This window comes from Streptomyces sp. R-74717 (assembly GCF_047305335.1).
GTDB classification, from domain to species: domain Bacteria; phylum Actinomycetota; class Actinomycetes; order Streptomycetales; family Streptomycetaceae; genus Streptomyces; species Streptomyces atratus.
The window spans coordinates 1365170-1595855 of the sequence record NZ_CP102361.1 but is presented as its reverse complement, the minus strand read 5'-3'; the positions used below and the strand labels follow the sequence as shown (position 1 = coordinate 1595855).

At 70.2% G+C, this 230686-nt stretch carries 148 protein-coding genes, 2 tRNA genes and 19 pseudogenes; 99 read left to right on the top strand and 70 right to left on the bottom strand.

Annotated features, from left to right (window positions below; genetic code table 11):
* The first annotated feature begins 268 nt into the window (after positions 1–268).
* The gene (locus NRF20_RS07185) at positions 269–709 is read left to right on the top strand and encodes a PPOX class F420-dependent oxidoreductase (RefSeq protein WP_398634163.1); all 441 of its coding nucleotides are present in this window, start codon (positions 269–271) and stop codon (positions 707–709) included.
* Between the two features lie 99 nt (positions 710–808).
* Positions 809–2050 carry an MBL fold metallo-hydrolase gene (locus NRF20_RS07180; protein WP_398634162.1) on the top strand — a complete coding sequence of 414 codons (1242 nt, stop codon included), beginning with the start codon at positions 809–811 and terminating at the stop codon, positions 2048–2050.
* Positions 2051–2371: 321 nt separating this feature from the next.
* Here the strand turns inward: NRF20_RS07180 and NRF20_RS07175 are convergent, their stop codons facing one another.
* From NRF20_RS07175 to NRF20_RS07165, 3 genes are all read right to left on the bottom strand, one after another.
* Entirely contained in the window at positions 2372–4018 is a 1647-nt protein-coding gene (locus NRF20_RS07175) for a pyruvate, phosphate dikinase (RefSeq protein ID WP_398634161.1), read from the bottom strand.
* Between the two features lie 77 nt (positions 4019–4095).
* Positions 4096–4728, bottom strand: coding sequence for a transcriptional regulator (locus tag NRF20_RS07170; RefSeq protein ID WP_398634160.1), 633 nt, complete (start codon positions 4726–4728; stop codon positions 4096–4098).
* On the bottom strand, positions 4725–5930 hold the full coding sequence (locus tag NRF20_RS07165) for a helix-turn-helix domain-containing protein (protein WP_413752243.1): 1206 nt from the start codon (positions 5928–5930) through the stop codon (positions 4725–4727). Before NRF20_RS07165 ends, NRF20_RS07170 begins: the two co-directional genes overlap by 4 nt.
* 432 nt (positions 5931–6362) lie before the next feature.
* Here NRF20_RS07165 and NRF20_RS07160 point away from each other — a divergent pair, with 432 nt between their 5' ends.
* Both NRF20_RS07160 and NRF20_RS07155 read left to right on the top strand, forming a co-directional pair.
* The gene (locus NRF20_RS07160; RefSeq protein WP_398634158.1) at positions 6363–6527 is read left to right on the top strand and encodes a hypothetical protein; all 165 of its coding nucleotides are present in this window, start codon (positions 6363–6365) and stop codon (positions 6525–6527) included.
* A gap of 559 nt (positions 6528–7086) precedes the next feature.
* On the top strand, positions 7087–8148 hold the full coding sequence (locus NRF20_RS07155) for a ParB/RepB/Spo0J family partition protein (RefSeq protein WP_413752242.1): 1062 nt from the start codon (positions 7087–7089) through the stop codon (positions 8146–8148).
* A gap of 73 nt (positions 8149–8221) precedes the next feature.
* On the opposite strand, the gene NRF20_RS07150 is transcribed toward NRF20_RS07155, so the two are convergent.
* Positions 8222–9025, bottom strand: coding sequence for an alpha/beta fold hydrolase (locus NRF20_RS07150; protein ID WP_398634156.1), 804 nt, complete (start codon positions 9023–9025; stop codon positions 8222–8224).
* 240 nt (positions 9026–9265) lie between these two features.
* Between NRF20_RS07150 and NRF20_RS07145 the strand changes: the two genes are divergently transcribed.
* From NRF20_RS07145 to NRF20_RS07080, 14 genes and pseudogenes are all read left to right on the top strand, one after another.
* Positions 9266–10369, top strand: a complete 1104-nt coding sequence (locus NRF20_RS07145; protein ID WP_413752240.1) for a cytochrome P450 — start codon at positions 9266–9268, stop codon at positions 10367–10369.
* A 211-nt stretch (positions 10370–10580) separates the two neighbouring features.
* Positions 10581–22559, top strand: a pseudogene (locus tag NRF20_RS07140) (type I polyketide synthase); the annotation flags it as partial.
* 110 nt (positions 22560–22669) lie between these two features.
* The gene (locus NRF20_RS07135; RefSeq protein WP_413752239.1) at positions 22670–24979 is read left to right on the top strand and encodes a type I polyketide synthase; all 2310 of its coding nucleotides are present in this window, start codon (positions 22670–22672) and stop codon (positions 24977–24979) included.
* On the top strand, positions 24969–25727 hold the full coding sequence (locus NRF20_RS07130) for a thioesterase II family protein (RefSeq protein WP_413752238.1): 759 nt from the start codon (positions 24969–24971) through the stop codon (positions 25725–25727). Before NRF20_RS07135 ends, NRF20_RS07130 begins: the two co-directional genes overlap by 11 nt.
* 87 nt (positions 25728–25814) lie before the next feature.
* Complete coding sequence (locus NRF20_RS07125) at positions 25815–26054, top strand: MbtH family protein (RefSeq protein ID WP_398634362.1); 240 nt, start codon at positions 25815–25817, stop codon at positions 26052–26054.
* On the top strand, positions 26054–27196 hold the full coding sequence (locus tag NRF20_RS07120; protein ID WP_413752237.1) for a histidinol-phosphate transaminase: 1143 nt from the start codon (positions 26054–26056) through the stop codon (positions 27194–27196). The genes NRF20_RS07125 and NRF20_RS07120 overlap by 1 nt, the downstream gene beginning before the upstream one ends.
* A gap of 77 nt (positions 27197–27273) precedes the next feature.
* Positions 27274–27759 carry a DNA-binding protein gene (locus NRF20_RS07115; RefSeq protein ID WP_398634364.1) on the top strand — a complete coding sequence of 162 codons (486 nt, stop codon included), beginning with the start codon at positions 27274–27276 and terminating at the stop codon, positions 27757–27759.
* Positions 27749–28822 carry an ATP-binding cassette domain-containing protein gene (locus NRF20_RS07110; protein ID WP_398634365.1) on the top strand — a complete coding sequence of 358 codons (1074 nt, stop codon included), beginning with the start codon at positions 27749–27751 and terminating at the stop codon, positions 28820–28822. Before NRF20_RS07115 ends, NRF20_RS07110 begins: the two co-directional genes overlap by 11 nt.
* Entirely contained in the window at positions 28819–29652 is an 834-nt protein-coding gene (locus tag NRF20_RS07105; protein WP_398634366.1) for an ABC transporter permease, read from the top strand. Before NRF20_RS07110 ends, NRF20_RS07105 begins: the two co-directional genes overlap by 4 nt.
* A gap of 134 nt (positions 29653–29786) precedes the next feature.
* Entirely contained in the window at positions 29787–30995 is a 1209-nt protein-coding gene (locus NRF20_RS07100; RefSeq protein ID WP_398634367.1) for a cytochrome P450 family protein, read from the top strand.
* 349 nt (positions 30996–31344) lie between these two features.
* The gene (locus NRF20_RS07095) at positions 31345–32538 is read left to right on the top strand and encodes a nitric oxide synthase oxygenase (RefSeq protein ID WP_413752236.1); all 1194 of its coding nucleotides are present in this window, start codon (positions 31345–31347) and stop codon (positions 32536–32538) included.
* Positions 32516–33700 (top strand): cytochrome P450, encoded by a 1185-nt coding sequence (locus NRF20_RS07090; protein ID WP_398634369.1) that lies wholly within the window; start codon positions 32516–32518, stop codon positions 33698–33700. Before NRF20_RS07095 ends, NRF20_RS07090 begins: the two co-directional genes overlap by 23 nt.
* Before the next feature lie 21 nt (positions 33701–33721).
* Positions 33722–34843 (top strand): tryptophan dimethylallyltransferase family protein, encoded by a 1122-nt coding sequence (locus tag NRF20_RS07085; protein WP_398634370.1) that lies wholly within the window; start codon positions 33722–33724, stop codon positions 34841–34843.
* A gap of 51 nt (positions 34844–34894) precedes the next feature.
* The gene (locus NRF20_RS07080) at positions 34895–35398 is read left to right on the top strand and encodes a hypothetical protein (protein WP_398634371.1); all 504 of its coding nucleotides are present in this window, start codon (positions 34895–34897) and stop codon (positions 35396–35398) included.
* Positions 35399–35428: 30 nt separating this feature from the next.
* Here NRF20_RS07080 and NRF20_RS07075 read toward each other — a convergent pair whose 3' ends face one another.
* A complete protein-coding gene (locus NRF20_RS07075; RefSeq protein WP_398634372.1) occupies positions 35429–36319 on the bottom strand; it encodes a TIGR03621 family F420-dependent LLM class oxidoreductase in 891 nt (296 codons plus the stop codon).
* Between the two features lie 212 nt (positions 36320–36531).
* On the opposite strand from NRF20_RS07075, the gene NRF20_RS07070 reads away from it, so the two are divergent.
* Positions 36532–37731 carry a cytochrome P450 gene (locus tag NRF20_RS07070; RefSeq protein ID WP_398634373.1) on the top strand — a complete coding sequence of 400 codons (1200 nt, stop codon included), beginning with the start codon at positions 36532–36534 and terminating at the stop codon, positions 37729–37731.
* Between the two features lie 115 nt (positions 37732–37846).
* A complete protein-coding gene (locus tag NRF20_RS07065) occupies positions 37847–61885 on the top strand; it encodes a non-ribosomal peptide synthase/polyketide synthase (RefSeq protein ID WP_413752235.1) in 24039 nt (8012 codons plus the stop codon).
* Between the two features lie 135 nt (positions 61886–62020).
* Here NRF20_RS07065 and NRF20_RS07060 read toward each other — a convergent pair whose 3' ends face one another.
* Positions 62021–63271 (bottom strand): alpha-hydroxy acid oxidase, encoded by a 1251-nt coding sequence (locus NRF20_RS07060; protein WP_398632745.1) that lies wholly within the window; start codon positions 63269–63271, stop codon positions 62021–62023.
* Positions 63272–63619: 348 nt separating this feature from the next.
* Here NRF20_RS07060 and hemC point away from each other — a divergent pair, with 348 nt between their 5' ends.
* Positions 63620–64588 carry a hydroxymethylbilane synthase gene (gene hemC / locus NRF20_RS07055; protein WP_413752233.1) on the top strand — a complete coding sequence of 323 codons (969 nt, stop codon included), beginning with the start codon at positions 63620–63622 and terminating at the stop codon, positions 64586–64588.
* Between the two features lie 48 nt (positions 64589–64636).
* Here hemC and NRF20_RS07050 read toward each other — a convergent pair whose 3' ends face one another.
* On the bottom strand, positions 64637–65224 hold the full coding sequence (locus NRF20_RS07050; RefSeq protein WP_189281098.1) for a histidine phosphatase family protein: 588 nt from the start codon (positions 65222–65224) through the stop codon (positions 64637–64639).
* Between the two features lie 503 nt (positions 65225–65727).
* Positions 65728–67680, bottom strand: coding sequence for an SMI1/KNR4 family protein (locus tag NRF20_RS07045; RefSeq protein WP_413752232.1), 1953 nt, complete (start codon positions 67678–67680; stop codon positions 65728–65730).
* 218 nt (positions 67681–67898) lie between these two features.
* Here NRF20_RS07045 and NRF20_RS07040 point away from each other — a divergent pair, with 218 nt between their 5' ends.
* The 7 genes and pseudogenes from NRF20_RS07040 to NRF20_RS07010 all read left to right on the top strand — a co-directional run bounded on the left by NRF20_RS07040 (position 67899) and on the right by NRF20_RS07010 (position 73709).
* Positions 67899–68360 (top strand): hypothetical protein, encoded by a 462-nt coding sequence (locus NRF20_RS07040; protein ID WP_413752231.1) that lies wholly within the window; start codon positions 67899–67901, stop codon positions 68358–68360.
* Between the two features lie 165 nt (positions 68361–68525).
* Positions 68526–68882 (top strand): annotated as a pseudogene (locus NRF20_RS07035) (MBL fold metallo-hydrolase); the annotation flags it as partial.
* 687 nt (positions 68883–69569) lie between these two features.
* On the top strand, positions 69570–71540 hold the full coding sequence (locus tag NRF20_RS07030; protein ID WP_413752230.1) for an ATP-binding protein: 1971 nt from the start codon (positions 69570–69572) through the stop codon (positions 71538–71540).
* Between the two features lie 7 nt (positions 71541–71547).
* Positions 71548–71982: a roadblock/LC7 domain-containing protein gene (locus NRF20_RS07025; protein ID WP_266355709.1), complete on the top strand. Its 435-nt coding sequence runs from the start codon at positions 71548–71550 to the stop codon at positions 71980–71982.
* Positions 71983–71984: 2 nt separating this feature from the next.
* Positions 71985–72356 (top strand): DUF742 domain-containing protein, encoded by a 372-nt coding sequence (locus NRF20_RS07020; RefSeq protein WP_114247874.1) that lies wholly within the window; start codon positions 71985–71987, stop codon positions 72354–72356.
* A gap of 157 nt (positions 72357–72513) precedes the next feature.
* A complete protein-coding gene (locus NRF20_RS07015; protein ID WP_266365038.1) occupies positions 72514–73128 on the top strand; it encodes a GTP-binding protein in 615 nt (204 codons plus the stop codon).
* The gene (locus NRF20_RS07010; RefSeq protein ID WP_398632750.1) at positions 73125–73709 is read left to right on the top strand and encodes a GAF domain-containing protein; all 585 of its coding nucleotides are present in this window, start codon (positions 73125–73127) and stop codon (positions 73707–73709) included. The genes NRF20_RS07015 and NRF20_RS07010 overlap by 4 nt, the downstream gene beginning before the upstream one ends.
* 81 nt (positions 73710–73790) lie before the next feature.
* Here the strand turns inward: NRF20_RS07010 and NRF20_RS07005 are convergent, their stop codons facing one another.
* The 5 genes from NRF20_RS07005 to NRF20_RS06985 all read right to left on the bottom strand — a co-directional run bounded on the left by NRF20_RS07005 (position 73791) and on the right by NRF20_RS06985 (position 82048).
* Positions 73791–75701 carry a DUF2264 domain-containing protein gene (locus NRF20_RS07005; RefSeq protein WP_398632751.1) on the bottom strand — a complete coding sequence of 637 codons (1911 nt, stop codon included), beginning with the start codon at positions 75699–75701 and terminating at the stop codon, positions 73791–73793.
* 38 nt (positions 75702–75739) lie between these two features.
* A complete protein-coding gene (locus NRF20_RS07000; protein ID WP_413752229.1) occupies positions 75740–78172 on the bottom strand; it encodes a polysaccharide lyase 8 family protein in 2433 nt (810 codons plus the stop codon).
* A gap of 22 nt (positions 78173–78194) precedes the next feature.
* The gene (locus NRF20_RS06995) at positions 78195–79580 is read right to left on the bottom strand and encodes a M60 family metallopeptidase (protein ID WP_413754542.1); all 1386 of its coding nucleotides are present in this window, start codon (positions 79578–79580) and stop codon (positions 78195–78197) included.
* Positions 79581–79743: 163 nt separating this feature from the next.
* Positions 79744–80838: a LacI family DNA-binding transcriptional regulator gene (locus NRF20_RS06990; RefSeq protein ID WP_398632753.1), complete on the bottom strand. Its 1095-nt coding sequence runs from the start codon at positions 80836–80838 to the stop codon at positions 79744–79746.
* Between the two features lie 223 nt (positions 80839–81061).
* Positions 81062–82048 (bottom strand): hydroxyacid dehydrogenase, encoded by a 987-nt coding sequence (locus NRF20_RS06985; RefSeq protein WP_398632754.1) that lies wholly within the window; start codon positions 82046–82048, stop codon positions 81062–81064.
* A gap of 339 nt (positions 82049–82387) precedes the next feature.
* Between NRF20_RS06985 and NRF20_RS06980 the strand changes: the two genes are divergently transcribed.
* The 5 genes from NRF20_RS06980 to NRF20_RS06960 all read left to right on the top strand — a co-directional run bounded on the left by NRF20_RS06980 (position 82388) and on the right by NRF20_RS06960 (position 89747).
* Positions 82388–83401, top strand: a complete 1014-nt coding sequence (locus tag NRF20_RS06980; RefSeq protein ID WP_413752228.1) for an ABC transporter permease — start codon at positions 82388–82390, stop codon at positions 83399–83401.
* Between the two features lie 82 nt (positions 83402–83483).
* Positions 83484–84344 (top strand): carbohydrate ABC transporter permease, encoded by an 861-nt coding sequence (locus NRF20_RS06975; protein ID WP_266365036.1) that lies wholly within the window; start codon positions 83484–83486, stop codon positions 84342–84344.
* A gap of 53 nt (positions 84345–84397) precedes the next feature.
* Positions 84398–86071, top strand: a complete 1674-nt coding sequence (locus NRF20_RS06970) for an extracellular solute-binding protein (RefSeq protein ID WP_398632756.1) — start codon at positions 84398–84400, stop codon at positions 86069–86071.
* Positions 86068–87534 (top strand): M1 family metallopeptidase, encoded by a 1467-nt coding sequence (locus NRF20_RS06965; RefSeq protein WP_398632757.1) that lies wholly within the window; start codon positions 86068–86070, stop codon positions 87532–87534. Before NRF20_RS06970 ends, NRF20_RS06965 begins: the two co-directional genes overlap by 4 nt.
* The gene (locus tag NRF20_RS06960; protein ID WP_398632758.1) at positions 87531–89747 is read left to right on the top strand and encodes a right-handed parallel beta-helix repeat-containing protein; all 2217 of its coding nucleotides are present in this window, start codon (positions 87531–87533) and stop codon (positions 89745–89747) included. Before NRF20_RS06965 ends, NRF20_RS06960 begins: the two co-directional genes overlap by 4 nt.
* Before the next feature lie 294 nt (positions 89748–90041).
* On the opposite strand, the gene NRF20_RS06955 is transcribed toward NRF20_RS06960, so the two are convergent.
* Entirely contained in the window at positions 90042–91064 is a 1023-nt protein-coding gene (locus NRF20_RS06955; RefSeq protein WP_413754541.1) for a LacI family DNA-binding transcriptional regulator, read from the bottom strand.
* A 246-nt stretch (positions 91065–91310) separates the two neighbouring features.
* On the opposite strand from NRF20_RS06955, the gene NRF20_RS06950 reads away from it, so the two are divergent.
* Genes NRF20_RS06950 through NRF20_RS06940 form a run of 3 tightly spaced genes read left to right on the top strand, consistent with a single transcriptional unit; the run spans position 91311 to position 94050 of the window.
* A complete protein-coding gene (locus tag NRF20_RS06950; RefSeq protein WP_413752227.1) occupies positions 91311–92174 on the top strand; it encodes an ABC transporter permease in 864 nt (287 codons plus the stop codon).
* Positions 92175–92212: 38 nt separating this feature from the next.
* The gene (locus tag NRF20_RS06945; RefSeq protein ID WP_398632760.1) at positions 92213–93232 is read left to right on the top strand and encodes an ABC transporter substrate-binding protein; all 1020 of its coding nucleotides are present in this window, start codon (positions 92213–92215) and stop codon (positions 93230–93232) included.
* Positions 93229–94050 carry an ABC transporter ATP-binding protein gene (locus tag NRF20_RS06940; protein WP_398632761.1) on the top strand — a complete coding sequence of 274 codons (822 nt, stop codon included), beginning with the start codon at positions 93229–93231 and terminating at the stop codon, positions 94048–94050. Before NRF20_RS06945 ends, NRF20_RS06940 begins: the two co-directional genes overlap by 4 nt.
* Positions 94051–94125: 75 nt before the next feature.
* Here NRF20_RS06940 and NRF20_RS06935 read toward each other — a convergent pair whose 3' ends face one another.
* The gene (locus NRF20_RS06935) at positions 94126–94620 is read right to left on the bottom strand and encodes a TetR-like C-terminal domain-containing protein (RefSeq protein WP_413752226.1); all 495 of its coding nucleotides are present in this window, start codon (positions 94618–94620) and stop codon (positions 94126–94128) included.
* Between the two features lie 14 nt (positions 94621–94634).
* On the opposite strand from NRF20_RS06935, the pseudogene NRF20_RS06930 reads away from it, so the two are divergent.
* Positions 94635–94911, top strand: a pseudogene (locus tag NRF20_RS06930) (epimerase); the annotation flags it as partial.
* A gap of 61 nt (positions 94912–94972) precedes the next feature.
* On the opposite strand, the gene NRF20_RS06925 reads toward NRF20_RS06930, so the two are convergent.
* The 4 genes from NRF20_RS06925 to NRF20_RS06910 form a co-directional block, all read right to left on the bottom strand.
* A complete protein-coding gene (locus tag NRF20_RS06925) occupies positions 94973–95830 on the bottom strand; it encodes a sugar phosphate isomerase/epimerase family protein (RefSeq protein ID WP_413752225.1) in 858 nt (285 codons plus the stop codon).
* A 14-nt stretch (positions 95831–95844) separates the two neighbouring features.
* A complete protein-coding gene (locus tag NRF20_RS06920) occupies positions 95845–99333 on the bottom strand; it encodes a ThuA domain-containing protein (RefSeq protein ID WP_413752224.1) in 3489 nt (1162 codons plus the stop codon).
* A 191-nt stretch (positions 99334–99524) separates the two neighbouring features.
* A complete protein-coding gene (locus tag NRF20_RS06915; RefSeq protein WP_398632765.1) occupies positions 99525–100427 on the bottom strand; it encodes a transketolase family protein in 903 nt (300 codons plus the stop codon).
* Between the two features lie 58 nt (positions 100428–100485).
* A complete protein-coding gene (locus NRF20_RS06910; protein ID WP_398632766.1) occupies positions 100486–101187 on the bottom strand; it encodes a transketolase in 702 nt (233 codons plus the stop codon).
* Between the two features lie 127 nt (positions 101188–101314).
* On the opposite strand from NRF20_RS06910, the gene NRF20_RS06905 reads away from it, so the two are divergent.
* Together NRF20_RS06905 and NRF20_RS06900 are read left to right on the top strand one after the other, a co-directional pair.
* Positions 101315–101388 (top strand) — tRNA-Pro (locus tag NRF20_RS06905).
* A gap of 255 nt (positions 101389–101643) precedes the next feature.
* Positions 101644–101808 (top strand): annotated as a pseudogene (locus tag NRF20_RS06900) (IS5/IS1182 family transposase); the annotation flags it as partial.
* A gap of 73 nt (positions 101809–101881) precedes the next feature.
* On the opposite strand, the gene NRF20_RS06895 reads toward NRF20_RS06900, so the two are convergent.
* Positions 101882–102244: a GtrA family protein gene (locus NRF20_RS06895; RefSeq protein WP_398632767.1), complete on the bottom strand. Its 363-nt coding sequence runs from the start codon at positions 102242–102244 to the stop codon at positions 101882–101884.
* Positions 102245–102694: 450 nt separating this feature from the next.
* Between NRF20_RS06895 and NRF20_RS06890 the strand changes: the two genes are divergently transcribed.
* The 4 genes from NRF20_RS06890 to NRF20_RS06875 all read left to right on the top strand — a co-directional run bounded on the left by NRF20_RS06890 (position 102695) and on the right by NRF20_RS06875 (position 107243).
* Entirely contained in the window at positions 102695–103960 is a 1266-nt protein-coding gene (locus NRF20_RS06890) for a molybdopterin-dependent oxidoreductase (protein ID WP_413754540.1), read from the top strand.
* Positions 103961–103962: 2 nt separating this feature from the next.
* Positions 103963–104466, top strand: a complete 504-nt coding sequence (locus NRF20_RS06885) for a hypothetical protein (protein ID WP_413754539.1) — start codon at positions 103963–103965, stop codon at positions 104464–104466.
* A complete protein-coding gene (locus tag NRF20_RS06880) occupies positions 104463–105137 on the top strand; it encodes a methyltransferase domain-containing protein (RefSeq protein WP_413752223.1) in 675 nt (224 codons plus the stop codon). Before NRF20_RS06885 ends, NRF20_RS06880 begins: the two co-directional genes overlap by 4 nt.
* A 207-nt stretch (positions 105138–105344) precedes the next feature.
* Positions 105345–107243, top strand: coding sequence for a glycoside hydrolase family 15 protein (locus tag NRF20_RS06875; RefSeq protein WP_398632769.1), 1899 nt, complete (start codon positions 105345–105347; stop codon positions 107241–107243).
* A gap of 242 nt (positions 107244–107485) precedes the next feature.
* On the opposite strand, the gene NRF20_RS06870 is transcribed toward NRF20_RS06875, so the two are convergent.
* A complete protein-coding gene (locus tag NRF20_RS06870; protein WP_413752222.1) occupies positions 107486–107863 on the bottom strand; it encodes a hypothetical protein in 378 nt (125 codons plus the stop codon).
* Between the two features lie 277 nt (positions 107864–108140).
* Here NRF20_RS06870 and NRF20_RS06865 point away from each other — a divergent pair, with 277 nt between their 5' ends.
* The 5 genes from NRF20_RS06865 (at position 108141) to NRF20_RS06845 (ending at position 113555) form a co-directional block, all read left to right on the top strand.
* Positions 108141–108506 (top strand): WXG100 family type VII secretion target, encoded by a 366-nt coding sequence (locus NRF20_RS06865; RefSeq protein ID WP_164494471.1) that lies wholly within the window; start codon positions 108141–108143, stop codon positions 108504–108506.
* Positions 108507–108589: 83 nt separating this feature from the next.
* Complete coding sequence (locus NRF20_RS06860; protein WP_093545736.1) at positions 108590–108904, top strand: WXG100 family type VII secretion target; 315 nt, start codon at positions 108590–108592, stop codon at positions 108902–108904.
* Between the two features lie 81 nt (positions 108905–108985).
* Positions 108986–110332 carry an EsaB/YukD family protein gene (locus NRF20_RS06855; RefSeq protein WP_398632771.1) on the top strand — a complete coding sequence of 449 codons (1347 nt, stop codon included), beginning with the start codon at positions 108986–108988 and terminating at the stop codon, positions 110330–110332.
* A 91-nt stretch (positions 110333–110423) separates the two neighbouring features.
* Positions 110424–113141, top strand: coding sequence for a right-handed parallel beta-helix repeat-containing protein (locus NRF20_RS06850; RefSeq protein WP_413752221.1), 2718 nt, complete (start codon positions 110424–110426; stop codon positions 113139–113141).
* A 90-nt stretch (positions 113142–113231) separates the two neighbouring features.
* Positions 113232–113555 (top strand): WXG100 family type VII secretion target, encoded by a 324-nt coding sequence (locus NRF20_RS06845; RefSeq protein WP_266430036.1) that lies wholly within the window; start codon positions 113232–113234, stop codon positions 113553–113555.
* Between the two features lie 151 nt (positions 113556–113706).
* On the opposite strand, the gene NRF20_RS06840 is transcribed toward NRF20_RS06845, so the two are convergent.
* A complete protein-coding gene (locus NRF20_RS06840) occupies positions 113707–114336 on the bottom strand; it encodes a hypothetical protein (protein ID WP_398632773.1) in 630 nt (209 codons plus the stop codon).
* Between the two features lie 171 nt (positions 114337–114507).
* Between NRF20_RS06840 and NRF20_RS06835 the strand changes: the two genes are divergently transcribed.
* The 3 genes from NRF20_RS06835 (at position 114508) to NRF20_RS06825 (ending at position 138288) form a co-directional block, all read left to right on the top strand.
* The gene (locus NRF20_RS06835; protein ID WP_398632774.1) at positions 114508–114960 is read left to right on the top strand and encodes a WXG100 family type VII secretion target; all 453 of its coding nucleotides are present in this window, start codon (positions 114508–114510) and stop codon (positions 114958–114960) included.
* 123 nt (positions 114961–115083) lie between these two features.
* Complete coding sequence (gene eccCa / locus NRF20_RS06830; RefSeq protein ID WP_413752220.1) at positions 115084–119235, top strand: type VII secretion protein EccCa; 4152 nt, start codon at positions 115084–115086, stop codon at positions 119233–119235.
* A gap of 87 nt (positions 119236–119322) precedes the next feature.
* Entirely contained in the window at positions 119323–138288 is an 18966-nt protein-coding gene (locus NRF20_RS06825) for a hypothetical protein (RefSeq protein ID WP_413752219.1), read from the top strand.
* A 148-nt stretch (positions 138289–138436) separates the two neighbouring features.
* On the opposite strand, the gene NRF20_RS06820 is transcribed toward NRF20_RS06825, so the two are convergent.
* The 4 genes from NRF20_RS06820 to NRF20_RS06805 form a co-directional block, all read right to left on the bottom strand.
* Positions 138437–139327 carry an RICIN domain-containing protein gene (locus tag NRF20_RS06820; protein WP_413752218.1) on the bottom strand — a complete coding sequence of 297 codons (891 nt, stop codon included), beginning with the start codon at positions 139325–139327 and terminating at the stop codon, positions 138437–138439.
* A 288-nt stretch (positions 139328–139615) separates the two neighbouring features.
* Positions 139616–141664: a hypothetical protein gene (locus NRF20_RS06815; RefSeq protein WP_413752217.1), complete on the bottom strand. Its 2049-nt coding sequence runs from the start codon at positions 141662–141664 to the stop codon at positions 139616–139618.
* Positions 141665–142145: 481 nt separating this feature from the next.
* A complete protein-coding gene (gene gyrB / locus NRF20_RS06810; RefSeq protein ID WP_398632779.1) occupies positions 142146–144179 on the bottom strand; it encodes a DNA topoisomerase (ATP-hydrolyzing) subunit B in 2034 nt (677 codons plus the stop codon).
* Between the two features lie 475 nt (positions 144180–144654).
* Entirely contained in the window at positions 144655–144849 is a 195-nt protein-coding gene (locus tag NRF20_RS06805) for a hypothetical protein (RefSeq protein ID WP_398632780.1), read from the bottom strand.
* Positions 144850–145014: 165 nt separating this feature from the next.
* Between NRF20_RS06805 and NRF20_RS06800 the strand changes: the two genes are divergently transcribed.
* On the top strand, positions 145015–145452 hold the full coding sequence (locus tag NRF20_RS06800; RefSeq protein ID WP_398632828.1) for a helix-turn-helix domain-containing protein: 438 nt from the start codon (positions 145015–145017) through the stop codon (positions 145450–145452).
* A gap of 99 nt (positions 145453–145551) precedes the next feature.
* On the opposite strand, the gene NRF20_RS06795 is transcribed toward NRF20_RS06800, so the two are convergent.
* The 5 genes from NRF20_RS06795 to NRF20_RS06775 form a co-directional block, all read right to left on the bottom strand.
* Positions 145552–146832 carry a trypsin-like peptidase domain-containing protein gene (locus NRF20_RS06795; protein ID WP_398632781.1) on the bottom strand — a complete coding sequence of 427 codons (1281 nt, stop codon included), beginning with the start codon at positions 146830–146832 and terminating at the stop codon, positions 145552–145554.
* Between the two features lie 5 nt (positions 146833–146837).
* Positions 146838–146972, bottom strand: a complete 135-nt coding sequence (locus NRF20_RS06790; protein ID WP_413754538.1) for a hypothetical protein — start codon at positions 146970–146972, stop codon at positions 146838–146840.
* Positions 146969–147124 carry a hypothetical protein gene (locus NRF20_RS06785; RefSeq protein ID WP_398632782.1) on the bottom strand — a complete coding sequence of 52 codons (156 nt, stop codon included), beginning with the start codon at positions 147122–147124 and terminating at the stop codon, positions 146969–146971. Before NRF20_RS06785 ends, NRF20_RS06790 begins: the two co-directional genes overlap by 4 nt.
* Before the next feature lie 36 nt (positions 147125–147160).
* Entirely contained in the window at positions 147161–148111 is a 951-nt protein-coding gene (locus NRF20_RS06780; protein ID WP_413752216.1) for a hypothetical protein, read from the bottom strand.
* Between the two features lie 259 nt (positions 148112–148370).
* Positions 148371–148595 (bottom strand): hypothetical protein, encoded by a 225-nt coding sequence (locus tag NRF20_RS06775; RefSeq protein ID WP_398632785.1) that lies wholly within the window; start codon positions 148593–148595, stop codon positions 148371–148373.
* Between the two features lie 800 nt (positions 148596–149395).
* Here NRF20_RS06775 and NRF20_RS06770 point away from each other — a divergent pair.
* Complete coding sequence (locus NRF20_RS06770; RefSeq protein WP_398632786.1) at positions 149396–149983, top strand: NUDIX hydrolase; 588 nt, start codon at positions 149396–149398, stop codon at positions 149981–149983.
* Between the two features lie 19 nt (positions 149984–150002).
* Here the strand turns inward: NRF20_RS06770 and fusA are convergent, their stop codons facing one another.
* On the bottom strand, positions 150003–152102 hold the full coding sequence (fusA, locus tag NRF20_RS06765; RefSeq protein WP_413752215.1) for an elongation factor G: 2100 nt from the start codon (positions 152100–152102) through the stop codon (positions 150003–150005).
* 463 nt (positions 152103–152565) lie between these two features.
* Between fusA and NRF20_RS06760 the strand changes: the two genes are divergently transcribed.
* On the top strand, positions 152566–153198 hold the full coding sequence (locus tag NRF20_RS06760) for a class I SAM-dependent methyltransferase (RefSeq protein ID WP_413752214.1): 633 nt from the start codon (positions 152566–152568) through the stop codon (positions 153196–153198).
* A 39-nt stretch (positions 153199–153237) separates the two neighbouring features.
* Here the strand turns inward: NRF20_RS06760 and NRF20_RS06755 are convergent, their stop codons facing one another.
* From NRF20_RS06755 to NRF20_RS06745, 3 genes are all read right to left on the bottom strand, one after another.
* Entirely contained in the window at positions 153238–153564 is a 327-nt protein-coding gene (locus NRF20_RS06755) for a hypothetical protein (RefSeq protein WP_413752213.1), read from the bottom strand.
* A 120-nt stretch (positions 153565–153684) separates the two neighbouring features.
* A complete protein-coding gene (locus NRF20_RS06750; protein WP_413754537.1) occupies positions 153685–154557 on the bottom strand; it encodes a DUF2510 domain-containing protein in 873 nt (290 codons plus the stop codon).
* A gap of 102 nt (positions 154558–154659) precedes the next feature.
* A complete protein-coding gene (locus NRF20_RS06745) occupies positions 154660–154923 on the bottom strand; it encodes a hypothetical protein (protein WP_413752212.1) in 264 nt (87 codons plus the stop codon).
* Between NRF20_RS06745 and NRF20_RS06740 the strand changes: the two genes are divergently transcribed.
* From NRF20_RS06740 to NRF20_RS06710, 7 genes and pseudogenes are all read left to right on the top strand, one after another.
* Entirely contained in the window at positions 154895–155815 is a 921-nt protein-coding gene (locus tag NRF20_RS06740) for an AMP-binding protein (RefSeq protein ID WP_413752211.1), read from the top strand. The genes NRF20_RS06745 and NRF20_RS06740 overlap by 29 nt on opposite strands.
* The gene (locus NRF20_RS06735) at positions 155812–156591 is read left to right on the top strand and encodes a crotonase/enoyl-CoA hydratase family protein (protein WP_398632792.1); all 780 of its coding nucleotides are present in this window, start codon (positions 155812–155814) and stop codon (positions 156589–156591) included. The genes NRF20_RS06740 and NRF20_RS06735 overlap by 4 nt, the downstream gene beginning before the upstream one ends.
* A gap of 59 nt (positions 156592–156650) precedes the next feature.
* Positions 156651–156770 (top strand): annotated as a pseudogene (locus NRF20_RS06730) (LD-carboxypeptidase); the annotation flags it as partial.
* Between the two features lie 120 nt (positions 156771–156890).
* Positions 156891–157625, top strand: coding sequence for a FadR/GntR family transcriptional regulator (locus NRF20_RS06725; protein WP_398632793.1), 735 nt, complete (start codon positions 156891–156893; stop codon positions 157623–157625).
* A gap of 157 nt (positions 157626–157782) precedes the next feature.
* Positions 157783–158550, top strand: coding sequence for a (Fe-S)-binding protein (locus NRF20_RS06720; RefSeq protein ID WP_413752210.1), 768 nt, complete (start codon positions 157783–157785; stop codon positions 158548–158550).
* Positions 158547–160088 carry a lactate utilization protein B gene (locus NRF20_RS06715; protein WP_398632795.1) on the top strand — a complete coding sequence of 514 codons (1542 nt, stop codon included), beginning with the start codon at positions 158547–158549 and terminating at the stop codon, positions 160086–160088. The genes NRF20_RS06720 and NRF20_RS06715 overlap by 4 nt, the downstream gene beginning before the upstream one ends.
* A complete protein-coding gene (locus NRF20_RS06710) occupies positions 160085–160717 on the top strand; it encodes a LutC/YkgG family protein (protein WP_413752209.1) in 633 nt (210 codons plus the stop codon). The genes NRF20_RS06715 and NRF20_RS06710 overlap by 4 nt, the downstream gene beginning before the upstream one ends.
* A gap of 45 nt (positions 160718–160762) precedes the next feature.
* Here the strand turns inward: NRF20_RS06710 and NRF20_RS06705 are convergent, their stop codons facing one another.
* From NRF20_RS06705 to NRF20_RS06690, 4 genes are all read right to left on the bottom strand, one after another.
* The gene (locus NRF20_RS06705; RefSeq protein ID WP_413752208.1) at positions 160763–162664 is read right to left on the bottom strand and encodes a DUF2264 domain-containing protein; all 1902 of its coding nucleotides are present in this window, start codon (positions 162662–162664) and stop codon (positions 160763–160765) included.
* Positions 162661–163701 carry a hydroxyacid dehydrogenase gene (locus NRF20_RS06700; protein WP_413754536.1) on the bottom strand — a complete coding sequence of 347 codons (1041 nt, stop codon included), beginning with the start codon at positions 163699–163701 and terminating at the stop codon, positions 162661–162663. Before NRF20_RS06700 ends, NRF20_RS06705 begins: the two co-directional genes overlap by 4 nt.
* A 329-nt stretch (positions 163702–164030) precedes the next feature.
* Entirely contained in the window at positions 164031–165203 is a 1173-nt protein-coding gene (locus NRF20_RS06695) for a substrate-binding domain-containing protein (protein ID WP_413752207.1), read from the bottom strand.
* A 79-nt stretch (positions 165204–165282) separates the two neighbouring features.
* On the bottom strand, positions 165283–165579 hold the full coding sequence (locus tag NRF20_RS06690) for a hypothetical protein (protein ID WP_413752206.1): 297 nt from the start codon (positions 165577–165579) through the stop codon (positions 165283–165285).
* A 152-nt stretch (positions 165580–165731) separates the two neighbouring features.
* Here NRF20_RS06690 and NRF20_RS06685 point away from each other — a divergent pair, with 152 nt between their 5' ends.
* Entirely contained in the window at positions 165732–166505 is a 774-nt protein-coding gene (locus NRF20_RS06685) for a sulfite exporter TauE/SafE family protein (protein WP_398632800.1), read from the top strand.
* A gap of 106 nt (positions 166506–166611) precedes the next feature.
* On the opposite strand, the gene NRF20_RS06680 is transcribed toward NRF20_RS06685, so the two are convergent.
* Together NRF20_RS06680 and NRF20_RS06675 are read right to left on the bottom strand one after the other, a co-directional pair.
* Positions 166612–168141, bottom strand: coding sequence for an amino acid permease (locus NRF20_RS06680; protein WP_266355643.1), 1530 nt, complete (start codon positions 168139–168141; stop codon positions 166612–166614).
* Positions 168142–168234: 93 nt separating this feature from the next.
* Positions 168235–169242: a hypothetical protein gene (locus NRF20_RS06675; protein WP_398632801.1), complete on the bottom strand. Its 1008-nt coding sequence runs from the start codon at positions 169240–169242 to the stop codon at positions 168235–168237.
* Between the two features lie 443 nt (positions 169243–169685).
* Between NRF20_RS06675 and NRF20_RS06670 the strand changes: the two genes are divergently transcribed.
* Genes NRF20_RS06670 through NRF20_RS06660 form a run of 3 tightly spaced genes read left to right on the top strand, consistent with a single transcriptional unit; the run spans position 169686 to position 173813 of the window.
* A complete protein-coding gene (locus NRF20_RS06670) occupies positions 169686–171119 on the top strand; it encodes an FGGY family carbohydrate kinase (RefSeq protein WP_413752205.1) in 1434 nt (477 codons plus the stop codon).
* A 19-nt stretch (positions 171120–171138) separates the two neighbouring features.
* The gene (locus NRF20_RS06665; RefSeq protein ID WP_413754535.1) at positions 171139–172584 is read left to right on the top strand and encodes an NAD(P)/FAD-dependent oxidoreductase; all 1446 of its coding nucleotides are present in this window, start codon (positions 171139–171141) and stop codon (positions 172582–172584) included.
* Positions 172581–173813 (top strand): FAD-dependent oxidoreductase, encoded by a 1233-nt coding sequence (locus tag NRF20_RS06660; RefSeq protein WP_413752204.1) that lies wholly within the window; start codon positions 172581–172583, stop codon positions 173811–173813. Before NRF20_RS06665 ends, NRF20_RS06660 begins: the two co-directional genes overlap by 4 nt.
* Before the next feature lie 7 nt (positions 173814–173820).
* On the opposite strand, the gene NRF20_RS06655 is transcribed toward NRF20_RS06660, so the two are convergent.
* Positions 173821–174237: a hypothetical protein gene (locus NRF20_RS06655; RefSeq protein ID WP_398632804.1), complete on the bottom strand. Its 417-nt coding sequence runs from the start codon at positions 174235–174237 to the stop codon at positions 173821–173823.
* A gap of 80 nt (positions 174238–174317) precedes the next feature.
* On the opposite strand from NRF20_RS06655, the gene NRF20_RS06650 reads away from it, so the two are divergent.
* On the top strand, positions 174318–175079 hold the full coding sequence (locus NRF20_RS06650) for a cobalt-precorrin-6A reductase (protein WP_413752203.1): 762 nt from the start codon (positions 174318–174320) through the stop codon (positions 175077–175079).
* Position 175080: 1 nt separating this feature from the next.
* Here NRF20_RS06650 and cobF read toward each other — a convergent pair whose 3' ends face one another.
* Positions 175081–175836 carry a precorrin-6A synthase (deacetylating) gene (cobF, locus tag NRF20_RS06645; protein WP_398632806.1) on the bottom strand — a complete coding sequence of 252 codons (756 nt, stop codon included), beginning with the start codon at positions 175834–175836 and terminating at the stop codon, positions 175081–175083.
* Between the two features lie 43 nt (positions 175837–175879).
* Positions 175880–176398: a DUF309 domain-containing protein gene (locus NRF20_RS06640; RefSeq protein WP_398632807.1), complete on the bottom strand. Its 519-nt coding sequence runs from the start codon at positions 176396–176398 to the stop codon at positions 175880–175882.
* Between the two features lie 108 nt (positions 176399–176506).
* On the opposite strand from NRF20_RS06640, the gene NRF20_RS06635 reads away from it, so the two are divergent.
* Both NRF20_RS06635 and NRF20_RS06630 read left to right on the top strand, forming a co-directional pair.
* Positions 176507–179140, top strand: coding sequence for an ATP-binding protein (locus NRF20_RS06635; protein ID WP_398632808.1), 2634 nt, complete (start codon positions 176507–176509; stop codon positions 179138–179140).
* A 50-nt stretch (positions 179141–179190) separates the two neighbouring features.
* A tRNA-Pro gene (locus tag NRF20_RS06630) sits at positions 179191–179264 on the top strand.
* An 88-nt stretch (positions 179265–179352) separates the two neighbouring features.
* On the opposite strand, the gene NRF20_RS06625 is transcribed toward NRF20_RS06630, so the two are convergent.
* The 3 genes from NRF20_RS06625 to NRF20_RS06615 form a co-directional block, all read right to left on the bottom strand.
* Positions 179353–180576 (bottom strand): tyrosine-type recombinase/integrase, encoded by a 1224-nt coding sequence (locus NRF20_RS06625; protein WP_413752202.1) that lies wholly within the window; start codon positions 180574–180576, stop codon positions 179353–179355.
* A complete protein-coding gene (locus NRF20_RS06620) occupies positions 180576–180830 on the bottom strand; it encodes a helix-turn-helix domain-containing protein (protein ID WP_413752201.1) in 255 nt (84 codons plus the stop codon). Before NRF20_RS06620 ends, NRF20_RS06625 begins: the two co-directional genes overlap by 1 nt.
* Before the next feature lie 1020 nt (positions 180831–181850).
* A complete protein-coding gene (locus tag NRF20_RS06615; RefSeq protein WP_413752200.1) occupies positions 181851–182165 on the bottom strand; it encodes a hypothetical protein in 315 nt (104 codons plus the stop codon).
* A 394-nt stretch (positions 182166–182559) separates the two neighbouring features.
* Between NRF20_RS06615 and NRF20_RS06610 the strand changes: the two genes are divergently transcribed.
* The 6 genes and pseudogenes from NRF20_RS06610 to NRF20_RS06585 form a co-directional block, all read left to right on the top strand.
* Complete coding sequence (locus tag NRF20_RS06610) at positions 182560–183258, top strand: RHS repeat-associated core domain-containing protein (protein WP_413752199.1); 699 nt, start codon at positions 182560–182562, stop codon at positions 183256–183258.
* Between the two features lie 179 nt (positions 183259–183437).
* Positions 183438–183617, top strand: a complete 180-nt coding sequence (locus NRF20_RS06605; protein ID WP_413752198.1) for a hypothetical protein — start codon at positions 183438–183440, stop codon at positions 183615–183617.
* 79 nt (positions 183618–183696) lie between these two features.
* Positions 183697–185010 (top strand): annotated as a pseudogene (locus NRF20_RS06600) (IS701 family transposase); the annotation flags it as partial.
* Between the two features lie 50 nt (positions 185011–185060).
* A protein-coding gene (locus NRF20_RS06595; RefSeq protein WP_413752197.1) for an IS3 family transposase occupies positions 185061–186313 on the top strand; the annotation gives its coding sequence in 2 pieces (ribosomal slippage) (positions 185061–185343 and positions 185343–186313; 1254 coding nt in all).
* Between the two features lie 159 nt (positions 186314–186472).
* On the top strand, positions 186473–187555 hold the full coding sequence (locus NRF20_RS06590) for a vanadium-dependent haloperoxidase (protein ID WP_413752196.1): 1083 nt from the start codon (positions 186473–186475) through the stop codon (positions 187553–187555).
* A gap of 60 nt (positions 187556–187615) precedes the next feature.
* A pseudogene (locus tag NRF20_RS06585) lies at positions 187616–188122 on the top strand (transposase); the annotation flags it as partial.
* Between the two features lie 71 nt (positions 188123–188193).
* On the opposite strand, the gene NRF20_RS06580 reads toward NRF20_RS06585, so the two are convergent.
* The 7 genes from NRF20_RS06580 to NRF20_RS06550 form a co-directional block, all read right to left on the bottom strand.
* Positions 188194–189255 carry a DUF2776 family protein gene (locus NRF20_RS06580; RefSeq protein WP_413752195.1) on the bottom strand — a complete coding sequence of 354 codons (1062 nt, stop codon included), beginning with the start codon at positions 189253–189255 and terminating at the stop codon, positions 188194–188196.
* Positions 189252–189395: a hypothetical protein gene (locus NRF20_RS06575; RefSeq protein ID WP_398632813.1), complete on the bottom strand. Its 144-nt coding sequence runs from the start codon at positions 189393–189395 to the stop codon at positions 189252–189254. The genes NRF20_RS06580 and NRF20_RS06575 overlap by 4 nt, the downstream gene beginning before the upstream one ends.
* A 186-nt stretch (positions 189396–189581) precedes the next feature.
* Entirely contained in the window at positions 189582–190151 is a 570-nt protein-coding gene (locus tag NRF20_RS06570; RefSeq protein ID WP_398632814.1) for a potassium channel family protein, read from the bottom strand.
* A 182-nt stretch (positions 190152–190333) separates the two neighbouring features.
* Entirely contained in the window at positions 190334–190582 is a 249-nt protein-coding gene (locus NRF20_RS06565; protein ID WP_398632815.1) for a hypothetical protein, read from the bottom strand.
* Positions 190583–190771: 189 nt separating this feature from the next.
* The gene (locus tag NRF20_RS06560; RefSeq protein WP_398632816.1) at positions 190772–191014 is read right to left on the bottom strand and encodes a non-oxidative hydroxyarylic acid decarboxylases subunit D; all 243 of its coding nucleotides are present in this window, start codon (positions 191012–191014) and stop codon (positions 190772–190774) included.
* Positions 191015–191072: 58 nt separating this feature from the next.
* Positions 191073–192497: a non-oxidative hydroxyarylic acid decarboxylases subunit C gene (locus NRF20_RS06555; protein WP_398632817.1), complete on the bottom strand. Its 1425-nt coding sequence runs from the start codon at positions 192495–192497 to the stop codon at positions 191073–191075.
* A 33-nt stretch (positions 192498–192530) separates the two neighbouring features.
* Positions 192531–193151, bottom strand: coding sequence for a non-oxidative hydroxyarylic acid decarboxylases subunit B (locus NRF20_RS06550; RefSeq protein WP_398632818.1), 621 nt, complete (start codon positions 193149–193151; stop codon positions 192531–192533).
* Positions 193152–193298: 147 nt separating this feature from the next.
* On the opposite strand from NRF20_RS06550, the gene NRF20_RS06545 reads away from it, so the two are divergent.
* Positions 193299–194249: a helix-turn-helix domain-containing protein gene (locus NRF20_RS06545; RefSeq protein WP_413752194.1), complete on the top strand. Its 951-nt coding sequence runs from the start codon at positions 193299–193301 to the stop codon at positions 194247–194249.
* Positions 194250–194810: 561 nt separating this feature from the next.
* Here the strand turns inward: NRF20_RS06545 and NRF20_RS06540 are convergent.
* Positions 194811–195014: pseudogene (locus NRF20_RS06540) on the bottom strand (helix-turn-helix domain-containing protein); the annotation flags it as partial.
* Positions 195015–195552: 538 nt separating this feature from the next.
* Here NRF20_RS06540 and NRF20_RS06535 point away from each other — a divergent pair.
* Entirely contained in the window at positions 195553–195690 is a 138-nt protein-coding gene (locus tag NRF20_RS06535; protein WP_398632820.1) for a hypothetical protein, read from the top strand.
* A 132-nt stretch (positions 195691–195822) separates the two neighbouring features.
* Positions 195823–198183: a family 20 glycosylhydrolase gene (locus NRF20_RS06530; RefSeq protein ID WP_398632821.1), complete on the top strand. Its 2361-nt coding sequence runs from the start codon at positions 195823–195825 to the stop codon at positions 198181–198183.
* Positions 198184–198505: 322 nt separating this feature from the next.
* Here the strand turns inward: NRF20_RS06530 and NRF20_RS06525 are convergent.
* Positions 198506–198688, bottom strand: a pseudogene (locus tag NRF20_RS06525) (transposase); the annotation flags it as partial.
* A 174-nt stretch (positions 198689–198862) separates the two neighbouring features.
* Between NRF20_RS06525 and NRF20_RS06520 the strand changes: the two are divergent.
* The 3 genes and pseudogenes from NRF20_RS06520 to ltrA (NRF20_RS06510) all read left to right on the top strand — a co-directional run bounded on the left by NRF20_RS06520 (position 198863) and on the right by ltrA (NRF20_RS06510) (position 203145).
* On the top strand, positions 198863–199636 hold the full coding sequence (locus tag NRF20_RS06520) for a phytanoyl-CoA dioxygenase family protein (RefSeq protein WP_413752193.1): 774 nt from the start codon (positions 198863–198865) through the stop codon (positions 199634–199636).
* A 587-nt stretch (positions 199637–200223) separates the two neighbouring features.
* Positions 200224–201036 (top strand): annotated as a pseudogene (locus NRF20_RS06515) (IS110 family transposase); the annotation flags it as partial.
* Positions 201037–201678: 642 nt separating this feature from the next.
* Entirely contained in the window at positions 201679–203145 is a 1467-nt protein-coding gene (gene ltrA, locus NRF20_RS06510; protein WP_413752108.1) for a group II intron reverse transcriptase/maturase, read from the top strand.
* 155 nt (positions 203146–203300) lie between these two features.
* Here the strand turns inward: ltrA (NRF20_RS06510) and NRF20_RS06505 are convergent, their stop codons facing one another.
* Both NRF20_RS06505 and NRF20_RS06500 read right to left on the bottom strand, forming a co-directional pair.
* Positions 203301–203423, bottom strand: a complete 123-nt coding sequence (locus NRF20_RS06505) for a hypothetical protein (RefSeq protein ID WP_413752192.1) — start codon at positions 203421–203423, stop codon at positions 203301–203303.
* Between the two features lie 305 nt (positions 203424–203728).
* Positions 203729–205306 carry an MFS transporter gene (locus NRF20_RS06500; RefSeq protein ID WP_398635310.1) on the bottom strand — a complete coding sequence of 526 codons (1578 nt, stop codon included), beginning with the start codon at positions 205304–205306 and terminating at the stop codon, positions 203729–203731.
* A gap of 92 nt (positions 205307–205398) precedes the next feature.
* On the opposite strand from NRF20_RS06500, the gene NRF20_RS06495 reads away from it, so the two are divergent.
* Positions 205399–205809, top strand: coding sequence for a winged helix-turn-helix transcriptional regulator (locus tag NRF20_RS06495; RefSeq protein ID WP_398635309.1), 411 nt, complete (start codon positions 205399–205401; stop codon positions 205807–205809).
* 62 nt (positions 205810–205871) lie between these two features.
* Here NRF20_RS06495 and NRF20_RS06490 read toward each other — a convergent pair whose 3' ends face one another.
* The 3 genes from NRF20_RS06490 to NRF20_RS06480 all read right to left on the bottom strand — a co-directional run bounded on the left by NRF20_RS06490 (position 205872) and on the right by NRF20_RS06480 (position 209329).
* On the bottom strand, positions 205872–206255 hold the full coding sequence (locus NRF20_RS06490) for a DUF3592 domain-containing protein (RefSeq protein ID WP_398635308.1): 384 nt from the start codon (positions 206253–206255) through the stop codon (positions 205872–205874).
* A 411-nt stretch (positions 206256–206666) separates the two neighbouring features.
* Entirely contained in the window at positions 206667–208064 is a 1398-nt protein-coding gene (locus tag NRF20_RS06485; protein WP_413752191.1) for an IS1380 family transposase, read from the bottom strand.
* A 329-nt stretch (positions 208065–208393) separates the two neighbouring features.
* Positions 208394–209329 (bottom strand): IS4 family transposase, encoded by a 936-nt coding sequence (locus tag NRF20_RS06480; RefSeq protein ID WP_398635391.1) that lies wholly within the window; start codon positions 209327–209329, stop codon positions 208394–208396.
* Here NRF20_RS06480 and NRF20_RS06475 point away from each other — a divergent pair.
* The gene (locus NRF20_RS06475) at positions 209296–209511 is read left to right on the top strand and encodes an IS3 family transposase (protein ID WP_398635392.1); all 216 of its coding nucleotides are present in this window, start codon (positions 209296–209298) and stop codon (positions 209509–209511) included. The genes NRF20_RS06480 and NRF20_RS06475 overlap by 34 nt on opposite strands.
* 169 nt (positions 209512–209680) lie before the next feature.
* Here NRF20_RS06475 and NRF20_RS06470 read toward each other — a convergent pair whose 3' ends face one another.
* The 3 genes and pseudogenes from NRF20_RS06470 to NRF20_RS06460 all read right to left on the bottom strand — a co-directional run.
* A complete protein-coding gene (locus tag NRF20_RS06470; RefSeq protein WP_413754534.1) occupies positions 209681–210913 on the bottom strand; it encodes a PP2C family protein-serine/threonine phosphatase in 1233 nt (410 codons plus the stop codon).
* A 70-nt stretch (positions 210914–210983) separates the two neighbouring features.
* On the bottom strand, positions 210984–211160 hold the full coding sequence (locus NRF20_RS06465; RefSeq protein WP_413754707.1) for a hypothetical protein: 177 nt from the start codon (positions 211158–211160) through the stop codon (positions 210984–210986).
* A 205-nt stretch (positions 211161–211365) separates the two neighbouring features.
* A pseudogene (locus NRF20_RS06460) lies at positions 211366–211515 on the bottom strand (pyridine nucleotide-disulfide oxidoreductase); the annotation flags it as partial.
* Between the two features lie 925 nt (positions 211516–212440).
* Between NRF20_RS06460 and NRF20_RS06455 the strand changes: the two are divergent.
* The 4 genes from NRF20_RS06455 (at position 212441) to NRF20_RS06440 (ending at position 215677) form a co-directional block, all read left to right on the top strand.
* Positions 212441–213112, top strand: a complete 672-nt coding sequence (locus NRF20_RS06455; protein ID WP_266354620.1) for a hypothetical protein — start codon at positions 212441–212443, stop codon at positions 213110–213112.
* A 755-nt stretch (positions 213113–213867) separates the two neighbouring features.
* Positions 213868–215133 carry a group II intron reverse transcriptase/maturase gene (ltrA, locus tag NRF20_RS06450; protein WP_413752190.1) on the top strand — a complete coding sequence of 422 codons (1266 nt, stop codon included), beginning with the start codon at positions 213868–213870 and terminating at the stop codon, positions 215131–215133.
* Positions 215134–215288: 155 nt separating this feature from the next.
* A complete protein-coding gene (locus NRF20_RS06445; protein ID WP_398635302.1) occupies positions 215289–215417 on the top strand; it encodes a hypothetical protein in 129 nt (42 codons plus the stop codon).
* A gap of 23 nt (positions 215418–215440) precedes the next feature.
* Complete coding sequence (locus NRF20_RS06440) at positions 215441–215677, top strand: hypothetical protein (RefSeq protein WP_398635301.1); 237 nt, start codon at positions 215441–215443, stop codon at positions 215675–215677.
* Positions 215678–215901: 224 nt separating this feature from the next.
* Here the strand turns inward: NRF20_RS06440 and NRF20_RS06435 are convergent, their stop codons facing one another.
* Positions 215902–216543, bottom strand: a complete 642-nt coding sequence (locus tag NRF20_RS06435) for a hemerythrin domain-containing protein (protein ID WP_398635300.1) — start codon at positions 216541–216543, stop codon at positions 215902–215904.
* A gap of 143 nt (positions 216544–216686) precedes the next feature.
* Here NRF20_RS06435 and NRF20_RS06430 point away from each other — a divergent pair, with 143 nt between their 5' ends.
* A complete protein-coding gene (locus NRF20_RS06430) occupies positions 216687–217580 on the top strand; it encodes a LysR substrate-binding domain-containing protein (protein ID WP_393704787.1) in 894 nt (297 codons plus the stop codon).
* A gap of 162 nt (positions 217581–217742) precedes the next feature.
* Here NRF20_RS06430 and NRF20_RS06425 read toward each other — a convergent pair.
* Positions 217743–218222: pseudogene (locus NRF20_RS06425) on the bottom strand (transposase family protein); the annotation flags it as partial.
* Positions 218223–218257: 35 nt separating this feature from the next.
* Here NRF20_RS06425 and NRF20_RS06420 point away from each other — a divergent pair.
* From NRF20_RS06420 to NRF20_RS06400, 5 genes and pseudogenes are all read left to right on the top strand, one after another.
* A pseudogene (locus tag NRF20_RS06420) lies at positions 218258–218482 on the top strand (hypothetical protein); the annotation flags it as partial.
* 171 nt (positions 218483–218653) lie between these two features.
* Positions 218654–218896, top strand: coding sequence for a hypothetical protein (locus NRF20_RS06415; RefSeq protein ID WP_398635299.1), 243 nt, complete (start codon positions 218654–218656; stop codon positions 218894–218896).
* 189 nt (positions 218897–219085) lie between these two features.
* Positions 219086–219565 carry a hypothetical protein gene (locus NRF20_RS06410; RefSeq protein ID WP_413752189.1) on the top strand — a complete coding sequence of 160 codons (480 nt, stop codon included), beginning with the start codon at positions 219086–219088 and terminating at the stop codon, positions 219563–219565.
* Positions 219566–219847: 282 nt separating this feature from the next.
* Positions 219848–220444 (top strand): annotated as a pseudogene (locus NRF20_RS06405) (transposase family protein); the annotation flags it as partial.
* A 68-nt stretch (positions 220445–220512) separates the two neighbouring features.
* Positions 220513–221373, top strand: a pseudogene (locus NRF20_RS06400) (ISAzo13 family transposase); the annotation flags it as partial.
* 16 nt (positions 221374–221389) lie between these two features.
* Here the strand turns inward: NRF20_RS06400 and NRF20_RS06395 are convergent.
* Positions 221390–222697 carry an IS4 family transposase gene (locus NRF20_RS06395; RefSeq protein ID WP_413751934.1) on the bottom strand — a complete coding sequence of 436 codons (1308 nt, stop codon included), beginning with the start codon at positions 222695–222697 and terminating at the stop codon, positions 221390–221392.
* 111 nt (positions 222698–222808) lie between these two features.
* On the opposite strand from NRF20_RS06395, the pseudogene NRF20_RS06390 reads away from it, so the two are divergent.
* Positions 222809–223549, top strand: a pseudogene (locus NRF20_RS06390) (ISAzo13-like element transposase-related protein); the annotation flags it as partial.
* 31 nt (positions 223550–223580) lie between these two features.
* Here NRF20_RS06390 and NRF20_RS06385 read toward each other — a convergent pair.
* Positions 223581–224309: pseudogene (locus tag NRF20_RS06385) on the bottom strand (ISAzo13-like element transposase-related protein); the annotation flags it as partial.
* A 584-nt stretch (positions 224310–224893) separates the two neighbouring features.
* On the opposite strand from NRF20_RS06385, the gene NRF20_RS06380 reads away from it, so the two are divergent.
* The 3 genes from NRF20_RS06380 (at position 224894) to NRF20_RS06370 (ending at position 227489) form a co-directional block, all read left to right on the top strand.
* Entirely contained in the window at positions 224894–225310 is a 417-nt protein-coding gene (locus tag NRF20_RS06380) for a hypothetical protein (RefSeq protein WP_413752188.1), read from the top strand.
* Positions 225282–226534 (top strand): IS3 family transposase gene (locus NRF20_RS06375; RefSeq protein WP_413752187.1). Its coding sequence is split into 2 segments (ribosomal slippage): positions 225282–225564 and positions 225564–226534, totalling 1254 coding nucleotides; the frame shifts between segments, so codons are not numbered across the junction. Before NRF20_RS06380 ends, NRF20_RS06375 begins: the two co-directional genes overlap by 29 nt.
* A 1-nt stretch (position 226535) precedes the next feature.
* Complete coding sequence (locus NRF20_RS06370) at positions 226536–227489, top strand: reverse transcriptase domain-containing protein (RefSeq protein ID WP_413754533.1); 954 nt, start codon at positions 226536–226538, stop codon at positions 227487–227489.
* Positions 227490–227575: 86 nt separating this feature from the next.
* Here the strand turns inward: NRF20_RS06370 and NRF20_RS06365 are convergent.
* Positions 227576–228537: pseudogene (locus NRF20_RS06365) on the bottom strand (ISAzo13 family transposase); the annotation flags it as partial.
* A gap of 168 nt (positions 228538–228705) precedes the next feature.
* Positions 228706–229035: a DUF317 domain-containing protein gene (locus NRF20_RS06360; RefSeq protein ID WP_413754532.1), complete on the bottom strand. Its 330-nt coding sequence runs from the start codon at positions 229033–229035 to the stop codon at positions 228706–228708.
* A gap of 189 nt (positions 229036–229224) precedes the next feature.
* Between NRF20_RS06360 and NRF20_RS06355 the strand changes: the two genes are divergently transcribed.
* From NRF20_RS06355 to NRF20_RS06345, 3 genes and pseudogenes are all read left to right on the top strand, one after another.
* Complete coding sequence (locus NRF20_RS06355; RefSeq protein WP_398634638.1) at positions 229225–229536, top strand: trypco2 family protein; 312 nt, start codon at positions 229225–229227, stop codon at positions 229534–229536.
* Between the two features lie 34 nt (positions 229537–229570).
* Positions 229571–229951: pseudogene (locus NRF20_RS06350) on the top strand (trypsin-like peptidase domain-containing protein); the annotation flags it as partial.
* 19 nt (positions 229952–229970) lie between these two features.
* Entirely contained in the window at positions 229971–230363 is a 393-nt protein-coding gene (locus NRF20_RS06345; protein WP_413754706.1) for a hypothetical protein, read from the top strand.
* Positions 230364–230686: the final 323 nt, after the last annotated feature.

Sequence of the window (230686 nt, the reverse complement as noted above, 5' to 3'; positions counted from 1 at the left end):
TCGCCGGTCAGTATCGGGAGGCGGAGGCAGCCCTGTCAATGCGGCCGCTGCTGAATCGTCGTTCAGTGGTCGGACCGCATCGGTCGGCGGCCTGCGGGTCGCTCCACCGCGCACCGGTCCTTTCGGCCCGGATGCCGTCCAGCGGCGCCGCGGGATGCCGTCGGCGGGCTGCGTTCACGCGGGTGTGACGGACGGGGGTCCCCCGGATGTGACACGGGAGTGCGGCCGAATGCGGAATCCTGTGGCGGGCACGGACGTTGGATTCGGCATGACGGGATTCGATGCACAGCAGGAAGCGCTGCTCGGGCTGCTCGGCGAGGAGAGCGGCGGCGTACTTGTGACGCTCAAGCGGGACGGCAGGCCCCAGCTGTCCAATGTCAATCACTTCTACTACCCCGACGAGCGCATCGTCCGCGTCTCGATCACCGAGGACCGGGCGAAGACGAAGAACCTCCGCCGTGACCCGCGGGTGAGCTACCACGTCACCAGCGCGGACCGTTGGTCGTGGACGGTCGTGGACGGCACGGCCGAGCTGACCCCCGTCGCCGCCGATCCGCACGATGCGACGGTGGAGGAGCTGATCACGCTCTACCGCGACGTCCAGGGCGAACACCCCGACTGGGACGACTACCGCAATGCGATGGTCCGGGACCGCCGCGTCGTGCTGCGGCTGCGCATCGAGCACGCGTACGGGCAGCCGCGTGACTGATGGAGCCCGGTCCGGCGATCAGCCCGTCGGCCGTTCCGCTCTCGCACTGTCGTACCCCCCGCCCATAATGAGACGACACCGACTCCCTCAGGAGATGCTGTGACCGGCGCTGACCCCTTGCCTCCGCTCCGCACCCGGCTGCGTTCGCTGCGCCCCGCCGCATTCGGCGCCGATCCGGGCGGTGCCCGCATGGAGCGCATCCGCCGCTCGCCCAACTTCGCCGACGGCGTCTTCCAGAACCCGGTGGGGGCACGGACCAGGCCGTCCGGATCCACCCTGGAGTTCGCGAAGGTCTATTTCCGCAAGGAGGAGCGGGCGCGCAGGGCGCCGACCGGCACCATGCCCGTCCACGCCACCACCTACGCCGACCTCGCCGAGCCGCCCGCCACCGGGCTGCGGCTCACCTGGATGGGCCATTCCAGTGTGCTCGCCGAGATCGACGGCCGGCGGGTGCTCTTCGACCCGGTGTGGGGCGAGCGCTGTTCACCCTTCGCCTTTGCCGGGCCCAAGCGGCTGCACCCCGTGCCACTGCCGCTCGCCGCGCTCGGACCCGTCGACGCGGTGGTGATCTCCCACGACCATTACGACCACCTCGATCTGCCGACGATCCGCGCCCTCGCGGGCACGGACACGGTCTTCGCCGTCCCGCTCGGCGTCGGCGCCCATCTGGAGCGGTGGGGTGTGTCCGCCGACCGGACGCGCGAACTGGACTGGAACGAAACCACGAAGATCGCCGGAATCAGCCTGACCGCCACCCCGGCCCGGCACTTCTGCGGCCGCGGTCTGCGCAACCAGCAGCACACGCTCTGGGCGTCCTGGGCTGTCGCAGGGCCCGAGCACCGGATCTACCACAGCGGTGACACCGGCTATTTCCCCGGCTTCAAGGACATCGGCGCCGGGCACGGCCCGTTCGACGCGACGATGATCCAGATCGGCGCGTACTCCGAGTACTGGCCCAAGAACCACACGGACTGTACCCCACTCCCCGGTGGGTGGCCCGACATACATATGACGCCCGCTCAGGGGATCCAGGCGCACCTTGACCTGCAAGGGGGCAAGCCGCACGGCGTCATGATGCCCATTCACTGGGGCACCTTCAGCCTCGCCATGCACCCGTGGGCAGAGCCCGGCGAGTGGACCAAGGACGCCGCCGAGGAAGCCGAGCAGTCAGCCGCATTTCCCCGGCCGGGCGAGCCCTTCGAACCCGCGGGAACGCTTCCCCTCGATCCCTGGTGGCGGTCCGTGGCTGCCCCGATCGCACACCCCTGGCGCCGCAGCGAGGCAACGGACGTTGCTCAGGGTCAGGACAATCGCGATCTTGATCTCGCAGGTGAGCGGTGACTCGGGGCAGGGACGGAAGCCTGAACGCAATGACGCAGTCGCTGCCGCACCGAGGCCCGGTTGAGGATCGCGACCTGGATCACCGGGTTCTACAACACGCATCGACTACACAGCGTGTGCGGATACCGCAGCCCGATCGACTACGAACAAGACCATCCGGCCGACTCCGCTCTGAAGCTGGCCGCATAGAAGATCTCCACAGTTCGAGGGGATTGACAGAACCAAGATTCCCTAGGTTGCAGGAACCAAGAACGCTCTTCGTCTACCGGTGGTGAAGGGCGTTCACGCCGACCGAGTCTCGCTCGCCCCGCATGAACGCCGTCAGCTCTCCGGTCCGTCGCCGGTCCGCCGGAGGGCGGCCTGTGCCGAGGTGAGGCGTTCGGATTCGTTGCGGCCCGTGGTCCTGTCGCCCGCGACGTCGTCGGCCCAGCCCAGCAGCCGGTGCAGTTGTGGGTCGGTCGAGGACACGGCGATGCGGGGCTCGCCGACGACGACCTCTCCGCCCGTTCCGTCAACGGCGATGAGGGTGCCTTCGGGCAGGGTGCGTCCGCCTGCCCGGACGCAGCCGTCGGCGGCGTCGACGGTGAGGTTCGCGGCACCCACGACGGCGGGTTTCCCCATCGACCGCGCCACCACGGCCGCATGACTCGTCGGGCCGCCGCGAGCGGTGACCACCCCGGCGGCGGCGGCCAGGCCGTGCATGTCGAGCGGGGAGGTTTCGGGGCGCAGCAGGACGACCGGCCCTCCCGCGGCGAGCCGGGCCGCGCTGTCGGCGGTGGTCGCCACTTGGCCGACAGCGACTCCCGGGGAGGCGCCCAGCCCTCGGGTGAACAGGTCGCGGGGTTCGATCGCCGTGATCCGAGGCGTACGTACGTGGGTGAGGTGCTGCGGTGAAACGCGGAGCAGCGCCTCGTCGCGCCCGATCGTTCCCGCGTCGGCCAGGTCGACCGCGACCCGGACTGCGGCGCGCCCGACGAACCGCCCGCGGCGCACCTGCAGGATCCACAGTTCGCCCGCCTCGAAGGTGAACTCGACGTAGCACGCGTCGCGGTAGTTCTCCTCGAGCCGGGTCAGGGCGGACAGCAGGCGGGTCCACACCTCGGGTTCCCGGTCGGCCAGTTCGCTCAGAGGCTCGGTCAGTGACGAGCCCGAGACGACGTCTTCGCCTTGGCGGCCGAACAGGGCCTCACCGAAGGGGACATGCTCGCCGGTGTTGGGATCACGGCTGAACGCGACGCCCGTCCCGCTGCGTTGGTCACGATTGCCGAACACCATCGCCTGTACGGTCACGGCGGTGCCGAGGTCGTGCGGGATGCCGTGCAGTTCGCGGTAGGTCTTCGCGCGCGGTGTGTTCCACGACGAGAACACGGCCTCGACGGCGAGCTCCAACTGGCGGGTGGCGTCCTCGGGCACGCTGTCGCCGCTGCGTTCTGCGATGAGCTGCTCGACGTCCTGGATCGCCTCGGCGAGGCGGCTCGTGTCGGTGTCCTGTCCTGCGAGCGCACGGTCGATGCCCGCCAGGCTCTCCGGGCCCACGCCGGCGACCTCGGAGGCGAAGCTGGTCAGAAACCTCAGCCGCGAGTCGAGTGCGAACCGCAGGTCGCCCGTCTCGTCGGCCAGGGTGGTGGTCGCCTCGGTGGTGAGCCCGAGGTTGAGGACGGTGCTCATCATGCCGGGCATCGACACGCTGCCGCCGGAGCGGACGGACACCGCAAGCGGCCGCCGTGGACCGCCGAGCCTGCGGTGCGTGGCGGCTTCGAGGCCGGCGACGGCGGCCGCCAGTTCGGCGTCGAGGCCGCTGGGCAGCCGTCCGGTACGGAGGAAGGCGCGGCACGCCTCCGTGCTGATGACGAAACCCGGCGGCACGGGCAGTCCCAGACGGCGGAGCACGACGAGACCGAGTGCCTTGCCGCCGAGGACTTCCGCCGTCTCCTCGACCTCAGCCGAAATCGGGTGAATCCAGGTCATTGCGTGGTCATCTCTGCGTCGCCTTTGCTGGTTCGGCTGCGGGTCCTGCGCCATGCGCGGGGTGGCGGACGGCGGATTCAATGGCGCGGGATGCCGAGGGTCGCCAGCAGGTCCTCGTGCAGCTGGAACCACACGGTGTGATACGAGGACGTGCTGTCCGTCACGTACTCCAGAGCGCCGGCCCTCGCCCGGGCGAGCGCGTCGGCGAGCCGGACGGGGTAGCGCTGGAAGCGGAGCAGCGCCGCGGACAACTCGGCGCAGAGGGGCTCGGCACGCTGGTGGAACTCCGTGAACCGGTCGAGCACCCGGGCGTCGTAGGAGGGGTCGCTGTGGTCGTTCATCGTCATGGAGCCGTCTACGGTGCGGGTCTGCCACGCCGTGCAGAGATCGAGCAGCTCGGGGTTGAGCACCAGGAACCGGTCGAACGCCGCGGTCAGTCGGGCCCGCGCTCCGGCTTCCTCCAACTCGTCGGCGATCCGCTCGGCGTCCGCGGCTCGGCCCTCCTCCGTAAGGCCCCATCCGCCGAAGTCGCCCGCGGCATGGGTGACGAGTCCGGCCACGGCGAGGTCGATCAGTTCCGATTCGACGTCGGACTCGGGGAGTCCCGACGCCCTGGCCACCCCGGAGAGGCCGGAGAAGCCGATGCAGCGGAGGGTGTGAAGCACCAGCAGGTCGGTGCTGGTCGCGTAGGACGAAACAGGCTGGGTCATGGCGCGGCCCCATCGGGTGTGGTGTGGGAGACATCTGCGGTCGTGAGATCGAAGGTGGCCGCTCCATGGGCGGCACCGGGTCCTTGGGCTCGGGTGACGATCGTGCCGTGCTGCACGCGTACCGCGTACTCGGTGGCGTCGTCGGCATCCGGTACGCCGACGGCCGACGCCAGCAGACCGCGCTCGTCCAGGACGAGGCGGAGACGTGGCCAGGCGCCGGGTTCGAACACGCGTCGCAGGCACCGGGCGAAGTCACCGGCCCTCAGCTGTACGAGGCGGCCGGTCTCGGCCGGGTCCGCCGTCGTGACGACCACGGTGATCCGGTCGCCGGTCCGTGCGGCGCGGACAGCCTCCTCGGCGGCTTTCAGGCGGTTGGTGCCGAGGAGCGTGATCACCCCGTCCTCGGCGAAGCCGACGGGGCGGTGCGTGATGAGATCCTGCAGCTCCTGCGGCGGGGACCAGCGGTCCCGGCAGGCTCGGGCCGGCGGGACGTAGGGCAGGTGCGGAGGGTTCCAGGCGTCGGCGAGGGCGAGCCCGCCCAGATGCGCGCAGGCCTGAACGATGTCGAAGGGGTCGCCGAAGCCGAGCGCCGAATCCGCCGAGGAACCCGGGCCCTCCAGCAGCCTCAGGACCAGCTGGGCCCGCCGGACTTGACGCACGGACGGGGCGTCGGCGGGCGCGTGCGACTCGAGCGCGAGTGCCAGCAGCAGAGCCTCGAGGTGGGTCATCTGTCCGAACGCGTCGCGGATCGGTTCGTCGTCGAGAACCCCGGCCGGCGAGCGGAGATGCACCCGGCCGAAGGAGGGGGTGCCGTCGGCCAGGGGCATTCGTTCGAGCCAGGTCCGGGCGAATGCGCCCAACGCGTCGGCGATGGATCCCGCAGACGGTGTCGGAGGCTGCGGGACCGCGCTGGTGGTGTCGGACTCCGCGATGGCATTCTGCTCCGTCGTGCCGCTCCGCTCCGCGGTGCCGCTGTGCTCAGCCGTGGCGGCACGCTCGACCATGTCGACCAGCACCGCCAGATAGAGAGCGCGTTTGCTCGGGAAGTTCGAGTACACCGCGCCACGCGTCAACTCGGCCCGCTCGGCGATCTCGTCCACCTTTGCCGCCGCGTAGCCGCGCTCGGTGAACTCCGCCTGCGCCGCGGCGAGTACGGCCGCGCGCGTGCGCTCCTGCTGCTGAGCCCGGGTCAGACGCACCATCCGCGACACCTCCCTGTCCGTTCGCCGCCGTTCGCAGCAAAAGATACACGGAACATCCTGATGATGAGACCATCCGAGTCCGGTGCGACGCGAAACGGGACGGCTGTCGGCCGACCGGTTCAGGCTGCCGGTCGCTCAGGCCCGTAGGGGCCGGCCGGGCGCGCCGTCAGAAAGCGCCGACCAGACCGGTTCATCGTGCGGTCGCCGTATTTCTCTATGGGTTCGTGAAGCTCCCTCCCCGCTGGGATGCACCGACTTCGGGATGCGCCAAGTTAAATCCTTGTCAGAATCTTCAGGCGCTGAGATCCTCGATCGATGGCCGCACCTTATGAATTACTCAGCCGTAACGAGATCGAAGTCATTTCTCGCTGTGCCGTTCTCGGTGCATATGAGCCGCGACCGCGTTATTGTTTCGGGCTTTCTTTCATGGCGGTGGCTCCCGGAATTTCGCTGGTGGTGTGCCGTATAGCCTTCCGGCTCGCGCGTCGGCGTCTGCTGCGCCGGCTCCATCGGTCCCACGGCGGCGTCCGGTTCGAGTGGCCGGACCTGCTCGCCGAGGTGCGCCGCCGTGATCGGAACACCTCCTTCCGCACGTGATGACCGTGCGTTTTGTCCTCCGGGTCCACCGGGATGATGGTCCGGTTCGAAGGGTCATCATCGCTGTGTCGCCCTTGCGGCGCCAGGCTTCGACGGTGTCGGTGGCCGGAGAAATGGTCAGCCCGCAGCGGTGCTGCCGAATGCCCTGTACAAGTTCTTCATCTTGACAGACATGGACCGAAAGCGATCAAATTTTCGCAGTGTCACGGTGCTCCGTGACCGAAGGGCGAGCAAGGAATCCGCTAAACGCGGATATTGTGCCACGGGGGGCGACTTTCGTATGCGAAGGCTGTGCGATCTGCGCTTTTTCCACCGCCACGACTATTGCTGTCGTCCCCTTCCCGCACCAGATCCGCGCGCGGCGACACGACGCCGAAAAGGCATGGGAGAAATCCCATCGGTGCGCCCGCGCGGCGCCTGATTCCGCTTTCGCCGGTTTGGCTCGGTGAGCCACTGAGCCAAACCGGAAGCACCCACCACAGCAGCCCTCCCGGCTGCTCATTTCCTCCGACGCACGATCGCCCTCCGGCCCCCAACACGCACCCGAGGTGATTGATCAATGATCGGTAGATTGAAAGCCCATGCCGCGCGCACGCCGGAGGTGTCCGGCTTCGACGTGCCGGGACGGGGCAGCGGAACGGGTACGTCCTCGGCCGCCGGGGCCGCTCAGTCACCGGCCGTCGAGTGCGTGTCCGTCGCAGCCCTGACGACCTCGGACACCCCGAGATCCGGTGGGGAGGACGAGGAGCACGTCCAACTGCTCGCAACGCTGCAGACACGGCTCCCGCCCATCGTCGTGCATCGTCCCACGATGCGCGTCATCGACGGTGCACACCGGTTACGCGCAGCGGTCGTGCGCGGCGACGACCGGATCATGGTCCGCTACTTCGACGGCGCGGAGGCGGACGCCTTCGTGCTGGCGGTCCGGCTGAACAGCGAGCACGGACTGCCTCTGTCGCTCACCGACCGGAAGGCCGCGGCGGCCCGGATCGTCGCATCGCACCCCCAGTGGTCCGACCGCAGGATCGCGGAGGTCGTGGGGCTGGCGGCGAACACGGTGGGGGCGATACGGCAGCGTTCGACTGCGCAAAATGAGCAGCCGAACGTCAGTATCGGCCGGGACGGACGCATGCGCCCCCGCAACGGAGCCGAGGGACGGCTGCGCGCCGGGGAGTTGATGAGGGCCAACCCGGACGCCTCGCTGCGGGAGATCGCCAGGCTCGCCGGGATCTCGGCGGCCACGGCCAGCGACGTCCGGGCCCGGCTCAACCGTGGTGAGCCGCTGGTCACGCCGCAACAGCAGCAGGCCGGTGCGCGCGAAAGCCCTGCGGGTTCGGTGGCCCGGCGCTCCTTTCGGCCGGGCTGCCCAGCCAGCGACATCCTGCTGGTGAGCCTCAGCAAGGACCCCTCGCTGCGGCTCACCATGGCGGGCAAGATCCTGCTGCGCGCGCTGCGGGCCTCCTCGGTCGACGCCGACGGATGGTCCCGGATCGTGGACGCGGTCCCGCCCCACCGTCAGGAGGTCGTGGCCCGTCTCGCCCGGGAGTGCGCCAACTCGTGGCAGCTCCTGGCGGATCGGCTGGCGGAACGTACGGCCGAGGGATCGACGGAGGCGGGTTGAAGCAGGGCACCGGCGCCACGCCGGGACGCGGACCGGGCTGTGCGTCCGGTCCCGGCGTGCGTGCCCGTCGCGCTCAGGGGGCGTCGAGGAAGGCGCGGACGTCGTGGACGAACTCCGGGGCCGCCAGGATGTTGTGGCCCCGTCGCGGGTACCGCACCAGCCGGGCCCCGGGTATCCCGGCGGCGGTCTCGTCGAACATCTCCGGCGGCCACATGTGGTCGCGGCCGCCGCACAGCACAAGGGTGGGCGCCGTCACCTCGGCCAGCCGGTCCCGGACATCGAAGGAGTCCTCGGCCAGCAGCATCGCCTTCATGTCCGAGGGGTCCGGCGGCGGTGGAGCCAGGCGGCCCGCGAGCCACAGGGGGGCCACCAGCAGGCGTTGCAGCACCGGGTTGCGGGTGATGGCGGGAGCGGCCCGGTGCATGCCGGAGCGGCCTCGTTCGGCCGCCGCGAGCAGGTCCCGGTGGAAACGCCTGCCGGCCGACCCCAGGGCGTACGCGGTACTGGCCAGGACCAGCCGGTCCACCGCTTCGGGGTGATCGACCGCCACTTGGAGGGCGATCGAGCCACCGGTCGCGTGGCCGAGTACGGGAACGGGGCCGGAGAACCGTGTGCGCAGCGCCTCGGCGTGCTCGTCGGCCAGCTCACCCATCGTCGTGCCGACCGGCATGCCGGGGCGGCGGTTGGTCCAGAAGACCTCGTACCCCGCGGCGACGAACGGAGCCACCAGCCGGGCCGCTCTCCTGCGCTGCGGCCCGGGCGGCGGCACCGTGTGCGTCATCGTGAATCCGGACAGGTAGACCAGCGGCTTCCCGGAGCCGAAGGCCAGATGGGGCAGGCCGGTGCTGAATGTGCCCTGCCTGGTCGGAAAATCCATGGGAAACCTCTCGTTCTTGTTCTGACGTTCCGAGCGTTCATGGTCACATCTCTTATGCGCGGCTACGCTGACGTTCGGAACGGGGCCACCAAATATCGCATGAATGAAACGAGTTGGTCATCGGGCCGATTGTCCGGCTGGTTTCAGAGAAGAGGCGAGGTGTCGGGGTTGTCCGCCGTACTGCATCTGCATCAGCTGGGTCCGTTACCGCAATTCATGACCGGCGCTTTCACCGCTCCGGTGAAACGCATACGGACCCCGCCCGGCGACGCCATGTGGTTGGTGAGTGACTACAACCTGGGCCGCCGGGTGCTGTCCGACCGACGGTTCAGCCGGGCCGCCGCGGTAGTCCCCGGTGCCCCACGGCTGAACTCGGCGGCCCCGTCCCCCACGTCCATCATGAGCCTGGACGGCACCGACCACGCCCGGTTGCGCAGGATCGTCGCGGCGGCCTTCACCACGGGGAAGGTGGCCGCCCTGGCCCCGCTGGTGCAGCGGACCGCGGCGGACCTTCTGGAGGGTATGAGCCGCTGCGGCAGCCCCGCCGACCTGGTGACTTCTTTCGCCGAACCCCTGCCCGTGGCCGTACTGGGCACCCTGCTCGGGGTGCCCGTCGAGGACCGGGAGATCTTCGACTCCTCCGTGGAGGTGCTGTTCGACATCACCGCCAGCAGCGATCTGGAGAAGAGCCGGCAACGGCTCCAGCTGGTCGACTACATGTCCACCCTCATCGACCGCAAGCGGCAGCGTGACGACAACGACCTGCTGACCGACCTCATCCGGGCCCATGACGGCGACGCCCTGTCCAAGGCCGAACTCGTGAGTCTCGGCCTGGCACTGCTCACCGCCGGCTATGAGACGACGGTGGGGCAGATCAGCCTTGCCGCACTGGCGATACTCCAAGGAGGGGTTCCCAGGGAATTCGTCAAGGATGAGTCACGGGTGAACGCATTGGTCGAAGAATTGTTGCGCGCCAACCCGTCCACGGCCCTCAGTTTTCCGCGGGTGGCTCTTGAGGACGTCGAACTCGGTGATATCAGCATCCGGGCGGGTGAAGCGGTGGTGGTTTCCTTGCTGCACGGAAACCGCGACGACAGGGCATTTACCGAACCTGAACTTCTGCGGGAAGACCGGTCGGCGGCCCACCTCACCTTCGGGCACGGAATACACCGTTGTCTCGGAGCACCGCTGGCGAGGCTGCAGGTACGAACGGCGCTGCTGCAGCTGTTCGCGTTCTTCCCCGCGCTGCGGTTGGCCGAGGACGAGCCCGCGGCGCGTTCCGCCGTGGTGTGGAAGGACGGGCTGATCACGCGGGGGCTGGACTCGTTGCGCGTGACCTGGTGAGTCGTCAGCCGGACAGCCCACGGCCGACCGGAGAGCCATGAGGGCCGGGGCGCGGCTCCTGAGAGACCGGTAGCTCCAGAAGGCCGGCGAAACCAAGGCAGGCAGAACCAGAAGGACCAGAAGGGGCGGAGAACCGACAGTGGCTGTACACGTGGCGGACGGCATCGCAGAACCGGGAACGACGCGGGACGAGGCGATCGCGATCATCGGCATGGCGTGCCGCTTCCCGGAGGCACCCTCGCCGGGCGACTACTGGCGTCTGCTGCATGACGGCCGCTCTGCCATCAGCCGCTCGCCCGGGACCGGCAGGCACGAGGGGACGCTGCCCGACCGGGACCGGTTCGACGCCGGCTTCTTCGGCATATCGCCGCGCGAGGCGAACGCCATGGACCCGCAGCAGCGGCTGACGCTGGAACTGAGCTGGGAGGCCCTGGAGTCGGCGGGGCTGCTCCCCTTCGACCTGCGCGGTAGCGACACCGGGGTCTTCCTCGGCGTCTCGGCCGGCGACTACGACGGTGTCGTCCGGCGAGAGGGTGCGGCGCCGCTCACCCACCACGCCATGACGGGGACCCACCGCAGCATCATCGCCAACCGGGTGTCGTACGCCCTCGATCTGCACGGTCCGAGCATCACCGTGGACATGGGGCAGGCCTCCTCCCTGGCGGCCGTGCACCTGGCCTGCACCAGCCTGCGCGGCGGGGAGTCGTCCCTGGCCCTCGTCGGCGGTGTGCAGTTGAACATCACCGAGGAGGGCGCCGAGCTGGCCGCGGCCTTCGGCGGCCTGTCCCCGGACGGTCGCAGCCGTGCCTTCGACGCGCAGGCCAACGGCTTCGTCCGGGGCGAGGGGGCCGGCCTGGTCGTGCTCAAGCCGCTGGCCCGGGCGCTCGCCGACGGCAACCGCGTCCACGCGGTGATCACGGGCAGCGCCGTCAACCACGGCGGCAGGGGCGCGGGACTGACCGTACCCAGCGCGGCGGCGCAGTCCGACGTCATGCTGGCGGCTCACCGCCAGGCCCGGGTCGCTCCCGAGGATGTGCAGTACGTCGAGCTCCACGGCACCGGAACGAAGGTGGGCGACCCGATCGAGGCAGCGGCCCTCGGCGCGGTGTTCGGCGCGGACCGGCGAGGCCGTGGCCCGCTCCGGGTGGGCTCGGTCAAGACCAACATCGGCCACCTGGAGGCGGCGGCCGGCATCGCCGGACTGCTCAAGGTCACCCTGGCACTGGCCCATGGTGTCATCCCGGCGAGCCTCAACTTCGAGACGCCCAACCCCGAGATCGACCTCGACGGGCTCGGCCTGCGGGTGCAGACGCGGGCAGAGCAGTGGCCCGCGGCCGAGGGTGCGAGCCTGACGGCGGGGGTGTCCTCCTTCAGCATGGGCGGCACCAACTGCCATCTCGTGGTGTCGGCCGCGACCCCGGTCGCAGCCGACGCCCCGGCCGCTGCGGGTCCATCGGCCGACGACGCCGTCGTGCATCGCCCGCACCCCGCCCCGGTGCCGTGGGTGCTGTCGGGACGCAGCGCCCAGGCCCTGCGGGACCAGGCCCGACGGTTGCGCGACCACGTGGTGGCGAACCCCTCCCACACGACCGCGGACATCGGCTACTCGCTGGCCACCACCCGAACCGCTTTCGCACACCGGGCGGTGGTGCTCGCGGCGAACCGGGCGGACTTCGTGGCGACCCTCGACGCGTTGGCCCTCGGCAGTGACACGGGCACGAGTACGGCCACCGGCACGGAAGCGGACAGGGGCAGGGGCGCGGTCGCGTTCGCCACGGGCAACGTCGTACCGGACCAGGAGTGGCTGATGCTCGTCTTCCCCGCCACGGCTGACGCGTGCCTCGACGCCGGGCGCGAACTGCTCGCCTCATCCGAGGAGTTCGCGGACCGGCTGGCCGAGTGCGACCAGGCGTTCGCACCGTACGGCCTGCGGTCCGTCGCCGACGTGCTGCGCTCCACCGCAACCCGCGTGCCGGGGCCGGGGGAAGCGGAGGCGTGCGTCTTCTCCGTCATGGTGGCGCTTGCGGCGGTCTGGCGGGCGTACGGAGTCCGGCCGGACGCGGTGAGTGCCGGGCCGGGGCCAGGCGTGGTGGCCGCCGCGGTCGTCCGGGGCCTGCTGACGCCGGAGGAGGGAGCTCGCCTCGTCGCGGCGGATGGTGTGCCGCCGGGTGACGAGGAGATCACCGGTCCTCCTGCCGCCGACACGCTGTGGCTGGACGCGACGGGACGGCTCGGTGTCCGCACGCCGGACACCGGGGCATGGAGTACCCCGGACGGGGCGGCGGCCGGGCAGGGCTTCGCAGTGGCCGCCGGGCAGCTGTATGTGCGGGGCGTGCCGGTCGACTGGAGCCCCGCTTTCGCCGGCACACGGCCCCGGGACGTCGAACTGCCCTCGTACGCCTTCCAGCGGGAGTCCTACTGGTGGCCGGCGGCCGAAGCCGGAGCCGCCGACGATGCGGCACCCGAGTCGTCGAGCCGCTCCGAAGTGGTTGCCGAGGAATCCGTCTTCGCTGTGGTCCGCGAAGTGCTGGGCGGTGATTTCGACGGACGGGTGGCTCTTCGGGACCTGGGTTTCGATTCACTGATGCTGGCCGCACTGCGGGACAGGCTGTCCGAGGTGACGGGCCTGGACTTTCCGTCGACGGCGGTTTTCGATCACCCGACGCCACAGGCTCTGAGCGAACTCCTGACCACCCTGCGAGAGGATTCCAAGGACGTTCGGGAAGGTTTCGCCGACCATTCGGCTATGTCTTCCGGCACCTCGAACCCCGGCCCCGGGCAGGTTCCCGCTGCGGCTTCCCGGAAATCTTCCGCGGATGATCCTGTGGTGATTGTGGGGATGGCTTGTCGTTTTCCGGGTGGGGTGGTGTCGCCGGAGGGTTTGTGGGATGTGGTGGTGTCGGGGAGGGATGTGGTGTCTGGTTTTCCGGTGGATCGGGGGTGGGGTGTTGGGGTGTTGTCGGGTGAGGTGTGTGGGGTGCGGGAGGGGGGTTTTGTTGAGGGTGTGGGTTTGTTTGATGCGGGGTTTTTTGGTGTGTCGCCGCGTGAGGCGGCGGGGATGGATCCGGCGCAGCGGTTGTTGTTGGAGGTGTCGTGGGAGGTTTTGGAGCGGGCGGGGGTGGCGCCGGGGTCTTTGCGGGGGCGTGGTGGGGTGGGGGTTTTTGTTGGGGGGATGGGTTATGAGTATGGGCCGCGTTTGTGGGAGGGGGGTGGTGGGTCGGATGGTTATTTGTTGACGGGGTCTGCTGGGGGGATGTTGTCGGGTCGGTTGGCGTATGTGTTGGGGGTTGAGGGTCCTGCGTTGACGGTGGATACGGCGTGTTCGTCGTCGTTGGTGGCGTTGCATTTGGCTGTGGGGTCGTTGCGGTCGGGTGAGTGTGATGTGGCGTTGGTGGGTGGGGCGACGGTGATGGGGACGCCGGGGGCTTTTGTGGAGTTTTCTCGGCAGGGTGGGTTGGCGGGGGATGGGCGGTGTCGTTCGTTTTCTTCGGATGCTTCGGGGACGGGGTGGTCTGAGGGTGTGGGGATGTTGTTGGTGGAGCGGTTGTCTGTTGCGCGGCGGTTGGGGCATCGGGTGTTGGCGGTGGTGGCGGGGAGTGGGGTGAATTCGGATGGGGCGTCGAATGGGTTGACGGCGCCGAGTGGTGTGGCGCAGCAGCGGGTGGTTCGTCGGGCGCTTGTTGATGCGGGGGTGTCGGCGTTGGAGGTGGATGTGGTGGAGGGGCATGGGACGGGGACGGTGTTGGGGGATCCGATTGAGGTGGGGGCGTTGGTTGAGGTGTTTGGTCGGGGGCGGCCGGTGGGGCGGCCGTTGTGGTTGGGGTCGTTGAAGTCGAATATCGGGCATGCGCAGGCGGCTGCGGGTGTGGGTGGTGTGATCAAGATGGTGGAGGCGTTGCGGCGTGGGGTGTTGCCGCGGACGTTGCATGTGGTGGAGCCGGTGGGTGGGGTGGAGTGGGGTGGGGTGCGGTTGTTGACGGAGGAGGTGCCATGGGTGCCGGCTCCGGGTGAGCCGCGGCGGGCGGGGGTGTCCTCGTTCGGTATTTCGGGGACCAACGCGCACGTGATTTTGGAGGAGGCGCCTGCGCTCGACGGTGGGGAGAAGGGCACGGATGGGGCGGGTGAGGGGGAGCATCCGTTGCTGGTCCTGCGGGAGCCGTTGGCTGGTGAAGGTGCTGGGGTGTTGCCGTTGGTGCTGTCAGCGAAGACCCCGACGGCTCTGCGTGCCCAGGCCCGCCGCCTCCACGACTTCCTTTCGGGCGATTCCGGGAACCCGGACCAGGCAACGGGCGGGAACACCGGTGCGGATGCCGGGCATGCCTCCGTCACCGACCCCGGACGCGAAGCCCCCCTCGATCTGTCCGCCGTCGCCTACACCGCAGCCTGCGTCCAGTCCGGGTTCGACCACCGCGCCGCCGTACTGCCGTCCGAGGGCGGGGACTACCGGGCCGGGCTCGCGGCCCTGGCGACGGGACGGGCGGACGACCTGCTGTCGGCCGGGACCGCGAGCGGGCGGAGCCGGGCCGTGTTCGTCTTCGGCGCTGGTGCCGGCATGGGCGCGGACGCAGCCCATGCGAGCCCCGACCTCGCTGCCCAGGCACGGGAGTTGATGGCCGCCTCACCCGTGTTCGCCGGCCGGGTGCGCGAGTGCGCCGACGCACTCTCCCCCCACCTCGGCCGGTATGTGGGCGATATGACACCTGCCGACCCGCCGGAGGCCGTGGCGTTCGTGGTGGGGGTCGGTCTGGCCCGGCTCTGGGAGCGGTGCGGCATCCGACTGGACGCGGCAGTGGGCCAAGGGGTGGGCGAGATCGTCGCGGCCCATGTCACCGGGGCGCTGAGTCTGGACGAGGCGGCACGACTCTGCGCGGCCTGCGTGCGCGGTGGCTCCGTGGAGGAACTGCGTGCAGCCCTCGCCGGAGTGGTCCCGCGCCGGATGAAGACCGACTTCTGCTCGTCGCGGACCGGGCGGCCGCTCGACGCCGACCGGGAGTTGATATCCGACAACTGGCTCCGCGGCCTGCGGGAGACCACCGGCCTCGACACCGCGCTGCGGCACCTCATGGAGAACGGCCACCGAACGCTCGTGGCGATGCCCTCCGTCGGCCGGCTCGTCGGAACGCCGCACGACCAGGACGCCGGCCCTGCGGTCGTCCTGGACGCCCTGCGCCCCGGCGGGACCGGTGCGGCCGGGCTCCTGGAGGCGCTGGCCGCCGCCTACGCCTGTGGGCTGCCGGTGGACTGGAAGGCCGTCCTCCCCAGGCGGCCCCCGGTGGTCCTGCCGACCTACCCGTTCGAGAGGCGGCGGTACTGGCTGAACGCCGAGGCGCCCCGCCCGCCGCAGAGCGGCGCGCATCCGCTGCTCGACACCGCCGTCACCCTCGCGGACCGCGACGCGCGGGCGCTCACCGGTGCCCTGTCCACCTTCACCCATCCGTGGCTGGCCGATCACACGATCGGCGGGGAGACGGTGGTGCCGGGAGCCGCACTGGTCGAACTGGCCGCACACATCGCCGCGCTCGACGGCGCCGCGACGGTCACGGAACTGACCCAGGAGGCGCCGGTCCGGCTCCCCGCGGACGGGAAGACGGTCGAGGTCCAGTTCGTGGTCGGCGCGGTCGGTGCCGCAGGGGAACAGCCGTTTACCGTGTACGCGCGTCCCGGTCGTGCCCAGGAGACGGCGCGGGGCGCCGGAGAGGACCGGGCGGCCCCCGACTGGACCCGGCATGCGACCGGAGTGCTCGCACCGCGCGCTCCCCGGACACCCGCGGACTTCGACCTGGCCGAATGGCCGCCCCCCTCCGCCGAGCCCGTCGAACTGGACGGCGTCTACGAACGGTTGGCCGAGGCCGGGTACGAGTACGGTCCTGCCTTCCGCGGACTGCGGGCCGCCTGGCGGCTGGGCGTGGACATGTATCTCGACGTACGGCTGCCCGCCGGAACCGACACCTCGGGGTACGGCCTGCACCCGGCGCTGCTGGACGCGGCGCTGCACGCGACCGTATGGCAGGCCGCGGCCGACGGTCGCGTACGGCTGCCCTTCTCGTGGAGCGGCGTCCGGCTGTACGACGGTGGCGCGACGGAGCTGCGCGTGCGGGTGTCACCCGCCGGCCCGGACGCGGTGGCGTTGCGGATCGCGGACCAGCACGGCACGCCGATGGCGGCCGTGGACGCGCTGGTGCTGCGGGCAGCCGCGGCCGGACCCGTGTACGACGGACTCTTCCGGGTGGCGTGGCGCCCCCTGTCCGGCAACTTCGCGGCGGATACGGCCCCGGACGCCGATGCGTGCTGGGTGCTCGGCTCCGCCGTTGGGACGGGCTTCATCGCCGTCCCCGATGTGGCGGAGGCGGGTGCGCGTATCGAGGCCGGTGTCCGGCCGCCGGCCGCCGTACTCGTGCCCTGTCTACCGGCGGCCGCGGTGGACGGGGGCGCGCAGATACCCGACGACGTCCGCCGCGCGGCCCGCGGAACACTGGAGCTGCTGCAGAGCTGGCTGGACGACGACCGATTCGCCGACACCCGGCTGGTGTTCGTGACTCGGGGGGCGGTGCGCACCGGCACCGGATCGGACGAGGCACCGGTAGATCTGGTGCATGCACCCCTGTGGGGGCTGGTCCGCACCGCGCAGTCGGAGGAGCCGGGCCGCTTCGTGCTCCTCGACCTGGACGAGGGCCTGGACACGACCGACCTCGGGCACGACGTCCTGGCCGCGGTGGCGACCGGCGACGAGCCGGAACTCGCCCTGCGCGGCGGCGCGTTGCTCGTACCCCGACTGAGCGGGGTGGCGGAGCCCGACACCGCTGCCCCCGCTTCGGCCACGGCTCCTGCCCCGGACCTGGCCCCGCAGGGGACCGTCCTGGTGACCGGCGGCACGGGCGCCCTCGGTGCGCGCATCGCCCGGCATCTGGTGACCCGGCACGGCGTACGGCATCTGCTGCTGACCAGCCGCAGGGGCGCACACGCCCCGGGGGCGGAAGAACTGGTCCGGGAACTGGGGGAGATGGGCGCCGAAGTGCGCATCGCCGCCTGCGACGGTGGTGACCGTGAGGCACTCGCCACGGTGCTCGGGTCCGTCCCCGCCGCTCACCCGCTGACCGGTATCGTCCACGCCGCCGGCATCGTCCAGGACGCGACTGTCCGCTCGCTGACCGCCACTCAACTCGACGCCGTGCTACGCCCGAAAGCCGACGCCGCCTGGAACCTGCACGAACTGACCCGTTCGGCCCCGCTCGCCTTCTTCGACCTCTTCTCCTCCGCTTCCGGCACGCTGGGCGCCGCCGGACAGGGAAACTACAGCCTGGCCAACACCTTCCTCGACGCCCTCGCGCAGCACCGCTTTGCCCTCGGTCTCCCGGCCCGTTCGCTGGCATGGGGCCTGTGGGACCTGCCGGACGGGATGGCGGGACGGCTGACGGCGTACGACGTCGAACGCCTCGCGCGCCGCACCGGTCTGCGGCCGATCGACCCCGCCCGCGGCCTGCGCATGTTCGACGCCGCTCGCACCCTGGACCTGCCGACCGTGGTGGCCGCCGCACTCGACCCGGCCTTCGCGCCGGTCAACGGCCCCACCACCACTGCTGCCGCAGCGGCCACGGACGCCGATCCGACAGGGACCGCGTGGTCACAACGGATCGCCGGACTGCCGGAGGGAGAGCGGGCGGCGGAGAGCCGCCGGCTGGTCATGTCGATCGCGGGCGAAGTGCTGGGCGGGGGCGCATTCGACGGCGGGCTGGCATTCCGGGACATGGGATTCGATTCGCTGCTGGCGGTGGAATTGCGCAACCGGCTGTGCGAGGTGACGGGAGTGCGGTTGCCACCGACGGTGGTTTTCGATCACCCGACGCCGCTGGCGCTGGGTGCGTTCCTGGGGTCATTGCTCGTGGACACCCCTTCCGACGTGTCGTCGGCCGATGCGGCTCCGGCGATTTCCCCGGTGCCCACCGGCTCGGGGAATTCCGATGCCGCGGATGATCCTGTGGTGATTGTGGGGATGGCTTGTCGTTTTCCGGGTGGGGTGGTGTCGCCGGAGGGTTTGTGGGATGTGGTGGTGTCGGGGAGGGATGTGGTGTCTGGTTTTCCGGTGGATCGGGGGTGGGGTGTTGGGGTGTTGTCGGGTGAGGTGTGTGGGGTGCGGGAGGGGGGTTTTGTTGAGGGTGTGGGTTTGTTTGATGCGGGGTTTTTTGGTGTGTCGCCGCGTGAGGCGGCGGGGATGGATCCGGCGCAGCGGTTGTTGTTGGAGGTGTCGTGGGAGGTTTTGGAGCGGGCGGGGGTGGCGCCGGGTTCTTTGCGGGGGCGTGGTGGGGTGGGGGTTTTTGTTGGGGGGATGGGTTATGAGTATGGGCCGCGTTTGTGGGAGGGGGGTGGTGGGTCGGATGGTTATTTGTTGACGGGGTCTGCTGGGGGGATGTTGTCGGGTCGGTTGGCGTATGTGTTGGGGGTTGAGGGTCCTGCGTTGACGGTGGATACGGCGTGTTCGTCGTCGTTGGTGGCGTTGCATTTGGCTGTGGGGTCGTTGCGGTCGGGTGAGTGTGATGTGGCGTTGGTGGGTGGGGCGACGGTGATGGGGACGCCGGGGGCTTTTGTGGAGTTTTCTCGGCAGGGTGGGTTGGCGGGGGATGGGCGGTGTCGTTCGTTTTCTTCGGATGCTTCGGGGACGGGGTGGTCTGAGGGTGTGGGGATGTTGTTGGTGGAGCGGTTGTCTGTTGCGCGGCGGTTGGGGCATCGGGTGTTGGCGGTGGTGGCGGGGAGTGGGGTGAATTCGGATGGGGCGTCGAATGGGTTGACGGCGCCGAGTGGTGTGGCGCAGCAGCGGGTGGTTCGTCGGGCGCTTGTTGATGCGGGGGTGTCGGCGTTGGAGGTGGATGTGGTGGAGGGGCATGGGACGGGGACGGTGTTGGGGGATCCGATTGAGGTGGGGGCGTTGGTTGAGGTGTTTGGTCGGGGGCGGCCGGTGGGGCGGCCGTTGTGGTTGGGGTCGTTGAAGTCGAATATCGGGCATGCGCAGGCGGCTGCGGGTGTGGGTGGTGTGATCAAGATGGTGGAGGCGTTGCGGCGTGGGGTGTTGCCGCGGACGTTGCATGTGGTGGAGCCGGTGGGTGGGGTGGAGTGGGGTGGGGTGCGGTTGTTGACGGAGGAGGTGCCATGGGTGCCGGCTCCGGGTGCGCCGCGGCGGGCGGGGGTGTCCTCGTTCGGTATTTCGGGGACCAACGCGCACGTGATTTTGGAGGAGGCGCCTGCGCTCGACGGTGGGGAGAAAGGCACGGATGGGGCGGGTGAGGGGGAGCATCCGTTGCCGGTCCTGCGGGAGCCGTTGGCTGGTGAAGGTGCTGGGGCGTTGCCATTGGTGCTGTCAGCGAAGACCCCGACGGCCCTGCGTGCCCAGGCCCGCCGTCTCCACGAACTGCTGAGCGCACCCGCCGGATCGCCGGACCTGCCGGCCGAGGCGACCAACTCCCCCGATCCGGCCGCGGTCGCCTACACCGCCGCCCGCGTCCAGTCCGGGTTCGGCCACCGCGCCGCCGTCGTCGCCGAGGGCGGGGCAGGCCTCCGCGCCGGCCTCGCCGCACTGGCCGAGGACCGCTCCGCGACCGGTATGTCCCGAGGCGTGGTGAGTGCTGTGGACGAACGCCGGGTCTTCATGTTCGCCGGACAAGGGACGCAGCGGCCGGGCATGGGCAAGCAGCTGTACGAACGGTTCCCGGTGTACGCGGAGGCCTTCGACGAGGCGTGCGCCGCGTTCGCCCCGCACCTGGAACGCCCGTTGGCCTCCGTCGTCCTCGCGCATCCGGCAGCCGCGCAGGCAGCGGCACTGCACCGAACCGGCTTCACCCAGCCCGCACTCTTCGCCACCGAGTTCGCGCTGTTCAAGCTCGTGCGGTCCTGGGGAGTCCGGCCGGACATCGTGCTGGGACACTCCATCGGCGAACTGGTCGCCGCCCATGTCGCGGGCGTCTTCTCCCTGCCGGACGCGGCCGAACTGGTCGCAGCACGCGGCCGGTTGATGCAGTCGTTGCCGCCGGCCGGCGCCATGGTCGCCGTACGGGCGGGGCTCGCGGACGTGGAACCGCTGCTCGCGGACCTGGCGGACGAGGTGGGCATCGCCGCGGTCAACGGCCCCGAGGCGGTGGTGGTCTCGGGCGCGAGCGAGGCGGTGTCCGCGGTGGTCACGTACTTGCGTGCCGCCGGGCACCGGACCACGGCGCTCACGGTCAGCCACGCGTTCCACTCGCCGCTGATGACGCCGATCCTCGACGAGTTCAGGGAGATCGCGGCGGGGCTGACGTACCGGCGGCCGGTGCTGCCGATCGTCTCGAACGTGACGGGCCGGATGGCGGAGGCGGCGGAGCTCATGTCGCCGGACTACTGGGCCGATCACATACGGCGCCCGGTTCGCTTCGCGGACGGCATCGCCGCGGCCCGCGCGGAAGGAGGGCGGCACTTCGTGGAGATCGGCCCCGACAGCACGCTGTCGTCCATGGCCTCGGCTGTGCTCACCGGTCTCGCCGAGGACCGGGACGCGGACGAGGCACCGGGCCGTCCCGTGGTCGTGCCGCTGCTGCGCGGCGGCCGCGACGAGGCGCGGGCGGCGGCGGACGGACTCGCCACCGCCTTCACCTCCGGGCTCGACGTGGACTGGCCCGCCGTGGCGGCCGCCTGGGGCGGCGAACTGACCACGCTGCCGACCTACCCCTTCGAACGCCGGCGGTACTGGCTCAACCCGACCGAGCCCGGGACCGAGCACCCCGCCGGGGCGCCGGCGGGACCGGGCGCTCCGCGCTCCGGAAGCCACCCCGTGCTGGGCCGGCCGCTGGACCTGCCCGACTCCGGCGACCTGGTGTGGTCCGGGTACCTCGACCCGGCCCGGCTTCCGTGGCTGGCGGACCACGTGGTGGCCGGACGGGCCCTGGTGCCGGGTGCCCTGCTCGCCGAACTGGCCTGCCATGTGGCGCGGGACGCGGGCTGCGACCGAGTGGAGGAGCTGGTCCTGGAGAGCCCGCTCGTCCTGCTCGACGGGGCAGCGGTCGAACTCCGGCTGGTGGTACGCGCAGCGGACGGCTCGGGCCGTCGTCCCTTCGCCGTCCACGCACGGACGCCCGGCGGCCCCGGCGCCGACTGGCAGACCACGGCCACCGGCATACTGGCCGCCGCTGCGTCCGGCTCTGCCGCCCCGGTCCCTCCGGCCGCCTGGCCGCCGACCGGCGCGGAGCCCCTCCCGCTGCACCACGAGGGCGACTACGCCGGCCTCGCCGCCCGCGGCCTCTCCTACGGCCCCGCCTTCCGCGGGCTCCGCGCCCTCTGGCGTACGGCCGACGGCATCTGTGCCGAGCTCGAACCGCCCGCCGCCATCGCCTCGCAGACCTCGCTCTTCGGCCTGCACCCCGCCCTGCTCGATGCGGCTCTGCACCCGGTCGAACTCCACGGTCTCGCCGGCGAGGTGGGCGCTCCCGGCATCCGCGTCCCCTTCACCTGGCGCGGCATGACCCACCACGTACCCCCGAACACCACGCGGCTGAGGGTCCGGCTGACGGCGGTGGGACGGGACGAGGTCGCGGTGGAGCTGTTCGACACGGACGGCAACCCGGTCCTGTCGGTGGAGGCGCTGAGCCTGCGCTCGCCGTCACCGGCGGACGACAGCCGGCTGCGTCGCCTGAGCTGGACGGCGGCCGACCGGTGCTCCGAAAGCGACCGGCTCTCCGAAGACGAACGGCCCGAACACCCGGAAATGCCCGAGCGGTTCGCGCTGATCATCCCGGGCGGTGCAACGACACCTCCGCCGAACGACGCCCTGCACACCCTGGACGCCGAGCACCGCACCGACGTCGCTCAGCTGGTCCGGCAGGCGTCCACCGGAGTTCCCGACGCGGTGGTGGTCCCCTGCCCCGCGGGCGCGATGGGCGATGTCGGCGAGGTGGTCGGCGGTGTACTGGCCGTCGTCCAGGAGGTGCTGGCCGAACCGGCGCTCGCGCGGTGCAGGGTCGTCGTGGTGACCCGCCACGCGGTCGGCACCGGCGAGGACGATCCGGCCGGGGACGCGGCGGCCGCGGCCGTATGGGGGCTGGCCCGGTGCGCGCAGCGGGAGGAGCCGGGACGGGTGCAGCTGGTGGACATCGACCCGAGCCGGGAGTCGGCCGAGTCGCTGGGGCGCGCCATCCGGTCCCGGCTCTCCCAGGTCGCTCTCAGGAAGGGCGAGTGGCTCACCCCGGAGCCGACTCCCCTCACCGATCGGCTGCTCGACGCGCCGGCGGCAGGGCCTGGCGGCTGGACTTCGTCGGACGAGGAACACCCGACGACCTGGCTCTGGTGGACTGGCCGGACGCCGACGCGCCCCTCGGCGAGGGCCAGGTGCGGGTGGCGCTGCACGCCGCCGGCGTCAACTTCCGTGATGTGCTGCTCACGTTGGGCGTCGTCGAGCCCCATGCGGGCGTGCCGGAGGGCGAAGGGCAGCAGAGCGTGGAGGGTGCGGGAGTCGTCGTCGAGACCGGCCCCGGCGTCGACAGCGTGCGTCCCGGCGACCGTGTGATGGGTCTGTTCGACGGGATCGGACCCGTCTCGGTCACCGACGAGCGGCTGCTCGGCCCGGTTCCGGCGCACTGGTCGTTCGCCCAGGCGGCCGCCGTACCGGTGGCCTTCCTCACCGCGTACTACGGTCTGGTCGAGCTGGGGCGGCTGGGAGCCGGGGAACGGGTCCTCGTGCATACGGCGACCGGCGCGGTCGGCTTCGCCGCCCGGCAACTCGCCCTGCACCTGGGAGCGGAGGTCTTCGCCACCGCGAGCCCGGCGAAATGGCCCGTGCTGCGGTCAGCGGGTCTCGACGCCGACCACCTCGCCTCGTCCCGCGACGACACGTTCGAGACGGCCTTCCGCGCCGCGTCCGGGGGCGTGGGCATGGACGTGGTGCTGAACTCGCTGGCCGGCCCGCTCACGGACGCCTCCTTGCGGACCCTCGCCCCGGGCGGACGGTTCCTGGAGATGGGCAAGACGGACCCGCGCGACCCCGACGAGGTGGCCGCCGCGCACGGCGGCGCCGCGTACACCGTCTTCGACATCCGGCAGGCCGGGCCCGACGGTATCCGGCGGATGCTCGCCGAGCTGCTGCGGCTCTTCGAGGACGGGACGCTGACGCCGCCGCCGGTCACCCTCCGCCACGTGCGCGACGCCCCGGCCGCCTATCGGTACGTGGCGGAAGCACGGCACGTGGGCAAAGTGGTCCTTGCCGTGAGGGACTTCGACACCGACCGCGCGGTGCTGATCAGCGGTGGACTCGGCACGCTGGGCGCGCTCGTCGCCCGGCACCTCGTGACGCGGCACGCGGTGCGCGACCTGGTGCTGATCGGCCGACGCGGACCGGAGACCCCGGGCAGCGCCGAGCTGGCCGCCGAACTGCGCGGGCTGGGGGCACGCGTCACCGTGGCGGCGTGCGACGCGGGGGACCGGGAAGCGCTCGCGGCACTTCTGGACGAGTTGGCCGAGCGCGGTATCCGGATCGGCTCGGTGGTGCACGCCGCGGGCACCACGAGGGACGCGGCGATCGGCTCGCTGACCCGGGACGCCGTGACGGAGGTGCTCCGGGCCAAGGCGGTGGCCGCGCTGAACCTGCACGAACTGACCGCGGACCTCGGCCTGTCGTCCTTCGTCCTGTTCTCCTCGGTGGCCGGGGTGACCGGCTCGGCGGGCCAGGGCAACTACGCCGCGGCCAACGCCTTCCTGGACGCGCTGGCCGAGCACCGCCGCGCCCGGTCGCTTCCCGCCCTGTCGATCGCCTGGGGACTGTGGGAGCCGGCGAGCGGCATCACCGGGCGGCTGCGAGCCCAGGACCATGAACGGCTCGCCCGCCAGGGCATCCGCGCCCTGTCGGCGGAACGCGGTCTGGCACTCCTCGACGAGGCCCTCGCCACCGGCGCACCCACCGTCGTCGCGGCCCGCCTCACCCTGCCCTCGCCGCCTGACCACGCGAACGGCGCCGCTGTACGCACGGGCGGCACCGTCGCCGAGCCGCAGGGGAGCGGCACCGCCGTACCGGCGAGCACGGCCGCGGCCGTGAACGGCGCGGGTTCCGCCCTGTCATCCTCCCCCGTCCGGCGCCGGTCGCTGCTCGAACTGGTGCGAGCCGAAGCCGCCTCCGTACTCGGCCACGACTCGCCGGAGGCCGTCGCGCCCGATGCGCTCTTCCCGCAGCTCGGCTTCGACTCGCTCGGGGCGATCGAGCTGCGCAACCGCATCGTCGCGGTGACCGGCATCCCGCTGCTGTCCACCCTCATCTACGACTTCCCGACCCCCAACGCGCTGGCAGGCCATTTGCGGGAGGAGTGCCCGGACTGGGCGGAGGGGCCGGAAGACGGCGAAAGCGCGGCCGACGCCATCCTTGAGAACCTCAGAAAAGTTCTCGCCGAGAATCGACTCGATGCGAAGGAGTCGGCCGTTCTCGCCGAGCGGCTGCAAGCGATGGTGACCGGAAACGGAAACGGAAACGGATACGGGAATGGATACAGAAATGGGCGCCGGAGCGGGAACGGCACCGGCATCGGCACCGACGATGAAACCGTGAATGGCCCGGGAAGTGGTGGCGGAAAGGAAATCGACGACGTGCGAGGGGCGGACCATGACCACTGATGCGGGCCGCTGGACGATGTCCTTCAACCCGGGCCCGGAATCCCGGCTCCGCCTGGTCTGCTTCCCGCACGCCGGCGGTTCGGCCGGCTCCGTCTTCCCGCTGGTGCGCGCCGCGCCGCCCGGTCTCGAGGTGGTCGGCGTCCAGTACCCGGGGCGGCAGTGGCGTCGTACGGAGCCGGCCGTCGCCGACATCCACGGGCTGGCGCGCGGCGCGGCCGACGCACTGCTGGCCGAGCGGGATCTGCCGACCGCCGTCCTCGGCCACAGCATGGGCGCGCTGGTCGCCTTCGAGACCGTACGGTTGCTGGAGGAGAAGCGGCCGGGGGCCGTCACCCACCTCTTCGCGTCCGGCAGCCGGGCGCCGTCCTGCCACACGGACGAGGCCCGCCCGGCGCGGTGGAGCGACGAGCGGATCATCGCCGAGTTGCGCGGACTGGGCGGGACCGGCGACCGGCTCATCTCCGACGAGGAGGGACTGCGGTCGGCCTTGCCGGCGCTGCGCGACGACTACCGGGCGCTGGCCGCCTACCGCCCGGCGCCCGGCGCCCGCGTCGGGGTGCCGCTCACCGTGCTCGTAGGGCGTGGGGACCCGAAGGCGGGGCCGGAGCACGCCGCCGACTGGCAGCCGCACACCGATGCGGCATTCGATTTCCGGGTATTCCCCGGTGGTCACTTCTTCCTTAACGAGAACGCCGCCGAACTGCTGAATCTCGTACAGAGCAGCCTTGTTATGCCGCAACGCCCGTGAGACGCTTTTCGGCGTCACCATAAGCGTCACTGCCAATGTCGCAAAAATAATGTCGCAAAATATGCAGGGAAAAGAATCGGAGAAGTGATGTCGAATCCGTTCGAGGATGAAAGCGCGTCGTACGTCGTATTGATCAACGATGAACTGCAGTATTCGTTGTGGCCGGTGGTCATCGACATTCCCGAAGGCTGGCGCCCGGTGTTCGGCGAGGCCGAGAGGAGCGCGTGCCTGGAGTACATAGACCAGCACTGGACGGACATGCGCCCCAAGAGCCTGGTGGACGCGATGAGCACGGCGGCCGGTGACACGGGCCGCCGCACCGGGTGATGACTCCGGCCGGCGCGGACCGTCCGGCCGCGCCCCGGCCCCGGGTCCGGACGGACCTGGACGGCCTGCCGCTGTTCCGGGGGCGGGCTGCCGAGGGCGGGATGATCGGCCTGGACTGCAACGAATCGCCGTTCGCACCGCCCGTCGCCGTCTCGGACGCGATATCCGCGGCTGCGGGAGAGCTGAACCGCTATCCCGACAACGCGGCCGTCGACCTCACGGTCCGGCTCGCCGAGCGGTACGGGGTGCCGCCCGCCAACCTCATGCTGGGCGCCGGTTCGGTGGGCCTGTGCGTGCAGCTGATCCAGATCGCCTGCGCGGCGGGTGACGAAGTGATCATCCCCTGGCGCTCGTTCGAGGTCTATCCCGCCATCGCGCGCACAGCGGGCGCGGTGGTGCGCCGGGTCCCGCTGACCCCGGAACACACACTGGACCTCCCGGCCATGGCCGCGGCGATCTCCGACCGTACCCGGCTGGTCTTCGTGTGCTCGCCCAACAACCCGACCGGGTCGGCCGTGTCCCGCGCCGAGGTGGAGCGGTTCCTCGCCGTGGTGCCGTCGGACGTCCTGGTCGTCCTGGACGAGGCGTACGCGGAGTTCACCACGGGCGACGCCGACCCGCTCGACGGCTTCGGTCTCGTGCGCGACCGGCTGAGGCAGGGCCGGAACAATGTGGTCGCGCTGCGTACCTTCTCCAAGGCGTACGGACTGGCCGGGCTGCGGGTCGGCTACTGCCTGTCCGCCGTGCCGGTGGCCGAACTGCTGGGCCGGGTGGCTGTCCCGTACGCGGTCGCCACCCTCGCGCAGCGGGCCGCGGTCGCGGCACTGGACTGCGAGGAGGAGGTGCGGGGGCGCTGCCGACATCTCGTGGGGCAGCGGGAGCGGGTGCGTGCCGCGCTGCTCGATGCGGGCTGGGACGTGCCGGTCAGCGGCGCGAACTTCCTGTGGCTGCCCATCGGTTCGGCCGCGGAGTCCTTCGCCGCGCACTGCCGTGGACGGCGGATCCTGGTCAAGGCCTTCCCCGGCGAGGGGGTACGGGTGACGGTCGGTGCGGACGCCGAAAACGACGCCTTCCTGGCCGCTGCGGGGCAGTTCGCCCAGGTCGGCGCGGTGGACGTCGTCCGGCCGGCCCCGCTCGGCTGAGGAGACTCGCCCGACACCAACCGCAGGACTTCAACTTCTGGTTGACAAACTTCGGTTGAAGTAGCCAGTATCCTCCCATGACCGATCATGCGGAGGGGCCTGACGCCCTGAGCCGTCCCGAAGACCCTGACCACGCCCGTGCCCGCCGGGAGCATGTGGCGCTGCGTCATGTGGCCGAGCGGCTGGCCGGCACCGGCGAGCCGGAGCCGGTCGATCCGGCGGGTCGTCTCACGGCTCAGGAGGCCGTCCACCTCATCGCCTCCTGGGCCGGAGGGAGCGGGCGGCCCGGCGCCGCGCCCGAGATAGGCAGGACCGACGTCATGGCCGCCCTGACGCTGCTCCCGCGGGCCCGCGCCGACCTGGACGTACTGGAGGCGAGCCTGCTGTTCGTCGCCCGGGAGCTCGGGCTGACGTGGCAGGACATCGCCTACGGTCTCGGGCTCCGGTCCCCCCAGGCGGCGCAGAAGCGGGCCGGACGCGGCGTCCAGAGCCCGGGCGCGACCACACCGGCCCGCCCCACGACCCCAGCCGCAAGCGACCCCAAGGGTGAATGTGAACACTGAACTCGCAGTGGAGACCGTCGGCGTGGTGAAGTCCTTCGGGGCCACCAAGGCCGTCGACGGCCTTGATCTGGCAGTCCCGGCCGGTGCCGTCTACGGAGTCCTCGGGCCCAACGGCGCAGGCAAGACCACGACCCTGCGCATCCTGGCGACGCTACTCGCCCCCGACGCCGGCAGCGCTCGGGTCTTCGGCCACGACGTCGTCCGCGATGCGAACCGGGTACGGGAACGGATCAGCCTGACCGGCCAGTTCGCCAGCGTCGACAACGACCTCACGGGCGTGGAGAACCTGGTGCTGCTCGCCCGGCTGCACGGCTACCGCCCGGCGGCCGCCCGGGAGCGGGCCCGTGACCTGCTGGAGGCGTTCGACCTGGTCGAGGCGGCCGAGCGCCCGGCCCGGGGATACAGCGGCGGCATGCGCCGCCGGCTCGACGTGGCCGCCGGGCTCATCGTGCGGCCCCAGCTGATGTTCCTGGACGAGCCGACCACAGGACTCGACCCGCGCAGCCGCAACGAGGTCTGGGACATCATCCGGGCCACCGTCGAGCGGGGCACGACCGTTCTGCTGACCACCCAGTACCTCGAAGAGGCCGACCAGTTGGCGCAGCGCGTCGCGGTCATCGACCACGGAAAGCTGGTCGCCGAGGGCACCCCCGGTGAACTGAAGGCGTCGGTGGGACGCGGCTCCCTGCGCATCGAGTTGCGAGACCCCGCCGACGTGCCGGAGGCGAGCCGCATCCTGGTCGGCGCCCTGGGAGCGCCCGCCGAGAACACCGGCCGGGCCGAACTCACCGTGCGGGGCACCGATCCGCGAAGCGTGGCGCGTGCGCTGGGCGAACTCACCCAGACCGTCGAGGTGGACGACTTCTCCATGGACCGCCCGAGCCTGGACGAGGTGTTCCTCGCTCTGACCGGGCGCCCCGCCACTTCCGAGGTCCCCCCGGCCCGGAAACCCGGCCGCAAGCAGGGCGGCAGGGACGCCGGACCGGCCCGCAGGGACACCAGGGCCGGCCGCTCCAAGGGCCGTGCCGACACCGCCGCGACGACGACCGAGGAGACCCGATGACGACCGCCACGCGCACCGTCGAGGCGGACGAGAGGCTGCGCCGGGTCCTGGGTGAGGACACCCGTCCCGAGCAGCGTCCCGGCGCCCTGTCCACGTCGCTGGCCCTCGGCTGGCGGGCGCTGGTGAAGATCAAGCGCTCGCCCGGACAGATGTTCAACGCGACCATCACCCCGGTGATGTTCATGCTGATCTTCACCTACCTCTTCGGCGGTGCGATCTCCGGAAGCAGCCGCGAGTACCTGCAGTTCCTGCTGCCGGGCGTCCTCGTCCAAGGGGTGCTGTTCATCTCCACGCAGACCGGCGTGGCGCTCACCACCGATCTCCAGCAGGGCATCTTCGACCGCTTCAAGTCGCTGCCGATCTGGCGGCCCTCACCGCTGACCGGCGCACTGATCGGCGACGTGGTGCGGTACCTGATCTCGTCGGTGGTCGTGGTCGCCGTCGGGCTCGCGCTGGGCTTCCGGCCCGACGGCGGACCGCTCGGAGTCATCGGCGGGGTGCTCCTCGCCGTCCTCTTCGGCTTCTGCGTCTCGTGGATCTGGACGTTCCTCGGTCTGGTGCTGCGCACCCCGCAGGCCGTCTCAGGCCTCGGCATGATGCTGCTGTCGTTGCTGACCTTCGCCAGTAACATCTTCGCCGAGCCGACCACCATGCCCGGGTGGCTTAAGGCATTCGTCGACATCAACCCCATCGGATACGTGGTCACCGCCTCCCGCTCCCTGATGAACGGGGACGGCACGTCCGACGTCGGCCCCGCGCTCATCTCCTGTGCGGTGCTGCTGATCGTGTTCGTACCGCTCAGCCTGCTGCGTTACAACAAGAATGAATAAGAAGCAGGATTAATTTCGCAACTCTCGTACGGCTGCTCCCCCAATAAAATTCGAACGTTTGCCGCCGGTGTGGACCGTGGATAACATCTTCCCCACCGCATCGGAAATCGTCCGAAATTTATTGGGGGAGCGCCGTGCTCAACAGTGAGAATGCCCGGATCGACATCCCTGAGATTGCCATGATCGACCCCGAGGTGCTGCACGATCCGATTTCCGCCTATGGGCAGGCCAGGGAACGGTCCCCCATAGTGCGGCTCATGGCACCCGGTTACGGCTCGATATGGGCGGTCACCCGCCACGGCGACGCGAAGGCCATGCTCAGCGATCCGCGCCTCGCCATGACCGCCGACAGCTGGAACCAGCGCATACCGGATGACATCAAGCCGTACATGCTGACGATGTCGCACATGGACGGGGCCGACCACGGCCGGCTGCGCAAGCTCGCCGTGCGGGCCTTCACCGCCCGCCGCGTCGCCGCCCGCCGCGACATGATCCTGAAGAGCACCGAACGGCTGCTCGACGCCCTGCCCGGCCATGCCGAGCAGGGCACCGTCGACCTGCTGGAACACTTCGCCCGGCCGCTGCCCACCTTCGTGGTCGGCGACGTGATGGGCATCCCCGAGGCGGACCGGCCCCTGTGGCGCGCCTACGTCGCCCGGATGAGCTCCGGCCAGACCTACGACGACGCCCTGCGCGACGCCGTCGCCGGAGCCAAGCAGGTCGTCGCGCTGCGCCGCGAGGAGCCCGGCGACGACCTCGTCTCCGACCTCCTCCAAGCGCAGGCCGAGGCCGCCGACCGGATCACCGACACCGAGCTGGTCACCATGGTCTGGCACACCGTCTTCGCAGGCCAGGACAACCTTGCGAACTTCATCGCCAACTCCGTGGTGGCCCTGCTCTCACATCCCGAGCAGCTCGCCGCCCTGCGCGCCGACCCGGGCCTGATGCCCCGGGCCGTCGAGGAGCTGATGCGCTGGCGGCCCCCGCTGCTGCTGACCGCCATCCGCTACGCCCTGGAGGACTTCGAGCTGTGCGGCGCGCCGGTGCGCCGCGGGGACTCCGTGGTGGCGGTGATCGCCTCGGCCAACCGTGACCCGCGGGTCTTCGCCGACCCGGACACACTCGACATCACCCGGCCCGCCGGCACCGCGGTCCAGTTCGGCTTCGGCCACGGCCCGCACTACTGCATCGGCGCATCACTGGCCGCCGTCGAGGCGGAGGTGGCGCTCGGCGTACTGCTGAACCGCTTCCCGGACCTCGCGCTGGCCGTCCCGCCGGAGGAGGTGCCGCGGCTGCCCAACCCCGGCAGCTGGCACCTGACCGCGCTCCCGGTCACCCTCTGAGCCGTACGCCGAAAACAGCCCGCAGAATTGCGGAATCGGCAGGCGTTGCATTCAGCAGGTGTTCGGATGATTCGTTGACGTCAGTCGGAGCGAACCATAGATTGACGACTGCCTGAATTTCCCGCCTCCCGAAAGGCGATTCATCGCGCCACTCCCGAGAACTTCGGCGAGTGAGGGAGGTGCCGCGGGAAACGGGCTATGCAGGGGAGGTGAATCGATATGCGTTACCTGCACTGAAAGTAGAAACGAGACCATAGGTCGTAGCCCGGCATGGCCAGCCTTGCCGGGCTACGGCGCCGTTGACGGGGGTTGCAGAATGGCAGGGCCCGCAGACACCGATATACCAGGCTTGATCGCACGCGCCGAGGAATTCATTCGGCTGTACTGTTCGGAGAACGCCGTCGACCGCCCGTCGGCCGACCGCATAGCGGAGATCCGCCACGAGATCCGCCAGTCCGGCAGCTATGTGCACACCGCCCGGGAACTAGCCTTCGGCGCCCGGGTCGCCTGGCGCAACAGCAGCCGCTGTATCGGCCGTCTCTACTGGCCCAGCCTCGTCGTACGGGACCTGCGCCACATACGGACCGCCGAGGACATCCACCGCGAGTGCGTCGAACACCTGCGGCTGGCCTACAACGGCGGCCGGATCCGCCCCATGATCAGCGTCTTCGCCGCTGACGGCCCGGACGGCACCGGCCCGCGAATCCACAACCCGCAGCTCATCCGGTACGCCGGCTACCGGGGACCCGGCGGCCGCATCACCGGTGACCCCGCCACCACGGACCTCACCGACCGGGTCCGGGCCCTGGGCTGGCCCGGCGGCCCCGGCACCCGCTTCGACGTCCTGCCGCTGCTCGTCCACACGCTGACGGAACCGCCCCGGCTCTTCGACCTCCCGCCCGATGCCGTGCGGGAGGTACCGCTGCGCCACCCCGACCACGACTGGTTCGCCGAACTCGGCCTGCGCTGGTACGCGCTGCCGGTCATCTCCGACATGGTGCTGGAGATCGGCGGCATACGGTACGGCGCCGCCCCCTTCAACGGTTGGTACATGGGTACCGAGATCGGTGCCCGCAACCTCGTCGACCAGCAGCGCTACGACCTGCTGCCCGAGATCGCCGACCGGATGGCCCTGGACCGCAGCACCGACCGGACCCTATGGAAGGACCGTGCGCTGGTCGAGCTGAACGTGGCGGTGCTCTGGTCCTTCCAGCAGAGCGGCGTCACCATCACCGACCACCACACCGAATCGGAACGGTTCCTGCGCCACCTGCGCCGCGAGGAGAAGGCCGGACGCACGGTGCCCGCCGACTGGTCCTGGATAGTGCCCCCGGTCTCGGGCGGCGTGACCCCCGTCTTCCATCGCTACTACGACGACCACGAGTCGTCGCCCGCCTTCCTGCCACCGCCGGCCACCGGCCGCTGCCCGGTCACCGGACACGCTCCGGCGACCGGCGGCGTGCGGAACGGACCGGACCCACAGCCGCCCGTCAGCGTCGGCGCCAACACCGGAGACAGCCGTGACCGTATCGCCCGCCCCTGAGTACACCGACCCCCTGTTCAGCCCCCTCGACCCCGCGGTGCTCGCCGACCCCTACCCGGTCTACCGGCGCCTGCGTGAGACCCAGCCGGTCTACTGGCACGCCGGCCTCGACTCCTGGCTGATGACCCGGCACGCCGACTGCACGGCGATCCTGCGCGACCCCGGCCGGTTCAGCACCGACTTCCGGAAGATCGACATCCCCACCCCGCCGACCCTGCTCAGCCTGCAGACCCTCGACCCGCCCGACCAGACCCCCTTGCGGCACCTCGCCCTCGACGCGGTGCGCGCCCAGGACCTCGACGCCCTGCGGAAAGAACTCACCTTGTTCGCCGACCAGTTGCTCGACGAACTGGCCGGCCGGGAGTCCTTCGACTTCATCCACGACTACGCCGACGTGTTCACCCTGCGGGCCATCACCCGGTTCATCGGCGTCGAACCACCCGAGACCGACGAGGCGTTCGCCCGCTTCAACGACGACCTCGACCACAGCATGGACGCCCAGCTCGACCCCGACGCCGAGGAACCCGGGCTGCGCGCCCGCGCCCACTTCAACGACCTGGTCCGCAGCTGGCTCGCCGACCCCGGCCCGCACGGCGTCCTCCCCGATGTGGTGCGGCTGCTCCCCGGGTCCGGCGTCGAGGCCGACGATGTCCTGGTCAACTCCGTACGCGCCTTCTTCCACGCCGGCTTCGAGGTGCCCAGCCGCTTCCTCGGCAACGCCCTGGCCGCCCTGCTCGCCACGCCCGGCGCATGGGAGCAGCTGGTCCGCGGCGACGTGGGTCTCGACACCGCCGTCGAGGAACTGATCCGTTACGTCGGCCCGGTGCAGGCCCTGGCCCGCGCCTGCCTCCAGGACACCGAACTGGGCGGGGCGACCGTCAAGGAAGGCCAGGTGGTGACCGCGCTGATCGGCGCGGCCAACCGGGACCCCGACCAGTTCCCCGACCCCGAGACGCTCCGGCTGGACCGCAAGCCCAACAACCACCTGGGCTTCGGCCGCGGCGCGCACTCCTGCCTCGGGCTCAACGTCGCCCGCATCGAGGCACATGTGACGCTCGGTGCCCTGCTGCGGTACCCCAGTGTCCGCTCGGCGGGAGAGCCGGTGGTCCGGCCGAATGGCACGCTGCGCGGGCTCTCCCGGCTGCCCCTCACACTCGGTTGACCCGAAGGAGTATCGGCAGCGATGAAGACGGCGAGCGGGACCAGCGAGGCAAACATGGAGTCGCCCCTGTCGGCCGGTGCCGCGGGCGCCGCACGCCTGGCCGGGCTGGCGACCGGCCTCGGCCTCGGCGACCGGAGCGGCGTGTGCGTCGACACGTTCCATGCCATGACCCGTTCATGGGGCGCGGCCACGGCCGGGGAACTGCCCGAGTCCGATGTGTCGTCCGACGGATCGCCCGTGGAGTTCGCGGTCGGCTTCGACGACGACCCCTCCCTCCAGTTCGCGGTGGAGGCCCTGAGCCCCGGAGACTGCCCGGTGGACCGGGTCGTCTCCGCCCGCGCCACGATGGCCCGCCTGGTCCGCCGGTACGGAGCGGACGAGCGGCGGTGGGCGCAGGTCGCCGACCTGTACCTGCCGGAGAAACCCGCCACCGAACACGTCGCCATGTTCGGTGCCGAGGTGCGGCAGCACGGGGACGCCCAGTTCAAGGTCTGGTTCTACCCGGCCGTCGGAGGTCCCGAACGGGCGGCGGAGCTGTGCGAACGAGGGCTCGCCGCCGTCGGCCTCGGCGCGGCATGGGACGCGGTGGCCGCCCACATGCCGCGCGGCGAGAGGCTCGATCGGCCGGTGATGTTCTCGCTCGACCTCTCGGCGGCCCCCGAGGCGCGGGTCAAGCTGTACTTCCGGCACTACGCCACCGATGCCGGCCGCTTGGCCGAACTCATGGCGCCGTACCCGGGCTTCGGGGCCGGCCCGGTCCGGGAGTTCTGCCAGGTGATGGTTCCCGGGGCGGCCGCCGACCTCTCCGCCCAACCACCGGTCACCTGCCTGTCGTTCACCGGCGCGCGCCCCGCCGCGGTCGGCGGGGCGACCGTCTACCTGCCGATGTGGACCTACGCCCCGGACGACGAGGTGGTGCGCCACCGGATGAACGACGCCCTCGCCGCCTGCGGCCGGGCATCCGCACCCTACGAGCGGGCGCTGCGCGAGGTGGCGTCCCGCCCGCTCGGCACGGGCCGGGGCATTCACAACTACGTGGCCTGGCGGCCCGGCCCCGGCCGCCCCCGGCTCAAGGCGTACTTCTCACCCGAACTCCGGCACGCGGACCCGGCCGCACGGTACGCCCTCGACGGGCAGGGCTGACCGGTCGGCGCGCTGTGACACGCTGCTGACGGCGTGCCATAATCGGGAATCGTGTATGAGCCTGTGGTCGACGCGTGGAAGCGATATTCGGGATTGCTGAACAGGCCCGGTACCCCCTGGCGTGCATCGCCGGGTGTGATGGCGGAAATTCATACCCGCTTCGGGCAGCTCGACATGTTGATGGAATCCATCGTCACGGTGCTGGACTCCGCCTCGTGGTCGCCCGCAGATGAAGGGGAGACCGCCGGCGACGAGCGCCGACGTTTTCTTCAGGCATGGGACTGGGCGTCGGTGTACACCGACGCCTTCTACTTTTTCGGCTGGCGCACCGTCGATCTGCTCAATGGTGCGGTGGACGGCCCATTGCCGTGTCTCGAACCAATTCGGCCGACCGGTCTTCTCGCCGTCCGCGATTTCCTGCACGACCACCCCGAAGGCCAGGGCGACTACTACCGGCACGGATTGGAATTCCGGGAGGAGGCGCTGGAGAAGATCAGCCGTGCCGCGGACGCGCTCGAAGCGGGCGGGGGCGGCACGGAGCCGGGTTCGCGGTGATCCCGCTCACCCGGCATCCGGTCCGCAGGGTCACTTCAGCAGTTCGACGACCGGGGCGAACTTCTCCAGCCACGGCTCCAGGACCACGATGTAGCTGAAGCCGAACCGCTCCCGGTACTCCGTCAGCCGATCGGCGATCTCCCGCTCCGTCCCGATCAGCCAGGCCGGCGCCGCGAGCAGCTGTTCAGGAGTGAAGTGCGCCAGCGGATGCCGGGCCCACTCCTCGGCGGTGCCGCGCGGGTCGTCCGTGACGATCACCTGCTGCACCAGCAGATTCAGCTCCACCTCGGCCGCCCTGGCCCCCAACTGCCCGCGGACCAGAGCCACCCGATCGTCCAGCTCCTCCGGGCTCGCCAGCTGCGGGAACTCCCCGCGCCCCGCGAAGATGCCGGTGAAGCCGATGATGTCGGCATGCTCGGCGGCCAGCCGCAGCACCCGGTCGCCGTTCCCGGCCACCAACAGCGGCGGCCCCCCGGGCTGCACAGGCTGCGGGGAGTGGTCGGGGTTCACCATCAGCCCGCGCAACTCCTTCACCGTGCGCTCCAGCCGGCTGACGCGTTCTCCGGCGGAGGGGAACGGCACACCGTCGGAGCCAGTGCCCGCCCGGATGGACCCGGCCGCCAGACCCACCTCGAGCCGGCCGTCGGTCAGCAGGTCGGTACCGGCCACCTCCCGGGCCAGGAGAACCGGGTTGTGGAAGGCCGCGTTGAGGACGAAGGTGCTCACCCGTATCCGCTCGGTGGCCTCGGCGGCGGCCACCAGGGCGGGGAACGGAGCGGGCGCGCCCAAATGGTCGGGCACGCCCAGCACATCGAACCCCAGGTCCTCGACCTTGCGGGCTTTTTCCGCCCATTCACGCCGGGGAGCGGGGGTGACGAGATTGACGCCGAAACGGAACGGTCGATTCTCGGGAAGACTCATAGGGCGACGTTAGCAGCGGAGTCGAAATCCGAAAATGTTTCTGTTCTGCCGCCGTGGCCGAAACTCCGGCGGCCGCTGTTCAACTCCGACGACCTTGACACAGGCAAGTCAGGTGATCGATTCTCGGTGTGAATGTCGCCTGTCTCACTTTATTTCTCGTGCAGGGGGAAGGGATTTCCGTGGGTTCAGAACAAGCGCACACAGAAACAACTGTGGAAAAATCGACGCCGCCCCCGCCCTATTCCAAGGACGACGGAAAAGCGCTCCAGGACTGGTTCCGCGTCATGCGGGACGAGCGGCCCGTCCACCAGGATCCCGCGACCGGCGCCTGGATGGTTCTCCGGTACGCCGACGTCGTCGCGGCCAGCCTGGACCACGCCACGTACTCCTCGGAGCTGTGGCGCGCGTACCCCGCCGAGTGGGGAAAGGGCGACGCCTGGGGCGAGGGCAGGCTCACCGAGATGGACCCGCCGAAACACCGGCTGCTGCGGGCCGTGATCGGCAAGGCGTTCACCAACCGGACGGTCGCCGGCCTCGCACCCGAGATCGAGGCCACCGTGGAACGCCTGCTGGACGCCACAGACGGTCGCACGGAGATCGACGTGGCCCGCGACCTGGCCGACCCGCTGCCGGTCATGGTGATCGCCGAGCTGATCGGACTGCCCTTCGAGGACCGCGAGTTGCTGCGCGGATGGGCGGACCGGCTTCTCTCCTTCGAGGCCGGCGACCTGGCCGGCGAGGACCTCGTCAAGGCGATCGACGCGGCCGGCGCGGAACTGCTCGCCTACCTCCGCGAGCACTACCGGCTGCGACGCGCCGCCCCGAAGGACGACCTCTTCAGCAGGCTGGCGACGGCGGAGGTGGAAGGCGAACGGCTCACCGAGGACACGGTGGTCAACCTCGGCAAGCTGCTGCTCATCGGCGGACATGCCACCACCGCCTGCTCACTGGCCAGTCTCGTCTTCGAACTGCTGCGCCACCCCGATGCGCTGACCGCCGTACGGCAGGACGCCGACCTGATACCGGCCGCCATCGAGGAATCGGTCCGCTACCGGCCCGCCGTGGTGAACAGCCTGCGGCTGACCACACGTGAGACCGAGCTCGGCGACGTCACCATCCCCGCCGGACAGTTCGTCTCGCTCTCCGCGCTCTCGGCCAACCACGACGAGCGGCAGTTCGACGCCCCCGAACGCTTCGACATCCACCGGCAGCACAACCAGCACGTCGGCTTCGGCCAGGGCGTCCACTACTGCCTGGGCGCACCACTGGCCCGTACGGAGATCCGGATCGCGCTCTCCGCGCTGCTGCGGCGGTTCCCGGTGCTGGAACGGACCGACGGCCCCCTCCAGTACTACCGCAACCCGAGCATTGCCGGACTCAGGTCCTTCCCGGTGGCCGTCGGCCGAGGCTGAGGACGGCCGCCGACGACAGCTCTCACCCCGGCCACCTCCACTTCCTCCTCACCGCATCCACCACAACTCCGCGGCATCGCACACCACTCGGACCTCAGGGGCAGAAGGATTCATCATGCGATACGTTGACGAGCCGAACACGAGCGGACGGTCCGAGGACGGAAGCGCGAACCCGGGGCCGGCACTCGCCCCCACCACGCTGCCGGACATCTTCGAAGCCCGGGTGGCGGCCACCCCGCAGGCCCTCGCCGTCACCGAGGGCGCCCTCACCTGGACGTACACCGAACTCGACGCGCACGCCAACCGCATCGCCTGGTGGCTCATTGGCCAGGGCGCAGGCCCCGACGACCGGGTCGCCGCCGCCGTGCCCCGCGGCGCCGAACACATCGCCGCCCTGCTCGGCATCATGAAGGCCGGGGCCGCGTACGTACCGCTGGACCCCGAGCAGCCCACCGAACGCCTCACCCACCTGCTACGGGACATCGGCCCCAAGGCCGTCCTGCTCCACGCCGACCTCGCCCGCCGCCTCCCCGCCGGCGACGCCCGCCCCCTCCCGCTCGACAGCCCCGACACCGGCGCCGCGCTCGCCGACTGCCCCGGCTCCGCCCCCCGCGACACCGACCGGGCCCGGCCGCTGCTCCCGCAGCACCTCGCGTACGTCATCCACACCTCGGGCTCCACCGGCACCCCGAAGCCCGTCGGTGTCCCGCACACGGGCTTCGCCGCCCTCATGGCGACGGCGGCCCACCATCAGGCCACCGCCGGCGGCTCCCGCGTGCTCCAACTGGCCCCCGCCACCTTCGACGTGGCGATCTGGGAGCTGCTCACCACCTTCGCCGCCGGCGGCACCCTCGTCATCCCCGAACAGGACCGCCTGCTCGGCGAGGAACTCGCCGACGTGCTGGCCACCGAACGGATCAGCCACGTCACCCTGCCGGTGTCGGTGCTCGCCACCCTCCCCGCAGGCACCGAGTCCACGCTGCCCGAGCTGCGCCGGGTGCACGTCGGCGGCGAGAGCTGCCCGCCCGACCTCGTACGCCGGTGGTCCGCCGACCGTGAACTGGTCAACGGATACGGCACCACCGAGTGCTCGGTCGCCACAACCCTGACCGAACCCCTCACGGCTCCCCGGACCGCCCCCGACGGCAGCACCGCACAGGTCCCGATCGGAACCCCGGTGGCGGAGGTCCGGGTGTTCGTCCTGGACGACACGCTGACCCCGGCTCCCACCGGCACCGCAGGGGAGCTGTACGTGACCGGTCCGGGCCTGGCACGCGGGTACGTGGGGCGGTCCGGCTTGACGGCGGAGCGGTTTGTGGCGTGCCCGTTCGGGGTGGCCGGTGGGCGGATGTACCGGACGGGTGACGTCGTGCGGTGGAATACCGAGGGGCAGTTGGAGTTCGTGGGCCGGGCGGATGACCAGGTGAAGGTCCGTGGGTTCCGGGTGGAGCCGGGTGAGGTGGAGGAGGCACTGCGCCGGCTGCCCGCGGCGGCGCAGGCCGTGGTGGTGTCCTTCGTGCACGCGACGGGCGACACCAGGCTCGTCGCCTACGTCGTTCCGACGGCCGGCGCCGAGGCGACGCCCGCGTCGCTGCGCGCCGAACTCGGCGCGGTGCTGCCGGGGTATCTCGTGCCCTCCGCCGTGGTCGTCCTCGACGCGCTGCCGCTGACGCCGAACGGGAAGGTCGACCGAGCGGCCCTGCCGACCCCGGAGTACGGCGGCACCGGAACGTCCCGCGCACCGCGCACCCGGACCGAAGAGGTGCTGTGCGGCCTGTTCGGGGACATTCTGGGGGTGCTGTCGGTCGGGGTGGACGACAACTTCTTCGACCTGGGCGGTCATTCGCTGCTGGCGACGCGGCTGGTGAGCCGGGTCCGGCGGGTGCTGGGGGTGGAGCTGCCGTTGCGGGTGCTGTTCGAGGCGCCGACGGTAGGGCAGCTCGTGCGCCGTCTGGACGCGGGTGAGGTGCGTCCGGCGCTGGTGGCGGCTCCGCGCCCGGAGCTGCTGCCGCTGTCGTTCGCCCAGCAGCGGCTGTGGTTCCTGCACAAGTTCGAAGGCCCCTCCGCCACGTACAACATGCCGCTGGCGCTCCGGCTCACCGGCGACCTCGACCGGGCTGCCCTGGAGGCGGCGATCAACGACCTGGTCGCGCGGCACGAGCCCCTGCGCACCGTCTTCTCGGAAATCGCGGGCCGCCCCTGCCAACGTGTCCTCCCCGTGGACCGGGCACGCCTGAGCCTGCACACATGCACCGTCGACGGCGACCGCCTCGACGACGAGCTCCGCACCGCCGCCCGGTACCCCTTCGACCTCGGGACCGAGATCCCCGCCAAGGCCTGGCTCTTCCAGGTCGAGGGCGATCCGGCCGCCGCCGTCCTGCTCCTCGTTCTGCATCACATTGCGGGGGACGGGTGGTCGGCGGGCCCGTTGGCGCGGGATCTGGTGGCGGCGTACGGGGCGCGGTTGGGTGGTGGGGTGCCTGGGTGGTCGGTGCTGCCGGTGCAGTACGCGGACTACACCGTGTGGCAGCACGAGGTGCTGGGTGACGAGGCGGATGCGGCCAGTGTGGTGGGGGAGCAGCTCGGTTACTGGGCCGAGAGGTTGGCGGGGTTGCCGGAGGAGGTGACGGTGCCGGGGGACCGGCCGCGTCCGGTTTCCGCGTCGTACGAAGGTGGTGTGGTGCCGTTCGAGATCGGCCCCGAGATGCATGCGGGACTGCGGGAGCTGGCGCGATCGGCGGACGTCACCGTGTTCATGGTGCTGCAGGCGGGTCTGGCCGCGTTGTTGTCGCGGTTGGGCACGGGGCCGGATGTCGTGGTGGGTTCGCCGGTGGCCGGCCGTACGGACGAGGGGCTGGACGACCTGGTCGGCTTGTTCGTCAATACGTTGGTGATGCGGACGGATGTGTCGGGGGATCCGTCGTTCGGTGAGTTGTTGGAGCGGGTGCGTGAGGTGTGTCTGGAGGCGTACGCGCACCAGGATGTGCCGTTCGAGTTGGTCGTCGAGCGGTTGAACCCGGTGCGGTCGGGTGGGCGGCATCCGTTGTTCCAGGTGGCGTTGGTGCTGCAGAACAACGAGGAGGCGCGGTTCGAGCTGCCGGAGCTTGAGGTGCGTTCGGAGTCGTTGGCGACGGGGACGGCGAAGTTCGATGTGACGCTGAATCTGTGGGAGACCTTCGATGAGGAGGGCAGTCCTGCGGGGCTGTCGGGGTTGATCGAGTATGCGACTGATCTTTATGACCGGGGCACTGTGGAGGCTCTGGGTGGGCGGTTTGTGCGGTTGTTGGGTGGGGTGGTTGCGGATGCGTCTGTGCGGGTGGGTGCGGTGGATGTGTTGGGTGGGGTGGAGCGTGGGCGGTTGTTGGGTTGGTCGGGGGGAGGTGGTGGGCCGGTGCCGGTGTTGTTGCCGGGGTTGTTTGCGGGGCGGGTGCGGGAGTGTCCGGGTGCGGTGGCGGTGGTGTCGGGTGATGTGTCGTGGACGTACGGGGAGTTGGCGGGTCGGGCGAATCGGCTTGCGCGGTGGTTGATCGGGCGTGGGGTGGGGCCTGGGGATGTGGTGGCCGTTGCGGTGCCGGCCGGGGTGGAGCAGTTGGTCTCGGTTCTGGGTGTGGTGGCGTCGGGTGCTGCGTTTGTGCCGGTGGATGTGGAGTATCCGGGGGTGCGGATCGGGTGGTTGTTGGAGGATGTGCGGCCGGGTCTGGTGTTGAGTACGCGGGTGGTGGAGGGTCTGCCGGAGGGTTTGTCGGTGGATGTGGTGGCGGTGGATGATCCGGCGGTTGTGGAGGCGTGTGGGTTGCTGTCGGGTGAGGAGGTCGCTGATGGGGAGCGGTGCAGGGCGTTGGGGTTGTCGGATGTTGCGTATGTGATCTATACGTCGGGGTCGACGGGGCGTCCGAAGGGTGTGGAGGTTACGCATGCGGGTGTGGCGGGGTTCGCGGCCGCTCTGGTGGACTGTGTGGGTGTGGGTGTGGACAGCAGGGTGCTGCGGACGGCGTCGCTGAGCTTTGACGCCTCGGTGCTGGAGCTGGTCCTGGCCTGGGGCTCTGGTGGTGCGCTGGTGGTGCCGGGTGGGTCGGGGCTGGCGGGTGAGGAACTGGAGCAGGCGTTGTCGGCGGGTGGGGTGACGCATGCGTTCCTGCCGCCGTCGGTGGTGGCGACGTTGCCGGAGGGCGCTTGGGACCGGCTTGGTGGGCTTGTGGGTCTGGTGGTGGGGGCGGAGGCGTGCCCGGCGGAGTTGGTGGCGCGGTGGGTGTCGGGTGGGCGTCGGGTGGTCAATGCTTATGGTCCGACGGAGATCACGGTCGCGGCTGCGATGAGTGATCCGCTGGTGGCGGGGCAGGGGGCGCCGATCGGCCGTCCGATCCCCGGCGCACGGCTGTTCGTCCTGGACGAGCGCCTCGACCTCGTCCCGCAAGGCGTGCCCGGTGAGCTGTATGTGTCGGGGGCGGGGGTGGCGCGCGGCTACACCGGCCGCCGCGCCCTGACGGCAGGCCGCTTCGTGGCCAGTCCCTTCGGCGGCCCAGGCGCGCGGATGTACCGCACCGGCGATGTGGTGCGCTGGAGCGCCGACGGGCAGTTGGAGTACCTCGGCCGTGCCGATGACCAGGTCAAGATCCGTGGCTTCCGCATCGAACCCGGCGAGATCCAGGCGGCTTTAGAGTCTGAGCCGGGAGTCTCCCAGGCCCTGGTCGTCGCCCGCCACCATGACGAAGACACCCGCTTGGTCGCCTACATTGTGCCGGCGTCCGAGGGTGTGGGCGGTTCAGTGGGTGAGCAGGTGGAGGAGTGGCGCGAGATCTATGACTCGTTGTACGGGGAGGCCGGGCCGGGTGTGCTGGGGGAGGGGTTCGAGGGGTGGAACAGCTCGTACTCGGGTGAGCCGATCCCGTTGCGGGAGATGCGGGAGTGGCGGGACTCGGTGGTCGAGCGGATCCGCGACTTTGGCCCCCGCCGCGTGCTGGAGATCGGCGTGGGTTCCGGGTTGTTGATGGGGCGCCTGGCGGCGGAGGTGGAGTCGTACTGGGCGACGGATTTCTCGTCGTCGGTGGTGGAGCGGTTGCGTGGTCAGGTGGCGGGGCTCGGTTGGGACCATGTGGAGGTGCGTTGCCAGGCGGCCGACGATGTGTCGGATCTGCCGGCCGGAGCATTCGACACCGTGGTGATCAACTCGGTGATCCAGTACTTCCCGGGCTGGGAGTACTTGGAGCGCGTCCTCGACGGGGCGTTCGGCCTGCTGGCCGAGGGCGGTCGGCTGATCGTCGGAGACGTACGCCATCGAGGACTGCTGCGAGCGTTCCAGACAGCAGTGCATGCACGTCAGGCAGATGTGCAGGACACGGCCAGGCTGCGGGCGCTGGTGGAACAGGCCGTCGTGAACGAGAAGGAACTCCTTCTGGATCAGGGCTTCTTCACGGCCTGGGCGGCGGAGCGTTCTGAGGTGGCGGGCGTGGATGTGCGGTGGAAGCGGGGTGCGGCGCACAACGAGCTGACGCGACACCGCTACGACGCGGTACTGCACAAGGCCCCCGTCCAGCCGCTGTCCCTGGCCGACGCACCGGTCCTCACCTGGGGCCGGGACATCCACGGCCTGGAGGACGTGTCAGGGCTTGAGCTGCCCGTACGGGTGTCCAGGGTGCCCAACGCCCGGCTGACGGCGGAGGTTTCCGCGGCGCGTGCGGTCGCCGCGAACGAGCCGATCGAGGACGTCCGTGGCCTGCTGGAGGCGGAGGTACGGACCGGGGTCGATCCGGAGGAGGTGTGTGTCTGGGCGCAGGGGCGGGGCTGGGATGCGGTGGTGACCGTCAGCCCGCACGAACTCGACGCTTTCGACGTGGTGTTCGTGCGGGGTGGGACAGGCGCGGTGACCGGTGCCCATGGCCCGGTAGCCGTCCGGTCGCTGTCCGGTCTGGCGAGTGATCCGGTGCGGACGCGGGTGGCGGGTGAGCTGGTGTCGGTGTTGCGTCGCCGGCTGGGAGAGCGGCTTCCGGCGTACATGGTGCCGGCCGCGTTCGTGGCACTGGAGGCGCTGCCGCTGACGGTGAGCGGGAAGGTGGACCGGGCAGCGCTGCCCGCCCCGGAGTACACCGTAGGTGCGTCCCGGGCGGCGCGGACTCCGCAGGAAGAGATCGTGTGCGGTCTGTTCGCCGAGGTGCTGGGGCTGCCCGAGGTGGGCGTGGAGGACAGTTTCTTCGAGCTGGGCGGGCATTCGCTGCTGGCGACCCGGCTGGTCAACCGCATCCGTGCGGTGCTCGGTGTGGATCTGGCTCTGCGGACGCTGTTCGATGAGCCGACCGTGGCGGGGCTGGTGCGGCACCTGTCGGATCCCGGTTCGCGTCCGGAGCTGGAGCGGCGGAAGCGGCCCGAGTGGCTGCCGTTGTCGTTCGCGCAGCGCCGGTTGTGGTTCCTGTACAAGTTCGAGGGCGCGTCGGCGATGTACAACATTCCGCTGATGCTGCGGCTGACCGGTGAACTCGACGTCCCGGCACTGGAGGCGGCGCTCAACGACGTGATCGCCCGGCACGAGCCGCTGCGAACGGTCTTCCCCGACATCGACGGGGAGCCCTATCAGCAGGTCCTCGCGCCCGAGGAAGCCCACCTCACCCTTACCACCGAGGACGCCGGGTCGGCGGAGCGACGGCAACGGCTCGTCCACGGCATGGCCCGGTACGGGTTCGAGCTGGATCGGGAGATCCCGCTGCGCGCGGCTCTGCTGACGGACCGACAGGAAGAGTCGGTGCTGATGCTGGTGATGCATCACATTGCCAGTGACGGCTGGTCGATGACGCATCTGGCCGAGGACCTGGTGGCCGCGTACGCGGCCCGTCGAGAGGGCGAGCGGCCGCAGTGGTCGCCGCTGCCGGTGCAGTACGCCGACTACAGCCTCTGGCAGCACGAACTGCTCGGCGAGGACACCGACCCGGACAGCCTGCTGCGACGCCAAGCCGCCTACTGGACCGAGCACCTGAGCGACCTGCCCGACGTCGTCTCCCTCCCCACCGACCGGCCGCGGCCGTCCGAGGCGTCCCACCGCAGTGAGACGCTGCCGTTCGAGATCGACGCCTCGACGCATGCCGCGCTTCGGGAGCTGGCGCGGTCGTCGGACGCGACGCTGTTCATGGTGCTGCACGCGGGGCTCGCGGCGCTGCTGTCCCGGCTGGGCGCCGGGTCGGACATCGTGGTGGCTTCGCCGATCGCGGGCCGGACGGACGAGGGTCTGGACGAACTGATCGGCTTCTTCGTCAACACGCTGATCGTGCGGACCGACACCTCGGGGCGCCCGGCCTTCGCCGATCTGCTGGGGCAGGTGCGGGAGACGAGTCTGGCCGCGTACACCCATCAGGACGTGCCCTTCGAGTACCTGGTGGAGAAGCTCAACCCGCAGCGCTCGCCCGCTCACCACCCCCTCGTCCAGATCATGCTCACCCTCCAGAACACCGCGGAGGCCCACTTCGACCTGCCCGGTCTGCGGGCGCGGTTGGAGAACCCGGGGCGGGGCAGCTCGCAGTTCGACCTGCTGCTGAACATTGGCGAGACCTTCGACGAGAACGGCAACCCCGCAGGGATCACCGGTTTCGTCGAGTACGCCACCGACCTCTACGACCCCGCCACCGTCGAGGTGTTCGGCGTGCGGTACACGCGGTTGCTGCACGCCGCAGCGGCCGGCCCCGACCGGCCGGTCGACACCCTCGACCTGCTTGCCCCGCAGGAGCGTCGGCGGCTGCTCGGTTGGTCGGGCGCGCGTGACGCGGCCACCGTATCCGGCGCCGACCCCGTCGGCCCCATGTCCGGCACGGCCCCGAGCCGCACGGCCCTCGAACCACTCACCCTGCCCGGCCTGTTCACGGAAGCCGTACGGCGCGCCCCGGCGTCGCCCGCTGTCGTGTGCGGCGACGAGGAGCTGACCTACGCCGAACTGGACGCCTGGTCGAACCGCATCGCGTGGCTGCTGAGCGGCCAGGGGCTCGGACCGGGCCGGCGCGCGGCGCTGCTGATGCGCCGTGGGCCCGGTCTGCTGGCGGCGCTGCTCGGCGTGATGAAAACCGGCGCGGCGTACGTGCCGGTGGACCCGGACTACCCGGCCGAGCGGCGGGCGTACATGCTCGGTGACGCGGCACCCTCGGTGGTGCTCGACGACGAGTGGGCACGGCAGGACTTCGCCGACTGCCCCGACACCGGTCCCGGCATCGCCGTCGACCCGACGTACACCGCGTACGTGATCTACACCTCCGGCTCGACCGGCCGCCCCAAGGGCGTCGAGGTCACGCACGCCGGGATCGCGGGTCTGGCGGCGGCCAAGCGAGCCGCCTTCGAGCTGCGCCCCGGAGACAGGGTGCTGCAGTTCTCGCCGTCCAGTTTCGATGCCATGGTCTCCGAGATGGTGACCGCCTTCGGCGCCGCGGCCACCCTGGTGGTGCCCGAGGAGACCGGGCTTGTCGGACTGGAACTGGGCGAACTGCTCCACCGCGAACGGATCACGAACGCGACCCTCCTGCCGTCCGTCCTGGCCACCTTGGAGGACACGTACGGGCCGGACCGGCTCACCGACCTGACCACGCTGGCGGTCGCGGGCGAGGCATGCCCGCCCGACGTGGCCGCGCGGTGGGCCCCGGGGCGCCGGATGATCAACGCGTACGGTCCCACCGAGTCGACCGTGGGCGCTGTGATGAGCCCGCTGTTGACGGGGCGGGAGACCGGCGCGGTCCCGATCGGCCGCCCCCTGCCGGGGCTGACCGCACTGGTGCTCGACGACCGGCTCGACCTCGCGCCGACGGGCGTACAGGGCGAGTTGTACGTGTCGGGAGCGGGCCTCGCGCGCGGATATGTCGGCCGCTCAGGGCTGACGGCCGAGCGGTTCGTCGCCTGTCCCTTCGGGTCGCCGGGCGAGCGGATGTACCGCACGGGCGACCTCGCCCGCTGGAACGACGAGGGACAGCTCGAATACCTCGGCCGTGCCGACAACCAGGTGAAGATCCGTGGCTTCCGGGTCGAACCCGGCGAGATCGAGGCCGTACTGCGCGGCGGGGCCGAGGTGGCCCAGGCCGTGGTGACCGCGCACGAGCACCAGGACGGCGTCAGCCGACTGGTCGCCTACCTGGTGTCCGAAGGGGGGAGCGAACTGTCGGTCGCCGCGGTACGGGACGCGGCACGCGACCGGCTGCCCGAGTACATGGTGCCCTCGGCCTTCGTCGTGCTCGATGCCATACCGCGTACACCGAGCGGCAAGCTCGACCGGGCGGCACTGCCCGCGCCGGAGTACGCGGTCACCCCCCAGCGGGCCGCCCGCACCCCGCAGGAGCAGGTCCTCGCCACCCTCTTCGCGGACGTGCTGGGTGTTCCGGTGGTGGGTGTGGACGACGACTTCTTCGATCTGGGCGGTCATTCGCTGTTGGCGACGCGGTTGGTGAGCCGGATCCGCAGGGTGCTCGATGTGGAGTTGCCGTTGCGGGCGTTGTTCGATGCTCCGACGGTGGCGGGTGTGGTGCGGCACCTGTCGGAGGGGGGTTCGCGTCCGGTGTTGGAGCGGCGTGAGCGGCCCGAGCGGCTGCCCTTGTCGTTCGCGCAGCGCCGGTTGTGGTTCCTGTACAAGTTCGAGGGCGCGTCGACGACGTACAACATGCCGCTGGTCCTCAGGCTCACCGGCGATCTCGACCGGGCGGCGCTGGAGGCTGCGCTCAATGACGTGATCTCGCGGCACGAGCCGTTGCGCACCGTCTTCCCCGACACCGACGGACAGCCCTATCAGCAGGTGCTGGATGTCGCCGACGCACGGGTCGGGCTGTCGGCGGAGGAGATCTCCGAAGGCGGGCTCGACGCACGGGTGGAGGAGTGTGTCCGCCACCGCTTCGAACTGGACCGCGAGATCCCCATCCGGCCCAGGCTGCTCAGCACCGGCCCGGGCGCCCACGTACTGGTGCTGACGATCCACCACATCGCCGGCGACGGCTGGTCGCTCGGCCCGCTCGCCGACGACCTCAAGGACGCCTACACCGCCCGCCGCGCGAGCGAGCCGCCGAGATGGTCGGCGCTGCCGGTGCAGTACGCCGACTACAGCGTCTGGCAGCACGAGCTGCTCGGCGACGACACCGACCCGGACACCCTCTTCGGCCGCCAGACGGCCTATTGGGAAAGCCACTTGGCGGACCTGCCCGAGGTCGTCAGCCTGCCCACCGACCGGCCTCGGCCCGCCGTCGCCTCCCAGCACGGCGCCCAGACCGCGTTCACGCTCGACTCCTCGACGCATGCCGCGCTGCGGGAGCTGGCGCGGTCGGCGGACGCGACGCTGTTCATGGTCCTGCACGCGGGCCTGGCGGCCCTGCTCTCCAGGCTGGGCGCGGGGTCGGACATCGCGGTGGGCTCGCCCATCGCCGGACGCACCGACGAGGGCCTCGACAACCTGGTCGGCTTCTTCGTCAACACCCTGATCCTGCGCACCCACACCTCCGGCGATCCCGCGTTCACCGAACTGCTGGGGCAGGTCAGGGAGACCAGTCTGGCCGCGTACACCCACCAGGACATCCCCTTCGAGTACCTGGTGTCGAAACTCAACCCGCAGCGCTCCACCGCCCATCACCCCCTCATCCAGGTGATGTTGGCCCTCCAGAACAACGCGGACCTGCGCTTCGACCTGCCCGGCCTGCACACAGAGCTCCTCAACCCGGCCCCCGGCGGCTCGCAGTTCGACCTCACGCTCAACCTGATCGAGAACTTCGACGCGGACGGCACGCCCGCCGGTCTCACCGGCACGATCGAGTACGCCACCGACCTCTACGGCCCTGCGACCATGGACGCCTTCACCGCCCGCTGGGCCCGCCTGCTGACCGCCGCCGGGCAGGACCCGCATCTGCCCATCGGCGCCCTGGACATCCTCGGCGAGGACGAGCGGCGCCACCTGGCCACCTGGAGCGTCTCACCCCTCACCACGGCCGAGGCGACCCTGCCCGAACTTTTCGAGACGCAGGTCCGGGCCACCCCGGGGGCGCCGGCACTGATCGACAGCGAAGGAACGGCCTCGTACGCCGAACTCGACGCACGGGCCAACCAGATCGCCCATTGGCTCATCGCTCAGGGCGTCGGTCCCGAGCGCACCGTCGGTGTCGCGGTCGACCGCTCCCGGACCCAGATCGCCGTGATCCTGGGCATCCTCAAGGCCGGAGCCGTGTACCTGCCGATCGACCCCGAATATCCCGCCGAGCGCATCGCATACCTGATCGCCGACGCCCGGCCCGCGCTGGTACTGGCCACCGGGCCCCTGGACGTCGCGGTGCCGCTCTTCGCCGTCGATGACCCTGCCGTCGTCGCAGCGTGGTCCAGCCGGCCGACCGCCGCACCCGGGGACAGCGACCGTACGGCACCCCTGTGCCCGCGCAACGCCGCGTACGTCATCTACACCTCGGGCTCCACCGGCACTCCGAAGGGCGTGACCGTCACGCACGCCGGCCTGGCGGGCCTGACCGCCACGGCCGAGCACTTCGGCCTCGCCGAGGGCAGCCGCATCCTGCAGTCCACCTCCTCCAACTTCGACGTGTCCGTGATGGAACTCCTGACGGGCTTCACCGTCGGTGCGGCCCTCGTCCAGACCGGTTCCGCGCACCTGGTGGGCGATGAGCTGGTTGCCGCGCTGGCAACCCACCGGGCCAGCCACCTCTTCGTAGCGCCGTCCGTACTGGCCGCCCTTCCGGCCGGCACCGAGTCCGCCCTGCCCGACCTCCGCTCCCTCGTGGTCGCGGGCGAGGCATGCCCGCCCGCCCTGGCCGAGTGCTGGTCCGCCGGGCGCCTGATGATCAACGCCTACGGCCCGACCGAGGCCACCGTCTACGCCACCACCAGCCGGCCCCTCACCGGAGCGACCGCCCCTATCGGCGAGCCGGTCGTCGGCGCCCGGGTGTTCGTGCTGGACGATCGCCTGGCCCCGGTGCCGCCCGGCGTACCGGGCGAGTTGTACGTGACCGGTCCGGGCCTGGCACGCGGGTATGTGGGGCGGGCCGGGTTGACGGCGGAGCGGTTCGTTGCGTGCCCGTTCGGGGTGGCCGGTGGGCGGATGTACCGGACGGGTGACGTCGTGCGGTGGAATACCGGGGGGCAGTTGGAGTTCGTGGGCCGGGTGGATGACCAGGTGAAGGTCCGTGGGTTCCGGGTGGAGCCGGGTGAGGTGGAGGAGGCACTGCGCCGGCTGCCCGTGGTGGCCCAGGCGGTGGCGGCGCCGTTCGTCCACGGCGGTGAGACGCGGCTGGCCGCGTACGTCGTTCCGGTCACCGATGCCGAGGCGACGCCCGCTTCGCTGCGCGCCGACCTCCAGGCAGTGCTGCCTGGTTACCTCGTGCCGTCCGCCGTGGTCCTGCTGGACGCGCTGCCGCTGACACCGAACGGAAAGATCGACCGGACCGCACTCCCCACGCCCGAATACGCCGCCGGCCACACCACCACGGCGCCCCGGACACCACAGGAGGAGATCCTGTGCGGCCTGTTCGGGGACATTCTGGGGGTGCTGTCGGTCGGGGTGGACGACAACTTCTTCGACCTGGGCGGTCATTCGCTGCTGGCGACGCGGCTGGTGAGCCGGGTCCGGCGGGTGCTGGGGGTGGAGCTACCGTTGCGGGTGCTGTTCGAGGCGCCGACGGTAGGGCAGCTCGTGCGCCGTCTGGACGCGGGCGAGGTGCGTCCGGCGCTGGTGGCGGCTCCGCGCCCGGAGCTGCTGCCGCTGTCGTTCGCCCAGCAGCGGCTGTGGTTCCTGCACAAGCTCGAAGGCCCCTCCGCCACCTACAACATGCCCTTCGCACTCCGGCTCACCGGCGACCTCGACCGGTCGGCGCTGGAGGCGGCGATCAACGACGTGATCGCGCGGCACGAGCCGCTGCGCACGGTCTTCCCCGAGAGCGCCGGCCGACCCTACCAGTGTGTCCTGCCAGTGGAAGAGACCCGTGCATTCCTCACCGTCGAGACCGTCACGGAGCCCGAGGTCACCCTCCGCATCACCGAGACCATCCGGTACGGCTTCCGCCTCGACCGGGACATCCCGATCCGCTCCCATCTGCTCGACATCACCGAAAGCCGTGACGCGGTGCTGGTACTCGTGCTGCACCACATCGCGGGAGATGGGTGGTCGGCGGGTCCGCTGGCGCGGGACCTGGTGGCGGCGTATGCGGCCCGGTTGGGTGGAGAGGCACCGACCTGGTCGGCGTTGCCGGTGCAATACGCGGATTACACCGTGTGGCAGCACGAGGTGCTGGGTGATGTGGATGACCCGTCGAGTGTGGTGGGAAGCCAGTTCGCCTACTGGGCCGAGCGGTTGGCCGGTCTGCCGGAGGAGGTGACGGTGCCGGGGGACCGGCCGCGTCCGGCCTCTGCCTCGTACGAGGGTGACGTCGTGCCCTTGGAGATCGGCGCGGACCTGCACGCGGGGCTGCGGGAGTTGGCAAGGACGGCGGATGTCACGTTGTTCATGGTCCTGCACGCCGGGCTCGCCGGCCTGCTGGTGCGGTTGGGCGCAGGGCCGGATGTCGTGGTGGGTTCGCCGGTGGCCGGGCGTACGGACGAGGGGCTGGACGACCTGGTCGGCTTGTTCGTCAATACGTTGGTGATGCGGACGGATGTGTCGGGGGATCCGTCGTTCGGTGCGTTGTTGGGGCGGGTGCGTGAGGTGTGCCTGGAGGCGTATGCGCATCAGGACGTGCCGTTCGAGTTGGTGGTGGAGCGGCTGAATCCGGTGCGCTCTGGTGGGCGGCATCCGTTGTTCCAGGTGGCGTTGGTGCTGCAGAACAACGAGGAGGCGCGGTTCGGGCTGCCGGGGCTTGAGGTGTGTTCGGAGTCGTTGGGGACGGGGACGGCGAAGTTCGATGTGACGCTGAACCTTTGGGAGACCTTCGATGCGGAGGGTGCTCCGGCGGGGATCGATGGGTTCATCGAGTATGCGACTGATCTTTATGACCGGGGAACTGTGGAGTCTTTGGGTGGGCGGTTTGCGCGGTTGTTGGGTGGGGTGGTTGCGGATCCGGGTGTGCGGGTGGGTGCGGTGGATGTGTTGGGTGGGGTGGAGCGTGGGCGGTTGCTGGGGTGGTCGGGGGGAGGTAGTGGGCCGGTGCCGGTGTTGTTGCCGGGGTTGTTCGCGGGGCGGGTGCGGGGGTGCCCGGGTGCGGTGGCGGTGGTGTCGGGTGGTGTGTCGTGGACGTATGGGGAGTTGGCGGGGCGGGCGAATCGGCTTGCGCGGTGGTTGATCGGGCGTGGGGTGGGGCCTGGGGATGTGGTGGCTGTTGCGGTGCCGGCCGGGTTGGAGCAGTTGGTTGCGGTGGTGGGTGTGCTGGTGTCGGGTGCTGGGTTTGTGCCGGTGGATGTGGAGTATCCGGGGGTGCGGATCGGGTGGTTGTTGGAGGATGTGCGGCCGGGTCTGGTGTTGAGTACGCAAGCGGCTGTGGGTGGTCTGCCGGAGGGTTTGCCGGTGGATGTGGTGGCGGTGGACGATCCGGCGGTTGTGGAGGCGTGTGGGTCGCTGTCGGGTGAGGAGGTCGCCGGCGGGGAGCGGTGCAGGGCGTTGGGGCTGTCGGATGTTGCGTATGTGATCTATACGTCGGGGTCGACGGGGCGTCCGAAGGGTGTGGAGGTCACGCATGCGGGTGTGGCGGGGTTCGCTGCTGGTCTGGTGGATCGTGTGGGTGTGGGTGTGGACAGCAGGGTGTTGCGGACGGCGTCGTTGAGCTTTGACGCGTCGGTGCTGGAGCTGGTTCTGGCCTGGGGTTCTGGTGGTGTGCTGGTGGTGCCGGGTGGGTCCGGGCTCGCGGGTGAGGAGCTGGAGCAGGTGTTGTCGGCGGGGCGGGTGACGCATGCGTTCCTGCCGCCGTCGGTGGTGGCGACGCTGCCGGCAGGAGCCTGGGACCGTCTTGATGGACTGGTGGGTCTGGTGGTGGGGGCGGAGGCGTGCCCGCCGGAGCTGGTGGCGCGCTGGGCCTCCGGTGGGCGTCGGGTGGTCAATGCTTATGGTCCGACGGAGATCACGGTCGCAGCCGCGGTGAGTGATCCGCTGGTGGCGGGGCAGGGTGTGCCGGTCGGCCGTCCGGTCCCCGGCGCCCGTCTGTTCGTCCTGGACGAGCGCCTTGACCTCGTTCCGCAAGGCGTGCCCGGTGAGTTGTATGTCTCCGGTCCCGGCCTGGCGCGCGGTTACAGGGGGCGGCCCGGTCTGACGGCCGGCCGTTTCGTGGCCAGTCCCTTCGGTGCTCGTGGTGAGCGGATGTATCGGACGGGCGATGTGGTGCGGTGGAACGCCGACGGGCAGTTGGAGTACCTCGGCCGTGCCGATGATCAGGTGAAGATCCGTGGCTTCCGGATCGAACCGGGCGAGGTTCAGGCGGCGTTGGAGGCCGAACCAGGGGTTTCCCAGGCCCTCGTCGTCGCCCGGCGCCACCACGACGACGACCTGCGCCTGGTGGCGTACGTCGTTCCGTCCGCCGACGAAGCGGGCGGTTCGGTAAGTGAGCAGGTGGATGAGTGGCGCGAGATCTATGACTCGGTGTATGGGGAGGCCGGGCCGGGTGTGCTGGGGGAAGGGTTCGAGGGGTGGAACAGCTCGTACTCGGGTGAGCCGATCCCGTTGCGGGAGATGCGGGAGTGGCGGGACTCGGTGGTCGAGCGGATCCGCGACTTCGGCCCCCGCCGCGTGCTGGAGATCGGCGTGGGTTCTGGGTTGTTGATGGGGCGCCTGGCGGCGGAGGTGGAGTCGTACTGGGCGACGGATTTCTCGTCGTCGGTGGTGGAGCGGTTGCGTGGTCAGGTGGCGGGGCTCGGTTGGGACCATGTGGAGGTGCGTTGCCAGGCGGCCGACGATGTGTCGGGTCTGCCGGCCGGCGCATTCGACACTGTGGTGATCAACTCGGTGATCCAGTACTTCCCGGGCTGGGAGTACTTGGAGCGCGTCCTCGACGGGGCGTTCGGCCTGCTGGCCGAGGGCGGTCGGCTGATCGTCGGAGACGTACGCCACCGAGGGCTGCTGCGGGCGTTCCAGACAGCAGTGCACGCACGTCAGACAGACGTGCAGGACACAGCCCGGCTCCGGGCGCTGGTGGAGCAGGCCGTCGTGAACGAGAAGGAACTGCTCTTGGACCCTGCTTTCTTCACTGCTTGGGCGGCTGGGCGGCCTGAAGCGGTGGGCGTGGATGTGCGGTGGAAGCGGGGTGCGGCGCACAACGAGCTGACGCGGCACCGCTTCGACGTGGTGCTGCACAAGGCCCCCGTCCAGCCGCTGTCCCTGGCCGGTGTGCCGGTCCTCACCTGGGGCCGGGACATTGCAAATCTGGATGCCCTGAATGACGTGGTGTTGCCGGTGCGGGTGGTGGGCGTGGCCAATGCGCGGCTGGGGGCTGAGGTCGCTGCCGCTCGGGCTGTGGCCGACGGTGAGCCGATCGAGCGGGTGCGGGGTCTATTGGGGGAAACGATCGGGGTGGATCCGGAGGAGGTGTGTGTCTGGGCCCGGTCGCGGGGCTGGGTTGCGGTGGTGACCGTCGCTACGGGCGGGCTCGACACGTTCGATGTGATCTTTGTGCCGGATGGCGTGGGCTCGGGTGTGGTGACGGGTGTGTATGTGCCGGTCGGGGGGCGGTCGCTTGCGGGGCTGGCGAGTGATCCCGTGCGGACGCGGGTGACGGGTGAGCTGGTGTCGGTGTTGCGTCGCCGGCTGGGAGAGCGGCTTCCGGCGTACATGGTGCCGGCGGCGTTTGTCGCACTGGAGGCGCTGCCGCTGACGGTGAGCGGGAAGGTGGACCGGGCCGCGCTGCCCGCCCCGGAGTACACGGTGGGCATGTCCCGGGGGGCGCGGACCCCGCAGGAAGAGATTGTGTGCGGTCTGTTCGCGGAGGTGCTGGGGCTGCCCGCGGTGGGCGTGGAGGACAGTTTCTTCGAGCTGGGCGGGCATTCGCTGCTGGCGACCCGCCTGGTCAACCGGATTCGTGCGGTGCTGGGTGTGGATCTGGAGTTGCGTGTGCTGTTCGACCAGCCGACGGTGGCCGGTGTGGTGCGGCATCTGTCGGGCGTGGGTTCCCGTCCGGTGCTGGAGCGGCGGGAGCGCCGTGAGGTGTTGCCGTTGTCGTTCGCGCAGCGCCGGTTGTGGTTCCTGTACAAGTTCGAGGGCGCCTCGGCCACGTACAACATTCCGTTGGTGCTGCGGTTGACCGGTGATCTCGACGTGGCGGCCCTGGAGGCTGCCCTGAATGATGTGATCGCCCGGCATGAGCCGTTGCGGACAGTCTTTCCCGACATCGACGGGGAGCCCTACCAGCACATCCTCACGCCCACCGAAGCTCACCTCACCCTCACCGTCGAGACGGTGACCGAGGACACGATGGCCTCCCGGATCGGAGCATGCGTACGGCACGGCTTCGAGCTGAACGGCGAGATTCCGTTGCTGGCCCGACTGATGACCTCGGGCCCGGGGGAAGCCGTCCTGGTGCTGGTGATGCATCACATCGCCGGTGACGGCTGGTCGATGACGCCGCTCGCTGCCGATCTGGCATCCGCGTACGCGGCCCGGCGCGGCGGTGAGGGGCCGGAGTGGGTGCCGCTGCCGGTGCAGTACGCCGATTACAGCCTCTGGCAGCACGAGTTGCTCGGCGAGGAAACCGACCCGGACAGCCTGCTGCGACGCCAAGCCGCCTACTGGACGGACCACTTGAACGGCCTGCCCGACATCGTCTCCCTCCCCACGGACCGGCCGCGCACCGCGACCCCTTCCTACCGCAGCGACACGGTGAGCTTCGCGCTCGATGCCTCGACGCATGCCGGGCTGCGGGAGCTGGCCCGTTCGGCGGACGCGACGCTGTTCATGGTCCTGCACACGGGCCTGGCGGCATTGCTGTCGAGGCTGGGCGCGGGATCGGACATCGCAGTGGGCTCGCCCATCGCCGGACGCACCGACGAAAGTCTGGACGACCTGGTCGGCTTCTTCGTCAACACGCTCGTCATCCGGACGGACGTGTCGTCTGACCCCACGTTCGGAGACCTTCTGACACAGGTCCGTGAGGCGAGCCTCGCCGCGTACGGCCACCAGGACATCCCCTTTGAGTACCTGGTGGAGAAGCTCAACCCGCAGCGCTCACCCGGACACCACCCCCTCGTCCAGATCGTGCTGGCACTTCAGCACAACGCTGATCTGACGTTTGAACTGCCGGGAGTACGAGCCGAGTTCGAGGACCCGGGGGCCGCCGGATCGCAGTTCGACCTCACTGTCAACGTCGGGGAGACCTTCGATGCGGAGGGTGCTCCGGCGGGGCTGTCGGGGTTGATCGAGTATGCGACTGATCTTTATGACCGGGGAACTGTGGAGTCTTTGGGTGGGCGGTTTGCGCGGTTGTTGGGTGGGGTGGTTGCGGATCCGGGTGTGCGGGTGGGTGCGGTGGATGTGTTGGGTGGGGTGGAGCGTGGGCGGTTGCTGGGGTGGTCGGGGGGAGGTAGTGGGCCGGTGCCGGTGTTGTTGCCGGGGTTGTTCGCGGGGCGGGTGCGGGGGTGCCCGGGTGCGGTGGCGGTGGTGTCGGGTGGTGTGTCGTGGACGTATGGGGAGTTGGCGGGGCGGGCGAATCGGCTTGCGCGGTGGTTGATCGGGCGTGGGGTGGGGCCTGGGGATGTGGTGGCTGTTGCGGTGCCGGCCGGGTTGGAGCAGTTGGTTGCGGTGGTGGGTGTGCTGGTGTCGGGTGCTGGGTTTGTGCCGGTGGATGTGGAGTATCCGGGGGTGCGGATCGGGTGGTTGTTGGAGGATGTGCGGCCGGGTCTGGTGTTGAGTACGCAAGCGGCTGTGGGTGGTCTGCCGGAGGGTTTGCCGGTGGATGTGGTGGCGGTGGACGATCCGGCGGTTGTGGAGGCGTGTGGGTCGCTGTCGGGTGAGGAGGTCGCCGGCGGGGAGCGGTGCAGGGCGTTGGGGCTGTCGGATGTTGCGTATGTGATCTATACGTCGGGGTCGACGGGGCGTCCGAAGGGTGTGGAGGTCACGCATGCGGGTGTGGCGGGGTTCGCTGCTGGTCTGGTGGATCGTGTGGGTGTGGGTGTGGACAGCAGGGTGTTGCGGACGGCGTCGTTGAGCTTTGACGCGTCGGTGCTGGAGCTGGTTCTGGCCTGGGGTTCTGGTGGTGTGCTGGTGGTGCCGGGTGGGTCCGGGCTCGCGGGTGAGGAGCTGGAGCAGGTGTTGTCGGCGGGGCGGGTGACGCATGCGTTCCTGCCGCCGTCGGTGGTGGCGACGCTGCCGGCAGGAGCCTGGGACCGTCTTGATGGACTGGTGGGTCTGGTGGTGGGGGCGGAGGCGTGCCCGCCGGAGCTGGTGGCGCGCTGGGCCTCCGGTGGGCGTCGGGTGGTCAATGCTTATGGTCCGACGGAGATCACGGTCGCAGCCGCGGTGAGTGATCCGCTGGTGGCGGGGCAGGGTGTGCCGGTCGGCCGTCCGGTCCCCGGCGCCCGTCTGTTCGTCCTGGACGAGCGCCTTGACCTCGTTCCGCAAGGCGTGCCCGGTGAGTTGTATGTCTCCGGTCCCGGCCTGGCGCGCGGTTACAGGGGGCGGCCCGGTCTGACGGCCGGCCGTTTCGTGGCCAGTCCCTTCGGTGCTCGTGGTGAGCGGATGTATCGGACGGGCGATGTGGTGCGGTGGAACGCCGACGGGCAGTTGGAGTACCTCGGCCGTGCCGATGATCAGGTGAAGATCCGTGGCTTCCGGATCGAACCCGGGGAGATCCAGGCGGTGTTGGAGGCCGAACCAGGGGTTTCCCAGGCCCTCGTCGTCGCCCGGCGCCACCACGACGACGACCTGCGACTCGTCGCCTACATCGTCCCCGAGGACCGCCTCGGCCGCTCCCTCGGTGCCCTGCGCGAATCGCTGAGCCGTCAACTGCCCAGGTACATGGTGCCGTCGGCGATCGTCGCGCTGGACGAGTTCCCGCTCTCCGTGAGCGGGAAGCTCGACCGCCGCGCGCTGCCGGAGCCGGAGTACGGCGGTGTCGGCACGTTCCGCGCGCCGCGCACGCAGACCGAAGAGGTCGTGTGCGAGCTGTTCGCCGGGGTGCTGGGCGTTCCGGTGGTGGGTGTGGACGACGACTTCTTCGATCTGGGCGGTCATTCGCTGTTGGCGACGCGGTTGGTGAGCCGGATCCGCAGGGTGCTCGATGTGGAGTTGCCGTTGCGGGCGTTGTTCGATGCTCCGACGGTGGCGGGTGTGGTGCGGCACCTGTCGGAGGGGGGTTCGCGTCCGGTGCTGGAGCGGCGTGAGCGGCCCGAGTCGTTGCCGTTGTCGTTCGCGCAGCGCCGGTTGTGGTTCCTGTACAAGTTCGAGGGCGCGTCCGCGACGTACAACATGCCGTTGGTCCTCAGGCTGACCGGGAAGCTGGACGCCGGTGCGCTGGAGGCCGCGCTCAACGACGTGATCGCCCGGCACGAACCGTTGCGCACCGTCTTCCCCGACGTCGACGGACAGCCCTATCAGCGGGTGCTCGGTCCGGAGCAGGCGCGGATCGAGGTCGCGGTGGAGGAGATCGGCGAGGAGCAGGTGCCCGAGCGGGTGGCGCGGATCGTGCGGCACGGTTTCGAGCTGGACCGGGAGATACCGGTCCGGGCCGGGCTGCTCCAGACAGGACCCGACGCGTCCGTACTGGTCGTGATCATCCACCACATCGCCGCCGATGGCTGGTCGATGGGACCGCTGGCACGTGACCTGGTCGCCGCGTACACCGCGCGCCGCGACGGCGCACGGCCCGAGTGGGCGCCGCTGCCGCTGCAGTACGCCGACTTCACGCTCTGGCAGCACGACCTGCTCGGCGACGGGTCCGATCCGGACAGTCTCTTCGCCCGGCAGGCCGAGTACTGGTCCGCCCAGCTGGCCGGGCTGCCGGAGCTGGCCACGTTGCCCCCGGACCGGCCGCGGCCGGCGCTCCCCTCGTACCGCGGCGACGTCACGCAGTTCCACATCGGTGCCGACACGCATGCCGGGCTGCGGGAGCTGGCACGGTCGGCGGACGCGACGCTGTTCATGGTCCTGCAGACGGGCCTGGCGGCTCTGCTCTCGCGGCTCGGCGCCGGGGACGACATCCCCGTGGGTTCGCCCATCGCCGGTCGTGGCGACGAGGGGCTGGACGATCTGATCGGGTTCTTCGTCAGCACACTGGTGCTGCGCACGGACACCTCCGGGGACCCGACCTTCGCCGAGCTGATGGCACGGGTGCGGGAGACCTGCCTGGCCGCGTACACCCACCAGGATCTGCCGTTCGAGTACCTGGTGGAGAAGCTCAACCCCCAGCGCTCGACCGCTCATCACCCGTTGTTCCAGGTGGTGTTGGTGCTGCAGAGCGACGACGGCGCCCGCTTCGAGCTGCCGGGACTGCTGGTGGGGGCCGAGAAGGCGGGTGCCGGGTCCGCCAAGTTCGATGTCTTCGTCAGCGTCACCGAGACGTTCGACGAGGCCGGTGAACCGACCGGGCTCACCGGCCTCGTCGAGTACGCCACCGACCTGTACGACGCGACGACCATCGACGCGTTCACGGCGCGCTGGACGCGGCTGCTGGACTCGGCGATCGGCGACCCCCGGCAGCCGGTCAGGTCGCTGGAGATCCTCGCTCCGGGCGAGCGCGGAAGGCTGCTCGCATGGTCCGGAGCCGACCGGGCCGACCTGCCGCCGGTGACCCTGCCGGAGCTGTTCGCCGCGGCGACCCGGCGGGCACCGGAGGCGGTGGCGACAATTTCGGGCGAGGGCGAGATGTCCTACGGCGAACTGGACCGCCGCTCGAACCGTGTCGCCCACCATCTGCTGCGTCTGGGCATCGGCCCCGGGCAGCGGGTGGCGTTGCTGATGCGGCGCGGTCCGGAGCTTGCCGTCACCATCCTGGGTGTGATCAAGACCGGCGCCGCGTACGTGCCGGTGGACCCGGACTATCCGGCCGACCGGATCGCGTACATGCTCACCGACGCGGAGCCTGCCGTGGTTCTCGACGACGGCTGGGCGGACGGGGTGGACCAGGAGGCGGTCCCCGACACCGACCCGGGTGTGCCGATCCATCCCGCGCACACCGCGTACGTCATCTACACCTCCGGCTCCACCGGCCGCCCCAAGGGCGTCGAGGTGACCCACGCCGGGTTCGCCAACCTCGCGCGGGCCCAACTGGACGCGTTCGCGCTCACGCCGGACAGCCGGGTGCTGCAGTTCGCCTCGCCCAGCTTCGACGTGTCCGTGTGGGAGCTGGTGATGGCCTTCGCCTCGGGAGCGGCCCTCGTGGCGGCCTCCGCCGATGCGCTGGCCGGCGAGGCGCTGGCCGGGACGCTGAGCGGGCGGCGGGTGACGCACGTGACGCTGCCGCCCTCGGTCCTGGCGACCCTCGACGCGCGGGGGCCCGGCGTACCGTTCCCGGACCTGGCGGTGCTGCTGGTGGCCGGTGAGGCGTGCTCGCCGGACCTGGTGGAACGCTGGGCGCCCGGCCGCCGCATGATCAACGCGTACGGGCCCACCGAGTCCACCGTCGGCGCGGCCATGAGTACCCCTCTGACCGGCCGTGAGACCGGGGTGGTCCCCATGGGACGGCCACTGTTCGGCCTCTCGGGCTACGTCCTGGACGCCGGCCTGAACCCGGTGCCGCAGGGAGTCATCGGTGAGCTGTACGTGGCCGGGGCGGGCCTGGCCCGCGGCTATCTGGGCCGGCCGGGGCTCACGGCCGAACGGTTCGTGGCCAACCCGTTCGGCGGCCCGGGCGAGCGGATGTACCGCACCGGTGACGTGGTCCGGTGGAACGCCGAGGGTCAGCTGGAGTACCTCGGCCGCGCCGACGACCAGGTCAAGATCCGCGGTTTCCGGGTCGAACCCGGCGAAGTGCAGGCCGAATTGCTGCGACAGCCCGGCATCGTCCAGGCCTATGTGATCGTCCACCGGCACCGCGGCACGGATCCGCGGCTGGTCGCCTACGTGGTGCCCGAGGAGCTCGACGGCTTCTCCGTGACCGCCGTACGCGAGGCGCTGCGCGACCGGCTGCCCGGCTACATGGTGCCCGCGGCGGTGACGGCCCTGCCCGAACTGCCGCTCAGCCCCAACGGCAAGGTGGACCGCAAGGCACTGCCCGCACCCGATTACGGCGGTCGGGCCGGCCGCCCGCCGCGCACTCCGCAGGAAGAGGTGCTGTGCACGCTCTTTGCCGAGGTGCTGGGCCTGCCCGGGGTGGGCGTGGACGACGGGTTCTTCGACCTCGGCGGCCACTCCCTGCTGGCCACCGGGCTGATCAGCCGGATCCAGACGATTCTCGGCGTCGACCTGCCGCTGCGGATCCTCTTCGAGGCGCCCACCGTCGCGGAACTCGCCCAGCGGCTCGATCATGACGTGGACGAGGGGGCCGGCCGAAGCGAGAGCTCCAGGGGACCGTCCAGCGCCTTCGAGGTGCTGCTGCCGCTGCGCACCAAGGGTGACCGGGCGCCCCTGTTCTGTCTGCACTCGGGCGGCGGGATGAGCTGGAACTACGCGAGCCTGCTGCCGCACATCGGCGCCGATATCCCTGTCTACGGCCTCCAGGCGCGTGGCCTGTCGGATCCGGACGACTTGCCGGGGTCGGTCGAGGAGGTGGCCGACGACTGCATCGAGGCGATGGTCCGGGTGCAGCCCGAAGGGCCGTACCGGCTGATGGGGCACTCCTTCGGGGGCATCGTCGCCCACGCGGTGGCGGCCCGGCTGGCCGAGCGCGGTCAGCAGGTCGAACTGATCGTCTGCCTCGACGCGAAGCCCGCCGAGGACGAGGAGGACATCCCCGAGCACGGGCACGAGGAGTACTACCGGGGGATCCTCGAACTGCTGGGCGTGAGCACCGCCGAACTAGCGGCGGAGGACCTGACGTTCGAGGAGTTCGCAGCGGTGGCCCGGACGACCAACACCGTCCTCGGCAGCATCGAGGAGAGCGAGTTCCTCACCATCATGCGGGTCATGGAGAACAACATCGAGATCACCAAGGGCTATCGGCACCGACAGGTCGCAACCGAGATGATGCTGTTCGCGGCCACGCAGGAGACCGACACCGTCCTGGAGCCGGACGTGTGGCACGAGTACCTTGCCGGGCCACTGGAGTACCGGCGCATGGACTGCTCCCACGCCGGCATGCTCAAGCCGGAGGTGCTCAGCCAGATCGGCACGTTGATCCAGGACCGCCTGCGGCGCGGACCCGCCGGTTCCCGGTAGGCCAGCGGTACGTCGTGCCTTCGGGCACTTCGGCCGCTCTGCCCAAGTCCTGGGCGGAGCGGCCGTGGACGCTGCCGCGCGGACGAGACCCCTGAGGAGCGGGAGTCCGCGAGGCGTGCAGCGCAAGGGCCGACCCTATCCGGCGCGCAGCCGGACGCGGTCCGGCGTGAGGTCCTTGACCGAGGTGGCGCCGAGCAGCTGCATGGTCTGCCGGACCTCCGTCGAGAGGATGTCCAGCACCCGGCGCACGCCGGCCTCACCGCCCGCCATCAGGCCGTAGAGGTAGGCCCTGCCGACGAGGACGGCCGTGGCACCCAGGCAGACCGCCGCCACCGCATCCGCGCCGGACCGCACGCCTCCGTCGAGGTACACCTCCACCGCGCCGTCGACCGCTTGCACCACGGCGGGCAGCTCCTCCAACGGCACAGGCGCGCGGTCCAGTTGGCGCCCGCCGTGGTTGCTGACGACGAGTGCGTCCACGCCGAGGCCGGCCATCACCCGCGCGTCCTCGGCCGTCTGGACGCCCTTGATGATGAGCCTGCCGGGCCAGACCTCCCTCAGCCAGGCCACGTCCTCGGCGGTCGCCCCGGGATCGAACATCAGGTTGCCGAGATCTGCTGCGGTGCCCTGCCACTGGCTGATAGAGGCGAACTCCAGCGGCGGGGTGGTCAGCAGGTTCATCCACCACCACGGCCGCAGCGCCCCGTCCAGGAGAGCCCGCGCGGTCAGCGCCGGCGGAATGGTCATGCCATTGCGCACATCCCGCAGCCGGGGTCCCGCGACCGGTGTGTCCACGGTCAGCATCAGCGCCTCGTACCCCGCTTCCGCCGCGCTGAGCACCAGGTCCCGGCTGCGGGCCCGGTCCCGCCACAGGTACAGCTGGAACCAGCGGCGAACGCCGGGCACGGCAGCGGCCAGCGGCCCGGCCGCCGTGGTGCCCATCGTGGACAGCGTGTACGGCACGCCGTGATCCGCCGCGGCCCGGGCCACGGCCGTCTCGCCCTCATGGTGCATCATCCGGGTGAAGCCGGTCGGGGCCAGCGCGATCGGGAGCGCGGACACCTCGCCCAGCAGGGATGCCGAGGTGTCGACCGACGAGACGTCCCGCAACACGCTCGGCCGGAACTCGATCCGGCGGAAGGCGGCCTGGTTGCGGGCGAGCGAGAGTTCTTCGCCCGCGCCCCCGTCCGTGTAGTCGAACACGGCTCTGGGCGTACGCCGGCGGGCGACCGCTCGCAGGTCCGCCACGTCGGCAGCGGCGGCGAGTCGTCGTCGGGCGCCGGCGAGCTGCGGTCGTCGCGGCCGCAGCAGTGGAGCGAGTTCCGCCGGGCGCGGGATCCGGCGCCGGGGGCGGTCACCCACCGGTGGTGACGGGTAGCTGTCCATGGCCCCTCCTTCTTCTCAGGGGCCCCTCGTGGCCGGCCACGGGCGGCGCCCGGGAAGACCCGGGGGCCGGTCCTGCCACGTCACGGGCACTGTACGTCTGTGATGCGGCACGCGACGACAACTGTTCGGCTGCGCAGGCCCGCCGGAATTCCGCGGGGCCCGCGTACTGCTCGGGGAACCCGCACTTCGTCGCAGGGCCCGGTGCGTTCCGGGGCGGGGGAGGGGCCCTGTTCGGCCCGATGTCCGGCCGGCCCGGGGTCCTGTTCCGCGAGATGTCCGGCCGGTCCCGGGCGGGGCCCCTGTTCAACTGCGCAGGGGCCCCGCGGACCCCGCGCCTATCGTGACGTCATGGTTCTTCCCGAGGTGATCCGGATCGTCTCCCGTGACTCGCCCATGGCACTGGCCCAGGTCGAGCGGGCCCGCGCCGAACTCGCCGCCGCGTACCCGGGAACGGCGACCGAGGTGGTCCCGGTGCGTACCACCGGCGACCGATGGCTGGGCGACCTGTCGCTGGTCGAGGGCAAGGGTGCCTTCACCAAGGAGGTGGACGCCGCTCTGCTGGCCGGAGCGGCCGATCTCGCCGTGCACTGTGTCAAGGACATCCCAGGCGACCGCCCGTTGGCGACCGGCACGGTCTTCGTCGGCTTCCTGGCCCGCGACGACATCCGTGACGCCTTGGTGGACCCCGGTGGCCGCACGCTCGACCAGCTGCCGCCCGGCACCCGTATCGGCACCTCCTCCGTCCGCCGCACGGCCCAACTCGCCGCTTCCCACCCGCATCTGGAGTGCGTACCGATACGCGGCAACGCCAATCGGCGCCTGGCCCGCATGGCCGCGGGTGACGCCGACGCCCTGCTGCTGGCGGTGGCCGGCCTGGAGCGGATCGGCCGCCCCGACGCCGTCAGCGAGGTCATCGATCCGGAAGTGATGGTGCCGGCGCTGGGCGCAGGGGCACTGGCGCTTCAGTGCCGCGAGGGCGACACCGAGCTGATCGAGGCAGTGGGAGCCATCGGTGATCGTGACACGCGTCGGGAGGTGACCGCCGAACGGATGCTGCTGCACGTCCTCCAAGGCCACTGCAACAGCCCGATCGCCGGATTCGCCCGGGTGGCCCGGGACGGCGCCCTCTCCCTGCGGGCCTGCGTCTTCAGCGCCGACGGCAAGACGATCCTCCAGGCTTACGAGCGGGCCGAGCCCCACGCCGCCACGGATCTGGGCGCTTCGGTCGGCGCGGCACTGCTCCGCCAGGGGGCCCGCGACCTGATCGACGGCATCGGGTGCGGGCAGAGCCAGTCGGGGCGCGGGCAGAGCCAGTAGGGAGACCCGACGCACCGACGATGGCCGACCGGACGCGATCCCGCGGGTTCAGGGCCGGACGCTGGGACCGAACCCCGTCCAACGAAGCTCCGCCGGCAGATGGCTCATGTCGTTGTACAACAGCAGTGACGGGGCCGCGCCGGTGTAGTACTCGATCGCCGTCACCGCCGCGTTTCCGCAGCTCAGCCCCAGCCATCGTTCCCGCGGCGCCTCCAGGGCGTGCCGGAGGAGCCACGCCACCTGGTAGGCGTGGGTGACCAGGACCTCGTGCGTCTCGACCTCGGCATCGCGCGCGAACCGGTCGGTCAGCGCGTCCGCGAGACGCTCTCCCTTGGCCGCTTCTGCGGGGTCGTACCCGTCGAAGACCCCTGCCCACGCCGCCGGCGGTTTCTCCGGCACGTGCGGGATGTGGTCGATCAACTCAGGCGCTTCTTGCACAGGGACCCCGCGCAGCCGTTCGCCGATGAGCTGAGCCGACCGCACGGCCCGCGGCAACGGCGAGTGCCATACGGCACCGATCGGCAGGCGAGCCAGGCGCTCCGCGAGCAGCTCCGTCTGTCGCTGTCCGACATCGGTCAGAGCCCCGAACGCGTCCGCCGCGCCGTGCCTGACCACGTACAGACGCCGAGTCGCCATGAAAGTCCCTCCACAGGGGGGCAGTCGGATGCTCTGGACATCTGGATGGTACTAACATTTCGGCTTCGGGTCATGGCGGAGAACGCGGCCTGAGCGAGATCACCCGTTTCGATGTGTTCCTTGAAGTCGAAGCAGACGACCGCCGCAGGTGAATTCATAAGCTGTGTCCGGCAGCATCACCACGGAATCCGCTCTGTCCGGGTGAGCGACCTACTTCAGAAGCGCGGCGCCGTCGTGGCTCGGCCCTCCGTCCAGCCGTGCTTCTTCGCGAACTGGGCCGGCCCACCGCGGACCGCTGGCCGGTGAGCGAGGGCGCTGCCGTCAGCAGAACCTCGGTGACCTCCCGGGTGAACTCCTCATCGCTGAGCACGTCGCAGAGCGAATCGTCGTACGGGGTTCGGCCTGCCGGTCTCCCCGGGAGCGAGACGGACCCCTGCGGCCTTCGGTCCCCGCTCACCGTTCTCGAACTCCAAGCGGCCCAATGTGCGCGGCCCGGCCGGCCTCTACCTGCTCCCCGGCCCGTCGTCTCCCGTCCGCTCGCCGCTCGCCGGGCGTGGGGCTCCACGGTGCAGGCGGATCACCGCGTACGTCTCTCCGTTCCTGGGCGGCCGCGTCCAGGAACGGGTGGCGAACGTGTGCAGCCGTCCGTTTACGATTGCGTGACGCGGCAGATGGGCACCGAACTCCACGGTCACCGCTTCCAGCAGCGACCGTTCCGCCTCGGCGCCGTCCTCCAGGTCACCGAAGAACAGGCTCGGGTCCAGTGCCCGCGGTATCTCCCCGCTTTTCTGGATCTCTCCGTCCGCGTACGTGAATGCGTACTGCTCGGCGCCGTCTCGCGCCACCGAAAGGTGGAAGAACGGCTCCCCGTGCCACGTCCTCAGGCCGCTCCACACCACCACCGCGCGGGTGCCCGCGCTGGCGGCCGCGGCCGGGGAGACGAACCGCTGCCGGTGGAACGGGGCAGGGTCGCCGTCGAAGGCGAAGCTCCAGCCGGTGCCGGCCCGGCCGACCGCCATGAGAGCCCTGTCGTCGTAGGACGAGAACTCCCTCTGGTCGTGCAGCGAACCGCGGCGCGCCTCCCAGAAGGGCACGGGTTGGTTCAGCACGGTGCCGTCCCCGTCCGCGAGACGTCCGGGCAGCTCCTCCGGCTCCACCCCCTCCACCAGGACGAACCGGTAGGACGTGCGGTTGTCGCCCGGGTCCGGCTCCGCGAGCCACGCCAGGTCGCCCGGGTCGAGCCCGGACGCCGGCCCCGGTGCCTCACCCGCCTGCCCGCCCCTTGGCGTGGACAGCAGCTCGCGGCCCCGCTCCGGGGTCAGCAGCGGCCCGAGCAAGGGGTCGGCCACCCACCCCAGCGGCGCTAGGTGGTCCGGGCCCAGCGGCTCCCACAGGGGCACAGCGTTCTTCAGTGTCCGCCACGCCCCGTCGGTGTCACCCCACCGCGCCAGCTCCCGTGCCCGCTCGACCGCCTCCCCGAACGGGCCGGCCGCCGCGTACCGGTATGTGCCACTCCTCACCTGGTCCAGCGTCGCGTAAGCCAGTGACACCAGGTCGTCGTCGGCGCCCCGCAGATGGAACGTCAGCGTGGAGTCGTCCCGGTACGAGTGCGCCGCGTGCTCGGCGACCAGCGGCGGCAGCAGATCGGGCGCGTACCGCGGGTCGGTCACCAAGTCCTCGAAGTACACCATGTAGGTCTGTCCGAGCAGGCGGCGTATCTGGTCACCCAGCCCGGCCGCCCGCGGTCTGCCGTACTCCTTGGCCTCGTCCAGCGCCTTCTCGGCCCGCTCCCAGCCGCCGCGCAGCGCCTCCGGTCGGGCCTCCTCCACCTGGGTGTCCAGCTTTCGCGTCGTGTCGTTGACGAACACCGGCTCCCCGTCGCTCCGATCCGACCGCAGACTGTGGAACTCCCGGTACATCTCCCGCATGAAATCGAGGAAGTTCGCGTGCCGCTCGGGCGGCGCGGCCCGCCAGCTCGCCCACGTGTACACGGCCCACTCACCGTCCTCGTCCACGTCCTGGGGGTCCAGGAGGACGTGCGTGATGTCGGACTCCACGTCGAGCTGCAGCCCGCGCCGCCAGATGTCGACCTCCAGCCGCTCCTCGGGCCCGGCGTCCTCGTCCAGGTACTCCTCGAACATCTCCGCGAGCCCCGACTCGTCGTTGTGCCAGCGCGCGTCCTCGGTCCCCGCCAGCAGCCACACGAACCCGCCCGCGTGCCGCCACCCGTCGCTGACCTTGAGGAACTCCCGGTACGACGGGGGCATCCGTCGGCCGAGGCGCTCCTCCATGGCTGCGATCCGCTCTTCGGACGCGGGCGGGAACCCCAGCCACCGCGCCCGCCGCGCGGCCTCGTCGTCCTCGCCCCGCGCCTCGCCGTCCGGCAGGGAATCCGCCCACTCCCCGCTCCACCTGAGCAGGAAGGGCCGCCAGTCGAATGCCGTGGTGTCCGTCATACGCCCGATGCTGCCACCCGCCACTGACAGTGCTCCGTTACCTGCTGCGGCCAACAGGACCCTTTCGGACGCGACCGGCCCGGCAGGCTGTGCCGGGGTGTCCGCGCCTGCTTGGTCGATAAAGAAGCCGGCGAACTCCGCGTCGGTGAAGGCGTTACCAAGGCCGTGGCCGCGTCCACCCCCGTCCCAGAAGTTGGTGTGCCCCGGTCCACGGGCGGATGGTCGCCCTGCGCATCGACGGCGGCGGCCTTTCACCGGCGAGCACGATGGCTCTCTCCAGGGCGGATCTCGCTTTCGCCGGTGCGAGTGGCTGGAGCTTGGCCGAGTACGACTTCGAAGACGGCTTCTACACCGTGAGCTGCCCCCACTGCGACCTGCCCGTCACCCTCTCGATCGGCGATTTCGGCCGGTACTCGGCCTATCGGGACTGGGACGAAGGAGATGTCCGCCGCCGCCTTCTCCACCCGTCCCCTGCTGATGAACTCAGCGGCCTGGGTAAGCGGATGTACGACACGGCCCGCGCCCTTGGCCTCGCCGAGATGGCCGAGGGTCTCACGTACCTCTTCGGCCGTGCCGAGTGCCCAGACTGTGCCCGCATCTTCATCGTTGCTGATCAGTACGCAGCCGACAACGAACCTCATCACTCATCTGACGACCCTGTGCCGGCGGGTGGCTGGTGACGAGACGAGGAAGGAGTCATTCGCGCCAGCTAGCCGGTTCTGATCAACGTCCTCGTGTGACGTGCGCGTAGCGGCGACCCGCGGGCGTCACACGGGCATCAAGGCAAGCGGGTGCCAGCCAGGAACTTTCACAGGCGGGGCGTTCTATCAGCTCCAAGAGTCAAGAGCAAGGTGTGGCCCGACATTCATATGACACCGGCCGAGGGCATGCGGGCCCATCTGGATCTCCAGGGCGGCAAGCCGCTCGGCGCGATGCTCCCGATCCACTGGGCCACCTTCAATCTCGCCCCGCACGCGTGGGCAGAGCCCGGTGAGTGGACCAAGGACGCTGCTGAGGAAGCCGGGCAAGCGGCCGCACTTCCGCGACCGGGCGAGCCCTTCGAGCCCGCGGGAAGGCTTCCCGTCGATCCCTGGTGGCGTGCCGTGGCTGCCCCGATCACACACCCCTGGCGCCGTACCGAGCCGACGGTCGTTGCTCCGGACAACCTCGATCGCGACCTCGATCTCGCAGGCGAACGGTGACGCGGGACAGGGGCGAGAGCCTGCACGCGATAACCCAGGCGTTCGCCAAGTTGACGGAAGCCGGACAGCAGCAGGTGATCCAGGCTATTGATGGTCCCCCCTCGACGGGAGAAGGCTAAGGAGGCACGGCAGTACGTTCCGCTGCCGACTTCGCGAAAGGCATCCGGTCTCCGTGTAGAGGCCCGCATCGTCACGTCCTGATGCCGAGCGCCCCACTCCTTCGGCTCAACGTGGGGGTGGGGCTGCCTTGTGCCCGGACCCGCGTCATGATGCGGTCTTGCACTCCGTCTCGTCGCGGCGGGGCTCGACGCCGTTTCGGGCAGGGAGAGCTCAGTCGACCGCAGAGCGTCGGACGGCTCGGCCCGTGCGGCTTGACCGGACGGGCCGAGCTGTTCCGTGTGTTCAGGGGTTCGCTCCTGTAGGCCGTTCGGGTGTCCGTCGACCAGGTGCCAATGCGGAGAAATCGCTCTCTCGTGCGAGAGGTCATACCAGAGCGGGACGGATGGCGGGCAAGTTCGACAACTGCCCGTCGCACCTGCGCGCTTGACGACTACCGTGTGTGTCCGGTGATCAACGGTGGGCTCACATCTTTCGAGCCTGCCCGACCGATGAACCGAGCCTGACCGACCACCGTAGGTGCCACCGCATGAACGCCGATTCCTGGTGCCCCACGTACCGAGGACACTGATGTCTCAACTTCGCGCACCCGAAGCGCGACCGGAACGCCGAGAGGGCGGACGGCACGGCCGACCGGGCGCCCGTTCCCACTCGGCCACGGCCAGGCCGCGTGCCGCCCAGCCATCCCCCGAGGCGCGTATACGCCCCCAACTCCTGCGCACCGCGATGCTGCCGACCGTCGCCGCGGTGCTGAGCGGAGCCGCAGCGGTCATCTTCACCGTCCGCTCCACCGGAGCCCGGCCGTCCACCGAACTGTGGACCGCACTGGGCGGGGCCGGTGCACTGGCCGTCGCCGCCGTGCTGTCCGCCTACTTGGCCGCCAACCGAGTCGCCACCACCGTCTTCGGCCGCTGCCTGGCGCTCCGCCGCGCCAGCGCACAGGGCCAGGCCGAACTTCAGCGGGTGGTGGAACAGCTCCGCAACGGCGAATCCGTGCCCGCACGCAGGCCCGCGCAGCCCGCCGCGCCCGGCAGCGACGCCTTCGAGCTGCTCGCGCAGGAACTCGGCCGCCAGCAGGAAGTCGCCGTGGCCGCGGTCATGCAGGCGTCCCGGCTCTCCGACCGCACCGGCGAGGACCAGAAAGTCGAGGTGTTCGTCAATCTCGCCCGCCGGCTGCAGTCGCTCGTACACCGCGAGATCCAGCTGCTCGACGAGCTGGAGCACGAGGTCGAGGACCCCGATCTGCTCAAGGGCCTCTTCCATGTCGACCATCTCGCCACCCGCATCCGCAGGCATGCCGAGAACCTCGCCGTCCTCGGTGGCGCCGTCTCCCGGCGCCAGTGGAGCAACCCGGTCACCATGACGGAGGTGCTGCGCTCGGCGATCGCCGAGGTGGAGCAGTACCCGCGGGTCAAACTGGTACCGCCGATCGACGGCACGCTGCGCGGACACGCCGTGGCCGATGTGATTCATCTGCTGGCCGAACTCGTGGAGAACGCCACCGTGTTCTCCGCCCCGCACACCCAAGTGCTGCTCCGTGCCCAGCAGGTCACCGCCGGACTGGCCCTGGAGGTCGAGGACCGGGGCCTGGGCATGCCGGGCAACGAGCAGAAGCGGATGAACGCCCTGCTCGCCGACCCCGACCAGGTCAATGTGTCCCATCTCCTGCAGGACGGCCGGATCGGCCTGTTCGTCGTCGCGTCACTCGCCCGACGGCACGGCATCGCGGTCAGGCTGCAGAGCAACATCTATGGAGGCACGCAGGCCGTACTCGTTCTCCCGCAGTCCCTGCTGGGCGTGGACGGGGATGCTCCGGCCGAGGTCGACGCAGCTCCGGTCCCGCCCCCGGGGCCTGCACACCGTCCGCCGGCCGAGGCCGACACCGGAAGCCACCGCAAGCCGAACCCGACCCTGAATCCCGGTCCGGGCCCGTCACCGGCCCCGCAGGCGAGCGCCGACCGGCAGCCGTACGTACCCACTCAACCGCTCCGCCTGCATCAACCGCCCCAGCAGGCGAGACGCGAGGGAGAAGCCCCACCGCTCCCACTGCGCGCCGAGCGCCTCGACCGCCCCACTCCGGCCGATGCCCGTCCCGGAATCCGGCGCACGGACGAAACCGCTACGGCGCTCCAATCCGAGCCCGGGGTCGTACGCGGGACCATGGGCAGGCCCCAACTACCCAGGCGCGCCAACCAGGAGCACCTGGTTCCGCAGCTCAGAGAGGCACCGGCCCCGCGCACCGAGGGCGAACAAGCCCTGCACGACCCGGGACTCATGGCAGCCTTCCGTCGGGGCATCGAACTCGCGGAGGCCCGTAGCGAATCCGAGGCGGACACCGAACGGGTCCCGGACACGAGCCGCGAAACGGTGGCCCCGCAGACCTGGCAGGCCCAGACCCCGCCCGGACCGCTGCCGGTCCGCGGACTCATCGCGACCGCCGCGCCGCATCACCCGGTCCCGGATCCGGCCCTGGATCCTTCCCTGGATCAGGGCGTGGCCCCAGCCACCGACCCCCTCGAAGCGAATACCTCCAAGGAGTAGATGCACCATGGCGACCGATATGCCGTCCGGTCAGGTCTCGGACCTCGACTGGCTGCTGAGCGGACTGGTCCAGCGCGTGCCGTACACACGCAGCGCAGTCCTCCTCTCCGCCGACGGGCTGGTGAAGTCCCTCCACGGCATGGACGCCGACAGCGCCGACCACATGGCGGCGCTGGCCGCCGGCCTGTACTCGCTCGGCCGCAGTGCCGGCGCGCGCTTCGGTGACAGCGGCGACGTAAGACAGGTGGTGGTCGAGCTCGACTCCACGCTGCTGTTCGTATCCACCGCCGGGTCGGGCACCTGCCTCGCCGTTCTCGCCGGCCGCGAGGCGGACGCGGCGGTGCTCGGCTACGAGATGACCATGCTGGTCAAGAGCGTCCGGCCCTATCTGATGACTCCGGCGAGACAAGCGGCCGGGACATCGAGCGCCGCGGGGTTGTGAGGGTGTCGGTTCCGCAGGACGGGCCGTTGCTCGACGACGCGGCAGGCCGGCTCATTCGCCCGTACACCGTGAGCGACGGCCGTACCCGTCCGACGACCGTGCTCGACCTGCTCTCCCTGGTGATGGCCACCGGGACCGAGCCGCAGATCCATCTCGGTCCCGAGCACTCCGTCGCGCTGGGGCTGTGCGGCGGCCCCACCTCGGTGGCCGAGATCGCCGCCCATCTGCGGCTGCCCGCAGTCGTCACCAAGGTGCTCGTCTCCGACCTGGTGGACTGCGGGGCAGTCACCGCGCACCCGCCCGCCTTCCATGACATGCCCACCGACCGATCTCTGCTGGAGGCAGTGCTCGATGGCTTACGACGACAGCTCTGACGGCTTCGGCAGCTCCGCCGCGTACGAGAACAGCGCAAGCTCCGAAGGCTTCGGATGCCACGCAAGCCACGCAGGGCATGGCCATCCGGAAGGCTACGGCGCCCCCCGTGGCGCCTATGTCTCCGGCGGTACCTATGGCTCCGGTGGAGCCGCCGGGATCAGCGGTGCCTATGACTCCGGTGGCTCCGAAGGCTTTCCCGTCGCGCTCAAAGTGCTGGTTGCAGGCGGGTTCGGCGTCGGCAAGACGACCTTCGTCGGCGCGGTCAGCGAAATCGCACCGCTGAGCACGGAAGAGCTGCTGACCCAGGTCAGCGCCGCCACCGACAGTCTCGAGGGCATCGAGTCCAAGACCTCGACCACTGTGGCGATGGACTTCGGCCGCATCACGCTCGACGAGCAGCATGTGCTCTATCTGTTCGGCACTCCCGGCCAGGAACGCTTCTGGTTCATGTGGGACGAGCTCTCCCAGGGGGCGCTCGGAGCGGTCGTGATCGCGGACACCCGCAGGCTCGCGGAGTGCTTCGCCGCCGTCGACTTCTTCGAGCGGCGCGGCATCGGATTCATCGTCGCGGTGAATGAGTTCGACGGCGCCTACCGCTACGCACCCGAGGAGGTACGGGCCGCGCTCGACCTGGGGCCGGACGTACCGGTCGTGCTCTGCGACGCCCGGATCGCCAGCTCTGGCACCGGGACACTGGTCACACTGGTCCAGCACCTGATCAACGCCACCTCCGCCCCGGCCCCGTTGTCCGGCTTCGGAGCACACCCGTGACCCTGCATGCCGGCGGCCGGATGCTGCTCACGCCTGTCGACCGCGACGCCCTCGTCCGTACCCAGCGGCTACGGACCCTGGGTCTCGGGGAACGCGCCGATGCCTCGTTCGACAACTTCGACGCCTTCGCCGACCGGGTGGCCGAAGTGACCGAAGTGCCCTTCTCGATGGTCACCTTCATCGACGGGAACCGGCAGTTCCACGCCGGACTGCACACCCCGGCCGGCGCGCACAAGGGCTTCGACCTGGGCGCCACGGCCGCGGGCAGCCGCGGCGGCCGGTATGTGGCCCTCGACCGCGGCTACTGCCCGCATGTCGTCGTACGGCGCAAGGCGCTCGTGCTGGAGGACGTCTGCGACTACCCACGGTTCGCCGGGAATCCAGTAGTCGACGAAATAGGCATCCGCTCCTACCTCGGCGCGCCTCTCATCGATCGCACGGGCATCGCCCTGGGCGCCGTCTGCGCGGTCGACACCGTGCCCCGCCCGTGGGGCAGGGCAGGGCTCGACACGATCAAGTCCCTGGCGCAGGAACTCGTCGGCCACATCCATCGGCGGGAGGACAACAGCATCGGGATCTGACCGGGCGGCCCCCGGCGGCCCGGTCCGTGAACAGTCTCCGGCCGCGATCAGACCTTGACCACGACGTGACCTCGACCGTCTTCAGACCTCGACCGTCGTACCGTCCAGGAACGTCAGCACCACCGAGTCCGCACCCGCTCGTACCCGCACCGAGTCGCGCAGCGCCTCCGGATGAACGGTGTCCTGGGAAAGGGCGACGAGCGATACATGGATGCTCTGCCCGCCCGGGTGCGGTCGGCTGCACAGATACGGGATCGCGGAACGCGGTCCGTACGCATTTGACTGGACGTCACGTGCCACAGCGGCCCCTTCGGTACCACCGTCCCAGCCGTACAACGCGATCAGGGCGCTGCTCAGACCGTCGGCCGTACGGGCGAGCGCCCAGTCGGGACCCGACAGGGCGAACGGGCTGTCCGCATGAGCGACCGCGTGACCGCCCTCCCGCACCACCGCACCCTCGGGCGCTTCGACCCGGTGCACCCGGATCTCCCACGGCCCGTGCAGCACACTCGTCGTCTCGATCCGGTACGGACGGTCGTCACCGGGCAGCCGGGCCGCGTACCAGGAGGCGGCAATGCGGTCCTCGCAGCGCAGCGGATGGATCCGGCGGCGCAGCGACGGCGTGCCGTCCGGGGCGACGAGTGCCAGATGGCCGTCGATGGAGCGTGTCACGGCGTGCGGGGCGGCTTCGGGGGCCGTCGCCGTCGAGTAGGCGAACTTCGCGTAGTGCGGATCGTCCGCACCCTCGGACGGGTCGGCCGCCTCGTCGTACGGCGGATTGTGGTCGCTGCCGTGATTGACCAGCCGCACGATGCCGTCGTCGCGGGTTCCGTGGAGCAGCCAGCCGGGTGCGGGCAGCGCGGTGTACTGGTCGGACTCCTCGACGGGCAGCGGGAGTTCCCGTGCCGTCCACACCGGATGGTCCGCCGGGAGCAGCAGCCCGAGGAAACCCTTGCTCGCCCAGTACGGTGAGGCGGGACCGGAGTACGGCTGGGTGCTCGGCAGGAACGTGTCGTACCAGCCGAGCGTCAGCAGCCCCCGCTCGTCCGGCACGCCGCGCTCTGCGAAGTGCCGCATCGTGCCCGAGGCGAGCCGGCGGGTGAGCCCCGGCGCGAGCGGGGTGCAGTCGGCCAGCGCCCCCATCCACACAGGTGCGAGAGCGGCGAACCGGTATGTCAGTGAACGGCCCTGGTGAACCGGTGCACCGTCGGAGCCGAAGAAGTGCGGGTAGTCCTCCAGGAACCGGCTGAGCCGCTGCCGGTAGACCTCGCTCCTGCCCCCGTCGTCGGCGCCCGCGATCCGCGACCACAGCAGCGGGTACAGATGCATGGCCCAGCCGATGTAGTAGTCGAAGTTCCGGCCGTCGCCGTCGGTGTACCAGCCGTCACCGACGTACCAGTCCTCGATCCGGTCCAGATTGCTCTCGATGTCGGAGCGGCTGTAGGGGGCGCCGACCGAGGCGAGGAACTGCTCGGACACCACCTGGAAGAGGCGCCAGTTGTTGTCCCAGGTACGCCCGCCGACGAACCCGGAGAACCAGTCCACGACCCGCTCCTGGACCCGGGCGTCCAGCCGGTCCCAGATCCACGGCCGGGTCTCGTGCAGTGCGACCGCGACCGACGCCGCCTCCACCATCTGCTGCGAACAGTCCGTCAGCCGCGGCCAGGACTCACCGCTGCGGGGGTCCGTGCCCGCGGCCAGGCCCGCTGTGTACCGCTCGATCAGTGCGGGGTCGACCGCCCCGCCCGCTCCCGCGATCCGGCAGGCGGCGAGCAGGAACGACCGGGCGAAACCCTCCAGACCGTCCGAGACGACACCCGACCAGCTGTTCCGGCCGGGCAGCCGGTACTGCGCGAAGCCGGGTGTCGCGTACGGCACCAGCGCGTCCAGCATCCGGTCGGCCGTCGCCTCCCAGTGGGCCCGGGTCCAGCCGGTACGGGAGGACAGGATCCGGTCGGGCGGCGGCAGTTGCAGATGCGGTGCGACGGACATGGTGGTGCTGCTCCTCGGAGGGGGTGCGAAGGGGTGGATTACCGGCTGAGTTCGGCTCGGTGGGTGTGGCCGCGCGAGCCGCCGACGGCGACGGTGAGTACGGGCCTGCGGCCCGGGACGAGGCTCACCGTGTCATCGGCGTCCACCACCGACCGTACGGGGAACGGCAGCTCGACCGAGAGCGTGGTGAGCGTCCGGCTCGGGTCGGCGACCGCGACAAGGACGTGTCCGCCCCGGCGCTGCACGAGCACCGACGCCGGACCGGAGGCCGTGATCCCGGCCGCGGTCCCGGCGACCCAGAAGTTCACCGCGGTCAGTCCCGCCCGGCGTACCTCCACGGCCTGCGCGGTGGCGTCGTTCGCGACGATCCGGACCGGCCGGGAGTGCGACCAGACCGCGGTTGCCGCCGCCGATGCGCCGGGCAGCAGCACATAGGCGTACCGGGCGTCGGTGGGGGAGCTGCCGTGATCGGCCCGGAGCGTGAGATAGCGGCGGGTGACGGGATCGGTGCTGCCGCCTGTGTCCGCCCCGGTGTCGATGGCCCGCCAGGTGCCGGTGCGCTGCTCACGCAGGGCGCGCAGGGCGGTTCCCTCGGGGAAGACGTAGCCGCCCACGCCGTCGATGTGCGCCCAACGCGCTCGGTCGAAGTCCCGGGCCCAGCCCTGCTCGACGGGCTGCCGGACGCCGTCGACCAGCAGCCGGTGGCTGCCGTCCGTGCCGAGGTTGCGGTTCTCGACGATCGTCTCCACCGGACGGCCGTCGCTCGCCGTGATGCCCGCGCCGAGCGCGATCACCGCGTTGTCCAGCAGGAACCAGGACTTCTTCGTCCGCAGGGTGGTGCCCTGGGCGCCGATCACCTCCATCGCGGCGGCGCCGTACCGGCCGTCCAGCACGGCGCCGCCCGCCACGGCGTTCGTGGGACGGTAGGTGGACGTACCGGCACCCGTGCCGAGATCGGTCCGCTGCCGGGTGTCGACCGTGGTGCCGGGGAGCCGGTACGGATCGACGGTGGGCCAGAAGCCGTTGTTGAACTGCCCCAGGTCTTCGCCGTCGTACAGATACGTCATGCCGTCGCCGGTGTACCAGCCGTGCAGATTCTCGCCGTTGCCCGCCTCGTACGCCGAGATCCGCTTCGACGAGAGCGACAGCGCGCAGGCCCAGCCGGGACGGCGGTGCACGACGCGGTCCATGTCGGCGAAGACGAAGGTGCCGGTCGTACGAGCCTCGGCCTTCACGGTCCGGTCGTTCAGGACGGCTTTCGCCAGGGCGAGCTGGGGAAGCGTCGCGAGAGCCGTGAAGGGAGTGGTGCGGTTACGGGTCAGCCAGCCCTTGACCAGCGCCCGCCAGCGCCCCGCGTACTCGGCGGGTGCGCCGGTCGCGAGGAGCAGGATCGCGGCGACGGCCGTCGCACCGTCGCGGTGGTCCCCGGCGCGTTCCCGGGAGATCGCCCGGCCGCGCACAGAGTCCATCATCAGCCCGTCGAAGACCACCGGCGCGAAGGTCCGCTCGACGGCCTCGTACATCACCGACACCTTCGGGTCGGCGACCGCCCACTCGGAGCCCGCCAGCAGCGCCAGCAGATAGGCCGTGCCATTGAGCAGCACGATGCCGTAGGAACCGGTGTACGCGACCACCTCGTGCTGGACGAACGAGCCGTCCTCGTAGAAGCCGTCACCCGAACTCGTATAGCGGAAAAGGCTGTTGCGGCCCGAGTCGCGCACATCGGAGAGCGCGTCACGGGCGGAGGCGAGCTTGCCGGCGTCCTGCCCCAGCAGTCCGCGCAGCGCCACGATGACGGCCTTGTCGGTGCGGTTCGCGCCGGTCTCCGCGAGCGACGGGGAGTTGGTACGCCGGTCCGCGTCCGGGCAGAACCGGTCGACGACCGAAAGATAGTCCGTCAGATCGGCTGCGGGAAGCCGGTCGCGGAGGACGACGGAGCAGTCCATCAGGGCACGCGGGGCGCCGATCTCCCAGAACCACCAGTTGCCGGTCTCGCGCTTGGCCGGGTTGTACGCGGTGTCGTACGTGAAGCGCAGAGCGGCTACGAGGGCGTCCGCCACCTCTGTGCTCCCGGTGAGGGAAGTGCCCTCGGTCGCCCAGGCGACCGCGATCGTGCGCAGCCGGGTGTAGCTCTGACCGAAGTTGCCCGGGTCGGTGAGCGGTGCGAGGTCGGGCCAGAGCGCGGTCCGTCCGGCGCTGCGGTCGAGGGCGTCCCAGAGCCCCTTGGCCGTGGTGGACAGGGCGGCGAGCGCCGCTGTGAAGTCGGTGTCGGCCGGGTCGAACTCACCTCCGGTGAGCAGCGTTTCGGCCCGTCGGAGGAGGGTGTCGAAGTCGGCGGTCACCGCGGCTTCGGCGGATGCGGCCGCGACGGGCCGTGCGCGCGCGGCGCCGGCCGACGTCATGAGCGTCGTCGCGGCTGTGACGGCCGTGGCGCTGCTCGCCGCGAGAAGGGTTCTTCTGCTGAGGTTCACAGTGGCTCCTTGTCGCCGGTGGTCAGTCCGACAGCGTGGACGGGTCGACGGAGGGCTTCGGCAGGTTCAGCGCGGCCAGCTCGGCCTTGCCGGTGGCGTCGATCGGGAACGCCCAGGTGTTCACGAAGAAGTCCGTGAGGTCGTAGCCCGCGATGCGGCTGGAGTAGGTGGCGAGGGCCCGGTAGCGCTTGTCGTTCTCCGTGTACTGGGACTGCGGGTTCTCCTCGCGCACCAGCCTGTGCAGCCGGGGCCAGAAGTCGTCGCCGAAGGCCAGCTCCAACTGGCGCAGCGGGACGAGCTTCTCGTACGCGCCGAAGGACTTCTCGTAACTCAGCCCCGCCGTACCGAACTTGCGCTGTGCGGACTGGAAGTAGGTGAGCCCCGTCGTCGCGTCGACCGTGAGGAGGTTGGACGGCTGCTTCAGGGTGCGCTGTGCGGCCAGCGAGTAGATGTTGACCGTGACCTCGGTCAGGCCGCCGGGCTTGTAGGCGAACTGCTGGTGCAGATGGCCGAGTTCGTGGTAGAGCCCCCAGCCGCGGGTCCGCAGCCCCTCGACGGTCGTGGCCCGGTCGAGGTAGGCCCGCGGGAAGCCGTTGTAGCCGTGTGTGGCGTAAGCACCGACACCGGCCGGGACCTTGCTGACCTCGGTGAAGTGGTACGGCCCCGCCTTGCGCCGGTGCACCGGCTTCGAGCCGTCGAGTCCGCTGATCCGGGCATGCGAGTCGGTGATCGTCTCGACCAGCCCGAGCAGTGCGGCATGGTCTTCGCCTCGGTACAGCAGCGCGCCCTCGCGGGTGAGCGTCATGATCGTGTGCGGCGCGTGGAGTTCGACGTACGGCGATGCGGTGAACGTGTCCAGCTGCTGCTGGTAGTCGGCCTCCGAGGTTCGGCCCAGGGCGAAGACGGGCATGGGGACGGCGCCGGAGCGGACCAGCACACCGGCCCGCTCGCCACGGCCCGCCAGGGTGAGACAGGCCGGGCCGCCGTGCGGGTCCGTCACGGTGTTCGCACCGGCGGTCAGCGGATAGCTGCGCGGCTCGGTGATCTCGCCGTAGTAGTCCCACGCGCCGATCCAGAGGGTGGGCAGCAGATCGTCGTACGGCTGGACGGTGAGGGAAAGGGGCGCGCCGGCCGGGACGTACAGGCCGGTGGGCTGGAACTCCGAGCCGCGCAGGGCCTGTCCGAGCCGCAGCCGCTCGGCCTCGGCGGCGGGCCGGGCAGTCACGGTCAGGTGGACCGGGCGTGCCCCCTGCGAAACGGAGGTGTCGGCCGTCGTGGCCCGGGCCGTGCCGGTGCCCAGGGCGATCGCCGCTCCGGCTCCGGCCGCGGCGGCGAGAACGGAACGCCTGCCGACGAGGGAGGAAGCGGAGGAAGGGGCGGTGGAGGGGCCGGCGGAGTCTGTGGGCATACGCATGCGGAACTCTCCCTGCAGAAACGAGTGAGGGGCGGAAGCGTGCGGAACGGGTGCTACTCGGCGCCAGCATGTAAGCGGTTGCTATCAAGCCGCAAGAGGAGTCAGGAAGTTACTGTGATTTTCTATGGCCAACTGTGGACAGGGGGGAAGTAACCGGTCACATCCGGGTGGACCGGCCGGGCCGTGGCGCAACGGAATCGCGGACCACGATGTGGGTGCCGAGGCGCAGTGCACCCGTGGTCGGCTCGCGCCAGTCGTCCTCGTCCCCGCCGGTGACGGCCAGTCGTACCGCCTGGCGCCCCATCTCCTCCAGCGGCACATGGACAGTGGTCAGTCGCGGCCGCAGCTCCTGGGCCACCGGAATGTCGTCGTACCCCACCAGGGACACGTCCTTCGGCACCCGTACCCCGGCCTCCTCCAGAGCCTGCGCCGCGCCTGCCGCCACCATGTCGTTGGCGGCGAAGACAGCGGTGAAGTCCGGTCCGTCCCGCAGCAGTTCGGCCATCCGCCGGTACCCGAAGTTACGGCTGAAGGCGCCGGGCCGCACCAGCTCGGGGTCCGGGGCGATGCCGCGCAGCTCAAGGGCCCGCTGGTGCCCGGCCAGCCGGTCGCGGGTGGTGGAGAGCTTGGGCGGGCCGCCGAGGTAGAGGATCCGCTCGTGCCCCTGCATCAGCAGATGGTCGGTGATGGCGAAGGCGCCGCCCTCGTTGTCGTACTCGACCGCGACGGTCGGAGCCTGCTCGCCCAGCGGTGGCCTGCCGCACAGCACCAGCTTCGATCCGCCCGCGTCCAGCTCGCGCGCCCTGCGGGCCAGCTCGGTGGTGTAGCCGCGGTCCGCGATGGAGCCGCCGACCACGACCACCGCGTCCGCCCTGCGCTCATGCATCAGATCGATGAAGGCCAGCTCGCGCTGCGGGTCGCCCTGGGTGCAGCAGACCAGGCAGAGCCGTCCGCCGAGTGCCGCCTCCCGCTCCACGCCGCGCGCGATGTACGCGTAGAACGGGTCGATGACCTCGTTGACGATGATGCCGACGGTGCGGTTGGAGACACCGGCCAGCGCACGGGCATGGGCGTTGACGACATAACCGAGCTCGCGCATCGCGGACTCGACACGCTCCCGGGTCGCCTCGGCGACCGGGTAGTTGCGGTTGAGTACGCGGGAGACCGTGGCCGTCGAGACGCCCGCGCGCCGGGCGACATCGGTGACCGTCGCGCGCCGTTGTCCGTCCGCGGCTGTGCTCTGCCGGCGCATCCGGCTCACCCCCTGGTGGCTGTTGTGTGACGTCGAGCCTAGTGCCCCTCCCGGCAAGCTCTGCCCCGTCGCGCCGCCCATCACGCACGCTCGCGGCGTTGGCCAAAAGCCCTGGTAGTTCCGCTACAAGGGCTTCCGGCCGCCTTGCGATCGCACGCACTGGACGACGCTCCTTCCGGGCAGACCTTGCCGGTCACGGCACTGGCCCGTGCCGGGACGGAGCTCATGCGATCCTCCCCAGGTCGGCCCGGTGCACCGGGTGGTCGAACGGTGTGCCCTGCGCGTACCGCGCGAGCTCGTCCACTGCGAGCGCACCGAGCCGTCCCACCTCGTTGCCCTGGGCGCCCGCGAGATGCGGGGTGAGGAAGACGTTCGGCAGGTCCCACAGCGGGTGGCCGTCCGGCAGCGGCTCGGGCGATGTCACATCGAGGACGGCGTCCAGCCGCCCGCTGACCAGGTGCCCGGTCAGCGCCTCGGTGTCCACCAGGGGGCCGCGGGCCGTGTTGACGAGCAGGGTGCCGGGCCGCATCAGGCCGATCCGCCTGGCGTCGATGATCCCGCGGGTCTCCGGCGTGTCGGGGGCGTGGACGCTCACCACGTCGCTGGTCGCCACCAGGGTGTCCAGGTCGGTCGGGGTGACACCGAGCAGCTCCGCCTCGGCCGCACTGACATACGGGTCGTACAGCAGTACCTCGGCATCGAGGACGCGGAGCAGTTCGATGACCCGGCGGCCGATCCGGGACGCCCCGACGATGCCGATGGTCAGGCCGTGTGTGCCGAGCCAGTGCTGGCGGTCGAGGTCGGCGCCGGTGCGGTGGGTGCGCCGGGTGCGGAAGAGCCCGGCCAGCGGAAAGACCCGCTTGGCGCCCATGATGATCGCCGCCAGGGTGAACTCGGCGACCGGTACGGCATTGGCGGCGGCGGCCGAGGAGACGACGATCCCGCGGTCGAACGCGGCCGGGGACAGAAACGTTTTCACCGTGCCGGCCGCATGGATCACGGCGCGCAGCGCGGGTGCCCGGTCCAGCAGCGCGGCGTCGACGGGTGGGCAGCCCCAGCCGGTGAGCAGGACCTCGGCCGCATTCAGTGCCGCGGAGGCGTCCGAGGAGTCGAACTCGCTGATCACGAACGGGTTGAGGAGGTCGGCGGTCTCCTCGAGACGGGCCCGCACCGGTGGCGGAAAGACGTCGTCGAGCAGTCCGGGGCTCATGGCCAGGACCGTGCGCGGCCGTCGCGGGGGCGGTGCCGCAGCATCGCTACCGGAATGAGCCGGCGCCTCTTCGGTGGTTCGCACCCTGCCTCCGGATAGTAATCGCGTTCTATGGAATGACCGGAACGCTAAGGAGCGCGATGGTCGACCGTCAAGCTCACCGCCGCCCCAACTGTCCGCTTGAGAAGTATTTTTGTTGATTCGTTGGGCTGGATTTGATGGTGAGGACATCGCGTCTCAACGACATTTACCTGGATCTCTTGACGCTCGGGTTAACCGCTTACTAACTTGCGGCCCCAGAAGGCTCACCATGCGCCACCCAGCCGAACAGGACGCACCATGGCTGAAACAGCACCCTCGTTGCCGCGGGAGAAGCGGCAGCAGAAGGCTGAAATACCCTCCCCGCCCGCTGCCCAGGCCGTTGTCGCACAGCACCGGCTGACGCTCTGGCAGCGGATCAAGCGGGACCGGGTGATGCTGCTGCTCACCCTGCCCGGCCTGCTGTACTTCGTCGTTTTCCACTACGTACCGCTGCTCGGCTATGTGGTGGCGTTCCAGGACTACCAGCCGTACCTCGGCTACATGCACAGCGTCTGGGTGGGGTTCGCCAACTTCTCCGCGGCGTTCGGCGAGCCGGCCTTCTGGTCCGCGACGTTCAACACCCTGGAGATCGCCCTCGTCCAACTGGTGTTCTTCTTCCCGGTCCCGGTCGCCCTGGCCCTGCTGCTCAACAGCATCGCCAGCGACCGCATCAGGCGCTTCGTGCAGAGCGTCGTCTATCTGCCGCACTTCATCGGCTGGGTCATCATCGTCTCGATCTTCCAGCAGATCCTGGGCGGCGCCGGGCTTCTGCCCGACGTCCTCGGCGGTCTGGGGCTGCCGCGCTACGACATGATGAGCGACCCCGACGCCTTCCCCTGGCTGCTGACCCTCCAGGTGGCCTGGAAGGACGCCGGCTGGGGCACGATCATCATCCTCGCCGCGCTGCTGAACATCGACCGGCAGCAGTACGAGGCCGCCGCGATCGACGGCGCGGGCCCGCGGCGCCGCCTCTGGCACGTGACCCTGCCGGGCATCGCCCCCGTACTCATCCTGCTGCTCATCCTCAACCTCGGGCAGATGCTCTCCGTCGGCTTCGAGCAGATCCTGCTCCAGCGCGACGCGGTCGGCCCGGACGCCGGTGAGGTCCTCGACACCTACGTCTACTACCACGGCATCAAGGACAACGACTGGGGCGTCGCCGCCGCCGTCGGACTCGTCAAGGCGGTCATCGGCACCGCACTCGTCCTGGGCGCGAACAAGTTTGCCCACCGACTCGGCCACGAAGGGGTGTACCGCGGTGCTGACCGCTGAGAAAACGCGCGCCACATCGGAATCCACCGCCCCGGCGCCCCGGCCCGCCACCGTCCGCAAGTCCGACGGCCGACCCCCGTGGATGGAGCGGCCGACCCGCATCGGGCAGATCGCCAAGGCGGTCGCCGTCGTCGTGGTCGTCCTCGCCGTCGCCTACCCGCTGGTCGGCGTCATCGGCACGAGCTTCGCCTCACAGACCGACATCATCAAGAGCTCCGGCCTCGTCCTGTGGCCGGACCACCCCACCCTGGACGCCTACCGCACCATCTTCACCGGCGGAGTCGTCACCCGCGCGCTGATCGTCTCCGTCGGCATCACCGTCCTCGGCACCCTCGCCAGCCTGCTCGTCACCGTCGGCATGGCGTACGGACTCTCCCGCCGCGACGTCACGGGCTCCCGCTTCATTCTGATGACGGCCCTGTTCACGATGCTCTTCAACGCGGGCATCATCCCGAACTTCCTGCTGGTCAAGGGACTCGGGCTGTACGACACCTACGCGGCGCTCGTCATGCCCACCCTGGTCAGCGCCTTCAACCTGGTCGTTCTGCGATCCTTCTTCATGAACCTGCCGGAGGAGCTGTACGACGCCGCGAAGGTCGACGGGGCCGGAGACTTCCGCATCCTGGTGCGGATCGTCCTGCCGCTGTCCAAGGCCGTCCTCGCCGTGATCAGCCTCTTCTACGCGGTGACGTACTGGAACGCCTTCTTCAACTCGCTCCTGTACCTGGGCGACTCCGACAAGTGGCCGCTGCCCATGGTGCTGCGCACCTATGTCCTGCAGGGCCAGAGCCTGAACGCCGCCTCGGCCGGTGAGGTGCTCGCCCCGCAGCAGGCCGTACAGATGGCGGTCCTGGTGATCGCCGTCGTACCGATCCTCTGTGTCTACCCGTTCCTCCAGCGCTACTTCACCAAGGGCGTGCTCACAGGCGCCATCAAGGGCTGAGCGCAGCCACCGCCCCCCCCACTCCTTCCTTCCCCTCTCTCAAGGAGATTCAGGTGTCGAGCTCCACCCCCATCAACCGCAGAGCACTGTTCCGCATGGGTGCGGGCGTCGGTCTCTCACTGGCCGCCGCCCCGCTGCTCGCCGCCTGCGGCGACGGCGGCACGACCGCGAAGGCGGAGGCCAAGAGCGCCTCCCTGCTCCCGGACACCGCGGTCCGCAACATCGGCCTCAAGCCCGACCTGGCGGGCACCGCGGCCGGTGTTCCGCAGGGCTGCTTCAGCTACCCGGCCAAGCCGCTGCGGGCCACGAAGGGCACCCCGCTCAAGGGGGCGAAGCCGATCAGCGCGACGATGGAGACCTTCTCCCCGCCGCCGCCCGCCCGCGGCAAGAACGCCGCGTGGCAGGAGATCGAGAAGCTCCTCGGTGGCCAGGTGAACATCACCGCCGTCCCCGCCGACGACTACGGCACCAAGTTCTCCACCATGGTCGCGAGCGACAGCCTGCCCGATCTCTTCATGTACCCCGAGGTCGGAGGTGTCGACAACAAGGCGGCCTTCCTCCAGGCCAAGTGCGCCGACCTGACGCCGTACCTCGCCGGGGACAAGGCCAAGGACTACCCGAACCTGGCTGCCATCCCGAAGGGCGCCTGGCAGGCCGCGATCTTCGGCGGGAAGCTGTACGGCATCCCGATCGCCCGCACCGGCACCGGCGGCGCCGGCTTCTACCGCCACGACCTTTTCGAAGAGGTCGGCGTCACCGACCTCGCCCAGATCTCGGGCCTCGACAGGTTCGTCGAGGTCTGCAAGGAGCTGACCCGGCCCAAGAAGGACCAGTACGCGATCATCGCGGGCGCCACCACCATGCTTGCGATGTCTGCGGGCGCGCCCTACTACTGGCGGCTCGACGCCAAGACGGGCAAGTTCACCACCGACCTGGAGACCCCGGAGTACCGCAAGGCAGTGGAGACGGCCCGGCTGCTGTACAAGGCGGGCTGTTTCTATCCGGGCACCCTTCAGATGTCCGGGGCGCAGAAGGCCCAGTACACGGACATGTTCAAGAACGGCAAGGGCGCATACGTCTACGACGGCATGCCCACCTACCTGGCGCCCGGCGTCGGCTACATCGCCTCCATGCAGGCGATCGACAAGAAGTACGACCCGCGCCCCTTCGTCCCGTTCGGCAAGGACGCCATCGCCTGGATGGACAACGTCAAGCTGGAGAACACCCATGTGAAGAAGGCGTCCGGGGACCGGGTCAAGGAGATCCTGGCCCTCGCCGACTTCGCCGCCTCTCCGTTCGGCAGCCAGGAGTACACGCTGATCAACTACGGCGTCGAGGGCAAGGACTTCACCCGTGACGCCAAGGGCAACCCGGCCCTCACCAAGCAGGGCACCCAGGACGTCACCGTGCCGTGGAAGTTCATGGCCTCCGCCGTCCCCGCCATCTTCAGCGCCGACTCGGAGCAGGGCGTCCGCCACGTCCACGACGCGTTCACCAAGATGATTCCGATCATGGAGCAGGACCCGACCCTGCAGTACTCCTCGCCCACCTGGGACTCGAAGGGATCCGGCAGCCTCTACACGTTCAAGCAGGACGCGCTCAAGGACATCATCTCGGGTCGCAAGCCCATGTCCGCCTACGACCAGCTCGTCAAGGACTACCTGGCCAAGGGCGGCGAGCAGGCCCGCGGCGAGTTCGAGGACGCCTTCCAGAAGGGGAAGAAGTGACGACGCGACGCTCGGCCCTCAGACTCGGCGGCGCGGCAGTGGCGGCGGCCGTCGCCGTACCCGCACTCGGCTCGAGCGCCATCGCACAGCCGCACGGCTTCGAACCGAAGCCCGGCTCCGACGGCGTCGGCGACCCGCTCTTCCCCACCCTCGGCAACGGCGGCTACCAGGTCGTCCACTACGACCTCACCTTCGACTTCACCCCGGTGACCTACGACTTCACCGCCGTCGTGAAGATCAACGCCAAGGCCACCCAGGACCTCTCCGCTTTCAACCTGGACACCGACGGCCACACCATCGGCTCCGTCACCGTCGCCGGCCGCCCCGCCGACTGGGAGCTCTCGCCCGGCAAGAGCGGCCAGGAGCTCACCATCACCCCCGCCCGACCGCTCCACAACGGGCAGGCGTTCACCGTCGAGGTGCGTTACCGCGGCAACGGCAAGGCGCCCCGACTCGGGCTGACCGGCTGGAGGTTCGGCACCGACGGCGGCTTCGCCTCCGCGGCCCAGTCCTCCCGCGCCGACACCTTCCTGCCCTGCAACGACACCCCGTCCGACAAGGCGACGTGGACCTTCCACATCAGCGCCCCGCAGGGCTATGTCGCCGCCGCCAACGGCGAACTGCTCCACAAGACCCCCCGGTCCGACGGCTCCACCGTCTGGCACTTCGCCCTGCGCGAGCGCATGGCGACCGAACTCATCGGCATCGCCGTCGTCAAGGGCACCTATCTGTACGGCACCGGCCACCGCGGACTCCCGCTGCGGCACATCGTCCCGCAGGGACAGGAGGACAAGTACGGTCCGGTCGTCGCCCGTACCGCGGACCATCTGGACTGGCTGGAGGCGAAGTTCGGCCGCTACCCGTTCTCCGTCTACGGCGTCCACATCTACGACGGCTACACCGACGCCCTGGAGAACCAGACTCTCTCCCTGTTCTCCACCAACTGGTTCAAGCTCAACGCCAACGGGCAGCCCGGCTACGAGACCACCATGGTCCACGAGCTCGTCCACCAGTGGTTCGGCGACTGGGTCACCCCGAACGACTGGCAGCAGGCATGGCTCAACGAGGGCCCCGCCGTGTACTACGCCGGCCTGTACGGTGAGGAGCGCGGCTGGTCGGTCTTCGAGGACAAGATGAAGGCCACGTACGCGAAGCTCGACGCCATCCGCGCCACCGACGGCCCGCCCGGACTCCCGAAGGCGCTCGGCGGCACCAACATCTACGACGGTGGCGCACTCGTCCTGTACGCCCTCAGCCTTCAGATCGGTCAGCGGCGGTTCGACCGGGTCATGCGTGAGTGGGTGAAGCGCTTCAAGGACTCCACCTGCACCAGCGAGGCCTTCATCCGGCACACGGTCGACGTCACCGGCGACAAGTCCCTCGACCCGTTCCTGCGCGGCTGGCTCTTCGGAGCCGTGAACCCGCCCATGCCCGGCCACCCCGACTGGAAGGCCTCCGCGTGAACCGCCGCTCCCTGAACGTCGTACGAGGTACCGCCGCTGCCGCCACCGCCGCCTTCCTGGCCGCGCTCCTCGCCGCCCCGACCGCCCAGGCCGCACCCGGCCCCCGCACCCTGTACGCGGCCCCGGACGGACACGGCACCTCCTGTACGGTCGCCCGCCCCTGTACCCCGGAAGGCGCCCGCGACCAGGCACGCACCGAGACCGGTCGCGACGTCCGCGTACTTCTGAAGAACGGTACGTACAAGCGCGACGAACCCCTGAAGCTCGGCGCCGCCGACTCCGGGAAGGACGGCCACACGGTCACCTGGACCGCGGCCCCCGGAGCCCGCCCCGTCCTCTCCGGCGGACAGGACATCACCGGCTGGCGGGAGAGCGCCGACGGCACCTGGACCGCCGACGTCCCGGCCGGCGTCACCCCCCGCCAGCTCTTCATCGACGGCAGGCGCGCAACCCGCGCCCGGGGCGCGGCCTGCGCGGCGAGCACCTGCGACGCCACCAGGACCGGGATGACCGGCGCCGTCGCCACCGGGATCGACCGGTGGCAGCGCCCCACCGACGCCGAAGCCGTCATCCGGGTCCGCTGGCGCAACTACCACTGCCGGATCACCGGCGTCAGCGGCGACGTCATGACGTTCGCCCAGCCCTGCTGGACCAACTCGGCGAGCGGCACCAACCGCACCGGACCGGCCTGGGACTCCACCACGGTCGACTCCACCCGCTACAGCGGCGTCGCCTTCTTCGAGAATGCCCCCGAACTCCTCGACCAGCCGGGCGAGTTCGTGTGGAATTCGCAGAACCGCGCCGTCACGTACCTGCCGCGCAAGGGCGAGAACATGCGCCATGCGCAGGCTGTCACTCCGCACACCGAACAACTGCTCGTCGTCGACGGTGCCCACGATGTCACCGTGGACGGGATCGGCTTCGCGTATGCGGCTTACCGCCGGCCGGACACGGATGAGGGCTACGCGGGCATGCAGGCCGGTCTCACCCTGACCGGAGCCACCGGCCCCGTCGACCACGCGGGCCGCTTCTACACAAAGCCGTCCGCCGCGATCATTGTCCGCGGCGGACAGCACATCAGCATCGAGAACGCCCGGTTCAGCCGGCTCGGCGGGGCGGGCGCCATCCTCGAAGCGGGTACCAAGGACAGTTCCCTGATCCGCTCGTCCTTCACCGATCTGTCCTCCGGCGCGGTGTACGTGGGCGACACCGAGCCGATGCCCGGGGCGGCGCTCGCGGGGGAGCGGAACACGATCGCGTACAACACCATCACCCGCTCCGGCGTCGAGTACACCGACTCGGTGGGCATCTGGGCCGGTTACGAGGCAGCGCTGACCGTCGACCACAACAGCCTGGACCATCTTCCGTACTCCGGGATCTCGGTCGGCTGGGGCTGGAACCAGCCCGAGGCCCAGAAGTCCGTGCTGCGCGACAACAAGGTGACCGACAACCGCATCACCAATGTCATGGAAGTCGACCGGGCGCAGCACGACGGCGGCGCGATCTACACCCAGGGCGCGCAGCCGGGCACGGTCGTCTCCGGCAACTACATCAACCGCTCCGCCTTCGGCAACACCGAGCGCGACGGCAACGGCATCTACCTCGACGAACAGTCCTCGCACATCGTCGTCGAGAAGAACGTCATCACCCGCATCGGCTACAAGTGGGTTTCGAACTGGGCGGATTACGGCATCCAGAACACCGCCCGGGGCAACTGGACCGACACCGCGGCGCCGGCACTCGGCGGCACGGGCTCGGTCATGACGGACAACCTCACCGGTCTGGACCGGCTGTCGGCCGAAGCCCTCGCCGTCGCAGCCCGGGCAGGCGCCCACGGCGGCCCGGTCGAGCAGCTGCGGACCGACCTGGCCCGTACCGGCACCGCGACCCAGTCCTCCACCGAGGGCACGGCGGCCGCGGCGCTCGCACTGGACGCCGACACCAACACGGACACCCGCACGCTGTCCGAGGCGGGCGCCTGGTGGCAGGTCGACCTGGGCAGCGAGCAGCGCATCCGTCAGATCGAGATCTGGAACAACTCCTCCTCCACGACAGCCGACTTCGATGTCGTCACCGACGACGCGACGGTGCACGTCAGCGGGAAGGCGCTGCGCCCGACGGTCCTGAACCTGGACAGCCGGACCCGCACGGTGAAGATCGTGACCTCCGGCACGGGACGCGTGGCACTCTCCCAGGTGCTCGTCCACCCGTAGACCGACCGGCAAATGGGGGGCGGCGTCGCGGGGCTGGGCACGCACTCCCCCAAGGCCTTAAGGGCCAGGGGGGACCCCCTCCGGCGTTGTCGTCAATCACCAACTTCCCCAAGCTCTCGGCTTCGCTCGAGCAGGGGAGACCCCATCGCGTTGGCTCAATCCTCCGCCTTGCAGCTGCACGCACCCAGCCCCGCTCCTTCTCCCACCCCCCATTTGCCGGTCGGTCTTTGCGGTCCGCCCTCCGTCGCCGGGCGAATCACGGTGGAGGGCACCTCGGCACCCGAATGCCGCCGCTCACCCGACCGGCGGCGTTCCCGTGCTCGCCCGCACCACGACATCTCCCGCCACCCGCACCACCCGGGCCCGCCGTCCCGCGGACGGCTCCCGCAGCGCCAGGGCGATCACGTCCTCGCCCATCGAGGTCAGCGGCAGCGCCACCGTGGTGAGCGCCGGCGACAACTCCCGTACCAGCGGAATGTCGTCGAACCCGGCGAGCGAGACATCCTCCGGCACTCGCAGCCCCTCCTCCCGCAGCGCGGCGAGCGCACCGACCGCCATCACATCGGTGACCGCGAACACACAGGTCGGCCGCGGCCGGCCGCAGGCCAGCAACCGCCGGGCCGCCGCGTACCCGCCGTCGCGAGTGAACGCGCCCTCCACGACCCGGTCGATCCCGATTCCCGACTCCGCGAGCCCTTCCCGGAAGCCAGTGAGCCGGTCGGAGACAGTGGTCAGCGCGGGTGGGCCGGTGAGCACCGCGAACGTGCGGTGCCCGAGCCCCACCAGCGTCCGGGCGAGCGAGGCCGCCCCCGCCCGGTTCTCCGGCTGTACGGTGTCCACCCGCAGGCTGCGATGCCTGCTGACGACGGCCACTCGCCCCCCGCCCCGTACGTAGGGCTCCAGTTCGGCATCCAGGGCCCGCTCCCACGCCCGGTCCTGGAAGCCGGAGCCGATGAGCAGGATCGCCCGGGCGCGCTGAGCCCGCAGCATCGAGACGTAGGCGATCTCCCGGGCGGGTTCCCGGAAGGTGGAGGCCAGCATCACCAGCAGATCCTGCTCGGCCGCGGCGCGCATCACGCCACTCGACACTGCGGCGAAGTACGGGTCACCGACGTCATGGCAGATGACTCCCACCGTACGGTTGTTGGTCGAATTCGCGAGTGCCTGCGCATGGGCGTTCGGGATGTAGTCGAGCCGGTCCGCCGCCGCCCGTACCCGCTCTCGCAGATCGTCGCGTACCCGGGTCGTGCCGTTGAGGGCGCGCGAGGCGGTGGCGGGGGACACCCCGGCCTCCCGGGCCACGGCGTCGAGCGTCACATGCGCCGCTGCGGGAAGGCCGCCGCGCCGCTGCGGGTGGTGCGGTGTTCCCCGTTCACTCAACTCGACCCCCAAGGGCGCGGTGGTGGAAGGCCCCGAAACTTGTCGACGACCTATTGACCGTGCGTGCAGGCAGTCATTAGCGTGGCGAAAACCTTATCAGAAAGCGCTTTCTGAAAGCGCCTTCTCGTCATCGCAGGATCGCACAGCTCTCCAAAACTGCACCCGAAGCGGCGGGAGTTCACAGTGAGCCAGAGCGCGTTGACCAAAAGTCCCCCTGAAGTGGAGGGAGTTGTCCGGCGGGCCGGTCCCTCGGCGGGGGAGCGGTTCGCGCGGGCGGCCGAGCGGAGCTGGCGGCCCGTCGCCCTGCTGCTGGCCTGTTTCGCCGTCTGGTGGGTGATCTCGGCGGCGGAGCTGGTGAAGCCGTATCTCATGCCGTCGCCCGGGGCGACCCTCGATGTCCTTACCGGCAAGGCCGGTTATCTCTGGCAGCACACCTGGGTGACCACATACGAAACGCTGCTCGGCTTCCTGATCGCCGTGGCCGTCGGTGTACTGGCGGCAGTCGTCATGGTGTACTCCGCGACCGTCGAGCGCACGCTCTATCCCATTCTGCTGTTCGCCCAGGTCGTACCGAAGATCGCGATCGCGCCGCTGTTCGTCGTCTGGCTCGGCTTCGGTATCGAGCCGAAGATTCTCATCGCCGTGCTCATCGCCTTCTTCCCCGTCGTGATCTCCATGGTCACCGGCCTCAAGGCGGTCGACCCGGAGATGCTCCAGCTGTCGGCGACCATGGGCGCGGGGCCCTGGCAGACCTTCCTCAAGATCCGCTTTCCGGCCTCGCTCCCGCATCTCTTCTCCGGGCTCAAGGTCGCGGTCACCCTGGCGGTCACCGGTGCGGTCGTCGGTGAGTTCGTCGGCGCCAACGAGGGCCTGGGCTACGTGATCCTCCAGGCCAACGGCAACCTCGACACCCCGATGCTCTTCGCCGGGCTGCTCGTGATGTCACTCATCGGCGTCGTGCTCTTCGTCGCCGTGGAGATCGCCGAAATGCTGCTGCTCCCGTGGCACGCCAGCCGCCGGGACGCCTCCGCCACCACCACGTACTGACTCCGTCATACCGACTTCGTCGCGAGAAGGGCCAGCCCATGCATGCGCGCAGACTCCTGATCGGTGTCGTACCCCTCGTCCTGGTGGCCACGGCCTGCGGTGGCAACGACGCGTCGACCACAACGAGCGACTCGGGCAAGAAGCTGGACAAGGTCACGCTGACGCTCAACTGGTATCCGTACGGCGAACACGCGCCGTTCTACTACGGCAAGCAGCAGAAGATCTTCGAGAAGCACGGCATCGACCTGAAGATCCAGGCGGGTCAGGGCTCGCAGAAGACGGTGCAGGCCACCGCCGCGGGTCAGACCGACTTCGGCTGGGCCGACACCCCGGCGCTGCTCGCGGGCGTCGACCAGGGCGTCCAGGTGAAGAGCCTCGGGGTCTTCCTCCAGACCACCCCGGCGTCGGTGCAGTCCTTCGACGCCGAGGGCATCGAGTCGCCTGCGGATCTCAAGGGAAAGACCATTGCGGGGACCGCCGGTGACGCGCTCTCCAAGACCTTCCCGATCTTCCTGAAGAAGAACAACCTCGACGCGTCGGACGTCAAGGTCCAGAACACCGACCCGGCGGGCAAGATTGCCGCGGTGATCTCCGGGAAGACCGACGGACTCCTCGGCTACGCCAGCGACCAGGGCCCCACCATGCAGGACAAGGCCAAGAAGAAGGTCTCGTACTTGCGTTTCTCCGAGAACGGGCTGAACTTCTACTCCAACGGTCTGCTCGCCGGACAGAAGATCCTCGCCACGAAGTCCGAACTCGCCGGACGCATGGTGCAGGCGGTCAGCGAGTCGTGGGCGGCCGCCGAAAAGGCCCCCGGGCCGGCGGTCGCGGCGATGGACGGAGCCTCGGAGCAGCTGCCGCCGACCGCGGTCCTGGCCGAGCAGTTCAAGACGACGCTCACTCTGCTGCACACCTCCTCGACCGAGGGGAAGGCGCCCGGAGTGAACGACGAGGCCGACTGGCAGCAGACCATCGACGTCTTCGCCGAGGCGGGCATGGTCAGCAAGCCGAAGGCCGTCGCGGACTACTGGGACGAGAAGACGGCGCTGAAGGGATGACGATGCCGGAGCAGTACACGCCGCGGACCAAGGCACCGGTTCCTGCCGCGGCCGCGGTCGGACTGTCCGATGTGGCGGTCCGGTTCCGCAGCAGGAAGCGCGATGTCACCGCGTTGCGCGAGGTCTCGCTCGATGTGGCGCCCGGTGAGTTCGTGGCGATCGTCGGACCGTCCGGATGCGGCAAGTCGACCCTGCTCAAGCTGGTCGCCGGACTGCTGAAGCCGTCCTCGGGCGAGGTCCGGCTCGGCGGCGAGCAGGTCGACGGTGTGCGGCACGACATCGGTTACGTGTTCCAGCGCGCCGCCCTCCTGGAGTGGCGCTCGGCGCGCCGCAACATCCTGCTCCAGGCCGAGATCCGGAAGATGCCTCCGTCGCAGGCGCGCGGCCGGACCGACGAGCTGATCCGGATGACGGGCCTGGCCGGCTTCGAGGACGCGTATCCGCATGAGCTGTCCGGCGGAATGCAGCAGCGAGTGGCATTGTGCCGGGCGCTGCTGCACGAACCCCCGGTGCTCTTGATGGACGAGCCGTTCGGCGCGCTCGACGCGCTCACCCGCGAGCAGATGAACATGGAGCTGAACCGCATCTGGCGGGAGACCCGCACCACCGTCCTGCTGGTCACCCACTCCATCTCGGAGGCCGTCTATCTGGCCGACCGCGTGGTGGTGATGAGCCCCCGTCCCGGCACGATCTCCGAGATCATCGAGGTGGGCCTGGATGCGGAACGGGAGTACGGCGAGACGCTGGGCCGCCCGGAGTTCCGGGACGCGGCCGCCCACATCCGCGACCTGCTGGGTGCGGCTTCCGCGCACGACTGACGGTGTCCTCGGCCGCCGGACGGGCTTGAAGACCGAGCCCGTCCGGGGCGATGAAGGACAGGACGGCTGTTCCGCTCACTCCAGCCCGAACGCGTCCGCCAACATCTCCGTCTGCGCGCCCAGCAACGTGGCGCCGCTGTGGCCCATGCCCACGAACTGCCCTGCGGCCTCCAGTCCCACAGAACCGTGCAGCTGTGCCCACGCCAGCACCGCACCCGCCAACGCCTGTGCCGACTTCCCGGTGTCCCCGGCCGCAGTCGGTGCGTACTCGGCCACCCACGCGCCCACAGCCTCGTCCGTGCCCAGCCACGCGGTCATCTCCGCCGCCGCCGCAGCGACCTGGGCTCCCGGTGTCCCGTCAGCGAAGACCGTCAGGAAAGGCCCGAGAACGGCACGGGCCCGGTCCAGAGTGTCGTCCGGAGCGACATAGCCCGGCACGGGTGCGCCCTGGATCAGCAGATAGCGGTGCGGCTCCTCGACTGCCCAGGCCCGATAGGCATCGGCGAGCGTGTGCAGCCGTCCGCGAGGGCCCTGCGATACGGCCGATGCGTCGGCCGCCGCTTCGCCCATCGCCGCTGCCGCATCCTCGCGCCCCGGCACTGACCACCCGACAGATCTTCGCGATGATCGAGGAACGCACGCCGCCCCCTGAGCATCACGGTCGTCGACGAACCGCGTCCGTTCGGCCCCTTCGACGAGGTCTTCATGGCGGAGTACGCCGAGATGTTCTACCAGCACACGGAGGCGCAGATCGTCGACTCCTCGGCGATCGAGAAGGCGTACGGCCTCGTCCCCAACCCCCTTTCCGCCACGGTGGATTCGACGCTCGACTGGTACGGGGAACTGCTCGCCGCCCGCTGAATACGCAGCGGCCCCGGGCTGCGGTACGCGCAACCCGGGGCCGCTCCGCGTGCCTGCCCGCTCAGTAGCGCAGCCGGGACAGATACGTATAGCTCGCGAGCGCCGAGGCGAACGGGTCAGCCGGCGCGTCGTGCTCCACCAGCCACTGCTTCACACCGCCCTGCCGCGCCGTGTCGAACATCGCCGGGAAGTCCAGCACCCCCGAGCCGACATCCGCGAAATCTCCGTTCGGCGCCATGTCCTTCACATGGAGTGCCGGGAAGCGTCGCGGATGCCGTACGAAGAGCTCCCCGGGCGCCGAGGCGCCGCCGTTGGCCGCCCAGTACAGATCCAGCTCGAAACCGACCAGTTCCGGGTCGGTTTCGGTGAGCAGGATGTCGTAGAGGCTGACGCCGTCCACCACCTGATGGTCCGTCCCGTGATTGTGGTAGAGCAGCTTCAGTCCGGACTCGCGGGCGGCGAGCCCTATGCGGTTGAACTCCTTGGCCACTTCCCGGTATCCGGCCGGACTGTGCAGCGAACCCGGCAGGCTGGGCACGACGATCCACTTGCCGCCCAGGGTGTGGATGTCCTCCAGTGCCTGGGGGAGTCCGGCCCCCTTCACGATGTCGTAGCCGACATGTTCGAGGACGGCCCGCAGCCGGGTCCCGTCGAGCATCCGCCGGATGTCGGCCGCGCTGTGGCCGTGCCGGCCGCTCACCCCGACCGTGGCATAGCCGATCTCCGCGAGCCGCTCCAGGGTGCCCCTGAAGTCCGTCGACAACGGCGTACGCATGGTGTAGAGGTGCATGCCGAGCCCGGACGGCGGGATGCGCCGGCAGCGGCGGGCCTCGCTGGCGGACGCGGGGACGGTGCCGAGCCCTGCGGCTGCGGCGATGCCCACGGCCGTGCCGAGGAAGGTGCGTCGTGTGCGGTCCATGCGGGTCTCCCCTCTCAACTCACGTCGATGCGTACATAACCGGTGCTGGTGTCGCCCTTGTCGTCGGTGACCGTCAGATGCGCGGTGTACGCACCCTTCCGGTCATAGGTGTGCGTGGCAGTCGCACCCTCCGCTTTGGTGTTGTCGCCGAAGTCCCAGTGGTACGAGGCGATCGTGCGCCCGGCCACCGGCTCGACCACACTGCTCAGGGCCACGGCGAGCGGTGCGGTGCCCGTCGCCGGGGCCGCCTTCACCGCGACCTTCGTACCGTGCCTCTTCTCGACACCGGGACCGTTGAAGTGCAGCCAGTCGACCGCGAACAGATCGGCCTTGTCGCTGATCCACTCAGGGTTGCTGAACACCGCGTACAGCTTCATGCTGCCGCCGGGATCCGTCAGTGCCGTCGTCGGTGAGACGACCTTGCCCCAGTCACCGGTGTTCGGGACGGTCACCTTGCCGAGCAGGGTGCCCGTCGGCGATCCGGCCCGGAATTCGACACTTCCGCCGATCCCGCCGGAGGCCGCACCGACGGTCACCGAGCCGATGTTCTTCAGGTTCACCGGATCGAAGCTGATCCAGTCGCCGTCCTCGATCTCGGTCAGCCGTTTCCCGCCGGAGGCATCGGCCCTGCTCCCGATCACCGCGCCGCCGTGTGCACCGCCGGTCGCCGTGAAGTGCTCGGCCTCTCGGAAGGCGGTACGCAGAGTGAGCGAGGTGGAACCGGTCAGCGCGGGTGCGCCCGGAGCGCCCTTGTCCTCGTACTGAGCGGTGATGCCGTAGTACAGGTTCTGTCCCGGACCGTGGCTGTCCCCGGCATCCGTGACGATCTCCCCTGTGCAGCCGGTGTAGTTGTCGAGCGGATGCAGATGGGTGTCATGGCCGAGCTGCGACTGCACGACCACCCGTGAGCAGTCGATCGGCCCATTCTTCCCGTCCTCCTTGTCCTTGACCTCGACAGTGAAGGGGATGGTGTCGCCGAAGCTGAACACCCCGCCGTTCGGGGGCTGTTTGATCGTCACCTCCGGACGGGCGTTGCCGACGGTGATGTCCTGTACGGCCTGCGCCGTGAGACCGCCGGGCCCGGTGACCGTGAGCCGCGCGGTGACCAGTCCCTTCGTGCGATAGGTGTACGAGGGGTTCGCGTCGGTCGAGTCGGTGGTGCCGTTCCCGTCGAAGTCCCAGGCGTACGAGACCGGCCGGTCGCCGGGCAGTCCGGAACCGGCGCTGGAGAAGTCGACCGTCAGCGGCGCCGGACCGTTGTCCCGGCTTGCGGTGATCTTCGCATCGGGCAGCCGTCCGTCACCGACGTAGTCGATCCGGTAGATCCCGGCACCCTCGTTGCTGCCACCGCGGCCCGTACCGCTGCCGAGCCCGAAGTCGATGACGTACAGCGCCCCGTCGGGACCGAAGTCGGCATCGAAGGGCTGGTTCCACTGCATGTCCTGGAAGATGCCGTTGATGGACTGGAGTTCACCGGCCTTGACGGGAGCGAACCGCGGATCGTCGAACGTCTGGTCCTTCTGCTGGAAGGAGAACGTCTTGAACCACCGGCGGGTCAGCTCGTAGTTGATCCACTTCCCCTCGAAGTACTCCGGGAATTTGGTGCGGTAGGTGTTGTCCGGGTCGTAGTCGTAGACGGGACCGCTCATCGGGCCGCCACCTCCGGTGCCGAGCTCCGGGAATTCGGCGGATGCGGAGTAGGCGTACCAGACGGTGGCAGGCTGGGCGGGCGGCAGTTCCCGCAGCCCGGTGTTGTTGGGTGAGTCATTGACGAGCGCCGCGCAGTCGAACTTCGGACCCGACTTCTTCGTCGTGAAGTCGTAGTCACTGAAAGGAGTGTTGTTGCCTATGCAGTACGGCCAGCCGAAGTTCCCCGCCTTCGTGATACGGGTGTACTCGACGGTCCCCTCCGGCCCGCGATCGGCGACCGCCTCCTTGGCGTCCGGACCGTAGTCGGCGACCATCAGCGCGCCGCTCAGCGGATCGGTGGTGATCCGGAAGGGATTGCGCATCCCCATCGCGTAGATCTCCGGACGCGTCTTCTCCGTACCGGGCGCGAAGAGATTGCCCTCGGGAACGGTGTACGTACCGTCGTCCCTGGGTGTGATGCGCAGAATCTTGCCGCGCAGATCGTTCGTATTGCCCGCTGTGCCCTGGGCGTCCCAGGCGCGTCGGCCCGCGCTTTCGTCGATCGGGTTGAAGCCGTCCGAGGCGAATGGATCGGTGTTGTCCCCGGTCGCCGCGTACAGATTGCCGGCCTTGTCGAAGGCGAGCGAACCGGCCATATGGGAATTGGCCCGGCCCTCGCCCCGCCACGTCGGAATGGTCAGCAGCCGCTTCTCCGACGCGGGATCGACTGTATTGCCGGTGACGGTGAACCGGGAGAGATTGAGTTGTTTCTGGGTCTTGTCGGAGTGCAGCAGATAGAGCCAGTTGTTCGTGGCGAAGCCCGGGTCGAGGGCGAGGCCGAGCAGTCCGTCGGACTGACTGGTCATCTCCGGTGTGTACGCGAAGTCCAGCGCAGTCGACACCTTCATCGTCTGCTGGTCGATGACCTTCAGCTTCCCGGTGCGCTGGGCGAAGAACACCCGGCGGTCGGGGGCGACGGCCAGTTCGAACGGGTCGGCGAGGTCGCTGGTGGTCAGCGCGGTCCGCTGGAACGAACCGGTCCGAGTCGCCGTGCAGTCACCGGGCTTCGCACCCGCGGCCCATTCGATACCGCCGAGAAGGTGCTGGACGAAGCCCTCCTCCTGGAACGCCGAGGACGCGTGCCCGCCTGCGGTGAACCAGGAGCGGCCGCCGTCGTAGTTCTGGCACCAGGACCACGGATGGTCCACGTCCTCGTCGAGCCCGGTGACGCCGTCGCGCACCTTGATCTGCGCGAGGGTGTGCACCCTGGAGGTGGGATTGGTGCGCCAGTTGTACCACTCCTCCGTACGCTCCCAGAGGTCCAAAAGGCCCTTGGTGGAGGGGTGCGCGTGATCGAGGACCTTGATCCGGCCGGTCTGCACGGCCGGGTGCTGGTCGAAGATGGCACCGACAAGACCCTCGTACCAGCCCCAGTCGCGCTCACTGGCGGACGCGGCATGCAGACCGACCCAGCCGCCTCCCGCACGGATGTACTTCTGCAGGGCCTCCCGCTCGTCGGCGTTCAGCAAGTCACCCGTCTCCGGTGTGGAGTTGGTGTTGTTGAACACGACCGCCTGGAAGCGGGCGAGATCGGTGTCATTGAAGACGGCGGAGTCGTCGGTCGCCTCGACCTCGAAGCCGTTCTCGGCGCCCAGCTTCTTGATCGCTTCGATCCCGGCGGGAATCGAGTCGTGAGGGAAGTTGGTGACCTCGGAGTAGACCAGGACCCGGAAGGAAGCCGCGTGGGCCCGGGGCGGCGAGGCCACCAGAACACCGACGACCAACGCCAGGAGCGTGGTGACGGCGATGAGCGGTGACGGAAAGCGGTGACCTCTTAACGGGAGGCTTTGCAACGTGTGATGACGATGACTCATGGGCGCTCCCTGTGCGGTAGATGCCGACTGCGGGATTTAGAAAGCGCTTTCTGGAGTGCATCGCTCAGAGTAGGTTCAGGTCTTGATGGGGTCAATGGACCGGGAGCGCACTCTGTGACTTCGTGGTGACTTCCTGCTCCCGGCGCTGCCGAGGGAGAGCGGTTGCCCCGGTCCGAGGGCCGCTGCCCCGGTCATCGGCGCAGGAAACCGCCGATCCGCTCCCGCAGCCCCCGCGGATCCAGACCATGGGCGGCGAGGTGCTCGTCCATTTCCCCGTACTTGCGCAGCTCGGCCCGCCCCACCCCGAGGCCCAGCACGCGGTGCGGCAGCTCGGCGAGCGCGTCATTGGCCGCGGCCGTGGACGTGCCTGCCAGATACGGTTCGACGATCACCACATCGGCCGCCCCGTGATCAGTGACCGCCCGCCGCAGCCCGGCCGCGTCGAAGGGGCGCACCGTCGTCGCGTACAGCACGGTCACATCGAGGCCGTCGGTCGCCGCGAGGACATTGTCGAGCATCGGCCCGACCGCGATCACCACCGCGCCCTCCCCCTCCCGCACCGTGGTGAACCCGGTCCCCGCGCCGACCGGTCGCGCCCGGTCGTTGGACTGCAGCGACAGCCGTACGTACACCTTGCCGTCCCCGGCCGCAGCCTGCCGCAGCAGCTCCTCGGCCTCGTCGGGGTGGCCCGGGACGTGCACCGTCCAGCCGTCGAGGGTGTCCATGAGAGCGACATCGCCCGGTGACATATGGGTGAAGCCGCCGGCCGGCCAGTCGTACGAGCCACCGGCACTCACCAGCACCCCGCCCACTCCCTGATGGCCGAAGTCCAGCTTGACCTGCTCGAACGGCCGCTCGACCAGAAAGCTGGCGAAGGTGTGCACGATCGGCCGCAGGCCGGTGAGCGCCATCCCGGCGCCCGTCCCGATCAGCAGCTGTTCCCTGATTCCCACATTGATGACCCGGTCCGGATGGGCCCGCGCGGCCCGGTCGAAGCCGTCCCGACTGATCTCGGCCAGCACCAGCGCGAGGCGGGGGTCCTCGTCCAGCAGCTGTGAGGTGGTCGAGATGAAGCGGTCACGCATCGTGTCCATGTGAAGTGTCCCTCTCCGGTTTCGTTGCTTCTGTCTCTTCGGTTTTCGCCCGGTGCGTTCAGCTCTTGGGGTCGACATGCGCGACCACGGCCCGCGGCCGCCCTGGGTGTGGTGCAGTGAAGGCCGCGTGCAACGCCTCGTGGTCCCGTCCGTCGACGGAGTCGACCGACCAGCCCGCAGCCTCGAACCGGGCCGCGATGCCACCGGGCCGGCCGTAGGACGCCGACGCGTTGTCGATCACCAGGGTGTGCAGCTGTTCCAGCCCGGCCGGGCCCGCGTAGGCGAGGGCCTCGTGATTGCTGCCCTCGTCCAGCTCGGCGTCCCCGATCAGCACCCACACCCTCGGGTCGGTCAGCCCCTGCGCCCGTAGACCGAGCGCGCTCCCCACGGCCAGCGGCAGCCCGTGCCCCAGCGACCCGCTGCCGATCTCGATCCCCGGCGCCAGCGTCCGGTCCGGGTGATGCCCGAGCGGCGAGTCGTACGCCCCGAACCCGGAGAGCAACTCCTCGCCGAAGAAGCCGTGCGCGGCCAGGACCGCGTAGTACGCCATCGGGCCGTGCCCCTTGGACAGCAGGAAACGGTCACGGTCGGGCGCGTCGGCGGTGCCGGGCGTCACCCGCAGCACCCGGTCGTACAGCACCCAGAGGGCATCCAGCGTGGAGGTCGCGGCGGGGCCGTGCTTCTCGTCCCCCGTCATCAGGCTCATCAGCCGGTTCATGTCGCGGTAGTCGCCCCTAGGCGCAGCGGTTGTGTTCGTCATGGATCCAGCGTTGAACATCAAGTTTGGTTGAGGTCAAGCCGGGAAAGGTGTTCGTGACCACCCGTCGAAGTGCGGTATTGTTCTCATGCGCGTTCGGCCAAGGGGAAACCCCAGGTCAGGCGGGTATCGGGACGTGGCGCAGCTTGGTAGCGCACTTGACTGGGGGTCAAGGGGTCGCAGGTTCAAATCCTGTCGTCCCGACTTGTGTTTTCGCAGGTCGCAGGCGGTATCGGAGAAATCCGGTACCGCCTTTCCGTGTTTCTTGGGGACCAGTTGGGGACCACGGGGTCCAGCGGCGCCGTCCTGCTGCCGGCTGGACGCGAGGGTGAGGGGTGTGCGGATGGGGTTGAGGTGTGCGGAGGGGTAGAAGGGCTTCGCCAGGCGCCTGCAGGGCATTGACCACGATTCCGCCCTGCCCCATGAGTTCAGTGGACAGCATCAGGCAGGGCGTCGTGTTCCTGGCAGAACGCCTTCCACCGCCTCGCCCGCTGCTACGAGCGGCGCGCCACTGTTATCGACGCGTTCTTCGACCTCGCCGACACGATCATCACCGCGCGTAGCCTGATCCGACAGGCATGGACGACTCACCGCTGGGCCGAACGCCCGAACCGCCGACCATGACCACACGCCAACCCGCGCGGGCTCTCACTCGCGGGGTCTCCTGACGGTGTGGCCGGCACGTATGTGTGAGGACTCAGCGGCGGTGGCCTCCGACGACGACCAGTCGCAGCAGGGTGAAGCGCGCCACGGTCACCAGAGCGAAGCTGGGTACTAGCACCAGGGTCTCTCGTGCAGGTGAGGCGGTGGGCCGGTAGTGGTGGAAGAGCAGGACTGCTCCGGATGTGACCAGGTATGCCAGGACGAACAAGGCGCCTGCCGCAAGGTGCGCCTGGACGGCACGGACCGGAGAGCCGCGGAAGGTCAGCCGCCGGTTCGCCTCGGTGTTGAGGACGGTGACGACGCCGAGCGAGGCGAGATTGGCCACGAGAGGAGGCGACCAGTGGCGCAGCACCCAGTACAGCAGGGCTTGACCCGCTGTGGAGGCGACGCCGATCACGAGGACCAGCCGGCCTGCCTGGTCAGGGTGGCGTGGCCGGGCCGGTCGGAGGCGCTGTGCCGTGCGCTGCGGCGTCGCACCTTTCCATCATGACCCGGGGCACGGGGACCTGGGGGACTGGCTGAAGCAGTTGTTCGACCGTTCGGCTGGTGACAGACACCCGCATGCACCTCAGGCCCGGTCAGCCGGCCTGGCCTGTGTCAGCTTGTGAATGTCTTGTCTGTCAGGCACGGGGCGAGGTATGGGACCGCCCCGTCGTAGAGGCCGCTCAGCGACTGGAGGAGAGGGCCGATGGAAAGTGGCGGACGGCCGTCGGGGCCGGCACCGTCCGGTGGGCCGCAACGTCGGGGATCGGACGGAGAGCGCACGCGGGCGTGGCGTGAGCGCATGGAGGCTGCTCTGGCGGCTGCCACCGCGCGTACCCGGGCGACAGCGCGGCGCATCGGCCAGATGCCCCCGCCACCGGGTCCGTTCCGTCCCGGGTTCTGGCGTAGTCCGATCCGCGGGCCCTGGCTGACCTCGGTGTTCGGCCTGGTGCTGCTGATCGGCATCCCGCCGCTGTTCGTCACCGGACTGCTCTCCTACGCCTCCTACAACCCCGGGCTGAGCCCCCTCAATGACAAGACTCCCGACAAGGGCGTGCTGGGCTTCTATCTGTTCAGCTGGCCCACGCACCCGTACTGGCTGTACCGGCTGCTCCAGGGCGTGCACGTGACGCTGGGTGTGGTCCTGGTGCCGGTGCTGCTGGCCAAGTTGTGGTCGGTGATCCCGAAGCTGTTCGAATGGCTGCCCGTGCGCTCCGTCGCCCATGGACTGGAGCGGCTGTCCTTGCTGATGTTGGTCGGCGGGGTCATCTTCGAGTTCGTCACCGGCATCCTCAACATCCAGCTCTACTACGTCTTCCCGGGCTCGTTCTACCGCCTGCACTTCTACGGCGCCTGGGTGTTCATCGCCGCATTCGTCGTCCACGTGGGCCTCAAACTCGCCCGGATGACACGTGCCCTGCGCTCTCGCAGTCTGAGCGCCGAACTGCGCACCGACCTCGCCCACACCCTGCCCGAACCCCCCGACCCCGACGGCCTGGTGGCAGCCGCCCCCGCCCCGCCGACGATGAGCCGCCGCGGCGCGGTGGGCATGGTGGGAGCGGGATCGTTACTCCTCCTCGCCGTGACCGCCGGACAGAGCATCGGCGGCCGGCTGCGCGGCACGGCGCTCCTCGCACCGCACAACCGCGATCCGGGCAGGAGCCCGAACGGCTTCCAGATCAACAAGACGGCGGCGGCCGTCGGTGTCACTCCCGCGCTCGTCGGACCGGACTGGCGGCTGGAGGTTCACGGACGCGGAGCGCCACTGGTCTTCACCCGCGAGCAGCTCCTGGCCATGCCGCAGCATGCCGCCGCACTGCCGATCGCCTGTGTGGAGGGATGGTCCACCGACGACCAGCACTGGAGCGGCCTACGGCTGGCCGACCTCGCCGCCATGACCGGCATGTCCGGCGCCGGAAGCGTCCTGGTCGAATCCATCCAACCGTCCGGCCCGTTCACCAGAGTGGTGCTGCGGGGCAACCAGATCCACGACCTCCGAGCGCTGCTCGCCCTCCGCGTCAACGGCGCACATCTCTCGCTCGACCACGGATACCCGGCCCGCATCATCGTCCCGGCCAACCCCGGTGTGAACAACACCAAGTGGGTCCACCGGCTCACCTTCAGGGCGTGACCATGGCGCGATTCGTCCGCTGGTACGGCTCAGGCCCCCTGCACCTTCTCGTCCTCATCGCCTCGTTGGCGCTCACCGGCTACGCCATGGTGCGCCTGTTCGCCGTCCGGCCGCTGGAGGTGGCGATCTGGTTCGTCGGCGCGGCCATCCTCCACGACTTGATCCTGCTGCCCCTGTACTCGCTGGCCGACTTGTCGGCGCTCTCCGTACTACGGCATCGCGCTACCGCCGGACCGACGGTGCCGTGGATCAACCACCTGCGCGTCCCCGCCTTCCTGGCCGGTCTGCTCCTGCTGGTCTGGTTCCCCCTCATCCTCCGACTGGCGGTCCCCTACCCCGGTTACACCGGGTTGTCCTACGACGTCTACCTCGGCCGATGGCTGGCGATCACCGGCGTGCTCTTCGCCGCCTCCGCAGTGGCCTTTGCGATCAGGCTTCGCCGCGTCCTCCTGGCCGCCCGCGCCGACGAGGAACGCCCACCGCTCGACCCCGACGGTCCCCCGTGACGACCGAGGAGAACCGACCCGCACGCCAGGACCCCTACGCACTGGCCCTGCGGACCGACGGCGGGCCGGTGTACCTACGGCTGACGGACGGACGGTGGACCTGGTTGCCGGTGCACCGCTGGTACGCACAACCCACCAGGGCCGACGAAACCCTGCTGGAGCGCTGCGCCGGCCCCGTGCTGGACGTCGGCTGCGGACCGGGCCGGCTGTGCAGGGCGCTCCTGCACCAGGGCATCTTCGCCGTCGGTATCGACGTTGCCCCGCGGGCGGTCGCCCGCACCATCGCTCTCGGTGGGACGGCACTGCGCCGGTCGGTGTTCGCCCCCCTTCCTGGTGAGGGAGCCTGGCAGACCCTCCTGCTGGCCGACGGGAACATCGGCATCGGCGGCGACCCCCGGGCCCTGCTCCAACGGTGTACACAGCTCATCGCACCGACGGGTGTCCTGCTCGTCGAGGTCGAGCCGATCGATGTTGCAGAGCGCTGTACCGCATGGGTGGAAGACACCCATGGCCATCGGGGTCCGCCGTTTCCCTGGGCACGTCTTGGCGCTCCGGCGCTCAGCCTCATCGCGCCAGAACTCGGCCTCGGCGTCACCGACGAGTGGCAGGGCGATCACCGGAGTTTCCTTGCACTGAGCCCTCAGTGCACTGCCCGGGGGCGTCCCAACTGATGGGGGATCGGCGATCCGGTTGCGAGGACATCGGCCGGGCTCCGGTGACTAACGAGCAGGTGGCCTCGCCGGATCGTGGCACTCCGCCATGACAACAGCGACGACGGGAGGTCCGGCCCGCCGATGGTGCCGCTCGAGTGAGGTCAGTTCGCTGCGCAGGGAGGCTGTGATGGATCACCGACCGGCACCTGAGGTGGGCCTGCCCCGATGGCGGCGGCTCAGACCGTCCTGGCCGAGCCCGGGGCAGACGGGCTGCGGTCGGTGAGCGCGCGACCGATCGGTGACCATGCCCTGCTGTCCGACTGCCGCTCGGCCGCGCTGGTCACCTCCGAGGGCTCGGTGGACTGGCTGTGCCTTCCCCGCTTCGACAGCCCGGCGATCTTCGCCCGGCTCCTCGACGAGGACGCCGGCCACTGGTCCATCCGTACCGCCGGACCCGCCGACGTCAGCCGCTGCTACGTCGAGGAGACCCTCGTCCTGGAGACGACCTTCCGGGCAACTGGCGGCACGGCAGTTGTACGCGATGCGCTCGCCCTGGGACGGCGCGAGCGCGGACACGCACTCGGCGAGGCCTCCCCCGGAATTCTGCTGCGTCAGGTCACCTGCACCGAAGGACATGTGACCCTCGACATCGCCTACGCGCCACGCCCGGAGTTCGGGCTGATCCATCCGCTCCTGACACCGGTCCGGGGCGGGCTCGCGGCGTACGGCGGCGCCCACGTGCTCCTGTTGTCCAGCCCCGTCGAGCTGATGGTAAGCGGTTCCACCGCGCACGGCCGGTTCACACTGCGGGCACCGGACCGCCTCGGCTTCGCATTGCATGTCGGGCCGGCGTGGGGAAGCGAGCCGGTGCGCTGGCGGGCGGGGCGCGTCCGGCGGCGCCTGAACGACACCGTCGAGGGCTGGCGCTCGTGGTCCCGGCAGCACCGGGGCTACGTCGGCCCCTGGCAGAACGAGGTGGCACACAGCGGACGCGTGCTGCGGGGACTGACCTTCGCCCCTACGGGAGCCATCGTGGCAGCGGCCACCACCTCACTGCCCGAACGCCCCGGTGGCACACGCAACTGGGACTACCGCTACACCTGGGTCCGCGACGCGAGCTTCACCCTCCAAGCACTCGCCACCGCCGCCTGCGAGAAGGAGAAGGACAAGTTCTTCGGCTTCCTCGCCCGCGCCGCGGCAACCCAGCTCCACCGCGGCGTGAACCTGCAGATCATGTACGGCATCGGCGGTGAACACGACCTCAGCGAGCGGCTGCTGCCCCACCTGGCCGGCTGGCGAGACAGCACCCCCGTGCGCACCGGGAACGACGCCTGGCGCCAACGCCAGCTCGACGTCTACGGCGAACTCCTCGACGCCGCCCACGAGACCCTCCCAACCGGAGAGCGCCTGGACCCACCCACCCGTGCCTTCCTGGTCGAGGCGGCCGACACGGCCGCCCGTCGCTGGACCGAGCCCGACCAGGGCATCTGGGAGAGACGCGGACCGAGCAGACACTTCCTGCACTCGAAACTGATGTGCTGGGTCGCCCTGGATCGCGCCATTGCCATGGCCCCGGCGCTTCAGGCCGACGAACACGTACCCCACTGGTGGCGTGAGCGGGACAACATCCGCCAAGCAGTCGAAGAGCGCGGCTGGAACGCCGGATTGGGGGCCTTCGCCCAGGCGTTCGGCAGTGACGAGCTGGACGCATCGGCGCTGATGCTGCCCATCGTCGGCTTCCTGCCTCCGCACGACCCGCGCGTCCTGTCGACCGTGCTGGCCGTCGCCACCCACCTCACCGACCGCAACGGCCTGGTCCGCCGCTACCTCGGCGACGAGATCGAGGAAGCGGAAGGAGCCTTCCTGCTGTGCACCTTCTGGCTCGCCCACGCTCTCGCCCTGACCGGTCATGTCGTCCATGCACGGCAGGTGTTCCAGACCGCCCTCGCACACGCCAACGATGTCGGCCTGCTCGCCGAGGAGACTGACCCCGTCACGGGAGAGGCCCTCGGCAACTTCCCTCAAGCTTTCAGCCACATCGGACTCATCAACGCCGCCCGCGCCATCCGCGATGCCGGGCAGCAACCCGCACCGCAAGGAACCGAACACCGGTCCCCGGCATGAATCGACGACTGCCGTGTGTACGCCGTCAGGGGGGCGGACCAGGCGCGGATGACTCATCCTGCGCGCCCGTCTCCCTAGCCAGCCCCAGGCCCCGCAGACAAGCAGGACACCGGCCCACCGACGCCAAGAATGAGACCGTCGAACGGCCGACGGGGCTGACGTGGCCGCTCCCTGAGGGCACTACGAATCGGCCGGAGTGCCTGGTCGTCGTCAGGAACTCCACCCGAGACGGATATCGTCACTCAGGCAAAGCCGCACATGGCATGAGCCTCCTCGGCGACAGTGGTACCCGGCGCCACCGCACCGTCCGCCGCCACCGCCTGCCCCTCGCCGTCCACGACGAAGCCCGCCGGGCCCACGCGGCCCTGCTCCGGCTGCGCAGCGGGGCGCACGACGAGGAGTTCCGCCGCGCCTGTCTCGCGGACACGGCCGAGTGGTACCCGGACATGGCAAGGACCCCCGATCTCGTCCTCCCCCTGGACCACCACCACGACGACGTCGCCCGCCGCGCGAAGGAGGCCGGCGAGCTGTGGCCCGACCTGGTCGTGGTCCCCGACCGTTCGCTTCCTCCTCGCCCAGCTCCTGTGGTGCCCCACGGCCGAGCACGCCCAACGGCTCACGGAGCTCTCCACACGCGCCCAGCGCCGACAACTCGCGCTCGTGGGGGAGACAGCGGAGAGGGAACCGCAGAGGGCGGTGTGAGGCGTGGCCCCGGGGGGCGGGTGAGCCGATCGGGCCCGTCCGTCCCCCCACCTCCGCTCGGGGCACGCGGTGGCGCGCGTGTGCCGCGTGTGCTCAGGGCTTGTCCAGGGGCTGCTCAGTGGCGTCCACCAGGGGCGGAGGGGGCCTGTGCGATGTTTGACTACATCAGGTAGCAGGTGAGAAGGGCGGATTCCCATGGCTGAACAGCCCGCTGTGAGCGTCGGCGGCGTCACGTACCGGGTGACTCCCGAGTACTTGGCCAACGCCTCCAGTAACACGGCCCGCACGGCGACCGAGATCGCGGGGCAACTCGCGGAGCTCAAGGCGTATGTGACGAGCCTGGAGGCGAGCTGGCAGGGCATCGCCCACACCCAGTTCCAGACCCTCATGGCCGAGTACGACGTCTACGCGCGAATGCTCCACGACGCGCTGGAGGGCATCTCCAAGGGCCTCCAGGGCAACTACGTGAACTACAAGGAATCCGAGCAGCAGAACCTCAACAACCTTGCCGCGCTCGGCCAGGACGTGCCGAAGATCCCGTCGGGGACCAACTTCAACTGATCCGCCGCCCCGGCCGGTTCGCGCACACCGCCCCCCGGCGGTCCGCGCGCGGCCACCGGGCCGGGCGCATCCGAGGAGGAGCCATGGCCGATATCGACGGCACACCGATCTACGTCGGTGAGGGACTCGCCGCCGCGGGCGGCACGCTCAACGCCAGGGCCGGGGAGATCTCCGGTGAACTCCAGGCGCTCAAGTCGCAGCTCGCGCCGCTCGCCGACGCCTGGCGCGAGAGCCAGGCCGCGACGTACTACCAGGATCTCCAGAACGAGTGGGACCTGGCCGCCGACGGCCTCTTCGGGCCCGACGGCGTGCTCGGCCGCATCGCGCAGGCCATGCATGTCAACTGGAACAACTACAGTGACGCCGAGTGGTCGAACATGTCGACCTGGCGGCACTGAACCCACCGCGGCCCGCGGGCCGGTGGCCTCATACGCCCACACCGAGGCGGCCTCGTACGCCCCACACCGAAGGAAACGTCCGTGCCCGATGAACGCTGCCGGGTCACCGTGGTCGGCGAGCGCAGGCGCGTCGACCTCGCGCTTCCCGCGCAGGCCCCCATCGCCGAGTACACCCCCCGGCTCGCCACCCTGTGCGGCCAGCCCGAGCCCGAGGACCTGGCTCCGGTCTGGTCGCTCGCCGAGTCGGGCGGCCTGCCCCTCGCCCCAGGCGTCTCGCTGGCGGCGGCGGGCATCCTCGACGGCGCCGTGCTCTACCTGCGCGACCAGCGCGCCTTTGAACGCGAGGAGTTGAGCGTCACCGACCTCGACGAGCAGGTCGCGGAGGCCCGGGGGGACGGCTCGCTGTGGAGCGCCCGCCGCCGTGCCCAGAGCGTCGTGCTCGCCGGGCTGTTCGTCATGTTCGCCTCGGCGGTGTGGCTCGGCGCGTACCGGCTCTCCGGCGCCTCCGCCGCCCTCGTCGCGGTCGCGGCGCTGGGCAGCGCGCTCCTCGCCTGGTACGCCACCCGCAAGAACTGGCCGCTGCCGCTCGCCGTGCGGCGGCTCATCGCGCTCGCCGCCTGCCCGTTGATGGCCTGCGCGGGGCTCGGCGCCCCGGTGCACGGGCCCGTCGCGACACCCGTGCTCGTCGCGGGTACGGCCGTGATCGGCGCGCTCGCCGGGCTCCTCGCGCTGCCCTCGGCCGCCACCGTGCTGCTCCAGCTGTTCACGCTCGTCGCCGCGGCGTTCGTGGTCCCGCTGACCGTCCTGCACGCCGGTCTCGCCGGTTCCGCCGCCGTGGTCGCGACGGTGCTGTTCCTGCTCGCCGGGCTCCTGCCCCGGGTCACCAGCCAGATCGCGGTGCTCGTCCCCTCGGGACGGGACACCGGCGCCGCCGTGATCGACTCCACCGACGTCGCGGACATCGTCCGCCGCGGCAACCGGCTGCTGACCACGCTCAGCGCCGTGTCCGCCGCCGGTCTGGCCGCCGCGCTGCTCGTCCTCGCCGCACACGACGACGTCTACGGCCTCGCGCTCGCCGCTTGCGTGAGCCTCGGCCTGCTTCTCCACGCCGGGACCGTCCGGGTGCTCAGCGCCGTCGCCCCCCAGCTCGCGGCCGGTGTCGTGGGACTGCTGGCGCTCGCCGTGCGCGTCCCCGAGTACGCCCTCGACTCGCGGACGGCCGGGCCGCTGGCCGCCTTCCTCGCCGGGCTCGTCCTGCTCGCCTGCGGTCTCTTCCTCGCCTTCGGCGCGGCCCTGCGCCCCGTCGAGCAGGAGCGCCCGAGCTGGCCGGGCGGCCTCGCGACCTTCCTCGCGGTCGTCTGCGTGCCGCTCGCCGCCGGGGTCTTCGGCCTCTTCGACAAGCTGGCCAACCTCGGGAGCAGCCTGTGACGGTCCGTCAGGGGCGCGGCTTTCCCGTACCTTCCCCGTCAGCCGCCCCGTCCGGCGGCCACCGGACGGGGGCCCGGCGGAGGCAGGCACGGTGAGGCTCGCCGCAGAGCGCGTGGCGCCCGGGAGCTGGGGCGGCCACCGCACGATCGGGGCGGCGGTACGGGCGGCGAAGCCCGGCGCCCTGATCACCGTCCAGGCCGGTACCTACACCGAGAGCCTGGTGCTCGACAAGGACGTCAGCCTCGTCGCCAAGGGCACCGTGCGGCTCGTCGCCGCCCGGGGGCCCGCCCTCACCGTGCACGCGGGCCGCGCCGAGGTGCGGGGCTTCGCCCTCGAATCCGACGCCCCCCGGGACCCCGTCGTCCTGCTGCGCGGCGGCGAGCCGGTGCTGCGCGACTGCGAGATCACCGGCGGGCGCGTCGAGATCGCCGGGACGACGAGCGCCCGGCTCGGCGGCTGCACCGTGCGGCGCGCCGGGGCGGCGGCGGTCCGCCTGACCGGCACCGGCCACGCCGTCCTGGAGGACGTGACGCTCGCCGGGTGCACCGGTGAGGGCCTGCGCGTGGAGGACGAGGCACGGGCCGAGGTCTCCGACTCCCTGATCGACGGCGTCACCGGGCACGGTGTCCTGGTGAGCGGCGGGGCGCACGTACGCCTGAGCCGCTGCGAGGTGCGCGCCAGCGGCGAGTCGGCCGTCCTCGTCGGCGGCCACGCCACCGCGAGCCTCGACGAGTGCCGCCTCCACGGGGCGGGCGGCCAGGGCCTGTGGACGCGCGGCACGGCGGGCCGTCGCGCCCCCGCGGCAGAGGGCGCCGCGCACGAGGCCGGGGACCCGGGCCACGGGGTGCGGCTGCGGGACTGCGAGATCTTCCGCACCGCCGGTGCCGGGGTCCTCGCGGAGGACGGCAGCGCGGTCCGCCTCCACGGCTGCCACGTGCACCACACCGAGGGCGCCGCCGTGCTCGTCACGGGCGAGGCCGGTGGCGAACTCGTCTCCGTACGGGCCGTCGACTGCGCCGACAGCGCCCTCGTCGTGAGCGCCGCCGGGCAGGTCACCGCGCGGGACTGCACCTTCGCCCGTACCGGCGCCAACGGCGTCTACGCGGTGGGCGAGCCGGACCTCGCGCTGACCGGCTGCACCGTGCGCGACACCGCCTACACGGCCGTCCACCTGGGCGGCTCGGCACGCCTGAGCGCCGGCGACTGCACCGTCACCGGCACCCCCGAGTACGGTCTGCGGGTCACCGCGCGCGCCGAACTCCTCGCGACGGGCTGCGAGGTGAGCGGCGCCGAACTCGCCGGAGTGGTGGTCGAGGACGGCGACGCCGCCCTGCGCGACTGCCGCGTCTCCGGCGGCCGGGACGGTGTCCGGCTGCGCACCAGCCACCGCCCGCTGCTCGCGCGGTGCGCGATCGAGGGCAGCGCCGAGACGGGCGTCAGGGTCGGCCCGGGGACCGGTGCCCGGCTGGAGAACGTGACCGTCACCGGCAGCGGCGGCGCGGGCCTGCTCCTCGAGGAGGACAGCACGGCCGTGATCGAGGACGGCATCGTGGACGCCCCCGGCGGCAGCGGGGTCGTCGTCCGCGCCGGTGCCAGGCCCGAGGTGCGCGGCCTCACCGTCGAGGGGGCGGCGAAGAACGCGCTCTACGTCGACGAGGGCGGCGCGGGCCGCTACGAGGACTGCCGGCTCACCGGCAGCCGCTTCCCCGCCGTCTACGCCGCCGCCCGCTCCCGCGTCCTGCTGCGCCGCTGCGCCGTCACCGGCACCGAGACCGACCTGCTGCGCGCCGAGGACGCCGAGGTGCGCGCCGAGGACTGCCACGTCGAGGACGTCGCGGAGCCGCTGCTGCCCTCGCTCGCGCCGCCGGGCGAGGCGCGCGCCGTCCTCACGGCCGTGCCCGCGCACCGCGCCCCCGCGAGGACCGGGCCGGGCGAGGACGAGGAGGGCGCTCGCGACCCCGAGGAGGCCGCGGCCAAACTCGCCAAACTCCACGCCGAACTCGACCGCCTGGTCGGGCTCGACGGCGTCAAGCGCGAGGTGCTGACGCTGACCAGGCTCATGCAGATGGTCAAGGTGCGCCAGGACGCCGGGCTCGCCCCGCCGCCGCTCAGCCGCCACCTCGTCTTCGCGGGGAACGCCGGTACCGGCAAGACCACCGTCGCCCGGCTCTACGGCGGCTTCCTCGCCGCCCTCGGCCTGCTCAGCCGCGGTCACCTCGTGGAGACCGACCGCGGCGACCTCGTCGGCGAGTACGTGGGCCACACGGCGCCCCGTACGACCGCCGTCTTCAAGCGCGCCCTCGGCGGGGTCCTCTTCATCGACGAGGCGTACTCCCTCGTCCCGCAGGGGCAGATGACGGACTTCGGCTCCGAGGCCGTCGCGACGCTCGTCAAGCTCATGGAGGACCACAGGGACGAGGTCGTCGTCATCGTCGCGGGCTACCCGAGCGAGATGGACCGGCTCCTCGGCTCCAACGCGGGCCTCGCCTCGCGCTTCACCCGCACCCTCCACTTCGACGACTACTCCCCGCCCGAACTGGTGCGCATCGTGCAGTACCAGGCCGCGCGGCACGAGTACACCTGCGCGCCCGAGACCGTGGAAGCGTTGCACGACTACTTCGAGACCCTGCCGCGCGGCGAGCGCTTCGGCAACGGGCGCAGCGCGCGGCAGGTCTTCCAGCGGATGACCGAGCGGCACGCCGCGCGCGTCGCGGAACTCGACCTCAGCCCCGCCGGACTGGCCGCCGCCGAGCCCGACCTGCTCACGACGCTGCGGACGGCCGACCTCCCGCCCGAGGGCGCGCTGTGACCGGCGCGCCCCTTCCCCCCGCGCGCGTCCCGTACGCCGCGCCGCGACCGCAGACCCCGGAGGACCGGGGGAGAGGCAGGTGTGCCACGGATGGCTGAGGAGATCACGTTCGAGGAGTTCAAGGCGGACCTCGCCGAACTGAGGGACACGCTCGGCTACGTGCGCAAGGCGTCCGGGCTGGTCACCGAACTCATGCAGGAGATCGACCACGCCATGAAGGGCGTCGGCGAGCACTGGAACACCCCGGCCTACGGGACCTTCGACGAGATCGAGTCCTGGTTCCACAAGTGCCAGCACGACCTGGAGCGGGTCCTCGCCGACATCGTCGTCAAGATGCAGACGAGCTACGACAACTACCACGCCGCCGAGGAACAGAACGAGAAGAACCTGCACGGCGGGGGCTCCCATGGCTGAGCGCTCGCACCGCGCCGCCGGTACGGCCGTGCCGCGCGGGGCGCTCGCCGCGCCCGGGGCGCCGCTGCCCGTACGGCCGCGAGCGGGCGCCGTGCCGCGCCGCCGCCCCGCGCGGCACGCGGGGCGGGGCGGGGCCGGGCACGCGCCCCGCTCAACCGGCGGGCGGCGGCGGGAAGCGCGACTCGCGGTCGGTGTGCGCGTACACCTGCCCGGAGTGGTTGAGCAGGGCGATGTACTCGCCGAACTTCTCCAGCGCCGAGCCCACCTGAAGCAGCGCGCGCTCCATCGCCGGGTTCATCTCGGCGGCGAACTCCCGGGCGGCCGGGGCGAAGGGGTTGTCCGAGTCCTCTTGCGGCGGCTTGTAGCCGCTGGCCAGGCTCGTGTGCCCCTCACCGGTGTCGGCCTTGTCCTTCGCGGTCTGGCCGAAGACGGTGTCCTTGACCGAGGCGACGTGCGCGCGCACCTCCTCGTACTTCGCGACCGCCTCGCGCGCCTCGACGAGCATGGACTTCTCCGCCGTGCGCAGCGAGGCGAGGTCCACGCGCAGGTTTCCGGAGGGCGGTCCCGGCTTCGGCTCGGGGGGATTGGAGCCGCTGCTGTTGACGTCCTTCGGGTCGAGATTGAAGGAGGGCGGGGTGTCCCAGACGACCTTGTCCTCCGGGACCAGGCCGCTGAGGTCCTTGCCGTTGTCGGCACTCGGCTCCGGGTCCTTGCCGTCGGCCGGTTCCTCCGGCTCGGGCAGGGGCGTCGTGTCGTACTTGGAATCTATCGGGCCGCTCACGGTCTCTCCCTCGTCTGTCCGGCACCGTCCCGGTGGCACGCCGGCCGGGGACCGGTCCCCGGGAACTCTGCCAGGTTTATCACTTGTGTGCGGAATTGTCAGTGCGGACGCGGTGGCGAGTACGGGAACAAGTCCCGTACCGGGCACCGGGTTTCGCCGGAAAGGTGCGGCATGGCCGATAACGGCAAGACCGACTACGACACCTCCCTCCTCGACGTCTCCCCCCAGGGGATGGCGTCCTCGGCCAAGCGGCTCCTCGACCTGAGCAAGGAGGTCTCGGAGACCACCCGGGCCATCGGCGACCGGATCTTCGGGCTGCGCCTGCGCTGGGAGGGCAAGGCAGCCGCCGACGCCCAGGCCGTCGTGGACGAGTGGAACCGCGTGATGCGCGAGCTGTTCGGCTTCAAGGACGACCCGACGCCCGCCGTCCTGCCCACCCTCGCCGACGGCGTCGGGAGCGCCGAACACAACTACAGCCTCGCCGAGGACGGCATCACCGGCGCCTTCGGCAAGTTCCACGACGCGCTGACCGGCGGCGGGGACGGGGAGGACCCCAAGGACACCCCGCCCGGCGCGGAGACCGACACCAACAAGACGGCGATCACCATGACCTTCCCCCACTGAGCCGCGGCGCCCGTGACCGCGCGGGCGCCCCGCGTCCGCCCCCGCGCGCACCCGTGCCCCCGCCAGGGCCGCGCCCGCGCCCGCGCCCCGCTCCGTCCGCCGACAGCCCGCTAGGCAGCCACCGTGAGTCGAATCCCCTTCCACCGCCCCGTCCGTATGACGCCGCCCCCCGTGCCGGAGGGCGGGACGACCCTCGCCGCCCCGCCCCAGCGACCCCAGCCGCAGGGCGCGGCGGGCTGGCTCATGCTCCTGCTGCCGCTGCTCTCCAGCGTCAGCATGGCGGCCTACATGGTCGCCTACGGGCGGGCCTGGATGATCCTGCTCGGCATGGCCTTCGTCGTGGTCTCCATCGGCATCACCATCGGCGTCCGGATGCAGTTGCGCGGCAGCCGCCGCCGCAACCAGTTCCGCCAGCGCGAGCGGTACATGGAGTACCTGTCGGGGATGCGCAAGCAGGCGCTGCACTCGCGCGCCGAGCAGCGCGCCGCCGACGCCTGGCGGCACCCGCACCCCGACCGGCTGTGGGCGCTGGCAACACGCCGCCGCCGGGTGTGGGAACGCCGCCCCGGCGACGACGACTTCCTCCGCCTGCGCCTCGGCACCGGCACCGTGCCGCCCGCCGCGCCGCTGCGCCTGCCCGAGCAGAGCGACCCGACCGTCGAGCTCGACACCGCCTGCCGCCACGCCGCCGTCGAACTCGTCGGCCAGCACGCCGCCGTCGACGACCAGGCCGCCTGGCTCGACCTCGGCAACTCCGGCGTCGTCAGCCTCCTCGGCCCCCGCGCCCGGGGCCGGGAACTCGCCCAGGCACTCCTGCTCCAACTCTCCGTGCTGCACGCCCCCGACGACGTACGCGTCGCCGTCGTCACCGGCGGGCACTCCGCCTGGGACTGGGCGAAGTGGCTGCCGCACGCGCAACCGGCCGAGCAGGAGGGCGGGGCGCGCGAGCAGGAGGTCGTGCCGATGCTCGCCGACGACCTCACCGGACTCAACGACCACCTCCGCGCCGTCCTCGACCAGGCCGTCACGGCCCGCGCCGAGCGCGGCAACCGGCTGCTCACCCAGCGCGGTGCCGCCGCGCGACGGCACCTCGTCGTCTTCATCGACGACTACGAGCCCGAGGCCGTCTGGGCCCTTTCCGCGCTCCTCAACGAACTCCTCACCGAGGCCGGACCCGAGATCGGCCTGCACCTCGTGTGCCTCGTGGACGAGGAAGGCTCGGAGCCGGGCCGCGTCGACGTCCGCGCCCGTACGAACGCGCGGGGCGGACTCGTCCTGGAGGGCCGGGACCCGGCCCTGCACACGAGCGTCGAGAAGGCGAGCGCCGACGAGATCGCCCCCGGCGTCCTGGAGGCCGCCGCCCGCGCCCTCGCCCCGCTCCAGCTCTCCGGCGAGCGCGAGCAGGTCCTCTCCGCGCACGTCTCCCTCTCCGGAATGCTCGGCATCCCCGACATCGCCTCCTTCGACCCGGCCGACCGGCGCCGGGCCCCCGACGACCGGGACCTGCTCAGCGCCCCCATCGGCGTCACCGGCACCGGCGAACCCCTCGTCCTGGACCTCAAGGAGTCCGCGCAGGGCGGTGTCGGGCCGCACGGCCTCGTCGTCGGCGCCACCGGCTCCGGCAAGAGTGAACTGCTGCGCACCCTCGTCACGGGGCTCGCGCTGGTGCACTCCCCGGAACACCTCGCCTTCGTCCTGGTCGACTTCAAGGGCGGCGCGACCTTCGCCGGGGTCACCGAACTCCCGCACGTCTCCGGTCTCATCACCAACCTCGCCGACGACCTCGCCCTCGTGGACCGGATGCGCCAGGCGCTCCAGGGCGAGCAGCAGCGCCGCCAGCGGATGCTGCGCGAGGCCGGGAACGCCGACTCGGTGCGCGAGTACCAGCTGCGCCAGGCGGCGGGCGGCACCGACTCCGAGGGCAGGCCGCTCGAACCGCTGCCGCACCTGCTGATCGTCGTCGACGAGTTCGGTGAACTCCTCTCCCAGCGACCCGACTTCATCGACCTGTTCGTCCAGATCGGGCGCGTGGGCCGATCGCTCGGTATGCACCTGCTGCTCGCCACCCAGCGCCTGGAGGAGGGGCGCCTGCGGGGCCTTGAGTCCCACCTCTCGTACCGGATCGGACTGCGCACCTTCAGCGCCGCCGAGTCCCGGGCCGTCCTCGGCACCCCGGACGCCTACAGCCTGCCCGCCATCCCCGGCTCGGCCTACCTCAAGGTGGACGAGACGGTGTACGAGCGTTTCCGCGTCGCCCACGTCTCCGCGCCCTACCGAGGCTTCGACCCCGACGCGTCCCCCGCGGCCCTCGCCCCGGTGCCCTTCGCCGTGCACGGCGAACTCGCACCGCTCGCGCCCGAGGCGGAGGAGAAGCCCGCCTGGGAGTGGACCGGGACGGGCGGTACGACCGAACTCGCCCTCGCCGTCGAGCGCGTGCTCACCAAGGACACCCCCGGCCACCAGGTGTGGCTGCCCCCGCTGCCCGCGCACTTCGGTCTGCTGCCGCTGCTCGGTGAGCCCGAGGAGGACCCGGAGCGCGGGCTCGTCGGCCCGCTGTGGCCGCTCCCGGGGAGCCTCAAGTTCCCGGCCGGTGTCATCGACGTACCGGCACGCCAGGAACAGCGCCCCATCGGCATCGACCTCACGGGCCGCCAGGGGCACCTCGCCCTCGTCGGCGCCCCGCAGAGCGGGAAGTCCACCTTCCTGCGCACCGCGATGCTGAGCGCGATGCTCACCCACACCCCCGACGAACTCCAGTTCTACGCGATCGACATGGGCGGCGGCACTCTCCACGGGCTCGCCGACGCCCCGCACGTCGCGGGCATCGCCGGACGCCGCGACGAGGAACGCGTACGCCGGGTGCTCGCCGAGGTCGGCCGGATCGTCACCGCCCGCGAGACGATGTTCCGCGACCTGCGCATCCAGTCCGCGGCCGACCTGCGCGCCCGCCGCGTGAGCGGCGAACTGCCCGAGGGCGTACGGGCCGCCGACGTCGTCCTCGTGGTCGACAACTGGGCCGCGCTGCACGCCGCGGAGGATGAGGCCGCCGCCACGCTCACCGACATCGCCGCGCGCGGTCTCGGCGTCGGCGTCCACCTGTGGCTCACCGCGAACCGCTGGGCCGAGATCCGTGTCGGGCTGCGCGACAGCATCCCCGGCCGCCTCGAACTGCGCCTCAACGACCCCGCCGAGTCCGAGATCAACCGCCAGGCCGCCCGCGCGCTCGGCCAGAGCGTCCCGGGCCGGGGCATCCTGCCGCCCGGCCTCACCCACCACGTCGCGCTGCCCCGTCTCGACGGCGTCGACTCCGTGGACGGACTCGCGGAGGCGGAACGCGCGCTCGTCGCCCGGATCGCCGCGAGTTGGAAGCGGCCCTCGGCCCCGGCGCTGCGCGTCCTGCCGCAGCGGGTCACCGTCCGCGAACTGGCCGCCGCCGCCGTGCCCGTGCCCGCCGACCACTGGGAGGGCCACGGCCCGGCCCTCACCGGCCGCGAGGTGCCCATCGGGCTGCGCGAGTCCGACCTCACCCCCGTCGGCCTCGATCTCACGTCCGGCGAGCCGCACTTCGTGGTCCTCGGTGACTCCGGCTCCGGCAAGACCGCCTTCCTGCGCGCCTGGATGCGCGGCCTCGCCGCCCGCCACTCCGCGCGCGACGCCCGCTTCATGGTGGTCGACTACCGGCACAGCCTCCTCGACGTCGTCCCGCCCGAGTACATCGGCGCGCGCGGCGGCAACGCCGACCTCGTCGCCGGGCAGGCCCAGGCCCTCGCGGAGACCCTGCGCAACCGGATGCCCCCGCCGGACGTCACGGCCGCCGAACTGGCCGGGCGCACCTGGTGGCAGGGGCCCGAACTGTACGTCGTCGCCGACGACTACGACCTCGCTGCCGGCGGCATGGGGCAGGGCCCGCTGGCCCCGCTCGCCCCGTTCATCCCGCAGGCCGAGGAGCTTGGCTTCCACCTCGTCCTGGCCCGCAGGGTCGGCGGCGCGGGGCGTGCCCTCCTCTCCGACCCGCTGCTGAGCAAGCTCAAGGAGAACGGCACGAGCGGGCTGCTGCTTTCCGGCGACCACCGCGAGGGCGTCCTCATCGGTGAGCAGCGCGCCCGGCGCGGCGAGCCGGGACGCGGTCTCCTCGTGCGCCGGGACCAGGGCCCCACCGTCGTCCAGATCGCCCTCGACGAGCGCGACCTTCCGGAGGAGGCCGCCGGGGACCCGGCCGCCGCCCCCCGGGAGGACGGCCCGCCGCACCACGAACCCGTCGCCGCCCGCAGCTGACCGCGCCGGTCGCGGGGCCCGCCGGCCCCGCGTCCGTCCTCGCCCCGACGCCCGATCCCCAGCAGTACGCCCGAGGAGGGCGCTCCCATGGCTTCCGCGGAATCCGTACTCAACACCATCAAGCTTGAGGACATCTACGCCCTGGGCAACGCCTGGATTCAGCTCGGAGACGAGCTCCACGAGCGCCGGGTCGCCGTCAACGGGCACGTGGAGGGCATCGAGTGGAAGGGCGCGGCGGGCAACGCGGCCCGTCTCGCCTGGTCCGACGCGGCTGCCAAGAACCTCGACGACGCGATCGAGACCGCCTGGACCATCGGCCAGTCGATCAACCGGTACGCGGACAAGCTCCACGAGGCGGCGGAGGAGTACGCGAAGAAGCTCAACGCCATGATGTGGGCGGACATCCTCGGCGCGATCTTCAGCGCCGTCTTCTTCTACCTCGGGCCGCTCCTCGAAGGCCTGCTCGCCATGATCGGGCAGCTCATCGCCCGGCTCATCCCGGTGATCGCCTCGATGGTGGGGCGGCTCGGCCCCGTCGGCAGCGCGGTGGTCGGCTCGATCGGCGGGGCCGTCATCGGCTCCGCCTCGGGCCTCGCCTTCGACCTCGGCATCGGCGCGGCGGGCGCGGCCATCGCGCACACGGACTACGACATCGACTGGGGCGCCGAGGCGCTGACCCTCGGCATCGGCGGCGGTTTCGGCGGCATCGCCGGAGGGCTCGGCGGCTACCACGGCGTCCCGAAGGGCATCACGCCCGACGGGGTACCGAAGGCGGGCAGCCCGCCGCCGCACTCGCCGCCGGTGACGAAGCCGGGCGGCTCGGACGGGTTCGCGCCCATCGGCGGGAGCGGCGGCAAGAACACCTTCACGCCGCCGCCCGCCCAGACCCGCCACGGCGGCGACCACACCGTGCCCGTCCCCGGCGGCCCGGGGAAGGGCGAGGGCGCGCCCCCCGTCACGGGCGGCGTCTCCGCCAAGGAGAACCACCCCACGAGCAGTGGCCCGGCGGGCGGCCGTCCGGGCGACGTCGGTATGCCGCCGCCGCCCGCGCGCGGCGAGGGCCCCGGCACCCACACCCCCACCGGGGCCCCGGTCCCGCTCAGCGGCAGGCCGAACCCGCAGGGCGGCTCGCACCCCACGCCGTCCGACCGACCCGCCGGTGGCGACGGTTCTCGTACGGCCCCGCCGCCCACCCCGGCCCCGCAGTCGGGAAAGCCCCACACCGTCACGGCGGGCGAGACCCCCGGCAAGCCCGTCCCGGGCGCGCAGGGCGGCGGCGATCGCGCCGGTTCGGACGCACCCCCGCGCGGGGAGGGCTCCCGCACCGGCTCCGCGACACCCAACCCGCCGGTACGGGGCGAGGGCCCGCGTACGGAGGCCGCGCCGAACCCGCCTGTGCGGGACCAGGGTCCGCGGTCGGTGCCGCCGCCCGCCCCGGAGTCGGGGAAGCCGCATGTGGTGGGTGGTTCGGAGACGCCGGGTCGGCCGGTTCCGGGGGGTCCTGGCGGGGATCGTGCGGAGTCGCAGGGGCCGCGTGGCGAGTCGGCGGCGCCGAATCCGCCCCTGCGGGAGCAGGGTTCGCGGTCCACGCCGGTTCCCCGTGGCGAGGCTCCCGGCCAGACACCGCACTCCGGCACGCCCGCGCGGCCGGGGCCCGGGCGGTCCGAGGGGACGGACGCGGGCGGTCCCGTTCCGCACGGCGACGGCGGAAGGCGTACGGAGACGGGCGGTTCCGTGCCGGCTCCCGTGGGGGAACGGTCCGAGGGGCCCGGTTCGCGTGTCACCGACACGGGGAGCCGTGGCGGCGACGGGAACCAGGGGACGGGACGGCCGCCCGCGGGCGGGCGCTCCGAGGCGGTCGGCGGCGAGGGCGTGCAGAAGCCGCCCGCGAGCGGGAATCCGGCCGAGGGCGTGACCGGTGGCGTACGGCCCGGGTCCGGCACGGATCACGTCGCGCCGCCCCCCGCCGGGCGTCCCGGTGGCGACCACGCCACCACGGGCGACCCGGCGCGGCAGCCCGCCGCGCCCGGCGGCACCCCGCGCGGCGGCGAGCAGCAGGGCGCGGTACCGCCGGGCGGCGGCGGGCGCGCCACGGACGGACCCGGCACGCGGGACGGGGTGCGCCCCGGTGCCCGTCCCGGGCAGGGCGATCACGCGGAGACGCCCGTACCCGGACAGCGGCCCGGATCGCACGATCCGGCGGAGGCGCCCGCCCCCGGGCAGCGCCCCGGGACGGACGAGCACCCGCGGACGACCCATCCGGGTGAGGAGCCCGGGTCCACCACCCCCCGCCCCGGCGGCGGGCACGAGACGCACTCGGCCCCGCCCCCGGCGGGCGGCGGGCGGCGCCAGGACGGCTCCGGCGTGGACGGCGCCGACGGTTCCAAGACGGCCGGGAAGGGCGGGAAGGGCGGCGGTGGCCGCACCCCGATGCCGCACGAGGAGCTGAAGGACTGGCAGAAGCGTTTCGCGGACGCGGACGCCTCGGGCGACGAGCAGGCACAGCGCCGCGTCGAGGACGCGTACGACGCGCGCATGGACGAACTGGAGGGCGTCAAGAGCAAGCCGTCCCCGGACAGCCCCGAGGGCATCGCGAAGACCGCGGAGGCGATGGAGAAGTACGCCCGCGACCACGGCGTACCCGCGCCCGAGGCGAAGCAGCTCTCCGACCAGTACGCGAAGGACAGCCTGTCGGGCGACCCGGGGGCCCGCCAGAAGGCGGTCGACAAGTACAACGAGGCCGTGGGGGACGCCCGCCGCGATCAGCAGTTCAAGGAGTGGATCGGGGACCGGGCCGGGCGCGGGAAGGGCGCCGGCGGAGGCCGCGGGAAGATGCCGCAGGAGGAGCTGAAGGACTGGCAGAAGCGCTTCGCCGGTGCGGAGGACTCCGGCGACAAGGACGCCGTGACCCAGGCGGAGCACGACTACGGCAAGCGCCTCGACGAACTGGACGAGGCGGCGCGCGGACCGGTCCCGGACAGCCCCGAGTGGATCGACAGGCGCGCGGACGCCATGGAGAAGTACGCGCGGGACCAGGGCGTACCGGGCGAGGACGCGAAGCAGCTCTCCGACCAGTGGGCGAAGGCCGCGGCCTCCGGCGACCCGGGGGCGCGCGCGAAGGCGGGCTCGGACTGGAACGAGGCCGTCACGGACGCGCGCCGCGACCAGTGGATCGACGCCTGGAACAAGGACCGGGCCAAGACCGGGGTCGGCAGCGGCGACCGCGTCCGCATGACGCCCGGCGAACGGAAGAACTGGTTCGACCGCTTCGAGGAGGCGGAGTCCTCGGGCGACAAGGACGCCCTGGCCCGCGTCGAGCACGACCTCGACGCGCGCCTCGACGAACTGGACCACTCGGCGTACGTGCCGCACGACCTCGACACCTCCGCCTCGGCGGGCCCGGACGTCACGAGAGGCCCGAAGACCGGCGGCGAGGTGTCGGACGGCGTGGCGACCCCGGGGGACCGCCCCGGCGGCACCCGGGGCGGCGGTGACGGTTCGCGGGACACGCGTACGGGGCGTGGGGGCGGCGAGGACGGTTCGCGGGACAGGCGTGCGGGGCGTGGGGGCGGCGAGGACGACTTCCGCGACAGGCGCGCCGGGCGCGACTCGGACCAGGATGAGCTGGGGGACGGCTCCTGGCGCTTCCTGGGCGGGGACGACGGTCTCGTCCCCGAGCAGCCGAAGAACGTACAGGTCGCGACCGCGTACCCCGAGCCGTCGCGCCGTCCGGACCTGTGGAGCGCCATCAACGACAAGGGGCGCGGCGACCTGTGGGACGCGATCAACGAGCACAAGGGCGTTGACGCGGACGGCGGCCCCGCCCCGGCCCGGGAGACCGGCCCGGCGGACACGGCACCGCCCGCCCGTACGGGCGACGACGCGGCCCCGGTCCCGGGTACGAAGGACGGCGACGACACCGCTCCGGTCCCGGGTACGAAGGATGGCGACGACACCGCTCCGGTCCCGGGTACGAAGGATGGCGACGACACCGCCCCGGTCCCGGTGAGGAAGGACGGCGACACCGCCGCCGCGCCTCCCGTCCCGGAGCGCGAGGCGGGCGGTGACCGTACCGAGGGCGGCAGGGCCGCACCGGCCGTGGCGGAGGACGCCCCGGCGCGCGCTCCCCAGCCCGGGAAGGGGACGGAGACGCCGCAGGCCCCGTCCGGACACCAGGTCTACGAGGGGCTGTTGCAGGGGCAGGGCCTTCTCGGCGAGGGGCAGGGCGTGCCCCGCTGGAACCGCCACGGGGTCCACGAGTTCTCCCCCGAGGGGAACCTCCGCTCCGAGACCACGAGCCCGCAGCGCGACCGCGTCGCGCAGGTGACGCCGGACGAGTGGGGCGAGGCGATGGAGCGGTACGCCTGGGGCCAGGGCCTGAGCCCGCGCGAGGCGGCCCAGTGGGGCCAGGCGTACCGCGAGGCGCGTATGCACGGGGACGAGAACGGATGGAGCCACGTCGAGGACGGGGTGGCGAGCCGTCTCCTGGACCGTGAGATCGACCAGCGCGTGGCACAACGGACCCCGGAGCAGTGGGGGCAGGGCGTACGGGACATCGGCCGGGATTCCGGGATGTCCCCGGAGGAGGCCGCCGACTGGGGCAAGCGGGCGGAGGCCGCCTGGAGTCCGGGTGGCGACCGTGGCGCGTTCCACGGGAAGTTCCAGCAGCGGCTTGAGGAGATCCAGGCGGCGAAGCAGCAGGGCGGGGGCACGGGCGAGAACGCACCGGCACCGGACGGTACGCGCGAGACCACCGGCGCGCCCGCCACGACCACGCCTCCGGCCCCCGAGCGCGACGCGCCCGCCGACCGGACCGAGAACACGAGGCCGGCTCCGGCGGCGGGCGAGGACACGCCCGCTCCGGTGGCGGAGAAGGACGCCCCGACCCCCGTTCCCCAGCCGGTGAAGGAGCCGGAGACGTCGCAGGCTCCGGCCGGACACGAGGTCTACGAGGGGCTGTTGCAGGATCAGGGGCTCCTCGGCCGTGGCCAGGGAGTGCCGCGCTGGGACCGGCACGAGGTGCACGGGCGGACCGGCGGGGCCAATCCCCTGGCCGGGACGGCGCAGCACCAGCGGGACCGGGTCGACGAGGTGACGCCCCAGCAGTGGGGCAAGGCCATGGAGCGGTACGCGCGGGGACAGGGCCTCAGTCCGCGTGAGGCGGCCTTCTGGGGCGACTCGTACCGCGAGGCGCGTATGCACACGGACGAGACGTCGTGGAGCCGCGTCGAGGACGGCGTGGCGAGTCGGCTCCTGGACCGTGAGATCGAGCAGGGCGCGGCACAGCGCACCCCGGAGCAGATGGGGAAGGGCGTACGGGACCACGCCCTGGATCGCGGCATGTCCCCGGACGAGGCGGCCGACTGGGGCAGGCGCGCGGAGGACGCGTGGGCCCCGGGCGGCGACCGTGGCGCGTTCCACGGGAAGTTCGAGAAGCGGCTTGAGGAGATCCAGGCGGCGAAGCAGCAGGGCGAGGGCAAGGGCGAGAACGCGCAGAACCCCGAGGTCACGGGGGAGAAGGACGCCGGTACGGAGTTCGCGCCCGCGCGTACGGAGGAACCGGGCGGCGTACCGCGCGGTGAGCACGAGAGCACCGACGCGCCCGTCACGACCACGCCTCCCGCCCCGGACCGTGACGCGCCCGGCGGCCGGACCGAGGACACGAAGCCGGAACCGGCCGTGGCGGAGGACTCCCCTGCCCCTGCCCCTGCCGGGCACCAGATCTACGAGGGGCTGTTGCAGGATCAGGGGCTCCTCGGCCGTGGCCAGGGCGTGCCGCACTGGGACCGGCACGGGGTCCACGAGCTGACCGGCGACGGCAGGCCGTACGCCGGGTCCGGGGACCTCCAGCGCGAGCGGGTCGCGCGGGTGACGCCTCAGCAGTGGGGCGAGGCGCGTATGCACGGGGACGAGAACGGATGGAGCCACGTCGAGGACGGGGTGGCGAGCCGTCTCCTGGACCGTGAGATCGACCAGCGCGTGGCACAACGGACCCCGGAGCAGTGGGGGCAGGGCGTACGGGACATCGGCCGGGATTCCGGGATGTCCCCGGAGGAGGCCGCCGATTGGGGCAAGCGGGCGGAAGCCGCCTGGAGTCCGGGTGGCGACCGTGGCGCGTTCCACGGGAAGTTCCAGGAGCGCGTTCAGGAGATCCAGGCGGCCAAGCGGGCCGCGCCGTCGGACCACGCCACGAACAGCGGCCCCGTACGCGACGAACCGGGCACCGGGGGACACGTGTCCCCGAAACCGGCCCCCGAGGAGGGCAAGACCACCCCGGACACGGTGGAGCCGACTCCTGTGACGGGCAGGCCGGTTCCGGGTGGCGTGGAGCCGACGTCTGAGGTGGGCAAGCCGGTGGGCGATGTGGTGGAGCCGACTCTTGTGACGGGCAGGCCGGTTCCGGGTGGCGTGGAGCCGACGTCTGAGGTGGGCAAGCCGGTGGGCGATGTGGTGGAGTCGACTCTTGTGACGGGCAGGCCGGTTCCGGGTGGCGTGGAGCCGACGTCTGAGGTGGGCAAGCCGGTGGGCGAGCTCGTGGAGCCGACGCCCGGGACAGGAAGGCCCGTTCCGGGCGCCCTGAAGCCGATTCCCGGCGATTCCGGGCAGATCCCTGCCCCGGTGGAGAAGACCCCCGACCCGGTGGAGCAGCCCCCCACCACGACCACCCCCGCCCCCGACACCCCCGCACAGTCGTCCCGTGGGACGCGTTCCGTGCCGCCGGCTTCGGAGGAGGTGCGGTTCGCGCCGCTCGCTCCCGGGCAGGCGTCCTTGGGTGACGCCGGCCCGTTCGGCCCGGTGATCAACGCGCGACCGGCGGTGGCCGCCGGGCAGACGCCGCCCGAGATCATCACCGACTGGGTGCGGCAGTCCGGCAGCTCCCGCCGCTCCGAACCGCTCCAGGCGGTGGACCTGGCCGTACGGGCCCTCGTCAACGGCTGGGGCGGCGAGCAGGAGGCCACGCACCGCACGCGGGTGCTCCAGGCGATCACGGCGTGGAAGGACTCCAAGAGCGGCAGGAGCGCGCGCGACGAGGCGATCGCGCGCCTCGGCCAGGCGGTCGTGGACCGGGGCACGGCGCTGACCGCCGCTGCCCCCGCGACCCGGCGCTCGCTTCGGGACATGGGCCGGCGGAGCCCCCGGCCGCTGGTGCCGGTACCGCCGCACCAGCAGGAGGCCGAGGGCTACGGCCCCGCCCGGGGGTTCGAGGTGGAGGTCCACCTCATGCGGGTGCGACTGCCCCGGGGGGAAAGCCACCAGACGTACGACCAGATCGTGAATGTCCCCGGCCTGCTCGACGTCACCCTCGACAGTGCGGGCGGCCAGCCGGTCCTGGAGATCGTCTCGGCCCCCACCCGCTCCCTGGTCCACGGCGCGCCCGACGGGCGGGCCGAGCCCGAGGCGGTGGCCAACGCCTTCCTCGACTCGCTCCACCGCATCACGCACGCCGCCGGCAGCACGCGCTTCCCGGGCGTCTTCCCCGCGTCCCACGGGTACGTCGTCGACGACGACGCGGCGGAGCTGTGGCTCCAGGAGAACCCGTCCCCGTCCGCGCAGATCCTCGTGCACCACACGGTGGCCGTCCCGCTCTCCGGCTTCGTGCCCCTCCTCCGCCATGTGCGGGGCCGGATGCGCCCCGCCGCCGGTGAGACGCTCGGTGCCGCGCACGCGGACAGCGACCGGGCGATCGCGTACGGGGAGAGGGGCGGCGAGCGATTCGCGCGCTGGATCGACGCGCACCCCGCACAGCGCGCGCAGGTCACCGCCTTCGACGCGCCGGACCTCGTCGGCGTGCTCACCCTCGGCTTCGCCCAGGTCGTAGCGGCGCTGCGGGGCCGCGCCCCTGGCGCGGACTACCCGAAGGACTGGACGGCCGCCACCTCGCGCGACTCCCTCGCCGCCGTCCGCGCCGGGCTCGGCCCCGTGCCCCGCGCCTTCCTGGAGGACCAGGCGGACGTCCTCGCGCAGGACTTCGTCGCGGCCGTCCCCTTCGACGGCAACCCGCTGGAGCAGCGGCTGCGGGACGTCGGCAGGGGACAGAGCGCCACGGTCGGGGAGTACCTCGACAACCTGCTCCTTGAGCGCCCCGACCGCGTCGTGGACCAGTACGAGGCACTCGTCGTCCGTTCCAACTTCGACGCGCTGGACAGCAACCCGGACGAGGACGGACGGCCGCGCATCGTGCCGTCAGTGGTCCGCGTCGAGGTGCGGTCCTACGCGCCGGTCGATTCGCGGGACGTCGATGTCCTCACCCAGTCCGACGCGCTCGCCGAGGTCTCCCTGACCACGTACAACGAGGCGCGCGTCCGGCGTGGCCTGCCCCCCGTCGGCCCCGCCGTCCGCCCCGCGCCGCCCGCCCCGGTCCTCGACCGGCCCGCCCCGGCCGCCGCCACGCCCGCCGGTACCGCCCCGGTCACCGCGCCGCGCCACGCGCCCGCCCGGCCCCGGCCCGCCGTGCCCGCGCCGGGCGCCGGGCTGCCGCCCGCGCTCGCCACGCTCGCGGCGGAGCTGCCCCGCCTCCCCGCCGCGGAACGCTCCGCGCGGGTCGCCGCGCTCTCGCCGGGCGAGCGCGCCGCGCTCGTCGCCGACCCCGGTCTCGCACGGGAGATGCGCGAGGCGCTGACCGGCGAGGAGTTCCGGGAGCTGGCGGCCGAGTGGCTCGTCGTCGTGCCCGAGGGCGTCCACGAGCCCGCCGACTCGCGGGCCGAGGCCGAGCGCCTCGTCGGGGAGATGACCGCCGACCCCGACGTCGCCGAGGCGCTCCTCACCGGGGGCCGGCAGCTCCTCGTGGTGCCCCGTGACGTCCCGTTCACCGGCCTTGAGGCCTTCCATGGCCTTCAGGGCGCCCCCGGCCGTTCCCTCGGCACCGCGCGCGGCGGCTTCGCCAGGGGCTACGCGGGCGTGCCGGAGGAGAACCTGCTCGGCGAGCCCGCCGCCGTCCACGGTGCGGGCACCTACGCGGACGGCTACTCCAGCGCCCGCCACGAGTGGGCGCACGCCGTCGAGTCCGTGCTCGACCCGGCGGACCAACAGTGGATCAAGGACGTCTACGAGGCGAAGCGGGCCGCCGAGGCGGCCGGCGAGACCGTGCACTGGCCCGACGGCCGCTTCCCCAACTACTCCTCCTCCGACGCCCACGAGTACTTCGCGCAGCTCACGACGGCCTACCACGCCGCGAACGCCGGGGTGGACGAGCTGTCCGGCTCCCGGCGCAACAACGGCGCGGACTGGGTGGAGCAGCACGACCCGGCGCTGCTGCCGCTGCTCCAGCGGGTCTACGGGCCGGGGCGCCCGGCCGCGCGCGACGGGCTCGACAACCCCGTCGTGCTCAACAACTTCCGGGCCTTCTGGGGCCGCGTGGAAGGCACCGCGGACACCTCCTCCACGCCCCTCGCCGAGCAGCCCGCCGCCGCGTCGCGCGAGGACGGCGCGGCGGACGTACGCCGGGACGGGGTGCCGGGAGACGCCGGGCAGAACACCCCCGGGCGGCGGACCGCGCCCGGCACCCCCGGGCAGCGGCTCGCCCCGCCCGCCGGGGAGGGCACCGCGACGCGCCCCGCCTTCGACCCCCGGCTCGTGGGTGTGCTGCGACGTGCCTTCGGTCCCGGCATCGAGCAGACCGGGCAGTTTTCCGGGCTGTACGGCGCCCTGCACACGCTCGTCGGGGCGTACGGGGCCACCCCGCGCTTCAGCGGCGTCCCGTTCGACCTGGACACCGTGACCCGTCACGTCCTGCGGACGGACCCGGCCGAGGACATCACCCCGCAGCGGCGCATGGAGCTGTTCCAGACGATCTCCAGCGCCGCCCGGGCCGGTTGGGCGGGCGGGCTCCCCGGGCTCGTCGCCTACCGCGTGCGGCGGATGGGCGCGCTGGGCCCCGCCTCGGTCCTCACCGACGCCTCCGGCAACTTCCTCGGCCGCAACCTCACCGGCCACGCCGGGCTGACGCTCGACGCCGGCCAGGTCCTGAGCCCCGGCGCGGACGGCAACCTGCGCTCCGCCCCCGCGCCTTGGTCCGAGGAGCACCCGCACGTCGTCGTCGCCGAGCGCGAGGAGGACACGGGCCGCGTCCTGGTGGCCGTCAACGGGGGCGGGACGGTCCCGCTCGACGAGGAGGAGTTCGCCGCGCTCGTCGCCGAGGACCCCGACCGTTCCCCCGGGGCGCCCGTCGCCGTGGGTGTCGGGCCCCGTCAGGGCGGCACGTCGGAGAGTCTGTCCCGGCTGATCGCGGACGGCACGGCCACCCGCGCCTGGGGCGTCACCCGCCCCTTCCGGCTCCAGCCGGTGCCCGACGGGGCCCGCGCCTTCGCCTTCCCGCCGCCCGAGCCGGACGAGCAGCCCGTACCGGTCGGTTCGTGGTTCCCGAGCGACCCGGGCCTCGTACCGGCCGGGCCCGAGGGACGGGTGACGGCGAGCGACGGCTCCACGTACCCCGACTCGGACGTGCGCTCGTACCCCATCGTGACCTCGGACGGCCAGGAGCTCACCGGCCGCGCCTATCTCGACGAGGCCGACATCGCCCGCCGAGAGGAGGCGCTGCGGATGGTCTCCGAGATGATGCACTACTACAACGAGAGCGAGGCGATTCCCGGCCTCTCCACCGCCCGGCGGGGCCCGTTGATGCTGCTGCCGCGCGGACTCGCGGACGCGTACGTCACACTCGGGCACGGCGAGGGCGGCCGGGTCGTCCTGCCGATGCACAGCACCGGGCGCAACCACCAGGTCGCGCCCACGGAACTGGGCCGCGAGCTCCGCCGCCGCCCCAGCGTGCAGCGGCTGCGCCCGGATGTGCCGCTGTGGCTCCTGTGGTGCGAGATCGCCATGGTGCGGCCCGGCTCGGACCCGCTCGTCCGCCCGGCGGCGGCGCAGGAGGTCTCCAACCAGACCCGGCGCCACGTAGTGGCCTCCGACGCGCTGGTCGCGCTCGACGAGGGCGACGAGCAGCAACCCCCGGGGCTCATCAAGACCGACGACCCCGACCGGCCCCGGTACGAGTGGCACCAGTTCCTGCCGGAACCCCTCGTGGACCGCCTCATCGCGCTCGCCGACCACGCCGGGCTGCCCGGGGACGTGGCGCGGCGCACGACCCGGGTCCTGCGCTGGGTGCGCGCTCTGCGCCTGACCTTCGGCTTCGACATCGACACGCGCCCCGATCGCCAGGAAGAATTTCTCGCCCTCGTCTCGGACTTCGGCGCGCTGGAGCAGCAACGCCTGTGGCAGGGCGGCGCGGAGGGGGCCGAGCCGCTCACGTGGCGGGTCCTGGAGGACCTTACGCAGGCCCACGCCCAGCAGTCGGGCCACGCGGCGGGCCCGGTGACCGCCGGGACGCTGCACGGAATGCTCAGCGCGGCGGGCAACGGCACGCTGCGGCTCCCCGCACCGCGCGAAAGCGACGCGGTGCGCCAGGCGCCCCCGGCCCCGGGCCGCGCGGCCCCCGGCCCCTCCTCCCGCGTCCTGCTCGCTCCGCCCACGCCCACCCCCACGGCCCCGGCCCCGGGACGGGAGGCGGCGCCCGGCCGCTCCCGCGTCGCCGAGCTCGTCAGCAGGTACGAGGAGATGGCGCGGGCGTTCGACGACCACGAGCGGCGGGGCACACTGCCCGGACAGGAGCAGGAGCAGGAGCAGGAGCAGGAGCAGGAGCAGGAGCAGGAGCAGGAGCAGGAGCAGAAGCAGAAGCAGGAGACGGAGACCCCCGCCCCCGCCCCCCTGGACGAGCACCGCGCTCCGGCTCCGGTGGAGGAGGTGCCCGCTCCGGTGCCCGCTCCCGTGGCGGAGGTCCCCGTTTCCCCGGACGCCTACCTGGAGGAGCACGGGCTGGCGCCGGTGCACATCCTGCCGGGCGGCGACACGCTCGCGGACGTGCTGACCGCCGTCGCCCCCGTCGAGGCCGGCCGGCTCTCGCGGGGCGAACGACCCGCCACACCCGGTGAGTTGCGCGAAGGGTTCGCGAGCGCGCTCGCCACCGAGTTCGCCGCGCCCCCGGCGGAACGCACGCTCGGGCTGCCCGCGGAGGGCCCCCGGCCCGGCACTCCGCTCCTCCCGGCCGGGGAGCCGGACGCCCTCGTCCAGGGCGTGCGGACCGGCCAGGGACCCGGCGCGTCCGAGTGGCTGACCCTCGCGGTCGCCGCCCCCGTACTGAACCTGCGCCTCACCGTGCTGCTGCCGGACGGCAGGACATGGACCGCCGGTCCGCGCGAGGGCCGCGCGGCGGTGCTGCTCCACCAGGAGAACCCCCCTCCGCACACCTCGCCCTGGCTCGCGACGGAGCCCGCCGACGCCGCCGCCCGGGAGCCCGCGCGCACAGTCGCCGCCACGCCCCCCGTGCGTACGGCGGCGGCGCCCCCGCCCGGCCGTACGGCGCCCGAGGTCTTCTTCGGCGTCGAGACCCGCCCGGTCCGCGAGGACCCGCGCCCGGCCGAGACCGTCCCCACCCCGCCGCCCGCCCGCACGACGCTGCCCGAGCCCCGTACCGAAGCGGTCCCGCCCGTGGAGACCGGCACCACGACGGAGACGGTGGTCGAGGACGAGACCAGGACGGTGGTGCCGCCGGTCGAGGACGAGACCACGACGGTCGCGCCACCCGTCGCAACGGAGACGGTGCCCGACTTCTCGCCGTACATCCAGACCTACGGTGCGCGGCACGACGGCTCGGTCGGCTTCGTGGCCTACGAGGTGCCCTCCGACGAGGTCCTGCACGGCCTGCGCGAGCAGGTCATGGCCGCGCTCGGTGTCGAGGCGGGAAGCCCGCACGAGGAGGCGGTGCGCGCCCATCTCGACCGCGCGCTCGACTCCACCGAGATCGCCGGGAACCTCCCGGCGGTCCGCGGCCCCCGGGGCCACCGCGTCACGGTGCCCGTCGGTGACGTGGAACGCACGGTGGACGTGCGCCTGCGGCTGACCGGGCCCGGCCCCGACGCGCGTACCGGCGTCAGCCGGTCCCTGCCCCGTACGCGGCGCCTTGAGCGGCAGAGCGAGGGCGTCCAGGCCCTCACGTCGGCGCAGAACTCCGGTACCGCGCGCACCGTGTCCCTGCCCTACCTTGCGCTCCCCGAGATCGCCGCGGGACCGCTGCGCTGGGTCTCCGTCACGGTGGCGCCCAGCCTGACGCTCCGGCAGCGCTCGCTCAACATCGGCGTCAGCGAGAGCCTTTCGGTCAAGATCCTCCAGCGCGCGGGCGACGACGCCCGTTCGGTACGGTTCGACGGGGCCTGGCAGGTCCGCGTGGACGCCGAACCGGCCGCCGCCGACGGCTGGGACACCGAACAGGTCCACGGCCCGCTGCACGTCTGGTTCCCCGGGAACCGGGTCGGCGCGGAAGGGGACGCCGCCGAACTGCCGCGCGCCGCCGGGCTCGACACCTTCCCCCTGTGGGGGGTCGAGGACATCCTCGACGCGGGCCCCCTGACACGACAGGTGCTCGACCATGAGGACCTTCCCGCGCAGCGCGACCTCGGTGCGGAGTCCCGGGCGGCTCTGGAGGACTTCCTGGACGAGCAGCTGACACGCGGCTCGCTGCACCTCCAGCGCGACCGGGGGGTCATGTCCCCGCTACTCACTGACGCCGACGGCACCGTCATCGGCTTCGTCCTCGTCCGCGCCGTCGTCACGCCCGGCACGCCGTACCACCGGACGGCCGACGGGGACAAGGCGCTGGAGGTCCGCTTCACGCACAGCTCCGGCACCGACCGCTCGGCCCGTGTCGTCAGCGGCGCGGGCATCGGCGTCGCCTTCGCCCCGATGTTCACCTCCCGGACGGAGCAGGGCCACCCCGGTGCCGCCGACCACTGGGGTGGAAGGTTCCAGTTCAGGAGCGCGCCCTCCTGGCAGTCGGGAGACGCGCTCAACACCGGTGCCAAGTCGGGCATGATGCACGGCCTCACCACCTCCAGCGGTCAGCTGCTGACGCCCGCGGAGCTCACGTACGAGGTGACGTTCGTCCGGGCGGGCGGCGGGACGCAGGGCCCGGTCCGGATCGCGCGCGGCGAGGAGAGCGTCCAGCTGCGGCTGCTGCCCCACGACACCGTCGCGGGGGCGGCGCCCACGGAGGAGGAGCGGCGTGGGCTGCCGCCCCACCTCGACAGCCTCTCCGCCATCGGGTACACCGCCGTCCCCCTCTCGCTGGAAGGGGCCGACGAGGTCTTCGACCGGGCCGAGGCGCGGCTGCGCGCCCTCCACTACCTGCCGCCGCTGGAGCACCAGCCCTGGGAGGGCCGTATCCAGCGGCGGCGCGCCCGCGCCCAGTTGGTGAACCTCCAACGGTTCGAGCAGCTGCGCTCCGGCATCGGCCGGGCGACCGCGCTCCCGGACGGCGTCGAGGGCGGCAGGCCCGTCTGGTTGGACCTGCCCGGTCTGACGGGCGGCAGCACGCGCGTCGAACTGCGCATGACCATCACCCGGGACCGCACCCCGCGCGCCGGGGAGACCGGACCGCCCGCCGCGACGCACGAGCTGCGGCTGCCGGACGTCGAGACCGTCGCCACCGGCTCCCACGAGGCGCGCGGCACTCGCGAACGGTCCACCGCGCTCGGTCTCAACCTCAGCATCGGCGGAGGCCCGCGCCAGCCCGCCGGAAACTGGTCGGTGGACTACCTCGTCGACGGCACCTACGCCCGCACGTGGGCGCGCTCCGCCACCGCGGGCTCCGCCGTCGCGAGCGAGCAGGCCAACACGAGCAAGAGCAGGGGGACGGAGATCTTCGCCGTACCCGCCCGGCTCGCGCTCGACCTCTACCAGGGCACCTCGCAGGTGCCGGTGGCCCGCTTCGCCGAGCCCCCGGCGCCACCGCGCCCCGCGACGGACACCGCCCCCCGGCCGGTGACCGCCGCCGGTACGGACACCGACACCGAGGTCCCGGGCCTCAGGGACGTCCCGCCCGGCACCGAGACCGTCCCGCTCAGGGACCTCGCCCCGGAAACGGAGACCGCACCGCGTACGGAGACCGCGCCGCGTACGGAGACCGCACCGCGTACGGACACCGAGCCCGGTACGGACGCGGAGCCCCGTACGGACGCCGAGCCCCTTACCGACGCCGAGCCCCGTACGGAGGACGCCGATCCCGAAAGCGGGATCGTGCCTCCGCAGGGGGAGGCGCAGCCTGCCACGGCGCCCGTCGTCGTCCGGCTCGCCGTCGCGCACCACCGCACCCTGCCCCGCCCGGCGGACGTGGCGCCCGCCGAGGTCCCCGAGGCCCCGGGCTACACGATCCGCGCACCGCGCACCGGGACCGGAGCAAACAACGACCGCACGCTTCTCGGGCTCGTGGACGAGGAGGGGAACCCGCTGCCCGGCGTCACCAAGCTCCTCGACGAATCCAACGTGGACCTCTTCCGGGCCACGGAGGCGATCCAGGCCGCTCTGCGCCTCTTCGCCTCCGGCGACTACCCCGGCCGGCCGGAACGCGGCACCTTCGGCCAGCTGTCCGAGTGGGCCCGGCAGGCCGCCGCCCTGCCGGGCGTGCGCCCGGTGAGCGAGCGCCTGGTGGGCCAGGACCTGCGGGACAGGGGCACCTTCGCGAACGAGGCGGCCTACCAGCAGACGCGGGTCTCCAGCCTCCTCGGCCGCGCGCACCAGATCCTCAACGGCGTCTACACCGTCGAGGGGATCGTCCTGCCGGGACTCGGCGCCGACCAGCACCTCGCCGTGGACGTGGAGGGATACCTCCACCACCCCACGCTCGACGAGGAGTTCGCCACCCACGGCCAGAACGACGTGAACGCCACGGACATCGCCGCCGAGCGACGTACGACGAGCAGTTCCACCACCCGCGCCTTCGGGGTGACCGGCCTGCGGGGCGCGCCCCGCCCCACGCCCGAGGGCACGGTCGCCCGCATCGTCCGGGGCAACATCGGCGGTACGGGCTCCCGTACGCACCACGGCGAGCACGTCGAGGACACGTCCTCCAGCAGCGCCACCGTGCGCGGCGGCACCGAGGGCGCGGCCCAGCACCCCATCACGGCCGACCTCACCCTGCTGCTCACCATCCGGCACGGCACGGCCAACGTCGTCGGCAACGCGGTGGGACTCGGCAGCGGGAACGACATCACGCTCGCCATCGACGTGCCGCGCGCCGTCCAGTTCCGGCTCTACCCGGGGCAGCTCATACGCGAGGCGCGGTGGTTCAGCGGGATCGAAGGGCTCGTCGTGCCGACGGCACCGCAGTACACGGTGTCGCTCCCGGACGACTTCGTCCGCACGCGCGAGCCGGGATTCGGCGCCGTCCTCTCGGTCACCCAGCTCGACGACCCGGTCACCCGCCGCCCGCGCCGCAACCGCATGTGGCACGAGGTCACCCGGCTCGTGGAGCGCGTGGCATCCGGCGTCACCCGGCCCGGGAACATCGCCCACCTCCCCGGCGTCGCCGCCCTCGTCGCCGACCAAACCTCGCCGACGCGTCTGCGGACGCTGCCGACACGCGGTTCGGTCAGCCTGTGGTTCCGGTACGGGGCCCGCGCCGACGCCCACCTCGTCGAGGTGATGCTGCGCGCCGAGCCCGAGGCGCAAACTCCGGGCCTGCGCGAGATCCAGGGCCGCCCCGCCGGGGAGAAGACGGGCGTGGAGCAGCAGAACACGCACGCCCCGGACAACAGGATGGAGAGCGACACCGTCTCCCGTACCGTCACGGGGCTCCTCGACCTCGGGCTGCGCGACCCGCGTCCGGGCACGTCCCGCTACACGGACCGCTGGTCCCTGCTGCCCTCGGCCGTCCAGGAGCGCGCCCTCACCCGGCGCTCCGACCGCACCGCCGACGACCGCTTCTGGCAGCGCTCCGACAACGTCGCGGACTTCGACCGCGTCGGCTACCGCTTCACCGTCTCGGTGCGCACCAGCCTCATCCCCGAATCGCTCTTCGACCTGGTCGGCGGCCTCCTGGGCCGGGGGCTCGCGTCGATGGCGGACCGGGGAGAGCGCTACTGGCTCCCGGCGTTCCTGAGCGGCTTCTTCCACGGGGCACCCGCGCAGGAGGTGGTCGTCCCGGCCGACGTGGCGCTGCGCTTCGCGGGCTCCGACAGCGTCGCCCGGACCGACACGGGGCACACGGCGGACGGCGTCCGCGAGTGGACCCCGCTGCCCGCGCGGGTCACGGAGAGCGACCCGCTGCTGACCCCCGCCGAGGAGGAGACCACCCCGGCCGGGGCGCGCACCCTGAGCGCGTACCCCCGGTTCGTGCCCACGAGCACCACGCCGCTGAGCCACTTCAACGCCTTCCCGGAGCTGGCCGAGGCGATCCGGGCGGTCTCGCCGGGCATCGAGGGCCACTGGGGTCTGACGGCCGACGCCCACCCCGACGCGGGCAACGCGCGCCTGACCGAACTCGCGCAGTCCGGGCGCCCGGCGGCGCTGACCGGACCGGCCACGGCGGCCGGTCTCCACCCCCGGATGCCCGGCGGCTGGCCCGTGATCAGCGGCACCGAATCGCCCGTCACCCTCCAGGTGACCGTGCACGACCCGCGCCCCTTCGCACCGGGGGCGGCGGACATCGCGGCGGACGGCGCCAGGACCCGTACGCGCGTCGCCGTGAGCACCGCCACCAACAGCCGGGGCCTGGAGCTGGGGCAGCGCTTCGCACTGAGCGCCACGCCGCGCAACGACCATGTGGCCGGTACCGGTCAGCCGTTGCTCTCCGCGCAGCCCGCCACCCGGGGCAGCGACAGTTCGGTGACCACCGGGAGCCAGAACCGGGTCAAGAACGGCACGACCTCGGCGGGCGACACGTACACGTACCTGGCGCACGCCGACGTCGTCGTCACCGTGACCGGGCCCGAGGGGGTCCGGTGGGTGACCGGCAGCGCCACCGTGCGGGCCGGGGAGCGCGACCTGCTCGGCTACGGCGTCGTCACCACGCCGTCCGTGCCCTGGGCCTACGACCTGCCCTCGGTGATCCGCGAACGCCGGGCCGCCGAGGACCGGGCGCGGCGCGCCGCGCCGGACGAGGGGACGGCCCCCGCGCCCGCCCGGACCCCGGCGGACCCCGGCGCCTGGCGCACCGAGCCGGTCACCGAGCTGCCCGCCCTGCTCGCCTCCGGGATCGACCCCGAGCAGGAGGCCGTGCAGTTCTGGCTCGACCTCGGCGCCGACCCGGACGCCTCCGCGCTCGCGCACGCGCTCTACGTGGGGACCCGCGTCGCCGCGATCTCCCACCGCCGCGTGGAGCTGGCCCTACGCGGCACCACGGGGCTGCGGTTCTGGCCCATCGAAGCCGACGGTTCCCTCGCGGACGTCACCCCGGCCACGAGCGGCGGCTGGGAGCAACTGCGCCGGGCCGTCGACGCGTACACCCGGGCGGTGGACCGGGAGGCCGCGGCCGTGGCGGCCCAGCAGCCGCTGGACGCACGCCTGCCGGACCTGCGCCAGCAGGTCGCGGAGGCGGACGGGAACCGTCGGCAGCGGCAGTCCCGGATGGAGGAGGCGGAGGCGCTGTACACGGCCGCCCACGACACGCACACCGCCCTCGTCACCGAGCGGAACACGCGACGGGAGGAACTGGGGCAGGCCGGGCGCGACCTCACGGAGCGGCAGGCCGAGGTGACCGCCGCGGAGCGCGACCTCGCGGCCGCCGACGAGGACGTGCGCGCGGCGGCGCGGGCCGTCGCCCCCGCACCCGACGGCACGCCCGCCCCGGAGTCGGCCGCGCACGCCCTCCCACGCGCCGAGGGCAGGCAGCGCGACGCGGTGCGCGCGCTCGGCGCCAGGGAGGAGGGGGAGCGGACCGCGCGGCGCGAGGTGGACCGGCTCACCACTGAGGTCGGCGGCCTGGACCGCGCCATCGCGAACGCCAAGCGCGTCATGGACGACAACCGGCAGGAACGCGACAGGGCCCGGGGCAGGCGCCGGGACGCCGTCGCGCGGTACGAGACCCTGGACGGCGAACGCGCGCGGGTGGAGGAGCGCTTGGAGGCCCTGCGCGGGGACCAGCAGGCCCACGCCCAGCAGGCACGCGACGCCTGGGCGAACATGCCGGGCCCGGCCGGGCGGCTCAGCGCCGACCGCTGTGCCGAGCGGACCGGAGGCTCCGGCTTCCCGCTCGACACGCTCACCCTGGGACCGCGCGGGCGGTGAGCCGGGGGCGGCCCCGGGGTGACCCCCGGGGCCGGTGCGCCGCCGCGCGGTCGGCACCCGGCGCGTCGTACGCGAAGGCCCCGGCGGGAGATCCCCGCTGGGGCCTTCGCGACTGCCCGGGTCGTTGCCCCGGACCGGTGCTGCCGGGTCAGCCGACCACGGTCCAGCGGCTGTCGGCGTCCGTACCGCAGTCGTCGAGCTGGAGCTGCGTGGCGCGGGCCATGGAGTCGTCCCTGACCTCCATGCACAGGTGGTTGCTCGCGTAGTTGCGCACGCGCACCGTGCCGTCCCCCACCGGATCCAGCCACCACAGCTGGTTGTCCCGCGTCGAGCCGTCGCAGCGCGCCTCGATGAGCTTCGTCGCGGGCGGCTGCGCCCCGAACATCGGGACGTCCAGGCACAGGCCGTCCTTGACGTTGGCGAACAGCACGAGGTCGGCGCCGCCGGGCCCCTGGCCCGCGCCGCGCACCGACATGCTCCAGAGCTGGTTGTCCTTGTCGGTGCCGTCGCAGTAGTACTGCATGATCGGCTGGTTCACGGCGCCCTTGCCGTAGCCGGAGACGTCGGCACACATGCCGCTGTGCGCGTTCTTCAGCAGCACGCGGGAACGGCTCGCGTCCGCGAGCGTGCCCTGCTTCTTCTCCTTCGGCGCTTCCTCCTCCTTCTTCTCCGCCTCCGGGGAGGGGGAGGTGACGGTGCCAGCCCCCGCTCCGGCGACGACGGGGTGCTCCGCCGGCGCCTTCTTCCCGGTCTCCCGGCCGCCGGTCGGCGAGGAGGAGGCCGAGGGGCTGATCCGCCGCTGCTGGGCGGCCTCCTTCGCGGCCAGGTGCTGCTGCTTGCCGTCCTCGTCGGACTGGTAGCTGCGCCACGCGCCGAGGCCCAGGGTGGCGCCCGCGGCGAGCGCGAGCAGGGCCGTGGCCCCGGCGATCCTGGTGCCCACGCGGGAGCGTTCGCCCGGTTGCTGGGCGGTCTTCGTCAGCGCCTCGACGAACCGGGCCCGCTGTCGTCGTTTCGCGTCGTCCTGCTCGGTGTCACTCAACGCTCGTCCCCAAGTCAACGATGGTCCAACTGTCGGCAGCCGGTCGCTTCCGCCACTGCCGCCCCGCCCCCGTCCGGTCCGTGCGCCAGTCAACCAGCGCGCCCGCCGCCCCGGGTGGCACGCCGGACGCGGTGGGCACGGGATGGGCACGAACTGGACAGGGCCCGCGCGGCACGCCCACCCCGGGGGCGGGGCGCGCGTCCTTTCGCGCGAATCCGCACGGCGCGAGTCTTTCACGGACCGCGCCCCCTGCGCGGCCGGGCGGTGCCCGGTACGGCCACCCCGCGTTCACCGCGCCGCCGTCCCGTACAGCTCCCGGTCCCGCAGCAGTTCGGCCGCCTTCGTCAGCGCCGCCGAGAGCCGCCGCCGGTAGGTGCTGAAGGACAGTCGCGCCCGGCTCGCCGCCGCCTGCTGGCTGCGCGGCCCGCTCAGATACGTGATCTCCAGGACCTCGCCGAGCTGTCGCTGCCCCGCGTGCGCGCGCAACTGCTCCACCGTCTGCGCGAGCAAGTCGCGCAGCGCCGCCGCGTCCCCGCCCGGCGCCACCAGCCGGGTGCCGAGGAGCGGGTTCTCGGCGAGCTGCCGGAGGTCCTGCGCGTCGCGGTAGGCGTGCTTGACGGCCTCCGCGAACGCGGGCCACGGCAGCTCCGCCCCCGGCGGGCCGCTCGCCGGGGCGGGCAGCGCCGAGGGGTCGTCCGTCAGCAGCCGCTCGCACAGCGCCGCCGCCCACGCGTCGAAACCCGTGCCCCGCCAGTCCTGTACGTACGGGAGCACCGCCTCGCCCTCCGCTCCCGGTACGGGGGCCTCGCGCAACTGCCCGTAGAGGCCGAGCAGCGCGGCGAGACCGGGCCGGTCCTGGACCGTGCAGGTCCAGCTCACCGCGAGCCTCGGCACCGTCGCCCACAGCGTCGTCAGCGCGAACGCCGCCGCCGCCGGGGGACCCGTGCTCCACCGCGCGAGGAGCAGGCGCTCGCCGCGCCGCAGCGGGGCCCGCTCGCGGGTACGGGCCAGCGCGGCCCGCGCCACCGGGTCATCGGGCAGGCCCGTCATGCCCGCCTCCAGCCAGGGGGCGACGAGCACGGCCACGAGCCCGCCGCCGTCCTCCGCGAGGGAGAAGGCGGACGGCTGCCGCTCCCACCACGCGCGGGCCGTCGCGGCGGCGACCTGCCCGTGCTCCTTCGCGAGCGCGGCCAGCACCGCGTCCAGGTCCCCCGGGCGGCCCGTGCGCACGTGCAGACGGTCCGTCCCCTCCCAGTCCACCGCCTCCCGCACCGCCCGGTTGACCCGCCCCAGGTGCGCGAGCCCCGCCCCGAGCGCCCAGCGCCCCCCGGTGCGCTGGGCCAGTCGCTCCGTCAGGTGGGCGTGCAGCCTGCGGTGCAGGCGCTCGTACTTCTCCAGGCCGCGCCAGCGCAGGTCCACCACGAGCGCCTTCCGTACGAGCGGGTGCGGCACCAGGCCCTCGGCGGTGCTGCGCACGAACGACAGCCCGCGCAGCCAGTCGCCCAGGGCGTGCGCCTCCGCCACCGGCACGCCCAGCGTGTGCCGTACCAGCTCCTCCGTCGTGACCCGGGCCAGCGCGAGCACCGCGAGGGCGTCGCGCCTGGCGGGGGAGGGGTTCTCGCGCAGCAGCAGCCGAAGCAGTTCGCCCACGAGTTCCGGCGCGTCCTCCAGCGCGGTGCCAGGGCCAGCCCCCCCGGCCTCCGAGCGCTGGCGCGCCTCCGCGAAGAGCGCCAGGGCCAGCGGCAGCCCGTGTGCGGCCCGTGTCAGGGCCGGTACGGCCGTCTCGGGGACGTCCCGGTCGCGCAGCAGCCGGGCCGACTCGGCGTCACTCATCGCGCCGAGCACGGCGGTGTGCAGCAGGTCCCACCACTGCGGATCGGTGCGCCACTCGGCCGAGGGGGGCCGCCGCGCGCCCACGAGGACCGGCCGGTCGGCGGGCAGGCCGGGCAGGAACACGTCCCGCAGCCACGCCTCCAGCGGGCCCAGCAACTCCCCGGAGTCGATGACGAGCAGTTCCGTCCCCGCCGGTGCCCCCTGCGCCTCCAGCGCGCCGAGGAAACCTTCCGGTGTCGGCGCGGTGCTGCGCATGTCGATCACGCGGACCGTCCTGCCCTCCTCCTTCGCCTCGGCCACGAAGCGGCGCAGGAGCGTGCTCTTGCCGACGCCCGCCATGCCGTGCAGCCACAGCACCTGGCAGCCGGGCTGCTCACCGAGCAGCGACTCCCGCAGTAACCGCAGTCCGGCGACCCGGCCGGTGAAGAGCCGACGCCGCCGGGCCGTCGCCACCCCCGCGGGGGAAGCGGCGCCCTGCGCCTGGGTGAGGGGGGGAATGTGCATGGTCTACCTGTCGGACTGCTTCAGGGTCGCCGTCGGGAGGCGTGGCGGCGCGGGAGGGACGGGGAGGGGGGAAGGGACGCCCGGAGGGGGGGCGCGGGGCGGGCGGCGAACGGCTCGCCGCCCGCAGTAACAGACGACGCAGGCGGCCCGCCGGTTGCACCCGCGGAGCCCCCTCGCGTGTGTGGATCGCATTCGAAACACGCGAAAGGGACCGTACCCCTCCCGTTTCACCCCCCACCCACCGCGCACACCCCCGTCAGCCCCCTGACGTTCACCACGACATCGTTCCGCGCCGGACGTCCCCTGGGCACGGCGTGAGGCGAGCCCTCCGGGAAGCGGACGCCGTGCCCTCGTCACGATGGTGCACGGGGGCGCGGATCGCGCCGGAGGAGTGTGCTCACGCCGTGCTCTCCCGGGCAGCAGAGGGTAGTGGTGGGGCTTCGGGCCGGGCGTCCGAGAGGGGCGGGAGCAGTGCCCAGGGTCAGATGTCGAGGAAGCGGACGTCCTTGGCGTTGCGCTGGATGAAGTGGCGGCGGGCTTCGACGTCCTCGCCCATCAGGACGGAGAAGAGGTCGTCGGCGACGGCCGCGTCATCGAGGGTGACCTGGCCCAGGGCCCGGTGGTCGGGGTCCATGGTGGTGACGCGCAGTTCCTCGGCGTTCATCTCGCCCAGGCCCTTGAAGCGCTGGATGGAGTCGTCCTTGATCCGGCGGCCGTCCTGCCGGCCCCGTTCCAGGAGCATGTTGCGTTCGCGGTCGGAGTAGGCGTATTCGACGTGGTCCCGGCTCCACTTGATCTTGTACAGCGGGGGGCGGGAGAGGTAGACGTGGCCCTTCTCGATCAGTGGGCGCATGAAGCGGAACAGGAAGGTCAGCAGCAGGGTGTTGATGTGCTGGCCGTCGACGTCGGCGTCCGCCATCAGGATGATCTTGTGGTAGCGGAGTTTGGCGATGTCGAAGTCCTCGTGCACGCCCGTGCCGAATGCGGAGATGATCGCCTGGATCTCCTGGTTGTGCAGGATTTTGTCGATCCGGGCCTTCTCCACGTTGAGGATTTTGCCGCGGATCGGGAGGATCGCCTGGTACTGCGGGTTGCGGCCAGATTTGGCCGAACCGCCGGCGGAGTCTCCTTCCACGATGAAGATCTCCGACATCGCCGGGTCATTCGACTGGCAGTCGGACAGCTTGCCCGGCAGCGCCGCCGTTTCCAGCAGGCCCTTGCGGCGGGTCAGGTCGCGCGCCTTGCGGGCCGCAACCCGGGCCGTGGCCGCCTGGATGGCCTTGCGCACGATGTCCGCGACCTCGTTCGGGTTACGGTCGAACCAGTCAGTCAGATGCTCGTGGACGATCTTCTGCACGAAGGTGCGCGCCTCGGTGTTGCCGAGTTTGGTCTTGGTCTGGCCCTCGAACTGCGGCTCGCCGAGCTTGACCGAGATGATCGCGGTCAGGCCCTCGCGGATGTCCTCGCCGGAGAGGTTCGCGTCCTTTTCCCGCAGCAGCTTCTTCTCCCGCGCGTAGCGGTTGACCACGGTGGTCAGGGCCGTGCGGAAGCCCTCCTCATGGGTGCCGCCCTCATGGGTGTGGATGGCGTTGGCGTAGGAGTACACGCTGTCGGTGTACTGGCCATTCCACTGCAGCGCGACCTCGACCGACAGCAGCCGTTCCGTGTCCTCGGCGGCGATGGTGATGACCGAGGGATGGACCGGCTCGCCCTTGCGGGCATTGAGGTAGGCCACGAAGTCGGTGATGCCGCCGTCGTAGCGGTAGGAGACCGTCTTCGCTGCCGGGTCCGAGTCGGCTTCGTCGGCCGCGGCCGTCGCGCGCGCGGAGGGCCGTTCGTCGGTCAGGGTCAGAGTGAGCCCGCGGTTGAGGAAGGCCATCTCCTGGAAACGCCTGGCCAGCGTCTCGAAGGAGTATTCGGTGGTCTCGAAGATGTCGCCGTCTGCCCAGAACGACAGTGAGGTGCCCGTCCGGGAGGTGGCCTCGTGGCGGGCCAGAGGGGCGGCGGGAGCACCGTCCCTGTAGTCCTGCGTCCACCGGTAGCCGTCGGTCCGGATCTCCGCCGACAGCCGGGTCGACAGCGCGTTGACCACCGACAGACCCACACCGTGCAGACCGCCGGAGACCGCATACCCGCCGCCCCCGAACTTCCCGCCCGCGTGCAGCACGGTCAGCACCACCTCGACGGCCGGCCGCTTCTCCACCGGGTGCATCCCCACCGGGATGCCGCGGCCGTTGTCGACCACCCGCACGCCACCGTCGGCCAGGATCGTCACGTCGATCCGGTCGGCCACCCCCGCGAGTGCCTCGTCCACGGAGTTGTCCACGAGCTCCTGCACCAGGTGATGGAGCCCCCGCTCTCCCGTGGAGCCGATGTACATCCCGGGCCGCTTGCGCACGGCGTCCAGGCCGTCCAGAACAGTGATCGCGTTGGCGTCATACGACGCCGCCCCCACATGGCCGGGCTGCTGGGACCCGGGGGTACCGGTGGCGGCGCGAGTGTCGTAAGTGGTCACAGATGCTCTCTTTCGGGCATGGCAGACCGCGCTCCCGCACCACGGTGCGGGAGCGGCCGGACAGCTGGCGGAGACAGGGCAGGCAGCCCAAACAAGGCCCCGGAGGCTCTCCGGCCTCGGGACCGTTGACTGCCGGGACGCTGTCCAGGATACCGGAGATGCCCCTTACTGGAGGGGCGAGAACGCCTTCACGCGCCACTGTGCGACCCTTACTCCATACAAGCCAATCCCCCCTGCCTTGGCCCCTTGAAAGTGCGACAGGGGGACGCTCAGGGGCTTTGGTGGCGCCTTGCTGCGTAGAGCCCCAGGCGCTATTTCTGGCGTGACCCTCCGCGGTCACCAGTCGCGCTGCGTCAGGCCGCCAGCACCCGCCTCCCGACGAACGCTGCCCGGTGGAGGGTGCTGCTGGAGGCGGCATCAGGCGTTTATGGTTGCCGCTGGTCGATGGTGCTGGCGAGCTGGTCGGCGTACTCCGTCAGGATTCGGTGACCGGTGGGAAGCGTTCGCCGCGCGGTTCGAGAGTCAGGGCGGCTGCCTCGTCCGTCGTGAGCCGGGTGCTGTGGGCGAAGAGCTTGAGTCGGCTGCCCAGGGTCACCAGCAGCTGGCCGGGGACGGAGGCGGCCGGCGGCTTGACTGCTCCTGCGCGGGTCAGCACTTGGAGGGGTGACATGTCCAGCCGGTGCGACGAGCGCAACAGAAGGCCGGGCAGGCCCTCGCCGGGCAGCGGTGCCAGCGCGCGGGGCCCTCCCGGTATCTCTTGGCCGAGCGCCGGGAGGGCCGTGTAGCGCGCAGAGGCGCTGTGCTCACGGTAGAGGCCGACCCGGCGCGGGTCGAAATGCGGTTGGCTGCGGGCGAGTTGCTCTGCCCGTCCTGTGAGGGGCTGCTGAGCCGGTGGGGCTGGGCACGTTCGCGTGTACTGCGAGACGCGGCGGGCGGGCTGGTGGTGGTGCGTCCGCGACGGACCAGGTGTGTCAGATGCGGCATCTCACATGTACTCCTTCCGGTGTTCGCACTGGTCAGGCGGGCGGACGTGGCAGAGGTGATCGGGGCGGCCCTGGCGGCGAAAGCGTCCGGGGCCGGGGTTCGGGTGATCGCTGAACAGCTCGGCCGGCCGGTGGAGACGGTGCGGGGGTGGCTGCGCCGGTTCACTGCCCGGGCCGAGGCGGTGCGGCGGTATTTCACAGTGTTGCTGGTGGACGCCGGAGTTGACCCGGCACCGCCTGGGACGGGGCGGACGCAGTCGCCGCGGTGGTCGGGGCCTGGTGGTCGATGACGTCGAGGTGGCCGGGCGTCGGCAAGGTGTCGCCCTGGGTGGCAGCCTGCGCGGTTACCGGCGGGATACTGCTGGCCCCCGCCTGGCCTGCGGAAACGATCAACACGAGCCGCCCCTGACGCCACGCCGGTCACTCCTGTCAGCCTCTGCGTGTGCGTCTGTCGACGCCGTGATCGAGAGGCAGGTGGGCGGGTGGCAGGACAGGAAGACCAGACGCGTCTGGAGCGGGCCCAGGCGATCGGGCTGTTTCGGTACATGCTGATCAGGGAGGCAGCAGATCCGACCTTGTCGCGCCGCCAGTGCGGCGCCTTGGTGCGGGAGTTGGCGGCGGTGGCACATACCGATCCGGACGGCCGGACGGTGCGGATTACGCGGTGGACGCTGGACCGGTGGATTATGGCGGCGGACGAACGCACCCGCGGGGGAGCCGGCATGCAGTTCGGCGAGCTGTTCGTAGACGATGTTGAGCAGTTCGGGGACGCCCCGGCGCACGCCCATGGCCATGCCAGCCAGCCGTTCGATGTCCGCGGCCGGACCGGAGGACCGCCGTCCGAGCCGCCCGGCGAGCCGCTCCTCGCACGCCATGACCTCCCTACGGGTCGGCAACAACTTCTCCAGAGCGCCGAGGAGTTGCTGCCGTCCGCGGCCTGCAGCGGGGGCAGCGACAGGCGGAAGACCGGGGAGTTCGGACTCGATGGAGGAGAGCCCGATCGCGTACATCGCGGCGGGTGGGGCGTACTGCCCGGCCGGTGCGGGGTACTCCCCTCGCGCGCGGCTTTCGTGAGCGGCGACGACTAGCCCGACGACGGCCTGTCGCTCCCTGTCCCACAACGGCCCGCCGCTGAATCCCTCGGCCACAGTCCCGCCCAGGACGTCGAGCGCGATCCAGGGATGGGAGGAGACACGTGGCATCGCCCGGAGGGTGGGCAGGGCGTGTCCGCTCGCCCACTGCGCGACGACCTCGTTGCCGTCCCGATGGGTTAGGAAGGGCGCCGGTTCGGCGCCCGGTGGGGCCTCGGTGTCCAGTTCGATGACCGCGAGATCGCCGTAGTACGGAAGGGCGCCGACTCCGGGCGGGCTCGGGTGGTCGGCCTCGGGGCGGCTGCGCGGCGGCCGCCAGCAGTGCGGCAGCACCCTGCCGATCAGCTCGCGCTCCCGGTCGACATGCGGGAACCGCAGCCCGATCTGCTGCCCCCGCGACGGCAGGGGTGCGTCGAAGCGGTGCCGGCCGAGTGCGCTGTTGATGACATGTGCACAGGTCAGAACCAGGGTGGGGGAGAGTAGTACGCCCGCACCGACTGGCTGGTCCCGCCCCAGGACGGACACGAATGCCCGGTGCTGCGGTGCGTCGGCGAGTGAGGGGGCCACGTCCAGCCGCATACGGGTCAGGAACCGTTGACCTGGCTGGGCAGCCCTGCGGGTGGGTGCGTCGGCGCGGCTTCTTCCGTGCCGTTGAGGTTCCAGGTCGCTGAGACGGTGAAGCTGGCCTCGCCGCTCCCGGAGAAAACGCCGAGACTCAGGTCGCTGCCCAGCGTGACACCGAACTCGACCGTGACCTCGTCGGGAAGAGCGGCCCGCCGTCCACCGGCAGGCCGCGCTGCTCACCGCCGTGCTGCGCGACCCGGCCCGAGTGCGTGCGTACGAGCAGGCGCGCGGCGCGTGCCCGCGTCACGCCCTGATCGGCGCATGCGTCGCGCCGCCCTTCAGGTCAGTTGCCCGCCGTCCACAGAGCCGCCTGCGGGGCCGACTGTGTAAGCGTCCTCTCGCCCGTCCAGTCGATGAAGGAGGTGCCGGGCAGATAGTCCTGTTGGAGGAAGAACGCCCGTGTGATCCGTGTGACCGTCACGGACGCACCGGTCTCCTGGACGGGCGTACGCAGCCCGACGACCTCCGCGACGTCCGACGGCTTCGTCCCCACAGGCAGCTCGACCGTGGTCGCCGCCGCGCCATTGCGGGTGATGGACCACGAGGTGACGTCGTGGTTGGACGTGTACAGCTTGTCGCTCCCCTTCAGCCGCACCCCGATGGACAGGCCCACGTCACCGGCCTGGTCCGACGGCGAGGTCGTGTGGGACACCGCGAGGTACAGGTAGGTGCGCTGATCGCCGAGGTCCGGAGTATCCGGGTCCGAGGGGGATTCGATCTGGCCCTCACGTGTCATCTCCTGCCCCATGATGGGGTAGAGCCACGGATTCGTGTCCATGATGTGCTCCCGCGTCCGACCCGCGGGCAGCGACTCGATCGGTGCGAGGGAGAACCGCATGGGGTCGTCGACCTTGTCGCACAGGTTGTTGTTGGAGGTGCAGGTCTCGAGCAGCGGGCGGCTGTTCTCGTACGCGCCGGCGAAATTCAGCGTTTGGTGGTTGGGTGCCTGGTAGACGCCCGTGCCGGGGACCGGCTTGCCCTCGGCGTCGACTTCGACGCGGTAGGCCCACTCGATGTCGGTGGTCCGGCCCCAGCGTGCCATCAGCGCGGGCGAGTTGGTGCCGCCGTCCTCGTTGCTCCAGATCACCGTGTACTGGATCACCTTGTGGCCGGCGGTCTGCGCCGGGGAGATCTCGTGATAGGCGAAGACCGGGGTGTCGGTCGTGCTGCTCTGGAACCGATCACCCAGATCCGGCAGGTTCCGGCCATAGAGTATGGGTGCGTTCTTCAGCACGAGTGCCTCATCGCTCTCCTCCCCGTAAATCCGGACCGAGACGTCGTCGAGCTGCGCGCTCCCTGCGGAGAGCGGTCGTCGGCGAAGCGGAACCGCAGCTTGTGCGGCCCCTTCTTGAGGTGGCCCAGGGTGAAGCTGCGGGTGATCGGCTGATCCGAGGGGATCACGATGTCGGTCGCGTAGCGCCCGTCGACGTATGCCGATACGACCGCGGACCCGCTGCCCTTGATCCCCCAGGAGACCCCGGACGCGCGGGAGTTCAGCGATACCACAGCCTCCCCGCCCGATCCGCGACGAAGGGCAGGGTCCGTGCGGGCTTTCCGCGCTTCACGGTGACGGTGGGTGTGTCCGCCTTCCGCACGTCTGTTGCCGCGGCCGGAGGCGTGAACAGCCCGACAGCCGATACGGCAAGGAGGACCGCTGCCGCGCCGCTCCCCAGCCCGACCGAGGCGGTACCGAGCCGTGACACGCGAGTGTCGTTCATCGTTGAGTTCCTTTCAGGTCTTCTTACGCATGAAGCCCTTACGAGGGTGCAGCAGACCGGCGTCGGCCGGGCCATGTGAACGCCAAGCGCAGTTGAACATCCCGGTCGGCGACGACGTGACTTCGCACAGGTTCCAAGAGGGTGAGCCAGGCGCGGTCACGGCAATGCGATGCCGTGCACGACGCCGTCCTGATCACCCACCACCAGAGTGTTGTTGACGACCGCGGGGCTGCTGAAGGTGAAAGCGAGCGTGTGCTGCAGCCACCCCGCCGCGTGCCGTCGGCGATTGGTAGGCCGATGAGTTTGCCGTCCACGGATTGGATCCAAGCGGTGTTCTCATGGACGATCCCGCCCGCGTTGAACACTTGGACGTCCAGGGAGGCGAAGACCTGTTTCATCCACCCCGTGCGCTGGGGGGGGGCGTGCACGTCGAGGTGCGTGTCGGAGACGAGGCCGAACCGCAGCCCACCGTCGGATTCCCGCGTTGCCGCGCCCGCCGGTGCGGCCCCAAGCAGCGTTGCCAGACCGGCCGTTGCCAAGGCGGCACCGCCGAGACCGAGGAGCGTGCGACGGTGCATTGCGTGCGAGCACGGCTCGTGGCCGTTTGTGACCATCATCGGGTGTTCCGCCCTCGTCGGATGATCTGCGGCGAAAGGCTCGCTCGATGAGGTGAAGGGCGGCTTACCGGGCGTCACTGGTTACGTGAATGGCCCGCACCATCGGTCAAGACGACGGTTGCGGACCGCAGTGTCGACGAACCGGGAGCACACTGCGAAAACGCCCGGCCTACGCTGTCAGGCATGCCAACAGACAACCGGCCATTCACCGTGAACCACGATGTCGAGGTGCCCGTTTCTGTACCCGGAGCGGTCTGGACCGTCGGAGCGGTCATCCTCAACCAGGACGGCGAAGCCTTCGCCCAGAAACGAAGCCCGGATCGCCACCTCTTCCCCGACACGTGGGACATCGTGGGCGGCCACGTCGAGGCGGACGAAACCCTCCTGGACGCTCTCGCGCGAGAGGTCGAGGAAGAGGCGGGATGGCGCCTTCGCCACGTGCGCCGATTCCTGGGCACCAGCACCTGGACCGGAGACGACGGAGCTGGACTCCGTCACGAGGCCGACTATCTCGTCGAGGTCGACGGCGACTTGGACCACCCCACCCTGGAATGGTCCAAGCATTCTGCCTACGGCTGGTTCGGCCCTGACAACCTCGCTCGCCTGAGAGAGAATCGCGCGCCCGGAGAATTCTTGATCCACGACCTGATCGCGCGAGCTGTGCAAGATCGCCCGGAGAGTTCCTCACGCGGGCTGGAGCGGCGTGGAGGACATGTCCTTCACGCAGAGACCCTGGTCAACCACAAAGGAGACTTCGTGAGCTGGTCATGAACCAGGGCCTTCCCCGGTTCTACCGGTCCGGTGTCCCGCGAGGCACCGCGCCCGGCGCCGGGGCGTAACCGGTGGCCCGGGTGGTGAACGTTCCCCGGCCCTGGGTCCGGCTGCGCAGCCGGGTCGCATAGCCGAACAATTCGGCCAGCGGCACGGTTGCGGTGATCGCCGACGTGCCGGCCCGCGCGGTCGAGCCCGAGACCCGGCCACGCCGTGCCGCCAGATCGCCGAGCACCCCGCCCACGGCGTCATCGGGCACGGTGACCGTGACCTCCACCACCGGTTCCAGCAGCACCATCACGCTGTTGCGCAGCGCCTCACGGAGCGCGAGCCGGCCGGCTGTCCGGAACGCCATCTCCGAGGAGTCCTTGGAGTGGGTGGCCCCGTCGGCCAGCGTGACCCGCAGTCCGGTCACCGGGTGTCCGCCGAGGGGGCCCTCGGCCAGGGCGTCCCGGCAGCCGGCCTCCACCGCCCGGACGTACTCCTGCGGCACCCGGCCACCGACGACGGCCGACCGGAACGCGAAGTCCACCGCATCGCCACCGCCGTTGTCACCGGCGGCTTCCAGCGGTTCCACATCGAGGACGACATGAGCGAACTGGCCGGCACCTCCGTCCTGTTTGACGTGCCGGTACACCAGTCCGGACACCCCTCGGCCGACCGTCTCCCGGTAGGCCACCTGCGGCCGGCCGACGCCGATCTCCAGCCCGTGAGCACGACGGATCTTCTCCACCGCGACCTCCAGATGCAGTTCCCCCATTCCGGACAGCACCGTCTGGCCGGTCTCGGGGTCGGTCCGGACCGTCAGCGAAGGATCCTCCTCGACCAATCGCGCCAGCGCCGACACCAAGCGTTCGGTGTCGATGCGTCTGCGGGCCTCGACCGCCACGGAGACGACCGGATCGGCAACGGAGGGAGGTTCGAGAACCAATGGCGCAGCGGGTGTGCACAGGGTCGCCCCGGCACGGGCGGCTTTCAGCCCGATCACCGCGACGATGTCCCCGGCCACCGCCTGCTCCACGTCCGAGTGCTGTCCGGCCTGTACCCGCAGGATCCGGCCGATTCGCTCGTTGCGTCGCGCGCCCACGTCCAGCACCGCGTCCCCCTTCCGGATCGTTCCCGAATACACACGCAGATAGGTCAGCCGCCCCGTGGCGGTCGAGTTCACCTTGAACACCAGCGCGGCGAACGGTGCCGCCGGGTCGGCGGACCGCTCCTGCACCGCGCCGTCCAGGGTGCCGCGTACCGCAGGCACATCCAGCGGCGAGGGCAGGTAGGCCACGACGGCCTCCAGCAGCGGCTCGATCCCTCGGTTGCGGTAGGCCGAACCGCACAACACCACAACGCCCTCACCGGTACGGGTCAGGTCGCGCAGTGCGGCGGACAGAGTCTGTGCGGAGACCGTCGACTCCGCACAGAACTCCTCCAACGCGACCGGATGGAGTTCCGCCACCGTCTCCTCGAGCAGCCGGCGGCGCCGGTGCGCCTCTTCCCACAGGTCGTCCGGCACCCGGCCCTCCTCGAACGTGCCGCGGCCGTCGGCCCAGACCAGCGACCGCATACGCAGCAGATCCACCACCCCGGTGAACCCGTCCTCCTTTCCGATCGGCAGCTGTACCACCAGCGGGACCGTGTGCAGCCGCGCCCTGATCGACGCGACCGCCGCGTCGAGGTCGGCGCCGGCACGGTCCAGCTTGTTGACGAACGCGATGCGCGGGACCCCGTGCCGGTCGGCCTGCCGCCACACCGACTCGCTCTGCGGTTCGACCCCGGCGACAGCATCGAACACCGCGATCGCGCCGTCGAGCACCCGCAGCGAGCGTTCCACCTCGTCGGAGAAGTCGACGTGGCCCGGGGTGTCGATCAGATTGATCCGGTGGCCGTTCCAGGCACAACTCACCGCAGCGGCAAAGATGGTGATCCCACGGTCGCGTTCCTGGGAGTCGAAGTCGGTGACGGTCGTCCCGTCATGGACCTCGCCCCGCTTGTGGGTGGTGCCGGTGAGGTAGAGGATCCGTTCGGTGACGGTGGTCTTGCCGGCATCGACGTGGGCGAGGATGCCCAGATTACGAACGCCGGTCAGTGGACTGGTGAGATGACGGTGCAGATCGGTACGCACGGCCCATGGCCTTTCGGGGTGATCCGGATCGGGTCGGCGCGATTCCCGGACGAACCGGCCTGTGGTCAGGCCCCGCAGAAACCCCTGATGCGGTGCACCGCATCGGTGCACAGCCGATCGGGCAGCTCAACGCCACTCATAATGGGGTCAGTTGTTCGTCACGGACATCCGGTGCCGGCCGCGCAGCAGGCACCGGGCACACGAGGACACCAGGATCACCTCGTACCGCGACTGGGGGACAACAACAGCGGTGCGGTAACGCACGGCCGGTCTCCCCTCACTCGTCACGGTGCGCGCTGCGATGTTGTTGCAGCGTGCGATTGGTGGCGAGTGTAGTGAACCCGGTGCCGGCAGTTCACCGGATTTTTCTGCCTGACGCCGTATCCGATTGGTCGTTGAAGGCCGCTGCGAATGATGAAACGATCCCGAGGAAGCCGCCAGGGCAACGGGAGGACCCACATCGATGGACGAGGACCACGGCCACCCGGCCGCGCGAGTGTTCGACGCTCTGGGTGCCGAGTACGAGCGGGCGTTCGCCGACTCGGCCACCCACCACGCCTCGCTGAACTGGCTGTTGGAGCACATCGCACCGCACAGCCGGGTCCTGGACGTGGGCTGCGGAACAGGCCGGCCGACCGCGCAGACCCTGGTCGACGCCGGTCATGATGTGCTGGGTGTCGACGTGTCGCCCGTCATGGTGGACCTGGCGGCCCGGCAAGTGCCCGGTGCATCCTTCGAGTGTGTCGATATTCGCGAACTTCCCCTGGATGAGGGGAGTTTCGATGCGATCTGCGTGTACTTCTCGTTGCTGCAGATGTCCCGCGACGACCAGTCCCGACTCCTGGGGAAGCTGGGGCGACTGCTGGTCCCCCGAGGCCACCTGGTCGTCGCGACGGTGCCGCTGGACGTCGAGGACGTCAGCGTCGTCTTCATGGGACAGGAGGTGCAGGCGACCAGCTTCGGCGCCGACGAATTCACCGAGCTGGTCGCCGGGGCCGGATTCACGGTCCTCTGGGAGCACAGCAGCCTGTTCACCCCGGCCTACGAATCGGCGGTGGCCGAGCCCCAGTTGTTCCTGCACTGCCGACGGGACTGACATACCGCGGGCCTGCCCGGAGGACAGGCCCGCGGTATGTCAGTGCTCACGCAGAAGCACCCCGGGCCGTCGTGGGCGACGTACCCCGGGGCGCCGCTGCACAAGAGCGCCCGGGCGCTTGTAGGTGTTCAGCGGGCCCTTCCACCTGCGAAGCGCATGCCTGCCGCATCTGCGCCACTGCGCGGGCGAGATCGGTACAGGCTGCCCACCCCTGGTGACCATCGCGTTGACCGGCGTCATCGGATCCGTCGCCATGGTCTTGGCCAGCAGCACGCCGATCACCAGCGGGGCCAAGGTCACGGCAAGGGCCGTACCGGCGGTGGCGACGTGCTGCATGCGGGGGCGGGGCGGTGCGTCAGGAGCCATGGATGTCATTCGACCAGCGATGGCCCGGTGGGAAATCGGACGACGTACTCAGTCCGGTCGTCCTGTCGTACTCACCGGTGCACGACGCCCGCCCCGCCGGCGTGATCGTCCGCCACGCTCCTACGCGGTGGTGCCGGGACCGGAGCCCGTTCCCGATGCGGCCTTGATGCCCTTGGTGATGTCGTCCATGACGGAGAGCTCCGGCGCCTTGGTGTTGATGTCGAAGCCGGAACGGACGACGATCAGTGTGTCCTTGGAGCGGGGGGACGGGAACGCCAGCGACTGGACGTAGCCGTCGTCGCCGCTCTTCGTCACCACTTTCCAGCGCACCAGATAGCCCTGCTCACCGGCGACGGTGACCGCCCCCGACTTGAGCTCCTGATGCGAGGTGATGCCTCCGTAGATCTTCTCGCCGTAGGACTCCGTCGCATTGGCGGAGATGTCCTTCGTCGCCGTGGCCTTCGCCGATGTGGTGTCGAGCTTCAGGGCCTTCGCCGGCATGGAGAACACCCCGCCGCGCACGCACTGCTGGGACGTGTCGCCGGGACAGGGGTACTCGCCCGTGGTCACTCCCGCGCCCGCGATCCCCGACTTGCCCGTCCAGCCGTCGGGCACCGGGAGGCTGATTCCGCTGACCAGGTCCGTGGCGTAGCCGTCCTCGGTCTGCGGTACCTGCTGCTCGGGCGCCTGGCCCTCATCGCCGCCTCCGGGTGCGCCCGGCCCGCGGCCGGGCGCATCGGAAGGCGCGGTGGACGGGGCAGTGGACGCGTTCTCCTTCGAATCGCCGGAATCGTCCGACAGCAGAAAGAGGCCGCCCCCGATGGCGGCGAGCACCACCACACCTGCGGTGATGCCGATACGCATCCGGCGGCGCCGGATCGTGGCGGGCGGTACGCGGAGATGGTCGGTCCACTGATTGCCGTCCCACCAGCGTTCCTGAATGGGGCCAATTCCTGTATACCCGGGGTCTGGATGCCAGCCGGGCGGGCTCATCTGGGTCACACGGTCCACCGTAGAACGGTTGCGTGAGAATCAGATGAATCCATGGGACCGGATGAATCAGGTGAATCGGGCGAACACGGTGAATCGCGTGAATCAGGTGAGGAAACGCTCCGCCCACAGCCGCAGCATCTCGTCCCCGAACGCCGGGTCCTCGCGCAGCACGCCTGTGAGCGCCGGCCCCCGGTGCAGCACCGGCAGCGATTCGCAGAGCATGGCGAAATCGTCGCGCGCAGCGACCTTTGGCCCGAAGATGTCTGAGATCACGGCGCGCTGAGCGGCGCCCACCTCCCGTTCCGCGGGCAGCAGGGCCGCCTTGAGGCCGGGATCGGTGCGGGCCCGGCACCATGCCGGCGGCACCTTCGTACTGCCGTACTGGGTGCGGGGTGGCGCGTCCGTCGTCCTCGGCGGCTTCGACCCGGACGAGTACCTTGCCGCCATCCCCCGGTACGGGGTGAGCGCCGTCAACCTCGTCCCCACCATGCTCGGCATGCTCTTCGCCGAAGGGCGGGCCGAGCGCGCGGACCTCGCCCGGCTGTCCACCGTCGTCTATGGCGCGAGCCCCATGCCGCGCCCGCTCATCGAGCACGCTCTGGACGCCTGGGGCCACGGATTCGTCCAGTACTTCGGCCAGACCGAGGCGCCGCTGTGCCTCACCGTGCTGGACAAGGACGACCACGCTGAGGGCGGCGCGCTGCTCGGTGCCGCCGGGCACCCCGCCGTCGATGCGCAGCTCGCCCTCACCGACGAGGGCGGCGCCCCGGTCGCGGCCGGTGAGATCGGCGAGGTGCGCGTCAAGGCCCCCTTCACCATGACCGGTTACCACAACGAGCCCGGGCTGACCGCGCAGAGCCTCGACCCCGACGGCTGGGTCCGCCCCCGCGACCTCGAACGCTTCGACGACCGTGGCTACCTCCACCTCGTCGACCGCAGCAGCGACGTGATCATCACGGGTGGCTACAACGTCTGCCCGCGAGAGGTCGAGGACGCGCTCGCGAGCCACCCCGCCGGCGCCCAGTGCGCCGTCGTCGGCGCCCTCGACCCCATCTGGGGCGAGGCCGTCACCGCCTTCGTCACCCTGCGAACGGGGGCCGAGGTCTCCGAAGCCGCCCTGCGCGAACATGTACGCGCCCCGCTGGCTGGGTACAAGGTTCCGAAGACCGTGCACTTCGTGGACACTGTTCCGTACTCCCCGGTCGGCAAGATCCTCCGCCGGGCCCTGCGCGATCCCCTGTGGGAGGGCGAACGATGAGCGAGAATCCTGCGGTACGGACCGAGCGTGACGGCCCCGTGTTCACGGTGATCCTCAGCCGGCCCGAGGTTCGTAACGCCGTTGATGGTCCGACGGCGGACCAACTTGCCGATGCCTTCCGTCAGTTCGAGGCCGACCCGGATGCGGCCGTCGCCGTGCTGTGGGGCGAGGGTGGCACGTTCTGTGCCGGTGCCGACCTGAAGGGCATCGGTACGGAACGCGGCAACAGGGTCCTGGCCGAGGGCGACGGGCCGATGGGCCCGACCCGGATGCGCCTGAGCAAGCCCGTCATCGCGGCGGTCGCGGGGCACGCGGTGGCCGGAGGGCTGGAGCTGGCTGTCTGGTGCGATCTGCGGGTGGCCGAGGACGATGCGGTGTTCGGGGTGTTCTGCCGCCGCTGGGGGGTGCCGCTGGTGGACGGCGGGACCGTGCGGCTGCCGCGTCTGATCGGTGAGAGCCGGGCCATGGACATGATCCTCACCGGGCGGCCGGTCCCGGCCGCCGAGGCGTACGCCATCGGGCTCGCCAACCGGATCGTCCCGCCGGGCGAAGCCCGCCGTGCGGCGGAGCAACTCGCCCGGGAGATTGCCGCGTTCCCGCAGCTGTGTCTGCGCCACGACCGGCTCTCGGTGCGCGAGCAGCACGGTCTGAGCGAGCCGGACGCCCTCGCCTCGGAGTACCGGCACGGCCTGGTGCCACTGACTGCGGGGGAGACGCAGGCCGGTGCCGACCGCTTCGGGGGCGGCGCGGGCCGCCACGGATCCTTCGCCGAGTGAACGGCGGGTCGCCCCGCGCGACCGGGGCGGCCTGCGTGACCAGCACCCGGACTGGTCCAGGCAACCTGGAGATCCTGTCCTGGCCGCTGATGGCCGACCGTGAGATCCAGCCGGTCGCCGCCTACGAGGGCCGGGTGCTGTTCCTCGAAACGTCCGAGGAGATGCCGTGCGCCGAAGAGAGCGGGTCCTCCCGCATGACCGGCCTTTGGTCCGACCATACGTGATGTGTGACATAGTTGGAGATCGGGCAACAGACACGACGGCAACCGGACGATTCCGGCCGAGGCAGGGGGTGACGGATGCCCGTCGAGTGGCAACCCGTACGGCAGTCCCGTACGCATGAACTCGTGCTCCAGAGCATCGAGCAGCGGGTGTTCGCCGGTGAGCTCAGGGCCGGTGACCGGCTGCCGCCCGAGCGTGAGCTCGCGCCCGTTCTCGGGGTCAGCCGGTCCGCGCTGCGTGAGGCGCTGAGGGTGCTGGAGACCATCGGTGTGCTGGTCGCCCAGCCGGGCCGGGGGCCGGACGCCGGGGCGCGGATCGTACGCAACCCGGACGACGCCCTCGGCCGGCTGCTGCGTCTCCACTTCGCCCTAGGCAGCTACAGCCTTCATGACGTCCTGGAGGCGCGCGTCGTGCTGGAGAGGTCGAGTTTCGAGGCGGCCGCGCGGCATGCCTCGAAGGAGGACCTCGATGAGGCGGAGGCCCTGGTCGTACGGATGGGGGAGCCGGATGTCGAGGTTCCCGAGTTCAACGACCTGGACACCCGGTTCCATGTGCACATCGCCCGCAGCTCCGGCAATGAGCTGACCTCCACGCTCACCTCCGCCGTGCGCGAGTCGGTGCGCCCGCTGATCCTGCGGGCCCTGGAGGAGGCCGAGAACTGGCCGGCCACGGCCGCCGCACTCAACGCGGAGCACATCGAACTCCTGCGGCTGGTGCGCGCGGGCAAGGGTGCGAAGGCCGCCGACCTGGTCGAGCAGCACATCCGCAGCCTCCACGGCACGCTGGTCGACGAGAGCTCCGAGCGGCTGTAGGGGCGATTGTCGACGACCAGCGCGTCGGTCTTCGGAAGAGATTGTCAGGGGCATGACTACGCCTCCCTGTCGCTCCCGGCGTGCCGCGCCCTTCATGTTCCGGACCGAGGCTAGTATGGTCGGACCATAAAAATGGAGAATCGATCGGAGAGACCCCATGCGCATCGGACTCTTCGCCACCTGTCTGGGAGACACGCTCTTCCCCGAGGCGGTGAAATCGGCTGCGGTCCTGCTCGCCCGCCTGGGCCATGACGTGGTGTTCCCGCCGGGACAGACCTGCTGCGGTCAGATGCACGTCAACACCGGATACCAGCGCGAACCCGTGCCCCTGGTGCGGAATTTCGCCGAGCAGTTCGGTGACGCGTCGATCGAAGCCGTCGTCATGCCGTCCGGATCGTGCGCGGGCTCGGTCCGCCATCAGCACGAGATCGTCGCCGAACGGTACGGGGACGCGGCGCTGCGCGCGGGTGTCGCCACCGTCAAGGCCAAGACGTACGAGCTGTCGGAATTCCTCGTCGACGTCCTGGACGTGACCCAGGTCGGGGCGTACTTCCCGCACCGGGTGACGTACCACCCCACCTGCCACTCCCTGCGCATGCTCCGGGTCGGCGAGAAGCCGCTGAAGCTGCTCCGCGCCGTCGACTCCATCGACCTCGTCGAGCTCCCCGATTCCGACTCCTGCTGCGGATTCGGCGGCACATTCGCCGTCAAGAACGCCGAGACGTCGACGGCGATGCTCCAGGACAAGATGCGCAACATCGCCACCACAGGAGCCGATGTCTGCACCGCGGGCGACTCGTCCTGTCTGATGCACATCGGCGGCGGACTCTCCCGTATCGCCTCGGGCACCCGCACCCTGCACCTCGCACAGATCCTGTCCTCCACCCGCACCTCGCCGTACGTCCCGACGGAGGCCGTCCGATGAGCAACACCTTCCTCGGCATGCCCGCGACTCCGCCCCGTTCCCCGTACGGAACCGGAAATCTGCGCGGCGACCGGACGTTCCCCGAGGCCGCCCACGACGAACTGCGCAATGAACAACTGCGCCGCAATCTCGGCAGAGCCACCCACACGATCCGCGCCAAACGCCTGAATGTCACCGGCGAACTGCCCGACTGGGAAGAGCTGCGCGACGCCGGCTCGGCCATCAAGACCGACACCATGAACCGGCTCCCCGAACTCCTGGAACAACTGGAGCGCAAGGTCACCGAGCGGGGCGGCACCGTCCACTGGGCGCGCGACGGCGTCGAGGCCAACGAGATCGTCACCCGGCTGGTCAAGGCGACGGGCAGCGGCGACGTCATCAAGGTCAAGTCGATGGCCACCCAGGAGATCGGCCTCAACGAGCACCTCGAATCGGTCGGCATCACGCCGTACGAGACGGACCTCGCCGAACTGATCGTCCAGCTCGCGCACGACAAGCCGTCGCACATCCTGGTGCCCGCGATCCACCGCAACCGCGACGAGATCCGGCAGATCTTCCTCAAGGAGATCCCGGGCGTCGACCCGGGCCTCGACAACGTACCGGCGCATCTCGCCGCCGCGGCCCGCGCCTATCTGCGCGAGAAGTTCATGACGACCAAGGTGGCGGTCTCCGGCGCCAACTTCGGTATCGCCGAGACCGGCACCCTCTGTGTCGTCGAGTCCGAGGGCAACGGCCGCATGTGCCTGACCCTGCCCGACACCCTGATCACCGTCATGGGCATCGAGAAGGTGCTGCCGCGCTACCAGGACCTCGAAGTCTTCCTGCAGTTGCTGCCGCGTTCCTCCACCGGTGAGCGGATGAACCCGTACACCTCGATGTGGACCGGTGTGACACCCGGCGACGGACCGCAGGACTTCCATCTGGTCCTGCTCGACAACGGACGCACCGCCGCGCTCGCCGACCGGATCGGACGCGAGGCGCTCAACTGCATCCGCTGCTCGGCCTGTCTCAACGTCTGCCCGGTGTACGAACGGGCCGGCGGCCATGCGTACGGATCGACGTACCCCGGACCGATCGGCGCGGTCCTCACCCCGCAGCTCGCCGGGATGCACGCGGCCAAGGACGACCCCAACAGCTCTTTGCCGTACGCCTCCAGCCTCTGCGGTGCCTGCTTCGACGCCTGCCCGGTCAAGATCGACATTCCGTCGCTGCTGGTCGAGCTGCGCCATCAGCACACCGAGGAGTCCGGTACGACGGCGGAGAAACTGGCCATGAAGGCCGCGGCCGGAGTGATGAGGAGGCCGAAGCTCTACACCGCCGCGCAGAAGGGTGCGGCGATCGGCCGCGTCATCGCCGGGCGGGACGGGAAGATCTCGCATCTGCCGCCGCCGTTCAACGGCTGGAGCGACAGCCGCGACACCGCCGCCCCGCCGAAGCAGACCTTCCGCTCCTGGCTGGCATCGGCCGAAGGTGCCGCGACGATGCGGGCCGCCGCCGACGAGCACGAGAAGAACCGGAAGAAGGAGGAGGAGAAGTGACGACCGCTCGCGAAACGGTGCTGGGCAGGATCAGGGACGCCCTGGCCCTCGCCCCGACCCAGGACACCACCGTCCGCCGCGCCTACCGCACCGGCCGCAGCCTCCCCGACGACGAGCGCCTGGCCCTCTTCACCGACCGGCTCGTCGACTACAAGGCACAGGTGCACACCTGCACCGCGGACCGCACGGCGCAGGTCGTCGCCGAGGTGCTGCGGGAGCGCGGCGCCCAGCGGATCGGTGCGCCGGCCGGACTCGACGCGGCGTGGCTCGGCGCGTACGACGGTGAGGTTCAGCAGGACTCCGCCGACATTCCGGCTCCCCGTCTCGACGCATTGGACGGGGTCGTCACCGCCTCGGCCGTCAGCTGCGCGGAGACGGGCACCATCTTTCTGGACGGCTCACCCGACCAGGGCCGGCGGGCGCTGTCCCTCGTCCCCGATCTGCATGTGTGCGTCGTCGATCTGTCGACGGTCGAGACCGGGGTGCCGGAGGCGGTGGCCCGGCTGGTGCCGGAGCGGCCGACGACGCTGATCAGCGGTCCTTCGGCCACGTCCGACATCGAACTGGAGCGGGTGGAGGGCGTGCACGGTCCGCGCACACTGGCCGTGGTGATCAGGACAGACGTGTAGCGGAGGGCGGGGTTGCGCGGCCCCGCGGCCGCGCAACGCCGGTGCTCACCCGTGCGTGACCGTCAGCGGCTCGAAGCCGATACGTGTCGTCGCCGCATCCTCCGCCCAGCAGACCTCCACCGTGTTCCCGTCCACATTCACCCCGCTCACCACCGCATCGAGCGGCGCCGCGTCGGGCTCCGCGGTCAGCGAGGCGAGCGCCACCAGCACCGCCGTGCCCTCAGCAGCCGCGGACAGCCGGGGCACCACCGCCCAGCGCGTGTACGCCGTGCCCTGCGGGGCCCGGATCCCGTCCCGCGTCTCCCAGCCGTGCAGACCGTGCAACGCGGAGGTCACCGCGTCGTCGTGACCGGTCGCCCAGCCCGTCTGCTCCACCCGGGCCCCTGCCGGTGCGCCGAGCACGCGGTGCACCCTCAGCTCGTACCGGCCGCGGACCACGGTGACGCTCTCGACCCGCATCCCCGGCACCATCGGCGCACCGGACGTGAACACCGGGCGGTGCCAGGAGGCGGCCCAGCCCCAGCCGTCGCTCCCACCGGCGCCCAGCGGACGGATGGCACGGCGACCGCTGCGGACCCCGGCGACTACCACGGCCAGATGGTTGTCCGCCACGTTCGCCTGCGACGTGGGGCCGGTCACCGTGGAGTACGACTGACGGTTGTACAGAGGATCGTCCTGCACACCCGACTCGCCCTCGTGCGGGTGCACATGGTCGCTGCCGTGGTTGTGCAGCCGTACGATTCCGTCCGCCCGGGTGGACTGCACGAGCAGTCCGGGCGCCGGCAGTGCGAGCACCCGGTCGGGGCCCTCGCTCGGCGCGGGCTCCTCGGTCGCGGTCCACAGCGGATGACCGTCCGGGGCGAGCAGCGAGACGAAGGCCTTGGACGCCCAGTACGGCGAGGCGGGGGCCGAGTAGTCCTGCAGCGTCGCCTCGTGCGGGCCGTGCCAGCCCAGGCTCAGCAGCCCGTCCGTACCGGTCGCACCCCGGTCCAGGAAGTAGCGCAGCGACCCGTTGATCACCCGACGCGAGGCGCCGGGCGTGAGCGGGGTGTGCCCGGTGACGGCGCCGAGCGCGACCGACGAGGCGGCCGCGAAGCGGTACGTCAGCGAGCGGCCGAAGTGGATCGGCGCACCGTCGCCGCCGAACAGCAGCGAGAAGCCGGCCAGATGTTCGCGCAGCCGGTCGCCGTAGTGCGCGGACAACTCGGCGTCACCCGACAGATGTGCGTCCAGTACCGGGTAGAGGTGCAGCGCCCAGCCGTTGTAGTGGTCGAACGCGCGGCCGTCGCCGTCCGAGTACCAGCCCTGCCCGCGGTACCAGCCCTCCAGCAGGTCGAGGGCACGCTCCTTCGCACGGGCCGTCTCCGCGTCGCCACGGCCCACGGAGTCGAGGAACGCGGCCACGGAGTAGGGGAACAGATACCAGTTGTTGGGAGCGGGGGTGTGCCGCAGCGCGCCGCGCAGCCACGCCTCGGCACGGTCCTGCACCCCGGACTCCAGCCGTTCCCAGAGCCACGGCCGGGTCAGCCGCAGACCGATGGCGACCGACGCGGACTCGACCATCGGCTGGCCGAAGACGGTGTGGTCGCGGATCAGCGGCCAGGACTCGGCATCGTCCCGGCCGGGGGTTCGGGTACCTGCGGTGAGCCCGTCGGCGTACCGGTCGAGCCAGCCGTGCGGGTCCTTGCCGTCCGCGCCCGCCACCCGGAAGGCGGCGGCGAGGAACGTACGCGCGTACCCCTCCAGACCGTCGGAACGCACGCCGGATGCGGACGGCCGGCCCGGCAGGTCCAGCAGCGCGCCGCCTGGAGTGGCCCACTGCCAGGCGGCCTTGAGCAGTCCGTCCGCAGCTGCCTCCCAGTGCGCACGGGTGTAGCCGGTGCGCGGGCTCAACGCCCGGTCATCGGCGGGGAGTTCGAGGGTAGAGCTCGGATGGGGTGCGTTCATGCGAGGAATGCCAGCCTTTCGCGTCGTACGGGGTGGGCGAATCCGCCGCCCGCGGCCCAGCGGCCGGCCTCGCCGACCGCCAGATCGACCAGTCGCCGCCACTCGTTGCCCTGCGAGCCTGCGAGGTGCGGGGTGACGGTCACGTTGTCGCACTCCCAGAGGGGGTGTGCGGCGGGAAGGGTGTCGGGCTCCGTGACGTCGAGGATCGCCCGGATCCGGTCCTGCCGCAGTACGTCGACGAGCGCGTCCTGGTCGACGACGGCGCCCCGCGAGGTGTTGATGAGCACGCCGTCGGGGCGCATCGAGGTGAGCAGTTCACGGCTGACGAGCCCGCGGGTGGCCGGCAGCAGGGGGGTGTGGACGCTCACCACGTCACTGCGGGCGAACAGTTCACCGAGGCCGACGGGCCGGACGCCGAGAGCGGCGGCCTCCGCCTCGGGGACGTACGGATCGTGGAGCAGCACCGGCAGGTCGTACGGCCGCAGCAGTTCGATGACGCGTCGGCCGATCAGCGAGGCGGACAGAATGCCGACGGTGCGGCCGTAGTTCCCGACCTCTGTCGAGGTGGCGAGCCAGTTGTCGCGGCGGCGTTCGGTCCGGTAGTCGCGGGCCCGTTCCAGGACCCGTTTGCCGGAGAGCAGGATCATCGCGACGGTGTACTCCGCCACCGGCAGGGCGTTGGCGGCGGCCGCCGACGACACCTCGACGCCGCGTTCCCAGCAGGCTTCGGTGATGTGTCCGCGGATGGTGCCCGCGGTGTGGACGACGGCGCGCAGATGCGGCGCCGCGTCCAGGGCCGCACCGTCGAGCGGCGGACAGCCCCAGCCGGTGACCAGGACCTCCACGTCGGCCAGTACGGCGCGGGCCCGGTCGGTGGTGAAGTCGTCGAGAACGGGCAGGGGAGCGAGGTCGCACACCTCGCCGAGCGCGGCCAGGGACCGTGCGTCGAGGAGGGCGGCCGCGGCGTCCGGCTTCATGGCGGCGGCGGCGCGTGGCCGGTTCCGCGTGCCGGGGGAGGTGCGGGCGGTGCTGGGCATCTTTCTCCTGGTACGGGGGTGGCGGCGCGGCTGCTTGACGGCGCCCGCGGTGAGCCCCGACTTCCAGAACCGCTGGAGCAGGGCGAAGGCGAGGATCAGCGGCAGGACCGCGAGCAGCGAACCCGTGATCACGGCGATGAGCTGCCGCTGCCGGCGCTGAGCGCGCCTGTCAGAGGCAGGGCGGCGATCGTGGCGAGCACGGATCGACGACTCTGTCGACCGGGCATGTGCGCCTCCCGCGGCTCCTGATTCGGGTCACGGGGAATCCTGATCGACTGATCGGTAGTGGTCAATAGATCGCTCAGAAGAAAATCAAAGCGGTCAAACGCTCATTCGGTGGGAGGGGTGAGGGCCTGCGCGGATCCACGCTCCTTGAGCGTGGGCAGCAGCTCCGTCCGGCATACCGGGCCGCTCGCGCCGACGGCCCCGGACAGCCGGTGGAGCAGCAGTTCGGCGGCGGCCCGCCCGATCTCCGTCTTCGGCGGCGCCACCGCTGTCAGGGGGGTGCTGCCGAGGGCCGCGACCACATCGTCGTACGCCACCACCGAGCAGTTCCGCGGCACCTCGACACCGCTCTCCGCCAGCCGCTGCACCAGCATCAACGCGTCCACATCGCCGTGCAGCACCGCCGCCGTGGCGCCCCGCTCCCGCAGCAGCGCGGCCAGGTCGAGAGCGGTGCGGTCCTCGGTCGCGGGCGGGGCGGCCTCCACGGCGGCGGCTCCCACCGCAGGAGAGTCGGGGCCGGGGCCGGGCACCGCCTGCGGGGAACTCAGCACCACCGACCAGTCCTCCACCTCCGGGCGGGCCGCGGCGATCTCGGTGAACGCGGCACGGATGCTGCGCGCCGTCGGGCTGTCGTCGCGGGCGGCCAGCACGATACGGCGATGCCCCAGTGACACCAGATGCTCCACGGCGAGATGCGTCCCGTACCAGTGATCGGAACAGACGGAGTCCAGGGCGTGCAGCGCGCTGCCCGGCAGGGGCCGCCGTTCCATCAGCACGGTCGGCACTCCCAGGTCCGCCAGCCAGTCGTAGTCAAGCTCCTCCGAGCGGGCATTGCGCCAGCGCGGCGCGATCAGCAACCCGCGCGCCCCGTCCGCCAGTGCACGCTCCACCAGCGGACGTTCGGCGCCGGCCGACTGGGGCGCGATGTGCAGGGCGATCCGCATCCCGGACTCCTCCAGGACGGTCCGGGCGCCGTGCAGGGTCTCGTACAGGTACGAATGCCGCTCCGGGACGACCAGGGCGACCGCCCCGCCGTCCCCGCCGGGCTCCTCGCCCCTCGAAGCCGGGACCGCGGCGGGTGGCTGCGCCTCCCGTACCGGCCGGGCCACCCCGTGCCCGCGCCGCAGCCGCCCGATCCGGGTCAGCTCCTCGACGTCCCGCCGGATCGTGACCACCGAGACGTCGAGTTCGGCCGCGAGCACGCTGACCTTGACCGCGCCGCGCGACTCCACCACCGACAGGATTCGCTGCCGCCTGAGTTCAACCGGCTCCCGCATGCTGTTGGCCCCCTCGCCGTACCGCTGCGCGTTGTTCGTTTGAACGCTTTCTGTGAGCGCTTGGGGCGCAGCATAGCGATCACCCCTTCGCCACCGCCCGTTCGCGCTGCTCTGCGGAGAACAGACAGCCAGCTGGGTGGGGCGCCAGGTCACCACCCTGGCGCTCGCGCTGTTCGCGGTGACCCGGCTGGACGCGGGCCCGTTCGGCGCGTCCGCTCCGATGGCGCTGAGCTATCTCCCCGGAGCGCTCCTCAGCCCGTTCGCCGGTGTGCTGGTCGACCGGGCACGTCTGCGCGGCCTGACCGTGCTCCTCACCGTCCTGCAGGTACTCGTCGTCGGTTCCAGGGCCGGGTTGCCGGGGTTCTCCAGGCCGCACTCATCGGCACGGTGCCGAGCGGCGCACTCGGCGGTGGTGCGCTCGCCGGCTGGCTGGGCAGCATCCCGGTGCTCACGGGCGGAGCGGCGGTGGCGCTCCTGGTCGCCGCCTGTCTCTGGCTCCCATAGGTGGGCCTACCATCTGTTCCTGGCATGGACACTCTCACACTCTGGCAACTGGCCGCGCTCGCCGCGGCATCCGCTCTCGTCGGCTTCTCGAAGTCGGCCGTCAGCGGCGCCAATACGATCAGTCTGGCGGTCTTCGCGGCCGTACTCCCGGCCCGCGAGTCCACCGGAGTACTGCTCCCGATCCTCATCGCAGGCGATGTGCTCGCCGTTCTCATCTACCGGCGGCATGCCCACTGGCCGACTCTGCTGCGGCTCTTCCCCGCCGTAGCCGCCGGCGTGGTGGCGGGAACGGCCTTCATGATGTGGGCCGACGACGCGGCCGTACGGACGTCGATCGGCGCGATCCTGCTGTTCATGGCAGGTGTCACCATCTGGCGGCGGAGGCCCGCGGTCACGGGCCGGGAGGCCACGGAGGAGTCCGGCGCACCGCCGATGCGAGGCGGCGGCAGGTTCAAGGCCCGCTCGTACGGGGTGCTCGGCGGTTTCACCACGATGGTCGCCAATGCGGGCGGCCCCGTCATGTCGCTCTATCTGCTTTCCGCCGGCTTCCGGAAGCTCGGCTTCCTGGGGACGTCGGCGTGGTTCTTCCTCATCGTCAACACGTCCAAGGTGCCGTTCAGCGTGGGCCTGGGCCTCATCGACGCACAGTCGCTGCTGCTGGACGCCTGCATGCTGCTGTTCGTCCTCCCCGGTGCCTACATCGGCCGCAAGTGCGTGGACCGCATCAACCAGAAGCTCTTCGAGCAGCTGGTGATCGGCGCGACCGTCCTCGGCGGACTCCAACTGCTCCTGGGCTGACCGCACACAGCGTTCCGTACCGACACCGCATACGCGCCTCAGCCCTCCCCGACAGCTGCTCGCTGCGACCGGGGAGGGCTGAGATCAAGGCGTGGACGGGGCGGGGTCAGACGATGCCTTCCTCGATCTCCGCCTGCTCACGAGCGTTCCCGTATGCCGAAGGCGTGCTGTACGAACGGCGCGCGACGAACCACCACACGGTGGCCAGGACCAGCACCGCGACCAGCGCGATCGACGCGTAGTTCATCGAGTCGACCGTCACGGGGGACGACTGCGGGAGCAGGAACAGCACGGTCACGATGGCGACCCACACCACGGCGATCCAGCCGATCGGCTTGCTCCAGCGGCCCAGGTGCCAGGGACCGCGTTCGAACCGGTCGCCGGAGCGCAGCTTCAGGAAGATCGGTATCGCGTAGGCGGGCGTGATGCCGATGACATTGATCGCGGTCACCGCACCGTAGGCGGTGGCGGAGTACAGCGACGGCAGCGCGAGCACTCCGGCGATGACGACCGACAGCCACACCGCGTTGACGGGTGTCTGGGTGCGCGAGCTCACCTTGTGCCACAGCGCCGAGCCCGGCAGTGCGTTGTCACGGCTGAACGCGAACACCATCCGGCTGGCGGCGGCGACCTCGGCGTTGCCGCAGAACAGCTGCGCCGCGATCACGATCAGGAGCATGGCCGTGGCCCCGGAGGTGCCCAGCGCATCGATGAGGATCTGTGCCGGAGGCACCCCGGTTGCGCTGTCCTGGGTGCCCGCGTAGTCCTGGATCGCGAAGGTCAGCCCGGCGAGCAGTACGAAACCGGCGACCCAGGAGACCCAGATCGCGCGGACGATGCCCTTGGCGGCTGTCACCGAGGCGTTCGACGTCTCCTCCGACAGGTGGGCGGAGGCGTCGTAGCCGCAGAAGGTGTATTGCGCCAGGAGCAGGCCGATCGCCGCCACGTACAACGGGTTCTGCCAGCCCGTGTCATTGACGAACTCGGTGAAGACGAACGACGGCGACTGGTGGTGCGAGGGCACGATGGCCAGCACGGCGACGATCACCGCGACACCGGCGAGATGCCACCACACACTGATGGAGTTGAGCACGCTGACGAGGCGGACACCGAAGAGATTCAGCACGGCGTGCAGCAGCAGAATGCAGACAAAAATGATCATTGTCTTGCCCGGTGTGGGGGTGAATCCCCACTGCAGATTCATCAGCGCACCGGTGAACAGCGCGGCGCCATAGTCGATACCCGCGATCGCACCGAGCAGCCCGAGCAGATTCAGCCAGCCGGTGTACCAGCCCCACTTGCGCCCGCCGAGCCGGTCGGCCATGTAGTACAGCGCTCCCGAGGTCGGGTAGGCGCTGGTCACCTCGGCGAGTGCCATGCCGACGCAGAGCACGAAAAGGCCGACACCGGCCCAGCCCCAGAGCATCACCGCCGGGCCACCGGTCGACATGCCGAAGCCGTACAGGGTCATGCAGCCGGACAGGATCGAGATGACGGAGAAGCTGATGGCGAAGTTGCCGAATCCGCCCATGCGGCGGGCGAGCACCGGCTGATAGCCGAGTTCACGCAGTCGCTGCTCCTCGTCCATGGGTGGGGTGGTCTCCGCACCCGACTGGGTCGGGGTGGATATGGACATGGGAAGAACCTCCGTGAGCGGGATGGGGAAGGGACGGAAAGGGATCGGTTGCGAAGCGGGGAGGGAGGCCGCGCGGCGTCACGGCGCCGTGGCTCAGCCGTGCGGCCCCCGTCCGGGGTCGCGGGACACGGCGAGACAGCGGCTCCGGGCGCGCAGGAAAACCTCCTCGGCGCCTCCCGGGGCCTTGGGATCACGGGCGCGGTACACCCAGGGAACCGAGGTGAAATAGGGGCCGAGCTCCTGGAACACCGGTGCGGCGTCCGCGAATTGCAGGGCTCCCCACAGGGCGTGGGCCAGATGGTTCAGGTCGAGCAGGGAGTGGGAGATCGGGGCCGTGCGACGGAACCAGAGCTCCAGGGCCCGGGCCGCGTCCCGCTCGGCATCCTCGGTGACCCAGTGGAGATCCAGGGCCTTCTCGTGACCGTGCTCACGGCGATAGCGCTCGACCCGCACATACAGCGGCAGCACATGCAGCGCGGAGCCGTCGGGGGCGGAAGAGGCCGCCCACTGCACGAAGTTGACCGCTTCCGAGAGGGTTCCGCCGGCCTTTCGCGCATATACGAACTGGAGCATCCGGTGGTAGGCCTCGCGGTTGTACGGATCGCGCTTGTCGGCCTCGGCCAGCAGCCCCCACGGGCCGGGGAAGAGCATCGGTCCCGGCGGATGCAGCCGGTGCTCCTCCAGCTGCTGCCGCTCGTCGAGCTGGGACAGAGCCAGCAGGCACACCCATGGCACCGGGTCCGCGGGCGAGGTGTGCGCGGCAGTGCGGCAGGCTCCCCACGCTTCCTGCCACAGCTCCTGTGCACGGGGATGGCCTTCGCGGTGGGCCCGCACGGCCCGTTCCACGACGACCCGTGCGTGCATCACGGCAGCGGCGACACTTCGGGGCTCCTCGGCCAGCCAGGCCTGCACCGCATCAGAACCGGCGGCGATCGCCCCGAGTACCTGTGTGCGCTGGGTCCACAGGGTCCAGTCGGGCGTACTCTCCAGTAGATTCCGCATGGACAGCCAGCGTCCGGTGCGCAAGTCCTGTAACGCGACACGCAATTCGTTGTCATGGCCGGCCGGGTGATAGACCGGCCGGAAATCACTGTTGGCCATGGACTCGCCCTGCCCCCGTTCGACGGGACGGCATGCGACGGATGGCGGATCTCCTCAGCACGTCACGCAACCCGGCGGTGGCATGGAACCCGTGCAGAAGCGGAAGGCCCGGGAGCCGAGATGTTGGTGTTCGGAGCGGAGTGTCGGTCTCATCAATCCTCAAGGACGTGGGGGGCTAAGCAGCTGTTGAAAAACGAACTGCTCGAAAGCGTCCGGTTGTTGTTCGGCGGTGAGTGTAAGGCCAGTTGCCCCGAACTCCGGACCGATTCGCGGATCTTACTCAAGTCATCTGATTTCTCCGGACGTTGACCGGCATCCGGTCGTTCCGGGCGTCAGTCCGTGCAGCCCTTGACGTACGCGGTGGTCTGCACCACTCTGGGCGTCGGAGATCAATGATCACGATTCCGTTCAAGCCGCAGAGCTTCCGCACAGCTGGAGTGTCGATGACAGGCCCGGTACTCGCCGTGGACCAGGGCACATCGGGAACCAAGGCTCTGGTGGTCTGCCCCGAGCGTGGCGTGATCGGTTCCGGTTCGGCGCCGGTGCGGCCACGTCACGGCGCCGGGGGAGTGGTCGAGGTCGACCCCATAGAACTGCTGGACTCGGTCGTCGACGCCGGGCGACGGGCGCTGCACGAAGCGGGTGAGCCGGTGGCGGCCGTCGGCCTCGCCAACCAGGGCGAGACGGTGCTCGCCTGGGATCCGGACACGGGTCGGCCGCTCACCGACGCGATCGTCTGGCAGGACCGCCGCTCCGTCCAGCTGTGTGCCGAACTCGCCTCGCGCGAAGATGAGTTGAAGCAACTCACCGGACTTCCGCTCGATCCGTACTTCGCCGCGCCCAAGATGGCCTGGATCCGCCGTGAGCTGACCCGCGAAGGCGTCGTCACCACCAGCGACTCCTGGCTCGTCCATCAGCTGACCGGGGCGTTCGTCACGGACGCGGCGACCGCAGGACGCACCCAACTGCTCGACCTCGACCGGGTCGGCTGGTCGCCCGCGGCCCTGGACATCTTCGGCCTCGGCGACGAACGCCTCCCGGCCGTCGTCGACTCCGACGGAACCGTCGGTACCACTGCCGCCTTCGGTGGTGAACTCCCGCTGACCGGACTCCTCGTCGACCAGCAGGCCGCCCTGCTCGCCCAGAACGCCCTGGACCCGGGCAACGCCAAGTGCACCTACGGAACCGGTGCGTTCCTGCTCGCCCAGACCGGGCCCGCCCCGCGCCGCGGCTCCACCGGACTGGTCAGCTGTGTCGCCTGGCGGCTCGGCGGCCGTACGAGCTACTGCCTCGACGGACAGGTCTACACCGCCGCGTCCGCCGTCAACTGGCTCACCGACCTGGGGGTGATCTCCGGCGCGGTCGACCTCGACCCGGTCGGTGCCACCGTCCCCGACTCGGCCGGCGTCACGTTCGTACCGGCGCTCGCCGGACTCGCCGCTCCGTGGTGGCGCGGCGATCTGCGCGGATCGGTGACCGGCCTCGGCCTCGACACCACCGCGGGCCACCTGGTGCGCGCCCTGTGCGAGGGCATCGCCGCGCAGGTCGTCGAACTCGCCGAAGCGGTCGCGACCGACCTGGGCTCCCCGCTGACCTCGCTCCGCGTAGACGGTGGCCTGACCCGCTCCGCACTGCTCATGCAGACCCAGGCCGATCTGCTGCAACGCCCCGTCGAGGTGTCCGCGCTGCCCGATGTCACCGCACTGGGCGTCGGAGCCGTCGCCCGCCTCGGCCTCGACCCCCGGCTTCCGCTCCGGCAGGCCGTACCCGAATGGAAGCCCGCCGCCGTGTACGAGCCCCAAATCGGCGCCGACGAGGCGGCCGAACACCTCGCCGGATTCCGTGCGGCCGTGCAGACCCTGCTGGAACATGCCTGATACGTACGAGAGTCACGCGATGAACTGCACGATCACCACGGCCGGAGACCTGGCGGCCGACCTGCCCGGCGAATCGGCGTACGAGCCGGCGGGCGCGCAGGCATATGACGTGACCGTCGTCGGCGCAGGCGTCGTCGGCGCCGCCATTGCCCGCGAACTGGCCCGCTACCGGCTGCGTACCGCCCTCGTCGAAGCCTCGGACGACATCGGCAACGGCACATCGAAGGCCAACACCGCCATCCTGCACACCGGTTTCGATGCCGTACCCGGCTCGCTGGAAGCCCGGCTCGTGCGCGAGGGCCGGCACAGACTCCGTGCCTATGCCGCCCGGACCGGCATCCCCGTCGAACGCGTCGGCGCCCTCCTCGTCGCCTGGGACGAGGAACAACTGGCCGCACTTCCCGGCCTGTTGGCGAAGGCCGAACGCAACGATTACCACGCGGCACGCCTCCTGGACGCCGACGAACTGCGGGCCCGCGAACCCCATCTGGGGCCCGGCGCCCTCGGCGCACTCGAAATCCCCGACGAAAGCATCATCTGCCCCTGGACGACCCCGCTCGCCTACGCCACCCAGGCCGTGCGGGCCGGAGTCCATCTGCACCTCAACTGCCGGGTACAGCACATCGACAGCGACGACGACATCCACACCCTCACCACCACCCGCGGGACACTGCGCACCCGCCATCTGATCAACGCCGCGGGACTGTACGCCGACGAACTCGACCGGGAACTCGGCCACGACGTCTTCACCGTCACCCCGCGCCGCGGCCAGCTCATCGTTTTCGACAAGCTCGCCCGCGATCTCGTCAGCCACATCCTGCTTCCCGTACCCACCGCCGCCGGCAAGGGCGTCCTGGTCGCACCGACCGTCTTCGGCAATGTGCTGCTCGGCCCCACAGCCGAGGAACTCGACGACAAGACCGCCACCGGATCGACCGCGGAAGGCATCGCCCTGCTGCGCGAGAAGGGCCGCCGCATCCTGCCCCAACTGCTCGACGAGGAAGTCACGGCCGTCTACGCCGGACTGCGCGCCGCCACCGGTCAGGAGGACTACCGCATCCAGGACTACCCGGACCGGCGCTACATCGCCGTCGGCGGCATCCGCTCCACCGGACTCACCGCCTCGATGGCCATCGCCGCGCACGTCTGCGAACTGCTCAGCGGCTCGGGCCTCGATCTCGGTACGCCGTCCGAACTGCCGCCCGTCACCATGCCCAACCTCGGCGAGGCATTCCCCCGCCCGTACGAGAACGACGGACTGATCACCGAGGACCCGGCCTACGGCACGCTTGTCTGCCACTGCGAACGGGTCTCCGCAGGCGAGATCAGAGACGCCCTTTCCGGCACGATCCCGCCGCTCACCCGGGACGGCCTGCGCCGCAGAACCAGGGCGGGCAACGGGCGCTGTCAGGGGTTCTACTGCGGGGCCGCGGTCCGCGCGCTGATCGAGGAGGCCCGGCCATGACCCGGCGCGAGCGGACCGTCGACGTTCTGGTCATCGGGGGCGGTCCGGCCGGTCTCGGCGCCGCGGCCGAACTCGCCGCATCGGGTGCGGGCCGGGTCGAGATCCTGGAGCGCGAACAGATCGCGGGCGGCATCCCGCGCCACTGCCTCCACGGCGGCTTCGGAGGCCGTGCCACCGGGGGAGGAGTGACCGGACCGGCGTACGCCCAGGAATGCGTCGCGGCGGCCGAACGGGCCGGAGCCACCTTGCGTACCGGGGTCACCGTCACCGGCTGGGCCGGACCACTCACCGTCGACACCACCGCACCGACCGGACTCGAACGGATCACGGCCCGCGCAGTCGTCCTCGCCACCGGCGCCCGCGAACGCCCCCGCAGCGCCCGCCTGGTCCCCGGCACCCGCCCGTCCGGCGTCTACACCACCGGCGAACTCCAGCAGGCCGTCCATCTCCACCGGCAGCGGATCGGCACCCGCGCGGTCGTCATCGGCAACGAACCCGTCAGCCGTGCCGCGGCCGACACCCTGCGCGTCGCCGGACTGGACGTCGTCGCCCTGGTCACCGACCAGCCGCCCTCCCGCCTCACGGCCCTGACCCGGCCCCGGGACCGCACCCCGCTCCTCACCCACGCCACCGTAACCGCCCTGACAGGCCGGGAACGGCTCACCGGAGTGACGCTGCGGCACCACGACGGCCGGACCACGACCCTGCGCTGTGACACCGTCGTCTTCACCGGCGACTGGATCCCCGACCACGAACTGGCCCGGCGCGGCGCGGTCACTCTGGACCCCGGCACCCGCGGCCCCGCGTACGACGCCTCGTACCGCACCACCGAGAACGGAGTCTTCGCCGTCGGAAATCTGCTGCACGGTGTGGAGAGCGCCGGCATCGCGGCCGCCGAGGGACGGGCCGTCGCCGCACCCGTACTGCGTCACCTGGCGGCGGACGCCTGGCCCGTGGACCGGCCGTCCGTCGCGGTCGATTCCCCGCTGCAGTGGATCGCACCGAACCTCATCGGTCCCGGAGGCGACGCCCCGCTCCGTGGCCGCTTCACCCTGCGCACCAGCCGGAGGCTGTCCTCGCCGCTGCTCGTCGTCCGCCAGGACGGCCGTGTCCTCCACCGGCAGCGACTGCTGCTGCCCGCCGCACCGGGCCGTCCATTCCATCTGCGCGCCGGCTGGCTCGACCGAGTCGATCCGCACGGCACGACCGTGCGGATCGCGGCGCGCTGACCGTACGTCAGGGAATCAGCAGCCAGTCCGAACCGATAGCCGCCAGCAGGCCGACGGCCAGCAGCCAACTGCCGAGCCGGGTACGGCCGTTCCTGCTGAGCTCGATCACGATCCCGCACAGGATCAGCGCCAGCCCGTACACCCCGACCACCAGCACGGACGACCGGCTGGCGATCCGCAGCGCGAGAACGACCGCCATCGCCGCCATGCCGACCGACGAGAGAACGATCCGCAGCCGCCTCGCCTGACGAGGTGTCAGCCTCTGGTTCCCGGTCTCGGCAGAGGCCTCTGCAGCGGTCTCGGTAACGGCCTCGGAATCGGTCTCGGGAACGATATCCGAAGCGGCCTCGGAATCGGGTTCCGAAACGGCCTCGGGACCGGCTATCGGGGTGTCCACGGCCTGGTCCTGGTCAGAAGTGCTCATGACGCCGGATCGTAATGGCTGCGGGCCGCCCTGTTCACCGCTCCGGGCGGCGGGCGGCGAAAGTGACGTAGGTTCGGTGCATGCCCGGCCACATCCTGATCCTCGGCGGTACGACCGAAGCCCGGCAGCTCGCCGCTGAGCTGACCGGGCCCGGCGGCGACGCGACGGTGCGCATCACCACGTCGCTGGCCGGCCGGGTCGCCCGGCCCCGGATGCCCGCCGGCGACGTACGCATCGGAGGCTTCGGCGGCCCCCAGGGCCTCGCCGACTGGCTGCGTACCCACAGTGTGGACACCGTCGTCGACGCCACCCACCCGTTCGCCGGCAACATCAGCGCCAACGCCGCCGCGGCCGCGCATGCCACCGACATCGCACTGGTCGCGCTGCGCCGCCCCGGATGGACGGCGGGCCCCGGTGACCGCTGGCACCCGGCCGACGACCTCGCGCACGCCGCCGCTCAACTGCCCGCCCTGGGCCGCCGGATCTTCCTCACCACCGGCCGCCTGGGCCTGGCTGCCTTCGCCACCGCCCCGGGCGCGGACACGCTCCACTTTCTCGTACGGTCCGTGGAGCCCCCCGAGCCACCGCTGCCCCGCGACACCGACGTACTCCTCGACCGTGGCCCGTACACCGTCGAAGGAGAGACGGCGCTGCTGCGCGAGCGCGCCATCGACGTCCTCGTCACCAAGGACAGCGGCGGCCCCGCCACCGCGGCGAAACTCACCGCGGCCAGGAACCTCGGCCTGCCCGTGGTCGTGGTCCGCCGCCCGCCACCGCCCGAAGGCGTGCCCGTCGTGCACGATGTGGCGTCGGCGCTCCAACTGCTGTGCCAGGAATACTGATTCAGCCGCGACGCAGCAGATACGTATCCATGATCCAGCCCTTGCGGGCGCGCGCCTCGGCCCGCAGCTCCTCGATCCGGTCCGACACCTCGGCGAGGCGCCCGGAGACCAGGATCTCGTCCTCGGTCCCCACGTACGCGCCCCAGTAGATGTAGAGGTCCTGGTCGAGATGGCGGGTGAACGCCTGTCGTGCGTCGAGCATCACCACCACGTCGTCGACCCCCTCGGGCCAGCCCTCGGCCAGCCGTCGGCCGGTCGTGATCTGCACCGGCCTCGCCACCCGGTTCAGCCCCGTCCGGTGCTTGGCCAGCAGCGCGGAGACACTGCTGATCCCGGGGACCACCTCGTGGTCGAAGGCGACCGAACCGCGGTCGAGGATCTCTTCGAGGATGCCGAGCGTGGAGTCGTACAGCGCGGGATCACCCCACACCAGGAACGCCCCGCACTCGTCCGCACCGAGATCCTCCGCGATGAACCGCTCGTACAGATCCGCACGGCGCCTGCGCCAGTCGTCCACCGCGGGTGAGTAGTCCGACGTCCTGCGGTCCCGCTCCGGATCCCGTGCCTCGACGAGCCGGTACGAGGTGCTCTTCACATGCACATCGAGGATGTCCCGCCGCAGCCCGGTCAGATCGGACTTCTCCTCACCCTTGTCGAGGATGAAGAACGCATCCGCCCGGTTCAGCGCCTTGACGGCCTGGAGGGTCAGATGGTCGGGGTCGCCCGCGCCGATACCGATGACATAGATCTTTCTCACCGCACCGAGTCTGCCCCATGCCCCACCGCCCCGGGCGTCGGGGCTATCGGCCCCCGGGCCGCAGGCACGGCGCCTCGCCGGCCGCGTCGACGGGCCGCACACGCGCCGCGTCCGCGCCGCAGGCCTCTTTTGCCTCGACCCGCCCCGCCAGCTCCTCGGCCCAGCCGATCAGCCCGTCGACCCCGATCCCGTGAGGGCGGGTGGCCCCGAACCCCGCGAGCGCCGCCGCGCCCCGTCGCAACAGCCGGGCCCCGCCCGTCGTATTGCCCCGCGCCGCGTGCGTCAGCCCCACGGCCAGCTGCGCAAGACCGCGCCACAACTCTCGTTCCGCCACCGGGCCCGACTTCCACGCATCCTCGAACACCTCGTGCGCATGGAACGGCATCCCCGAGTCCAGCAGCCGTTGCGCCTCACGCAGGGTCTCCTCGGGGGTACGGGTCACACCCTCGGGCTGCCGATCCACTCCCGGTGCCCCGTACGGCAAGGGGCGTCCCAGCCCGTCACGGGGGCGCGCGTTGCGCGCACGGCCCTCGGCGTCGCGGTCCCTGCGAGTCTCGTCCACCCCTCGATTGTGCCCCGCACCTGCGGCGAACTGTCCGAACCACTGTCCGTGGACCCCCACGCACGACTAGTGTCGACAGTCATCCGCACCACTTTGGGGAGGGTAGGGATGAAGCAGTCCCGGCCGCTGTACGAGCGCGAACCGGAGCTCGCCGCTGCCGCACAAGCCGTGGACGCCCTCTGCGGCGCCCAGGCGGCAGGCCGGCTGCTGATCTTCAGCGGCGAGGCAGGCATCGGCAAGACAGCACTGCTCGCCGAGATCCAGGCGATGGCCGCCGACCGCTGCACGGTCTGGTCCGCACGCGGCGGCGAAACGGTCACCTCCGTGCCGTTCCACGTCGTACGCCAGCTGCTGCAGCCCGCACTCGACCAGTTCCGGCCCGACGAGGTACGGGCCCTGTTCGGAGCCTGGTACGAGATCACCGCGCCCGCACTCGGACTCGCCGAACCGAGCGGTCCCCAGCCCGATCCGCAGGGTGTGCGGGACGGCCTCGACTGGGTCGTCTCCCAGCTGGCATCCCGGCTGAGCCACCGTCCGCCGGTGCTCATCATCGACGACGCACACTGGGCGGACGGCGAATCCCTCGCCTGGCTCGCCTCGTTCACCGCACGCCTCGGCGAACTGCCCGTCCTGGTCGTGCAGGCCCACCGGCCGGAAGAACTGGCAGCGCGGCAGAAGGAGAGCGGATCGGGCGGCGCCCACCCCTCCCAGGTCCGGGTCGCGCTGCGCGCCCTCACCCCGGACGCCACCGCGGAACTGGTCCGCGCAGGCCTCGGCGAACACGCCGACGACCCGTTCTGCCGCGAGGTGTGGGCCGTCACCGGCGGCAACCCCTACGAGGCGGTCGAACTCGTCGCCAAGGTCCAGGACCGCGAACTGGCGCCCCTGGAGGAGTCGGCCGGGTTGCTGCGCGAACTCGGTGCAACGGCCCGCGGCAGCGGGCTCGTCGCCCGGCTCGAACGGCTCGGTACCAACGCCAACCGGTTCGCCTGGGCCGCCGCCGTGCTCGGCACGGACATCTCGCAGGATCTCGCCGCCACCCTCGCCGGAATGAGCCCCGCCGAGGCCGCCGACTGCACGGCGCGGCTGCGCGAAGCCCGTATCGTCACCGGCTTCGACCCGTTGGAGTTCGTCCACCCGCTGATCGCCACCGCGGTGTACCGCTCCATCCCGCCGGCCACCCGCACCGCCATGCACGGCCGGGCCGCCTGGGCGATCACCCGTGCGGGACTCGGCGCCGCCGCGGCCTCCCGGCACCTGCTCGAAGTACACCCCGACGACGACCAGGAACTGGTCGAGCAGCTCCGCGAAGCAGCGAGACAGCACCTCGCGGTCGGTGCCCCGGAGGCCGCCCGCCGCTGCCTCGAACGTGCCCTGCAAGAACCACCGCACCATCGGGTCAAGGCCACTCTGCTGTACGAACTGGGCTGCGCCACGCTGCTCAGCTCCCCAGCCACCACCGTCCAGCATCTGCGGGCCGCCCTTGAGATGCCCGGACTCTCCGACGACCAGCGGGTCGACGCCACCTTCCGGCTCGCGGCCGCGCATTCCCACAACAACCAGCTGAAGGAAGCGGCACTCGCCCTCGCCGCCGAGGCCGCACACACCGACCCCGGCCCCGGCCTGATGCGGCTCCAGGCCGCCCACTTCCTCTGGGAGGGCATGCAGGCCGCCGAGGACGACGGACCCGCCCGTTCCGCCAGGCTCGCCCGGAACGCCGACCATCTGTCCGGCCGCGACAACGCCGAGCGCGCCCTGCTCACCATCCGCGCCTTCGACGCCATGATGCGTGGCGAGAACTCCCAGCTCATCGTCGACCTCTGCGAACGCGCCCTGGTCGACGGCCACCCCGCCCGCGGGCTCGGCTGGACCGACACCGAGTGGGGCTTCGAGCTCCCGACCCTCGTCGGCATCACCTACGCCTTCACGGATCAGCTCGACCGGGCCGAGGGACTCTTCGGCGAGGCCGTCCGCGCCTTCGAGATCTCAGGCTGGAGCGGTGCACATCTCGCGTTCGCACACACCCTGCTCGGGCTGGTCCACCGCCGTCGCGGCCGGCTGGCCGAGGCGGAGGGCTTCCTCCGCGAAGGACTGCGCCTCGCCGACCGTGTCGGCAGTGGACTTCCCGTCCACTGGGACGCCGCCTGTCTGCTGATCGACACACTGGTCGCCCGCGGCCGTGTCACCGAGGCGCGCGAGATCGCCGACCGCTACGACTTCGGCTCGCCCTACCCCAGCGCGATGGTGCTGCCCGACGCACCGTGCGTACGCGGACGGCTGCTGCTGGCCGAAGGCCGTACGAAGGAAGCGGTCACCGAACTCGAAGCGGCCGGTCAGGCCCTCGAACCCCGCGGCAGGTTCAACGGCGTATGGGCTCCCTGGGCTGGCGATCTCGCCCGCGCCCTGGCCGAGGAGGACCCGGGTCGCGCCGCCCAACTCGCCACCTCGGCCCGGGTGCACGCCGAACGCTTCGGCACGGACACCGCGATCGGTGAGGCTCTGCGCTGTGTCGCCCTCTTCGCCCGCGCCGAGGACGCCACCCATCTGCTGGCCGAGTCGGTCCGCCACCTGGAAGCGTCCCCGTCCGCGTACGAACACGCCCTGGCCCTCGTCGACTACGGCATCGCGATCCGCTCCCCACGCGAACTCGCCAGAGCCCACAAACTGGCCACGGCGTGCGGCGCCGAATCCCTGGCAAACCGCGCCCACCAGGCACGGGCGTCGATCCGGTCCTCGGAGTGAGGTAATGTTTGTCCTGCGCAGCCGCCCGGGAACGCCGGGGGGAATCGCATCGGGACGTGGCGCAGCTTGGTAGCGCACTTGACTGGGGGTCAAGGGGTCGCAGGTTCAAATCCTGTCGTCCCGACTTGTGTTTTCGCAGGTCGCAGGCGGTATCGGAGAAATCCGGTACCGCCTTTCCGTGTTTCTTGGGGACCAGTTGGGGACCACGGGGTCTAGCGGCGCCGTCCTGCTGCCGGCTGGACGGCGAGGGTGAGGGGTGTGCGGATGGGGTTGAGGTGTGCGGTGAGGGCGTGGCCGGCGTTGGTGATCTGGGTCATGTCGGGGTGGAGGTAGCGCTGGGTGGTGAGGAGGGAGCCGTGTCCGGCGATTATGCGGAGGACGTGGGCGGGGACGCCGGCGTCGGCGAACCAGGTGAGTCCTGTGTGGCGGAGGTCGTGGCGGCGCAGGTGTTCGTGGCCGAGTGAGGTGACCACCTCGTCCCAGTGGGTTGCGTCCCGTAGGACGGCGGTGGAGATGCGCCCGCCGCGGGGGCCGGTGAAGAGCCGCGCGTCAGGGTTGGGGCCGACGGCGAGGATGCGTTCGGCGATCATCGGGCGGATTTCCTCGATGAGGGGGACTTGGCGGGCGCGTTTGCCTTTGGTGTTCTTGTCGGTGAGTCCGCCGGGTGCGGGGGTGGTCTGCCGGCGGACGGTCCAGATCCAGTTCTCGGTGTCGATGTCGCAGGCGCGGACGCCGGAGACCTCGCCGATGCGGGCGGCGGTCGCGGCGGCGAAGACGACGACCTCGCGCCATCCTCGGTAGTGGTCGTGGGATCGGTCGGTGAGTGCCTGGGCGAGGCGGAGCAGGGTGGGCCAGTCGCGCAGGGCGAGGGCGCGGGGGTTGTCGAGTTCGTCCTCGGCCTGTTTGTACTCGCGCTGCCAGCCGGTGACTCGGGCGGGGTTGACGGTGATGATCCCGTCGCGGACGGCTTGTTCCATGACGCGGACGAGGACGGCGAGGCTGTTCTTGACGGTGGAGCGGCTGTGTTGGTCGGCGATCCAGCCGTGGACGGTGCGGTCGACGGCGCCGTTGGTGATCATCCGGACGGGGAAGTGCCCGAGGGCCGGGACCACACGGCAGCGCCAGCCGGCGAGGTAGGGATCGAGCGTCTTGAGCTCTAGGCCCCGCAGGGCCAGGTCCATATTGCTTGCGCCGTACTCGGCCAGGGACATGGTGGCCACGTTCGGAGTGATACCGACTTGGGCGGCCTGGAGGATGCCGGAGATCCACTCCTCGGCCTGGTCCAGCGTCTCCCTGCCCTCGGAGAGGGACTTGCGGCGTTTGGAGACGGGATCGAACCAGCGGACGCGGGCACGGTAGGGGGAGGGGCGGTCGGGGCGGTGCTCGATGTCGCTGGACACGCGCACACCGAGCGGAACGGACTCGGTGTAGGGCATCAGACCACCGGACCGGGGATGACGCGGCGCTCGGTGAGCCAGGTCTCCACATCGCGGGCGCTGTAGAGGACGACGCGGCTGCTCACGGGGATGTACGGGGGGCCTTGACGGGGGTGCGCGGTACGCCAGCGGCGGAGAGTGGAGGGATCGACACGGAGGAGGCGGGCGAGCTCCCCGGTCGAGTACCAGGTGCCGGGCAGTTGCCCGTCGGGCTCGGTGTGGGTGAGGTCGAGTGGGGCGGAGGGGATGGGCATGGAGTCCTGGGAAGAAGGCGGGCGGGTGACGGCGGGAGAAGACACGAAGGGGGCGCGTGGGGGTAGTTCACCCTTCAAGTCTCCGAACGTTCCCCGGTTACCCAAACCGGCGATCGCCTGCTATAAAGCCTTGCGTTCTCAGGACAACCAGCATCAGACGACGTAAGGCACGTGGTCATCCGGGGTGGCAATTCCTAAGCAATCTGGAAACGGGTTACGCGAGTCCGGGCAGAGCTGGTCAGCGATGTGTAACGAGCTGGAGTGGGTGGCCGGAGATACCGATTGTGATGGGCATCTGCTGCTGCTGATGTTGAGTCGTACCGGCGCATGGGGGCCTGGTGCTGGAGGACGTTCCGGAGATGGTGGTGGACTTCGTCATGAAGTTGTCTACCACGTTGCGCTGACCTGGAGCGATGCAGCTTCAGTCGCCTCTGACCAGCGCAGATGGATCTTTCAGGGTCTTTCAGGGTCTTTCAGGGGCGTGCAGTCATATGTAGTCGATTCTCCCCAGACGCTCCCCAGCAGCGCTGATCCTCCCCAGATTCTCCCCAGGGAGGGCCGCCGTGACGGGCGGCGGGAGATGAAACTTGGCGCTGTCGCAGGCACGCTGAGTGACTGTAGCGGGCGCTCAGCCGGCATCCCAGGGGCGATCTCGGCTCCAAGATCTCTGCCCTGTGCGTACCCGTCCCTCCGAAGGAACTGCGTCCGGCCACTGATAGCGAGATGGCTGCCCGCCCTGGGCCGTGACGGTCCAACCTGGCACAGGTTGTAGATCGCGTCTTGTGCGGTACAGGGTGGTCCAGGCGACGCGCGTAAGTGCAGGTCAGGCCCCTGTGGTCCAGGAGCGTCTACGGTGTTGGTGATAGCCATGTGAGAGATGCGTACCCCCGTCGGCAGGTGCCGGCGGGGGTTCTGCGTGTCGCGGCGAGTCTTTCTGCGGGGCGATCGATGTGGCCTGTCGGGTCGGGGCGTCTACGTCCCTTCTGCTGGGGGCGGGCGTTGACGACGCTTCGGGTGCGTTCACTGAGGTTGCCGTCTGCGGATGGGGAGGACGCTCAGGGCCATGACGGTGCCGTCGTCGTGAAAGGAGATCGGCCCGTTCCATCGGCCGGTTCCGTGGGGGTTTTGCGGGGTGGAGCGGCTTTGGAAGGCGGCTTGATGGTATTCCTCCACACGGCCCTTTTTGATGAGTTCGTACAGGTGCTCGGCCATGCCGGAGAATGCCTCGATGCGTACGGACCCCATACGGAAGACATGGTCCGTGCCGACGAATTTCGTGCCGCCGACTTGGATGTCTGCGTCGTCAACGCTTGATGTGGCGGCGAAGACGGGCACGTCGTAGTGCTGTCGTCCCTGGCGCGTGGTGAGGTACTGGGCGGTTCGGGGTCCTCCGCTGGCCAGAGCGGTCAGGTTGGCAGCTCCGGTACACCAACGACGCGGCAGGCAACACCACACGCTGTGACCTGGCCGAAGTCACCCAGGACCTGATCTGGAACCAGGAGGACAAGCTCACTCAGATCACGTCCGACGGCGTCACCACCAAGTACGTCTGCGACGCCGAGGGCAATCGCATCCTTGAGAGCACCCCCTCGGGCAGCGTGCTGTATCTCGGCGAGACCGAACTCACCACCACGGCCGGGAAGATCACCCGGGCGACGCGTTCCTATGTGCACGAGGGCGCACCGACCGTGGTCCGGTCGACGGCGCCACCACGGGCCACAAGCTGACCGTGCTCCTGGCGGACCCCCTCGGTACGGCGACGACCGCGGTCGAGCAGTCCGCGACGCAGCCGGTGACCCGCAGGGCCTACAAGCCCTACGGTGAGAACCGCGGTACCCAGCCGACGAGTTGGCCCGACAAGCGCAGTTACCTCGGCGTGGGCATCGACGACGCCGGCACCGGACTCATCCACCTCGGAGCACGCGAGTACGACCAGTCGACCGGACGCTTCCTCTCCGCCGACCCGGTCAAGGACTTTGCCGACCCGCTCCAGTTGAACGGGTACGCGTACAGCCACAACAGCCCGGTCAGCCGCAGCGACCCCTCCGGTCTGTACGATCCCGACCGCGCCGAGGCGAACCGCCTGAAGGCCAAGAAGAAGAAGCAGGCGCAGAGCTGGCGGAAGATGTGGGCGAACCGCCACGACACCGCCGTGTACCTCCGGGCAGTTTTCCTGCAGGTGTGGGACTTTCTCCACAACGCCGGGCGCGGCCGGGTCACCACCGAGCGCACCAGCAATTACATCAAGGGCGGCTCGTACAAGAACCCCGGAAAGAAGCCGGGCTACGCCGGACCTGATCTGCTGGACCGACAAAACGGTCTACGTGTGGGAGATGAAACACAAGGGCGGAGAGGCGGAAGCCCAGGGTCCGGCGCAGTTGGAGAATTATCTCGTGCGCCTCAGAGCTCAGTTGAAGGCCAAGGGTGACAACCGCAGGGTGGTGGCCGGATTCCCCTTCGTCACACCGGGGGTCGCGCCGAACAAGGCCAATCCCAAGGAACTGATCACGGTGACCTCGTCCCCCGCGACCCAGGGCCTCGAGGTCTACACGTGGGGCAAGCAGAAGGACCCGAAGGGGGAACCGAAGACGAAGCCGGCCGGAGACGGTGCCGGAGAACGTGCCGTTGGTGGAACCGGCGAAACCGCTCATCGACGCCGGAAAGCTGTGGGAGGGGGCGCAGGACTGGTGGCACCGCAACGTGGAGAACCGCGACTGGTCCAACAATCCCTTTACGCCGAATCCGGGAACCGGTCCGCTGCCCATGCCGCTCATTCCGGTCTTCTAGCGGTGGTTTGTTGACGGCGGGTCAGGGCCGTAGTAGGCCGGTAGCAGAGGAACGTCGCCTCGCCGCCTGGGGGCTTGTGATGACTCGCCGTCTGCCGTGTCCGCCCGCTCCGGGCCCGCTGGAAGCCTACGCCGCGCGCTTCGATGACCTGCTCTCGACGTTGGCACAGCGCCGCGGGTTCCGCGAGTACCTCGCGGGGCTGCTGCTGCCGCGGGACCGGAACAAGACGCTGACCTGCCTGGCCGGCGCCGAACCCGTCGTCGGGGCCCAGCGCGCCTCGGTACAGCGGCTGCAGTTCTTCCTGTCCGAGTCGTCCTGGGACCACGAGCAGGTCAACGCCCGCCGACTGGAACTGCTGCTGACCGATCCCGCGACCGCCCCGCACCCAGGCGGGGTGCTGGTGATCGACGACTCGGGCGACCGCAAGGACGGCAAGGCGACCGCGCACATCGGACGGCAGTGGCTGGGCGTGGGCAAGACCGACAACGGCATCGTCACCGTGACTACCTGCTGGGCCGACGAGAACCTCTACTACCCGCTGCACGCCGTGCCCTACAGCCCCGCCCATCACTTCCCCAAGGGCAAGAGCGACCCCGGCTTCCGCACGAAGCTGCAGATCGCCGCAGAACTGGCCCGCACCGCGAAGGCTGCCGGGGTGGCCTTCCGCGCCGTGGCCGCCGACTGCGCCTACGGCGACCAGGACGGCTTCCGCAGACAACTCGCCTCGGCAGGACTGCCGTTCGTCATGGCTCTCAAACCGAGCCACGGTACCTGGGCCTACGGCAAGGATGCCTACACCCCCGTCCATGCCGCCCACGCCTTGACCTGGACGGACCCCGAGCACCCGGGTGACTGGACCTCCGTCGAGCGCACCTTCCGCGACGGACACACCGAGACCTGGTGGGCCGCCGACGCGACCCTTGGCTGGTGGGGACCCGACGGAAACGTCCGTCTCGTCGTGGCCACCACCGACCCGGCCACCCTTCCCCCGCAAGCCACCTGGTACCTGGCCACCGACCTGCCCCGCCCCGGCGGACCCCGCGAGGCCGACAGTTCCGAACCGGCCGCCGACCTGCATGAAGTCGTCCGGATCTACGGCATCCGACACTGGATCGAGCAGAGCTACAAGCAGATCAAGGACGAACTGGGATGGGCCGACTTCCAGGTCCGTTCCGATACCGCCATCCGCCGCCACCAGACCCTGGTGAACTGCGCGTTCTCGTTCTGCTGGGACACCTGGTTCGCTCAACCTCCGGACCGGGAGCCCGCCGTCGTCCCCACGGCCCCGCCGACTGTCACAGCGGTGGGGCCGGCTGAGAGGGGGCCCCAGCAGACCCCACCAGCCCCAACCGGCCAGCTGGCCGCAGGCGATTCGCGCCGTCCGGGCCTGGCTTGAACCGCCCCGGCTCGAATGGAGACTCGATTTCATGAAAGGATCGAGTCATGGCACGACCTTCCCGTTACCCGCTTGAGCTCCGCCGCCGCGCGGTGCGCATGGTCGCCGAGGTGCGCGACGACTACCCGAACGAGACGGCCGCTCTGCAGGCGGTGACCGAGAAGCTCGGTATCGGGTCCCGCGAAACACTGCGGAACTGGCTGAAGCAGCACGAGATCGACGCAGGCACGCGGCCGGGGACGACGACGGAGGAGTCCGCTCAGCTCAAGGCGTTGAAGAAGGAGAATGCCGAACTCAAGCGGGCGAATGAGATCCTGAAGGCCGCGGCGAGTTTCTTTGCGGCCGAGCTCGACCGGCCACACACACGCTCGTAGCGTTCATCGACGAGCACCGGGACCGCTTCGGCGGCGTCGAGCCGATCTGCAGGACGCTCACCGAGCACGACTGCAAGATCGCCCCTTCAACCTACTACGCCAACAAGAAACGACAGGCCGCTCCGTCAACACGTTCAGTGCGGGACGCGGAGCTCAAGGAGCTGATCAGCCAGGTCCACACCGCCAACTACCGTGTCTACGGGGCCCGGAAGATCTGGCGCGAGCTGAACCGGCAGGGGCATACCGCAGCCCGCTGCACCGTCGAGCGTCTCATGCGCGAACTCGGCATCCAGGGCGCGATCCGCGGCAAACGCGTGATCACCACGCTCCCCGGCGGGCAGGTCGACCGGGCCCCGGACCGCCTCGACCGTGACTTCGTCGCCCAGGCCCCGAACCGGTGCTGGGTGGCGGACTTCACCCACATCAAGACCTGGTCCGGCGTCGTCTATGTCGCGTTCGTCTTGGATACCTTCTCCCGCCGGATCGTCGGCTGGTCGGCCGCCACCGTGAAGGAGACCGTCTTCGTCCTGGACGCCCTGGAGATGGCCATCTGGCAACGTGACCGCGACCAACACCCCATACAGCCAGGTGAGTTGATCCATCACTCGGACGCCGGGTCGCAGTACACGAGTTTCAGGCTCGCCGAGCATCTGGACGCCGCCGACATTGCCGCCTCCATCGGCTCGGTCGGCGATGCCTACGACAATGCCCTGATGGAGAGCGCGATCGGCCTGTACAAAACCGAGTTGATCAAACCCCAGCGGCCCTGGAAGACACTCTCCCAGGTCGAGCTCGCCACCGCCGAGTGGGCCGACTGGTACAACCATCGCCGGCTCCACGGAGAGATAGGGCACATCCCACCCGTCGAGTACGAAACCAACTACTACACGGAACTCACGAAACCCCAGGTCACAACCACAATCTGAGATCTCTATCGAACCCGGGGCGGTTCACTCCTTCAGGCCGCCGAGTACGACGCGGTGGTATCGGTCACCCGGGCCGGCCCTGCCTACTTGTTCTCGGTGTCGTCGCCGCGAGGCGCCCGTGCAGACGCCGCAGCGGACCAAGCAGCCCACGATGTGCTGGTGGCCCTGTACCCGGCCAAGCGCGCAAGCGTGGACCGACGGCTGAGCAGCCAGTTGTCCGCGATTCCCAACGGCCCCGGTAAACAGGCGGGTATTCGCGTGGGAGCCGAGGTCGCCCGCAGGCTGATCAGCCTGCGATCCCATGATGGGTCCTCGACCAAGCCGCCGCCGTTCAGTCCCCGCAACGTGGCCGGCGGCTACCGGCCCACACCGCCCGACTTCCCCACACCGGTGTTCACCAACTGGGGCTCGGTCAAGCCGTTCGTGCTGGCCAAAGGAAGCCAGTTCCGCCCGGCGCCGCCGCCGGCCGTCAGCACCGCCGAGTACGCCACAGCCTTGAATGAGGTCAAGAGCCTGGGGAGCAAGACCAGTACCACCCGCACCCCCGATCAGACCGCAGCCGGGAAGTTCTGGGCGGCAGCGCCCGTCTGGAACGTCTGGAATCAGATCGCGCAGGGCCTCGTCACCTCCCAGCACGCAAGCCTGGAGAAGGCGGTGAAAGTCTTCGCCCAGCTCAACCTGTCCCTCGCCGACACCGCGATCGCGATGTACGACGCCAAGTACACCTACCGCGTATGGCGGCCCGTGACCGCCCTCCGGCTCGGTGGTACGCACTACAACCCGCGCATCGCCGGCGATCCCAACTGGACCCCCCTGCTGCCGACCGCCCCGGATCCGTCCTACCCCGCCGCCCACGGCGCTCTCAGCCAGGCGGCGGCAACGACGCTCACCAGGTTCTACGGTGCGCAGCACCACCTCGTGGTGACGTCGAAGGGGGTCCCCCGAACCTTCGCCAGCTTCCAACGCGCCGCCACCGAAGCGTGGCTCAGCCGGATATGGACCGGCCAGCACACCTCCATCGACAACCGGCAGGCCAACAACTCGGCACGCAGGTCGCCGATTTCGTGGCGCAACACATCTGACTGCCCGCACCCGTGCAGCGTCAACGCGCCGCATGGCTGTGGCCAAGGGCCAGCTGTACCCAGCGTATCGGGTACAGCTGGCCCGAACATTGTGCTAACCATGGGCTTTCATGTGGGCGAGTGTCCGAGGTGTGATCGGAAACGCGAAGAGTGCTCCTGAACAGCAACGATGGGACTTGTCTAGGGTCCAGGTCGTCGCATGGAAAGAAGCACTCCTCAAGTGAAGAAGCGTATCGGGGCCTACCCGCGTGTCCGCGTCGAGGGAGGCGGCCAGGCAGTGGTCTCCCAGGCCGGGGGCGTCCTGCTGGTCGAGACGGTCCGCAAGACCGGGTTGGATGCGTCGATATCGGCGGCGCTCGCGCCGTGGCGGAAGGCTCGGGCGGTGCACGATCCGGGCAAGGTCCTGCTGGACGTGGCCCTCGCGGTCGCCCTTGGCGGGGACTGCCTGGCCGATGTCGGGATGCTTCGGGCCGAGCCGGCAGTGTTCGGGCCGGTGGCCTCCGACCCGACCGTCTCCCGCCTCATCGATATCCTCGCCGCTGCCGGGCCGAAGGCTCTCACCGCCATCCGGTCCGTACGGGCCAAGGTCCGCGAACACGTCTGGAAGCTGACCGGGAGCTCGTCGCCGGACGCTTCGGGCCAGGTGATCGTGGACCTGGACGGAGTGCTGGTGCTGGCCCACTCCGACAAGCAGGACGCCGCCGCGACCTGGAAGAAGACCTACGGCTGGGCGGCTTCCGATATCCGGCGTTATGTGCGACCAAAGAAGAATTTCAGTTTGGGGCGACGGCTATTCGGTCACCCACTGGACGAGGTGCCGCTCTCAAGGATACTGACAATGGAATAGAGTGAGAAACAGATCGCTCCCAACCCAACGAGCACCCGTGCGGCTATGAACGCGTTTGAGTCGACCACCGCTACTTGGAACACGAACGCCGCCAGGAAGAGACAGGCGAGTGCCGTGAGAATCGGGATCAAGGGCACCCGATTGGCAAGGCTGAACGTCCGGCGCCACACGAGGGCGAGCAAACCCACCTTGCTGAGAATGCTGAAGCAGACAAGCCCCAACCCGATCATTACGAAGCCAGGCGTCAAGTAGGACTCGTTGTCGAAGACGAGCACGACGATCCCCCAGATCATGCTGAGCGATCCCATGGCAATCACGAGCCAGGGCCACATGATCCGATCCCGTTGGCCGTACGTGTTTTGCACCTGGCGGAGGATGGTCAGGACCAAAGCGATCAGGCTCGTGCAGATTGCGGCCAGACCGGCGGTGATGTGGCCTACCGTGAACCGTCCTGGTGTGGTCGACATGGCCAAGTTTTCGATCGAGTAGTACCAAGCGACGATCGCCAGCACGACGGGTATGGCGCTCAGCACCGGCACGGCAGCCTGAGGGAAGGCTGCCGGGGGAACCTGGTGTTGTCCTTCGGCTGACTGCGAGTTCTCCGGAATGAGCGAGAACTTGGTGGAGACCATTGCGACCGTCGCCACGCAACCGCTGATCAATCCCAGTCCGAAGACAACTTGACCGGCCACGTATCGCTCGTGCAGGCCGGTGCTCGGCGCTCCGACGAAAAGGTACGCGCCGTATGCAGCCGTCCCCGCCGCCGCCACGTAGCCAATCGTCGGGAAGACGACCCGATCAAGAGTGTCGTAGCGGCCAATCAATTGGCGAATGATGGTCGCTGCGGTGCAGAAGAGGCACAGGCAGATCACACCGAGAAACGTGACCACCCGACCAGCGACAAAGTTCCCAGACGCCCCTCCTGCAGTCCAAACGTACAGACCAAACCCGACGCAGACGGCCGTCATGGCAAGGGGGATCGCCCGGAATATAACGCTCACCACATAGTTCACAGCTCGGCACCCTTCAGCGATTCCATGAATTCACGGTCACGACCATGGGTAAACTTCAGCACATCACCGAGTGTCGATTGTCGGCTTACTGTGAAGGCAGCGAAGCGCCGAACCTCAAGTGCTCGTGCCAGTAGATTCATGCCGCGCTCCACTCACGGAGAGGCTATATAGCATGAGCCTGGTCAGCCAGAAGCCCGTGTGACGTCCAGTCGACTCACTCACCATTATCCCGCGGCGGTCAGGTTTCGCACTCCGGACGCCGATTCTCTGGCGGGTGGTCAGCTGCGCCGGGTGCTGTCTGCTGGCCGATTGCGAGGCGTCCGGTCTCACGAGGGTGCGTCGGTGGATGTATCGGATAGCCGCCTCTCGCCGGTCCGGACTGCTCCGAAGAAAAGTCGAAAGCCAAGACCTAGGACGAGGAGATCGAGCAGCATCTGGACGGTGACGATCAGGTGGGCGGCTTCGCTTGTGGCGGTGATATCGCCGAAACCGACCGTGGTGAACGTCGACACCGCGAAGTAGAGGGCCTCGGTACGGGTGAGGGTGTGGGAACTGAAGTTCGCCGGATTGTCTTGGGCGAGGATGAAGTACGCCGCGGCGAACAGCAACAGGAATAGCGGTGTGGTGACCGAGAGTGCCTCGACCGCCCGGACGGCGGGGTAGTCGGCACGGGTGATCGAACGGACCTGCCAGGTCACGGCTCCGGCAAGGACCAGCAGCGCGACGGACAATGACGCCGGGACCGGGACCGACAACTCATCGAGTTGGTGCAGCGGGGCAAGGTAGTACACCGCGACCAGGCCGAGCGCGGTGGCCAGGATGCGCACGAACGCCAACAAGGTCAGCCGCCGCCGCTGTGCCGGGGCCAGGGAGCGGAGTGGTTTCGGGATACGCATCTAGCGGCCTCCGGTTCACACGATCGCGTCCTCGGAGCGGTGTAAAAGCTCGACAAGGTAGGTGCCGTGGAGCGCATATTACGCGGCGTCCGTGAGTGTGTTGTTGATCTCGGCGGCGGTTCGCCTGATCGAGGTCGAGGGTTCGAGCAGGGATCGGCGGAGGCCATGGAGGCCGGCGGGGGTCATGGTCCGGTGGCTATGGGTGGAAGTCGGCGGCCCTGTTCGTCGAGGAAGTCGTCGCACACAGCGACGAGGTCGTCGAGGTCGGCCATCTGCGGGAGGTCGATGACCGGCTGCTGCTCGGCGAGGAAGAGTGCGGCCTCCCGCACCATGTGCTGCTCGTCGGTCTCCGGGAGTCGGAGTTCCTCCAGCACCGCCGGGCTGGCCTGGAAGCGTGATTCGATGACTTCTTCGCTGAGGTGGGCGCGCACGAGGTAGTCGTGGTCGCCCAGTGGCTCGACATCGAACTGCTCGGCATGGATGACCCTGATTCAGCTGCTGGACGCCGGAGACGGGCCGAGCCCCAGAGGCGGTGTGGCCGACGTCGGGCAGGCCCTGGCCGCCCGTACCCTCCGTCCCCAGGGGTAACCGCGGGGACGGAGGGTACGGGTCTGCCCAGATCAGTCGCGGGGGCGCAGGGGCGGGATGGAGGGGACCTCGGCTGTGTTCCCGATGTCCGCGGGCGTCAGCCGGAACTCCTCGGGGTAGTCCTCCCGGCGGGTGCGGCGGGTGGGTTCGCTGGTGCGCCACATGTACAGGCACTGCTCGCAGCGCAGTACCTCCCACACGCCCGGGACGGGTGAGGCGAAGACGCGCTCGACGGCCTGGTGCGCGCAGCGGGGGCAGATCACGGAGTCGGCCATGGCGGCACTTCCTTTCCGTAGGTCGGGAGCCGTTCCGTGGAACGGAACGGACGGGGTGTCAGCGGCTGGTGGCGATGCGCCGGAGCCGGTCGAGCCAGGCGTCGGCCTCCGGCAGGTCGCGGACCGGGGTGCTGTAGTGGCCGCGCCGGTCCGGGGCGGCGGGCGTGGTCGCGTCGATGATCAGTTTGTCGACCATGCCGGGGATGTCGGCCTGCGGGGCGAGTTCCACGACGGACAGGTCGGGGATCCTGATCAGGTCCCGGGCGGGGTTCATCTTCGTCGACAGCGCCCACATCACCTGCGGCAGGTTGAACGGGTCGACGTCCTCGTCGACGACGATGACCGTCGCCGCGTAGCCCAGGCCGTGCGGGGTGGTCAGCACCCGCATGCCGACCGCCTTCGCGAAGCCGGCATAGCGCTTGTGGGTCGAGACGATGGCCACCATGCCGTGTGTGTACATGGCGTTGACCGACTGGACCTCGGGGAAGTCCTTCGTCAGGGCCTGGTGGATCGGCACACAGGTGTTGGCCGCCATCAGGTAGTCGATCTCGGTCCACGGCTTGCCGAGGTAGAGGTGCTCGAAGATCGGGTCGCTCCGGTAGGAGATCCGGTCGATGCGCACCACGGGCAGGCTGCGCCCGCCGGAGTAGTGCCCGGTGAACTCGCCGAAGGGGCCCTCGATCTCCCGCTTGCGGCCCTCGACGACACCCTCGATGACGACCTCGCTGCCCCACGGCACCGGCAGCCCGGTCAGCGGGGCCCGGGTGATCGGGGCCGGGGCACCGCGCAGCGCGCCCGCCATCTCGTATTCGTTCTCGTCGTACTTCATCGGGGTCGAGGCGACGATGGAGATGACCGGGTCGTTGCCGATCGCGATGGCGACGGGCAGGTCCTCGCCGCGTTCCTCCGCCGCGCGCAGTTGCAGGGCGAGGTCGTGCACGGGCACGGGCTGCATGGCGAGCTTGCGCGGGCCCTTGACCTCCATGCGGTAGATGCCGACGTTCTGCTTGCCGCTGTGCTCGGGGTCGTCGGGGTCCCGGGAGACCACCGCGGCCTTGTCGATGTAGAAGCCGCCGTCCCCGTCGTTGAGGCGGATCAGCGGCAGCACTCGGAAGATGTCGGCCTCGTCGCCCTCCAGGGTGTTCTCGACCCACGGCGGGTTGTCCCGCCACTCGGGCGTCATGGGGAACTCGCCCCACCGGCGGATGAACTCGGCCACCTGGTCGCGGGTGCCGGTCTCCTTCGGCAGCCCCATTGCGAGGGCGTGGTTGGCCCACGAGCCGTGCACGTTCATCGCGATGCGGGCGTCGGTGAAGCCCGTGACGTTGTCGAAGTACAGGGCGGGGGCCGTGTCGCCCAGGCGGGTCACGGCGTTCGCGGCGGCGGCGATGTCCGGCTCGGGCATCACCTCCTCGGTCACGCGCAGGAGTTGGCCTTCCCTGTCGAGGGTGTCGAGGAAGCTGCGGAGGTCGTCGTAAGCCATGGGCGGTCCTTGGGTGATGTAGTGGTGTTCTGTTCAGACGGCGGGGCGTGCCGCAAGGGGTTCGGACGGCGCGGGGCGTGCCGCACGGGCGGAGCGGATGCCCGCCCAGCGTTCGGCCGCGGGCGACGGCAGGTTGAACTGGTCGAGAATGCGGGCGGTGATGTGGTCGACGATGTCGTCGACCGTCTCCGGGTGGTTGTAGAAGGCGGGCATGGGCGGCACGATCGCCACGCCCATCCGGGACAGCGCCAGCATGTTCTCCAGGTGGATCTCGTTCAGCGGCGTCTCCCGCGCCACGAGGACGAGCCGGCCGCGCTCCTTCAGGACCACGTCGGCCGCGCGGCCCACCAGTCCGTCGGCGTACCCGGCGCGGATGCCCGCCAGGGTCTTCATGGAGCACGGGGCGATGACCATGCCGTCGGTGCGGAAGGAACCGGAGGAGATCCGGGCGCCCTGGTCATCGGGGGAATACACCTCGTCGGCGAGGGCGGCGACCTCCCGCACCGCGAGCCCGGTCTCCAGCTCGATCGTGGTACGCGCCCACCGGCTGAGCACCAGATGGGTCTCCACCGAAGGCAGCTCGGCCAGATACTGCAACAGCCGCACGCCGAACACGGCACCCGTCGCGCCCGTCATGCCTACTACCAACCGCACGCTTGTCTCCTTCGTCGGGTCCTCCGGGCCGGCCGCAGGGTCTGGAGGTGTCGGGACGGAGCGCGGACTGTTTCAGACGCCGCCGTCTCATCGCGTTCCACGCTAGGCGCGAAGTACGAGGACAGAGCGCTACGCTGAAGACAGGCCATGGACAGAAACGGACAGCGTGACGTCACGGAGGTTCCCTACACCTCGTCGGTGGGAGCCCCACCGGGGGTAGAGGTGTTCGATTTCCGTGCCCTCGTCGAACGGGCCGCATCGCATGACGTCGACCCGTACTCCCCGGTCCGGGTGGCCTTCCACGAACTGATCACTGTGCGCAGCGGCGTCCTGCGCTATGCGCTGGACTTCGCCGACGAGGAACTGTCCGAGGGCGCCTGGATGTGGGCCCGGCCCGGCCAGATCCACCAGTTCCGTTCCGACCTCACCGCGGTCGACGGCGTCGTGATCATGGTCGATCCCGGCTTCGTGGGCACCGCCACCGCCCAGGCCGCCGGTCTCGACCGCTACCCCGAACAGGGGCCACTGTTGCCCGACGCCTCCGCCGCGGCCGCCCTTCGCGGCATCCTGGAACCCCTGGAGAGTGAGTTCCGTGCCCCGCGCGACATGCCGCTGGAGGTGCGCGTCGAGGTGCTCCGACACCTGCTCGCGGCGCTCCTGCTTCGGCTGTCCCACGTGCCCGGCGCCCCGGGGGACGCCGCAGCCGGCGACGAGGTCTTCCGCCGCTTCCGGCAGGCCGTGGAGCGCAACTACGCCCACAACCACCGCGTGGAGGACTACGCGAAGGAGCTCAGCTACAGCGTCCGCACCCTCACCCGGGCGACCCGGGCCGCCGCCGGCCGCGGCGCCAAGCGCTACATCGACGACCGCGTCCTGATGGAGGCCAAGCGCCTACTGGTACACACCGACCTGTCCGCCACGGCGATCGGGGAGCGGCTGGGTTTCCCAGGTGCCACGGTCTTCACCAAGTTCTTCCATCGGCGGGTCGGCATGACGCCAGGCGCCTTCCGGGCCTCCGCGAGGGGCACGCCCGCGCCGAGTCCCGCGAATCCCGCAGCCCGTAATTCCCCAGGTACGAGGGCATCCGCTTCAAGCTGAAACGCCTGGTCAGCAGAGGCATCCTCACCGAGACCGAACCCGACCTGTTTACCCAGCCCGCCCATAACCCCTCGTCGCGGATCCCCGACCAGCGAACCTCACCCAGCCCGGATGCGTGAGGGACGACCGTCGTACAGGATGCGGCACGCCAGGTTCCAGATGTTCGACCCGGGCGCGCGAAGGGCGACCCTGTCCCTCGTCAGAATGCCGCACGTCGGCCCCTACCGGGGGCATGCTGTGCAGCAGTTCCAGTCGGCGTTGGGCGGCTTCGACCGCCCCGCAGCGCCGGCCAGGTACGTGGCTGAGCAATGAGACCAGAGGTGGGCCGAGTTCCCGGGCTTGCTGCGGGTCGCGAAGTTCTTGCCACTGGTGGTGGGCGCAGTCCACGGCGTCTTCTACGGCTGGTCGACCGGGGGCTGTTGCCGGGCGAGGCGGGTGTTGGCGGCAGCGATCCACAATTCGCAGCTGTGCCGGATCGTCGGCTATGCGAGCAAGGTCGGCCCGGACCCCCAGCCAGGGGGTGGCCTGCACGAAGCCCGCGCCGTAGGTACGCAGAGCCCCGGCGATCCGGTCGATCCGCAGCAAGGTGCCGTCCAGGATCACGAACGCCTTCGTCCGGGCTGCTGTCATCGCCTCGGCCAGGGCGGGACCGAGGGCGGCCAGAATGTCGACGGCCTCGCGTATGTAGCGGTACACGGTCGCGATTCCGATGCCGAATCCTGCGGCAAGCTGGGCGTAGGTATCGCCGCAGCGCAGGGAGTTGAGAGCTTGGGGAAGGGTAGACAACCACACGGAGCTCCTGGCAGATGGTGAATCTTGGTCGTGACGCCGTCTACCAGGAGCTTCGTCGTCCCGTCAGGCCGTCCAACTCGTGGGCCGCCACGTCAGGTTGGAAACGGCTCCGTGACAGCAAGCATCAGCCACTCTTCCTATGTTCGAGCGTTCAACGGATGAGTGTCTATCTTCATGCCCCGCTGCCCTGAGCAGTCGATCGCACGACGAGCCGATCGCTTGCCCTCATTCAAGCGGCCCGCCATAAGAATCGACGTGTTACCCCACGCCGCGTACCCGTCGACTCGCGCGAACCGTCGGAGGTCGTCGCCACCGCCTCCAGTTCGCCGCTTCCCCGGTCGCCACGCGAACCAGCGACCCGTCACGGGCGAGACCGAGGCGCAGACCATGTCGTTTGCTCGCCGAATTGACAACCCTCTTGACGCCGTCCCCATCACCCGCTGAACTGTCAGTGGTTTAAACCAATTTCCCAACCGTGACCCTGTATCCGCCAGCTCACGTGAGGAACACGATGAGGCCCCTGCGGTTGCTCTTCCCTGGCGCGCTCGCCGTGGCCGTCGGGTTGGCCGCCACCATGGCGATGGCGCCCAACCCGACGACCGCGCAGACCGCCCCGAATCCCAAGCCCCAGACGATCCCGGCCCAGTAAAGACCCGCGGATCCCGACCGGATCCGCGGCGGCTGTCCTGTCCGGCGATGGGCGTCCCTTCCCGCCACCGGACACGACACGATTCCAAGCCGCCGTCGCACGTGGCCTGATCACCCCTCGGAAGGAACCGAGATGAAGCCCTTGCTGTCGCTTTTCCGCAGCGTGCTCGCCGTTCTCATCGGGCTGGCCGCCACCGTCTCGGTGGCAACCGTCCCGGCAAGCGCGCAGACCACGCCCAACCCCAAGCCCCAGACGATTCCCGCGCTGCAGGAGTGGACCGGCGGCACCGGGGCGTTCACCTACTCCAGCGCCATCAGGATCGTCCGCGCCGCCGCGAACGCGAGGGCGCTGGCGACCACCAGCGAGGTCTTCGCCGACGACCTGCGGGAGCTGAACGGCTACCCCGTCACCCAGGTCATCGGCACCACCGCCAGCCTGCGGGCCGGCGACATCTTCCTGTCTCTCGGCTCCACCGACACCGCCCTCGGCACCGAGGGCTACGCCCTCTCGGTCACCGACAAGATCACCATCACCGCCCGGGACGACCGCGGCGCCTTCTACGGCACCCGGACGATCCTGCAACTGCTCAAGCAGAGCACGTCGATCCCGCAGGGCACGGCCCGGGACTGGGCGCTCAAGCCCGAGCGCGGACTCATGGTGGACATCGGGCGAAAGTACTTCACCCCGCAGTGGCTCAAAGACCACGTGAAGGAACTCGCCTACCTCAAAATGAACTACTTCCAGCTGCACCTGTCCGACAACCAGGGCTTCCGGATCGAAAGCACCTCACACCCGGAGATCGTGTCCTACGAGCACCTCACCAAACAGGAGGTCAAGGACATCATCGCACTGGCCGCCAAGTACAAGATCACCGTCGTCCCGGAAATCGATGCGCCCGGGCACCTGCGCCAGATCCTGAACGTCCACCCCGAACTGCGGCTGGTCACCAGCACCGGCACTCAGCAGTCGGAGTACATCGACCTGAGCAAGCGCGGGACCTACACGCTGCTCAAGGACCTCTACAAGGAGTACTTGGCGCTGTTCCCCGGCCCGTACTTCCACATCGGCGCCGATGAGTACAGCATCGGCAGCTTCAGCCAGTACCCGCAGCTGGAGCAGTACGCCAAGGACACCTACGGCGCCGACGCCACCGTCAAGGACGTCTACCTCGGCTTCATGAACTGGGCCAACGACATCATCCGCGCCGAGGGCAAGACCGCCCGCGCGTGGAGCGACGGAGTGGGCGGCGGCACCGCCGTCACGGCCAACCCCAACATCATCCTCGAGTTCTGGTACAACCTCGGTCTCTCACCGCAGGCGCACATCGACAACGGGCACCTGATCTCCAACGACAGCTGGAGCCCGACCTACTACGTTCTCGGCTCGGGTGGACCAAGCGGACCGGGCAGCCAATGGGGCTATGACACCTGGAACCCCGACCTGTTCCAGGGCAACCAGACCATCACCGACGCCTCGAAGTCCAAGAGCCTCGGCTCCAAGCTCCACGTCTGGTGCGACCGCGACACCGCCACCCAGGAACGCGTCGCCAACGACATCAAGGACGGCCTGCGGATGGTGGCCCAGCAGACCTGGGGTTCACCCAAGCTGGTGACCCCGTGGTCGAGCTTCACCACGACGATCAACACCATCGGTCGCAACCCGGCCTGGCCGACCGACGCCCAGCAGGGCAACGTCGCCGCAGGCAGGCCCGTGACCGTCTCCAGCACCGAGGCCAGAAGCGTCGCGGGTGCGAACGCCGTGGACAGCAACTACACCACTCGCTGGTCCAGCCGCCACAGCGACAACCAGTCGATCACCATCGACCTCGGTATCCCCAAGCCGGTCAGTCGGGTGAAGCTGCACTGGGGGAACGCGTACGGCAAGGGCTACCAGATCCAGGTCTCCAACGACGCCACCACGTGGACGACGGTCTACACGACCACCACAGGTGACGGCGGCATCGACGACCTGACCGGGCTCACGGGCACCGGCCGCTACGTCCGCATGCAAGGCACCGCCCGCGCCACCGGCCACGGCTACTCGCTGCACGAGTTCGAGGTCTACGCACCGGTCATCCAGTCCGGAGCCACCTACCAGCTCAAGACCGGCGGCAAAGCCATGGACATCCCCTTGACCAATACCGACGGCACCCAGCTCACCGTGGAGAGCCCGCACTCCGGCGACAACCAGAAGTTCGTCATCACCGCCAACCCGGACAACACCTACACGCTCAAGAGCGTCTACAGCGGACTCTGCGTCGCCATCTCCACCAACTCGAACACCGGGGGTCAGGCGATCATCCAGACCGCCTGCACGTCGACCGCCGCCCAGCGCTGGTCGCTCTGGCAGACCGCCGCCACCGGCTACTCACTGGTGGCGACGACGGCCAGCGCCCAGGCGATCACGGCGGAGTCGGCCACCAATGGCGCCAAGGTCATCTCCCTGGGCATCATGGCCGCGCCCCTCCAGTCCTGGACCTTCACCAAGGTTTAGGACCGATCGGAATGGCGAGCCCTGCCGGTGGCATCTCTTGTCACCACCGGCAGGGACTCCCTCTTTCAGCCCTGGAAACTGTGACGGGTGCGATGGACGTGCGCGGCCGCCCGGCACGGGCCGCGGCGGCGTCACCCCGGCGGACGGCGGCGCAGACGGCGGTGTGCTCCTCGAGCGCCAGCTCGACCGGGCCGCCGCTGCAACCGCCGAACGCGATCGCGACGACCTCGCGCCGACGAGTCGGCGGCCTCGACGTGGCCTCTGTCAGCGGCCGGGCACCGGTCGCCCGACGGGTGCCCGGCAGACGGTCACGCCGAGGGTTCTTTCCCTCGGCGCGTTTGCGCTCGTAGAAGACCCGCGAGTTTGGCTCGCAGAGGACGCTGGTCAGGGCGGACATGTAGAAGACGCACTGGAGGCCGCGGTGGTAGTGGCGGGGGCGGTGGAGGTTGCCGCTCTTCTTCCCTGAGTCGTGCGGTGCCGACGCGAGTCCAGCGAAGGCGGCGAGGTCGCCCGACCCACTACGCCCACCGCCGCTGACCCTGGAGATCGGGGCTGCTGGATTCATGCGGAGATAGCGGAGCGGCGGGTAGCGCACCCTACGGGATCACGGAGCCGTGGCCAGAATTATGGCGGCGGTAGGGGAACGCCGGTCTCCACTCCACCTGCCTAGCTTGTGCGCATGGCAACCAACCCGATTTCTCAGCGTGCCGTGATCTTCCACGAGGACGGCTACGCCCGCATGGGAGAACTGCTTTCTCCGGCAGAGGTCGATCTGTACCGGGCGATCTACGATCGGTTTCTGAATGGCGAGATCGACTGCGGTGACAAGCGCTCCGACCTCGGCGCCGGCAGCGCCCGCAGCAACGGTGCCGCCGAGAACATCACACAGATCATGTGGCCCTCCGCGCTCTACCCCCGCTTGCTGGGGCTGCCCTTGCACGAACGGGGTCTCGCGTTGGCCCGGGAGTTGATCGGTGACGACGCCGTTCTCGACTTCGACATGTTGATCGACAAGGCACCCCACACCGCGGTGCCGACTCCGTGGCACCAGGACGCCGCCTACTGGGTCGGTCTCCCTGACACCCGGGCTGTTTCGATCTGGGTCGCGTTGGACGAGTCGACGTTGGACAACGGCTGCATGTGGTACGTCCGAGGCTCGCACGAGACTCCGATCCGGGCGCACCGGTCGGCCGGCACCGGTGGCGGCGCGATCGAGTGCGAGTGCTCGGAGGACGAGCCCGAGGCCATGCCTGTACCGCTGGCTCCCGGCCATGCGGCGGCCCACGCCGGCGGAACACTTCACTACTCCCGCGGCAACACGACCGATGGGCACCGGCGCGCGTACATCCTCAACTACCGCCCGGCGGACATGGTCCGGCTGGAGCGGGAGAAGGGGATGGACCACGGTCTGCAGGACAACGCACGGACCGTGCGGAACGCGGCCGCGAGGTGATGATGGAGGAGAAGACCAGGCAAGTCCCTTGGGCGCACCACGGAGTCGCGGCCCTCGCCGCGCCGGCCGGCCGGGACGGTGCCTTCCGCTGTCCGCACGCGATGGTTCAGGACAGCGGCCGGGTCATTCTGGCGGATCGGGAGAACGACCGTCTGGTGACCCTCGATCCAGCGGGGCAGCTCGTTGGGACGTTTGCGGACCGTCTGCGCAGGCCGAGCTGCCTGGCCTTCCGTTACGAGACGCTCGTGGTCGGCGAGTTGTCGGCGTCGGTGGCCCTGCTGGACCCGGACGACCGGCTGACGGGGCGCTACGGGGCCGACGACGCAGCTGTCGAGCGGCCGGGATGGCCCAACGCCCTGAGTACCGGCGGTGCGACGATCGCCCCGCAGGTGCCGGCGGAGCAGTTCAAAGTCCGCACGCGGTCGCTGTCGACACGGCAGGACGGATCCACGTCGTCGAATGGGTGGTGGGAGGCCGTCATGTCCGCTTCGATCCCGACGAGTCGGGGCCCGCGACGGTGTTGTGGCCAGCCCCGGTGGACGTCTGCACGTCACCGCCGGGACGCCGCGGCGCCTGACAGCTGATGCGAACTCCAGGCTGTGCAGGGCTTCGACCAGGTCCTGGCCGCCGAGGCCACCCGCACGTCCAACCGGATACGCGGCCTGCTCACCCAGTTCCACCCAAGCCTGGAGCGTGTCCTGGGCCCCCGTCTCGACCACCAGGCCGTCACCTGGCTTCTTGAACGCCACGGATCCCCGGCCGCACTGCGAAAGGCCGGACGCCGCCGCCTCGTCGAACTCGTCCGGCCCAAGGCCCCGCGCATGGCCACCCGGCTGATCGACGATGTCTTCGACGCGCTCGACGAGCAGACCGTCGTCGTGCCAGGGACCGGCACCCTCGACATCGTCGTTCCCTCTCTGGCCCGCTCGCTCGCGGCCGTCCAGGAACAGCGCCGGGCCCTGGAAGCCCAGATCAACACCCTGCTGGAGGCTCACCCTCTTTCCCCGGTCCTGACGTCGATGCCCGGCGTCGGCGTCAGGACCGCCGCCGTCCTGCTGGTCACCGTCGGAGACGGCACCAACTTCCCCACCGCCGCCCACCTCGCCTCCTACGCCGGCCTCGCCCCCACCACGAAATCGTCCGGCACATCGATCCACGGCGAGCACGCACCCCGAGGCGGCAACCGGCAACTCAAACGCGCCATGTTCCTCTCCGCCTTCGCCTGCATGAACGCCGATCCCGCCTCCCGCACCTACTACGACAAGCAACGCGCCCGCGGCAAAACCCACACCCAGGCCCTCCTCCGCCTCGCCCGCCAACGCACCAGCGTCCTGTTCGCCATGCTCCGAGACGGCACCTTCTACGAGTCCCGAACCCCCACCGTCACCCTCGCCGCATGACCAGGATGAAAACCCTCAAAACCGGCAGCACGAACTTGACGAAGGACATAGGTGCGCCGTGAAGCGCGAGTTGTTCGAGTGGCGGTGAAAGGACGCCACCGCCGCCCTGTCGCAGCAGGGCGGTTGAAGCCGAGGGCAGCCCGACCCGGGAGGTGCCGGGAAGGGTGGCAAGCGGCCCTGAAAAAGCCGGGACGTATCAGCACTGCCAGATGGTGCGGGTCCGGCAAGCGAGACGGAAAGGAGTACGCGAGGAACCGGCGTTGACGCCTCCTTACTCGTCACCAGCTCGAACCTGGTGGATCTGGGCTGGATGCGGTGAGTCCCTGTCTTGCTTTGAGGGCGGGGAACTTCCCGGGTGGTTGCTATGTGTCGTCCGGGGAGGCCACGACGAAGTGCTGCGGGGTAGTCGTGGCGATGCCGCGGGGGTATAGCCGGGCTCCTACTCCGTCGATCGAACGACACGTGAACACGGGAACTGTTCCGGTCCTGACCTGGGGCAACGCCTCCAGTGCGGTCGCAGGCTGGGCCCACCGTCGGCCGATCGGGCCGGGACAGGGCGGAGCCGCCGTAGTACTCCGAGCCGGGGAGAGCCCGGCACATGGGGAAGGGCGGCAGCGGAATCGAGAAGGGAAGGAGGCTGCAATGCCGAAAGACGCGCCGCTGAACAGCGGTGCACCAGAGGCCCCGATGGGGTCTCACCAGCGGGTATCGGGGATGCAGGCCAAACTTCACCGTTGGGCGGCGGCCGACGACGGCCGCAGGTTCGACGATCTGTTCAACCTCGTGTGCGACCCGGCGACGCTACTGGTGGCGTTCGAACGGGTCGCGGGAAACAAAGGGGCTAAAACGCCCGGGGTTGACGGCGTCACCGCCGTCAACGTCGAGCGCGATATTGGCTCCTACGGGTTCCTGGAGGACCTTCGCCACGTACTGAAAACGGGTGAGTTCCGCCCGCTGCCGGTACGCGAGCGCAAGATCCCCAAACAGGGCGGCTCGGGCAAGGTCAGAAGCCTAGGCATTCCGACCATCACCGACCGCGTGGTCCAGGCAGCCCTCAAGCTGGTGCTGGAGCCGATCTTCGAGGCCGACTTCAAGCCGATCTCCTACGGCTTCCGGCCCCTGCGGCGGGCACACGACGCGATCGCCGAGATCCACTTCTATGGCACCCGCGGCTACCGCTGGGTCCTGGACGCGGACATCGCGGCGTGCTTTGACTCGATCGACCACACGGCCCTGATGGACCGGGTGCGAGCGCGAGTCAAGGACAAGCGCGTGCTGCGGCTGGTCAAGGCGTTTCTCAAGGCCGGCGTCCTTACTGAGGACAACAGCCGCGAGGACACGCTCACCGGCACCCCGCAAGGCGGCATCCTCTCCCCGCTCCTGGCGAACATCGCCCTGTCGGCGCTCGACGAGCACCTGACCAGGCCGTGGGAGTCGGGCGGGGAGATGGCCACCGGCAACCTGCGCAGGCGTCGCCGTGTTGCCGGACATCCGAACTGGCGCATCGTCCGCTACGCGGACGATTTCGTGGTTCTGGTCGACGGCGAGCGCTACGACGTCGAGGCGTTGCGCGAGGACATCTCCGACGTGCTGCAACCTCTCGGTCTTCGTCTCTCCGAGGCAAAAACACAGGTGGTGCACATGTCGGCTGGGTTCGACTTCCTGGGGTTCCGCATCCAGTGGCGCCGCAAGCGAGGAACGGACAAGTGGTACGTCTACACCTTCATCGCTGACCGGCCCATCCGGCAGCTGAAGGACAAGATCCGTGCCCTGACGAACAGAACGTCGCAGCAGAACCCCAGGGACGTGCTGATCAGGCTCAACCAGATCATGCGCGGCTGGGCCAACTACTTCAAGCACGCAGTCTGCAAAGCCACCCTGAGCTCCCTGGCCAAGTTCACATGGCACCGGGTGATCAGCTGGTGGATGGCACTGCACCGCTGGAAGTGGAAGGACATTCGCCGACGCCTCACCGACCACAACGGGCGGTGGCAAAGGCCCTCGGCAGATGGGATCGAACTGTTCGACCTCCAGGCGGTGACGGTCACCCGCTACCGCTACAGAGGCAACAGGATCCCCAACCCCTGGACACGTCTCAACCACGCCTGAACGGCAGAGTCCGTGGAGAGCCCGGTACTCGGAGACGGGTACGCCGGGTTCGGCGAGCGGCACGGAGAAACGGACTGGCGGCAACATCGGCACCGCGCTCCGTGCCGACTCAACAGGCACCCCCCCCGTGGGGCGGCACCGGGGCCGGCCGCTGTCTACACCCCGGCTCCGGGCTCATCCATGTCCACGGTCCGAAGCGGCTGGTGGCCCTGGCCGTCGAGCTGGGCGAGTTCGCAGGCGCCATCGAGCACCGGCTGGACTTCAGCAGGCGTACTCAACTTCGTCCGCACACGCATCGCCCGCCCGCACAGCTGCGCGGCGCCGCGCAGGCGGGCAGAGTGCAGGCCCTGTCTGCAGTCCGAGACCTCCGACGGAAAACAAACTGACTTGATCCGTCAGCTCGGGGCGATGTCCTGCAGGCAGACGACACATGGCCTGCACTCAAGGGCCCACCGCACGGCCGCGCCTCGCTTCCGTTCGCGGCGAAGTAGACCGCTGCTCTCCCTCATTCGGGGCCAACTCCGCAACCGCGTGGGCGAGTAAGCGCCGGGATGACTGGCACTGCGCAAGCCCAGGTCCAGCCCTACGAGGCCGCCTTCACCTCCTCCGGCTCCTCCTCCCGCTGCGCTGTCTGCGGCCGCAGCATGGTAGCGGCCAGTGCCGCGGTGGCCACGAGGACTGCCGCGGCCGCACCCGCGACCGTGGTGAAGCCCTGGTCGTAAGCGTGGCGGGCTGCTGCGGTGAGCCGGACCGCTGTTGCCGACGGGAGTTGGTGCAGGACTTCCTCTGCCGAGGCGAAGGACTCCCGCGCGGTGTTCTGCTGTTGTGCGCTCAGGCCGGGCACATCCGGCAGCGACGTGCGGTAGGTCGCGGCCAGCGCGGTGCCCAGGATGGCCACGCCGAGTCCGGCGCCGAGTTCGAAGGAGGTCTCCTGGATCGCGGCGGCCTCCCCGGAGCGTTCGGGGTCCGCCGCGGCCATGATGGAGTCCGCCCCCAGCGTCATCACGACCCCCGCGCCGAGCCCGGCAGCGATGAGGGGCAGTACGAGCCTGGTGTAGTGCCCGGTGTCGCCGGTCAGCGCAAGGGCGGCCGCCGCGGCGGCGAACAGGCCGAGCGAGCCGGTCAGCGCCCAGCGATTGCCCCAACGAGCCGAGGCCCAGGGCGCGCTCGTGGCGCCCACGGCATTCGCGGCGGCCAGCGGCATCAGGGCGAGCCCGGCCCGTACCGGCGAGAACCCGCCGACTTGCTGGAACCACTGGGTGAGGAAGAACAGCAGCGCCACATAGCTGCCGAAGCAGCCGATCACACACACCGTCGCGGTGGAGAAGCGGCGGTCGGCGAAGAGCGAGAAATCCAGCAGGGGTTCGGCCAGCCGTCGCTGCCGCCGTACGAACAGGAAGAGCAGCAGCGCGCCGCCGAGGGCTGCGGCCAGGATGAGCGGGTCGACTCCCACACGCTCTCCCGCCTGCTTGAGCGCGTACACGACCCCCGCGAGTCCGGTGATCGACAGGGCGACGCTGGCCATGTCCCAGTGGCGCGGGGAGGGATTGCGGGACTCGGGCACCACCCGGGCGCCCACGACGAGGATGACCAGCACGATCGGCACATTGACCAGGAAGACCGCGCCCCAGCCCCAGCGTTCGGTGATCAGGCCGCCGAGCAGCGGGCCGAGGGTGGCACCGACGCTGTGGGCCGAGGTCCAGATGCCGATCGCGATGGCCCGTTCCCGGGCGTCGGTGAACACGACGCGGATGATGGCCACGGTCGACGCCATGATCATCGCAGCGCCGATCCCCAACGCGACGCGGTCGGCAATCAGTTGGGGCGTCGAGTGGGAGAACGCGGCGGCCGCCGACGCCAGCCCGAACACCGCGAAGCCGCTGAGCACCATGCGCTTGCGCCCGATCCGGTCCCCGAGGGTGCCGCAGGTGACCAGCAGCGAGGCGAGCGTCAGCGAGTAGATGTCGACGATCCACAGGAGTTGCACCCCGCTGGGATGCAGATCCAGTGCCATGCTCGGCACCGCGGCGTGCAGGACCGTCAGGTCGATTCCGCACAGGAGGAGGCTGGTGGAGACCACCGCGAGGACCAGCCATTTGCGGCGCTGCGAGGTGACATCCGGCTCGGCCGAGTCTTTCGCAGGGGCATCGCTATTCGTCATGCTCGCACTATCGTGGGATACGAATGCCAGGCACAAGTACGGTCTTGAATGTGACGTAGTATCAAGATGTATACCGTGGTGGAGGTGGAGGCGTGCGTGACCGTACGGAAGAGACGCCGGAATACTGCGCGATCGAATGCGCCATGGAAGTCCTGGGCGGTCGATGGAAACTGGCCATTCTGAAGGAACTCCTGGCTGGGACAAGGCGGTTCAGCGAGCTGAAGCGCGCGCTGCCCCGCATCACCCAGCGCATGCTGACGCGTCAGTTGCGCGAGATGGAGACCGACGGTCTGGTGATAAGGAACGTTTACCGGGAGGTGCCGCCGAAGGTCGAGTATTCGCTCACCGAAATCGGACGCAGCCTTGACGGCATCGCGGAGCAGCTCGATACCTGGGGACGCTGGTACCGGGCGAGCCGGGCCGCGGAGACAGGTCCCGACGGGAAACTCCCGGTGGCCGATTCGCGCGATGAGGGTACGGACCTGCCCGCCGTCCGCGCCTAGCCCCGATCTTTCGTGATGGCCTCTCCGCATGTTCCGCCCCGGCCGACCCGGTCACGTGGCGTCTACCGGAGCCAGAAGGCGGCAACGACGAGAAAAGCGATGCCCACACCGAAGAGGAGGCTCAGCGTGGTGACCTTGTAGGACAGCGTGTCCGGCCGCCCGGGCAAGTAGACGACACGCACGCGAGAACCCTCTGCGGGATTTCGCGCGGAACTGGTCAGTCTGCTCCGGAATTCCCGGGGGTTGCCGCGTTCGTCGTGATAGGCCACCACGGGCGCGTACGTGGTGGAGTTGTCCTCGTGTCCGGTGATCTCATGGCGCAGCACCATGCCTTCGGCATGGATCCCTGACCGTCGCATCCGCGACAGGCCCCGGATTTCCCGTAGTCCGCCGCCGATCGCCAGTAGCCCGCCGATGATGAGTAGCGTCTGCCCAATGCCGTTCATACGTGGAACACCTCGGATCCTCTCCGCGCCTACGCGTCCGGCCCGCTGCCGACCGCCTTGAGGATCGGGTCTGTTGTCCACGGACAGAGCCCCACACCTCCCGCACACCCCAACTCGCCGACCACACCAACAACTTGATGCGATGAAGGAGCGGGGCCTCCCGCTCCGGCCGGGTGCGGACGATGCTCGGTCCAGGAGAAGAACGACCGTCCACAGGCAGGAGGCCCCTGATGGACCAGCAAACAGACTACGCCTGAATCCACCGCCTTGGATTGAAAAGGATCTTCTAACGGTTTTCTGAGCTGGTGCCGGGTCGGTGCTCGGTTTGGGGCAGGTGGTATCTGCTGGTCTGCCCAGCTTTTCCACGGGTTCGGTTCCGGTCGGGCCTTGAGGGCGGGGTGGACAGGGGTGTCAGATCAGTCCCGGTGGGCCGTGCGTGATGGCGAACATATGCGTCCAGGCTTGCTGCCAGGGCCAGTTGTGGGGCAGGTGCAGGGTCATGCGCCGTGCGGAGCGGGCGATCCGGGCCGGGACGTGGACCAGGTGGGCCCGGAGTGTGGCGGTGGTTGCCTTCGCGTGGAAGGCCGAGGCGTGTGCTCCGACGGCCCGCAGCAGGTTGTAGGCCATCGCCCACAGCGTGAGCCAGGCCGAGTTGGCGTGGAAGTGCCCGGAGGGCAGGTGGACCAGAGCGCCGGCTTTGCTGTCCGCGATGACCTGTTCCACCACCGCGTGGTGGCGGTGTTCCCGTTCGGCCTGGAGTGTCCCGGCGGGGTTGTCGGTGAAGAAGGGGTGGTAGCGCCAGACGGGAAACAGCTCGCCCTGTTCTCCCACGACGGCGGGTTTGGCCAGGTCACGGACCCGGCGCACGATCAGCCGAGCCGTGACGCGCTCACTCTTCTTGCGGCTGGCGAACGCGGTGTATGCGGGGATCTCGGCGACCTCGGCGTCCGAGATGAGATCACCGGTGTCTGGATCTTCCACCGCGTTCGGGTAACTGATCTTCTGCCAGGCATCGTTGGGGATGCTGAGGACGGCCCGTTTGATGGACGGGTTCATGCCAGTGGTGATGGAGAAGCGGGCTCCGGCCCGGCGGCAGGCTGCGATCACACCGGCGTTGTAGAACTGGGAGTCCGCCCGCAGGATCCGCATGCCGGTGCAGCCCGCCTCGACGGCGGTGGCCAGGGCCTCGCTCACGAGTTTCGGGGCGCCGCGGGCGTCTGCTGCCTTGCCGCGGCGCATCCGGACCGCGGCGGTCACCGGCCGGGAGTGCGGGGTGCAGATCGTGGCGAGCAGCGGGTGCAGGGTGCGTATCCCTTTGAACCGGCCGTACTCCGCGCCCTGCTTGGTGCGGCCGTAGACGCGCTTGTGGGTGGAGTCGACATCGATGAACGCCGTCACACCGGCGCCCGGCAGCAGCGGCGTGTGTGCGGCCAGCGCGCCGAGGAACCTGCGGTGCACGGCGTGGAGTTGGAGCGCATGGCCGTGGGTGAACGCGCGCAGGAACGTGCCCAGCGTGGACGGGGCACGGATACCGTCGAACACGGCCGGCATCGCACCGTGCCGCAGCAGGTGAAGGTCGTCGATGCTGTCCGCGCCTGCGGCCATACCGCCCACGATGCTGGTGACCTTGGCGTCCGCCGCCGCACCCGCGCCGTTGCCCGCCCCGGTCAGCTTCACCTTCTGCGCCGTCAGGCGCGAAAGACCGCACCGCTCGGCCAGCCGCATCACCGGGACCAGCCCCGCATACGCGATCAGATTCCGGTCATCGAACGCAGCAGAGACCGCCGCCGGGGTGTGGGAAACTTTCATCTACGAGGTGCCTTGCTGATAGTGCGTGATGGTGGTGTGGTAACTCCCATCTTCGCAGGTCAGCAGGCACCTCTCTTCATTTCTCTATCTACCAGGACCCGGGACAGCCGGTGGATTCAGGCTAAGCCTCAATACCGGTAACTTAGCGCTTTGGTGTGCGTTTGACCCGTTTGGGTTTGGTGGCGCCAACGAGGGTGATAGCCGCGGCGGTGGGTGGGCGGTCTGCAGTCCGGTGGGCGGCACGTTTGAGGGGCCAGCCAGCGACTTTGCGTTTGGTGACGCGGGGGTTGGATCGGCGGCGTCTCGGCGGCAGGGGGCGTTCGAGGATTTCAGCGCGGGTGGCTCTGACCGCACGAGCGAGTCTGCCGGGGGGAAAATGCCGCCTGGCCGGTGACCTGGCGGCGCACGACACGCAGTGAACGGGTGAAGGAGATCCGGTCGGGGTCCTGGTCGGCCTGTCGCGCGGCCTGGTGCATCAGGTGTCGGATGGCGTGGTGGACGAGCAGGAAGCCGTAAAGTTCCTGCTCGGCTCCGTCAGAGTGCTGCGAACGCAGCACCAGGCGTGGACCGCCGAGGTGGGTCTTGATTTCGTCGAGGGTGGACTCGAACTCCCATCGCTGGGCGTAGAGTGCGGCCAGTTCCGCGGCTGGGGCCTTGTCCGGGCCGAGGATCGTGGTGAGGAGCCAGTAGACGCCCTCGTGGCCGGTGATGGTGTACTCCACCGCGCGCACCGGCACCCCGCGACGGGTGTTGTGGATGTCGCTCCGGTCGAATATCTCGGTGAGGTAGGAGCCGTCCGACAGCTGCTCAACGACCGGCAGTACGAGGTCTTTGCGGACTCGCCACAGCAGATCCGCCCCAGTTGCCGCGGCTTTGCACCACAGTTCCACGCCGTAGAAGCCACGGTCGGCCAGCAGTAGCATCCCTGGTCGCAGAGATACCAGGACTGCCCGGGCCAGAGTCTGCTCTCCGGTGCGCAGGGCTCCGGTTGCGGCGTCGAAGATGGCATGGGTGCCGCATTCCACCAGGCCGACCATGCGCAACTGCGGGCAGCCGACGTTCTGTTCACCCCGACCGGATCGGGGCGGACGGCCGAACGCCTCCACGTTCGCCTTCGTGTCAGACAGGTCGAACGTGGTGCCGTCGATCGCGGTCAGCCGCCTCCTCGACGTACTACCGGTGGCGCCGGACGGAGAAGGAGCCGTGCGAACGGCGCCGCCGGGACGCGGAGCTGACCGAGCAGATCCGACAGATCCATGCCGCATCCGGCGGCAACTACGGCTCGCCGCGCGTGCACGCCGTCCTCAAACGTGACGGCGTCTACGTCGGCCGCAAACGGGTCGAGCGGTTGATGCGCGAAGCCGACATCACGGGTGTGAGCCCACGCCGAGGAGTTCGGCGAGGTCGCGGAGGCCGTGCACGGGGCGCTGGGCGCCAACCCCCGTAAGGGTGCGTCCCGCACCTGGGCGGACGTCCACAAGGAGCTGTGCGACGTTATCGTGACCAGCATGGTCGCGCTCGTGTCGTGCACGCCGGACGCGCGCAAGCTCCTGGACGATCGCCACAGAGGACACCGCCTTACAGGGCCGTCGTGAGCGTGGTGGTGGCCGCCTCTGTCACAGGCGTAGGACGACCAGGGCGGTGTCGTCGGTGGCGCCGGCAGGTGGGGTCAGGTCGGCCAGGAGGGCGTCGGCGAGCGTTTCGGGATCGGCGCTCTGGTGGCGGGTGAGGGAGTCGGCAAGCCGGGTCAGGCCGACATCGATGTCCTCGCTGCGGCGCTCGATCAGCCCGTCGGTGTACAGCACAAGAGTGGCCCCCTCGGTGAACGCGGTCTCGGCCTGGGGGCGGGGGATGTGTTCGGGGCGGGCGCCGAGCGGGGGGTCGGTGGCCTGGTCGAGGAAGTCCACGGTGCCGTCGGGGTGCAGCAGGGCTGGTGGAAGGTGGCCGGCGCTGCTGTAGGCGATGGTGCGGTTGGTGCCGTCGATGACGGACAAGACGGCCGTTGTCGATTCCGCGCCGTCGACCGAGCGGGCGTACAGGCCGAGGGCTTCCAGGGCCTGGGCGGGGCCGTCGGCGACGCGGGAAGCGGCGCTGAGGGCGCTGCGCAGCTGGCCCATGACGCAGGCAGCGGCGAGGCCGCAGCCGACGACATCGCCGACGGCCACCGCGATGCGGTCGCCAGGCAGGTCGACGAGGTCGTACCAGTCCCCGCACACGTTCAGCCCCCCGACCGCCGGGCGGTAGCGCACTGCTGCGCGGTGATGCCTCACAGGCCCGGGGGCGGGCAGCATTGCCTCTTGTAGGCTCAGGGCGACTTCGTGTTCGCAGGCGTGGGCCTCACGTAGCCGTTCGTTGACCCCCTGGAGTTCCCCGGCCCGGGTGTACAGCTCGGCTTCCAGTACCGTCGGCCGGTCTCCGCTGCCTCGGGCGCTGAGGGTGCGAACTAGCTCGGTGATGTCCTCCTCCCGGTGCAGCAGCAGCGCCACCCGCCCGTCCGGGCCGAAGACGGGGACGTTGACCGGACTCCAGTACCGCTCCTCCCACACCCCGGGCCGGTCCGGGTACTCCACGTCGTAGCGGTGCAGCGTCATGGCGTCGCACTCCCCGGTGGCAGCCACCCACCGCAGCGATGCCTGCAGCTTGCGCATGCCGGTCACGGCGGCGTCCTTGGGGTCGTCGGGGAATGCATCAAACAGGTAGCGGCCTACCACCTGGTCACGGGTACGCCCCATGCTGCTCAGGAACGCCTCATTGACGTCGACGTACACCAGGTCCGTGGTGAACAAGGCCACCGCGCTCGGCAGCGCCTGGAATACCGCCTCGTAGTCGATCCCGGATGCGTTCACGATGCCACCTGCCCACGACGCTATGTCGATCGTGTGCTCTTTCACGATAGGCACCAGCGGCGCTCTGGGCAGGTCAGCACTCCAGGGCACCGCAACCGCTGGGCGTGGGCGCGGACGAAAACATCCCAAACCAGTACTTGACCGGCTCGTCCTCGCCCTCGGGCCATTGCGCGATCAGCCATGTCAGGCCGATGACACCGTCGGCCGCGGGCTTTGGACGGCGTCCCGCGAGCCGGATGCGCAGGAACATGAATCGGGAGGGCACCGCGGCCTTGGAGCCCTTGCGCCAGGTGGACCGTCACCGCCTTCTTACGCCCGGCAGCCAGGACGTGTTCACGCAGGTTGACCGGGCGGGTGCGGTAGCGGGGCAGCGGACGCGGGCCGAGTCGCGCACGCGAGCAACTGGGAAAGAGGCTTCGATCCCGGTGGATCAGTGTGGCGAAGTGCCGCAGTGCAGTGGGGATGTGGCCGCGGGGTCCGCGCAGGCCGAGGGGTGCCAGGTGGGATAGGGCGGGACGGAAGCCGGTGCACCAGATGATCGCGTCGGCTTCCGCGTGGGTGCCGTCGGCCCACTCCACACCGATTGTGGTGAGCCGGGTGAACAGGGACTGTAAAATGATCGGCTCTGTCGCACATCCGGTGGTGACGGACGGTGACGATGGCGGTGGATGGACCCACCGATCAAGGAGTCGCAGGTCCGCACGTTGCAGCGATCGCTGTGTGGAGTCGGCCGACGGGCACGGTGCCCGCCGATGTGAGCAGGCGTGCCGGGACGGCAGTCCCCACGGCAGCGCCGTCTGCTCGTGAAACATCGAGGTCAGGGCGTCGATCGCACGCCCTGCAACTGGCGGCGGCGGATACTCACACTCCGTCACCACCGGATGTGCGACAGAGCCAAACGATCGGTGTAACTCCTGATCAAGGAAGATGCACCGGTGATCAGTGAGAACGGAGCGTCGGACATCGCCGGTTCCGGTTCTTCCTCTGGAGCCCGCCTCTGCCCGGGCAGGGACAAAGGTCCCGGTGCGATGCCGGCGCCGGCACCAGCCACCACACGGTTCGGCGCCCCCGCCGCGCCGCCGACCGCTACCGGCGCTGTGGTGCGCAGCAGCGACAGCACCTCCTGAACGTCGCGGCGCAGGCCTTCGAGCCCGCCGTGTGCACCCAGCCCGTACCCGCCTTCACCCGACGACCCCGCACGTACTGCACCACTTGGTGCGCCCGCCGCGCCCCCCATCTCCGCCGCAAGTGCCTGCTCCCCGGCGGGCCCGGGCCTGCTGTTCCCCCAGCGGCACGAGCAGCGCCTGGAGCCCCCAGGAGACGCGGAGATTGTGAGCCTCACACCGCATTTGCGCAGGTAGACGCATTGCGCAGCAAGGCTGTGTGCGACTGTGAGAGGGAGCTCGCGGCTGCACTCTCCTGCGTTCCGGTCGCGGGCTTTACCGGGCCGCCGCTCGGCGCTTCCCCGTCCCCGGCCTTGGCGGTTGGGGACGGCTCGGGGGAGGCTGGAGAGGGGCTCAGGAGGTCGTCATGCGCGTCCAGGACATCCGGATCGGCGAGACCTACCAGGTCAAGGTCCCCCAGCGACTGCCGCCGGCTCTCCGCCACCGTATCCCCCGCACCCATGCCGATTTCGCCGCCGACATGCGACTTAACCTGCGCCGCGGCGACCGCTTCGACCTCACCGTCACCGGTACCGACCCCGAGGGCGCCACCGTCGACGGCTACGAGGCCACCACCACCAACCGGGTCACCCTGAGCCTCACCGCCGACCAGACCGTACTTCTGGACCTCCCCGCCGGCCCCGAGTACGAGATCGACGGCTTCGTCACCGACACCGACGGCAACGAGGTCACCCTCCCCGCCGCTAACACCTACACCGCCCTGCCCGCCGTCTGGCTGCATCCCCTCGAAGAACCCATCCCCCTCGCCCCCAGCACCGCCCGGTTCTACCGCGCCCGGGTACAGGCACAGGCCACCGGGATGACGGTCCAGGACGTTGCTCGCGCCGCTGAGGACGCACAGGAATACCAGCGCGACATCGCCGGGCAGGCACTGGACAGCTACCGAGCCGAGGAATGGCTCCGCACCGCCGAAGTGGAACACCAGGAATGGCGCCGGATCTCAGCACTCATGACAGACAAGGCAATGAAGACGTACACCCCGCAGAACGACCCGCAAGGAATGACACCCCACTCCTGAGAAGCACGCTCCCATACCCCTGACCGTCGCGGCTGAGATCGCTTCGCGCGCCAGTGCGCCAGGTCAGCTGCGCGGCCGTATCCAGTGAGGCGGACAGGAATCGTAGGTGTGCGCCGGCCGCCCCCGCGCGCTTTGAAATCTGTGAGTCTCACAGCCCATTTCCCCTGGTATTGCGTCCTGAACGCGAGAAGGAGTTGGTAGTAGGGCAGCTTCCGATAGCGATGCTGTGCGAAAGATGAAGGATTTGTGGCCCTTCGGAGTCGCCCTGTGGGGGGAGGCTTCAAACCGCCTCACGCTGCGTTGGCTGAAGACCGTCGTGGTGAGCGATGAGGAAAAGGCGTCGTATGAGGCGTCAGGTGGGGACCGGGAAGACGAACGTAAGTGAATCGCTGCTGACGTGTCGCAAGGAAAACAGACGACATCAAAACCGGGGTGCTACCTGAACTCCGGGATGAGCCTGGCGGGTGCCCGCTTATTGGCCAGGCGGTGTCCGGCATGCAGGCGACGTGAGCCCGGTCTGCGGCTTTCGCACGGAACAGGAGAAGGCGCGCTCTGATACTGCCCGCCGCGCTGCGGCGACGAGAGGGAGTGCCCCGAGCAGACGCAACTGTGAGGGGTCGAGTACCGAGGCAGAGCACGCTGGCGGACCGGCTCGTAGTAGCGCTGAGGCCCCTGTAATGGGGGCGGAGCAAAGGGGCCGGGTCGTTCGTGACTGAGTTGATCACATCAACCGGACGGTGTCCGGGAGGAGTGCGATGGGCCAGTTGAAGTCATCGACCAAACCGTTTGATATCTCGAAGTGGGAAGTCAAGGAGGCGTGGGAGGAAGTCAGGGCAAATAAAGGCGCACCGGGCGTAGACGGGCAGAGTATTGAAGACTTCGAGAAAGACCTGAAGAGTAACCTTTACAAGGTCTGGAACCGAATGTCGTCGGGCTCCTACTTCCCGCCGCCGGTGCGTGCGGTGGCCATTCCCAAGCCGCACGGCGGGGGCACAAGAATGCTTGGCATTCCCGCTGTCGCCGACCGTGTGGCCCAGACCGTGGTGGCACGGCATCTGATGCGAAGGGTGGAACCTGTTTTCCATCCGGACAGCTACGGATACCGGCCGGGACGGTCCGCTTTGGACGCAGTGGAACGGTGCCGGGAGCGCTGCTGGAAACGGAATTGGGTGGTGGAGTTCGACATCGCCCAGTTCTTCGACAGCGTGCCCTGGGACCTGCTGGTCAAGGCGGTGGAAGCGCATACCGACGCCGTCTGGGTGAACTTGTATGTGCGGCGGTGGCTCGAAGCGCCGCTCGCCATGCCCGACGGCTCCCTGCTGGAGCGGGAACGCGGGACCCCGCAAGGGGCCCCGGTGTCTCCCGTCCTGGCGAACCTGTTCCTGCACTACGCGTTCGATGCCTGGATGGACCGGGAGTTCCCGTCCGTCTGGTTCGAACGCTATGCGGACGACGCGGTGCTGCACTGCGTCACCGAGCGCCAGGCCCGCCAGGTGCTGGCGGCGCTCGCGGACAGGATGGCCGAGGTCGGGCTGCGTCTGCACCCGGCCAAGACCCGGATCGTCTACTGCAAGGACGGATTGCGCACGGGCTCCTACGAGCACACGGCGTTCACCTTCCTCGGATACACGTTCCGCGCCAGAAAGAACCGGAGTCGGCACGGGAACCTCTTCCTGGGGTTCGACCCGGCGATCAGCAAGGACGCCCTGAAGAAGATCAGCAGGGAGGTGCGGGGCTGGCACCTGCACACTCGCACCGATCTGACCTTCCAGGAGCTCGCTCGCAAGGTAAATCCCAAGGTTGCGGGCTGGATCAACTACTACGGCCGGTTCCGGCCCTGGGAGCTGATCCCTTTCATGACGCGCATCAACACCTACCTGTTGCGCTGGATCCGCAAGAAGTACAAACGGCTCGCGGCCAAGCGGAAGGCGCTGGCGAAGTTGCAGGAGATCGCTCGGCGATACCCCCGCATGTTCGCGCACTGGCGCCTCTCTCCGTCTCAGAGTGCCGTGTTGGTCTGATGATCAGGACGACAAGAGCCGTGTAACGGGAGACTGTTAAGCACGGTTCTGTGAGGGCCGGGGGATGAGATTCCCCCCGGCTACTCGGCGGTGCGCTGCCCTGTGAGGTGCGATAGGTGTGAGAGCAGCCGTCGGCCAGGGCCTGCGGCTGCTGCATGGTGCTGCTGCTGATCGTGGTGGTGGCTGGGATGGTGGTCCGTGGTGCAGCGCAGCATTTGCACGACCCGGGCGGGGCGAGGGTGCTGCTGCTCCGCAAGATGACCGCGCCGCAGCCCCCTACCTGATCGGCCTCCGCGACACGGCCGCATTGCTGACCGGATTCGCCCTCGCCGCCTGCACCTCCGAGGCACGGCTCCTCGGCTGGGCCGACGTCATCGAGGTCGAGCGGGGCCTCGAATTCCAGCTCTGGCGGCCGAAGGTCAACAAGGACGACGCGCACGGCGTACCGTACGGCACGTTCCCCGGCATCTGCCCCGTGGGCGGGCCCTTCGCGCGTGGGTGGCGAGCCAGGTCAGCTGGCGGCTGCCGAGGGCGGGCTGGGTGAGCTGGGCGTGGATCTGTCCGAGGCTGGGAGCCAGTACTCCGGGCATGTCGTGGGCCGTCGAGGCGGCGACGACCTGGTGCCACGAGGCGGCTTCGGTGTCCGAGGCGCGCTGGAGCGGAGTGACGTGTGCAGATGGGGACACTGTGATGGCTTTCGTGGTAGAGGTCGAGGGGCGTATTTCGGCCGGGCGATGGACCGCGAGGGCGGCGGGTGGTGAAGGTGTGTCAGGCCGTGGTGCCTGGACTCCAGCGGTCGAGAGCGGTGTAGGCCGGGATCCATCGGGCGGTGCAGGCGGCGTACGCGTGCGCGGACAGCTGAGCGAGGAGCCTCGTCATGGTCGGCTTGTCGGCGCCGTCCAGGAGCCACGGCAGCAGAAGTGGTGCGTCCTTGCCGATGTGCTGAGCATGGACCTGGCTGAAATGGGCCCACTGCTCGGCGGTCAGCGTCCGCCGCATCAGCGGGAAGGCCGTGTCCTCTTCGTGCTTGAGGTGTCCGTCCAGGCCGCGGGTCAGCGCGTCGGTGAGCTGGCCCAGCCGCAGCCGGTTGTCTCCGGGCTCGGTCAGCAGCTCGTCGATGGCCTGGATCACCGGAGCAATGGCGGCGTGCTCGGCCTCCATCACCTCCAGCAGCGCCAGGTCCTTCGGGCTGCCGGCCAGATTCTGACGCAGTGACGGCCACAGCGCGCCGTCCTCGGCAGTGTGGTGCGCGCGGAGGGCCTGTTTGAACAGTGTCCATCCGGCAGCGGTGGCCAGTACACCCACGGGGTCACGGTCCGCGGCGGTGGTGACCCGGTCGAGCTGGGCCAGTTCCCGGCGCAGGGCGCCATGCATCGCGTACATCATGGTCAGGTCGATGGCGTCGCTCATCGGGCCGGACGAACGCGGCGTTCTTCACGGATCCTCATGCGTGCATGCATGTCTCAAACGATCTTGCGATCCGCGCATATGATCAAGCCAAACTTCCACGCGGTTCGATAACCGCTGGGTTATCGACACGGGGGCGGGGGCCGGTGGAGCTGCGGGACATCGAGATCTTCCTCGTACTGGCGGAGGAGCTGCATTTCGGCCGGGCCGCACAGCGGCTGCACGTCTCCCCGGCACGCGTCAGCCAAGCCATCAAGAAGCAGGAGCGGCGCATCGGGGCCGAGCTGTTCGCCCGCACCAGCCGCACGGTTCGTCTGACGGAGGTCGGCCGGCAGTTCCGCGACGACCTACAACCGGTCTACGCGGGCCTGCACGAATCCCTGGAGCGAGCCCAGCTGGCGGCCCGCGGCATCACCGCACAGCTCCGCGTCAGCCTGATGCCCTTCAACGTCGTCGATCTGCACCCCTACTGGAAGGCGTTCCGCGCGCGCCACCCGCAATGGGGCCTCCAGATCCGCCAGGTAACCTTCACCGATCCGTTCGGCCAGCTCCGCAGCGGCGCCATGGACGTCATGATCGTCTGGCTGCCGGTGGAGGAGCCGGACTTCACCGTCGGGCCGACCTTGTGCACCGACTCGCGAGTCCTTGCCGTGGCCGCCGACCACCGGCTCGCGGCACGGGACTCCATACCGGTAGAGCTGCTCGCCGAGTTCCCACACGCCACTGCCCTCGGCATGCCGGACTACTGGGAGGACAGTTACCTGCCTTTCTCCACCCCACGCGGCCGTTCGATCGAGCGCATCACGGCCGCGGCCTCGGACAACGCCGATCAGCTGATCAGCCACATCGGCATGGGCGACATCATCCATACCTTCCCCGGCCATGTCACCAAATACTGGGGCATGTCGAACATTCGATTCCTCCCCGTCCCCGAGATGGCCACCCTGACCTTCGCTCTGGTCTGGCGGACCGAAGCCGAAAACGACCTCATCCGCGCCCTGGCCGACACCGTGCGCGACCTGGGTGTATTCCGCTTCTGACGCAGCCTGCCGACTCCACCACGTCGTAGGCGCCGCAGCCTGGCGGATCGTTCACCAGGCCCTCGACAGCGGGCTCCCAGGTAGCTGCGGCGGGCGACCTCCTCTGACGGTACGAGCGAAGGACCGGAGCGTGTGGACGCCGTTCGACGACGCCCGGATCCCCCAGGCCTTGCAGTCGTTGCGGTTCCCGGCGAGCGGCCGGCCGACCACGACGACCAGTCGGGTGTCGGCGTCGATGACGACCTGGTGGTTGGTGGAGTACCGGTAGTTCTAGGACTGCTCGGCCACGGAGTGGTCGCGGGTGGGGACCAGGGTGCCGTCCACGATGAGCACGGTGCCCTTGGCGAACCGCTTGCGGGGCTGGAGAGCAAGCATCGGCCCGAGGTGGTCGATGATCCGGTCCGCCGCCGACTTGGACACCCCGAACAGCGGGGCGAGCTGCCGCATCGTCAGGTTCGTGCGCCAGTACGCCGCGACCAGCAGGGCCCGGTCCTCCAACGGCAGGCCCCACGGCCGTCCCTTGCGGACCGCGTCCGCACCCTCGCGCCGCAGAACTGTCACCAGCTTTCCGAACTGCCGCGGGCTCAGCCCGGTGAACGGGGCTATCCAGGACGGCTCGGACGCCGTGATCACACCAGCCACAGCGAGATCGTCTCAAAGATCGACGGCATGGCACGATGACCGCCATGTCAGGTCAGGTCTGGGTGTCACTCATATCGCTGGGCGGCGTTGTCCTCGGCGGCTCGTTGTCCTACCTCGTCCAGCACAGAACTCAACTCTCGGCGGAACGCGCTGAACAGCAACGGCAGCAGATCGCCTTGTCGGAGGCCCGGCGCGGGGAACGGCTGGCGCTGCTGGAGCGGTTCATCGAGGTGGGGGCCGAGGCCGAACGCTCCGCCTTTAGGACTTGTCCGGCCGATCATGTGACGTGCCCACCGGCTGATCGTTCCGTTCGCCATGGAGCCCGGCGATCTCACGGACACGGACACGGACGTGGGCCTGGCTGGGCTCGTGCGCGCCTTGCTGGATCGGCACGAGTCCTGGTTGGCAGTGGCGGGTTGTAGCCTCGGCCCATGGCAATCACTGACGAGATGATCACACGACTGCGGTCTGGTGCGGTGGCGGGCGATGCCCATGCCGCACTGCAGTTGGGACGATTGTTGTGTCTGACGGCATCGGATCCACAGGAGCCCGGCGACGGTGAGCCGACCTGGCCTGAGGAGCACTGGCTGCGCGTCGCTTTGGAGGCGCACCCCAATGACGTCGAGGCCCTGACGATGTTGACCGGGCGTGTGGCCCAGCAGATCTCCTACTGATCAATTTCCATCCTGATTTCGCAGGTCACGGGGCTGGCGTGAGTCGATGGCGGGGTACTCGGGCTGGTCTGGAACATGATCGGTAGCAGGTGATCGATTGCCACGGGCCTCGTTCGCGGAAGTCGCCGTACGGGCGGTTGTCTCCTCGTAGGGTCCGGAAGGAAGATCCGGCCCGGGGAGGGGAAGTTCATGGTGGATGTACTGACATGGACGGTGGAACGGCGGGTCCTGCTGGCCGACCGCGCCGAGCGGCTGCGTAAGGAACTCGCCGAGATCGATGTCGAGGTGGCCCGGCTGGAGGCCGCGGAGGTGGTGTTCGGCCAGTACGCCGAGGCGACGGACGGCGGCAGGCGGGACGATCCGGTGGTGGAGCCCGATCCGGTGGAGCCGGATCCGCCGGCGACGCAAGCGTCGGGAGCCGGCGGGATGCTGCTCGTGCCGCACCGCGTCGAGGAGATGAGCGAAGAGGTGCTGCCCGCCGACTATCAGCGGATTGTGCAGGTGGTCGCGGGTGCGTCCGACGGGCCGGTCAAGACCCGAGAGGTGTGCGAGAAGCTGGGGCTGGGCGTGCTGCCCGCGCAGACCGAGGCGATGCGGGGCAAGCTGAGGCGGCTCGCGGACCGGGGCTGGCTGCACCGCACCCCGTCAGGCCGCTACGGACCGCGCTGACACCAGCCCGGCATCCGGCCGCAAAGTGGCCGATTCCTGCCACAACGCGAGGGCCCCCGGCGGGAGTTGGCGTGTTTTGTGAAGAACAACCAGCCCGCCGAGGGCTCTCAGGATGCTGTCTACCAGGTTCGCCTTCCGGTGTCGAAGTCGACCATCGACCTCGTCGCCGACCTGATACGCAAGCAGCGCAAGAGGCTGGGCACCCGCTGGCGCAAGGTCACCCCGGGAACCCAAGCGATCATCGTGCTCGCCGTTCTCCGTCATGACCAGCGCCTTCTGGACATGGCCGGCGGCAACGACGTCTCCGCCTCGACCGTGCGCCGATGGGTGATCGAAGTGATCGGCCTGCTCTCTGCCCGCGCCCCGCGCCTGGACCGGGCCCTGAAGAAGATCGCCGACGATGGCGGGGTGGTCGTCCTGCTGGACGGCACTCTCGTGCGCACCCGCCGCCGCACCGGGACAGAGAACCGCAAGAACTACAGCGGGAAACACAAGTCCCATGGCCTGCTGTTTCTTGCGCTCACCGACGAGAAGGGCAACCTGATCTGGATCTCCGCGGCCAAGCCCGGGCGGTCCAGCGAGATCACCACCGCCCGCCACAGCAAGCTCACCGAGCATCTCCGCGAGGCCAAACTCGGGGCCCTGGCCGACCTCGGCTTCGTCGGCCTGGACGACGACCCTGACAACCCGGTGATCATCACCGGCCGCAAGGCCACCCGCAACCACCGGCTCACCGACGCCGAGAAGGAGGCCAACCGCCTGCTCAGCCATGAACGCGCCGCCGTCGAGCACGGCTTCGCAAACCTGAAGACCTGGCGATTCCTCAGCAAGGTCCGTATGAACACCCGCCACGCGACCACCCTCCTGCGGGCCCTACTCGTCCTGGCGAACAGCGAAGTGCAGAGGCGTTGTTGCCGCATCTGGACGAGCGTCAGCGCCGGTTGGCTATGGGGGCGGAGGCCCGGTCGTTGGGGCATGGAGGGATCCGGGCAGTGGCCCGTGCGGCCGGGGTGCGCGAGGGCACTGTCTCGCGTGGAGTGGCAGAACTGGATTCCGGGGTGGGCCCGTTGGGCCGGGCCCGCCGGGAGGGCGGAGGCCGCAAGCGTGCGGTGGATCTCGATCCTGGGCTGCGGCCTGCCCTGCTGGCCCTCGTCGAGCCGGACATGCGGGGTGACCCGATGTCGCCGCTGCGCTGGACGACGAAGTCGACCCGCCACCTGGCCGACGAGCTGACCCGGCAGGGCCACCGCATCTCAGCGGAGACCGTGGCCGACCTGCTGCGCGAGGAAGGTTTCAGCCTGCAGGGCAACGCCAAGACCGTCGAGGGCAGGCAGCACCCGGACCGCGACGGCCAGTTCCGCTATATCAACGAGCGGGCCAAGGAGCACCAGGCTGCGGGGGACCCGGTGGTCAGCGTCGACACCAAAAAGAAGGAAGTTGTCGGCAACTACAAGAACGCCGGCGCCGAGTGGCACCGTGAGGGCGGACCGGTCCAGGTACGGACGCACGACTTCCCGGACCCGGAGCTGGGCAAGGCCATCCCGTACGGGATCTACGATCTGGCAGCGAACACCGGATGGGTCAGCGTGGGCACGGACCACGACACCGCCGCGTTCGCCGTGGAGTCCATCCGCCGCTGGTGGAACAGCCAAGGGCGCGACGTCTATCCGCACTCCCGGCGGCTGCTGATCACCGCGGACGCGGGCGGCTCGAACGGCTACCGCACCCGCGCCTGGAAGGCCGAACTGGCCGCTCTGGCCCTGGAGACCGGCCTGGAAATCACCGTCTGTCACTTTCCACCAGGTACTCAATGCCGTTGTTTGACTACTGAACTATCGCCGCCTGCAGTGTGATGGTTCTGGCGGGTACGTGGCGTGGTGGGGCTTTCGGTTTGTTCTTCGGCCGGTAGGAGTACAGCGAGTTGGGCCGTTTGAGGAAGCGGTCTGCCTCTCGCAGTCGGCGGGTGCCGTTGTCGAGTTTCCGGCGGACCTTCGCCGCCAGTGCGGTCAGGAACCTGCGGATCTTCGGCGGGGTGTCGGCGAGCTGGCGGACCACGCTGCGTCGGGTGTGCTTGAGGACCTTAACGAACGAGATGCGGTCCGGATCGATGCCGTTGCTGTCGGCGAGTTGCATGATGATGCCGGTCAGGCAGTGGTGCACGACCAGATGCGCCCACACTTCCTGGCGCACCAGCTGTGGGTCGGTGGATCGCAGAACTTCCTGCCGGCCCCGCTGGAAGGTCTTGATCTGCCGATAGGCCGATTCCACCTCCCACCTTTCGTGATACAGGACCGCTAACTCCCTTGCTGGGTAGGCGTCGTTGTCGAAGAGGTCGGTCAGTAGCCGGATCACTTCGCCCCCGTCGACGCGGTACTCGATCACGCGCACCAGCACACCGCCCGGATGGGCGCCCTTCTGCCCCGCGAGGTTCATGCGCGCCAGGTAGGTGCCGTCCGGCAGGTGTCGTACCGGGCGGTGTGCCACACACGAACGGGCCCGCAGCAGCAGGTGGGCACCGGCGCCGATATACGCCTTCCACAACTCCACCCCGGGGAACCCCCGGTCCATGATCACGAGCATCCCGGAGGCCGAGGCAGCCATCGCCACAGCTGGGTCGCGTTCACCACTGTTATAGCCGCCCACCCTGGCGTCGATGGAAGAATGCGTGCCGGTCTCGGTCAGCGTCACGACTCTCACCTGCGGAAACCCGCCCGGTTTCCCGCTGGAGTCCTTCGGGCCGCCGAAGGCGCGCCGGTTGGCCTCGTTATCCGGCACGTCCAGCAGAAACCCGTCGACCGCAGCGAGACGCATCCCCCGGTAGAAAGACCCGGCCAGCCCCGCAGGGGCCAGCGGGCCGGCCAAGCGGTGGAAGATCCGCTCAACAACCTCCGGTCCCAGGCGCTCCCGAGCCCGGGTGAAAGACGCCTTGTGTGGGATACACCCGCTCAACTCCTTCATTCCACCCACTAGTTGTTCTGCCACATCGTCGTAGGAGTCCTGATGGAAGAGCGCAAGTGCGAGTGCGAAATAGACCATGAACCCCGCCGGCAACGCTCCCGGCCGACGGTCCCGTTTGCGACACTCCGACAGGACCTCGTCCACCAACTCGGGCGTCACCCACTGCGTGATCAAGCCCAACCGCACTCGTTCAGATACCCCGCTCCATGGATGCACACCCCGCATAACGGCGCGACGCTCAGTCCGTCACCACCAACTCAATGAACCTTCAAACAACGGCATTGACCAGGTACTTCAAAATGGAACAAGGTGGAGCACAGGCTGTTCTCCCACATCACGATGAACTGGCGCGGCAGGCCCCTGACAAGCCACGAAGTCATCGTGAACAGCATCGCCGCGACGACCACCGGCACCGGGCTGACGTTGCACGCCGAACTCGACACCACCGCCTACGAGACCGGAGTCCGGATCGTCGACCGGCAGATGGATGCCCTGCCCCTGCACCGCCACGAGTGGCACGGCGACTGGAACTACACGCTGCGGCCCGAGGCGTATGACCAAGTCAGTGACGTACCGGACCCCTTCGACCAGCCCAGCCCCGACCTTGCGTGGCTGTGTCACCCGGCCCTGACCGGAATGCCGACCGAGGAGTGGGACACGCTGATCACCACACTCACTGCCCTCCACGAGGACCAGCGGGAAGCGCACCTGGACAAACGGCGCGGTCACCGGCCCCGCCTGGCGGCCCCGGGCACCGGACGGCGCCCCGTCCTCACCCTCGCCGACCGGCTCCTGGCCACCCTCCTCCATTACCGGCTCGGGCTCCCGCAGGTCGCCGTCGCCCGCCTCTTCACCGTCACGCCCTTCACCATCAACCGGCGCATCCGCGACATCCGCCAACTCCTCAGCACGGCGGGACACATCATCCATCGCACTGACCAGCAACTCACCACCCTGGAGCACCTTTACGACCACGCGAGCGCGGTAGGCATCACCGTCCCGCTCAAGATCAAGACAGCGAGTTAATGATCCGCAAGCCCTAAGGGCCCGTAAAGAATCAACACGTTGGTTTGGTCTCTGTCGTGAGGGTCGTGCCGTGTGCGGTGGCGTGGACGAGGAGTCCTGCCAGGGTGCTGAGGTGTGCTGCTGGGGGCTGGGGTGTGTGCGCGTGCTGGTCCATCAGTCGTCGGATCTCGCTGGTGGTGTGGCGGATGGTGTCCTTGCTGACGTCGAAGAGGTGGGCCAGCACTGTAGGCGGCAGAGCGAGGTTTTGTTGCAGCACGGTGGCCAGGACCCGGTCGGCCAGGTCGAGTTTGGCTTTGCGGCCGCCGCCCGGGGCCCGGCGCCTGGTGCCGCCGTCGCGTCGGGTGGCCGGGTCCTGTTTCTGCAGCGCCTGCCAGCCGGGGGTCAGGGTCTCGGTCAGCTCGGTCAGTGCGGTGCAGGTCATGCCGGTCAGTACGGGATGTGACAGGGCACCACGGTCGAAGACCGCCGTCGGCCCGGGCGTCGGCCTGGTAGGGCCTGCCGGGCTGGCGGGGCGGGGGTGCACGGTGTAGTTCCATTCGCCGTGGAAGGCATGCCCGGTGACCGGCACCGCGTTCAGCTCGGCGTCGCTGACCTTCACACCGGTGGGATAGGTGCCGGTGTCGAGTTCCGCCTGGACGGTGAGACCAGTGCGGGTGGTGGTCGCGGCGATGGACTGCACGACGACCTCGTGGCTGTTCAGCGGTCTGCCGCGCCAGTTCATGGTGATCGCGGAGAACAGCCGATGCTCCACCTTGTTCCAGTGTGTCCTGAATGCAGAGGGGAATTCGATGTAGGACGAGTTTCTTGAAGCAGTGCTGCGTGACCGATGAAGGATTGGCCCTTCGAAGTCGCCCTGCGGGGGGAGGCTTCAAACCGCCTCATGCTGCGTTAGCCGAAGACTGTCGTGGTGAGCGATGAGGAAAAGGCGTCCAAGAGGCGTCAGGTGGGGATCAGGGAGACGAACGCAAGTGAATCGTTGCTGACGTGTCGAAAAGATTCCGACGACATCAAAACCGGGAAGCTTGGAACCGTCCCGGGATAAGCCTGGCGGGAGCCCGCCGACTGGCTAGGCGGTGTCCGGCATGGAGACGACGTGAACCTGATCTGCCGCGGTCATGTGGAACAGGAGAAGGCGCGTACCGATACAGCCCGTCCTGGTAGGGCCGGGCGAGAGGGAGCACCCCGAGCGGTTGTGCCGCGAAGGGGCCGAGTACCGACGCGAGACGTGCCGGCGGACCGGCTCGTAGTAGTGGAGAAGCCCCTGTAACGGGGGTGGAGCGAAGGGGCCGGGTCGTCCGTGACTGTGTTGATCGCATCAACCGGACGGTGTCCGGGAGGAGTTCGGTGAGCCAGTTGAAGTCACAGGCCAAGCCGTTTGAGATTTCTAAGTGGGAAGTCAAGGAAGCATGGGAGGAAGTCAGGGCTAACAAGGGAGCGCCGGGAGTGGACGGGCAGAGAATCGCCGAATTCGAGAAGGACCTGAAGAACAATCTCTATAGGGTCTGGAATCGGATGTCGTCGGGCTCCTACTTTCCTCCGCCGGTGCGTGCGGTGGCCATTCCTAAGCCGCATGGCGGCGGTGAGAGGATCCTCGGGATTCCTGCCGTCGCTGATCGTGTGGCTCAGACCGTAGTGGCCCGGCATCTGGTGCGGAGGGTGGATCCTATTTTCCATCCGGACAGTGAACCGCCCCGGCTCGAATGGAGACTCGATTTCATGAAAGGATCGAGTCATGGCACGACCTTCCCGTTACCCGCTTGAGCTCCGCCGCCGCGCGGTGCGCATGGTCGCCGAGGTGCGCGACGACTACCCGAACGAGACGGCCGCTCTGCAGGCGGTGACCGAGAAGCTCGGTATCGGGTCCCGCGAAACACTGCGGAACTGGCTGAAGCAGCACGAGATCGACGCAGGCACGCGGCCGGGGACGACGACGGAGGAGTCCGCTCAGCTCAAGGCGTTGAAGAAGGAGAATGCCGAACTCAAGCGGGCGAATGAGATCCTGAAGGCCGCGGCGAGTTTCTTTGCGGCCGAGCTCGACCGGCCACACACACGCTCGTAGCGTTCATCGACGAGCACCGGGACCGCTTCGGCGGCGTCGAGCCGATCTGCAGGACGCTCACCGAGCACGACTGCAAGATCGCCCCTTCAACCTACTACGCCAACAAGAAACGACAGGCCGCTCCGTCAACACGTTCAGTGCGGGACGCGGAGCTCAAGGAGCTGATCAGCCAGGTCCACACCGCCAACTACCGTGTCTACGGGGCCCGGAAGATCTGGCGCGAGCTGAACCGGCAGGGGCATACCGCAGCCCGCTGCACCGTCGAGCGTCTCATGCGCGAACTCGGCATCCAGGGCGCGATCCGCGGCAAACGCGTGATCACCACGCTCCCCGGCGGGCAGGTCGACCGGGCCCCGGACCGCCTCGACCGTGACTTCGCCGCCCAGGCCCCGAACCGGTGCTGGGTGGCGGACTTCACCCACATCAAGACCTGGTCCGGCGTCGTCTATGTCGCGTTCGTCTTGGATACCTTCTCCCGCCGGATCGTCGGCTGGTCGGCCGCCACCGTGAAGGAGACCGTCTTCGTCCTGGACGCCCTGGAGATGGCCATCTGGCAACGTGACCGCGACCAACACCCCATACAGCCAGGTGAGTTGATCCATCACTCGGACGCCGGGTCGCAGTACACGAGTTTCAGGCTCGCCGAGCATCTGGACGCCGCCGACATTGCCGCCTCCATCGGCTCGGTCGGCGATGCCTACGACAATGCCCTGATGGAGAGCGCGATCGGCCTGTACAAAACCGAGTTGATCAAACCCCAGCGGCCCTGGAAGACACTCTCCCAGGTCGAGCTCGCCACCGCCGAGTGGGCCGACTGGTACAACCATCGCCGGCTCCACGGAGAGATAGGGCACATCCCACCCGTCGAGTACGAAACCAACTACTACACGGAACTCACGAAACCCCAGGTCACAACCACAATCTGAGATCTCTACCGAACCCGGGGCGGTTCACAGCTTCGGATACCGGCCCGGACGGTCCGCCTTGGATGCCGTGGAGAAGTGTCGGGAACGCAGCTGGAAACGGGACTGGGTTGTCGAGTTCGACATCTCACAGTTCTTTGACAGTGTGCCCTGGGGCCTCCTGGTCAAGGCGGTGGAAGCGCACACCGACGCCGTTTGGGTGAAATTGTATGTGCGGCGGTGGCTTGCCGCCCCGCTCAAGATGCCCGACGGCACCCTGCTGGAGCGGGAGTGCGGGACGCCACAAGGAGCCCCGGTTTCTCCCGTCTTGGCGAACCTGTTCCTGCACTACGCGTTCGACGTATGGATGGCCAGGGAGTTCCCTGCTGTCTCGTTCGAACGCTATGCGGACGACGCGGTCGTGCACTGCGTCACCGAGCGCCAGGCCCGCCAGGTGCTGGCCGCGCTCTCGGACAGGATGGCCGAGGTCGGGCTGCGTCTGCACCCGGCCAAGACCCGGATCGTGTACTGCCAGGACGGATTGCGGCGCGGCTCGTACGAGCACACGTCTTTCACGTTCCTGGGGTTCACGTTCCAACAGCGCCAGATGCGGGACAAGAACGGCCGCATCAGATGGTCGTTCCGTCCCGCGGTCAGCAGGGACGCCCTCAAACGACTCGGCGAGGAGGTCCGCTCCTGGCGGCTCCACCGGCGGGTCAACCTCACCGTGGAAGAACTCGCGCAGCGGATCAATCCGATCGTCGCGGGCTGGATGCAGTACTACGGCCGGTTCTACCGATCGGCCTTGTATCCACTTCTGATGCGCATCAACGCCTACCTGGTGCGCTGGCTCCGCAACAAGTACAGACGGTTTCGCGCGATGAGGAAGGCCATCGCGGCCTTCCAGCGGGCAGCCAAGCGCCGCCCGGGGATGTTCGCGCAGTGGAGATGGGTCAGTTCCCCCTCCTTGGCCTGGTGATCAGGACGACAAGAGCCGTATGACGAGAGATCGTCACGTACGGATCTGTGGGAGCCGGAGGGTGCGAGTCCCTCCGGCTACCCGACCTTCGATGTGCCCGGCGGCATGTGGCAGACCGTGACGGCCAGGCCGGTCCGGGCGGCGAACGCGGCCAGCTCGGTCTTGAAGGCCCGGGTGCGGTAGCCGTTGGAGCCGCCGGCATCGGCAGTGATCAGCAGACGTCTGGCCTGCGGGTAGTCGAGGCTCCCTTGCCCGTTCCACCAACGGCGGATCGATTCGACCGCGAAGGCTGCGGTGTCGTGATCCGTACCGACATTCACCCAGCCGGTGTCCGCCGCCAGATCGTAGATGCCATAAGGCAGGGCCTTGCCCAGTGCATCACCGGGGAAGTCATGGACGTCAACCCGCACGGGTTCACCGGCCGGCCGCCACTGACGTCCCACATTCTTGAACTCCCCAACGACTTCCTTCTTCTTCGTGTCCACACTGACCACCGGCTCGCCCTCCGCCTGATGGTCCTTGACCTGGTCGTTGATGTACCGGAACTGCGCGTCCCGGTCGGGGTGCTGAGCGCCCTCAAGGGTCTTGGCATTGGCCTGCAGACTGAAACCGTTCTCCCGCAGCAGCCTGCCCACGGTCGGCGCTGACGCGGCATGGCCTGCCGCGTCAGCTCCCCGGCCAAAGACCGCAGCGACTTGGTCGTCCACCGCAGCGGCGACATCGGATCGCCCCGCTCATCCGGCTCGACCAGCGCCAGCAACGCTGGAACGAGCAGCCGGTCAAGCTTCTCGGCGCTCTTGCGACCGCCGCCGTCCCGGCGGACCCGGCCATCGGGCAGTGGGTCCTCACCGCCCTCCAACTCGAAGACACCCTTCCGCACCGTCGTCTCGCTCACCCCTGCGGCACGCGCGACGGCCCGAACCCCGCCGTGCCCCAGCAGCCGGGCCTCGGCGGCCAGCGCCAGCCGCTGCTGCCGCTCATTCAGATGAGGGAACAACACTCCGAATCTCAGGGCAAGTTGGTCACGAACCTCGCTCGGTATGCGCATACCACACCAACGACAGGGAGGTCGTGAAGCAACGTGTTGATTCTTTACGGGCCCTAACCGGCAGGAACGGCCGCAACCGTTCCCACTCGGCATCACTCAGATCACCCCGCCCCATGCCCACACCAACGACCCGGACACGGCGCAGTCACATGATCGACCGGATAAGTCCTAGGCGGCGAAGGCGTCGAGCTGGATGCCGGCGGGGTGATCCCCCGGGGCCTGCCAGCGGATCCAGCGGCCGTCGACGGTGTGCTCCCAGCCGGCGTCGGCCAGCGGGCGCGTGGCCTCGCCGATGGTCGCTTCCGAGACCTGGCTGCCCGCTGCGATCTCCGCCGCGTCAGCGGAGGCGAGGCTGTCGAGGAGTACACGCATGATCTCCACTGGGACCGTGGTGATCGCGGTGGCGTGCCACAGGCGCTCGCCGACCGGGCTCTTGTACGCGGCGATCTTCCAATGGGTGTCGTCGGGGTCGGCTTCGTGGACGAACTCCGCGCGCAGGACGAGAGATTCGTGGACGGCGTGGGTGGTCTCGTCCGACCAGGTTTTTTCCCTGTCAAGTTCAGCATGTTGAAGTCGGACGGAGATCGGAAGGGAGAGTAGAACCGTCTGGTCCTGTGTAAACCATGTGTCCGGTAGTGCCGTGCGGTGCCTTGTAGCATCTGAGAATCGTTCACCGCAGGGGGAATCTTGATCGAACTGTCCGAGATGATCCGTGAGTTGAGGCAGCAGCTGGCTGAAGCCCTGGCCGATGGGGAGGGCGAGACCGTGCGCTTCGAACTCGGGCCGGTGGAAGTGGAGGCGACTGTCGCCGTCAGCCGGGAGGCAGGCGGGGACGCCAAGGTGCGACTGTTGGTTATCGATGCTGGAGCGAACGGCAAGTACGCGCACGCCGAGACACAGCGCATAACGCTCACCCTGACACCGAAGACCGTACCGGCGGACGGCGGTGTCCCGGGCACGGCGCTGATCGCGGGCGACGAGGTCGAGGGTGAGCGCTGAGCAGGGGCTGGTTCCGGATCGGGTCGCCGAGGTCATGGTCACCCTACCGGGAGGGGGTGCGGGCAGGCGCGGCTCGGGCTGTCTGGTCGTGCAGGGGAAGGTGCTGACTGCCGCTCATGTGGTGGAGGGCGCAGAAATTGTCCGGGTGCGCTTCCAGGCCGACCGGCCGGGGGAGCAGGCCGTCGATGCAGCCGTGGAGTGGCGGCATGAGGGTGTCGACATCGCTGTTCTGAGGCTCACCGAGAACGACGGCATCGATCTCCCGCCGGTCCGGTTCGGTCGCCTCGGCGAACAGGACGCCGTACTCCGCTGCACCGCGCTGGGCTTCCCGCGCTTCAAGCTCCGTACGGACGAGACCGGTTCACGCATCCGGGATGCCGAGCACATTCAACGGGCTGCTATCCATGGCGGATGCGGCCGAGAAGGGCAATACCATGCGCACTCGAGCCTTCACCCTCGTTGCCGCAGTAGTGGCGTCGGTGACTGTCCTGACCGGTACCGCTACGGCGGCCCCGGCGGACTTGAACGCTCCCTATGCCCGAGCCGCTGCCCGGGTGGGCGCGGACGGAACGCTCCTGGCGACCAAGAACGTCTCGTCGGCGGCGCGGTTCAACGGTCAGTCCGCTGGCTACTACTGCGTGCAGGTGTCCGACCCCACCGTTGACCTGCGCAACGCGGCAGTGGTCGCCACGGTCAACAATTACCGGGCCGTGATCACCGCCATCCCGAACAGCAACTGCAACGGCCTGACCCGTACCATCACGGTCGTGACGACCGACTCCAACAACAACCTGAGGGACGTTCCGTTCACGGTCGCCGTTCTGTAGCCGACGATCCGGGAAGCACCTGGTCGGCAAGCCCGCCCGCCGACCGGGTGTGACCGATTCCAGCGACACCCCGGCATCACCGGCATGGCTTACTGACCGTTTCAGAACGAGATTCTGAGCGACCCATGCCTCAAGGTCTTCTGCCCCGCCAGCGCGCCAGGCTGGCGGAGGAGTGTGCGGCGTCGGCATGGCCCTTCGCGAGGTGGCGGCAGCGCGCCAGCGTCGGTGACCGCGTTGGCTACGGCCTCTACTCGGTGGACGAGTAATTCCGACTTACCTCGTCGTGGTCTGCCACGACGAGGCCCAGGTGCATCGCCAGCCGC

Coding starts and splice junctions, on each gene's coding strand:
- NRF20_RS07185 (WP_398634163.1), top strand. CDS start 269: ATGACGGGATTCGATGCACAGCAGGAAGCGCTGCTCGGGCTGCTCGGC.
- NRF20_RS07175 (WP_398634161.1), bottom strand. CDS start 4,018: ATGACCTGGATTCACCCGATTTCGGCTGAGGTCGAGGAGACGGCGGAA.
- NRF20_RS07170 (WP_398634160.1), bottom strand. CDS start 4,728: ATGACCCAGCCTGTTTCGTCCTACGCGACCAGCACCGACCTGCTGGTG.
- NRF20_RS07165 (WP_413752243.1), bottom strand. CDS start 5,930: ATGGTGCGTCTGACCCGGGCTCAGCAGCAGGAGCGCACGCGCGCGGCC.
- NRF20_RS07155 (WP_413752242.1), top strand. CDS start 7,087: ATGATCGGTAGATTGAAAGCCCATGCCGCGCGCACGCCGGAGGTGTCC.
- NRF20_RS07150 (WP_398634156.1), bottom strand. CDS start 9,025: ATGGATTTTCCGACCAGGCAGGGCACATTCAGCACCGGCCTGCCCCAT.
- NRF20_RS07130 (WP_413752238.1), top strand. CDS start 24,969: ATGACCACTGATGCGGGCCGCTGGACGATGTCCTTCAACCCGGGCCCG.
- NRF20_RS07125 (WP_398634362.1), top strand. CDS start 25,815: ATGTCGAATCCGTTCGAGGATGAAAGCGCGTCGTACGTCGTATTGATC.
- NRF20_RS07120 (WP_413752237.1), top strand. CDS start 26,054: ATGACTCCGGCCGGCGCGGACCGTCCGGCCGCGCCCCGGCCCCGGGTC.
- NRF20_RS07115 (WP_398634364.1), top strand. CDS start 27,274: ATGACCGATCATGCGGAGGGGCCTGACGCCCTGAGCCGTCCCGAAGAC.
- NRF20_RS07105 (WP_398634366.1), top strand. CDS start 28,819: ATGACGACCGCCACGCGCACCGTCGAGGCGGACGAGAGGCTGCGCCGG.
- NRF20_RS07085 (WP_398634370.1), top strand. CDS start 33,722: ATGAAGACGGCGAGCGGGACCAGCGAGGCAAACATGGAGTCGCCCCTG.
- NRF20_RS07075 (WP_398634372.1), bottom strand. CDS start 36,319: ATGAGTCTTCCCGAGAATCGACCGTTCCGTTTCGGCGTCAATCTCGTC.
- NRF20_RS07065 (WP_413752235.1), top strand. CDS start 37,847: ATGCGATACGTTGACGAGCCGAACACGAGCGGACGGTCCGAGGACGGA.
- NRF20_RS07060 (WP_398632745.1), bottom strand. CDS start 63,271: ATGGACAGCTACCCGTCACCACCGGTGGGTGACCGCCCCCGGCGCCGG.
- hemC (WP_413752233.1), top strand. CDS start 63,620: ATGGTTCTTCCCGAGGTGATCCGGATCGTCTCCCGTGACTCGCCCATG.
- NRF20_RS07050 (WP_189281098.1), bottom strand. CDS start 65,224: ATGGCGACTCGGCGTCTGTACGTGGTCAGGCACGGCGCGGCGGACGCG.
- NRF20_RS07045 (WP_413752232.1), bottom strand. CDS start 67,680: ATGACGGACACCACGGCATTCGACTGGCGGCCCTTCCTGCTCAGGTGG.
- NRF20_RS07040 (WP_413752231.1), top strand. CDS start 67,899: ATGGTCGCCCTGCGCATCGACGGCGGCGGCCTTTCACCGGCGAGCACG.
- NRF20_RS07030 (WP_413752230.1), top strand. CDS start 69,570: ATGTCTCAACTTCGCGCACCCGAAGCGCGACCGGAACGCCGAGAGGGC.
- NRF20_RS07025 (WP_266355709.1), top strand. CDS start 71,548: ATGGCGACCGATATGCCGTCCGGTCAGGTCTCGGACCTCGACTGGCTG.
- NRF20_RS07005 (WP_398632751.1), bottom strand. CDS start 75,701: ATGTCCGTCGCACCGCATCTGCAACTGCCGCCGCCCGACCGGATCCTG.
- NRF20_RS06995 (WP_413754542.1), bottom strand. CDS start 79,580: ATGCCCACAGACTCCGCCGGCCCCTCCACCGCCCCTTCCTCCGCTTCC.
- NRF20_RS06990 (WP_398632753.1), bottom strand. CDS start 80,838: ATGCGCCGGCAGAGCACAGCCGCGGACGGACAACGGCGCGCGACGGTC.
- NRF20_RS06985 (WP_398632754.1), bottom strand. CDS start 82,048: ATGAGCCCCGGACTGCTCGACGACGTCTTTCCGCCACCGGTGCGGGCC.
- NRF20_RS06980 (WP_413752228.1), top strand. CDS start 82,388: ATGGCTGAAACAGCACCCTCGTTGCCGCGGGAGAAGCGGCAGCAGAAG.
- NRF20_RS06975 (WP_266365036.1), top strand. CDS start 83,484: ATGGAGCGGCCGACCCGCATCGGGCAGATCGCCAAGGCGGTCGCCGTC.
- NRF20_RS06945 (WP_398632760.1), top strand. CDS start 92,213: ATGCATGCGCGCAGACTCCTGATCGGTGTCGTACCCCTCGTCCTGGTG.
- NRF20_RS06940 (WP_398632761.1), top strand. CDS start 93,229: ATGACGATGCCGGAGCAGTACACGCCGCGGACCAAGGCACCGGTTCCT.
- NRF20_RS06935 (WP_413752226.1), bottom strand. CDS start 94,620: ATGGGCGAAGCGGCGGCCGACGCATCGGCCGTATCGCAGGGCCCTCGC.
- NRF20_RS06925 (WP_413752225.1), bottom strand. CDS start 95,830: ATGGACCGCACACGACGCACCTTCCTCGGCACGGCCGTGGGCATCGCC.
- NRF20_RS06920 (WP_413752224.1), bottom strand. CDS start 99,333: ATGAGTCATCGTCATCACACGTTGCAAAGCCTCCCGTTAAGAGGTCAC.
- NRF20_RS06915 (WP_398632765.1), bottom strand. CDS start 100,427: ATGGACACGATGCGTGACCGCTTCATCTCGACCACCTCACAGCTGCTG.
- NRF20_RS06910 (WP_398632766.1), bottom strand. CDS start 101,187: ATGACGAACACAACCGCTGCGCCTAGGGGCGACTACCGCGACATGAAC.
- NRF20_RS06890 (WP_413754540.1), top strand. CDS start 102,695: ATGCCCCCGCCACCGGGTCCGTTCCGTCCCGGGTTCTGGCGTAGTCCG.
- NRF20_RS06885 (WP_413754539.1), top strand. CDS start 103,963: ATGGCGCGATTCGTCCGCTGGTACGGCTCAGGCCCCCTGCACCTTCTC.
- NRF20_RS06875 (WP_398632769.1), top strand. CDS start 105,345: ATGGCGGCGGCTCAGACCGTCCTGGCCGAGCCCGGGGCAGACGGGCTG.
- NRF20_RS06865 (WP_164494471.1), top strand. CDS start 108,141: ATGGCTGAACAGCCCGCTGTGAGCGTCGGCGGCGTCACGTACCGGGTG.
- NRF20_RS06860 (WP_093545736.1), top strand. CDS start 108,590: ATGGCCGATATCGACGGCACACCGATCTACGTCGGTGAGGGACTCGCC.
- NRF20_RS06845 (WP_266430036.1), top strand. CDS start 113,232: ATGGCTGAGGAGATCACGTTCGAGGAGTTCAAGGCGGACCTCGCCGAA.
- NRF20_RS06835 (WP_398632774.1), top strand. CDS start 114,508: ATGGCCGATAACGGCAAGACCGACTACGACACCTCCCTCCTCGACGTC.
- NRF20_RS06825 (WP_413752219.1), top strand. CDS start 119,323: ATGGCTTCCGCGGAATCCGTACTCAACACCATCAAGCTTGAGGACATC.
- NRF20_RS06815 (WP_413752217.1), bottom strand. CDS start 141,664: ATGCACATTCCCCCCCTCACCCAGGCGCAGGGCGCCGCTTCCCCCGCG.
- NRF20_RS06805 (WP_398632780.1), bottom strand. CDS start 144,849: ATGTCACCCCTCCAAGTGCTGACCCGCGCAGGAGCAGTCAAGCCGCCG.
- NRF20_RS06800 (WP_398632828.1), top strand. CDS start 145,015: ATGCGGTTGGCTGCGGGCGAGTTGCTCTGCCCGTCCTGTGAGGGGCTG.
- NRF20_RS06795 (WP_398632781.1), bottom strand. CDS start 146,832: ATGCGGCTGGACGTGGCCCCCTCACTCGCCGACGCACCGCAGCACCGG.
- NRF20_RS06775 (WP_398632785.1), bottom strand. CDS start 148,595: ATGAACGACACTCGCGTGTCACGGCTCGGTACCGCCTCGGTCGGGCTG.
- NRF20_RS06770 (WP_398632786.1), top strand. CDS start 149,396: ATGCCAACAGACAACCGGCCATTCACCGTGAACCACGATGTCGAGGTG.
- NRF20_RS06760 (WP_413752214.1), top strand. CDS start 152,566: ATGGACGAGGACCACGGCCACCCGGCCGCGCGAGTGTTCGACGCTCTG.
- NRF20_RS06755 (WP_413752213.1), bottom strand. CDS start 153,564: ATGGCTCCTGACGCACCGCCCCGCCCCCGCATGCAGCACGTCGCCACC.
- NRF20_RS06750 (WP_413754537.1), bottom strand. CDS start 154,557: ATGAGCCCGCCCGGCTGGCATCCAGACCCCGGGTATACAGGAATTGGC.
- NRF20_RS06735 (WP_398632792.1), top strand. CDS start 155,812: ATGAGCGAGAATCCTGCGGTACGGACCGAGCGTGACGGCCCCGTGTTC.
- NRF20_RS06725 (WP_398632793.1), top strand. CDS start 156,891: ATGCCCGTCGAGTGGCAACCCGTACGGCAGTCCCGTACGCATGAACTC.
- NRF20_RS06720 (WP_413752210.1), top strand. CDS start 157,783: ATGCGCATCGGACTCTTCGCCACCTGTCTGGGAGACACGCTCTTCCCC.
- NRF20_RS06715 (WP_398632795.1), top strand. CDS start 158,547: ATGAGCAACACCTTCCTCGGCATGCCCGCGACTCCGCCCCGTTCCCCG.
- NRF20_RS06705 (WP_413752208.1), bottom strand. CDS start 162,664: ATGAACGCACCCCATCCGAGCTCTACCCTCGAACTCCCCGCCGATGAC.
- NRF20_RS06700 (WP_413754536.1), bottom strand. CDS start 163,701: ATGCCCAGCACCGCCCGCACCTCCCCCGGCACGCGGAACCGGCCACGC.
- NRF20_RS06695 (WP_413752207.1), bottom strand. CDS start 165,203: ATGCGGGAGCCGGTTGAACTCAGGCGGCAGCGAATCCTGTCGGTGGTG.
- NRF20_RS06685 (WP_398632800.1), top strand. CDS start 165,732: ATGGACACTCTCACACTCTGGCAACTGGCCGCGCTCGCCGCGGCATCC.
- NRF20_RS06680 (WP_266355643.1), bottom strand. CDS start 168,141: ATGTCCATATCCACCCCGACCCAGTCGGGTGCGGAGACCACCCCACCC.
- NRF20_RS06675 (WP_398632801.1), bottom strand. CDS start 169,242: ATGGCCAACAGTGATTTCCGGCCGGTCTATCACCCGGCCGGCCATGAC.
- NRF20_RS06670 (WP_413752205.1), top strand. CDS start 169,686: ATGACAGGCCCGGTACTCGCCGTGGACCAGGGCACATCGGGAACCAAG.
- NRF20_RS06665 (WP_413754535.1), top strand. CDS start 171,139: ATGAACTGCACGATCACCACGGCCGGAGACCTGGCGGCCGACCTGCCC.
- NRF20_RS06660 (WP_413752204.1), top strand. CDS start 172,581: ATGACCCGGCGCGAGCGGACCGTCGACGTTCTGGTCATCGGGGGCGGT.
- NRF20_RS06655 (WP_398632804.1), bottom strand. CDS start 174,237: ATGAGCACTTCTGACCAGGACCAGGCCGTGGACACCCCGATAGCCGGT.
- NRF20_RS06650 (WP_413752203.1), top strand. CDS start 174,318: ATGCCCGGCCACATCCTGATCCTCGGCGGTACGACCGAAGCCCGGCAG.
- NRF20_RS06635 (WP_398632808.1), top strand. CDS start 176,507: ATGAAGCAGTCCCGGCCGCTGTACGAGCGCGAACCGGAGCTCGCCGCT.
- NRF20_RS06625 (WP_413752202.1), bottom strand. CDS start 180,576: ATGCCCTACACCGAGTCCGTTCCGCTCGGTGTGCGCGTGTCCAGCGAC.
- NRF20_RS06620 (WP_413752201.1), bottom strand. CDS start 180,830: ATGCCCATCCCCTCCGCCCCACTCGACCTCACCCACACCGAGCCCGAC.
- NRF20_RS06575 (WP_398632813.1), bottom strand. CDS start 189,395: ATGAATCTACTGGCACGAGCACTTGAGGTTCGGCGCTTCGCTGCCTTC.
- NRF20_RS06570 (WP_398632814.1), bottom strand. CDS start 190,151: ATGCGTATCCCGAAACCACTCCGCTCCCTGGCCCCGGCACAGCGGCGG.
- NRF20_RS06560 (WP_398632816.1), bottom strand. CDS start 191,014: ATGGCCGACTCCGTGATCTGCCCCCGCTGCGCGCACCAGGCCGTCGAG.
- NRF20_RS06555 (WP_398632817.1), bottom strand. CDS start 192,497: ATGGCTTACGACGACCTCCGCAGCTTCCTCGACACCCTCGACAGGGAA.
- NRF20_RS06545 (WP_413752194.1), top strand. CDS start 193,299: ATGGACAGAAACGGACAGCGTGACGTCACGGAGGTTCCCTACACCTCG.
- NRF20_RS06535 (WP_398632820.1), top strand. CDS start 195,553: ATGAGGCCCCTGCGGTTGCTCTTCCCTGGCGCGCTCGCCGTGGCCGTC.
- NRF20_RS06530 (WP_398632821.1), top strand. CDS start 195,823: ATGAAGCCCTTGCTGTCGCTTTTCCGCAGCGTGCTCGCCGTTCTCATC.
- NRF20_RS06520 (WP_413752193.1), top strand. CDS start 198,863: ATGGCAACCAACCCGATTTCTCAGCGTGCCGTGATCTTCCACGAGGAC.
- ltrA (WP_413752108.1), top strand. CDS start 201,679: ATGCCGAAAGACGCGCCGCTGAACAGCGGTGCACCAGAGGCCCCGATG.
- NRF20_RS06500 (WP_398635310.1), bottom strand. CDS start 205,306: ATGACGAATAGCGATGCCCCTGCGAAAGACTCGGCCGAGCCGGATGTC.
- NRF20_RS06490 (WP_398635308.1), bottom strand. CDS start 206,255: ATGAACGGCATTGGGCAGACGCTACTCATCATCGGCGGGCTACTGGCG.
- NRF20_RS06485 (WP_413752191.1), bottom strand. CDS start 208,064: ATGAAAGTTTCCCACACCCCGGCGGCGGTCTCTGCTGCGTTCGATGAC.
- NRF20_RS06480 (WP_398635391.1), bottom strand. CDS start 209,329: ATGCGGCATGGATCTGTCGGATCTGCTCGGTCAGCTCCGCGTCCCGGC.
- NRF20_RS06465 (WP_413754707.1), bottom strand. CDS start 211,160: ATGTTCCTGCGCATCCGGCTCGCGGGACGCCGTCCAAAGCCCGCGGCC.
- NRF20_RS06455 (WP_266354620.1), top strand. CDS start 212,441: ATGCGCGTCCAGGACATCCGGATCGGCGAGACCTACCAGGTCAAGGTC.
- ltrA (WP_413752190.1), top strand. CDS start 213,868: ATGGGCCAGTTGAAGTCATCGACCAAACCGTTTGATATCTCGAAGTGG.
- NRF20_RS06445 (WP_398635302.1), top strand. CDS start 215,289: ATGGTGCTGCTGCTGATCGTGGTGGTGGCTGGGATGGTGGTCCGTGGT.
- NRF20_RS06435 (WP_398635300.1), bottom strand. CDS start 216,543: ATGAGCGACGCCATCGACCTGACCATGATGTACGCGATGCATGGCGCC.
- NRF20_RS06415 (WP_398635299.1), top strand. CDS start 218,654: ATGGCAATCACTGACGAGATGATCACACGACTGCGGTCTGGTGCGGTG.
- NRF20_RS06410 (WP_413752189.1), top strand. CDS start 219,086: ATGGTGGATGTACTGACATGGACGGTGGAACGGCGGGTCCTGCTGGCC.
- NRF20_RS06345 (WP_413754706.1), top strand. CDS start 229,971: ATGCGCACTCGAGCCTTCACCCTCGTTGCCGCAGTAGTGGCGTCGGTG.